Source organism: Myroides sp. DF42-4-2, assembly GCF_030326445.1.
Classification (GTDB): Bacteria; Bacteroidota; Bacteroidia; order Flavobacteriales; family Flavobacteriaceae; genus Flavobacterium.
The window spans coordinates 295,186-525,871 of record NZ_JACAKI010000001.1 but is presented as its reverse complement, the minus strand read 5'-3'; the positions used below and the strand labels follow the sequence as shown (position 1 = coordinate 525,871).

Below are 230,686 nucleotides of genomic sequence, written 5' to 3'. Positions count from 1 at the left end.
AAAATGCAAGTAAGAGAATACTAGATCCACGCCAATACCGTTTTTAAATTTATACGTCAATCCTCCAGTATAGGCACGGGAGTCGTTTCTTGGCGTTTCTGGTGCGAAATACCCTTCTTGTACAGGGCTTTCATCGTAATACCATCCTGCTCTAAGTGTCAGTTGATCGTTTACCGCATATTGTGCTCCTAGGCGATAGGTACTCGAATCTTTATAATTTCTCGAGTTTACCGATGTTCCTAATGGGCTATTAACAAAGTCAATTACTAAAGCGTCGTAAACTTTCCAAAACGTTCTGTTGTAGTCGAAAGCAAGCACCCATTTATCCCAAGAGTAAGAAGCACCAACGGTTAACTCAGCAGGCAATGGCATTTCAGCTTTAATTTTGCCGTCTTTAAACATCGCACTTCCAAAAGCTGGCGCATTGGAAAAACGCGCTTTCCCACTATTTTCTTTCATGATAATTTCAGAGCGGTAGTTCATCCCTAAGCGCAGATGGTCATCGACATTTACGAGATATCCAGCTGTCCATCCCCAAGCGGTAACATTTTTGGCTTCAATTTCTACGCTTGTTCTCTTGCCCTCTTCATTGGTCATACTGCGAGAAACGTTTCGATCAAAGGTAACGCCACCATTGACAAAAATAGGTCCTCCACCAAAACTAAAATGCTTACTTACTTTAACAGCGATAGTCGGCTGAAAATAAAAAGCTTTTAGATCGATATTATTGACCAAATGTGATCCTTGCCAATCGCGATCCCAATCAACTGCACTTCCATAAGGCGTATAAACAGCTAAACCAACCGTTAACCAATCCGTTGCCTTATAGGTCCCGTAGAGGTAAAAGGGCGTCCCTGGGTTACGCGTTTCATTTTCCCAACCATATGTTTCATTTTGAAACTTGGTATCTGCGACCAAATAGTTCATCCCCGCAGAGAAATTGAACTTATCGTCCAGATAAACCGATGCTGCAGGATTAAAAAATAGTGATTCTGCACCACTACTAATAACAGCTACTCCAGCATGTCCCATCGCAAGCTGTCTGTTTCCTTGCATACTAACTCTGTAACCCCCTGCATAGGTAGAGGCGGTAATTAAAGTTAGAAGGGATAATGACAATACCTTTTTTATCATAATTAACTATTATTTTATTTCTTATCTAGTAAATATAAAAATATATAATAATTTGACAAATTTTTAATACACACTTTAACAACAAAAAACATCAATTAGAAACAATTCTACTCTTTTTTTAAAAAAATATACAAAAATCACACAATATTATCACCATATATTTAGTCTCTCTCTTTCTTTTGAGCATACGCCTTTTATTTTTTTAATAACCCTTTACATCTTGTGAAGACAAAATAAAAAAAGCTGCCTTCCCAAGGGAAAGCAGCTCTGTTGAACTATAAACTAAAAATATAAAAAGACGATTCTAATATATCAGGTAAATCCAACCCGTATAGGTATCATTTAAAATGTTTTCCATCACGTAAAAATACGTTCCGGATGGAAGCAACTTGTTTCCTGACTCAGATTGTCCATACCATTCTTTCTGATATTTTCCTGCTTTGTACACTAATTTACCTAAGCGATTGTATATTTTCAAACGCTCAACATTGTAGTTAGTCAAGTCCAAAAAGTCGTTTAACCCATCGCCATTTGGTGAGATTCCCTTCGGTATAAATACTTTTTGGTAGTTGATGTCCATACAAGTATCACAAGCCTCCACAGGATCCTCATTATCAGCAGCCTCTACACTCACTACATTGATAAACGCCTGGGTGTGTTCTAACGGAATAGTCAACGTCACTTCATAGGTTACGGTATCTCCAACATCTAAAAGCGATAGCGTATCGATCAAATCTCCAGCACCTGTAGTTCCAAGAGAGCTAGACCATCGCATTTGTTGTACCCCCACAGGCATATAGTCAACCACTTCTACATTTACAGCTGATCCTGGTCCTTTATTCTCTACTGTGATAGTGTAGGTCGTTTCTTGTCCAGGGATATAGTAAGCAATACCATCATCTTTAGTTGCGTGCAAATCGGCTTGATACAAAATAGTAGCAATAGTAGGATCATTGCGCTCTGGTGTTGTTGGGTCATCCGATACTTGTTCCATTGCACCACTTGAGGTTTGCGCTACGAGTTTCGCTTGATTAATCACGTGTTTAGCTCTAAAATCTTCGACTGTAATGGTGTGATAAGCCACAACGACTTGAGATTCTCCAGGTTTTAATTCAGCAATACGCGAAGGGCTCAAGGAGGCAGCATCCGCATTTTCATCCGTAAGCACGATATTAGTAACGATTGTTTCTCCAATATTCTCCACTAGGATTTCGTATTCAATCTTGTCGCCAATGCGGTTGTATTCGCGATCAACTACTTTTTTAGTAAAGGCCAATTTACCTAAAGCGACGATTGCTTGTGCTTCATTGTTGTCTGGATGAGGGTCTATATTATCTCCTTTTACTGTAGCCTTATTGAGGTACTCGCCTGCTTCTTTGATTTTTACTTTAATTTCGATACGCACTTCCTCTTGAGGAGCAAGTGCGCCAATTGTCCACTCTCCTGTTGCAGCATCGTAGGTTCCTTTATCAGCAGTATAACTTACAAACTCGTATCCAGAAGGCAATAAATCCGTCATCATTACCTGAGGATCTGTAAAAATTTCATCTAAGTTTTTGACCGTAATTACAAAAATTGCAAAACCATCTTCTTGTGATTTCACCGCTTTGGTAATAGATAAGTCAGTACAAGGTTTAACGATTACATCCAAGGGCAAAGAACGATTACTCCAACCACAATCTTTTTTTATTCTCACCGAATACAAACCACTTGTTGCCACATCCAGAAAATTCTCTGTTGTCACTTCTATTAGTTCTCCGTTTAAGAACCACTCATACTCGATAGAATCCTCTGTTGATTCTAATCGCACGGTACAATTTTCATTTTGTTTCACCTCGACAGGTACTTGTGCAGCTTGCCCAAAAGAGGAGAAAAAAGCGGACATGGAAAACCCGTCTCCTTGCTGAACCAAACTAGCGGTTAACGGCAAGTCAGAGCGCAAAATAATATTTTCAGGGTTTCCGATAGACGTGCGATCAAATGTAATCATGTAGAGTCCACTATTTCCGAGAGGAGTACGTGTTCTGTTGGTCAGTGTTTCTATATTTTGTTCATTGAGATAAACAACCTCTGTTTGATGTTCAATAATGGCAAATCCCATATAAGGCAGTCCGCCATTGTTGTAATTGACAAATTTTGTCGTTTGAATATTAATTGATCCCGCACACCCGCCAATTGGCAATACGGTAGAAATATCTGTTTCGCATTCTACAGCTGTTCCAGCGTATACAATGACTTCATTATCCGAAACGATCAAGCTCGAAGAATTGGCATTTATTCCATCTCCGTGATAGAATGAATAGTAATCCCCTGCGTTGGCCAAGACTTGAGTAATAGGAGCTCCTGTTGCTGCACCCTGTGCGTTAAAGCTCGAAATGGTTACAGTAGTATTGTCTTTTGTTGAGACGATTAAGCTTTGTTCAGATCCCAGAAACTGATTGCGTTGTGTTGTATTGGGAATGGTTCCCTCTCCACGTACAACCAAATATCGATTACCTAACATGTGAACTGGTGCAATTTGATCAAAGGTTCCATCTTGACCATTAATTCCCCCTGGACCACATAAGCCCGGTGTATCACCCCAGTTTCCCACATTGACAACTACGGATTTATTGGATTTTAAATAGGCTCCTAATGGCGCTTTAAACAATCGACTTTGTCCAGCTTCTAAGGTAAAGGTAGTCACACCCGTTGCTTGTTCCACTTCAACTTCAGTTTCGTCTTCCGTAGCCAATACGGAATATACTGGTGCATTGGAATAAAGTCCTTGCGTACTCTGTCTGTAGTAGCCCAAGCGAAATTCTACTCCTAATCCTTCTTCCCCAAAACTAACTAGAGAAGCGTTTCCCTTTATGTTCTCAACCCCTAAGGAAGTCCAACCCACGGAAGCATCCGAAGCTATATTTCGAAGGTTTACTAAAACAGGTTCACTCGCCTCGACCAATAATCCCCGGTCATCATACGTTGTATCTAACACATTTCTAGTCAGCGTATTTGCCTCTCCAGCAAAGCGATAAGTAACCGGATTATTAACTGTAACCGTTAAAGTTGTCAAATTCGTCCCATCGCTCTTTTTCAATGTCACATTTACAGGATCTGATGACAGTGTACCAATTACAATTTGATTCGCTGTACTCCAATACTGCCAAGGTGCAGGAGCAATATGATGATTTTTATAGTATTGCGCATAAACGGAAGTACTTAATAGCAAAAAAATACCGAGTAGGAAGACGTAGTTCTGTTTCATAATTGAGTATAATAAGGTTTGTTATTAAAAAAAGGATTCTACCTGAGACCTTCCCTTTGACTTGATAAGAGGCATTCTCAAAGCCGCCTAAATTAAGTTAAAATAAACTAAATAACAAGAGCTCAAAAAAAATAAACAAAATGAAATATCAATTAAAAAGAAAATTTAACAATCAAAATATAATTATTCACATAAAAACAAGCATTTCATTTAAAAATAAAAGTTTTTCATCCTTACTCACCCCCATATTTTGCCATTGATTTAATCAATCTAAATAAAATTGAACAAACCTCAACGACTACACCGATCAAGCAATAGTGAATTATCCTACTTCTGTTGCAGTTGTGTACCATTATTTCAGGATGGGACATGAGAAAGTCCCGTTTTATAACATACAAAAAGAGGCTGTCTTAAAAGCTTAAAAGACAAAATCCCACCTTTTTTAGACGGGGTTTTTTATTGTTTGTCCCGATCGCGCGGACTCCCGATCGGGCAGATTATTGTTTTTCCATGATTTAGACGAAAAAGAAGTGTTTAGTTTCTTGCAGTACATCGGTAACGGGTTGGGTTTTGTTCGAGTCATGTTCGAGTCAGCTTCGGTAAATCGGGGTTAAACCCCCGTAAATACAAAGGTTTACCGAAGAAGACCCGAACAAAAGCAAAACAAAACCAAATAAACAACTGAATAACAACTGTTTGTCTTGTATATAGAAGGAAAAACAAACCCATTTGTGCTTTTTTTTTACAAATAATGGAAAAACACGGAAGGCGGTCATTCAGGTTAATTCCTACTGATATAGTTTTGTAGCGTATTCGTGCAGAACCTGAATAGAACAAAACGATTGTAAAAAAATAGTAATCCGCGCTGTCGGAATAGCTAAAGGCATGGATTGCCAAATCCGCGCGATCGGAGTCTAACATTCGTTTTACTTGCAAGAAGAATTAATCAAAGAAAAAGTTGCGTTATATACCATACAAAGAGGGTGTCCTTTTGGGACACCCTCTTTGTATGGTTGAACTTTTATCGCTATTGCTCCTTGAGCAAGTTAAGAGAGAAAGTCCAAAACTTTCTCGAAAAACAATTTGGGGTTTTCCGCATGCAACCAATGTCCTGCATTGGGGATTGTATCAATAACAGCCTGTGGGAAGTGTAGTGCAATACTCGCTTCGTCTTTTTCTTGAATATACTTTGACGCTCCTCCACGAATAAACAATGTTGGTTTGTCATAGCGTGCATCTTCGGCTATCCCTTCTCCAACGACTTGTTCGTCTTTGTTAAACACCTCCAAATTAAAGCGGAATGCCAATTGATCTGGTTCTTTCCAGTACAAGCTTTTCAACAAAAACTGTTTAGTTCCAACATCGTTAATATAGGTACTAATGCGATCATCGACTTCTTTTCTCGAAGGTTTTTGAGAGAAATCCACAGCATTCAACGCTTCTAGGATATCTTGATGATGAGGTGCATAAGCGCGAGGCGCAATATCTGCCACTATCAACTTTTCTACGCGATTGGGAAATTTTGTGGCCAAATGCATGGCAACTTTCCCTCCCATAGAATGTCCTAAGACAATTGCTTCTGTGATATTGTAATGATCCATATAGCGAATGACATCTTGAACCATTACTTCATAAGACCAAGCGTCGGAGTGAAAACTTCGCCCGTGATTTCTCAAATCCAGCAAATGCATTTCATACCCCTTTTCTACCATTTGCTTACCGAAAGTATTCCAGTTGTCTGACATACCGAAATAACCGTGCAAGACAATCATCGGCTTACCGCCTTCTCCTTCAATTTTTGAATATAAAATCTCCTCCATTAACTCAATTTTTGAATATACATATTAACTACATTTTCCAATCCTAAATACAGCGATTCAGCGATGAGTGCATGTCCAATAGACACTTCTAGTAAATTGGGTATATTCGCCTTGAAAAAAGCGATATTGTCCAAACTCAAATCGTGCCCTGCATTAATTCCCAAATCTAAGGCTACAGCCAATTCAGCTGCGCGAATATAAGGTTCAATGCCCTTTTCATTTCCCAATCCATATTGCGTAGCAAATTCTTCCGTGTACAACTCTATGCGATCTGTACCGACAATTTTTGCTCCTTCGATCATCTCCAGCACGGGATCTACAAAAATAGAGGTGCGAATTCCTTGTATTTTACACTCTTGAATTACTTCAGTCAAGAAATCTTTGTGTTTCACAGTATTCCATCCTGCATTAGAAGTCAACGCATCCACAGCATCAGGCACTAAAGTCACTTGCGTAGGTTTGCATTCAAAAACTAATTTTAAAAAGTTATCCATCGGATTCCCTTCAATATTGTATTCTGTATACACAACCTGCACTAAATCTCTGGCATCTTGATAGCGAATATGTCGTTCATCTGGACGAGGGTGAATCGTTACCCCTGCTGCTCCGAATTTTTGAACATCTTCAGCTACTTTTATTAAATTAGGTACATTACCTCCTCTTGAATTCCTTAAGGTAGCAATTTTATTGATATTTACAGATAGCTTTGTCATAATTAAGATATTAAAAAACAAAAATACAAAGTATAATTAAGGCTTATTGGTTTATTTTTAATTATTTTGCAGTCACAATTCAATTGAAGCGATTTTGACAACGATAGACAGTTTACTACTTCACCTACCTGCCTTCACCCCTTCAACCGAGGTGGCGGAGGTTATTGCCTTTTTGGACGAGCAGGATTATTCTCATCTTCCCATTGTTGATGCAGACCAACGGTGGATGGGCAATCTTGCGTCTGCGTTGCTCTATGACGCTGATGAAGCTCAAACCCTAGCAACGCTACTTTATCAGGCAGAACCCTTCTTTGTCAAGACGACGGATGGTTTAGCTAAAATTGCAGACACTTTTATTCAAAACAAATGTAATCTACTACCTGTTGTAGACGAAGATCAACACCTACTAGGGCAGTTGCCCAAAGCGGCTTTGATGGTTTATTTGCAAGAAAGCACTTTTTTGACGGAAACCGGCACTACAGTAATCATCGAGACGAATACCGTTGCTTGCAGCTTTGCCAACATTACGCAAATCGTCGAAAGCAATAACAATAAACTATTGGGCATCCTTGTTTTGAGTACGCACGAAAACAAAACCCAACTTCTTTTGCGCTTGACACAAAAAAACATAGAGACAATTATTTATGACTTACGACGTTTTGATTTTACGATAATCTCTCAACACGACGAAGATTTGCATCAAAACAAACTCATGGATCACTCTAATTATCTAAACAAATTTTTAAACATATAGCATGAAATTTGCAATTTACGGGCAAACCAATAAAACAATAGTACAACAAATCGTTCATCGTCTTTTAAACGTTTTCGAAGCGTATGCGCCAACTATTATTTTTGAGCGTAATTTTTATGATCTCTTAAACGAAAAAAACATTTTGCCAACGACTTACCAGACGTTCGGCGAGGCGAATGAATTACCGTTAGACGTCAATTTTTTCATCAGTATTGGTGGAGATGGTACTATGTTACGCGCTGCAAATTTCGTCAAAGACAAAAACATTCCCATCGTGGGGATTAATGCGGGTCGTTTGGGGTTCTTGGCTAATGTTCAGGAAGACAACATCGAGGAGCATTTACCTCATTTGTTTACGCACACCTACAAATTATCGCGCAGAGCCTTGCTTAACATTGCTTGTGATCCGGCGTCAAATTCGAATTTCGACATCAATTTTGCGCTGAATGACATTACGGTTTCTAGAAAGAACACGACATCAATGATCACAGTAGAAACGTATTTAGACAACGAATATTTAGCCACCTATTGGGCGGATGGATTGATTATCTCGACCCCTTCGGGTTCTACGGGATATTCTTTGAGCTGTGGTGGTCCGATAATTGAACCAGAGACGGGGTGTTTTGTGCTAACGCCTTTGGCTCCCCACAATCTCAATGTAAGACCATTAGTGATACGCGACAATCTAACAATCAAACTAAAAGTAAACGCTAGAGAAAGTCAGTTTTTATTATCGGTTGACAGCAATACACAAGCGGTGAACAACGAAACAGAAGTAACGATTACCAAAGCGCCATTTACCATTAATTTGGTGGAATTCCCACAACAAAGTTTTATCAAAACGTTGCGAAATAAGCTACTTTGGGGAGAGGATAAACGCAATTAAAAAAACGGGAGGCATTCTTTTTTTTATTACATTTATTTTTTATCACTCATATTTGTTTGAATTTGTTTAGAACAAATTATTATTTTTCAAACAAAGAGAAGGCATTATTATTATATTTGTGAATTATTTTAACAAAATGAAAAAGGCTTTACTTACATTTATCATACTGCTTAGCATGCCTTTAGCACACGCTCAGATTCATGAAGTGGGCTTCGGTTTAGGTGGCACAAACTATGTGGGCGACATTGGTTCCACTCAGTTTATTAACCCAAAGAACCTAGGCTATAACGTTTTTTACAGATGGAATAAAAGCCCGAGGCATTCCTATCGCGTGAGTTTCAGTCAACAAAAGTTGGTTGGCAATGACGCTGATGCTTCAAGTGAAAGCCGAAAAGCAAGGGGGTTACGTTTTGACAACACCATTCAGCAATTGAGCTTGGGGATTGAATTTAATTTTTTTGAGTTCGACTTACACCAAGAGAATTTTGCCATGACCCCTTATTTGTTTGCTGGAATATCAGGTGTTCGCTATACGGATTTATACTATAGAGGATCAAGGCTCTCTAAAGGAGACAAAAAATATACAGGGGCTATCCCCTTTGCAGCAGGAATGAAAATCAGGGTTCATCCTCAAATTAATATTAATGCAGAAGTTACCGCTACGTATAGTTTTACAAATAATCTAGATGGGAGTTACCCTGCTGAATCAAAATTGGAAAACTTTCGATTTGGAAAGAACGGAAATGATTGGTTTTTCTACTCTGGAATTACAATAAGTTATACTTTTGGACATAATCCTTGTTATTGCGCAGATTAAATGAAATTGAAAGAACAAATAAACATGAGCAATCTACCAAAGCATATTGCAATTATAATGGATGGCAATGGTAGATGGGCAAAACAACGTGGATTCCTCAGAACAATCGGGCATGAAAATGGCGTTAAATCCCTGAGAACCACCCTTACAAAATGCAGAGAAATAGGCATTGAATACTTGACACTCTACGCTTTTTCTACTGAAAATTGGAACAGACCTAAATTTGAAGTAGATAAACTGATGGAATTGCTTGTAAAATCACTTGCTAAAGAACTCCCTACCTTTATGGAAAACCAAATTGCCTTAAACGCAATTGGAAATCTTGAGTTACTTCCAGAAAAAGTACGTCAAAATTTGGCAACAACAATTGACAAAACGAAAGAAAACAAAAGGATGACTGTAACTTTAGCACTAAGTTATGGCGCTAGAGCAGAAATAATACACGCAATTAAGGAAATTTCTATTAAAGTTAAAAATAATATAATTTCAGAAGACAATATTGACGAATCAATTATTAATGAGCATCTTTACACGCATAATATGCCTGATGTTGATTTGTTAATTCGCACCAGCGGGGAACAGAGAATTAGCAATTTCTTGCTCTGGCAAATCGCTTATGCTGAATTGTACTTTACGGAGGTATTATGGCCAGACTTCTCTGAAGAAGAACTCTATCGATCGATACTGTCGTATCAACAAAGAGAGAGAAGATATGGAAAAACTAGTGAACAAATTAAATAAAAACGAAAATAATGTTTCAAAAAGGCATCTCACTTTTTGCCCTGTTTATTGCAGGTCTAATTTGTAGTAGTGCTCACGCACAACAAGGGGACTATATTCCTACTTTAGAAACCCCTAAAACATACATTTTAGGAGATATAAAAGTTACCGGTAAAATCAATTACAACCCCCAAACAGTTGTTACTTTTACAGGTTTAAGTAAAGGACAAAAAATTTCTGTTCCTGGAGAAGAGATAAGTGATGCATTGAAAAAACTATGGAAACTTGGTTTTTTTAAAGATATCAACATATACGAAACATCGGTTGTTAATGATACGATTAACTTAGAATTGTCTTTAAACGAATTACCTCGTTTAAGTGCAGCTAAGGTAAAAGGATACAAAAAGGCCAAATCAGAAACAGTAATTAAAGAAGCTAAATTGACAAAGGGAAAAATTGTCAATGAGAACTTGCTTTCTACAACTAAATACTACCTTTTAAACAAGTATAAAAAAGACGGATATTACAACACCAAAGTAACTTTAAATACAGTACCGACTGATTCAACAGGTCGTTACGTGGATTTAATCGTTGGGATTGATCGCGGTAAAAAAGTTCGTATTTCCGACATTGTATTTGAAGGAAATGAACAATTAACCGACAAACAATTGCGCAAAGCATTAAAAGACACGAAAAAACGCAGTCCTTTTAATCCTTTGCGAATCTTCAAACCTTCTAAATTTATCCAAACGAAGTACGAAGAAGATTTGGACCGTTTAGTAGACAAGTACAAAGAAAAAGGATACCGCGATGCACGTGTTATAGCAGATACTACGGCATACGATCCAAAAACGAATCGCATGGCGATTAACATTGATGTAGAAGAAGGAAACAAATACTACATTGGTGACATCCGCTTTATTGGAAATACGGTTTATACCAATAGGGAATTAAGCCAAGTTTTGGGCATTGGAAAAGGCGAAGTGTACAACGGTGTTTTGTTGAACAAACGAATCAACGATCAAACGGATCCAGACGGGTTTAACTTAACCAATCAGTACCAAAACAACGGGTATTTATTCTCTAACATTACCCCTGTAGAGGTAAAAACAGCGAATGATACAATTGATTTTGAAATTCGAATTACTGAAGGACCTATCGCGCGCTTCAACAATATTACCGTACGTGGAAACGAATATACCCATGATCACGTGATTCACCGTACATTGCGTACAAGACCAGGTGAGATTTGGAGTAAAGCCATGGTTATGGAAACAATGCGCCGCCTAGGTCAATTAAATATTTTTGATGCCCAAGCTATTGTACCCGATATCTTAAATCCAGATCCAGCTGCTGGAACGGTTGATGTAGAATGGTCAATCGCTGAGAAGGGATCGAGCCAGGTTGAATTACAAGGAGGATACGGTGGAGGAGGTTTCATCGGAACCTTGGGATTATCATTCAACAACTTCTCTTTGCGCAATATCTTCAACAAAAAAGCATACCACCCATTCCCTATGGGAGATGGTCAATCATTGGCATTGAGATTACAAGGAAGTTCATACTTCCAAACGTATAGTATTAGTTTCTCTGAACCTTGGTTAGGTAAAAAGAAACCGGTAAACTTATTTGGTACGATTGCCTACAGTAAACAGAATTTATACGACTACTACAGCAGAAGAACTGACCGTAGTAGAGGTTTTGATATTACGACGATTAACTTAGGGGTTGCCAAGCAATTAAGCGTTCCAGATGATTTCTTCGTTTTATCGCATACGTTGAGTTTCCAATACTATGATATGAAAAACTACAACACGGGATTGTTTACATTCGGTGATGGTTCTTCGAGAAACTTATCGTACGAAATAGAATTAAAGAGAGATAACCGCGGAATGGATCCTAACTTCCCAACTTTTGGTTCTTACTTTAGTATCAGTGGAAAATTCACTCCTCCATACTCTTTATTCAACAATGTAGATTACAAAAATCTTGCGAATCAGCAAGAATACAAATACAAATCAAGACCTGGACAAGTAGATCCGAATACGGGCTTAGTTATTCCAGAGGGCACTTACTTAAACGCATCCGGACAACCAGTAAACAATTGGCAAGATGCAACTGCTGACGCTAGTAAAGTGGATCAAAAACGATTCAACTGGTTAGAATTTTACAAATTAAAATTCAAAGGGGATTGGTATACGACAATTTACGATAAATTAGTATTCAGAACAGTTGGGGAATTTGGTTATATGGGTGCCTACAACAACAACCGCGGGGTTGTGCCGTTTGAGCGTTTCTACGTTGGTGGAGATGGATTGGCAAACTTCTCTTTGGATGGACGTGAAGTAATCCAATTAAGAGGGTATAAAAATCAAGCTTTGACACCAATAAATCAGAACGGTGAACAAATTGGAGGTACGATATACAATAAATTCACCCTAGAATTACGTTATCCTATTACACTAAAACCAAGTGCGTCTGTTTATGTATTGTCATTTGCAGAGGCTGGAGCAGCATTCGATTCATTTAAAGAGTACAATCCGTTTGATTTAAAACGATCAGCAGGATTAGGTGTTCGTGTGATTATGCCGATGTTTGGTCTATTGGGTATTGACTTTGGATATGGATTTGACGCACCTCCAGGATTGCGTGAGAAGAATGGTTGGGAGGTTCACTTTATCCTTGGACAACAGTTTTAGTGATACACTTTGCTAAAATTTAACAACTTATGAGGTATCTTTTTATTTTTTTAATCAGTATTTTTGGTTATTCCTTTTCCTTTGCACAAGGAGGGTCTGCTCGAGTTGCCTATATCGATATGGAACTCATCTTGCGACATGTGCCAGAATACACAGAAGCAAGTGCGCAATTATCCTCACGTGCGGAAGGCTGGAAACAAGAAATTGACAAGAAAAAAGAAGAGATAAAAAACCTCAAAACAGATTTAGCCAATGAGCGCATTCTGCTGACTCGTGATTTAATCAACGAAAAAGAAGAGACTATTGGCGAACTCGAAGACGATCTTTTAAAATACCAACAAAAATATTTTGGCACGGATGGGGAGTATTTTTCGCAAAAAATCAGTTTAGCGAAACCGATTCAGGATCAAGTATTTGCTATGGTACAGGATATTGCTGAAGCGCGAAAGTACGATTATGTATTAGATAAAAATGCAGAAACTACGATGTTGATTGCCGATAAACGATATGATATTAGTAATTTAGTCATTCGTCGTATGACAACAGCGCGCAGAAAGCAAAACATGACTGCAGAACAGGTAGAAGCTGTTGAGAAGGAAGAGAAAGAAGAAGATGCAATTGCCCTGAGACAAAGTCGACGCGAAGAACAACAAAAGCGCAGACAAGAGGCAGAACGCCAAATGCGTCAGGAGCAAAAAGAAGAAAAGCAACAAAAACAGCAAAACACTTCGGATCATGAGCAATTAAGTCGCGAAGAGTCTATAAAACGCCAACAAGAGGAGAAACTCAGAGAGTTGGAGGAAAAAAGAGCAGAGACAGAGCGCATCCGAAAAGAAAAGATTGAAGCTCAAAAACAATTACTCCTGCAAAAACAGGAAGAAATGGAGCGCAAGAAGAAGGAGGAGAAAGAAAACAGAGAGCAGCTTCAATTAGAACGAGAAAAACAGCTCAAGCAGCAACAAGAAGAAACTGAGCGCAAGAAGAAAGAAGAGCAGCAAAAGAGAGAACAACTGCAACTTGAACGAGAGAATCAACTCAAGCAGCAACAAGAGGAAGCGGAACGCGCAAAGCAAGAACGCGAAAGAAAGTTGTTAGAGGAAAAAGAGCGCAAGCGAAAAGAGGTTGAACAGCAACAAAAAAGCGACAAAAACGAAGAGTTAGAGAAGCTTATTGCCGAGCGAAGAGCCTTAGAAGAAAAGCGCCGAGAAGAAACAGAACAAAGAAAAAAAGACGCTTTAGAACAACGTCGTAGACAAATAGAAGAAACCCAACGCAAACAAGAAGAAATTAAAAAACGCGTGCAGGAAGAACAAGAAGAACAACGCAAAAAAAAGCTTCAAGAACAAGAAGAATTAAAACGACAAATTGAAGCCGCAAAAAATAAATAACCACGTAACAAGTAAAATAATATAAAAAACGAATACAATGAAAAAAATGAAATCCTTATTGATTGCAGCAGTAGTGTTTTTAGGCGTTAGCTCAGCAACAGCACAAACGAAAGTTGCACACATCGATGTTCAAGCTTTGATTACAGAAATGCCTGCAATGAAATCAGCAGAGGCTGAATTGAAAGCATTAGGTGAAAAATATCAAAAAGAATACGGAACAATGGTAACTGAGTATCAAACAAAAGCTCAAAAATACCAAACAGAAGCTGCAACAGTTGGAGACAAAGTAAACGAAGAAAGACAAAAAGAAGTAGAAGATCTTTTACAGCGAATCCAACAATTCCAAACTACAGCTGGACAAGAGTTACAAAAGAAAGAAGTTGATTTAACTCAACCTATTTTCGAAAAAGCAAGAACTGCCATTCAAAAAGTAGCACGTGCACAAGGTGTTCAATACGTATTAGACTCTTCAATGGGTTCTGGAGTATTATTAGCTGACGGTACAGACTTAGCTGCTGATGTTAAAAAAGAATTAGGTATAAAATAATTTACTATCATAAACTAAAAAAAGTCCGTTTTTATGACGGACTTTTTTATTTTTGTTCTACTTATGAAAAAAACAAATCCAATAGGACTCTTTGATTCTGGTATAGGTGGAACCACAATATGGCAAGAAATAAACAAATTAATGCCAAGTGAAAACACTGTATTTTTAGCGGATCAAAAAAATGCACCTTATGGTACACAAACCAAAGAAGCGATCATTGCACTTTCGCACAAAAACGTTAAACACCTTGTAGATCAAGGGTGTAAGCTAGTTGTGGTTGCATGTAACACCGCAACGACTAACGCCATTGACGAACTAAGAGCTTCATTTACTATTCCCATTATTGGTATAGAACCGGCGATCAAACCAGCTTCTCTACTGACCAAAACCTCAACCATAGGTGTTTTAGCCACCAAAGGAACCATTACAAGCGATTTATTCACCGCTAAACTAAAACTATACCCCAACGTAAAAATAATTGAGCAAATCGGCTATAATTTAGTCACGCTCATCGAGGCGGGAAAGTTAGAGTCGCAAGAAATTAAAGATCTCTTGCAATTGTATCTTATACCCATGGTTGAACAAGGCATGGACACCTTGGTCTTGGGGTGTACGCATTACCCCTATCTGACTCCTATCATAAAAACCATTATTCCCGAAGATGTTCTCATTATTGATTCGGGAGCAGCCGTTGCTAAACACACGCAAAAAATACTACAGCAACACGATTTGCTAAATGACAGCACCGCTCCAGGTAGTTGTATTTTTTACAGCAATGTGGATACAACTGTTTTAAAAACATTTGTTCCTTCTTCACATCTCGTTCGAGAAATTCAGTTCTAATACTAAAAGCATGGCGATTTCTCCATGCTTTTTTTGAAGGGAGTGATGAGCTCATTGCTTCGTCAACGCCGCCCCCACTCCATCCTATTTATACCAACTCGAATACATGACGTAATTATCGGCGATTCGTTGGATTTCGCCAGCGAAGGCTGAAGCGTCGATATCCTTAACTTTTTTTGCGGGAACTCCGGCATATATACTTCCAGGCTCGACTACCGTATTTTGTGTGACAACCGCTCCAGCAGCGATTATAGTGTTGCTGTGTACAATACAGTTATCCATGACAATAGCCCCCATTCCGATCAATACATTATCGTGGATGACACAACCGTGGACCATGGCTTGATGTCCTATAGAAACGTTATTCCCAATCACAGTGGGGTGTTTTTCGTAGGTACAGTGAATAATAGCGCCGTCTTGGATATTGACCTTATCTCCAATGGTAATTGTGTTTACATCACCGCGAATGACCGCGTTAAACCAAACACTGCATTGCTTACCTATTGTTACATCCCCTACGATAGTAACATTTTCTGCGAGATAACAATCCGCTTCGATTTGAGGATACTTTCCTCTTATTTCTTTTATAATCATAATTCAATACTAAAAAAAAAGTCCCGATAAATATCGGGACTTTTTTTATTAATCGTGTAAGTTTGGACAATTACAATCCAACGAACTGCGTTTTGAAAATATATTTACACCGAGTGTAAACAAGTGGAATCCACTTTTATTAAACGTACGGTCACCTAGTTCATGCGTATAGGTATACGTCAAGCTAAAGTTTTTATAAGAACCTCCAAGAAGGGGGCTTAAACTTTGAAGGGCTTGTTTTTTAGTTGATCCGCCTTTCACGTATTCTGCGTTGTCAAAATCACGGCGGTAAGAAACACCTGCCCATAATTTTGCATCTTCGAATGTCTTATACACTTTCATGTTGATGTCAACGAGTTTCAATTCAGTTTCTTCTACGTATTGAACTAAAACAGAAGGCTCATACATCCATCCACCATTGAATTTTGCATCGCCAAAAGTGTAACCTGCACCTAATAAGTAACGGCGTGAATTATCACTTTCAACATCTGAATAAAGTTCTCTTTTACTAGTAACTGCATTTTTAACAGTAAACATAGAGAAGAAATTTTCTCTGTGATACGCCGCACCAAAATCTACAGTAAAGTAACTGTCTTTCACTTCGAGTCCTCCGCTTAAAATTGGGTCGTAAACAGATCCAAATTTAGTTTCGTCCAGTGTGATACGTGAAAAACCAGCACTCATACCAAAAGATAACATATTCAACTCATAACGCGATTCACTAAAAGTAATGTGATGCGCATAGGTAAGCTTGGCTCCTGTTTCAGCATGATAACCGTTCTTATCTGAGAAGGCGATGATACCAATACCCGATCTTTCACCGATTCGGGTATTAACTGTTAATGTTTGGGTTTGGGGAGCGTCATCTACATCTCCCCATTGTTGTCTTATAGCTCCTCGTACCTGTGTACTATTTTTCAACCCCGCCATTGCTGGATGAAGCAAGTAATAGTTATCAGACAAATAATCCGAATAGATAGGTAATCCACCGTCTTGCGCATTACTCATTTGAGTAACTAATAACGCCACTGCTAAATATCTTTTCTTAAATATCTTCATATCCTAAATTATCGTTTTAGTGAGAAATGTCCTTTAAACTGAACTTTTCGAGGCACTTGATTCGCTTGTCTTGGTTCTTCTAAATATTCAACAGTAAACCAGTAATCTGTTGACGGCATTGATTTTCCATTAAATGTTCCATCCCATCCTTCGTTAGAAGGGCTAAGTTGTTTCAATAGTTTACCAAATCTGTCGTAAATATAGATTACCGCTTCTGGATGTCCTTTTAATGCTGAAATATTCCAGGTATCATTAAATCCATCTCCATTTGGTGTAAAGAACTTCGGATAGCCTAATACGAATATGTCTAAATATTGTGGACAAATCGACTTGTTATCTTTATATCTTACCCAAACTCTATGCGTACCGTTTGCTACATCATAGAACATTCTTGAATCTTGATAAGCTCCTTCATCTAAAGCATACTCAAATAAACTAGACTCTTGTGGTGAAGTGATGGTAACTGTGATCGTCTCCTCTCCGTCTAATTGATTGATCATTCCCGTTGAATCAGCTCCTTGTACTTTGATCGGAATTTCGTCAACAAAAGTCAATACTACTGAACTACTAGGCGTAGAACATTTTTGCCCTTTGTACTTCACAACAACTCTGAACGTATTTCCTAGTGCCGTATCTTCTACAACGTAGTACGATTTAGTAGCTCCAGGAATATCAGTAAATCTACCTGTTTGGCTCGTATGTTGCCATTGGAATTCGTAATCTTCTCCTTTGTATCCCGAGTCAATAGTGTAAGGATCTACTAATTTACCTGTATTGTAGTCAATACAAACAATTGCTCCTTGTAATACTGGTGCTATTGGGCTTTCTTCTACAGTTAATGTAAAAGTTACCTCAGCGGTACAATAGTACTCCGTCACGACTCCATTAGCATCTGTTTGTGGTAAATGTACAACTTTAGCTATGATTTCGTGTGTCCCAATCGGCAATTCAAAATTAGCCAATTGCGCAGCTGGAATATCAGTATTGTTATACGAATAAATAAGAGCCAATTCCCCTAAAGGAATGTTTTGTGCGCCTATAATTTCAGGACCAAAAGCTGTTAAATCAAAACTTGCAACGCCATTCGGTCCTGTAGGTGAAGCACATTTTTGAATGCGAGTTAAATCTGTTAAGTCAATATCGAATGCTTTAACTTGCTCTTCAACAACCAATAGTATTTTACCAACATAAGCACATCCTGAAGTTTTATTCACCACACGAACCCAAATTGTTTGACTATCTTCAGTAGTATTGGTATACGTATAATCTGGTGGAATTGCGTTTCCAATATTATGAGTACGAGCATCAGCCTCTTTTACATAGAAGAAAATATCCATGTTAGCTTCATCATTACCATTTAAAATTTCAGATTTTTTATCTAATAAATTAAAGGTAGAAAAGCCTGTTGCATTTTCTAAACAATGAGCAAATACAATATCATCAAAACGAGGTTGTGGATCAGCAATTAAAATCAGTGGCACAACAACATAACATGGGTTTGCATAACTTCCTAACGTTACTCTAACATATACTGTCGTATTTGGACTAGTAAAGGTTGCTGGGAACAAGATTTCTACATTTGGATCTCCTGCTGCTGCCCCTCCTGGTGTTGTATAATATTTAAAGAAATACCCACTCGATTGCTGTGCAATTTCATATGCTTTACTTGTTAGATCAAATACAGCCGCGTTCGTGGCTAGATCGATCACACATGAATGTAAAGGACTAGGCGTATCGTTTACATCTGGTAGAGGTGATACTTTAACGACTAAAGGAACATAATCACGACAACCATTAAAACTTGTTACAGCTACCCAAATCGTTTGCGGATTCGACGTGTTCGAATAACTAGTAGGTGTAGCAATTGCATTTACATCTTGTTTCGCATCTGCTAAGTTTTCATAATATTTGAATGTAACGCGATCAATATCTCTCCCCAAAATTTCTGTTTCGCGAATGGTAAGGTCAAAAATTGTTCGTCCTGTATTTGGAATCTCCGGCTGACAGATAGAAATCTCTCTAGGAGTTGTTAATGCTAATGGTTTATTTACAATTAAATGGAACTTCCCTACAGCAAAACAACTCGTCCCTTTATGATAAACGCGATACCATATTTCTTGGTTATTAGTTACATTCACATAATGTGTAGGAATATTGATAGCATTTTGGTTTGCTTGTGCATCAACTTCGTTTAAAAAGTAACGCACAACTAAGCTTCCTGTATTGTTGTTCCCATCCACTTGTGCAGAAATAATTGGTATTGTTTGCACAGTCAAATCAAAAACAGCAGTATCGACAAGTACACTCTCTGAACATAAAACTAAATCATCAAGTGCAATTGGCAGTACTGGAGATGCTATGACTTGTAATTGAATTGGCTGAACCGTGAAACATCCACCTGCTAATTCTCCTCTTACATAAATTGTACTTCCTCCTGGCGTAATATTCGTGTATGCATTTGGATTTTGAATAACATGCGTATCATTTAAAGCATTTTGCTCTGTTTCATAAAACTTCAGTGCAATACTAGGATCACCATTTTGCAAATCAGTCACTAAGGCTAATAAGTTAAATGTACCAAACCCATCATTAGAAATTGAACATATCGACACTGGTTCCTCTGGAATATTAAGTACTGGTTCTGCTAAAACTTTTAACACTAATAGTTTTACAGTAGCACATCCAGAATCTGCAACAAATCGTACATAAAGATTTTGTTGATACGGGGTTGTGTTTCTATAGTTACTCGGTAATGGATTACTGTTAGTATTCGCATCATTAGCAGAGCTGTGGAAAGATACTCCATAACCTGTACCTCCACCTAATAACTGCTGTATATAACTATTCAAATTGAAATTAGCAAGACCTTCCCCCCCTGTTTCTTCACATACGGAGTATATAGGTAAATCAGCAACTGTTGGTTGTAAAACAGGTACTAAAATTACATTTGATATTCCATAACATCCCGTTTGATTAGATTCCACTCGTACCCATACACTTCTTGAAACAATACTTGAATAATAGGTAGGGTTGGTAATTCTTCTAACTTTTGCCTCTGCATCTTGGCGACGACTGTAATATGTTATTTCATATTGAGCAGGATCTAATCCATCCAATATAGTTGTTTCGTTTTGAGTTAAATCAACTATCATCTCGCGATTCAAGTTATCAACACAAACTTGCATATCTACCCTTTCGTCAATTTTAACTTTAGGTGCAGCTACTAATTCGACTTCTACAATCTCAAAACAAGTGCTATTTAAGTAACTAACACGAGCATAGATAATTTGATTAAAAGGAACATCGTTTACAAACGTATTAGTTCGTATTGCATTTGTCTCTGCCTCAGCATTTGTAATTGTTTTATAAAACTTAACCTCTACCTGAGGATTTACATTTCCTACAAGTATTTGAGGTATTAAACTACCTAAATCAAAAGAAGCAATTCCGTTATCAGCTGTCGATAAACTACATGAAACAGAAACCACATTATGATCTAAATCAGGTAAGTCAACAACCATCAATTCAATAGATCCATAGTTAAAACATCCCGTAACAAGATCGGTAATACGCACACCTATGCGTCCGCCTAAGGACTCGTATTGTGTAATATTCACAATTAGATCTTGTGGATTACCCGTAATAGCTCCTTGTTCTGTTTTATAATAAGTAACCTCTTTGTTCGTAGCCCCTCCAATTAATAGATTATTATATAAACTTAAATTGAACATTCCTGTTTGTTTATCTCCCATAGGACAAGCATACAATGGATCTAAAGTAGGGACAACAGGTAAATCAAGAGCCTTAATTATGAACGATGTTGTAGCAAACTCACTCACTTCTGCTCTATTGTGAACACGAACATATATTGTTTGGTCTGTTTCTCCTTGAGCAAGTGCATAATTAGCTGGATTTGCAATTGGAGAAGTATTCGCTATTGCATCTTCATTAGATACGAAATATTGTACGATATAATTCGGATTACCGTGATATACGATGTTATTTTGTTGAGTTAAATCGAAGGTAGGAATAGTTCCATCTACGTTCTTACATACAGTTAAATCATCTAAAGTAACTAAGTCAATATCACAGTGTCTTGCAATTAATCTAAACGAATCTACTGTAAAACAATCTGTATTTCTGTGTTTAACTCTTACCCAAATTGTTTTCTCAGTAACTCCATTTGTTGTATCTAACTCATACAAATTTCCTAAAGCATTTTGATTTGCTCTTGCATCAGCTTCTGTATTAAAATAAGTAATATCGTAACTATTTGACGCGTCAATACTACTATTTACATCTGTCAAATCAAAAGTTGCCTTTTTCGTTTGGGTATCAATACAAGCTTGTAAGTTTCTTATTTGTCCTAGAATAGGAGTATCTTTTACTTCAACAGTGATGTCTTCCGTATAAGTACAACCGAAATTATCAACAACTTCATAGGTAAAAGTATAGGTTCCAGGAACATTCGTAGTAACCGTTGCATTTCCATTTCCAGTTTCAACTAAACCATCAGCTGGCAACCAACGTTGACTTACAACTTGAGGTGCAAATGACAAATCAGGTAAGTTAAAACGGTCATTAAACTTAATTGACCAACCAAAGAAAAAGCCTTCATCGACTCCAAGTCTATCTTCAATTCTCACACTCCATTTTCCGTTCAACGGCGCGCCGATTAAATTATTCAACGTGTTTGCAGGTCTTCCGGTTTGTCTTTGTGCAGGTAAATATGTTCCTGGGGATTTAGTATTAGTAAATCGAGTGGTAGACCCCGTGGTTGGTTGTTCAGGAGCCCCTCTTAACGTCTTCAATGCAGTTTGACTAAAACAGTAAGTAAGTGGACTACCAAAAGGTTCTTGGGCAGAACGATTGCTCGGATCCCCAAGAAGCACATTCGATCTAGCGTCTCCGCCAGTCTCAGGAGAGTCTCGATCCAGTAAATATACTTGTGCACCATTCGGTGCAATTAAAATAATATCTAAATCGCCTAAATAAGTATGTTCAATATCAATACAAATACTCAATATGTCGTCAAGACTTTCAATTTCTGCGCTAGCACAGAATTGATTAAAAAGAATATCACTGTAAAACAATTCACCTGTACCATCTGGTAAGGCAATCGGATTACTTTCAGGTTCTTCTGGTTCATAAATAACTTCTCGAAGGGCAACGCTACCAGTTAATTTGATGGATTCTCCCACACAGTAAGACTGCTTATCAGCCGCTAGTGTAAAATCAGCTTCACTTTCACCAATTTGAATCACAAAACTAACTATTCTAGAACAGTTAAGTGCATCTTTCACTATGAAGCGAACACGGTAAGCTCCTTTCTCGTCATATATGACGGATGTGTTTTTTGTATTAGACGTATGTCCATTATCAAAATCCCATGTGTAAGTCGCACCAACGTCGCTATTAGAGAACTCAGCGTCCCCAAACAGCTGAATTTCTTCTCCTATACAGGCACGAATAACCCCTAAATCTTCTTCACATGCAGGTTCTACTCCCAGATCAAAAGCTGGAATAGTTCTCAACACTCTTGGTGTAATAACTTGACAAGGTTCTGCATTACAAGATACAGTTGCACTAAATCCTGGTGCTGTTGGAGCATCACCTGTTCTCCAAATCAGTGTTATACACCCAGCAAAATTATCTGAGATAAATGTTCTTCCATTTTCAATGGGATTATCTCTTGTGAATGGACCTCCAGGAAAAGGATCAGTTGCTCCTGTATTATTATAGATTTCTAATGAAGCTCCCTCGCCCAATAAGAAACTAGTAAAATTCAGTCGAACAGTTCCATCAGTACCTTCTGGGCATAATGTCATTGTAATCATCTCATCCTTTTGATAATTACCTGCTATACCTCCACTGTCATACAATGTTCCACTACAAGCTTGAAAACGACCGTCAGCTAATATAATAGCATCTCCAGTCGTTTGAGCACTTAATACTCCACTTAATAGAAAAACAATAAATAATAAAAATCGTTTCATAAATGATTTTATTGGTATATAAATATTACTCTTACTCATATGTTTAGACTTTAATTAAGATCAAAGTACATGGTTCTTTGATGATATAAATCAATCATTGTTTCACTATTCAACGTATAACCATCGCTCCGCGCATAGTTACAACAACTACTTTTCTCATAATTAATTACTCTACACATTATTGCAAAATTTAAAAATTGTACTTATTTCTCTTCGTTTGAATTACTTACGTCATCGACTCGCTGTTAATTCATACTTAATTATATGTTAATTATATGTTTAAAAAACCAAATATACAGATTCGTAGAATATAAGTTTGTTAATTTTGAAAAAAAATAAAACAAAATGTCACAGATTAAAATTCAAAATACTCAAAACCCCGCAATTGTAAAGTTTATCCTATCTGATTTTATCACTAAGGGAGACAATTTTGAGTTCAAAAACATTGATGAAACAGCAAAATCTCCTTTAGCCCGAGAACTTTTCTACTTACCTTTTGTAAAAACGGTATTTATTGCAAATAATTTCATTGCCATTGAAAAATTTTCAATTGTTGAGTGGGATGACGTACAAGATACTGTTGCAGATCAAATCCAAACTTTCATCGCTAAAGGTAAGAAAATCTTAATAGAATCTAAAGATGATGCCAAAAAACATCCGATAACGATTTATGCTGAATCTACACCTAATCCTGCGGTGATTAAATTTGTAGCCAACAAGCTATTAACCAAGCAGGGGATTGAGTTTAAAAACATTGATGAAGCCACGTCTTCACCCCTTGCCAAAGAACTTTTCAAATTGCCTTTCGTACGCGAAATCTTTATTGATGAAAACTATGTTTCGATTTCAAAATACGAGGCATTTGATTGGAATGAACACATCCAACCTACACGTTCATTTATCAAAGAATTTTTGGAACAAGGAAATTTAGCCGTTGATGAATCTCTGGTTATCAATACCGAAGAACTAGAAAAACAAGCGGATATTCACTTTGATTCCTTAGACGAGAAATCACAGCGCATTATCAATATTTTAGAAGAAAACGTAAAACCGGCCGTTCAAGCTGATGGAGGTAATATCGCCTTCCAAAACTATGACGGACAAACTAATGTGGTTCAAGTAATCTTACAAGGTGCTTGTAGCGGTTGTCCTTCTTCAACGTTTACGCTGAAAAACGGTATTGAAAGCATGTTGAGACATATGCTGGCAGACGACAAAATTGTAGTAGAAGCCATCAATGGTTAATACCCTATCCTTAAATAATAGATAAGCGTCTTAATAAACCTGCCCCAAAAAGTATCAACTTTTTGGGGCATTTTTTATGCTAAAAAAAACGGCAGTACGAAAGTACTGCCGTCTTTATATGGTTAACAAATCTAACTCATGGGAGTAAATTTCTTTTTTCGTTGATCAATCTCAAACTGTTCGAACAATTCCAACAAGCCAATAGTAGCTTTTACTAAATCGTCCGTTTCAAATAAAATAGAGAAATACAGTTTACTGTTCTTAGGACTCGTTTCTGTTGTGCGAATACGCACAATCTGTTTTTGAATCAACTTATCAATCGTTTGTGTGATCTCTTCTTTCTGAGCTAACACCTCGCCAATGCGATCATAACGCGCTTCCATAAAAATAGCGCCAACCTCATCAAGGAAGATTTGCAACTTATTGTCAATCAACTTTAGATCTCGAACTTGGTTGAACTTCAACTTCTTGTGGTTGTTATCCACGTGGGTATAACTATTTTGTGTGATAAACAAAGCCGATTTAATGATATCCTGTAAAAACCCTAAGGTGAGTACATAGAACTTACTCGCTCCTACAGTCGTTTCATCTAAATTCTTGATAAAGAAATACACATTTCCTCTTAAACTATCAACCTCTTTCTCCAGCTGTCTTAACTTCTTTCTACACGCTTTTAAATCCGCGTGATCCTGAAGTGCTACGCCATCAATTACGCGCGTATACAATTCGTTGGTACGAACGATTACTTTGGCGATTTGTGCAGAGCTTTCTGACGCTACTTCGTGAATGGTAACAATGTCAAACTTATTGAGTTTTTCAGTTTTCAATTTTTTCTCTTGTTCCAAGCGTTGATGCGTTTTATTGCTGCGGTATAATAAGATACCTACTAAGATCAACATCGCTACTAAAGCATAAACCTCTCCTATATATAAGATATAAGCCGTAATAAAAGCGGCGAGAAAGGCAACAATAGCTGTTACAAACCAACCACCGATTACGTTGAATACTCCAGCCACGCGATATACAGCAGAATCTCTATCCCAAGCGCGATCGGCAAATGAGGTACCCATTGCCACCATAAAGGTTACATAGGTAGTAGACAACGGCAATTTCATAGACGTACCAATCGAGATCAAGATACTTGCCACCATTAGGTTAACTGAAGCACGTACCATGTCAAATGCTGGTTCTTCTTGTTTGTTTTTTGTTGTATTTACAGGTTGTTCAAAGCGCTTATCCATTCGAATTTGCCATGATTTAGGCAAAAAGTAATTGACAATACCACCCAAAATAACCATGGCGCGAACAATTACTTTAGACAAGATATTGGGAGAGAACTTCTCATCTGACGAATCAGAACTCTGACGCGCTAAATTCATTTCTGTCTCAATTACATTACGCGCTTTTTTCGATGTCCACAAGGTATAAACCATGATTCCTCCTGCAATTAATAGAAAATAAAACGGAGCAACTACGTTTTCTTCCGCTAATTTACCCATCATATAAACATCAGCTGCTTGACCTGAGCTTTGAAAAAAGCCATACGATTGTACAGCGGCAATTGGAACACCAATAAAATTCACCAAGTCATTACCTGCAAAGGCTAAAGCCAAAGCAAAGGTTCCGATGATAATAATGACGCGCAATATATTTACGCGGAACACCGACATGATTACCTGAGAGAAGATGGTCCAAAAGACAAAACTTCCCGCCAATATTAAAAATTGATTGTGATCGATCCAATCAGATGTTTCACGGGTTATAAAGCTTGATCCTTTGAGTCCTTTAATCAAGATAAAGAACGAAATCGCACTGATTGCAACTCCTCCAAACAAGGCGCCAAAATACTTTAACTTGCGCTCGACTTGAAAGGTAAAGATTAAACGGGAAACGTATTGCACGATTGTCCCTAAGGTGAAGGACAAAATTACAGACAGTAGTATACTGACCACAATTTCGGATGCTTTTTTCGTATTGATATACGAAGATAACGTAGACCAACTATCGTCGCTGGTAATAATTTTCACTACAGCCAAACACACTGCTGCTCCTAGTAATTCAAATACGATAGAAACCGTTGTGGATGTAGGTAGTCCCAAGGTATTAAATACATCTAACAGCAAGACATCGGTGATCATTACTGCTAGGAAAATAATCATTACATCGTTGAAGGTAAACATGCTAGGGACAAAAATCCCACTCCGAGCAATTTCCATCATCCCACCCGAAAAGACGGCTCCGACGATGATTCCCAGTGAAGCCACCAACATAATCCCTTTAAAGGACATTGCTTTCGACCCGATTCCAGAATTTAAAAAGTTTACGGCATCATTACTTACCCCAACAGTCAAATCTATTATCGCTAATATCCCAAGGGCTATCAGCATTACAATAAAAATTTGTTCCATTTATTCTTTTATTTTTTAGCGTACTGCAAAAGTCATTATATTTCCGTAATCCAACGTTAACTTAATGTTATCCTTTCCATATTTCCTAGGTTCTGAGATTTTAAAAGGCTTGGCAAAATCTATCGGTTATGCCCCAAAACCGGCAACAAAGCAAATAATTCCCTAATTTTGTTTTTCAAACGCAACATATGAACGAACTCATTCACAGCTCGAATCCGTATTTAAAGCAGCATGCAACCAATCCTATTCACTGGAAGGCATGGAATACCGCTGTTTTCGAAATGGCAAAAGAACAAAACAAACTCGTTATTGTCAGTATTGGTTATTCAACTTGCCATTGGTGTCATGTCATGGAGGAAGAAAGTTTTACGGCAGTAGCCGTTGCAGAAGTTATGAATCGCCATTTTATTTCAATCAAAGTTGATCGAGAGGAACATCCCGATGTGGACGCTTACTATATGAAGGCAGTACAACTGATGACCAAACAAGGAGGATGGCCGTTAAATGTGGTTTGTTTACCTGATGGTAGACCGATTTGGGGCGGAACGTATTTCCCCAAACAAACATGGCTGGACGCTTTAGAACAACTCGCACAATTGTATCAAAATAAACCAGAGGCCACCCTTGAATTTGCAGAAAAACTACAAGAAGGGATCTACATCATGGGATTAGCGCCAACTGCAAGGGAAGAGCAACGGTTCAATTTAACGATGCTCCTAGATAAATGGAAACAGAGCTTTGATTTAGAGTACGGCGGCTATCAACGTGCACCAAAATTCATGATGCCTACCAATTTACTCTACTTGCAAAAACTAGGTGATCTAAACCGAGATAAAGCCTTACTCAATTATATTGATCTTACACTGACTCGTATGGCTTGGGGTGGGATATTTGATGTTATCGAAGGCGGGTTTTCCCGCTATTCCGTTGATTTTAAGTGGCATATTCCTCATTTTGAAAAAATGCTCTACGACAATGCGCAACTATTGAGCGTGTATAGCGATGCGTATAAACGCACTTCAAACCCACTGTATTTGGAAATCATTGAGAAAACAACTCAGTTTATCCAAACCAATTGGCAATCTCCTTGGGGCGGGGTTTATTCTGCCTTAGATGCAGATAGCTTAGACCCTGCAGGTGTTTCAAAAGAAGGGGCCTATTACGTCTGGACAGAACCGGATTTGCGCCGTATTGTAGGAGAAGATTTTGATTTATTCGCTCAAGTATTCAACATAAATAAGGATGGTTACTGGGAAGAGGGAAATTACGTACTCATACAAAATCAACCGTTAACCACTCTTGCTGCAACCCATGCTATTTCAGAATTTGAGTTACAAAAACGCAAAAAACAGTGGGAATCAAAACTGTTACAAGAGAGAAATCTAAGGGCAAAACCCCTGCTTGACGACAAGATTATTACGAGCTGGAATGCCATGTTAATCACGGGTTTACTCGATGCTTACAGCGCTACGCAAAACACAGCTTATCTGCAACAAGCCGTGCGTATAGACAACTATATTCAAACGTATTTAGTAGAAGAAGAAGGCGGGCTTTTCCATTCATCTCATCACCAAAAGGCACAAACACTTGGCTATCTAGACGATTATGCTTTTTATATTCAAGCGTTAATTCGCTTGTTTGAACACACAGCAAAACAGACCTACTTATGGGAAGCCAAACGAATGATGGATGCTAGTTTAGATCTTTTTTTGGATGACAAGAGCACATTCTTTTACTTCAGTCAAGAGCAACAGGCCGATATGATTTTGAGGAGTATTGAAACGGAAGACAATGTCATTCCATCCGCCAATGCCATTATGGCGTATAATTTACTGTATTTGGGTGTTGCTTTTGAAAACCGATACTACAGCGAACTCGCTCATCAAATGATTGAAATCATGCAATCTCAACTGGATTATCCTTCAGCATATTCCCAGTGGTTATTGGCAATGTTGTACAGCGAATCACCTGCTGAATTAGCAATTGTAGGTGAAAATGCCTTGGAAGACAGCTTGCGCATACAAGCGAATTTGATCAGTAAAACGTTTATTTTTCCAATCAATGAGCCGAGTACAATCCCCTATTTCGAAAAATACACAGCAACTATTGACACACAGTACTACCTCTGTGAAAACAGACATTGTTTAACCCCTACATCAGCGTTAAGTAAATTTATTAAACTGTAGCCTATGGAAAAATTTGATCATTTATTGACCTCTTATATCGAAAACACCATTGCATATATCCCTCAAATTGTAACAGCTTTGTTGATTCTAGCCTTGGGACTATGGGTGATTAAGTTATCGCAAAAAATAGCGAAGCGAATCCTTACTAAGCGCAATATTGACCCAACTTTTAACAGCTTTATCCTTGACGCTTTACTATGGGGATTTCGCATTTTGCTCTTCGTTATCATCGCCTCGAAATTGGGAATCCAGACCAGCTCTTTTGTTGCGATCATCGGAGCAATGAGCTTAGCCATTGGACTATCCTTACAGGGATCTTTGAGTAATTTTGCCGGGGGTGTTTTGATTATTCTCTTTAAACCCTTTCGCATTGGCGACATCATTGAAGCCCAAGGTGAAGCGGGAAAAGTGCTGAGTATTCACATCTTTTCCACCCAAATTGTCAACTATCAAAACAATGTGATTTACATTCCCAACGGGGTGTTGTCCAACAGTAAAATCAAGAATATCTCTCAAAATAACTTGAGGAGATCAGAAGTTTTGGTACAGACTAATCTAGCGAAAAATACCAATGATTTTATAGCTCAATTGTTGGATGCACTCCAAGCGAATGACAAGATTTTGTCTCAACCCAAACCACGGGTTCTCATCAAAGAACTCCTCGATACGAAGATTACTTATGTGGTTCAAGTTTGGGTGGACAATGATAATTTTACGGCTGTAAATTCTTTTATTTTATTGAAAGCAAGAGAAATAAGTGATCAATTATAATCACTTATTTCTGTTTTTTCGCGGGCAAAACAAAATCTTTCAGATAATACGGCTCAAAATAAGCGACATCGACAAAATCTTGGTCGAGGTATTTTTGGTAACTCAAATCGACCATTTCTTTTGCTGAAGGGTAAACAACAGCTTCGCAAAAATGAAAATTCGGTGCTTGTAGTACTTCCGTACATTTCATTGCCCCATCACCGATGAAGTAAACAGGTGTATCACCTTTCAATTCGCCAAAAGAAGACTTATCAACCACTTTTGCTTCAATTGCCTTAACTAGGTTGCCGTCATGGGAGAACGTCGCGCAAAACACCTCCATTCGCCTTGCATCTATCATTGGAATAATCCATCCGCTTGTCACTTGCAATTGCTTGGCTAAAATTTGCAACGTATCTAGGGCAATCATCGGAATAGACAAGCCATAGCACAAACCTTTGACGGATGAAACCCCGATGCGCAATCCCGTATACGATCCAGGTCCTTGACTCACGGCAATCGCCGATAGGTCCTTCATTTGAAACCCGTTTTCTTTCAACAGAGCTTCAATAAATACATGTAATTTTTCGGCATGCGAAAAATGCTCTTCTGCTATTTCTTTAACACCAACTGGCGTACCGTCTACAGACAAAGAGACGGAACAATTTTTCGTTGCTGTCTCTATATTCAATAGTACAATCATTCTTTTGTTTCTTCTTTCTTAATTTTATCGTTGTGCTTCAGCGTTTTACTTACTACAGAATAAGGCCCTGTGATAATGACATCTCCTTTTTTCAACCCTTGCACAATTTCAATATTTTTATCGTCTTGGATTCCGGTTTTCACAAAGCGCAATTTGGCAACACCTGCTGACTCCACAAACACGGCTTCTCTGAGCACCTCAGTTGATTGCACAACGGTGTTGCTTGTTTCGCCTACCAGCGTATCACTTGGCGTTCGCATGACTAATGCACTAATTGGCGCTGCGATTACCTTGTTCTTTTGATTGGTAACAATATCCACTGCTGCTGTCATCCCCGGACGAAATGGCGAATAGTCTTCCATTTTTCCATCGAGTAAATCTTCATATGACTCGCGTAGAATTTTGATTTTGACTTTAAACGTCGTCACTTGATCCGCAGACAAGGTTTGATTAGATGCAGAGTTGGAAATACTAGTCACCACCCCTTTAAATTCTTTCTTCAAAAAAGCATCGACATTGATGTTCGTTTGATCCCCTACTTTGACTTTGACAATGTCGTTTTCGTTGATGTTTACTTCCACCTCCATGCTGTTCAAATTCGCAACGCGCAACAATTCTGTTCCCGCCATCTGCTGTGTTCCTAGTACGCGCTCTCCTAGTTCGACATCCACGCGAGAAATCGTACCTGAACTTGGCGCGTAAATTGTAGTTTTCAACAAATTTACTTTTGCTTCTTCCACAGCTGCTCTTGAACTTTCTACGTTGTAATAAGCCGAATTCTTACTGGCTTTTGCCACTTCATATGACCGAACGACTTGATCCCACTCAGACCCTGAAATAACGCCTTTTTCAAAAAGGGTTTTATTTCGCGCATACAGCGCTTTGGTCTCTTTCAATTGGGCTTCTGCTTGTTCTAGACCAGCCTTACTAGTTGACAACATCGCTACCATACGATCCAAATTAGATTCATATAAATTGGGATTAATCACCACGAGTAAATCGCCTTTGTTGACAACCTGTCCTTCTTTGACTGGCAAATTTATGATTTCTCCAGATACTTCTGGTGTTATTTTAATCTCAATTTCTGGCTGAATTTTTCCCGTACCCGAAACGGTCTCCACCAAGTTAATCTGATCGACCGTTGTCAGTTCAACAACTGTAGCATCATCCTTACCTGTAAAAAACTTCAGCACAATAAAGATCCCAACTACAAGTGCTAAAACGATAAATATGTATTTTTTTTTCATAACTTAATTACTTTTAAACAACGGTACGCCAAAGTAGTATTCTAATATTCTATTTTTAAAAATGTAATCGTACTTTGCTTTGAGCAAATTAGATTGTGCCGTTACATATAAATTTTGATTTTGATTCAGTTCGAAGATATTGATCAAGCCCACAGCATACCGTTCTCTAGCGTACTCCAGTGATTTTTCACGCGATTCCAAGGTTACAACACTTGCTTCATAGGACTGAAAGGAACTTTTGGTATCGGTATAGGCTTTGAAAACCAGTTGTTCCAATTTGAGCTCTTCGGCTTCTTTTTCATACTGCATTTGCTCCAATGCCAATTGATTGAGTTTCACAGTTTTTCTCGCCTTCATCCCATTGAAAATAGGAATACTTAGGCTCAAGCCAAAGGTAGAATTTTTGTTGTGATCCAATTGACTAAAAAACGATTCTGGTCCGCCGTACACTGTCATTTGTCCTTCTCGCATTACACGTTGACCTGATCCTTCTACGAAGCCCACCTGATCCAAGCGACCTGTAGCTACACTGCCCACAATTCGATCTTGGTAGCGAACATTAGACCCAAAGTTGTAAAACCCCGTCAGCTTAGGGTAATAAGCTCCTTTGCTGATTTGAACGTTTTTCTCTGCTAGTGCAACATTGACTTCGGCTGTTTTGATGTTGGTTAAAGATTCAAAGGCACGCAAGGTAATATCTTCTGGCGTATACATCATCAATTCGGATTCGTTGATTGGATAATCCGAATCGATTACATCAAAGTTCGCGTAGTCTCGAATTTGCAACAGTTGGGCTAAATTGAGTTTGGCAATGATCAGCTCATTTTCAGCACTGATTAGCCGTTGGGTAGACGAAGCTACAGTAGCCTTGACATCCAACAAATCCCCGGCTGGTACAACACCTGCAGCCACCAACTCTTGCACGCGGGTCTCTTCGGCTTTATCGTAGTCTAATTGGGCTTGATTGGTGTAAACCAACTCTTTATTGAAAATAATTTGCAAGTAGGAATTAATTACAGATAAGGCGATGTCTTCCTTGACCTTTTGAACACTGTAGATGGAAGCTAGGTGTTCCAATCGCGCTTTTGCTAATTTTTTTTGCTTCTGTAATCCGTCAACAATGTCAATGCCAATATTCAGCCCAACGGTAGTTTCTTGTAGGGTACGTTGACTGATGATTCCCGATTGTACGTCAGCCTGATCGATCAAAGTCCAGGAGTGATTGCTGTTAGCGCTGACAACCGGAAGGAAATCGTATTTCGCTAAATCGAGATTCACACTTTTGTTTTGTTCGTTAATTTCGATTTGCTTTACGCTAATGTTGTGGTCAATGGCATGTTGAATACAAGCATCCAACGTCCATTTTTTATCCTGTGCCTCGACAGACAAGTTCAGCATAAAAAACAAAAGAGAACCGTAAATTTTTATTGACTTCATTGCAAGTTAATTATATAAACCATAAGACGTATAGTTGGCCTTTATGTTACATTAAAGGTAATAAAAAAACCGCCTGTGTAGGCGGTTTGCTATATTGAATCCTATTTAGTTTTCTGTTTTTTATAGATTTTGTAGCTAAAGTACAAAGCAAATCCAACGAGTAAATAGGGAAATATCATCAAGTACACAATACCGTTATTTACGGCTTCTGCTTTTACTCCACCGTCTTCAGTTTCGAGAACTGCTCTACACATGGCACATTGTGCTGTTGCAGTTTGAACGGAAGCGAGCATAAAGAATGCAAGTAATAGTCCAATTTTTTTCATTGTCGTTTAGTTTACGTAGTATGGAGAAATCATCAAATACACAATCACCCCTGTTACAGCGACATACAACCACATGGGGTAGGTAATACGTGCAAGTTTCTTGTGGCGTTGGTAAGAACCCGATATACCACGTACAAACGTAACGAGAACAAAGGGGATAATAATAATCGACAGCAATATATGGCTAATCAAGATAAAGAAGTACGCGTAACGCATCCATCCTTCTCCTCCGTATTTGGTTTCGATAGAGGTCATGTGGTAGGCAACATACATAGCTAAGAAAGCGATAGAACACCCAATACACAATTTAATTAAACGCTCGTGTAGCGTTTTATTTCCTTTTTTGATAGCAGCTACTGCCCAAACCAATAAAACTGCTGTAATGCCGTTAATTGTAGCGTATATAGGGGGTAAAAAACTCAATGGTTGAACATCATAGCCTAACTTTTGCAAATTCACTCCAAACAAAATGGCCACTACGATTGGAATTGCGATAGATAAGATCCAAATCCACTTTGTGTATTTCTGCTCTAATTCTTTGTAATTTTCCATGTCTTATTCTGCTAACAATAATTTAATATCTTCTTTAATCCATTGCACCCCCTCATCTGAAGTTCCGTCATAGTACAAGATTGGGTTGCCATATTGGTCGGCGCGACAGCGAATATTTCCTTCTTTGTCAATTAAAGCAAAGAGTCCTGAATGTTCAAATCCTCCAGGCGCATCAGGATTTACTCCCGTATACAAGTTGAATTTAGCGGCTAAGTCGTAAATGTACTTTGCGTCACCTGTCAACATATTCCAATGCGGAATCTTCACACCCAATTCATCTGCATGAGCTTTTAATGCTTCCACAGTATCATTTTTGGGATCAATCGTAATTGAAGCAATACCGAAGTCCATATGAGGACGGAAAGCATCTTGTAACTTCAACATATTTTGATTCATAATAGGACAAATAGTTGGACAGTTGGCAAAGAAAAACTCAACCACGTAAACCTTTCCTTTATAGCTTGAATTGTCAATTGTTTTATTGTTTTGGTTCACTAGCTCAAAACTAGGGGCTTGTCCAATAACAACTAAGTCGGATTTTTGGAATTTCTGAATGATTTTAGGCACTGCCCAAATACCAAAAACCAGTACTACTAAAGAAATCCATATATATGATTTATCTTTCATTTCTATTCTTCTTGATTAATGCGTTTATATCTTTTTAGTGCTAATCTGTATTCCGCTAAAATTACTTTCATATCATCCATCATATCGTTGTGTAACTCAGCAGCCGAAATAGTAGAATAGCCCTCTTTATATTCGGTTTCACCAGCTTTGTTTTTTCCTTTACGACCGCGAAGGTTTCTATCTTTATCAATGATATATACATTGATACTCGCTAAATCGTCATCTAGCTTACCAACGAGCCCGAGGCTATTGTAGAACGATTGGATTTCTGCGGGTTCTAGGAATAGGTAGTTCCAGTTGGACATATCCGAAATAGGACTCAAATCGTCAACGACTTTTTTAGCTTCGGCTTCTGAGCCTTTTGGCAGTACCATGACTAATTGAAAATCGTCAAAGTCTTTATAGCGGTTGTATATTTTTTGGTTTAGATTAAAGGCATCACCGCGGTCACGGTAAAGATGTCCTCCAGGAAACCCTAGCACAGTAATACGCCCTCCTAAAACGGGTTGCTTTCCAAGTGAAGTTTCACCTATAGGCAATTCATTGACATTTTCGCTGATGATTGGTAATCGTTGAAATTGATTAACGCCGGTAGCGAAAAAAAGGTATGCACAGATCGGCATGACAAAGAGCAAAACGAGTATGATATATTTTTTCACTTTACAATAAATTAAATAGCTAGACAAAAATAAAAAAAGGCGGTTAATAAACCGCCTTTTAAATTATAATAACTTATTAAAATATCCACTTATATTGTGCGTTTTGGAATACTTCATAAACATAATCTCCTTCAATCAAAACCAAAGTAATTAAATAAACACATAAGAAGCTTAAAACTCCTGCTACGGTCCATCTAAATGCTTTTTTCTCTTGTTCCAAGTGCATGAATGCCCACATGATATAATAGGCTTTCCAGATTGTTAAAATAATGAAGATATAATTTAACAAACTCAATCCAAAGATGTGCACGTGATGAATGCTTTCTGGTTTAAAAATCCCGAGAACAACCTCTACGATTGTAATAGCGGATAAGATAAAGAATACTGTCCAGATTCTCTTTGCACCTGAGTGATGTGCTGTTGTTTCTGCTGCCATATCAAATATTATTTTATATCATTAAACTAAATAGAAGAATGTAAATACGAACACCCATACTAAATCTACGAAGTGCCAATATAATCCTCCTTTTTCAACCATTTCGTATGACCCTCTTCGGTCGTAAGTTCCCAACAATACATTAAAGAAAATAATGATATTAATCAAGATACCTGTACAAACGTGGAATCCGTGGAAACCAGTAATAAAGAAGAAGAAATCAGCGAATGTTTTATGTCCGTATTCGTTGCGGATTAAGTTTGCACCTTCAACAACTAAGACTGCATCTTTCAAACGCTCAACAGAAGCTTCTCTAGTAAGAATTTCTTTGTGTTTTGTTTCTGTTGTTTTTTGTGTACGGATTCTAATATTTGGATTTGCGTCAAAACCAGCTTGAACTTCAGCTAACGAATAGGTCGATTGACTAGGTCCGTTTACGAACCATGTTGCTTTTGCTCTTGTTAAGGTAGCTTCACCTCTATTTGGATCTACTATAGCGAAATCAGCTAATGCAATTTGCTTTCCATCTTCTCCAACGAATTGTAAGATTGATCCTCCTCTAGTTTCTACAGCGCCATATGTTCCTGTGATAAAGTTTTTCCACTCCCAAGCTTGTGATCCAACGAACACTAAACCACCTAAGATTGTTAAAAACATATACGTTGCCACCTTTTTTCTCTTCATTTGATGACCAGCATCAACGGCTAACACCATAGTTACCGATGAGAAAATAAGAATAAAGGTCATTAAGGCCACATAGTACATTGGTGCATCTACACCATGTAAGAAAGGAAAGTGATTGAACACCTCGTCTGCAATCGGCCAAGTATCAACAAACTTGTATCTTGTAAAACCGTATCCTACAAGGAATCCACAAAATGTTAATGAATCTGATAATATGAAGTACCACATCATCATTTTACCGTAGCTTACGTTTAGAGGCCCTCTTGCATCGCCTCTTACTTCAGTAGCTTCTGTAGTAACTGTCGCTCCCATAAAAAGTTATTAGTTATAAAGTTCCCAAATTTAATTTAAATTTTCTATTTAAAGAATGTAAAAAACAAAAACAAGTACACCCAAAGCAAATCTAAGAAATGCCAAAACCATGCACATAGCTGTAATCCAACGAATTGCTCAGCATTATACTTTTGTTTAAAATGATTATAAATTACTACTAGTAAAGAAATCATCCCTCCAAACAAGTGTGCAATATGCACAATTACAATGACATATAAAAATGATGTTGTAATAGTACTCTCACTTCCTGTAAAGAAGTAGCCTTCGTTAATTACTTGTCCAAATCCTTTGAATTGCAAAAAAACGAATAAGAGACCTAAAATCAAAGTAGAAATTAAATAAATCGTACTTTTTTTCGTCTCTCCGTCTTTAGTTGCTTTCAAAGCGAGATGCATTGTTAAGCTACTGATAACAATAGCAACGGTACTAATTGTAAAGTCAACGGGCAAAACGAAGTCTGCCAACCAATCAGGTCTAGATTTACTTACTACGTAAGCACTTGTCAATCCAGCAAACACCATGGCAATACTCCCAATGGCGAACAAGAGCATTACTTTTAATGCTTTGCCTTTTTTCTCATACTGTTCTTGCGCTATACTATTTTCCATATTCATTTGTATAAACTATCGTAAAATTTTATCTAACACGTAAATAATCTGAATTAACGAGATGTAGGTCACACTTACTAGCATTAATCTACGAGCGGCTTTATCAGTTCTTTGCTTATAGAGTTTTACAGCTGCTGTAAGCATCCAAATACCAGCGAGCAACACCAAACCAGCTGCGATCGGCGTTAAGTATAGGCGTCCTGTCACGTTAAACACTGGGAAGATGGAAACGATGATCAACCAAATGGTATATAAGATAATTTGCGTAAGTGTTTTATTGTCTTTTTTTCCTGTTGGTAACATCGAGAATCCCCCTCGATTATAGTCATCATACAAGAACCATCCGATTGCCCAGAAATGTGGAAATTGCCAGAAAAATTGGATTAAAAATAAGGTTCCTGCTTCGATACCGAAATTATTTGTTTCCGCTACCCATCCCAACATAAAAGGAATTGCCCCTGGAAAAGCACCGACAAATACCGATAAAGGCGTGATGGTTTTCAGTGGCGTATAAACACTTGTATATAAAAAGATAGAGATTGCGCCAAACATGGCCGTTTTGGGGTTAATAGCATATAAGATTGCAATTCCCAAAAGCGTGAGCACCACTGCTAGAATAAAAGCGGGTGTTGGCTTAACACGACCTGAAGCGATCGGTCTGTTGGCCGTGCGGTTCATTTTTGCATCTAAGTCGCGTTCAATGATTTGATTGTACACGTTTGATGCTCCAACCATACAATATCCCCCTATTGCTAGAGCGAGAATGGTCATATAATTGATGCTTCTAATATCCGGAACTGCTAAAACATAACCTGCCAAAGTGGAAAACACTACGCTCAGGGCAAGTCCCATCTTAGTCATTTCTTTAAATTCCTTAAGGATAGAAACCGATTGTTTATTTTCAGAAGAAATATTCAAAGCTGTTTTCATTTGTTTTTAATGAGTTGCAAATATAATCCAATTTTTAGAACTACACCTATAAACATCTGTTAGAGCTTTGAATATTCACTTATTTTAATCTTTTAGTAATTTTCAGTACTTCCCGTCCCCTCAACAATAACTTTTGCAGCAGAAGTTCCCAATCTTTTAACGCCTAAAGTGATCATTTCAATAGCCGTTTCACGATCTCTAATACCTCCAGCAGCTTTTACAGGTAGTGGGCCTGCGTTTTCGAGCATAAGAACCAAGGTATCCATAGTTGCACCGTTGGGTTTACCGCCCTCTGTTTTGAAAAAACCAGTAGATGATTTAACGAATACTTTGTCGTAATCTGTTTCTTTGCAATTGCTCAACACTACATTTTTGATCAGCGTCGTCAATTTAATGATATCAGTGTGGGACAAGGCGGCGACTTCAATAATCCATTTCACCACTTTTCCAGCTTGTAAACCATACGTTGTACACGCTTTAACCTCTTCCTTCACTTGATCGATTAAACCGTTTTGAAAAGCCTTATAATCCACAACAAAGTCCAATTCATCTGCGCCATCAGCAACCGCTTGTTTTGCCTCAGCTAACTTTGCTTCTAATCCTCCGTCACCTAAAGGAAAGTCGATAACTGTACCTATTAAAACACTGGCGTTGTGCTGATCAACTAATGCTCTACCCTCTTTTACTTCTTCTGGTCGAATCATCGCCAATTTAAAATGCTCGTCGATGGCTTCTTGAATCAGTTGGGTTACTACTCTTTTATTCTCCACTTCAGACAAACCCGCTTGTTCTGCAGTTTTCAAATACGTAGAATCCATAAATTCTCTCAAATCTCTCATAGTTGTAAGTACTTTATATTAATAAAAAAAGCCCCAATACTGGGGCTCTATTTTTTTTTATGCGTTGTTATAAATAAACCAAATATAATTCCTACTGCGCTTCCTAAAGAATTCGCAAAAAAATCTGCCCATTCAGCACTTCTAGAACTGGTGAAATAGTATTGACATAACTCGATACACCCACCGAAGAACGTTGCAATAGTAAAGATAACTATTCCTATTCTTCTTTTTGTCCTTCTATCTGTATTTTTTTTACTGTGAAATAAAAACCAGATCAGTGAAAAAACAAAATAAAAGGCGCAATGCGCAATTTTATCTCTATTTGGAATATTGAAAAAGCTCGTTTTAGGGATAGTGCTTGCTTCTGCTAGACATGCATACACAATGAAACACGTCCACAACAGACCGGCAACAAAGTATACCTTACGCGCCAATTAATTCTTTATATTCAGCGTCTGTCAACAAAGTATCTACTTCGCTTGAATCAGCAATTTTAATTTTAATCATCCATCCAGCTCCATAAGGATCTTGGTTAACTAATTCTGGCTCTGTTTCTAACCCTTCATTGAACTCAATTACTTCTCCTGATAAAGGCAAAAATAAATCAGATACTGTTTTTACAGCCTCAACTGTACCAAACACTTCGTCTTTATCTAACGTTTGATCTAACGTTTCTACTTCAACATATACGATGTCGCCTAACTCTCTTTGAGCGAAATCTGTAATACCTACTGTAGCAATATCACCTTCGATAGCTACCCACTCGTGGTCTTTTGTGTACTTTAAATTAGCTGGTAAATTCATTTTGTAATATTTTTTAGCAAATGTATAATAATCTTATAGATTTCGAAACAAATTCAACTAATTTCCAAAACTATATCGCATAGTCAGTCCCGTGCGAATATTTGTTATAGGGTACATAGTTGAAATAACTGCTTTAGAAAACGAGTGATCGTAGAAGAAAATGGCGGTTAGATTTTTGCTCAGCATATAATCTGCTGTAATCAAAAGCTTCCACATATTTTGTCCTCCACCCACTTGGTTGTTGTTGTAATCTAAATAACGTACGATTGTCTCTCTTTGGCTTAGAGTTAAATCAACTTTAACATTGATATCACTCTCAATACGCCCACCCATTCCATTGTTAGCATACATCGAGTTGAAGCCGACATTTTTAATGCGGTACCCCAATCCGATCACGTAATCGTGTCCTGTAGTCTCCGTTAAGAGGTTGTTGTCGAAACTCAATGCTAAGGTACGGTCTCTTCGGATTTCTGCCAAAATTTTAATTGCCGATTTGGTCTCTAAATCAAAGCGGATTAACGGATTAAATTGCTCAGTTAAAATTGCGTTATTAACGACCGTTTCAGCTGGATAATTTCCGTATTGATTAATCTCATCTGGATTAGCCTGATATTCAAAGTTAGAGGTAAATGATCCCAAAGCATAGGTAGCCGTATAGCCATGGTGTAAGGAGAATCTTCTAAATTTATCTTTAATCCAAGGAATGCGCATTAATCCCGTATAGCGCATATTCCAGTTTGGCAATGGAATATCTCTAAACATACTCGTAGAAACTTTACCAGCGCCTTGACCGGTATAAGCGGCTAAGAAAGAAGGTAACAACACTTCTTGATTTCCTTTGCCATATCCAATTGGGAAACCATCCTTATCTAAGTTGTTTGGATCGTTGATATCTATTCCTCTAGCTGTAGCTAAACGATTTGCGATTATCAAACGGTTTTCTTTCATCTCTTCAAAAGCTGCTGAATACTCAAGGGAATTACTAGAGAATGCACTAGCTAACATAATGGTTGACACACTGAAATTCCCATAATTATATGGCGATTGCGATTGGTATTCACGGTCAACTACCTGGAATTGCTCTGTGTAGTTTTCGGACTTCATTCGCCTTCCTGTCACGTCGATTGTTAAATCTGGAATAGGGCTTACACTTGCAGTAAAATTCAACATTTTATTTGTCACTTGTGTAAACTCTTGGTTGAACTCTGGAAAATCGGTCAAATAACCACTATTTGCTGCACGGTACCTCACGTCTGCTTGATCTCCAAAAACAAATCCCATCGTTGGCTTGGCAGTTCCAAAGAACCCAACACTTGGCATATAACCTGGTAAAACAGTACTGCTATTTTCGGAATAGTTAATCTGAATCGTTTTTACGGAAGTTAACAAACCGATAGCAAAATCTTTCCATGCCGTTCCTGCTCCTTCTTTTTCATCCCCTTTGGTTTGTACCACTTTTTGCCCCGGCACAATCGCTGCTTTTTTCGCAGGTGAACGCTTGGCTTTATTGGTCTTTACTAAACCAACGTAGCGATACAAAGTTTCCATGCTAAAGGTAGTATTCAACTGTTGGTTGCGCGAGTTCTGAATAGTATTTCCTAGCCCGTATTCAATTCCGTCAAATTCAATATGACTAAAAGCATCAGAAGCGCGTTGCCAGTTGTATGTTCCTGTATACGCATAGGTAGAACGAACAAAAGACAAGAATGGAATCTTATTCAATGGCAAATCATAGTTCAACGTCAATTGTTGCGTGAACTGATTCGGTTCTCCTGTATTAAAATAGTCATCCCAAATGGTGCTACTTTCAATAATATTATACTGACTATCGTAGTAATTTCGAACGATATTATTACTTCCTCCTACATAATTTAAACGCAGTGATTTGGTCAAATCGAAATTGAATCCATAGTTGTAATTGAAGTAATAGTTACGTCTATACAAGGGATCTAAACCAATTCCTTCCACGTCAATTAAGCGGAATTGTTGTCTATTGTACTGACGCATAATATTACTGCTAAACATGATGTTAGAAGGCATATAATTGAAATTAAAATCCTTCAATACTTGCCAATATCTTCCCTTCATAAAGTTTACTTTTTTGAAAGGTTCTATTGGTTTTGCTTCAAAACTATAGGCATAATCTACTGATGAACGCGTTTGCTGATCAATCATAGATTCCACTTCAAAATCGTGGTGAACCACTTCATTATAGGAATGTGAGAGGGTGATATTTTCAATATCATAGACTCTCTTTTTACTTTCTGGGTTTTTCTGTTTATTCACCCCAATGAAGTTAATGCTTCTGCGTTTGGTATAATCCGTTGCGCGTTTTTCAATTTCTTCAGCCATAGCGGAAGATGGGGAAACTGACTTCATCGTTTTCAGCTTAACATCTGGATTAGCTGGATCAAACTCAGGCGTAATAAACTCCTCACTAATAGCGTAATTAAACGGCAAATTGATTCTCCAATCTTTCGGGAGTAATTGCCCCAAATTCATATTGGTTACAATACTATAGGATTTAAAATCTTCTTTACTTCTTTGGTTTGGTCCTTGTTCTAATCCACCAAATCCGATGGTTCGCTTTGTTCCTGTTGCCGAAATATTGGCGAAGTCTGCTAAGTTTGCATCCATACTCAAGGTAGCTGCCCATCCGCCTTGATTGTCCATATCGGACATTCTTAACTCATCAAACCAAAACTCACCAGCTAAATCTCCCGTTGCTCCATAGCGATCCAGGTCATTGCGCAAACCGATCATGATTACTCGTACATTTCCGAGATTTGGATTTCCTTTTATTCCGTAGCGCAACTTATTTGGTCGCGAAGCTCCACTCGACAATTCATCTTCTTCTTTAAAGAAAATATCCGTTAAGCGTTCTTGTTTTCCAACTTCATTCATAAAGAGAACTTTCAACTTAGTTAAGAGTTCTAACTGCAGTTCCAATTCATTCGCTTCTGGCCAAATCAAATCGGGATTTGCCTCACCTAGATTGGTTACTTTCAATGGGATTTCCACTTGATAGAAGTTATCCGTAATATCTGTTCCTAAACGAATAAAGGCAACCATTTCATCATCACGTAAACGCACAGCGCTATTTTCAAGTGCTTCTGCGTGAATAAACATGCGCAACTTATTATAGCGACGAAGGTCCAAATTAAAGTTTTTATACACTCCTCTTGAATCACCTGGGGCTAATCCATCTGGAGTTTTTCCTGCTTCTACAGGATATACTTTTAAAGATAGCGATTGCTCATTTTGTGCTACAATGGTATTATTAACATAATACTGTTCGCGTTTTACTCCTGGTGGTACTACGTAAGGAATAGGTTTTCTGTCGTAATTGTCTTGCACCCCAACAGAGGTAACATCAAAACCTGTATTAGCTTGTAAAGGCAAAGGGTTGTTGTCTTTGTCATTTTGTAAGCTTGCATTATATCTTCTCCAATCTGAACGCACTAAATCCAAACTTCCAAAACGCAAGGTAATATCGCTTTCAAATCCCGTTAAATACATACGCATAAAACGCATGGATCGAAAGTCGTCAATCATTCCTATTTTCTTTCCATTTTCGTCAATTGGCACTTTATATTGGACCCAACGAACTGGGGTCACAGATCCGTCAGCTAATTGAGCGGTTGTATTTCTAATATCAGTTACATAATTTTCACCAACTTCTGGATTGGCTTTAATTTTTACGGCGTATTCAAAATAAGCATCAATAGTATTCATGGTGTTGTCACCATCAATATCTTCAGCATCGGGTTGATTATTTCCACCTCTAGTTCCAGAGACAGGTGAGTTTCCTTCTAACCCGTTATAATCTTTATATCGTTCTAAGATTCCTCCTTCTGCATCCAAGTAGTGTACAAAATTGTCTGCAGCGGGATCAGGGAACCCTGCAAAGTCTTTGAATTTAATTTTCTCTTCTTCGTCATTCAATCCGTCCAATCCAACATCTTGAAGGCGTCGACTTTCGGAATTTACGTCAAATGCATAAATTAGCGAAGGAGCTGCAGGCACTTTACCCCAAATTGTTTCAATGGTTGCTACTGTACTTCCTACTCCTGGCAAACCATTTTCATACTGTTTATATCCATCGCGCAAAATATCTTCCGAAATGAATCCGAAGTTCAAGCGCAATTCTCCATCATTTCGATCTGGCATCACGTCATTGGCTCTACCTACATAAGGATCGAGGATCCAAAATTCAACAAATTCAATATTTGCCTGTTCAAAGTTCGTCGTTGCCAATCCGCGCATTACCCCTCCCCAGTTTTTGCGTGGAGTAGTTGATTTACTGCTATTGAGATAGGTTGGATTAAAGTTATATGGACCGCGTTCTGCAGGATAATAAGTCATATCCAAGGTCGTGATCACCCTACTTTCTCCATAGGCAATATCTTTTGTAGCGAATAACTCTTCGCTATAGATTCTTCTAGTTCTGTTAGATGACATATCGCGTTCACCAACTCCGGTAGGTTTTGCTCCCACATAAAAAGTTGGATCAATGGTGTACCACGATAATTTTCCGCGACGGAACCCATCTTCTATAGACTGTGGCAACTGATTTGGATCTTCATAAGTGTCGCTATCTTTTTTAAAGAAGCCCACAGGTGTACTCGATAATTTCCAAGCCAAAGGAGAGCGAATATCGATGCGAGATTGAGCGCCTTCAAAGTCGTCAATATACGCGGTTGCTTCTCCATTCATTTGGTCATTTTTCGACGTTCCTGGTTGTAAATACGCAAATTCTCCTCTCAATGACACTCTCGATTCAACATCAGTATCAATATTGGGTAATTTATTTACTAGTCGAGTCAAGAAGGGAACTTCTGTCGAATATTGTGTGTTGAATCCCCATATCGTATTATTCACAGATTCTTGTCCATACATCGATTTGTGCGTCATTGGCTTTTCAGACAAGCGCAAAAACGTACCGCCAATTTTAAAATCTTTGTTGAATTGGTGATCGACATTCAATCCAAAAAAGCGTTTCGTTTGTTGGCCAAACATGGTGTTATTCTCAACAGAAATATTAATTGGTGTATTAGATGCCAATAGGGCTTCATCTAAAATCATCACGCGACCACCGGTATAGTCAACGGTATAGTCAACGCCTTCTGACAAAATTCGACCACCGGCATTAACCACTACAGATCCCGGGGCAATATTAAATGCTCCAATAGGAATTCCTTGTCCGCTAACGCTTGAGTACTTCCCTTTTAATTGGAACTTGTTTTTGCTACTTTGGTTGCGTATTGCCGATGATTTAGTATTGGCATACAATTCGCGGAATACGTATTTCTTTTGATTGGAGTTATAAGAGGCAGACACTTCATAATCTTCATCTACCTTATTTTTTAATTTATCAAACAAATGCGAACCGAAAGGCTCAACAGTAGTAAAGATAATCCGCCCGTTCACGGCATCAATAGTAATTCCATCAAAGGAGTTGCTGTTGTACTGATTTCGATTGGAGTTATTGCCATAGCCCCCTCCATAAGAGTTATTCCCACCATAGCCACCGCTGTTGTTCGTGCCAAAACTACCTGTTGATGGGTCTAATCCATTAGTTGCACTTCCTTGTGGCAAGTAATCGAAAAATCCATCTCCTCCGTTCTGTGGGTTGTTGGATGAGTCTAAGCGATCGAGGTGAAACACTTTCAATAACGGTGTACGATCGACTCCTTCTGGCAATGGAACATCCCCCGCCTGACTGATGTAGTTCAGCGGACTCGGATCTGTATACAATAAATTAAAGCGAAACTTGTCTTGAGAGATATTCATCGCATTGGGAATTTGGTAAATGTTTTTCATCATCAAATTCCAAACAGGTGCACTCGTTAAAGTCAAGGAGCTCTTCAACATTTTCACGACCAAAGCTTGCGCTAAAGGCACCTGTGCCTCTGGGTCTGTTTGCCCTGGAATACTTGTTTGCTCATTTGAACTACCTCCATCGGTTCCAAATTCACCTACTTGATATACTTTATCTCCAATGGTATATTGGAAGGCAACTGCTAATATTTCATCGTTGGACAACCGTTGTTGAAGGGAGATATAACCCAATTGCGGGTGGAAGGTAAATTCATTAGGACTCAATTTTCTCGCACTTTCCAAACGGGCATAATCCAATCCTTCCTGTACGTTATTGGTAAACCCGCTTCCACCAATCCCCGATGTTCGAATGGAAGGTGTCAGATAGTTACTGCCAATTTTTCCAGGGTCGTATTGGTTATTTTTGTTATCTACGGGAGCATCAATAGTTTTGTTCAACACAAATGCTGCAGGATCCACGCGAGGCGAGAAGATATTTTCCGGTTTAACATTGCGCAAAAAACCTTCCCCTAAATCTTGAATCGCCACGATATTTCTCAAGTTATTGTTAGTTTGATTCACGCGATTGTAGCGATTGGTCACCCAGACTTCAACGCGGGTAATACGCACACGTGAGTTGATATAAGGGTAGTTTTTTAGGGCTTCGTCATACTTACTTCTAAAGTATTGAGAGAGGAAGAAGTGGCGATCTTCATCGTAATCTAAGGCGTACAATTCAAAATCCTCCAACATTCCACCACCTTCTGCATTGACGGACGTAGTTTGAGATTTTTGCTCAGAAAATACCCCAGTAATGGTTGTTTTTCCGAATTTCAATTCTGTTTTCACCCCAAATAAGCTTTGCGCTCCTCGAATAAGAGAACCGCTTATTGGCATACTGACGTTACCTACTTCTACTTTTTGTACAATATCATCTTCATCTGGGCTATATTCTAGCTTCATGATGTTTTGAAAATCGAAACTCGCTTGGGTATCGTAATTGGCATTCACCGCCAATCGCGTACCAACCATCCCTTGTAACCCCATACTAATTCGCTGATCGAAGTCGAAAGTCGTAGACTTTCTATTTCGGCTGGACATTAATGGGTTTTCCTGCTTCGTATGGCGAATTCCCATGTCAAACTCAACCGATCCCGAAGGTCTAACATCGATTTCATTCGATCCAAAAATGCCAGAAAATAGTTTGGAGTTGACGTAGTAACGCGGCAACATATCGCGTTGGGCCTGCGGATCATCTAAAGTTCCATTAACGGCGTTGAATTTAAGGGCAAAATAGCGACGCATTTCGGCGCGCATTAATATCTTTTCGTATTCTGCACGGGTGAGAATAAGAGGTAAACTCAAATTGAAATCACTCACCACTTTCGAATAGTAATATTGATCCGTTAGTGGATCATAGCGATAAGATTCCTTGATAATTTCTGGATCTGGCAGTTCGATATTGCCAAAATCATAAGCGGGTTGAGGCAGAGAATCGTTTGCTTGATCCAATACCACAGGTTGTGCAAGTCCAGGTAAGACTCCACACAAAATAAAAAGTAAACAGAAAGCCAGCTTACGGTGAAAAACTAAGAAACCTCCCAAGACTTACAATTTTTTTAATGCTTGTTTAATAATATCTTCAACAGAGGCATTGGGATCCGATTTTAAAATCGAATCAATCACTTTTTCTGCTGTTTTGCGAACAAAACCAAGCACCTCTAAAGCAGATAACGCTTCATCCGCATTTGTATTGTTAATCGTAGGTAAAACTTCGTCTATATTGTAAAGTTTTATTACCTTTTCCTGTAAGTCTAATATGATTCGTTGGGCAGTTTTTGCACCAATACCTTTGATTCGCTGAATGCCTTTCGCATCAGCATTGGCAATCATTTGCAATAATTCTTTGGGTACAGTAGACGACAAAATATTACGAGCGGTATTCCCTCCTACTCCAGATACGGAGATTAAAAGCTTGAACAGTTCGCGCTCTACTTTGTCTATAAATCCGAATAAAGTATGCGCATCCTCTTTTATTTGAAGAAAAGTATACAGCTTTAGGTTCTCAGAATTACCTATAAGCGAATACGTATAAAGAGATATATTTATTTGATAGCCTACACCGTGGCAATCCACAATTACTTCTGTAGGTGTTTTTTCAATCAATCTTCCTTGGATCTGCGCAATCATAGTCTTTAATTTTCATCAAAAATAGTAAATAATTTTAACTATTTACTAACATAATGACACTCAGATCAAGGAAGATTTTTATTTTATTTTTTATTTTTTCTTGCGGTTCTCTCTTACTTGAGCATCCACTACAGCTACTGCCGTCATATTGACCATTTCATCTACACTTGCTCCAAGTTGGAAGATGTGAACTGCTTTTTCAAGTCCCATAATAATTGGGCCGATTGACGTCGCTTTGTTCAATTCTTTCAACATTTTATATGTAATATTCGCAGAATCTAAATTAGGAAACACAAGCGTATTAACTTTCTTGTTCACCAATTTAGAGAATGGAAATTTAGATTTCAGCATTTCATTATTCAATGCAAAGTCAATTTGAATTTCACCATCTACAACCATATCAGGGTGTTGATCGTGTAAGATTCTCACTGCTTCTTTTACTTTTGTAGGAGAGGCATGTTGTGCAGATCCGAAGTTCGTATAAGACAGCATCGCAATTACGGGGTCTAATCCGAATAATTTCACGGTTTTCTCCACCATAACGGCGATTTTAGCCAACTCTTCTGCTGTAGGGTTTGGATTAATTGCCGTATCAGCTAAGAACATAGGGCCTCTTTTGGTCATCATTAAGTTTGCCGTAGCAATCTTATCTACACCTTGTGCACGAGGAATAAGTTCTAAAATTGGTTTCACTACAGTTGGGTAGCTACGTGAATATCCAGTTAGTAATACATCTGCTTGTCCTGTATTTACAAGCATGGCAGCAAAATAATTGCGCTCGCGCATCAGTTTAGCTGCTTCGTAATGTGTAATACCCTTGCGTTGTCTTGTTTTCCAGTATAAATCTGCAAATGTTGCTCTTCTTTCTTTTTCGCTATCTGCTTTGGGATCAATGATCTCTACGTCAGCGTGAAACTCAATTTCTTTCTTAAGTTCAAGAATTGTTTCTTTATCTCCTAAAAGGATTGGAATAGCAATTCCCTCTTCGTAGGCGATTTGAGCCGCTTTCAACACATCCAAGTGGTCAGCTTCAGCATAGACTACGCGTTTAGCATCAATTTTAGCGCGATTAAACAACATACGCACCAATTTGTTATCAGAACCCATGCGTTCTTCTAACTCTTGCTTATACTTGTCCCAGTCTGTAATTGGCGCTTCAGCTAATCCAGACTCCATAGCTGCTTTAGCTACTGCTGGTGGAACAACGGCAATTAAGCGTGGATCGAATGGTTTAGGGATAATATACTCGCGACCGAAGCTAAGTTTAGTTTCTCCGTAAGCGATATTTACTTGTTCTGGCACCGGTTCTTTTGCTAGTTTAGCAAGTGCAACTACGGCTGCCATCTTCATTTCTTCATTGATTTTTGTTGAACGAACGTCCAATGCCCCTCTAAAGATATAAGGGAATCCCAAAACGTTATTCACTTGGTTCGGATAATCTGATCGACCCGTTGCCATAATTACGTCTTTACGCGTCGCTACCGCCAAGTTGTAATCAATTTCTGGTTTTGGATTAGCCATTGCAAATACAATAGGGTTCTCTGCCATCCCCAATAACATGTCTGGTGTTACAACATCCGCTGTTGAAAGTCCGATGAAGACATCACTTCCCTTCATGGCATCTTTTAAGGAAATATCATAGTCAACCGCAAAAACGCGTTGCATATCCGAAATGCGGTCATCCCCTTTCTTCAATACCCCTTTACTGTTGAACATGAGTATATTTTCTTGTTTCACACCAAAGGCAACGTATAAGTTGGCACATGCAATTGCAGCAGATCCAGCACCAGAAACCACCATTTTCACTTGGTCAATCTTTTTTCCTGCCAGTTCGAGAGCATTCAATAAAGCTGCTGCAGAAATAATTGCTGTTCCGTGTTGATCGTCATGCATCACGGGAATATTCAATTCTTCTTTTAATCGTCTTTCAATTTCAAACGATTCTGGCGCTTTAATATCTTCTAAGTTAATCCCTCCAAAAGTTGGGGCGATATTTTTCACCGTTTCGATGAATTTGTCGATATCCGTGGTATCTACCTCAATGTCAAACACATCTATATCTGCAAAAATCTTAAACAAAAGACCTTTTCCTTCCATAACGGGTTTAGAAGCTTCAGGACCGATATTACCCAATCCTAAAACGGCTGTTCCATTGGAAATAACAGCAACTAAGTTTCCTTTTGCTGTGTATTTATAAACGTTATTTACATCTTTAGCGATTTCTAAACAAGGCTCGGCAACTCCTGGTGAGTAAGCCAAGGCTAAATCTCTTTGAGAAGAGTATTTCTTTGTAGGTAAAACTTGTATTTTTCCAGGCGTTGGTTTCGCGTGATATAACAACGCTTCCCTGCGTAAGCTTTCTTTATTCATAAAAATAATTTTAACCGAATAAACAAAGTTACCTCTTTTTAAAGATAATTTATTGTTAGAATTTTATTCCTTTAAAAATTTAATATTTCGCACTAATCCTGTAAATTTCGTTCTTTTTACTGCGGATTTTTTAAATATATCATTAAAAACCTCATTAGTAAGTTCTTCCCACTCCCGATTGGAAAAGTTCATTAACTCATCCTTAGGAGTAAATCGGGCTTCTTTATGGGGGGTTGCAAAGCGATTCCACGGGCAAACGTCTTGACAGACATCGCAACCGTACATCCAATTGTCAAACATTCCCGAAAATTCTTTTGGAATATCGTCTTTTAGTTCAATAGTAAAATAGGAAATACACTTAGATCCATTGACGACATAAGCACTTTCTATAGCTCCCGTTGGACAGGCGTCGATACAACGGGTGCATTTACCACAGTGATCAGTGGTTGCTCCATCGGGTTCGAGATCTAAGTCGATAATCAATTCGGCAATAAAAAAGAAAGAACCCGCTTGTTTGGCGATGAGATTGCTGTTTTTACCAATCCATCCCAATCCGCTTTTTGCGGCCCAAGCTTTGTCTAGTACTGGGGCAGAATCGACAAAAACACGCCCATCTACGTCACCGATGTGCTCGTGAATAAAATGCAACAATTCTTTTAAGCGATCCTTAACCACAAAGTGATAATCCTCACCATAGGCGTATTTGGAGATCTTAAATGCATCTGCGTTTTGTGTCTGTTCTGGATAGTAGTTAAAAAGCAAAGAAACGACACTTTTTGCTCCTTCTACTAACAAGGTTGGATTTAATCGTTTATCGAAGTGATTCTCCATGTATTGCATACTGCCGTGCATATTAGCATGCAACCATTGTTCCAAACGCGGTGCTTCCTCTTCTAAAAAACCTGCTTTAGAGATACCACAAGACATAAATCCTAAGCGCTTGGCTTCGGCTTTGATGAGGGTAGCATAATGGGCAGCTTTAGCGCTAGTAGAGACGATATCAAGGGCGCGTTTATCCTTCATTGCTTATAAATCAAATAATCCGCCTACAGATTTAGAACGACCGAGGTGTTTAAATGCCAATTCCGTCGCTTCACGACCACGGGGAGTACGAATAATGAATCCCTCTTGAATCAAATAAGGTTCGTAAACTTCTTCCAAGGTTTCAGCATTTTCAGATACAGCAGTAGCTAAGGTCGATAGACCTACAGGCCCACCTTTAAATTTATCAATAATTGTCGAAAGGATTTTATTGTCCATTTCGTCTAAACCACGTGCATCGACATGCAGGGCATTTAAGGCATATTTAGAGATTTCGATATCAATGGTACCATTTCCTTTAATTTGGGCAAAATCGCGCACTCTACGCAGCAATGCATTAGCAATACGCGGTGTTCCGCGACTGCGTCCAGCAATTTCAATTGCAGCTTCGAGATCAATGGGCACTTGGAGAATGGATGCACTGCGTTCGATAATAGTGGCTAATAATTCTTTAGAGTAGTATTGTAAACGGCTTTGAATACCGAAACGCGCACGCATAGGTGCGGTTAGTAAACCTGAACGCGTAGTTGCACCCACTAAGGTAAACGGATTAAGGTGAATTTGAACCGAACGCGCATTGGGTCCTGATTCAATCATAATATCAATCTTGAAATCTTCCATAGCAGAGTATAAGTATTCCTCTACAATGGGACTCAAACGATGTATCTCGTCAATGAAAAGCACATCACGCTCCTCTAAATTTGTCAATAAACCTGCTAAATCTCCTGGCTTATCTAACACTGGTCCAGAAGTAATCTTGATACCTACATTTAATTCATTGGCTAAAATATTAGCTAAAGTAGTTTTTCCGAGTCCCGGAGGTCCGTGAAACAAAGCATGATCAAGTGCTTCTCCCCTTTGATTAGCAGCAGCCACGAAGATTTTTAAATTTTCCAACACACTATCCTGACCCGCAAAATCGTCAAAAGACAGGGGTCTAAGTTTTTTTTCAACGTCAAATTCTTCTTGGTTGAAATGTTTGGTTGTAGGATCTAGATGCTCATTCATAGAAACAAAGATAATTCAAAAAAAGGGATACAAAAAAACGCCATTCAAAAATGAATGGCGTTTTTATATCTAAACTAAATAATTTTAGTGGTGTAATTGCTCCTCACCTTCCATATAAGGCATAGTTTGAGGTGCGTAATCTTCTGGTAAACCAGGTTTGCTGTAGTCATATGGCCATCTGTAAACCACTGGTAATTCACCAGGCCAGTTTCCGTGGATGTGTTCTACTGGTGTAGTCCACTCTAAACTGTTTGATCTCCAAGGGTTTTGAGGTGCTTTCTTACCATAGAAAATACTAACGAAGAAGTTCCATAAGAATACTAATTGGAATGCCGATCCTACTAAAGCAAATACAGTAATTAATACGTTCACATCATAGAATTCATCGAATAATGGGAATGCTGTATTTGAATAGTAACGACGAGGTAAACCTGCTAATCCGATAAAGTGCATTGGGAAGAATACTCCGTACGCACAAACTGCAGTTACCCAGAAGTGAATATAACCTAAGTTTTTATTCATCATTCTTCCGAACATTTTAGGGAACCAGTGGTAGATACCAGCAAACATTCCGTAAAGTGCAGAGATACCCATTACTAAGTGGAAGTGAGCGATAACGAAGTACGTATCGTGCACGTTGATATCTAGTGTTGAGTCTCCTAAGATAATCCCTGTTAAACCTCCTGTGATAAACGTAGATACGAAACCAATACAGAATAACATAGCAGGGTTCATTTGGATATTACCACTCCAAATTGTAGTGATATAGTTGAACGCTTTTACAGCGGAAGGAATAGCGATCAATAATGTTGTGAAGGTAAACACAGATCCTAAGAACGGGTTCATACCCGATACGAACATGTGGTGACCCCAAACGATTGTTGATAAGAACGCAATACCTAAGATTGAAGCAATCATCGCACGGTATCCGAAGATTGGTTTACGTGCAGAAGTTGCGATAATTTCTGATGTAATACCCATTGCAGGTAAGATTACGATATATACCTCAGGGTGACCTAAGAACCAGAATAAGTGTTCAAACAATACTGGTGATCCTCCTTGGTAATGTAAAACTTCTCCAGCTAAATAAATATCTGACAAGAAGAATGAAGTACCAAAACTTCTATCGAAAATCAATAATAATGCAGCAGATAAAAGAACAGGGAAAGATACGATACCGATGATAGCTGTAACGAATAACGCCCAAACTGTCAATGGCATTCTAGTCATTGTCATTCCTTTTGTTCTCAAGTTAACTACTGTTGCTACGTAGTTCAACGATCCCATTGTAGAGGAAACGATGAAGATAGCCATAGAGATTAACCATAATGTCATTCCCATACCTGATCCTGGGATTGCTTGTGGAAGTGCACTTAAAGGAGGATAAATTGTCCATCCTGAAGAAGCAGGTCCACCTTCTGCGAAGATTGAAATAACCATTAATACCGCAGAAACAAAGAAGAACCAGTAAGATAACATGTTCATGAATCCAGAAGCCATATCACGTGCTCCAATTTGCAATGGAATAAGTAAGTTCGAGAACGTACCACTTAAACCAGCAGTTAATACGAAGAATACCATGATTGTTCCGTGCATGGTAACCAAAGCAAGGTAAATATCATTTCGCATAACTCCGTCTGGAGCCATTTTTTCTCCTAATAACCATTTGAATACCTGAAAAGATTCTTCAGGCCACGCGATTTGCATTCTAAATAAAAGGGACATTACAATCCCGATGATTCCCATAATAATACCTGTAATCAAGTATTGTTTTGCAATCATCTTGTGATCTAAACTAAATACGTATTTAGTGAAGAAATTACCTTTATCGTGATGATCGTGATCGTGATCATTAATTATTTCGTGTCCTATTGCTGACATAGTATAAGTTTTAATTAAATACGTGAATTATTTTACTACTTGAGCGATAGCTTCAGTTTCTACTTCTTCTGTTACAACTTCTGTTTCAGCAGGTGCAGTTACTTCTTCTTCTTTAGCCCCATTTTCAGCAGCTACTTGTTCTGCTAAAGTAGGTAACTCTTTTAACCAAGCGTTATATTCTTCTTCTGTAGACACAACAACTTTTAATTGCATGTTATAGTGAGAAGCTCCACAAATTTTGTTACACAATAATAGGTAATCAAATGTATATGGATCTAAAGGTTCATGCCCTTCAGCAATAAGCTCTTGACTTCTATCAGCTCTAATATTGTTAATATTATTCACTTTACTAACAATCGACTCACGTGTTCTCATTTCTTCTGTTGTAACGCTAGGTACAAAAGCAAATTGAGTCACCATTCCAGGTACACAGTTCATTTGCGCTCTAAAGTGAGGCAAATAAGCAGAGTGTAATACATCTTGTGATCTAAATTTCAAAACAACTTTCTTTCCAACTGGTAAGTGAAGTTCTTTTGCCATTTTATCATCTTGCGCATTCGGGTCCGTCATATCAACACCTACCACGTTTACACCTTTGATAAAACGAACGTTAGCTTTTCCTAATGTATTATCAGGACCTGCATAACGAACATCCCAAGCAAATTGTTTTGCGTATACTTCGATGTTGATAACTTCTTCCTCTTCATTAACAAACATGATATCATTCCAAGCGAACAAACCGTAAAGGATTAAACCTGTTAAAGTAATGGTTGGGATGATTGTCCAAGCTGCTTCTAATTTATCATTATCAGAAAAATATCTTGCTTTTCTTCCTTTAACACCACGAGCTTTAAATGCGAAGTAGTGTAATAAGAATTGAGTAACAATTTGAACAAAGAAAATCAACGCCATTGAAATCCACATTAGATTATCAACTGTATTTCCGTGTTCTGATGCTGAATCACTCATTAATGGAAAACTTCCGTATTCTACTAAACAATAGATAGTGAATACATAAATAAAAGCTAAGAATCCGAAAACTACATATCCTTGTATGTTGTTATCTTTTGGATTAGCTAGTTGAGATTCATAGTCATCAGGACCAGACCCTACTTGCGTTAAATCAAATATCTTTGTCAATTGCCAGATTGCAATTCCCAATAATACAACTATCGCTACTATTAATAAACTAGTCATTGGTTTATTTTTAATTATTAATAATGAAAATGTTTACTTTCTTCAATTAGCGGGTTGTTCTTAGCTAATAAAGGAGCTTTAGAAATTGCTGTAAATCCAACATAGATAAACAATCCGATGAAGAACATTAACGCTGCAATTTCAGGAATTCCGATAAACCAAGATCCACCAACTGTACCCGGACTGATCATAATAAAGAAGTCTAAATAGTGACCTACAATAATAGATGTACCAGCCATAACAACAATCCAAGATAGACGTTTGAAATCTGTATTGATCAATAGTAATAAAGGCAACACAAAGTTCAACAATAACATGCCGAAGAACGGTAAGTTATATTCTTGAATTCTGAAGATAAAGTAGGTAACCTCCTCTGGAATGTTAGAGTACCACTGTAACATAAATTGTGAGAACCAAAGATAAGTCCAGAAAATACTTAAACCAAACATAAATTTAGCTAAATCGTGAATATGACTTGTATTCACAAATTCCAGATAACCTTTGCTTTTTAAATACAAGGTAACGAATGCGATTGTTGTAATACCAGTTACGAAGAAACTAGCGAATACATACCATCCGAATAATGTACTATACCAGTGCGTATCGATAGACATAATCCAGTCCCAAGATGCCATTGATTCAGTAACAATAAAGAAAGCTAAGAAACCAGCAGATGCTTTGAACATTTTTTTGTGGAATGTTAAGTCACCTGTCTCGTCTAATTTCAACGATTGCTTTCTCATATACACTCGATATAAGTTCCAACCACCTAAGAAGATGATCGCTCTTATAAAGAAGAAAGGAATATTCAAATATCCAGTTTTTCCAGCGATTAATGCGTCGTTCGCTACAATGGTAGGATCCATCCAAATAAATAGGTGGTTACCTCCTGCAGCACTTGCGATTAAAAGTAGTAAGAAAATGATAGACCCAGGCAATAGATAAGCCGTTAATCCTTCCATAACGCGGAAAAGAACTGGCGACCATCCTGCTGCTGCGGCGTAATTGATTCCGTAAAAAGCTAAAATCCCAAGAGAAACAAGCATTACAAAAATACAAGCCACATATACAGCTGTCCAAGGTTTATTTTGCATCTGCGTCAACACATGCTCTAAATGTTTTTGGTGCGCTTCGTGATCTGCATCCGAAACCTCGCCATGATCGGCATGGTGACCACCTCCGTGGTGCGCTTGCTCATTTAAAATCTGCTCTACATCAGCAGTTGTCTTTGGTGCACTGAAAAACCCATACGCAATCCCTACTAATCCTAGAACCATCAGGACTAACGCAAAGGTTTTCAAATTTTTTGATAATGTGTACATATCTAAACTTTCAACTAAGTTTTACAATTTATTATTCTGATTTCAATTTAAGCACATAATCAGTAACTAACCAACGCTCGTGTTGCGTTAATTGGTTTTTATGCGCTCCCATTGAATTCAAACCATAAGTAATAACGTGGTAAACACCTCCTTCAGTAAGTTCTCTATCGTGATAGTTAGGAACCCCTAAGAATTTTTCTCTTTTTACCAAATTACCTTTTCCATCTCCTTTTGCACCGTGACAAACTGAGCAGTAAATTGCATATAACGCTTTACCTTTCTCTAGATCTTTCTCTTCTGCAGTTAGGGGTGATTTCAAATGTAATCTCGCTTCAGCTAATCCTTCTGGTGTATCTGCATACTCTTCCGGTTGAAATCCACGAGGTACTGATCCTTCTGCAGGAAGTTGTCCTTCTTTACCATTTTTGAAAACTGTAGTAGGAACCTCTGCATATGTTTCATAGGCTACAGATTCGTACATATTAGGCATAAACTGATAGTTAGGACGCTCTTTGTTAAAACAAGACGTAGTCAAAACAGCTACACCCGCTAAAGTTACTATTTTATATATCGATTTCATGCTACTATTACTTTTCAATTACTTTAACTTCAACTGCTCCTGTTCCTTTGAAGAATTCAATTGCAGTATCCTCGTCTCCTTTTAAAGCAACCTCCATTAAGAAATGGTCATCAGTTGTTCTTACATCAGGGTTTTCAGCTGTTTTAAATGGCCATAATTTACTTCTAAAGAAGAATGTTAACACCATTAAGTGAGCAGAAAACAATACAGTCATCTCAAACATAATAGGCACAAAAGCTGGCATATTTTGGATAAAACTAAAACTAGGTTTACCTCCAATATCTTGTGGCCAATCCACAATCATGATAAAATACATCATGCTTGTTCCGAATGCTAAACCTACTAAACCGTACAAGAATGCACAAATAGCTAATCTAGTTGGTTTTAATCCCATCGCCTTGTCTAGTCCGTGAACTGGGAAAGGCGTGTATATCTCTTCAATGTGATGGTGAGCAGATCTTGTTTCTTTAACTGCATCTAACAACACATCATCATCATTGTATATTGCGTGAATAAACTTATTACTCATAACGAATTAGTGATTTAATGATTGATGACCTTCTTTACTATCTCTTTCTTTTTTGTAGTATTCACCTGATGATTTCAAGATAGTTTTCACCTCTGCTTGCGCAATTACAGGGAAACTTCTAGAATACAACAAGAATAGTACGAAGAAGAAACCGATTGTTCCGATATAAATACCAGCATCTACAAATGTTGGTTGGAACATTGTCCAAGATGACGGCAAGTAATCTCTGTGTAACGAGGTAACGATAATTACGAAACGCTCGAACCACATCCCCACGTTTACAACGATTGAAATGATAAACGAAGCCATGATGTTTGTTCTAATTTTTTTCACCCACATCACTTGTGGAGAAATTACGTTACATGTCATCATCAACCAGTATGACCACCAGTATGGACCTGAAGCACGGTTTAAGAAAGCGTATTGTTCATACTCTACTCCTGAATACCAAGCTACCCATAGCTCTGTAATATAGGCTACCCCAACTACAGATCCTGTAATCATAACGATGATGTTCATCAACTCAATGTGTTGAACTGTAATATAGTCTTCTAAGTTAGATACTTTTCTCATGATGATCAACAAGGTATTAACCATAGCGAATCCTGAGAAGATCGCACCTGCAACGAAGTAAGGCGGTAAGATCGTGGTATGCCATCCAGGGATAACTGACGTAGCAAAGTCAAAAGATACAATCGTGTGTACAGAAAGTACAAGTGGCGTAGCTAAACCAGCTAATACTAAGTGAACTTCCTCAAAACGTTGCCAATCTTTTGCTCTTCCAGACCAACCGAAAGATAAAATTGAATATACTCTTTTTGTAAATGGAGTGATAGCTCTATCACGTAACATAGCGAAGTCAGGAAGTAAACCAGTCCACCAGAAAACTAATGATACTGATAAATACGTAGAAATCGCGAATACATCCCATAATAGCGGCGAGTTAAAGTTTACCCATAACGAACCGAATTGGTTTGGAATAGGTAATACCCAGTACGCTAACCAAGGGCGCCCCATATGTATAATCGGGAATAAACCAGCCTGAACTACTGAGAAAATTGTCATAGCCTCAGCAGAACGGTTAATAGCCATTCTCCATTTTTGTCTAAATAATAATAATACGGCAGAAATTAATGTACCAGCGTGACCGATACCAACCCACCAAACGAAATTGGTAATATCCCAAGCCCATCCAATGGTTTTATTTAATCCCCAAGTACCTATACCTGTTCCTACAGTATAAGCCATACAGCCTACTCCCCATAAGAAAGCTAACAAAGCTATAGCGAATACTCTCCACCATAATTTATTTGCTCGTCCTTCAACAGGTCTAGCCACATCCACAGTTATATCGTGGTAAGATTTCTTACCGATAACTAAAGGTTTTCTAATGGGTGCTTCGTAATGTGACGACATAATCCTTTATATGTTTCTTTAATTAATAATTCTTTTTAAACTAGATATTTCTAACCTTAACGTGATAGAAAACATTTGGTTTTGTACCAATGTGCTCTAATAAGTGGTATGATCTATCTGATTCAGCTAATTTAGTAATTTCTGATTCTTTTTCATTAACATCTCCAAATACCATAGCTCCACTAGAACATGCTGCAGAACAAGCAGTTTCGAATTCGTTTGGACGAACCGCTCTACCTTCATTCTTCGCTTGTAAGATTGTTGCTTGTGTCATTTGAATACACAATGAACATTTTTCCATTACCCCTCTTGAACGAACTACTACGTCTGGGTTTAATACCATACGTCCTAAATCGTCATTCATGTGGAAATCGAACTCATCATTTTGAGCATATAAGAACCAGTTGAAACGTCTTACCTTATAAGGACAGTTGTTTGCACAGTATCTTGTTCCAACACAACGGTTATAAGCCATGTGGTTTTGTCCTTGGCGTCCGTGTGATGTAGCCGCTACCGGACATACAGTCTCACAAGGTGCGTGGTTACAATGTTGACACATTACTGGTTGGAATACAACCTGTGGATTATCTGCAGGATGCTCTAATTCCATATAAGCAGAACGAGCTTCTGAGAATCCTTTTGCTGCTACTTTCTTATCTACATCCGCTGAGAATGTATCTTCTGATGAATAGTATCTATCGATACGCAACCAGTGCATATCTCTACTTCTTCTTACTTCTGACTTCCCAACTACTGGTACGTTGTTTTCTGCGTGACATGCAATTACACATGCTCCACATCCTGTACAAGCGTTTAAGTCAATCGATAAGTTGAAGTGGTGACCTACAGAACGATCGAAAGATTCCCAAATATCTACAGAAGAAGCTCTTACTTCTTGGTGATCATAAGAAACCACTGGGAAGATATTCCACTCTTCTACATCTTTTGTATTGAAAATTTCTAACGTTGTATCTTTTACGATATCACCTCTACTCATTAAAGTATTTTGCAACTGAACACAAGCAAACTCGTGGTTTCCTGATGCTTTTTCTACTGTAACTTGTTGAACGTTATCGAAGTTGTGATATAAAGTATAAGCATTCACCCCAACTTGCATGTCTTCTTTTAAGCTAGCTTTTCTTCCGTAACCGAAAGCTAAACCAACTGTTCCAGCTGCTTGTCCAGGTTGAATTAATGCAGGTACATTTTCTAAAGTAACGCCGTTTGCTTGGATCGTAACATAGCTTCCGTCTAAACCACCGTTAGCAACGTGGAAGTTTACGATACCTAAAGCTTCAGCATCAGCGCGAGAGATAGTTAAGTAGTTATCCCATGATACACGCGTGATTGGATCTGGGAACTCTTGCAACCATGGGTTGTTTGCTTGTTGTCCGTCTCCCATTCCTGTTTTCGTATACAATACTAATTCAAGACCTTCTCCTTTTTTAGCTTTGCTCAATGCAGAAACAGCAGAAGAGAAATCAGCAGAAGCTGAGATTTTCGCGTTTTCACCTGTTACAGCAAAACCATCGTGAACCAATTGATTCCAAGTTAATCCAGAAACATAAGATGCACTTGTTGCTTTGATATAGTCATAATACGCTGTATTATTTCCATTCCACAACAATAAAGCTTCTTGAAACTGTCTTGTATCGAATAAAGGTCTGATTGTAGGTTGAGTAATTGAGTAGTGACCTTTTTTGATCATTACGTCACCCCAAGCCTCTAAATAATGAGGTGCAGCAGCAGCGATTGTAGTCTCTAAAGCTGTTTCATCCTCTTTTAATGCGAAGCTCACTGAAGTTTTTACTTTTTTCAATCCTTCAACGAAAGCAGCGCTATTTGCCAAAGTATACACTGGGTTAATACCTGACATAATTAAAGTATGCACTTTACCAGCGTTCATCTCTTTAATTAGCTCAGCTACTTTTGCAGCATTTCCTTGTCTTACATATTTTGTTTGTTCTGGCAAGAAAGCTTCTGATTGTAATGCCTCGTTAATTGCCAATACAACTAATTGTGCGTTTACATCTTCTAAACCTGTAACAACAACTCCTTTTGAACCTGCTGCTTTTACTTGTTTTGCTGCTTTATTAATCGCCTCGTCGTATGCTGTAGTAGCAGAAGAAACAGATCCTCCAACGATTACATTGTACAATTTAACTAAAGCTGCTTTTTGTTCTGCAACAGACAATGGCATACGAACGTCTGCATTAGCTCCAGAAAGACTCATATTAGCTTCAATCTGAATGTGCTTAGACATTACACCATTTTTAGGGATACGTTTTTGAGCGTAAGCAGAGTCGTATCCTCCACCTTGCCAATCTCCTAAGAAATCAGCACCAACAGAAACGATAACGCTTGCTTTTCCAAAATCGTAATCTGCTAATCCGCGTTTTCCGTATGCTTGCTCATAAGCATCTGCTGCTGCAGATGATGAAACAGCGTCATAGATCACGTGTTTAGCGTTTGGATATGTTTCAATAAACTCTCCGATCAATTTATCTGTCGAAGGACTCGCCATTGTATTCGTTAACACAACTACGCTTCCTCCTGTTGATTTAGCATCTTGTAAACTTGCTCTTACTTTAGCATCTACCTCATCCCAAGAAGCATTTTTCCCTTCGATTTTCGGCGCTTTTAGACGCATGCTGTCATACATTGAAAGCACAGAGGCATGTACACGCGCATTCGCACCTGAATAGGCGTTTGCAAGTTTATTATTGTCAATTTTGATTGGACGACCCTCACGAGTCTTAACCAAAACATTCACAAAATCAAAACCATCCGCGATTGTAGTCGCATAGTAATCCGCGATTCCAGGGATAATTTCCTCTGGTTGAACTACGTAAGGAATTGATTTTATAACTGGTCCCTCACAAGCAGCTAAAGTTGCTGCAGCTGTTGAAAAACCAACATATTTCAAAAAGTCTCGACGAGTTGTTGAAGAAGAAGACAATTTGTTTTTGTCTCCAAGAAATTCATCTGTAGGAATTTCCTCAACAAACTCATTGTTTCTTAGCGTCTCAACAATAGAACTATTATCATTCAGCTCCTCAACACTTTTCCAGTATTTTTTGTTTGATGCCATTGTATATAAATATTAGCTTCTTATTCTTAAATAATTCTTAATAGTGACATTTACCACACTCAAGTCCACCCATTTGAGCAACTGTCAATTTCTCAACTCCGTATTTGTTAGCAAGTTCTTCGTGGATTTTAGCGTAGTACGCATTATCCTTCAACTTAACATCCGTTGTTCTGTGACAGTCAATACACCATCCCATTGTCAATGGAGAGTGTTGTCTCATGATTTCCATTTCCTCCACAGGTCCGTGACAAGTTTGACATTCTAAACCAGCAACATTTACGTGTTGTGAGTGGTTATAGTAAACGAAATCAGGTAAATTATGAATACGAACCCATTTAACAGGCTTCTCTTTACCAGTATATTTTTGAGTCGCAGGATCCCATCCTACAGCGTCATATAACTTTTGAATTTCAGCAGTGTAAAATTCTGGCGTGTATTTACCGTAATCTGCACCTTCATCTCCAGTGAATTCACTGATGTTTTTATGACAGTTCATACAAACGTTTAACGAAGGAATTCCAGAAGTTTTACTTGATCTTGCAGAAGAGTGACAGTATTTACAATCAATACCATTGTCTCCCGCGTGAATTTTGTGTGAGAAGTGGATAGGTTGAACTGGTTCATACCCTTTATCTACTCCAATTTGCATCATAAAGCCATAAGCGAAATACGAACCAATTAGAACAAATACAATTGTAGAACAAATCACCAAGAATTGATTTTTCACAAACGCTTTCCACAACGGAACAGTTTGACGAACCTCTTCAGTTAATCCGTTAGCCTCAACAACTTTATTCAGTACTTTCTTAACAAGGAAAAGCATCGTTACCAATAATAACAACACCACTACTAGTGCTCCTAATACAATCATATTAGAAACCGCATCTCCACCACCTTGTCCTTGAGCACCACCTGCAGTTGCAGCAGCAGCCGGAGCCTCAGCTTTTGGTTCAGATACATACGCCAAGATATCATCTACATCTTGGTCAGATAAACCTGGAAAGTCGTTCATCACAACTTTGTTCCACTCATCGAACAGTTTTACCGCACGAGCGTCGCCAGATTTAATCAAAGACGAACTACTTTTGATCCACTTGTGTAGCCATTCTACATCTCCGTCGTGACGTTCAACAACTCCACGAAGTGCAGGTCCAGTAGAAGCCCCGTCTAACTTGTGACATGCCGCACAGTTAGAATTAAACAATTCCTTACCCTTTGCTACATCTTGAGCAAACGAAATTGTAGAAAACGATAGCATTAATGCTAAACAAAAGAATAAAATCTTTGAAAACGAATTATGGTTACCCACTTTTTTCATAGTTATAAATTGATTTTCAACTAAACTTGGTTTTTAATAACAGTGATAATCAACTATTATTCAATACACCTTATTTACAAACTCCGACAAAAATACAATTTATGGATAACTCTTAAAACCTTTAACGACCTTAATCTTTAATTTATACGCGTTCTAAATAAAGCGATCTCACGCAATTTTCAAGAATAATTGTAAATTTGCTTCAAATACATTTCATTATGAGAAATTTAAGAATATTTCCAGTCCTTTTTTGCTTGTTTTTTATGCATACAATAAGTTATGCTCAAGAGAAAAACAGTGCGATTCAAGAGTCTTTAGCCATAAAAAAGCTCGTTGATGCCAAAAGAGCTACAACAAGCTCTACCTTGAATACGGATAAATACAATATTCAGATTTTTTACGGTAAAAACCAGCAAGCAAAAGAAGCCCTAAATCGCTTCAAAAGAATGTATCCAGACATGGAGGCAACTGTCATTTATTCCAATCCCTCATATAAAGTTTTGGCAGGAAATTTCAAAACGCGTTTAGAAGCAGAACGCTACCTCAAATCCATCAAAAAAGATTTTGATAGCGCCTTGCTCTTACGTCCAGGAAAATAAAACTAAAAAATCCCGTTGTATGACTACAACGGGATTTTTTTTATACTCCTTTGTTCCAGGTTGTTTACCCCACGATGTTGATAATTTTTCCTGGCACCACGATTAACTTTTTCGGTTCACGTCCTTGTAATTGCGCTTGGGTTCTTTCGTCTGCTAAAATTAATTTCTCAATTTCTTCAACACTTAAATCCAAAGGCAATTCAATTTTAAAACGCATTTTCCCATTGAATGAAACTGGGTATTCTTTTGCATCTTCTACTAAGTAACTTGCAACAAACTCAGGAAACGGTTGATCAGCAATCGTCCCTTTGTGTCCGAGCATACTCCATAGTTCTTCTGCAATATGTGGCGCATACGGTGCAACCAAAATCGCCAAAGGCTCTAAGATGGCACGGTGGTGACATTTTTGCTGTCCTAACTCATTTACACAAATCATAAATTGAGAAACCGATGTATTAAAAGAAAATCCTTCAATATCCTCTTCTACCTTTTTGATCGTTTTGTGCAAAGACTTGTACATCTCTTTTGTTGGTTCTTCATCCACGACCACCACAGCAGTATCATCCGCATACAATCTCCACAGTTTTTTCAAGAAACCAAATACTCCCGAAATACCTGCAGTATTCCAAGGCTTTGCCTGCTCCAATGGACCTAAGAACATCTCGTATAAACGAAGCGTATCTGCTCCATACTCCTGGCAAATATCATCTGGATTTACTACGTTGAAATATGACTTAGACATTTTCTCTACTTCGTGTCCAACGATGTATTTTCCGTTCGCATTACAAATAAAAGTTGCTTCTGCATAGTCAGGTCTCCACGCCTTGAACCCTTCCATATCCAATTCAGACGAGTTATTTACTAACCCAACATAAGCGTATAATTGCTGTACTTTTTCATCTTTAATCATATCTTTTGAAATGAACGTATTCGTTCCTTCCACGCGATATACAAAAGCTGAAGTACCCAAAATCATCCCTTGATTGATCAGTTTAGCAAAAGGTTCCTCTGTCGGTGCTACGCCAATGTCTTTTAAGAATTTATTCCAAAAGCGGCTATACAATAAATGTCCTGTTGCGTGCTCACTTCCTCCAATATATAAATCGACGTTTTGCCAGTATTCCAAGGCTTGTTTTGAAGCGATAGCCTCTTCATTTGTAGGATCCATATAACGCATCCAATACCAAGAAGAACCAGCCCATCCAGGCATTGTATTTAGCTCTAATCCAAATACAGTAACTTCATCAATTAAATCATTTGAAACCACTTTGTTATTTACTGTGTCCCAAGCCCAAGTATGCGCATTCCCCAAAGGAGGTTGTCCGTCTTCGGTTGGCAAGTACTTTTCAACTTCTGGCAATAGAATGGGCAAATACGCCTTGTCAATCATCTTCGGCAAACCATTGACATAATACACGGGAAATGGTTCCCCCCAATAGCGTTGACGAGAAAACACAGCATCGCGCAAGCGGTAATTTGTTTTCCCTTTTCCTTGCCCTAAAGCTTCGATAGCTTCAATGGCCTTAGCCGTAGCTTCTTTATAAGCTAATCCATTCAAGAAATCTGAATTTTCTAAAACAAATCCCTCTTTTTCTGAAAAAGCCTCTTCGCTAATATCTTGATTAAAAATATTTTTAATTTCAATACCAAAGTGCTTGGCAAACGCATAGTCACGGGTATCACCAGCAGGAACTGCCATCACAGCACCCGTTCCATAACCAGCCAACACATAGTCGCCAATCCAAATTTCAATTGGCTCTTTGGTAAATGGATGTTCAGCATATGCTCCGGTAAATACACCTGAAATCTTTTTCACATCCGCCATACGCTCGCGCTCACTTCGCTTTGAAGTTGCATCGATATACGCTTCTACTGCACCACTTTTTTCTGGCGTTGTAATTTTTCTCACTAAATCGTGCTCCGGTGCCAAAGTCATAAAACTAACACCAAAAATTGTATCAGGGCGCGTGGTAAATACTTCGATCGTTTCTGCTGAATCTTTTACGTTGAACACGACAGCTGCACCTTCCGATTTTCCAATCCAGTTGCGTTGGCTCTCTTTCAAGCTCTCTGTCCAATCAATTGTATTTAGTCCTTCTAGTAAGCGTTCTGCATAAGCTGAGATACGCATACTCCACTGCTTCATTTTCTTGCGCACCACTGGATGACCTCCACGCTCTGACAAACCGTCTTTAATTTCGTCATTCGCCAAAACAGTTCCCAAAGCTGGACACCAGTTTACTTCTGTCTCTGCTAAATACGTCAAACGGTACCCCAATAAGAGGTGCTCTTTTTCTTCTGGAGAAAAAGAAGCCCACTCCTGTGCAGTGAAAGCCACAATCGACTCATCGCACACAGCATTAACCGTCGCATTTCCACTTTGTTCAAATAAAGCAATCAAAGTAGCAATCGACTCCGCTTTATCTGAGTCCTTATTATACCAGGAATTAAACAACTGAATGAAAATCCACTGGGTGTGTTTATAGTAATCTGCATTTGAGGTGCGAATCTCACGAGACCAGTCAAAAGAGAAACCAATCTGATCCAATTGTTCTCTGTAACGCGCAATATTTACTTCTGTTGTAATTGCAGGATGCTGACCCGTTTGAATTGCATATTGCTCTGCAGGTAATCCAAAACTATCGTATCCTTGAGGATGTAATACATTAAATCCTTTGTGTCTTTTATATCGTGCAAAAATATCCGAGGCAATATACCCTAGAGGATGACCTACATGCAGTCCTGCTCCAGAAGGATAAGGAAACATGTCTAGGACATAATACTTAGGTTTATCGGATTGATTTGAGGTTTTAAAAGTTTGATTTTCTTTCCAAAACTTTTGCCATTTTGCTTCGATTTCGCTTGGATTGTATTTCATAGTACAAATATCATTTATTACACCAGTTCTTCTTCGAGGAGCTCGAAAAAAAACGCCATCTTGACGCAAAAATAAACTATATTTATAACAAAGTGAAAACTTTAATTCACTTCCTACCAATAAAACGACTACTCTTTGGGTTTCACACTTTTTCCGATCAGTTCTTTAAGCACATAATCCAAGGCCTCCTCACTGGGAATAGACCTTGTTGGTTGCACGCCGACCTGATCCAATCGCTTTCCATCTGCCGTATAATAATCTGCAGTAGGCAAGACCAATGTGAATCCGTGGGCTAAGGAAAAGCGCTCGCTATTTAGCATGGCTCCAGCAGTTTTTTCACCGACTACTACAGCGCGATCTTCCAGTTGCAAACCGTGAACAATGGGTTCACAAGTACTCGCCGTACGCTGATTAACCAATACATACAATTGTCCGTCATATCGCGCTTTTTTTGCGGGTTGCACAGACAAAGCAACACCAGGATAACGGTGAATATGGCTCAACAAATCCGTTGCATCGCCTTCCGCAAGCGAAATAAAACGAGAGCGTTGCGCTTGAGTGGGAGGATATTGCTGCTGATCGAACCATTTTCTCGTGAGAAAAACTCCACCGTAATAAGGATGTGTCGCAACTTGATTGACGAAAGTCAAACCTGCCTCTATCCCTCCTCCAGAGTTATCGCGTAAATCGACAATCAAGTGCTGAATATCCTGTTGTTCGATTTCAAAGAACACAAGCTGCATTGCTTCCGCTGTACCGCTAAAATCGCGAATAGAAAGCAAACCTATTCCCTCTCCTTGCACCGTAAATTTTACCGATTTCTCCTCAATAGCTAACTCATCCCTTTCTATTTCCGTCTTTTTTTCATTCGACCGCACTAAAGCATAGTGCGAAAAAGGCAATTTCGAGGCGTAATAGTAAAAGGCAAATACCATTTCAAGATCGTCGTTTAGATGGGGGACCACTTGAGTCATTTTCTTTTTAAACCCCAACCACTCCTTGCTTTCCACAAGCGCTTTATTGAAGATATTTTGTTCCGTTTGTACGACAACTTCCTCAAACACTTGGGCGTAGTTTACCAAAGGCAAAGGTTGCTCTAACTTTTTGCCCACTACTGTTCCTTTTACATATTGATTTTTTGTTTTCAACGTTCCTTGTAAAACCCCTGCTTCAATAGTCGCAGCAAAGTAATAATTGCCAATCGGCGAGCGAAAAATACCGCTAAGTTCCTTTTTACCGTCTTTTTTCGTGTGCTTTCCCTCGTCAATAGCAATTAATTTTCCGTCCTTGAATGAGGAAGTAAACGTACGTCCCAAAAAAGAAGTCCATCCGCCAACAATAATTTTATCTGCTCCTTTTCGCGTATAAGCTTCAAAGGTATCTTCTTTGGCATCAAAAGATAAAATAAGATCTACTGCTCCCAGATCTGGATGTGTTAGAGTCATTTTCCAATCCCCGCTAAGTTCGCGATCTTGATCTTCTGCTCTCAGCTGACAACTAAACAAACTAAATAGGCAACTAAACGCCAGTATTACAACTTTTTTCATCGGTGTGTTTTTATATTCATCTCAGCAAAACTGCAGAATAAAACAGCATCAACTAAAAATTTGGGACGAACAACAACGCTTTGGGATAAACGACAAATACAGAGGAGATTTTTTCAAAAAACAAATACAGGATGGCTAAATTCCAAAAAAGAACCTAGGTTAAATTTGCTTTATTTTCTTTTAATTTTTGGATGTACGTTCTCGAAACAGGAAGCGGTTGTTCAATGTAATTCAAGCGAACTTTCCCTCCCTGCGCATTTCCTTTTACTCCTTGAAGGTGTATGGTATTAATCAAATACGAACGGTGACAGTATTGGATAGAAACTAAGGTCAATTGTTCTTTCAATTTTTTCAGGGGCAAGCGCATCAGTTGTTGGTGTAAACGTCCTTCTACCAGATAGCAAACCGTACAGTAATTACCTTCGGATTGCGCATAGATAAAATCACATTTCCTCAAAGTGAACGTTTCTTGTACGACATCGGTTTTGATCGACACAACTTCATCTTTCTTTCCCATCTCCTCCCCTTCCTCTTTGTTTACAAGCCACTCCCCTATATTAGCAGTGAAATGCTCCTGATTTAGCATCGAACGTTCACGATACCACACATAGCAAAGTAAGCTGTGTAGCACACAAATAGGCAGGCCGATCAGTAAAGTATAAACTGCCATTTCCAGCCATCCTATCAATGAAAAGGGATGATGGCTAATAAAAAGCATATTGTACAAGTAGCCTAAAATAGAACAGAAAAACAACAGTATAAGTCCTTTTTTCACCTCTAGTTGCCAACTCCAGTCGGTTGTAGCTTTTCTCATTAGCAAAGCAGTACACAAAAATCCAAAGAAAACAAAAAAACCATAGGGCAACAGCAGTAAATATTTATTGCTATGCCTATAGGTATAGGTGCCAAAAGGTTGAAAAACAGCAATAAAAAAGTAGCACATTCCCCCTAAAAATAAAGAAGAAAATAAGGTATGTAGTATAAACCTGCGTTTTTCCGTTTGTTTCATCCCATTTATTAATTGATTTTCAACATCTAAGGCTCAATTTTTGATACATCTAATACCTGTATGCCCAAAAGATTCGAACAGCTGTACCCCTGTAGCGGTATAAAATAAGAATTGAACGAACAAATGCGTATTCTTTGTCCGATCTCATACAAAATACAAAGAAATAAACTATATTTATATCAATTAGAAAAGTTTAATCGTTATTATCTTTTAAAAACACTTTTGTTTTTTAATTTTACAGCTTTAAAAATTGCACTATGACGTCAACGTATGAAAAATACCAAAAGCGAAAACTAATTTCGTCTTATTTTTCTGTGATACTAAGTATATTCTTGGTTCTCTCCTTATTGGGAGCCTTGAGCTTATTTGTCATTAATTCAGAGAGAATATCGAATAATTTTCGCGAAAATATTCCGATCAATATTTTTTTTAGTGACAATGCCACCCAAAAAGAGTTTGATTTATTTTCAAAAAAACTAGGCGAAGCACCTTATGTAAAGTCTTTCAAATTTGTTTCTAAAGCAGAAGCGGCCGAGACACAAAAAGAAGATTTAGGGGAGGATTTCCTTGAATTCTTAGGATATAACCCTCTTCAAAACTCGTATGACATCTATATTAACGGAGATTATGTTGTAACCGACAGCTTGGCAAAAATTGAAGCTGAACTACTCAAAACACCGAATATAGCTGAAATAACCTACGACAAACAGCTCGTTGAACTTGTTAATGAAAACATCAAGCGAATTACCAACTGGGTACTGCTCATTGCAGGAGTGCTAACCATTATTTCTATGTTGTTAATCAACAGTTCCCTGCGCTTATTAATTTTCTCCAGTCGTTTTACGATCAAGACTATGCAAATGGTAGGTGCGACTAAGACCTTTATTCGTCGTCCATTCATTTGGCACAGCATGCGTTTGGGGCTTATTGGATCCATTTTAGCCGTTATTGCTCTGGTGGCCTTAACGTTTTATCTCGATCAAAAATTCCCAGATTTAGAGCTCTCGCCTACGACAAACTATATGCCTTTGGTCATCGTGGGACTGGGCTTAATTTTAGCGGGAATTATCATCACAACAATTAGTACATTTTTCGCTACACAGCGATTCTTAAACCTTAAATCAGACGAACTTTATTAAATATGAAAAAAGACAACAACCCTTCTGGCTTTTTGTTTTCCAAACAAAACTACACGTTGCTATTGGCGAGCTTCGCCATTATAGCCCTGAGTTTCATCCTTATGGGAGGTGCTTCGAATGATGACCCAACAAAATTCAATGAAGCCATCTACAGCTTCAGAAGGATTCACCTTGCACCGGCTGTGTTTTTTATCGGTATTGGTGTAGCCATCTATTCCATTTTTAAAAAAGATAAAAAGCAATCATAACAAACTAATTTTATGGATTTAATACAAGCCATCCTTCTAGCTATAGTAGAAGGACTTACGGAATATTTACCAGTTTCATCTACAGCCCACATGATTTTCTTGAGCTCGTATTACGGGATTCAGGATGACGATTTCGTCAAACTCTTTCAAACCGCCATTCAATTTGGAGCAATCTTAGCTGTTGTAGTACTTTACTGGCGTAAGTTTTTTGATTTCACTCGTATTTCATTCTATAAAAAATTAGTGCTCGCCGTCCTTCCCGCCTTAGTATTAGGGAAATTATTAGACGAAAAAATAGACGCTGTACTTGGAGAAACCATCTACATTGCTATCATGTTAATTATCGGGGGATTTGTTCTTATTTTCATAGATAAATACTTCAAAAACCCAAAAACAATACGCGAAGAAGACATTACCGTAAAACAAGCGGTAAGCATTGGATTCTGGCAGTGTTTGGCTATGATGCCAGGAACAAGCCGATCTGCAGCATCTATCATTGGAGGGATGCAACAAGGGTTATCTCGTCAGGTAGCGGCAGAATTCTCTTTCTTTTTAGCCGTGCCTACCATGGCAGCTGTAACCGTGTATTCGATCGTATTAAAAAAATACGAATCAGGAAAAATGGGGTACGAACTACTTTTCGAAAACAGCGACAACTTAAAATTATTCCTTTTAGGCAACGTTTTAGCGTTTATTGTCTCTATTGTTGCCATTAAATTTTTTATTGGAATTATCAAAAAATACGGATTTAAACCTTGGGGATATTACCGCATCATTGCAGGGATAATCCTACTAGTTTACTTCGGATACTTAAAAAACTAAACATGCAATTTTCAGCAGAAGCATTTCAAGAAGGTCAAGTCTTACTCATTGACAAACCTTTACATTGGTCTTCGTTTCAAGCCGTTAACAAAATTAAATGGCTATTGAAAAAAGAATACGGGCTAAAAAAAATAAAAGTCGGTCACGCCGGAACTTTAGATCCCTTGGCAACAGGATTATTGTTGATTTGCACGGGAAAAGCCACTAAAACCATTACGGAATTACAAGGACAAGAAAAAGAATATACCGGTACAATTCAGCTGGGTGCCACTACACCATCCTATGATTTGGAAACTGAAATCAATCAAACCTTTCCAATCGCGCATATTACGGAGGAGATGATCGAACAAACCCGCGGGAGTTTTCTGGGTACAACCCTACAACGCCCCCCTATTTTCTCCGCCCTTAAAAAAGATGGCAAGCGATTGTACGAACACGCTCGCAAAGGAGAAGAAGTAGAAATTAGCAGCCGTCCAATTAGTATTTCTGACTTTGAACTGACGCGTGTGGCATTACCTGAGATCGACTTTAGAATCGCATGTTCAAAGGGTACCTATATCCGCTCTATTGCATTTGACTTTGGAGAAAAATTGAACAGTGGAGGGCATCTAACAGCCTTGCGTCGTACTAAAATAGGGGAATATGACGTGAAAAACGCATTGAGTATAGAGGAATTTGAAGACCGTGTAATAGAAAGTGGAGATGGGAAAAGGGAGAAGGAACAACTCCCTCAATAGATGATTATACGACTAAAAAATAATCGACCAAAACTAAAATAACAAGGAGGGTGTCCCAAAAGGACACCCTCTTATGTATTGTATAAAACTCCGATGACGCGCATTTGCACCTACTGCACCTACCTTCCCACGTAGGCCACCTAAAATTCCTCTTTTAATATCTGCCCTAATTTACCTGGTTTACTGGTTACTATTCTTTTACAATCGTTCTTTGCTATTCACAAGCTGCACGAATACACGACAAAGCAACATCAGACGAAATTAACCTGAATATCTTCCGCGTTTTTCCACTATTTGGAAAGCAAAAGCACAAATGGGTTTGTTTTTCCGTCAACAAACAATACAAACAACTGTTATTCAGTCGTTTATTTGGTTTTCTTTTACTCTTGTTCGGGTCTTCTTCGACAAACCTTCGTATTTACGGGGGTTTAACCCCCATTTACCGAAGCTGACTCGAACATGACTCGAACAAGACCCAAACAAAACCCATTCCTGTTCCGTTGTACTGCAAGAAACAAAACTCTTTGTCCGATGCCACTGATTGCAAATCCGCGCGATCAGGAAAAAGGAAAAGGAACAACACAACAGATGATTATACGACTAAAAAGTAATCGACCTAAACTAAAACAACAAGAGGCTACACTTTCGTATAGCCTCCTCACATTCATCGTATTAAAGCAATTATTCATTTAAAATTACCTCCTCAAGTTGATTCAACTCTTCAGGTGTAAACATACGATACTGTATTTGAAATGTTTTTTGTTTGGGAATTTCCAAGGAAAAACCGCCGGTTCCGAAACCATCGGCTACGTCTAATGTAAAATGAGTGTGTTTCCAATACTCAAATAAATCGCGATCTACCCAAAAGTCAAAACCACAAACCGCTCCAATTTTCACATCGCGAAGCCTTAAAGGGAAACCTCCTTTGACAAAACACATGGGTTGTGTGCCTTCACAGCATCCTCCAGATTGATAAAACATCAAATCTCCGTGTTCTGCATGCAGTTCTTCAATCAAAGCCTTGGCTTTTTCCGTAACATCAATGCGGCTAATTTTCGACATCTCTTATAAATTTTAGAAGAATCCCATTTTTTTCTTGTTGTACGAGATCAACATATTTTTAGTTTGACGGTAGTGACCGAGCATCATTTTGTGATTTTCACGTCCAATTCCAGATTGTTTGTAACCTCCAAAAGGAGCACCCGCAGGATAATTGTGGTAATTGTTTACCCAAACGCGTCCGGCTTTAATAGCGCGTGGAATTTGGTACAACTGATGTGCATCACGTGTCCACACACCCGCACCTAATCCGTATAGCGTATCATTAGCTATTTCAATGGCTTCTTTTTCATCTTTAAAGGTTGTAACAGCCAATACAGGTCCGAAAATTTCTTCTTGGAATACGCGCATTTTATTGTGCCCTTTTAGCAAGGTAGGTTGGATATAATATCCTTGCTCTAACTCACCCCCTAGGTGATTGACATCCCCTCCTACTAATACTTCAGCGCCTTCTTCTTTTCCAAGTTTAAGGTAGGAACTAATTTTGTCGTATTGCATTTTTGATGCTTGTGCCCCCATCATAGTGGTAGGATCCAATGGATTTCCGACTTTAATTGATTTTACGCGTTCAATAACACGAGCGATAAACTTGTCGTAAATACTTTCTTGGATCAACAAACGCGAAGGACATGTACACACTTCCCCTTGGTTAAACGCAAATAATACAGCCCCTTCAATTGCTTTATCTAGGTATTCATCATCGTGATCCATGACAGACTCAAAAAATACGTTAGGCGATTTCCCTCCTAATTCTAAAGTTACTGGAATGATATTTTCAGTTGCATACTGCATCACCAAACGACCCGTAGCAGTAGAACCAGTAAAAGCTGCTTTGCTAATTTTTGGATTAGCAACTAATTTTTGTCCTAGTTCAGCACCAGATCCATTGACGATATTCACTACACCAGCAGGCAATAAATCACCAATTAACTCTAGTAAGACCAAAATAGAAATTGGGGTATTTTCTGCAGGCTTAAGCACCACACAGTTTCCAGCTGCCAAAGCAGGAGCTAGTTTCCACACCGCCATTAAAATCGGAAAGTTCCAAGGAATAATTTGAGCGACAACGCCTAGGGGTTCGTGTACAATCATCGAAACCGTGTGCTCATCTAATTCAACTACAGATCCTTCTTCAGCGCGGATCACACCAGCGAAATAACGGAAGTGATCAATCGCCAATGGAATATCGGCATTTAGCGTTTCACGTAAAGCCTTTCCGTTGTCAATGGTTTCCACTTTAGCGATATATTCTAAGTTTTGCTCCATGCGATCGGCAATGCGAAACAAGATATTACTGCGTTCTGTTGCAGAAGTTTTGCTCCACGTTTCAAAAGCCTTATCTGCTGCGTCAATAGCCAAAATCAAATCTTCCTCCGTAGAGTGAGCCGCCTGTGCAAATACCGTTCCGTTGATTGGAGTAATAGAGTCGAGGTATCTCCCCTTAACAGGTGGTACGAATGCACCTCCAATATAGTTTCCATATTTTTCTTTGAATGCTGGAAATGGAAAATGTTGTGACATATAGTATATTTTTATGGTTAATCCACCTAATATACAATTAATTACAGTTCGTCACTAGTTGAGATCGAATCATTTTATAAACTTTAACAATTCAAAAAAAAGGCTTTTTCCTCGACTAAACCTTGGCCTCTTCGATTGTTTATCTAGGGGGATAGTTCTATTTTTGTACAAACGACAAATGAATATGAGAAAAATAATTGCTTTACTTGGGTTGCTTTGCACCATGAGCTACGCCCAACAAACGACGTTTAAAGAAGGAGATTTAATCTTTCAAAACCTAAAATGTGGTCCTCTATGTGATGCGATTAACGAAGTGACCTTTGGACACGAAGGATTAAATTTTAACCACATTGGAATGGTCGTTGAGCACGAAGGATCCCTTCAAGTGATTGAAGCCACTTGGCCAGAAGTTTGCCTCACCCCATTGAATGAATTTTTAGCCAAAACACCAGAAACGATGTATTTGGGAAGGCTATTAGCGCGATATGAGAAGTTAATTCCCCAAGCGAAGGCCTTTGCCTTACAACAGATTGGCACTCCCTATGACGACAATTACCTCTATGCCAACGGCAAATACTATTGTTCAGAATTGCTGTACGACGCCTTTAAATCGGCGAATAAAAACAAAGAGTTCTTTCACCTTTATCCGATGACGTATCGTTCAAAATATACAGGAGAAACTTTCCCCGTTTGGGCGGAGTACTTTGAGAAATTAGGTCAAGTCATCCCTGAAGGTGCATTAGGATGCAATCCTGCAGGGATGTCTTTGTCCAAAAACATCACTATTGTCGGACCTATCGTACAATAGTGATTGTATTATTACTTTATTGATCAATATCGGTCATCAGCGCAGCCACTTCTTGTTGCACTTGTTGACCTTTATTTTTTGTATACCATTTGTTTAACGCAATGATTCCATCTTCGTCAAACTTGCCGTGTTCTGCTTTGTAGTCGTTGACTAACTGTACCGCATCAGCAGGGCGAGGTCCCCAATCACCAAGTACTTCTCTACTTTCTTTATTGACAATTAGCAACTTGGGAATCGCTCTTCCTCCATTGGTGAGGTATTGATCCATCAGATCTAAATTTTGATCGCGAAACACAATGCGCAAATCCACTTTATCGGTAATAGCAGCCATTTTATTCAACATAGGTACCGATTGAGCAGCATCCCCGCACCAACTCTCAGAAATCACTAACCAGATGTACTCCTTGTTAAGATTTTCCATAACTTCTGCCACTTCAGGCTCTACGTTTAGGGTTTTGTCCAAGCGATGCAAGCGCGCTTCATTTAATTCAGCATAAGGCAAATAATCAGCTGTTAGTTGGAGTTTCTCCGGATTATTTTGCAAAGCCTCTGTTACATAGGAACGAAATGCATCATACGTAAAACTATTATTCAATACATTTTGGTCGACTTTGTTCATTTTTGTGTAATTTTATTAGTTTGAATTCAAAGTTAATCTTTTAAACACAAATCTTTCAATACTTTTATTTATGATCACACCTAAAATAGGTTTGGCTTTGTCTGGAGGTGGCTATAAGGGGATTGCACATGCAGGTGTTCTTTCCTTTTTAGTAGAACAAGAAATTCAACCTAAAATCTTGGCAGGAACAAGCGCAGGTTCAATTGTAGCCTGCTTGTATGCAATGGGCTTAACTCCACGTGAAATTTTGGATTTTTTCAAGTCGGTCAATATTTTAAATTGGCATTTTTTCACGTTTAAGAAAGCGGGACTTATTGATTCGAATGCATTTGAAAAGTATTTGTTTTCCGTGTTCGAAAACCGTACCCTCGATGACTTGCCGATCAAAGTATTGGTGAATACCACTGATATTGCCAAAGGGGAAGTCCACGTGTTTAGTCCAACTACCCGAGTAATCGACGCTATACTGGCTTCCAGTGCGTTTCCTGCTATATTTTCTCCTCATACAATTGACGATCAATTGTTCAGTGATGGTGGGATCCTCAATAATTTTGCGACAGATTTAATTCGAAAGGACTGCGACTTTTTAATCGGGAGCAATGTGTGTCCGATCGAACAGCTGGAGAAGAAAAACCTCAATTCACTGCGTTCGGTTGCGATTCGCGCCTATGATTTAATGGCTGCTAATCACAATCGAACCCAATCAGCTTTATGCGATTGGTTAATTGAATCCCATCACATTACACAATATTCAACCTTTGAGCGCAATAAGCAGCGGATGGATGAAATATTTGAGTTGGGATACCAAGCGGCAGCGAGAACCTTTAAAATTCATCAGGATAAATTCGCAAAAGCTATTTTATAGTAGTATATAATCTTTATATTTGCAAAACTTTAAAAATATCATATCCATGAAATATAAAAGAATTCTGCTTAAATTAAGTGGAGAAGCTTTAATGGGAGAGAATCAATATGGCATTGACCCTAAGAGATTAGCTGAGTACGCAGCTGAAGTAAAAAAAGTACATGATTTGGGTGTTGAAATAGCTATTGTTATTGGTGGTGGTAATATTTTTAGAGGAGTAGCTGGTGCAAGTGTGGGTATGGATCGCGTTCAAGGCGATTATATGGGGATGCTTGCTACCATCATCAACGGTATGGCACTTCAAGGCGCATTAGAAGATGCGGGCATGCTTACTCGTTTGCAAACAGCCTTAAAAATCGAAGCAGTAGCTGAGCCTTACATCAAGCGAAGAGCGGTTCGTCACTTAGAAAAAGGACGTATTGTTATTTTTGGTGCAGGAACAGGAAACCCGTACTTCACAACTGATACAGCGGCTGTATTGCGCGGCGTTGAAATCAATGCCGATGTTATTTTAAAAGGAACACGTGTTGACGGCGTGTACAATGCAGATCCAGAAAAAGATCCTACAGCAGTTAAATTTGAAAAAATCACTTTTAGCGACGTACTAACTAAAGGATTGAATGTCATGGACACCACAGCATTTACCTTGAGTAGAGAAAACGAATTACCTATTGTGGTATTCGACATGAATAAAGAAAATAATTTACTAAAAGTTTGCAAAGGAGATGATACAGTAGGAACTACTGTTTCCGTAAACCTTAATTAATAAACGTTATGACAGAAGAAATCGATTTAATTATTGCGAGTGCAAAAGAGGCAATGGACGGTTCTATTGCTCACTTAGAAAAATCGTTATTAAATATTCGTGCTGGAAAAGCATCACCGCAAATGCTTGGTAGTGTTTTTGTGGACTACTACGGTTCTCAAACGCCACTTTCTCAAGTAGCGAGTGTAAACGTTCCCGATGCACGTACGTTAACTGTTACTCCATGGGAGAAAAGCATGTTACAACCAATTGAAAAAGCAATTATGATTGCCAATCTTGGGTTGAATCCAATGAATAATGGAGAAAACATTATCATTAATATTCCTGCGTTAACAGAAGAAAGACGTAAAGAATTAGTAAAACAGGCTAAAGCAGAAACAGAAGATGCCAAAATTGGTATTCGAAATGCGCGTAAAGACGCTAACAACGATATCAAAAAAGAAGAAAAAAATGGTGTTTCTGAAGACGTTTGTAAAGAGGCTGAAGAGCAAGTACAAAAGTTAACAGATGCTTTTGTGAAAAAGATTGATGAAATCTTAGTGAGAAAAGAAGAAGAAATTCTTAAAGTATAAAGAAAGCCCGCTGATGCGGGCTTTTTTAATTTATATACTTTTCTGATATTTTAAGCTACTTCTTCTACTTTTCAAATGAGCGCCAATTCAAAACCATATAAAAAGCTAGTTTTGGTGTGTAATCTTTGATGAATAACCCGTTTATTTACATCAATATCTATTGTTTTTTTAGTACATTTGTTCGTATTTCAATTCAAAGATTTGATCTACTAGGTAATAAAAATATAATCAAAAATGAAACACACCAAAATTATCGATCTGCTTACCGGAAAGGCACTTTTGCATGAAGTAAAAGCGAAAGGCTGGGTAAAAACATTTAGAAACAACCAATTTATTGCTTTAAATGACGGATCGACAATCAATAACATTCAATGTGTTGTTGACTTAGATAAGTTTCCTGCTGAGTTATTAAAAAAGATTCACACAGGAGCAGCTATTTCTGTAAGAGGTACCTTAATTGAAAGTAGAGGAGCTGGGCAAAATGTAGAAATCCAAGTTGAAAACTTAAAAGTTTATGGTGAATCGAATCCAGAGGAATACCCAATTCAGCCGAAAAAACACTCTTTAGAGTTTTTACGTGAAAATGCGCACTTGCGAATTAGAACGAATATTTTTGGTGCGATTATGCGTGTAAGAAGTACGTTATCGTACGCGGTACACAAGTATTTCCAAGACAATGGTTTCTTCTACTTCAATGCGCCGATCATCACGGGTTCGGATGCAGAAGGTGCTGGAGAAATGTTTAAAGTAACAAATTTCAATTTAAATAAGCTGCCAAAAAAAGAGGATGGAAGCGTTGATTTTTCTGAAGACTTCTTTGGAAAGGCGACGAATCTAACGGTTTCAGGACAGCTAGAAGCAGAGACCTATGCCATGGCACTTGGTTCGGTTTATACCTTTGGACCTACTTTCCGCGCAGAAAACTCAAATACTTCGCGTCACTTAGCTGAATTCTGGATGATTGAACCTGAAGTTGCCTTCAACAAATTGGCGGACAACATGGATCTAGCAGAAGATTTCATCAAGTATGTAATCAACTACACCCTAGAAAAATGCCCGGATGATTTAGCCTTCTTACAAACTCGTTTACTAGAGGAAGAAAAGAATAAACCACAAGCAGAACGCAGTGAAATGGCTTTGCTTGAAAAACTTCGCTTTATCACAGAAAACAATTTCAAGCGCGTTAGTTATACAGAAGCTATTGATATTTTAAAAGCGTCTAAACCGAATAAAAACAAGAAGTTCAACTATATCATTGAAGAATGGGGTGCTGATTTACAAAGTGAGCACGAGCGTTATTTAGTTGAAAAACACTTCAAATGTCCGGTAATCTTATTTGATTATCCAGCAGATATCAAAGCCTTCTACATGCGTATGAATGAAGACGGTAAAACGGTTCGCGCTATGGATATCTTATTCCCTGGAATTGGAGAAATTGTAGGTGGTTCAGAACGCGAGGAACGCTATGAGGTTTTATTGGACAAAATTGAGAAAATGGGCATTGATAAAGAGGAACTATGGTGGTACCTAGACACGCGTAAATTCGGTACAGCTCCACACAGTGGATTTGGACTAGGATTCGAGCGTTTAGTGCTATTCGTTACTGGAATGACAAACATCAGAGACGTGATTCCTTTCCCTAGAACGCCCCAAAATGCAGCGTTTTAATTATTCATAAAAAGAAACCCTTTAAATGTTTACTTTTATCGTTTTTTTTCTGTAAATTAGGAAGAACAATGATTAAAAGTAAACATTTTTATTTCGTTAATTTTATTTAGCATGCTAAAACAAAGTTTACAACTTAAACTATCCCAAAAACTATCTCCTCAACAAATCCAGTTGATGAAGCTGATTCAATTACCTACTTTAGCCTTTGAACAACGGTTGAAAGAGGAGTTAATTGAAAATCCCGCTTTAGAAACAGGTAAAGAAGATTCAACTGATGAGTTTGATAGCTTGGACAATGAGTTCGACGATTTTGACAGCGAGCGCATCGACGCAGAAGACATCAATATTGATGACTACTTGAGCGATGATGAAATTCCCGATTATAAATTACAGGCGAACAACTACAGTTCGGATGACGAGGACTATGAAGCCCCAATTATTGCAACAGAATCATTTCACCAAAACCTCATCAATCAATTAAACACCTTTATCCTTTCGGAAGAGGCGCGCATCATTGCGGAATTTTTAGTGGGCAGTGTTGATGAAATGGGCTATCTCCGCAGAGAGGTTCAAGACATCGTTGATGATCTTGCGTTTACTCAAGGTGTTTATACCGATACAGAAACGGTAGAACAGATCCTAGCTCTTGTTCACGAATTAGAACCGATCGGAGTGGGTGCACGTAACCTACAAGAGTGTTTATTGTTGCAACTCAAACACAAAACTCCAACCGATGCCATTACAGTAGCCAAAGATATCATTGAAAATCAATTCGATGCCTTTACCAAAAAACATTACGACAAGTTGTTGTCGCGCTACAATATTACCAAAGATCAATTGCGCAAAGCGATTGACGAAATTGAAAAACTCAACCCCAAACCTGGGGGCGCCTATACTGGCACCAATCGATTTATCGAACAGGTCATTCCCGATTTTACAATCAAAATTGTCGATGGCGAAATTGAATTGACGTTAAACAATCGAAATGCGCCTGAACTTCACATTTCTCGTGATTACCAAGAGATGTTGCAGACCTATAAAGACTCAACACAAGCCAGCGCTTCTCAAAAAGACGCCGTACAATTCATCAAGCAAAAGTTAGATGGGGCTAAGTGGTTTATCGACGCGATCAAACAGCGTCAAGAAACGTTATATGTGACAATGAGCGCCATTGTACACTACCAAGAAGAATATTTTTTAACTGGAGATGAAACTAAACTAAAACCGATGATTCTCAAAGATATCGCCGATTTAGTTGGCCTAGATATTTCTACTATTTCTCGTGTTGCCAACAGCAAATACGTCGAAACTCCCTATGGAACGAAATTGATCAAAAACTTCTTCTCTGAAGCAATGATGAACGACCAAGGAGAAGAAGTATCAACCATTGAAATCAAAAAAATATTGGAAACGATTATCTCAGAAGAGGACAAGAAAAAACCATATCCTGATGATAAATTAGCTGAATTACTCAAAGAAAAAGGCTATCCCATTGCAAGGCGAACGATTGCAAAATACCGCGAACAACTGGATATTCCCGTTGCGCGTATGAGAAAGAGAATTTAGAAAACGGAAAATCAGATTAAAAAAGACTGAAAAACAAACGATACCGCTAAAAATGGTCGGCAATTATGAAAAAATTAGCTCAACTTGTTTCCTATCTTTTTCATCCCATAGTATTGCCTTTACAGACGGTTGGGTTGTATTTTATTATCGAGTACTACTATTTTACTCCGATAGAACTATCCATTATCCTAAGTCAAGTGGCTATCGTTACTTTTTTTATTCCCATCTCTATCTACTATTTGATGCGTTCTTTGCGCGTACTCAAATCCAGTGTAATGGTCAGTGATACCAAAGAGCGCATTTTTCCATTTGCCATCAATATTGCTTTGCTTTACGTCCTTAAAACACTGGTATTATACAACAATAGTGCCTATGAGTTAAAGCTGTATTTTTGGGGGTTAATCGTCACCTATTCCCTTTTGTTACTAGGCGCAATCTTTAGGCAAAAATTCAGCGTACACACGGCTATGCTCACAGGAGGCTTAACGTTCTTCACGCTTTTGCTCATTCACCAAAAAACCCCCGCTTTAATTTTGTTGATTAGTTGTATTCTCATCACGGGATTAACGGCGAGTGCCCGCTTGTATTTGCGTGCGCATACCTCCTATGAGGTGATTGTTGGTGGGTTGATTGGCCTACTGCCACAACTGGCTTGTTGGGTGCTTTTACGGCCATAAAAAAAAGAGCTTGAACAGCTCTTTCCTTATAAAATATAAAAGATAACGCCGACTTTAAACAGGCGCAACTTCTCAGGATCGTTTTTAATTGGAGCGTCTTTGTAGATGGTATTTAACCCGTAATAGGCGTAAAAATTCCAAGTATTAAACCCAGCACCTACATACATACCAAACAGCCATTTGTTGATGTTGTCATCGCCGCGTAAGGTTACCGAGTATTCATCTGTAGATGTTTTCAATCGACTCCCCATAACATAGCTGGCTTTAACTCCTACATAGGCACGCCAAAACTTATGGCTAGCAGGGGTTGAATTTCGCCAACGCAATTCAAGGGGAAAATCTAGCATATGCAGCGACAGACTATTTCGCTTTTGATTGTCTACTACGGTATAGGCTCTGTCTGCTGTTAGACCAAAGTTATTGCGCAAATTCTGATACGAAAATCCAACACCCGGTGCAAGGGCGATCGTTCGGCTTTTATTGAGGGGAAAATCTCTCAAAAAACCAAAATCAACCCCAAGTGAAACAGTACTAGAAGCATAACCTTTGGGTTTTCCCTGCATTAGATTGTGAGAAATTCCAAAGTAAAACTGATCTTCTCTATACTTAAAATCTAGTGCTGCTATGCTATCCTGTTTACGGGTTACTTCATCTACTTCCACTTGTTGTGCAAAAGAAAAAGAACTGATCAAACAGAAAAAACAAAGGAAATAAAGATGCTTCATAGCGCTAATTTATAAAATTAAAACGAATAGACTAAGCCTACTCCTAAGGTTTGTTTAAATTGGATTTTAGGTCCTTCAATCACCTGTACTCCACCGCGTTCCACTTTGTTTTTTACGTTGTCGTCATAGATTAAGTTAATCCCTACATTGGCGCGAACAAAGTTATTGACCTTCATATCCAGTTTCAAATCCCACATGACATCAATATTGCCAAATTGATCGATATAATCACTGTATAACGTCAATTTTGTATCAATAAATATATTGTTAAACACTTCTTTTTTCCATTCTGTACTCACCAATAGACCCACCTCAGCTTTGGAGCGCTTTCCATGCCTTAGTATGTTGCCATCCTCGTCTTTGATTGCGGGATCGACACCAAATGCACCTTGATCTGCCAAGGTTTGATCATTGACGAATGTTGCTTTATACGTCAGTGGTGAAATATAGTATTTAATTCCGGTTTTGGAATCCATATACTCTCCCCCGACCCCGACAAAGAGGTAAGCAGGTGCTAACCAGCGAGAGACCGGATTATCTGTATTGGGATAGTTAAATCCATCAGTAAATTGCGTTCTAAAATTTAGCTTGGACACATAGTACCAATCCGAGGCGGCTGAGGATTTATATCCAAAGGTAGAGTTGAGCTCTAGGACATCATCCGATTTGCGCAACTCCCGATCGGACTGCTTATTTACCCCATAGCGCACGTTTAACGTATTATCCCAGATCATACGTCCTTTGATATACTTTCTGCTAAAATCTCCTTTTAGCAAGCCCGCAATGGAATTATCCCCTCCAGCACTCCAATTGACAAAGGCAATTTGGTTAAAATCCAATCCCACTTTATTTGTCTTCTCCCAATATCCAATGATTTCATTGTTTACCGGAATAGCGGACAGTTCGATTTGCGGATTAAACTTCGTTTTTATAGCACTGTACTTTGGCTTACTGCGTTCAACGAAAACTTCGGGTTTAAAAAAAGCCAAGTCTTCTCTACTGCCAAGATTCATATAACTCAATAACAAATCTTCTTCTGCGTAGTTTTTACGCGGTAAAAAATTCATCAAAGGGTTAAACGGATTTTCTTGTACTTTTATCGTATCCTGAGTGACCAGGGTATCGGATTGTGCCTTTGGCAGTTCAACAGTAGTTGAGCCTACTTGTGCCAAACTAGTCCCGGTGTACAACCCTATAACGATAGAAAAAAAAGCAATCTTTCCTAAATTATTCAAAACTTATCTCTAATTAATTTTACAATTGAATCTACATCTATACCACAAATTTGCTGCTGTTCCAATACGGTACCGTGTTCGATAAACACATCGGGAACACCTAAATTCTCAACTAAGAGCTCAGGGTAATGCTGGGATACAAATTGGGCTATACTACTTCCAAAACCACCTTTAACTGTGCCATCTTCAATGGTCACCACTTGCACATGACTTTTACATATTTCGTGCAATCGCTGCTCATTCAACGGTTTAACAAACAAAAAATGTTCGTGTGTCCAAGCGTTGGTTTCACATTGTTCAAAGGCTTGTATGACATTATTTCCTATTACTCCTGTTGAAATTATGGCAAATTTATCGCCTTTTCTTAAGTTTTTAGTTATTGATACGTTAAGTTTTTCAAAACCCACGCGCCAATCGGATTGCTTTACTCCTTTTCCTCTAGGATAGCGAATGGCCCAAGGCGTATCAATTCCCAATTGTACGGTGTACAACAACTGCCTCAACTCGACCTCGTCCAACGGAGCGGCAATCACCATATTGGGAATGCAATTCAAATAGGCTAGATCAAATACACCTTGATGAGTAGCTCCATCCTCTCCGACTAAACCTGCGCGATCGAGACAAAAGACAACGGGTAGTTTTTGCAAAGCCACATCGTGAATTAACTGATCGTACGCGCGCTGTAAAAAAGTAGAATAAATGGCACAATAGGGAATGAGTCCCTGCGTTGCCATACCTGCCGCTAAGGTAACTGCATGTTGTTCGGCAATTCCCACGTCCAAGGCGCGATCAGGAAAAGCATCCATCATATATTTCATGGAACTTCCCGTTGGCATAGCAGGTGTAATCCCTACAATGAGAGGGTTTTGTTCAGCTAATTCAACCAAGGTATGCCCAAAGACATCTTGGTATTTAGCGGGATATTCCTTTTCTTGTTTGATGATCAATTCCCCTGTTGCACTGTCAAACTTACCTGGTGCGTGGTATTTTACTTGATTCTCCTCCGCTTGTTTTAACCCTTTACCTTTGGTAGTAATTACGTGTAAAAACTTGGGACCTCTGTGCTTTTTTAACTTGGTCAACTCCTTGATTAACAGTTTTAAATCGTGTCCATCTATTGGACCGCGATAATCAAAATGCAAGGATTTGATCATGTTGTTTCGCTTGTGATTTTTGCCTTCTTTTACAGCCGTTAAATAATCTTTTAACGCTCCAACACTGGGGTCAATTCCTATGGCGTTATCATTTAGCACAACCAACATATTAGCATCACTGACTCCTGCGTGATTCAACCCTTCGAAGGCCATACCTGCAGCAATAGAGGCATCTCCAATCACCGCAATATGTTGTTTCTCAGGCTCCCCTTTTAGTTTAGAGGCAATCGCCATTCCCAAAACAGCAGAAATAGACGTAGACGAATGCCCGACGCCAAAAACGTCATATTGACTTTCTTCTCTGTGCGGAAACCCACTAATGCCCCCTTTTTGTCGGTTGGTGTGAAACACGCCCTGACGCCCTGTGAGCAATTTGTGTCCGTAGGCTTGATGTCCAACATCCCAAACCAATAAATCATTCGGGGTATCAAAAACGTAGTGCAAGGCAATTGTCAATTCAACAACGCCCAAACTCGCACCTAAATGTCCTTCTTTGGTGGCTACAACATCAATAATAAATCGTCGAATTTCAACCGCTAAGTCTTCCAACTGAGCGAGACTCAGTTTCCTCAGGTCTGAAGGATCTTTGATTTGTTCTAATAACATAAGCCCTATTACTATTCTTTTGTGAAAAACAAAATTACAACTTTGTTTTTAGTATTAGCTGTTTCCCTTGAATCAAGACCGAATTTTTCTATCAATAGACCTAAGGATGTGATCTAGTAAAAAATACTTCGCTCCTCTTTATCATCCAGCATGCAAAATATTTGTTCCATAAACAACCTGGATGCACTATTAATAAACAAAACCTTGTTGCCAAAAAAACGTCTTTTCTCTTGATGTAAGCTAGTTAATTTTTCATCTATAGAACTCCCTAGATATAGTGTTTTTTTTACGATATAAAATAAGTACAACTGTTTTTCACTTAACTTTGCTTAAATATAAACGTGAGTTATGGATATTTTCACAGATGAATACTTTATGCGAATCGCCCTAAGCGAGGCGCAAATGGCCTTTGAAAAAGGGGAGATTCCTGTTGGCGCTATTGTAGTTTCCAACGATAAAATCATTGCAAAATGTCATAATCTCACGGAACTATTACACGATGTCACCGCTCATGCGGAATTGCAAGCAGTATCTTCCGCAGCAAATTATTTAGACGCTAAATACCTGAAATCATGCACTTTATTCGTAACTTTAGAACCTTGCCAAATGTGTGCAGGGGCCTTGTATTGGAGTCAGATTTCAAGGGTGGTCTGGGGAGCAAGTGACGAAAAAAGAGGTTTTCAGACTATGGGAGGTCAACTCCACCCAAAGACCCTTGTTACCTCAGGTGTTTTAGCAGCGGAATGCGCAGCACTTATGCGTTCGTTTTTTGAAAAGAGAAGATAAATAAAAAAGCTATGAATAAAAAAATTGTACTAACGGCCCTGTGTCTGCTATTAGCCTTCTTACAGGCTTGTAAAAAAGAGGATGCCCAAGACTTTCCGCTTTCAGATCCCAAGGATTTTAGCGAGTATATCACGGCCTTCACAACAGGGATGATTTCATCCAAATCACCGATCGACATTGCCCTAACCAAAAATTGGGGTGAATGGCAAGATCAACAAGAAGTCGATGCTAAATTATTTACCATTTCACCTGCTGTAAAAGGGAAATTGCATTATTTAGCCAATCAAACCTTGCGTTTTGAACCAGCAGAGCGCCTGAAACAAGACCAGAAATACCACATTAACTTCCACTTGGGTAAGCTAACTCCCGTGGAAGATGCCCAACAAACGTTTTCTTTTTTGGTACATACTGTACCTCAGCAATTCACAACTGAGTTTACTGATTTACAATCCGTCGACAAAGACAATTACGTCCTACACGGAGTGATTAAATCCAGCGATTGGGCCAGTACAGAAACGATCAAAAAGATAGCGAAAGCACAACAAGGCAAACAAGGACTCGAACTTTCTTTTCAAACAGCAGATATCCAAGAGACAAAAGAATTTCCCTTCAGTATTCGAGGGATAAAACGCCACAAAGAAGCTTCGGAATTAACATTAACTCTTGATGCTAAGCCCCTGCAATTGGAGCAAAAAACAACGCAAACCTTTGATATCCCAGCCCAAGATGTTTTTGAGGTTCACCAAGTATTAACAACACTTGGAGATAATCACTCGTTTGCAATTAACTTCACGAATCCCGTTAAAAAGAATCAAAGTGTAGAAGGATTAATCCGCTTACAGGGTTATGAAAGCTTAGCCCTGACTTTTTTAATCGAGGGAAATCTAATCAAAGTATACAGTGAAAAGGCGCTGCCAGAGGAAGCCATTCTAATCGTTCAAGAGGGAATTGCAGATAGCTATGGCAACCGATTGAATGCAATTCACACGCAACCCATCAGCTTTGCTGTTCCGAAACCCGAAGTACAATTACTTCAAAACGGAACTATTTTACCCTCTTCGGAAAATTTGAAAATCAACTTTAAAGCCACCTCGCTAAGGGCTGTGGACGTAAAAGTGTATAAAGTATTCCAAAACAATATTTTGCAGTTTTTACAATCCAACAACTTGGATGGTTCCTACTCTCTTTATAGCGTTGCAGCACCCATTGCAAAAACAACGATCGAATTGACCAATCCAGATCCAAAAGCGCTCTTGAGATGGAATGCCTATGCTTTGGATTTATCTACTTTAATTAAACCAGATCCAGGAGCTATTTACCACGTAAAATTCTCTTTCAAAAAAGCCTATGCACTCAACTGTACACAAGAGACAGCGGAAGAAATAGACTTTGAAGTGGAGGAGGATTTAGAATCAGAGGAGGACGAATACGAGTACTACTACCGCTATTACCCATGGGAAGAACGCGAAGATCCATGTTCTGACGCTTACTATTACTATACACAAATGCCAAGCGCTAACGTATTGGCAAGTGATTTAGGTATAATCGTCAAAGGTGGAAACGACAATGTTTACACAGCGATTGTAACGAATATTTTAACTACAGCACCTGTCAATGGAGCAACGGTTGAATTTTATAGCTATCAACAACAATTGTTAGCGACAGCAAAAACTGACGGTGATGGAATTGCCAAAGTAAATCTCGGCAAAGCCAAAGCTTCTTTTGCTCTGGCAAAACAAGACAACAATACCACTTACATCAAAATCGATCAGGCCAATGCGCTTTCAGTAAGTAATTACGATGTGGACGGCACAACCTTACAAAAGGGAATGAACGGTTATGTCTATACAGAACGCGGCGTATGGCGTCCTGGCGACGATATTCACATCGGATTTATCCTCGATGATATTGCCAACCCTTTACCAGATAATCACCCGATTAAATTGACGCTATCTGATCCTTTTGGAAAAGTAACCGAACAAATCGTGCAAAAGAAAAATGTTGCCAACCACTATGCGTTTAAAGTAAAAACAGATACAGAAGCTCCAACAGGAAACTGGGAGGCGATTGTCCAAGTAGGAGGCGCAAAATTTCACAAGCGCATTAAAGTAGAAACAATTAAGCCTAATCGCTTAAAAATAAAAAACAATGCAGAAGGGAAAACTATCGCTTCTGATGACTATAACAAGAAAATCGACTATACAGTAGAATGGCTACAAGGAAGTACGGCTAAAAATTTAAAAGCCGAGGTACAAATAAAATTATTACCTGAACAAACGACCTTTAAAACCTATCCGAATTACCGATTTAACAACAGCTTATCTTCCTATGCAACAGAAGATATCAATGTGTATTCGGGTAGAACAAGTGAAAGCGGAACATTCTCGTTTTCGCTTAACTTAAAGAACACTGTTGAGAATTCCGCTATGTTAAAAGCAATTTTAACGACCAAAGTATATGAAAACGGCGGTGATGTATCGACAGATGTTTCAACTCTTACCTACTCTCCTTATGCGAGTTATGTAGGAATCAAGGCTCCTGAAGCTAATAAATACGGGTATTATGAAACGGATAAACCGTTGGCCTTTTCTATTGTAACTGTAACTAGTGACGGTAAAGCATTAGGGCAAAACGTACGCGTAGATGTATACCGCAAAAAGGGATACTGGTGGTGGAGTTCGAACGAGTATGGCGTATCCAATTACAACGCTTCGGACTATTACAGCCTTTATAGTACAGATCAACTGACGACCTCTTCAACTGGCGCTACTAAATTCGAATTAAAGATCCCTGAACAAGATTGGGGGAACTACGAGGTAGTTATTACCAACCTCAACAGTGGACATATCACATCCCAACAAGTGTATGTCGATTGGCCGTATTGGTCTGCCAAAACCAAACACAGAGAAGGAAAAGAAGCAATTGCCCTGTCAATTGCTACGGATAAAAAAGAATATACTGTTGACGAAAAGATCAAATTGTCTTTCCCTTCAAGTGAAGGAGGAAGAGCCTTGGTTTCTGTAGAAAGTGGCAGCAGTGTATTATCTACGCATTGGGTACAAACCAAACAAGGCGAAACGACATTTGAATTACCTGCAACGGCGGCTATGGCTCCGAATGCCTATATCAACATTACCTTGATTCAGCCACATGCCTATACAATTAACAATTCGCCAATTCGTCTATATGGAATTGCGCCAATCAGCGTATACAACAAGAAGACTAAATTAGAGCCTGAGATAATCATGCCAGAAAAATTGCGTCCAGAAGAGAAATTCACCTTAAAAGTCAAGGAGAAAAATGGAAACAAAATGACGTATACGGTAGCTATTGTCGAGGATGGATTATTGGATCTTACGCGTTTTAAAACCCCGGCTCCATGGCAAAATTTCTATAGTAAGTCCGCACTTGGTGTTCGCACATGGGATGTGTTTGACTACATCATTGGAGCTTATGGTGGAACTATTAATCAAGTATTCAGTATTGGTGGGGATGAAGATTTAGGCGCAGGGCAAGTCAAAAAAGCCAATCGCTTTAAGCCTGTTGTTATCTTTTCTGGTCCGTATACCTTAGAAAAGGGCAAAACAGCTTCACACGAAATCAAATTGCCGAAATACATCGGTTCTGTTCGCACGATGATCGTCGCTTCTAACACGGAACACAGAGCCTATGGTCATGCGGATAAAACCGTTAAAGTAAACAACCCATTAATGATCTTAGGTTCGTTGCCACGACGCGCAGTTCCTGGAGAGAAAATCACCTTACCTGTTACGGTTTTCGCCATGGAAAACCACGTGAAAAACGTCAAAGTTTCCGTTAAAACAGATGATAAATTTAAAATTAGCGGCTCGTCTACACAACAAGTAACCTTTAGTGAACCCGATGATAAAATTGCGTATTTTGAACTAGAAGTAGGCAACAAAACGGGAATTTCAACAATTGATATTGAAGCTACTTCAGGAAAAGAAAAAGCCACGTATAGCATTGAATTGGATGTACTCAATCCAAACCCAGTGACTACGCGTACACAAATAGTAACCGTTGATCCACAAGGTCAAGAAAACTTAGATTGGGTTCCTTTTGGCATTGCAGGAAGTAACAAAGCTACTTTAGAGCTTTCGACCTTCCCGAACATCAATTTGACCACCCGTCTCAATTACTTGATTACCTTCCCTCATGGTTGTACAGAACAAATTACCTCTGGTGTGTTTCCGCAGCTTTACCTCGCTGAGCTAATCACATTGGATGACAGCAAAAAACAAAGCATCCAACGCAATGTAAACGAAGGGATTCAACGCTTGGCACAACGTCAGTTCTCCGACGGAGGATTTGCGTATTGGCCAGGGAACAGCTATGCCGACGATTGGGCAACTTCCTATGTAGGCCACTTCTATCTTGAAGCAGAGAAAAAAGGATATGTACTACCGGTGAATAGCAAAGCAAACTGGATCGCATACCAACAAAAAATGGCCCGTCAATGGAAGTACGACAAACGCTATAGTTCTGATTTTGCTCAGGCATATCGCTTGTATACCTTGGCCCTAGCCGGACAAGCGGACGTTGCTTCCATGAACCGATTAAGAGAGACTCAAGGTATTTCTACAAATGCTAAATTCCGTCTCGCAGCAGCCTATGCGCTTGCAGGACAAAAAGAAGCCGCTCAAAAATTAATTGCCAACCTTTCCTTGGATGAAATTTCAGGATATTCGTACTATGGCTCTTATGAACGCAATTTAGCTATGGTTTTAGAAACGATGATGAACAGCGGAGCGAACAAAGTGAAAACACATGAATATGCCATCGAGCTAGCCAATAAACTAGGTTCATCCCAATGGATGAGTACGCAAACAACAGCCTATGCCTTAAACGCAATAGCTAGCTATGTCAACGTGCATAAACCAAGTGATGGAATCAATACGTTGTACGCATACAACGGACAAGAGGCTAAGGTTAATACAACCAAAGCTATGGTGAGTACAGAACTAAAGAACATCAAGTCGAACAATACTTTGATGGTCCAAAATAAGAGTAAAGCTACCCTTTATGCGCGTTTGACTTCCAGTGGAATTTTACCTGTGGGAGAAGAACAAGCAGATCAAAGCAACTTGACAATCCGAACAAACTATCGCTCAACCAATGGTGTAGCAATAAATCCAAGTAGTTTACAACAAGGAACTGAATTTGTATGTGATATTGTCATCTCAAACACTAGCAACCGAAGTATTGAAAACGTTGCATTAACACATATTGTTCCTTCGGGTTGGGAGATTGTAAACTTGCGCTATACTGATGCAGGGGGCGCGCAAAACCAAGTAGACTATACGGATATTCGCGATGATCGCACCATGTTCTACTTTACGTTAAACGCCAATACAAGCAAAACCCTACGCGTAACCCTAAACGCTTCCTACTTAGGAAACTACTACTTACCAGGGGTACAAGCCAATGCAATGTATGACAATGCTTATCGCTGTCGTACCATCGGCCAATGGGTGGAAGTAATTAAATAACGGAATTCTAAATCAATACAAAATACAGGGATAACCATATCCCTGTATTGCTTTATATGAAAGTCAGACCCAATGTAAAATGGCGGACGTGGAGCACGAAAAAGAAAGTAGGCTCTATTTTGATAGGGATCGCCTTGATTGCCTATTATTTTTGTTTGCCTCAAACCCTATTTGAAAAACCCTATTCAACCGTAATTGAAAGTAAGGATCACCAGTTACTAGCGGCACAAATTGCAAGTGATGGTCAATGGCGATTTCCCGCTATGGAACAAGTACCAGAAAAATTCGAAACGTGCATCATTGCATATGAAGACGAATATTTCCAATACCATTGGGGATTTAATCCCGTTTCCATTGTCAAGGCATTTGCGTCAAATTTATCGGCTAAAAAAGTAAAACGAGGCGGAAGTACCTTAACCCAACAAACCATTCGATTAGCGAGAGATGGAAAAAAACGCACCTATTTTGAAAAAATAATAGAGCTGATTCAAGCAACTCGATTGGAATTTAAGTACAGTAAAAAATCAATTGTAAGTCTCTATGCATCCCATGCTCCTTTTGGGGGTAATGTGGTGGGACTCGATGTTGCAGCATGGCGCTATTTCGGAACTTCGCCAGAGCAACTCTCCTGGGCTGAATGTGCAACTTTAGCAGTATTGCCCAATGCACCTCGTTTAATCTATCCAGGTAAAAACCAAGAACTCTTACTTCAAAAGCGCAATGCTCTACTGAAAAAACTACTAGACAGGGGACGTATTGACCAAAGTACCTATGCGTTGGCCCTTTCAGAACCTTTACCCCAAAAACCACATGAACTGCCACAAATTGCTCCTCACCTGCTGCAGTATATTGCAAAGACAAACAAAGAAGAGCGCTTGACAACCACTGTGGATTATGCTGTACAACAACGTGCCAATGCTATTGTGGAGAACTACTATTTACACTACAAACAAGCCGAGGTTTACAATATAGCCGCGCTAATTGTCGATGTAGAAAATCGCGATGTCATTGCCTATATTGGAAATTCACCTACTACCGTCGCCCATCAAAAGGATGTAGATATTATTCAAGCGTCCCGAAGTACGGGTAGTATTCTAAAGCCATTTTTATATGCGGCAATGCTCGATGATGCATCCCTTTTACCGAATCAATTGGTCGCTGATATTCCCGTTGTAATCTCCGGTTATAAACCTGCGAATTTCTCCAATAGCTATGAAGGAGCCGTGACGGCCAATGAAGCGCTGTCGCGTTCTTTAAACATTCCTTTTGTCTTACTGTTACAACAATATGGTGTGTATCGCTTTTACGACAATTTACAACAACTCAAACTGAGTTCTATCAATAAATACCCCGATCACTATGGTTTATCGCTTATCTTAGGAGGAGCGGAAAGCAGTTTATGGCAATTGACAAGAGCCTATGCAGGCCTGGTGGGCACAGTCCATTACTACAATAAAGAACAGGCGTATCGCACCGAAGAAATGCAAGAGCTCAATTGGAAAGCGGGGATTGCTTCATCCTTTGGAGAAACATCTAAGGAGAAAACGATTTGGGGTGCAGGAGCCATTTACAATACATTTGAAGCCCTAACTAAAGTAAATCGACCCGAAGGTGATGAAGCCTGGCAATATTACGACTCAGCCCTTAAAATCGCGTGGAAAACGGGTACGAGTTTTGGCGGACGCGATGCTTGGGCCATTGGGGTCAACAAAAAATACGTTGTCAGTGTTTGGGTGGGAAATGCCACAGGCGAAGGACGACCTTCCATTAGTGGGGTTCGCATGGCAGGCCCCATTCTATTTGATCTATTCAAGCTATTGCCCAAGCAAAAAGAAATGCCCATTCCTTTGAACGACTTAGAAGAAGTAGCCGTTTGTACATCCTCGGGTTATCTTGCAGGTCCTACTTGTCCTCAAACCAAAATGAACCTTATTCCGTATCGGGCAAAGAAAACCGCACTATGTCCCTATCACAAACTCGTGCACTTGGACGCTTCCTTGCAGTATCAAGTCAACAGTCAGTGTGAAGACATCGAACAAATCCGCCCTACACCATGGTTTATTCTACCGCCAACGATGGCGTATTTCTACAGAAAATCACATAGTGATTACCAAGACTTACCGCCTTTTAGAGGGGATTGTATCACCCAAGATCAGTTAAAAAAGATTGAGTTTATATACCCCAAACACGGGGACCACATTTACCTGACCAAAAACTTCTACTCTGAAGTACAACCCTTTATTGCCAAAGCGAGTGCGAGTAGCGCCAATAAAGCGTTGTTTTGGTATTTAAACGAACAATACATTGGTACAACAAGCCAATTTCACGAAACAGCCATTCACGGTAAATTGGGGGTTAATTACCTGACCATTGCCGATGAGCAAGGCCATACCCAGACAATTGAGTTCTATCTGGAGCAGCAAGACTAACAAAAAACCCAAAACGGATGCCGTTTTGGGTTTTTCGTTATTCTGATATTTCCTTTCCTTTATCATCAAAGAAATGGTATTCTAAATACGTGTAAGCGTCACGCGGTACAATCTTGATCCATTTCTTGAACTCCATCCACCACTTCATGCGCAAGGAGGGTAATCCTTTGGTCAGATAAGCTGCCACAAAAGGGTGTGTATTCAAGATAATTTTGCAAGATGGATCTCTTGCAATAATATTTTCGATGTGGGCTCTAATTTTGTCAATAACTAAAATTGGAGCTTCAATCTCACCATGCTCGTTGGGATCCTCTTCTCGAGTCTCGATCGACACTTCTGGACGAACGCGTTGTCTCGTGATTTGAATCAATCCAAATTTACTAGGTGGTAAAATTTTGTGTTTGGCTTTGTCATCGCTCATTTCCTCTTTCAAGAAATCATAAAGGGTCTTTCTATTTTCTGGGTTGCCCATATCAATAAAATCAACCACAATGATTCCGCCCATATCTCTCAATCTCAACTGACGTGCAATTTCTGCAGCGGCAATTAAGTTAACTTCAAGAGCAGTGTCTTCCTGAGATTGTGCTTTGTTTGAACGATTCCCGCTATTCACGTCAATGACATGCAACGCCTCCGTGTGTTCTATGATTAAATAAGCACCTTTGCTCATAGAAACGGTTTTACCAAAAGAGGTCTTTATTTGGCGTTCAATGCTGTATTTTTCAAAAATTGGAACTTCTCTCGATTGGTAATGTTTTACAATCGACACCTTAGTCGGTGCAATTTCTTGTAGATAGTCCTTGGTTTGGTAATACAGATCCTCATCATCAGTAATAATACCAGTAAAAGTATCATTAAAAACATCTCGAAGAATGGAGGAAGCTTTATTAACTTCTCCCAATACTTTAGAGGGATGATGTGCGGTTGTTAACTTTTTGCACATATTGTTCCACTTGGCCATTAAGTTGCGTAAATCTTTGTCGATTTCACTGACTTTCATGCCCTCGGCAACTGTGCGTACGATTACTCCAAAACCTTTGGGTTTGATGGATTGCACTAATTTTTTTAGTCTATCTTTTTCCTCTTTAGATTCAATTTTTTGCGAAATTGAAATGCGATTGGAAAAAGGTACAAGTACGACGTATCGACCTGCAATGGACAATTCTGAACTAATACGAGGTCCTTTTGTTGAAATAGGTTCTTTTACAATCTGAACTAATAAAGATTGATTGGCACTTAGTACATCAGTAATGGCACCATCCTTATCTATTTCATCTTCAAAAACAAAGTTTTCTAAGGCGTAATCTTTTAATTTACCTCCACTTACAAGTTTAGTGAACTTTAGTAGCGTTTTTAAGTTCGGACCAAGGTCGTGATAGTGCAAGAACGCATCTTTTTCAAAACCTACGTGTACGAACGCAGCATTCAATCCGGGAACGGGTTTTCTAATTTTAGCGATAAAAATATCCCCTACTTGAAAACCATTTCCTTCATCAGCTTCACGCTCTCTATGTAGTTCAATTAGTTTTCCATCTTTTAATAAGGCAAAATCTACTGTATCAGAATTCGACCTAATAATTAGCTCTTTATTCACACTGTACATTTTTATCCATACTCATTCATTACACTGTTTTGTTTTTTTGGAGAATCCTTTCAAAACAAAATGAGTTTGTATAGATGGATTAAACATTATTTTAAAAAACAAGTAGACACTTGTTTATTCCTTCTTCAACTTGATAAGATAGTTATCAATGAACGTATTTTAAACTTTCTTAGAAAAAGAAAAAAGTAGTATTAAACTACTTTTTCTTTTTGTGACGGTTAGCTCTCGCTCTTTTTTTACGCTTATGCGTTGCTACCTTATGTCTTTTTCTTTTTTTACCACTTGGCATAATGTGTGTAATTTAGAGATTAATAAATTATTTTACTTTTACTTCTGTGTTTGATTTTACACCTTCTACAAACACTTTAGCTGGTTTAAATGCAGGAATGTTGTGAGCTGGAATTCTAATCGTTGTGTTTTTTGAAATGTTTCTTCCAGTTTTCTCAGCTCTTGTTTTGATGATAAAACTTCCAAAACCTCTTAAATACACATTTTCACCTGTTTCTAACGACGCTTTTACTTCATCCATAAAAGATTCTACTGTCGCTTGAACGTCACCTTTCTCAAGCCCTAATTTCTCTGAAATTTTAGCTACAATGTCCGCTTTAGTCATTTTAGATATTAATTATATTTGTTGTTGTCCGTTTTTTTTAGAGTGTGCAAATATATTAATTTATAATCCAATAATTCAATCTTAATCGATTAAAATTTAATTATATATCGTTTATTTTTGCGCCAGACACTTTTTAAACATGATTTTCTCTAACAAACTAATAGCTTGGTACTTAGACAACAAACGTTTTTTACCTTGGCGTGAAACAAAAGATCCCTATTCCATTTGGCTATCAGAAATTATTCTCCAACAGACGCGTGTAGCACAGGGATTACCCTATTTTGAGGCATTTAAACGGTCTTATCCTACTGTTTTTGATCTGGCAAATGCACAAGAAGACGATGTTTTACTGCTTTGGCAAGGCTTAGGTTACTATAGCCGCGCGCGAAATTTACATGCAACAGCTAAAAAAGTCGCCTTTGAACTTGATGGTCAATTCCCTACAACTTATAAAGAGCTTCTCACATTAAAAGGCGTTGGCGACTATACTGCTGCCGCAATTGCCTCTATTGCATATGACGAAGTCGTTCCTGTAGTCGATGGGAATGTTTTTCGAGTTCTCGCACGAATTTACGGAATTACATCTGATATATCTACTCAAAGAACAAAAAAAGAATTTCAGCAGCTTGCCGCTAGTTTAATATCCCAAGAACAACCTGCTACATTCAACCAGGCCATCATGGATTTTGGCGCCTTACAATGTACCCCAAAAGGCACGGATTGCTCCCCTTGCCCCTTCATTTCCACCTGCGTTGCCTATCAGACCAATCAAGTGGATAAACTCCCTGTAAAACTCAATAAAACCAAGGTAAAGAACCGATATATGGACTTCCTTGTTTTTATAGACGACGCAGGTAACACCCTACTAGAACAACGCACACAAAAGGATATTTGGCAGAACCTATACCAATTCCCCCTAGTTGATCGCTTCGAAAATACACCTGCTAATATAGAAACACACTTGCAACAACACTATTCCAACTATACCGTAACCCAACTGGAATGCCTCAATTCAGAGGTGATTATTCACCAATTGTCGCATCAAAAATTACACCTTCACTTTTGGTTGGTGAAAACACCAACACTCACTGGGAATACTGTTCGTTGGGGTGAATTAAATAAATTTGGTTTTCCGATTGTAATTCATAACTTTATTCAATCCTTAACCGTATAATTTTTGCACTTATGAATGGCACACTAAACAAAGTTATCCTCATTGGTCACCTAGGCGAAAATGTCAAAATACACTATTTTGAGAATGGAAATTGCATTGGGCGTTTTCCTTTGGCAACCAACGAAGTTTACTTCAATAAAACAACCAATGAACGCATTAACTCTACGGAATGGCACAACATTGTAGTTCGAAATAAACAAGCAGAAGTATGTGAAAAATACCTTACCAAAGGGGATCGCATTTATATAGAAGGAAGAATACGAACTAGACAATGGACATCAGAAGAAGGAATACAAAAGCAAATTGTAGAAATTATCGTAACAGAATTCATGTTTCTTGACACTAAAAAAGACAGCAACAGAACCGTTACACCAGAAGAAATTGAACGCAAAAAGGCAATCGACAACTTCTCCATTCCGGGAGAAAACAACGATGACAATTTGCCTTTTTAATCGGATAAGTAAATAAACCCTATGTTTCACAAAACATCCGCGCGATACAGCGCTGCCTTTTTAGGATTACTACTAGCACTTGGTTCTTGCAAAAAAGAAACCACACCCAAACCCAATGCTTATTTAGCACTGAACTATCCAAAACAAGAATATAAAACCTACGAAAACTCATACCATCATTTCACTTTTGACCTGAATAAAAATGCTACAGCCAAAGAATTGAAATCAACGGCATTTGAAATTCACTATCCCGAAATGAAAGCGACCATCTTTATGAACTATAAAACGGTTGACAACAACCTCGATGTTCTATTGAAAGATGCACAAAAGTTAACTTACGAACACTTCATCAAAGCAGATGAAATTATTGAACAGCCGTTTCTCAATGAAAAAGACCGAGTTTTCGGTATGTTTTATCACGTTGGAGGAAATGCGGCAACAAATGTACAGTTCTACGCTACAGATAGCGTCAAGAACTTCGTAGTCGCTTCCCTATACTTTTATGCCAAGCCCAATTTCGACTCTATTCTTCCTGCTAGTCATTATATCCAACAGGATATGCGACAAATGCTTGAATCGCTAAAATGGGAGAAAGCTGCAAAAGACAACTAATAAAAACCACATAAAAAAAGGCCTTCGACAACCGAAAGCCTTTTTTTATTGCATCCTATTAAAGGTTTTTTACTTCTAAATTCTCTACTTTGTAAATGCCATTTGCAATTTTTTGAACCGTATTGGTAATCGATTCTCCATTTTGTTTGGCATCGTCAAAGATCACTTTAGCTGTTTTGGTGTCAAAGTCAACCACTGCCTCTTTTACACCTGGCAATCCCGCTAGCTTACCCTCAATCATTTTTGCACAGCCTAAAGCACATGTCATTCCTTCAACCTGAAATGTAGCTTGTTCCATCGCACCTGCTACTTCATTCGATTCAGTTGTACTTACTTGCCCCACTGCTTCTACTTGCTCTTTCGCTTGTTCATCAGCTTGCTTTGTTTCTCCTTTACAACCTACTAAAAAGATTCCGCCTACTAAGGCAACTAATCCTAGCTTTACTATTTTCATCTTCTCCTTGTTAACTAATTGATTTATACAATGCTTTTGTCCTACAAAAATACAAAAAAAGTACATGCTCTTCCCTTTATCATTCAGTCTTTTTATTTTGAGAATCAATCACAAGGGTCGACGCAAAAAAAAAGTCGCTATTCATTTAGAATAGCGACTTCATAAAAAGAATTATAATTAATTTTAAAAAAGATTATTTAAAATCTGCATCCGAAACTCCTTCGTTAACTTTGATTTCCTTCACTTTCATTTCAATTTCAATTCCCACATTCATCGACTGAACAAAAGGAAATTTAATTCCATTCACCTCTTTATAGTCTGAATAGTTCACAACTTGTTGCATTTTTTGTCCCATTTGCTCCAATTCTTGAACAGCAGCGACTTTCAATCCTGTAGTTGTATCGTAATACGTTGTGGTATTACCTGCTTTTACTCCGTATGCATCTACTCCATTGATGGATTCAATTCCCGTTAATACTGCCGCTGCATCTACTTTTAATTCAGCAAATGGCGTTGCCTCAGCTTGAGCTTCTTTCAAGTCATCTCCTGTAACATCTGTTTTTTGACCTTGAATGATGGTATATCCCATTTTTGGTGTAATCACCTGCTTAGACATTACCGTACCCATCATTTTTTGTTCTGAAGACAAATATCCGTCTTTCACTTTATTTACCATTTCCAACTTCATACCTTGTACTTCAGCCTCGCTAGTAATTAAAAGTGATTTCACAGCCTTTACTTTATCCGCTCCACCAATAGCCTTAATGTAAGCTGCCAAGACTGTTTCTACGGTTACACCTGCTGCTACTTCTTTTTTGAATACAGGCTTTTCAACTGCATTTGCTTCTTTGTCATAGAAGAACATCGGTTTATTCAATCCTTCTAATCCAGCAACAACATCTGCTCCTTTTCCAACAATTACAATACGCATATTCTCATTTAAGAAGTACTTTTGCGCTGCTTTTTGAATATCTGCTGCTGTTACAGCATTAATGCGTTTGATGTAATTCTCGTAAAAATCAGCAGGCAAATTGTGTAGCTCTTTATTTAAAGCATATCGAGCTACTGTTTCTGGTTTTTGAATTTGCATCACGAAGTTCCCGATGTATTTGGCTTTAGCCATTTTCAATTCCTCATCCTTTACTAAGGTTGTACGCATCAATTCAATTTCCTTGATAAATTCTGTTACAGCACTATCCGTTACGACGTTACGCACTGATGCACTCGCTCTGAATTTACCAGGGTATTTACGCGCAACACTAATAGATGAATACGCACCATATGTCCATCCATGTGCTTCGCGTAGGTTTAAGAACAAGCGTCCTTCACCACCTCCGCCTAAGATTTGATTCGCTAAAATTGCAGCAAAATAATCGTCACTGGTCATTTTTAAATCTACCTCATTGACTAAAGCAATCTCAGACTGTACCGCATTGGGCATGTTGACAAAATCAATTTGCGTTGACGCTACATTTTTGTTGGTAGCTGCTTCTTCAAAAGCGACAGTTGATTTTTTCCAGTTGCTGAATAATGATTTAACTGCCTTTTCTGTTTTTTTGTAATCTACATCACCAACCACTACTAAATAAGCGTTATTTGGTGTGAAATACTTCTCATAATGTGCTTGTACATCTGCTAACGTAACATTCGATACGGTCGCCTCAGTTTCAAATTCTCCTGCCGCAGTGTTCTTTCCATATAACAAAGCATCTTCTACACGACTTGCAACTGCAGAAACGCTCTTCTCACTTGTTTTTAAAGATTCTATTACTTGCGCTTTAGCCTTGTCGAATTCTTCTTGTGTAATTACAGAATTTAAAGCTCCATCGGCTAATAGGCCTAAAATAGTTTCATTGTATTTAGACAATCCACTAGCAAACGCTCCACTAGAGAAAAATCGAATATTTGCTCCTAAGAAATCAATTTCTTCATTGAATTGTTCTTTGGACATTTTTTTTGTTTGATTCCCTAATACTTGAGATAAAATAGAGGATACACCTGCTTTTTCCCCTTCAACAATGGAAGGATTATCTATCGTTAAGGTATAAGATACTTGTGGTAATTTATGATTGGGAACCACTAAAACTTTCAATCCATTTTTTAGGACAAAAGAAGTAGGTTGTCCTACGTGTACCGCTGGTACTGGTCCTGAAACCGGTTGTTTTCTGTCTTGCGCTTGTAGTTGAGCAGCTGCTAAAGCAAAAACTAAACTAGCTGCATATATATATACTTTTTTCATTTTTTCTTTGTCTTGTTTAGCATTAGTTATTCGCTTCCTTCTCTGGAATATAATCTAGAATTAATCGTTGATTTTTATTCAAGTATTTTTTAGCCACCTCACGGATTTCCTCGCGGGTGATGTCTTTGTACAACTCAATATTTGTATTAATTAGATTGGTATCTCCATAAAGCAAGCTATACGTAGCTAAATTATGTGCTAATCCTTCTAAATCAGCATTCTCACTCACGTAGTTATTTTCCAATACGTTTTGTAATTTTTGGAAGTCGCGCTCTGAAATTAATTCTGTTTGTAATTTCTCAATCTCTTTATCAATTTCAGTTACTAAATCAGCGGTTGTAAATCCTTGCATAGGCAAACCAAAGATTAAATAAGCGCCATAATCTTCTTGACTCAAGTTGAATGCCCCAATTTCTAATGCTTTTTTCTGCTCATCAACAATTTTCTTGTACAATCTTGAGCTTTTTCCTCCAGATAAAATAGTAGAAATCATATCTAATACACGTGCATCACGCGTTTTCATTGATGGCGTGCGGTAAGCTTGCACCAACATTGGGATTTGAACGTTTGGATCTTCGTATTCAGCTCTGATTTCATTTGTAATTGGATCTTCCTGAATCGCTACACGTGTAACGGGAGTCCCTTTTTCGATTGTACCAAAGTAATGATCAATCCACGTTTTCGCTTGTTCTTTTTCAAAATCACCTGCCACGACTAACACGGCATTATTCGGAATATAGAATTTTTTATTAAACGCTAAAAACTCCTCTAATGTTGCCGCGTCTAAGTGTTCCATAGAACCAATAGGTGCCCAACGATACGGGTGTTTTTTAAATAAGTTTTCTTTTACTTGAGGTAATAATTGTCCGTAAGGTTGGTTATCCATACGCAAACGCTTTTCTTCTTTTACCACTTCATTTTGGGTATCTACACCAATTTGATTGATAATAGGGTGCATTAAACGCTCTGACTCCATCCACAAAGCTAACTCTAAGTTGTTTGATGGGAACACCTCGTAGTAATACGTTCTGTCATCCGATGTATTGGCATTGTTTTGTCCTCCGTTTGCCGTTACTAGTTTGAACCACTCTCCGCGTTCTATATTTTTTGTTCCTTCAAATAGCAAATGTTCAAAGAAATGTGCAAAGCCCGTGCGCTCAGGATTTTCATCCTTCGCCCCTACGTGATACATGACCGATGTGATAATAACAGGAGCTGATTTATCCTGATGCAAAATAACTTTTAGCCCATTATCTAAAGTGTATTCTTCGAATTCCACTTTTTGAGCTGACGCAGTCATTCCGTAAAATAATGCGCCTAAAATCAAGAGTGATCTTTTCATTTTTTAGTTTTTGAATTTAGTTTATAGCTCTATAAGACGCACGAAGTAGTCTTTTGTTACAGTAGATCTCTTTTTTTTGTGACATTTGTTTTTTTGCGCATAAGCAAACCGCAGAATGAACAAAATCAACTCTTAACCACTAACTATTAACTATTTTTCTTTTAAAAAAGATTTGACCAATTAAAAAAGAATTGTACATTTGCACACTTAAATAAACCTTAATAATTTATTGTTATGTACGCAATCGTAGAGATAGCTGGGCAACAATTCAAAGTTAGCAAAGACCTTAAAGTTTATGTTCACCGTTTGGCAACAGAAGAAGGAGCGACTATCACTTTTGATAAAGTTCTTTTAGTTGATGACAACAATAACATTACTGTAGGCGCCCCAGTTATAGAAGGTGCTTCTGTAGAAGCTAAAGTTTTACAACACCTTAAAGGTGACAAAGTAATCGTTTTCAAAAAGAAAAGAAGAAAAGGTTACAAAAAGAAAAACGGTCACAGACAAGCTTTGACTCAAATCGTAATTGAAGGAATCAACTTCGGTGGAGCAAAGAAAAAAGCGACTAAAAAAGAAACAGCTGAAGCAGCTGAGTAATTAACAATTTAAAATTATAACGTCATGGCTCACAAAAAAGGTGTCGGAAGTTCAAAGAACGGTAGAGAATCAGAATCGAAACGCTTAGGTGTTAAGATTTACGGTGGTCAAGCAGCTATCGCTGGAAACATCCTTGTAAGACAAAGAGGTTCTAAGCATAATCCTGGTGAAAACGTTTATATGGGAAAAGACCATACTTTACATGCTAAAGTTGACGGTGTTGTTAAATTCCAAAAGAAAAAAGACAACAAGTCTTACGTTTCTATCGAACCATTTGAAGCTTAAGAATCTAGGTTATCTGTCTATTCAGATACAATGATTACAAAATAAAAAAAGGTATTGTGAAATTTCACAATACCTTTTTTTTATGGGGTCGAATGTGCTTTGTGCGTTGCTCTTTATCTCACCTAGTTTATAATTGCTTTGGTGTTCGACGAATATTCGCTACGCTACGATTTGTGCGTTGTGCTTTAATTTTTGATGAACCTACCTTTTACAACGATTAATTTTGTTATAAAAAGAAAAAATTAAACAAACCTTGTGAAGGGCTCCGCTCACCAAATCCTCACAAAAAACAAAAAAAACACGCACAATCTCTTATTCGCTATTCTTATTTAGAAAAAATAAAAATAATATTGCACATGTCGTTTTTCTTATTTATTTTTGGTCTAAATTAAATTATAACTAAAAACATAATAATAATCTACTCATGATGAAAGTAACTAAACTCTTATCTGCTTTTGCAATTATGGCGTTATTTGCTGTAGGTACTACTAGCTGTTCTAGTGATGATGACGTAATCAGAAAAGAAGACAACAAAAATGGACAAACTGAAGTTGGTTCAGAATTGCCATTTGAAGGAACTTACGCTTATGCGCATGCTGGAAACCCAATTCCATTTGAGTTTAAAAAGAAATCAATCGCGATGCAAATGTCATTAATGGCAGGAAGCGGTCAAGAAGATGATACCTATAATATCATCAAAATTTACAAAAACAAGGACAACGTATTAAAAGTTGTTTCTAAACATTCAAAAGAGAGTGAGTACAAAGCTTTCTTCTTGCGCAACATCAAAGAGGGAGAGTCATTAGACATTAATATTGATTACTCATTCAAATCTGAAATCGAAGCAATCGAAGCGGTTTTCCCTCCAAGTGGAAACGGAACACCAGACCACGCAAACAACAAATTTAGCTGGTTAAAATTGACTAAATCTGGTGGTGAACAGCCAGTAAAAATCAATTTACCTGTACAAGGAAGATACGTTTTCTCTCAACAAGGACATACCTACTACTACACTTTCGGTAATACAGTAGTGAACTTCAATGATTCTTATGATATGAAAGTGTTACAGCACAACACCAATACCAACAAAATCTTATTAGAAGGTACAGGTGAAAAAGCAGGATCATTCTATGTGGTTCAATTGAAAAATATTACAGAAAACACAGTAGATGTAGCAAGATTAACGTTTGGCGAAGCAGACGCTAAGACAAAAGCTGAAGCTGAATTTGCATTAGCATCAGAATTAACAGGGGCTAGATTTAGTACTTATGAAAAAGTAGGTGCTGATGGTGGTGAAACTACACCAGCATTTGCCGAATTAAACGGTACCTATCTTTCTGCTACAATTGGAAATAACTTAGGATACTATCAGTTCACGGTGGGCGAAAACAACGAAGCATTCTTATTCATGGGAGATTTCACTGGATCAGGTACATTCTCTGAAGGTGGAAAATTAGAATTGAAAAAAGTTTTTGAGGACGAAACGAAAGGACAAATCATTTTCGAAATCACTAACTCTGAAGGATACTACGCAGAAAGAAATGGACAATTCTTAACGTTATATGTTAAAGATTACTCAGATGGGAGAAAAGCAACATTTGCAATTGCAACAAAAGGTGGTGTAACATCTATCTCTACGAGTAAAGGAAACGTTATTGGAATGACATTAGAAGAAGCAAAAGCGCTCGCTGCTCCAGATGCAATGAAAGTATGGGACGGAGGAATGATGGCTTACGCTCACGTTTGGATTCCAACAACTAAAAAAATATAATCGCATTTCCATATTTGTTAAATAATGAAAAAAGGCATTTGAAATTAATTTCAAATGCCTTTTTTTTATTTGGTTACTTTAATGGTGTGATATAATTCTAGTGCTTTACCATCGGTTAACATGGAGACAAAATGACAAATACTCATCAATCGTTCATATAAACTATCACTTTCTACAATATAGCGCTCAGGCAAAAGTTTTAAAATTAATCCATCATAGTGATTGTCTTCCCCATAATAACGGTTATTTGTAGCTGTAATAAAGCGTTCTAAAAGCGTTTCTATCACCTGATACCCTATGATCTCTTTTTCAATTACTTCTTTGCTTTGATAGACGTTATTGATGCTCACCGCTAAGATGTCTTTCATCTGTGCGATATAGGAACATTTTTCAGTTAAAGCAAAAGGGTAATCTCCTGCCAAAATCTTTTCTTCATTTTCGATAAACAAACGCGTCACATCGTCAATTAAACTACCAATGGCCAAAGCCCTTAAATAGCTTACTCGGTCTTCTTTGGAGTTGAGTTGAGAATACTTTTGGGTATTAATGCTATTTTGCACAATCATAATCAAGAATTCTAAGGCGTGTTCTTCGGGAATCCACCCTAGATTAATCCCATCTTCGAAATCAGTAATTGTATAACAAATATCGTCGGCTGCTTCTACCAAATACGCTAGCGGATGGCGATAAAAAGCCGTTTCTACACGATCATCTTTCATGATCATACCCAGTTCAGAGGCTACATCAATAAAGGCTTCTTTGTCTCCCTGGAAAAAACCGTACTTCTTATCTGAGATATCTCGTGTGGGTTTTTTAGGTAAACTCTCTTTTGGATATTTCATAAAAGCACCTAATGTTGCGTAGGAAATACGCAAACCGCCATCAATACCAGGACGAGATTTAGTCAAGATAGAAAAACCATTGGCATTTCCTTCAAAATCAATCAAATCCTGCCATTCTTTTTCGGTCAATTGGTCTTTGAACACCACGCCTTTTCCGCGGCTAAAAAAATCGCCAATCGCCTTTTCTCCTGAATGACCAAATGGAGGATTTCCAATGTCATGTGCTAAGGATGCTGCGGCGACAATCGCACCAAAATCATTTACGGTATAGCCGTATTCTTCTGCTAAAAATGTATATTTCTCTAGTAACTTTGCCCCTACATTGCGTCCAAGTGAACGACCTACTACAGAAACCTCTAAACTATGAGTTAAACGCGTGTGAACAAAATCGGTTTTTGACAAAGGGATCACTTGTGTTTTATCTTGTAAACTGCGAAAAGGCGAGGAGAATATAATACGGTCATAGTCTACTTCAAATCCTATTCGCGTCTGACTTTCATCTAAGCGATTACGTACAAAGGTGTCGCCGTGCTTTTTTAAAGACAGCAACTTTTCCCATTTCATCATAAATTCTATTCTTTTGATTCTTTACTAATTTTCTAATTCTAATTGGCTTGCAATAATATTGTTCTTTACTGTGCGGAAAATATGTGTTTTGGCTTCTGCATAGGAAATATCATACAATCGCTCTACTTGAGCATATTCTTCAGGATAAACAGCTAGCATCTTATCGTAATACTTATCCAAAGCCTCCTTTTCTGGAGCGGTATACTCCAGCTTGACCTCGAATCGACGCACTAATGCCTCATCAATCATTTGGATTTGATTGGTAGCCGCGATTAAAATTGATTTTTGTGGGAGGTTGTCGATTAGCTGTAAAATAGCATTTACCACGCGTTTCATCTCGCTATTATCCTTGTTGTCATAATCGCGAATTTGACCTAAAGAATCAAATTCATCAAAAAACAAAACGGCACTTTCATATTGAATTTCTTTAAATAGACTTTCGATGTTTTTGGCTGTTTCACCAAGTTTAGCGGAAACAATAGTCGCCAAATTCACAACGATCAACTTTTTGTCCAATTGCTTGGCAATTGCTTTTGCTGTCATTGTTTTGCCGCACCCCGTTTTGCCGTATAACAAAATTTTATTACTTACTGGAAGATTGTATTTCGTCAAAATTTCACGAAACTTATACTCCTTTAAGAACGCTTCGATTTCCCTTGCTACTGTTTCGGTAAACATAACGTCTTCCAAACGCGTATCCGTTCTGTCGATATAATACAAAGAACTCATCTCAAAATATGATTTGAACATTATTAACTACAAATATAAGCTAAAAAAAACGTTAGCTTCCCATGAGAAACGCTAAAAAAGCAAGGCAAAATCACCTGCGTTTTTTTCTGATTCCATGCGATTAAAACTTGGGTTTTCGTCCATATTTGTTGGGTAATTCAACTCCTTTCAGCAAAAAAAGCACAAGGAGCACTGGGACATTTAAAAAGGGAATCAGCAGTGTTAGGGCGAATATTCCGTGCCAGCTTACATCGTGTAATCGTCGGGCGGAGCAAATAATCGCAAGGTAAATCAACACCGTCGAGAGAAAAGAGAAAGTATCTTCGAATTCAAAATAAGGTTGCCCTAGATAAACAACTACAAACAGACTACCTAAAAGAGCCATACGCAGGGCGTAATCTTTTCTTGAACTTCGCCCTACTGGTGCTAAAAAACCCCAGCCCCAGGAATAAGGCGCGGTATAATTTGCAAAATCATCGCGATGCTCTTCTGTAAATCTCAGCTGGGTTCCATTGTCTAGTTTAATGACTTTCTTAACTGGTATCGAGCTGTAATTATTGGTGACAGTTAGCTCAAAAAAGAGGTGTTTTGTGCGCATTTCTCTAACGCGATATACAACCTTTCCTTTTAGCTCATCCATATATCCCAAGGGATAGATGCGTATTACATCGGCATTTTTGCATTCCCAAGAAATTTCAAGGATATCTCCTACAAAACAATAGGTTTGATTACAAGAAAACTCGACAATTTCAGGTTGATAAAGATTGGCATAAGAGGTCGTAGATGAGGCATAACCCGTGTTAGTAGCCCTTGACGGTTCTGCTGTAGTGCGAAACAACGTCAAATCATAGGCTTTTCGCGTAACTTCATTACCCAAGGTCTCATATGCCTTAATTACTTCGAAAAGCTTGTGCTGATACGTCGTATTGCCTTGATTCATATCGGGATGATACAACTTAGACAAGCGGCGAAAGGCTTGTTTAATCTCACCCGAAGTAGCCGTGGGTTCAAGCTCTAAAATAGCGTAATAACTAGGCATGCACAATTGTAAATTAAGAAGTGAATTCATAGCCAGATACCGAGGCATTAACAGCATCTAGCAACTGTACAATGTAGAAAAAAAAATTGGCTACCTCACAGGGGATTGCAAAAATATTTTTTTTGCACTAGCCCTGAATAGAGATTTAGTATTAGATATACGATACAGTTGCAATAGGTATACAAAAAAAGACAGAACCTAAATTCTGTCTTTGCATGTTCTATATCGTTCGCTTTTCCTCTACTCTTCGTCAGCCAAGAAAAATTTCATGGATTTCATTGGATAAGCCGTTCTACTCTTTCCACTTGGATTAGCAATAACCGTTTTGATACTAATCATATCCCCCAACTTAAATTGAGCTTCTGTGTATTGATAATCGAGTAAGTATGGTCCACAAAAATAGTTTCCCAATTCGTCCTTTTCAATAATACCTCTAAATATTCCTTTTTTCGTTTCTTTCGACATGGTCTTGTGATTTTAATGGACAAAGATACGTTATTTTGTGTACGGTTTACTATTCATAGTTTGCCTTCTATCTTATACTATCAACCGTAAACTAAAAAGGCAACTCTTTCGAGTTGCCTTTTTGATATTATAGTTCAAAAGCTTTTTTAGGATTGTTATCCAACAATAGTTCTGTTGGGTTTTCTAACGCTTCTTTAACTGCTACTAAGAAACCTACTGACTCACGTCCGTCGATGATACGGTGGTCATATGATAAGGCTACGAACATCATTGGGTGAATTTCAACTTTTCCGTTTACTGCGATTGGGCGCTCAATAATATTGTGCATTCCCAAGATACCAGATTGTGGAGGGTTGATAATAGGCGTTGACAACATTGATCCAAATACACCACCATTTGTGATTGTAAAAGTACCACCTGTCATCTCGTCTACAGTAATTTGTCCATCACGTGCTCTTGTTGCTAAGCGTTTAATTTCAGCTTCAATTCCGCGGAAAGACAATAATTCAGCATTGCGAACAACTGGCACCATTAGACCTTTTGGTCCAGACACTGCGATTGAAATATCACAGAAGTCATATTTAATTTGCTCTTGTCCGTCGATCATTGAATTCACGTCTGGGTATAATTCCAAAGCACGAGTAACAGCTTTTGTAAAGAAAGACATAAAGCCTAATCCAACACCGTGTTTAGCTTTGAAAGCATCTTTGTATTCGCTTCTCAATTTGTTTACGTTCGTCAAGTTAACTTCGTTGAAGGTAGTTAACATAGCTGTTGTGTTTTTAGCTTCTACTAAACGCTCAGCCACTTTACGACGCAACATAGACATTTTTTTACGCTCTTCTCCTCTTGGTCCTCCCGTTGGTGTTCCCATTGAGTGTTTCGCGTTTAAAGCATCTTCTTTTGTGATTCTACCATCTTTTCCTGTTCCAGTAACAGTAGCAGCATCAATGTTTTTTTCATCTAGTATCTTTTTAGCTGCTGGAGAAGCTGTTCCTGTTGCGTAAGTTGCTGCTGCAGGTGCTTGTACAGGCTCTGCTTTTGGCGCTTCTGCTTTTGGTGCTTCAGCTGCAGGCTTAGCCTCAGTAGAAGAACCTCCTGCTGGTTTTGCAGCACTAGTATCGATTAAACAAACTACTTGACCTACAGCCACTGCGTCACCTTCCTCTGCTTTTAAAGTAATGATTCCACTTGCTTCTGCAGGCAATTCTAATGTTGCTTTATCTGAATCAACCTCAGCAATTGCTTGGTCTTTTTCAACATAATCTCCATCTTTTACCAACCAAGTAGCAATTTCAACCTCTGTAATTGATTCACCTGGTGAAGGAACTTTCATTTCTAAGATGCTCATCGTATATTCTTTAATTAAATATTGTTATGTAAAAATACTCTTTTTTTATTATAAGTTCTTATTAAAAACTTTTTCTATTGCATAAGCATAACGCTTTTTAGAGCGCGTTGAACTTCCTGATGCTGGCGCACTGTATGCTTTATTACCTGCATAACGCAATGGTTTTTCATCAAAGTTCATCAACATATAGCCGTAGGCTCCCATGTTTTTTGGTTCTTCTTGTGCCCAAACAAAATCATCTGCATTAGGATACGAAGCGATCACTGCTTTAATTTGCTCTATTGGTAAAGGGAATAATTGTTCGATACGCACAAATGCAATATCATCTCTTCCTAGTTCTTCTCTTTTCGCAACTAGATCGTAGTAGAATTTTCCAGACACAAACACCAACGATTTCACTTTTGCTTTATCTGTAACAGTATCGTCAATCACGTATTGGAATTTACCATCTGCTAATTCACTGATGGTAGACGTTGCCATTGGATGTCTCAATAAACTCTTCGGTGACATCACGATCAACGGTTTTCTAAAGTCTGTTACCATTTGTCTTCTCAACAAGTGGAAGAAGTTTGCTGGTGTTGTACAGTTTGCTACGAACATATTGTGTTCTGCACATAGCTGTAAATAGCGTTCTAAACGAGCGGAAGAGTGTTCTGCCCCTTGGTTTTCATACCCGTGTGGCAACAACATCACTAAACCGTTTTGGCTATTCCATTTATCTTCTGCAGCAGAGATGTATTGGTCTAACATAATCTGAGCTCCGTTTGAGAAATCTCCGAACTGCGCTTCCCAAATAGTTAGGGTATTTGGATTAGTCAAGGCGTATCCATATTCAAATCCAACCACAGCATATTCAGACAATAGGGAATTGTAAATTCTCATTTGTCCTTTTTGGTCTTTCAATTGGTTCAATAAAACGATTAATTCCTCCGTATCTTCTGTTTTAACCACAGCGTGACGGTGAGAGAACGTACCGCGTTCAACGTCTTGTCCAGACATACGCACGTCGTACCCCTCTGAAAGTAGAGACCCATAAGCCAAAAGTTCTCCCATGGCCCAGTCTAACTTATCGTTTTCGAAGAACATGGTTTTGCGATCTCCGATCAGTCTTTTTACTTTACTGATGAATTTTTTATCTTCTGGAAGTGCAGTAATTACCTCAGCGATATCCGTCAACACTTGTTTAGACACTTTTGTATCGTAATCCACAACCATTTCCGTTTCGTCTACCGTTCTGAAATCCTTCCAGTTTTCTTGCATGAACGTTCTGATTTTAACAAATTCATTCTCACGAGAAATTTGTAAATCTTGTTCTAATACATCTTTATATTGTTGTTCTAAATCTTTAACAAAGCTTTCATCCACGATTTTATCTTCTAACAATCGTGCGTTATAGATATTTCTAGCGTTTGGATGCTTAGCAATCAATTTATATAAAAGAGGTTGGGTGAATTTTGGTTCATCTCCCTCGTTGTGTCCATATTTACGGTATCCCACTAAGTCGATAAAAACATCGCGACCAAAAGTCATACGGTATTCTAAAGCGAATAAGAATGCGCGTACCGCAGCTTCAGTATCATCTGCGTTTACGTGTAGCACAGGTGATGCGGTAACTTTCGCAATATCTGTAGAATACGTAGATGAACGACCGTCAGTATAGTTTGTAGTAAATCCAACTTGATTGTTTAGTACAATATGGATAGTTCCTTCTGTTTTATATCCTCTTAACTGAGCCATTTGCACGATTTCATACACAATTCCTTGTCCTGAAATAGCGGCATCACCGTGTAAAGCGATTGGCAATACTTTAGATGGTTGGCTAGCGAATACGGTATCTTGTTTTGCTCTGGCGATTCCTTCAATTACGGCACCAACAGTCTCTAAGTGAGAAGGATTTGGCGCTAGGTTTAGGTGGATATCTTTTCCTGCGCGTGTTTGGCGTGTTGAGCTTAACCCCAAGTGATATTTAACGTCCCCATCGAAGCCTTCTACCGTATCATAATCTTTTCCGTCGAATTCAGAGAATATTTCTTGGGTAGGTTTTTTGAATACGTTTGCTAAAACGTTCAAACGACCACGGTGTGCCATTCCAACAACAATTTCCTCTACGCCTTTTGTAGCAGCTGCTTCGATTAAAAAGTCCATCGCTGGGATTGCAGCTTCTAAACCTTCTAATGAGAAACGCTTTTGACCTACATATTTTGTGTTTAAGAAGTTTTCGAAAGAAACCGCTTCAATTAACTTGTGTAGAATTTCTTTTTTCTCTTCTGCATTAAATTTTGCTTCTGGGATTTCGAAGTGATCTTGGATCCAATTCACTTCTTTTTCGTCTGTAATATATTTAAACTCAATACCTAAAGTAGCGCAGTAAATTTTCTCTAATTGAGCAATAATTTGTGCTAATGTAGCCGTTGGCAATTGTAACACTTTAGCTGCGTCAAACTTTGTATTTAGATCAGCCGCTGATAAACCGAATTTTTCAAGGTTTAAATCAGGATGAACAACTCTTCTCTCTCTAAGCGGGTTGGTCTTGGTCAATAGATGTCCGTAAGTCCTGTACGCGTCAATTAACTTCAGTACAGCTAACTCTTTTGCAATTTGGCTTGTATCAACCGAACTACCTGTATTTGAACTGGTTGTTGGTGATGTTACATACGTTACTTTTTCTACTGTGCCATCATTAAATTCATTTGCAAAATCGAAACCTTGAAAGAAGGCTCTCCAACTTGGTTCTACGCTATCTGGATTTTCTAAATATTGATCATACAAATCTGCAAAAAATGCAGTGTGTGCCGCGTTTAAAAAGGAAAATCTATCCATAATTTTCGTCTAAAGACCTATTGATTAAATATTATATATACAAAAATACAACTCTTTGATTACAAAAGTATAAACTTTTTCTTATTTTTATCTCACAACAATTTCATAAAACAGCTATGAGAAGATTTTATGTCAAAAAAATGGGTATTTTATTCATTTTTTCATTTTTTTTATTGTCCAATTTTTCACTTTTTGCACAACAAAACCGAAATAACTCCGAAAATTACGATTCTGTCAAAAAATGGAGATTTGGCGGCGGGTTCGGATTAGGCTTCGGAAATGGCTATACGGATGTGATGTTAGCCCCAAGTGCACTCTATACCGTCAACCCCTATTTGAGTGTTGGTGTTGGTTTGCAAGGGAGTTATATCAACAGCAAAGACCGCTCTTTTTACTACAGTAGTGTCAAAGAATACCAATCGTGGATTTATGGCGGGAGCTTAATTGCTTTGTCTAACCCGATTCCACAATTACAAATCTCTATTGAACTGGAGCAATTGCGCGTCAACAACACCTATACTTATAAGGAAGACTTACACAAGCTCGATGCCAACTTCTGGAATACTGCCCTATTCTTAGGCGCAGGATACAGCAGTGGCCCCGCAACGGTAGGCATTCGATATAATGTATTGTACCGCGAAAAAGACATGGTGTATGGCAGTGCCTTTATGCCTTTTATCCGCATTTATTTCTAATGTGAATCACTTTGGATAAGATACAAAAAAAGAGCCGATTGTACAAATCGGCTCTTTTTTTTACTTGTATAAGCGTTGTTTCCTTCCTGTTCCTGACAACTTTCAAACGAAAACTAGTCTATATTATTTAACTCCTAGCTTGTGTCTTTGCACCTTGCACCCTTGTCATTTCCTTTGCTAATTTCCTTTGCTATTTTTCTTTGTTGTGATTCATCATCAGAAAAGCCAAACTTCCAAATAGCGGGAAGAACAGCACCATAAAGAAAAACAAAATCTTTTTATTTGTCGGATAAGAGGATTGTCCTACGCGATATAAACTGTAAATCATTAGAAGGATAACTCCAAGGATAAAAACTTGCCAAACAATTATATTCATAGTATCTCTAATTTTGTAACATAAATACAAAAGCAATACCATTTTCCTGGCGAGATGTGATTTATATTAGTCTTCTTTGTTTTGTATAACTTAAAAACTTGCTCTTCTCAAAAGAAAAATAAATAGCGTAATGTTTCAGGTATTAAAGTGAATGTCTAAAGTACACTTTTTGAAACTCGCGTTTCACAATAAGATAGGTCAATTGTTGAAAATAGTTGAAGACATCGCCTTCTTCTATAGCGTGGATGTCTTTTTCTGCTACGTCAATGCGGTAGAGTAGCATGGATAGCTTGGCAGGAGTACGCGAAGCCATACGCTCCAATTCCTCTTGAATTTGATGTACCAATTCAAGAGGAGTTGAAGGTTGGAAGACAATATCCTCATCTACACTCAATCTAAAATCGCGTTGAACTTGTTGGACCAATGGGTCAAATAAGTTTCTTTCTTTTAATTGATCTTCAAGATAAGTTACTGCTACCTCCATAGTATATTACATTTGTCTGTTCATCAATTCTTTGCTAAAAACGCGAAGCAGTTCTTTTTTATCCTCCTCAATGGCTAGGGCGTCAAGAATTTTCAGCGCATCTTCTGTGTATTGTTCGATCAACTGTAAAGAGGCATCTTTCGAACCTGTTTCTATAAATAATTGTTTTACGCGTTCAATTTTATGGTCTTCATTCTCGCATTCCACAGTGGCATAAAAGCGAAGCAATTCCTCTTTTTGTACGGGATTGGCTTTTTCTAAAGCTTTTAAATACAAGAAGGTCTTTTTATTCTCTAGGATATCTCCTCCTATTCGCTTGCCAAAGGTTGCTTCGTCTCCGAATGCATCCAAGTGATCATCTAGCAATTGAAAAGCAATACCCAAATTCAATCCAAAGTTATAGATTTGGTCGCCATTTTCTTCGGATGTTTTGGCAACAATTGCTCCCATCTTTAATGCGGCAGCCACTAAAACAGCTGTTTTGTACTCAATCATTTTGATGTATTGTTCGATTCGCACGTCTCCGCGTTGTTCAAAACAAATATCGTATTGTTGGCCTTCGCATACTTGGATGGCCGTTTTGCTAAACAATTTGGCTAAATCTCTAAACGTGGTTGGTTCATAATGCTCAAAATATTGATAAGCGAGGATTAGCATAGCATCTCCAGAGAGAATCGCCGTATTGACATCCCATTTTTCGTGTACAGTTTGATGTCCTCGGCGCAAAGAAGCATCGTCCATAATATCGTCATGCATCAAGGAAAAGTTGTGAAACAATTCAATGGCGGTAGCCGCATGGATAGCCTTCTTCGGATCTTCATTGAAAACATCAGCTGCCATTAACGTTAAAACAGGTCTAATTTGTTTTCCTCCTAAGGAAAGAATATACGAAATAGGCTCATACAGTTCCTTTGGTTGACCATCTAATTGTATTGAATCAAGATAGGATGCTATCTCTTTTTTATATTTTGCTATTGATTGCATGCTCAAAAAAAATTTTGGTAAAAATACGCGTTTTTTAAAGACTTTTAGTTTATCTGCGCATTTCTACTTTTTGACTGCCGCAAATATCCTAAAAATAGATCAGTAATCCACCAGTTTGCATCCAAAAACAATACCTCAATCACCTCTACCCTCAATTTTTGTTGCAGAACAACTTCTAAATCTCTCAAACTAATGGTAAATCGTCCATTCAATCATCTCCTATATCCTCCCCCTTCTTTTTACATCACTTTTAGATGGAAACTTTCCTTCGAGTTAAAGTTTTCATAAATCAATGGAAACTTTAAAACCAATTCCGTTTCCTATTTATATTTGCCCGACTAAAAAGAGATACATGGAAACTTTAATTTTAGAAAAAGCAACTCAATTGTTTTTGTCTCAAGGATATAAGAGCATCACAATGGATGATATTGCAGCAGAACTGTCGATATCTAAAAAGACAATTTACCAACACTATGCATCAAAACCTGAACTGATAGAAAAGAGTTTGGTCTACATCAACGATAAATTCTTAAAATCACTTGAAGTACTATTTGCACAAAACAAAACGGCTATAGCGGAAATAATCGCGGCCCATAACAATATAAATGAAGTATTTGCGGTTGAAACCTCTGTTTGCTTGTATCAACTGAACAAATACTATCCGAAGATTGCACAGAAGCAAAAGATCATCCACAAGAAAAAATTTGTGGGCATTATTGAGCGCAACTTGGAAAAAGGAATAAAAGAAGGGGTATACCGACCGAATCTAGACGTTGAATTTACGGCACGTTTCCACATTGCTTCTGTAGTTTTAATCGATGATCACGATTATTTTGAACCAGAGGAATATACTCACATGGAATTACACGCCTTGCATCTCGATCATCACATGCGCAGTATCACCACAGAAAAAGGCCTCAAACAATACTTAGAACTCAAACAAAGTATCATCAATGAATAAAACTTTCCTCACCCTATGCAGTCTATTTTTCCTCAGTCAAGGATGGGCACAAACACCTGTATTGACACTAAAAGACGCCTTACACTACGCTTTAGTTCACAAATCGGAAGCTCAACAAGCCTCCTTGGACATTGTCAACAGTGATTACCAAATTCAAGAAGTGAAAGCAAATGCATTGCCACACCTCAATGTGGAGGCGAATATTGCCAACAACGTTAAAATCCAGGAAATGCCTTTAACGCTAGGTGGGCAAACGCAAATGATTCCCTTCAACTTGAAGTGGAACTCCCAAATTACGGCTACTGCTTCTCAAATATTGTTTAATCAGGCAGTTTTCATGGGATTAAAAGCGGCGCGTTCTGCCAAAGAATTCTATGTGATCAACAAGGAGTTGACAGACGAACAAATCATTGAAAAAGTTGCTTCAACGTACTATCAAGTTTTTCAATCTAAAGCGATGCTACAGACTTTAGAGACAACTATTACGAGTACGACACGCATCAAATCGATCATCGAAGATTTGCACAGCAACGGTTTGGCAACACAGATTGATTTGGATCGAACAAAAGTAAGCCTAAGCAATCTAAAAGCAACTAAACAACAGTTAATCAACGCAGTAGAACTACAGCAAAATGCTTTAAAGTTCTTTATGGGAATGGATTTAGACACACCTATTCAGTTGCCTGACAATACCTTTACTATTGATGAAAGCGTAGTATTGGCTGAAAATAAAATTGATCATCGCACGGAAGTATACTTGTTAGAGAAGCAAAAAGAGCTCTTAACCTATAAGCTCAAGTCAATACAGGCAGATTACTATCCTAGCTTATCAGCTTTTGGTACGTTTGGTTATCAAGGTATGGGGGATAAGTTTCCGTGGGGGGCAAAGCCGAATGACGGTGTATTTTGGACGAGTGCATCTGCCGTAGGAATCTCGCTTAAGCTACCTATTTTCAATGGTTTTGAAACAAAATCAAAAGTAAAACAGGCCAAAATAGAGATTGAAAAGCTAGCAATTGAATTGGACGATACCAAACAAGCCTTGCATTTAGACTTTGCAAACGCGCAAAAGTCAATTGAAAATGCACTAATCACGATTAACATTCAGAAAGAAAACGTAGAACTAGCGAAGAGTATTTTGACCAATATGCAGAACAACTATCAACATGGATTGGCTACTTTGACTGATCTACTCAATGCGGAAAATGCTTATACCGAAGCGGAGAATAATTACACAACTTCTCTTCTCGATTTCAAACTAGCTGAAATTCAAATTATTAAATCTCAAGGAGAGCTAAAAACCTTACTAAACTAATTCTTCATCTAATCTCAAACAACCATGAAAAAAATAATAACAGCGTTAGTCCTAGTTGCTTTAATTGGCGGGACCATCTATATACTAGAGCGAAACAAGACTCAGAATGATGCGGAAACAGCTCTTGTTGCCCAGCAGGATGCGACGATAGCTGTACGTGCGGAGCAAGCGAAAGTACAGGTCGTTGACGCTACCTATAAGGCCAATGGAAACTTTGTTCCTTTTCAAGAAGTAACGATTGCAGCGGAAACACCAGGACGCGTAGTACGTCTGTTGGTAGAGGAAGGAGCTAGTGTGCGCAAAGGGCAAACTTTAGCACTTGTCAATAGCGATCAGATCAACGTTCAAATTCGCCATGCAGAAGCGGCTTATGCCACTGCCAAAGCGGATGTTGCCCGTTTTGAAAGTGCCTTTACCACAGGGGGAGTGACCCAACAACAATTGGATCAGGTAAAACTCATGCTCAAAAACGCAGAAGCCAATTTAAAATCAGCACAAATCACCGCTGCTGACGCTAATATTAAAGCACCCATTGACGGTGTTATCAACAAAAAACACGTCGAACAAGGAAGCTTTGTTGCACCAGGCGCCCCTCTTTTCGATCTTGTCAATGTCAATCAGTTAAAACTACGAGTGAACGTAGACGAAAGTCATGTAGCCAATTTAAAGGAAGGAGATCTTATCCCTGTAAAAGCAAGTGTGTTTCCCAATGAAACTTTTGAGGGTAAAGTAACGTTTATCGCACCGAAAGCAGACGCTGCACTAAACTACCCTGTAGATTTATTACTGACCAATGGCAAAGACAAGCAATTGCGTGCGGGAATGTATGGCTCGGCATATTTTGATGCAGATAAAAATCAGGATACACCTCTACTGCTTGTTCCTCGTGATGCCTTTGTAGGTAGTGTAAGTTCCAATTTAATTTATCGCATCATTGATAATAAAGCAGTTGCTACACAAGTGGTATCGGGTAGAAATCTCGGAGATTTTGTTGAAATCCTCGACGGATTAAAAGAAGGAGAGCTTATCATTATCTCCGGACAAATCAACTTAACTGATCAAGCACCTGTATCTATTATTAAATAACATCCTAAAAGAGAGGATTGACATATGAAAATAGCCGAAATATCCATAAAACGTCCGAGTATCATTATTGTACTATTTATTGCATTAATTCTCGGAGGTATTTTTAGTTATAAAAACCTCAGTTACGAGCTTATTCCAAAATTTGAAGTAAACGTAATTACGGTTGCCACCGTATATCCAGGAGCATCTCCTTCGGAAATAGAAAATACGGTCACCAAGAAAATCGAAGATGCAGTTGCTTCCTTGGAAAACGTAAAGAAAGTAGAGGCGTTATCGTTTGAGAGCTTGTCGACGGTCATGATTTACTTGACCTCAGAAGCAAATGTCGACTTATCGCTCAACGATGCTCAGCGCAAGATCAACGCCATTCTCAAAGATTTACCCAAAGACGTTGATCCACCATCTTTACAGAAATACTCACTGAGTGATTTGCCCATCATGACGTTGAGTGTAACGAGTAACCTGACAGAAAAAGAGCTTTACGATTTATTAGACAAGAAAATCCAACCGATTTTTTCACGTGTAGCTGGTGTTGCAAAAGTGGAATTAGTAGGGGGTGAAGAGAGAGAAATTCAAGTTTTACTTGATCCCAAGAAGATTGAAGCATATGGCTTGAGTGTCCCTATGGTACAACAAGCAGTTTTGAGTGCCAACTTAGACTTTCCCACGGGGAGTGTAAAGTCCCAAGACAAGCAAACACTGATTCGCTTAGCAGGGAAGTACAAAGACATTGAAGAAATGCGAAACTTAGTTATCGCTTCTCAGCAAGGTATTGACATTCGCCTACGCGATATTGCTGACGTACAAGATGGCATTAAAGAAGTAGAGAAAATCGCGCGTTTAAATCAGCAGTCGACCATTTTGATGCAGGTGATTAAACAGTCTGACGCCAATGCGGTGACGGTAAGTGAATTGACGCAAAAAGCTATTGCCGAGGTTGAGCAAAACTATGCGGACATTCAACTGAACATTAAAACGGCCAACGATTCTTCCCAATTTACATTAGAGGCAGCGAATGCCGTTATGTTTGACTTGTTCCTCGCGATTGTATTGGTTGCTTTTGTGATGCTATTTTTCTTGCACAGTTTTAGAAATGCCCTAATTGTAATGGTAGCCATACCGCTATCGTTGGTTGCTACCTTTATCGGTATCTACCTCTTGGGCTATTCCCTAAACTTGTTGAGTTTACTCGCTCTATCCTTAGTGGTTGGGATTTTAGTAGATGACGCTATTGTGGTCATTGAAAACATTCACCGTCATATGGAGATGGGGAAAAACAAGATACGCGCCTCCTATGACGGAGCGAAGGAAATTGGTTTTACCGTAACAGCGATTACCTTGGTCATTGTGGTGGTGTTCTTACCCATTGCCATGTCTTCGGGATTGGTACCAAACATTATCAAGCAATTCTGTGTAACAGTAATTATAGCCACCCTATTGTCATTATTGGTATCCTTTACCATTGTTCCGTGGTTATTCTCTAGATATGGAAAGATTGAGGTGATTCATCCTAGCTCTTTCTTTGGAAGAATATTACATGGATTTGAAAGAGGATTAACCTCTTTTACCCATAGTATTTCAGGTCTATTAGTATGGTCGTTAAAGTCGACCAAAAACACTGTTATTGTGTTGATTGTTGTAGCAGTAGCCTTTTTCGGATCGCTCTTACTTCCCGTTTTTGGTTATGTTGGAGGAGAATTCTTCCCCAAAACGGATAAAGGAGAATTTTTAGTTCAGTTAGAACTAGACAAAGATGCATCGGTACAACAGACCAATCGCATGACGCAAAAGGCAGAGGCTTTTTTGCGCACAAAATCAGAAGTAGTTGATATGATTACTACGGTTGGACAATCATCTGAGGGTTATGGCGGAAGCCAAGCGACGAAGTATAAATCGGAGATTCACGTCATCTTAACGGATAAGAAACAGCGCAGTGAGAGTTCTTTCGTCTATGCTGCAAAATTAAAAAATGAGCTTGCACCCTTGATGGTAGGGGTAAAAGTAAAAACGGTTCCTGTAGGGTTAATTGGTGCAGAAGAAGCGCCTTTAGCACTAACAATTACGGGATCTAACTTAGATGATGCCATGGATTTTGCGATTCAAGCCAAAGCGTTATTGGATCAAATTCCGGGTACGATGGAAACCAAATTAACAACAGAAACAGGAAGTCCTGAGATCAATGTACAAGTAGATCGCGATAAAATGGCGGCACTTGGATTGGACATGTATACCGTAGGGATGACGATGCAAACGGCGTTTAATGGTAATACAGATGGGAAGTATAGAGCAGGTGAATACGAATACGACATCAACATACGCTTTCAGGAATACGCTCGTACAACGATTGACGATGTTAAAACGATCAACTTCAAGAACAACCAAGGACAAGATGTGAAATTAGCGCAATTTGCTACGGTAAATTACAGCTCAGGTCCGTCTATCTTGGAACGAAGAGATAAGAGTCCGTCGGTAACGATCAAATCACAAACGATAGGTCGTTCACCAGGTGCGATTGCCGAAGAGTGGTTGCCTCAATTTGATCAGTTGACACCAAAGCCAGGGGTAAAATATCAATGGACAGGGACCATGGAAGATCAAGAGGAAGGTTTTGGTACTTTGGGAGTTGCTTTATTGGCGGCTATTATTTTGGTTTACTTGGTTATGGTTGCGTTATACGACAGTTTTTCCAAGCCGTTCATTGTTATTTTCTCTGTTCCACTTTCCTTTATTGGTGCTTTACTTGCACTTGCGATCGCGAACATCTCCCTGAATATTTTTACTATTCTAGGTATTATCATGTTAATTGGTTTGGTGTGTAAGAATGCTATTTTACTGGTTGACTTTGCCAACCATCGCGTCGAAGCTGGAGACAGTGTACACGATGCACTTATTGCGGCAAATCACGCGCGTTTACGTCCAATTTTAATGACGACAATCGCCATGGTGATCGGAATGGTGCCTATTGCACTTGCCAGTGGTGCTGGTGCTGAAATGAACAATGGATTAGCCGTTGTAATTATTGGGGGACTACTTTCCTCCCTCCTCTTAACCTTGGTTATTGTACCTATTATCTACTCTATTTTTGATAAAATCGGACAGCGATTTGGCAAAAGAGATAACGTAGATTATCAGGCAGAAATGGAAGCAGACTACGAACCGAATCACAATTTCAGTGATCATCACTAGGAGTTCAATCCTAGAACGAACTAAAATAAACGAAAATAGAGTAGCATATTTTTTCTACTCTATTTTTTTTTCTTAATCTAAAACAACTTTTTTGTGGGTTGGACTTCTTATTTTTATCCCTTTAACTATGTTGTCTTATTGTGAAAAATAATTATATACAATCCTACTCTATTGCTGATATCCTAAACCGATATGAGCGTTTTATTGTAGATAAGCGATTGGCTGTTGTAGAGATTGGGCCAAAACACAGTCAGTATTTTGTGATTGGAAAGCCGTATAAATTCGCCTCCTTCGGATTGATTCTCATCACTTCGGGAGAATGTGAGATTACGGTCAATTTAGAACCAACTAAGGTAAAAAAGAACGATATTCTCGTGGTGTTACCACAGCAGTTTTTTGAGATTATTCAATACACGAAAGACTTCAGCGTACAGGCGTTTTTTGCCAGTGGCGAGTTGTTTTTAGATGCTGGATTTCACTTAAAGTCCAACAATCTCATCCAGTTTTTCTCCTCCCAATATCCCAAGATAATGCCGTTAAACAACTACATCATCAAAGAGATAAAGTACCATTTGAAGCGACTGAACAAATTAGTTTTTGCCCAAGACAATATGTTTACGCATCAACTGATTTTACATCATTTCTCTATACTGATGTATGAGCTAGGTCACTTTTACAACAAGCGGGTTTTGGCAAAAACAGAAAAAAAGACATTGCGAAAAGAAGAATTGACCAAGAATTTCCTCTTACTTGTTTCCACGCATTATAAAAAAGAGAGAAGCGTACAATTTTATGCAGATCACATGTTTATCAGCAGAAAGCACCTGACTAAAATTATTGCGGATGTATTTGGCAAAGCCCCTAAAGATATCATTGTAGAAACCATTATATTGGAGGCCAAAATATTGCTAAAAAATCCCAATAATACCATCACACAAGTGGCCAATGAATTAAATTTTCAGGATGTTGCGCTCTTCAGTAAATTTTTCAAAAACAGCACCGGTGTGTCACCTCGCGAATTTAAGTTAACAAATTAACAATTAGTAAAATTAATTGCGCCTTTTTGACAACTTGTTCCGTTTATTTAACCACTGATATTTTCGCAAAAAAAGCGAGATTTGAGTCTTTTATATGGGGACAACCCCTTTACAAAAGAATTATTTATTATTTGCATATAAGACGCAAAACTAACAAAAATGTTGAGAAACAAACAACACTATGCTCAAATAACAGCCATTGGGGGATATCTACCGAAAAACAAACGCACCAATGCTGATTTAGAACGTTTATCAGACACATCTGACGAATGGATCATGAAAAGAACAGGGATCAAAGAGCGACGTATATTAGAAGATGGACTAGCGACATCAGATATGGCTGTTGAGGCGATAAGAGAGCTGTGCGAAACGTATCAAAAAGACTTGAAGACGATTGATGCCTTATTGGTTGCCACCTCGTCTCCGGATATGCCAATGCCATCAACGGCAAATATCATATGTGATAAATTAAATTTAACCAATGTATGGGCTTTTGATATGAATGCGGCTTGTTCTGGTTTTTTATACGCTTTAGATATGGGAGCTGCTTTAGTGGAGACAGGTCGATACAAGAATGTTGTCATCGTTGGAGCAGACAAAATCAGTTCGTACGTCGATAGCAAAGACCGTTCGACCAATATTTTATTTGGCGATGGCGCTGGGGCAGTATGGCTTGAGCCCTCACGAGAAACTGGGGTGCTAGATGCTTTATTGCTCAGTGATGGCAAGGGAATAGAGTATTTGAATATCAAAGGAGGAGGCTCGCGTTATCCTTATGATGGAGAGCATTGGAATGCCGATCACCGCTACTTAAAGCAAGATGGAAAAGTGGTTTTCAAAAATGCAGTAACGGCGATGAGTCAAGCCTGTCAATCACTTTTGGACAAAAACGGCTTAACTGTAGAGGATGTCAATTGGTTGGTTGCTCATCAAGCCAATAAGCGAATTATAGATGCCGTAGGAAAAGAATTGGGAATTGAGGAAACAAAAGCCTTAAACAATATTACCTATTCCGGCAATACGATTGCAGCTACTATTCCGCTTTGTATTTGGGAGTATAAAAATCAAATTAAAAAAGGCGATTTACTCTTACTAACTGCTTTTGGTGCAGGATTCTCCTGGGGAGCAAGTCTTTTACAATGGAATATCTAACCCTTATATCGAAACAAAGAGGTCTTCCGCAGGAAGACCTCTTTGTTTAAACTATATAAAATCAATAGGTTCAGATTATATTGCACGCCACTTATATTAACTCTTCTGGGAAGTTGACATCCTTCTCTTGGAGATATTGAATTAATTTGCCATGCTTCGTTTGCAAATCAGAAGTACAATCACAGGCAATCGGACAAATTTCAAAAGGAGATATTTCCAAAATCACAGCGATCTCATTTAAAACATCATTTTTTAATTTTGTCTTTCCACTCTCAATATCAGAATATGCCTTTTGTGAAATATTAAGCTTCATAGCTACATATTCCTGAGAAAATCCTAATTCTTTTCTTCTTGAACGCATTTTTTCCGATTGAATTTTACATTTTTGTGTTGGTGTTTGCATAATAAACCTTGAGTTTAATAAATTATCTATCACAAAGGTAACACTTTATTATATTTTAGTTCCATTTTATTAAACTTTATCGTACCTTTGGGTAACATAAACAACAAAATCAATGTCAAGCTTAAAATGAATACGCTGAAAACTGAAATTCAAAAATTCATATATGCTTAACGAAAAACTGCTTTCCCCAAAAGCAGTTTTTTTTGTGTTCAATTTTATCCTTTTACTGTTCACTATCGAACACTCCTTAGCTAAATCAAAAAAATAACTGATTCTTTTTCAACACACTACAACACTATTTTTTTCCTGGCACAACTTTAGTCCTTCATCTGGCAAATTAATTAATCGATGAAAACTAAACTAATCACCTTTTTCATTTTACTGCTTTCTTTTTTAAGCCAAGCACAATCAAAGCTATCTGGATCACTTTTGGATTCAACTCATCAACCCCTTGACTTTGCTGAAGTTCTTTTATTGAATGCACAGAATCAACTGATCCAACACACCTATACAGATGCTGAAGGGACTTTCGTTCTTGATGCCATAGCATCGGATACGTATATATTGCGCATTCAAGTACTAGGCATAAAGCAATACGAAACTACACTGTCTATTCAGGCAGATCATCAATTAGAGCCTATTGTCATCCAAAGTGACCAACAATTAGACGAAATTGTTGTGACGACACAAGCCAAATTAGTGGAGCACAAAATTGACCGTACGGTGTTTAATATAGAACAATCGGTACACGCGAACAACAGCAATGCCAAAGAGGTATTGCGACTTACACCTGGGCTAAAAGTAGATAAAGATCAGGTTGCCCAGATTGGAAAAAGCAGTATGCAGGTCATGGTCAACAATAAACTCCTCCCCCTTACGGGAGAAGATCTGATCAATTACTTGAGCACCATACCGTCAGAAACGATAAAAAAAATAGAGGTTATCACAACGCCCCCAGCCAAATACGAAGCAAGTGGCAATAGTGGATTAATCAATATCGTGCTAAAAGAAGGCAAACACAACGCCTGGAACAATCAAATTAGCACTGGATTTGAAACGGCTGACAAGGCAACCTACAAGTTCAGCAATGTATTCAACTACAGCAAGAACAAAGTATCTCTTGCCGCGTCCATTAACGCCAGCACGGGTTACAACCAAGAAATTGGAAAAATGGATTTACACTACCCTACTGAAACATGGAGAACGGTATTTCGCGAAACGAAGAAAAAAGAGGATTTATCGGGTACGTTCCAATTGGATTACCGAGCAACTCCAGCAACGGGATTTGGGGTTCAATACAGGGGCAATACATACAAACAGGACACAGAGGACAAAAATCAAACACATGTGTATAACCTTGTTGATAACTTAGTTAAAAACATAGAAACGAAGGGAAAATCGACGCCAGATTTCAACAATCACGCAGTCAATTTAAATTTTAATCATTCCTTTGATACAGTGGGAACTAAACTCAACTTAGACTTGGATTACTTTAACTATTCAACACAAAAAAATCGAGTTTTCAACACAAAAACAACAGCTGTTGATAACGTTGTTAACAAAGATCAATATTCTCAAACAGATGGCGATCAAACCATCGATAATTACAGCGCTAAACTGGACGTAGAACAGCCGTTATCTTTTGTCAACCTCAGCTATGGAGCCAAAGTGAGTTATGTACAAACAATCAACAACGCCAATTCGTTTAATACCCATGCAGGATCAACCACAAGAGAAATCATCCAAGCCGATCACTTCGTATACAGGGAGAATATTCAAGCAGCCTATATTAGTGCTTCAAAATCATTTGCTGAGCGATGGGAAGCCCAAGTGGGTTTGCGCTTAGAAAGCACACAAACGGTTGGTGAATCTGCTGCCCATCAATCTAAAGAAAAGACCAGCTATACAGAGCTTTTCCCTAGTGTATATATTCAGTACAAAATGCATGCTGACCACACCTTTTCCCTTACCGCTAACCGCCGCATTAATCGTCCTTCCTTTTGGCAATTAAATCCGTTTAGATGGTATGTGAACGAGTACAACTACGTGACAGGAGATCCCTCGTTAAGACCGACCTTCACCAATGCAATAACCATGGGGTATACCCTAAAAAACAAGCTGTTTATCAACGCTTCTTATTCGAAAGTGAAAGATTTAGCGACGCAATTCGCTACCATTGACAAAGTCAACAATATCCAAATTTTACAACAGGCTAATGTCTTTGATGCGGAAAACTACAACCTAAGCCTTTCACATATTCACGACGCCTGGTACTGGTTGAATGCACAAAACACGGTAAGTGTATTTTACAACAGCACTAAATTAATACTGCCTATTGACCTAAAGACAAGCAATGGTATGGGGTATTACTTCAACTCGAACAATACGATCCATCTAAATGCTGACAAAACGCTTCAGGCCCAAGTAGATTATTTTTATCAATCCAAATTAAAAAACGGAAACTGGAAGCTCAAACCGATGCACGGATTAAACCTGGGAATGAAATACGCCATGTTAGACAAAAAATTAAATCTATCTGCCTATATGCACGATATATTTAGAACTTCCAACTTGAGAGCGGCAGCAACGTCGGATGGCGTTAAGCAAGACTATGACATGTACAGCGACAACCGCTATTTTACTTTGGGGTTGAGCTTCAGCTTTGGAAATTCAAAAATAAAGGTAAGCGAACGTCAAGGGAGCAACAAAGAAATTATCAACAGAAAGTAAATAGCATTGTTTATAACTATGTTAACAAGAGTAAATATAGAGTCGTGTAAAAGGCATTTACAGCTTGTGCATACAAAAGTTATTAACAATTATAAAATAGTGGTAACAAAACCATTACTCTTGCTACTAATGAGAATCAACTCAGTTACAAACAGAAATAACCCTACTTGTTAACAACCTTATCAACACTGTTAATAAGTAGGTTTTAACTCAAACCTTATGAAAAAGAAACTTACACTATTTATGATGTTTTTATGTGGTATTGCCGCGCTACAAGCACAAAATAGCTTAAAGGGAAAAGTACTCAACCAAGAAAATCAGCCCATAGACTTTGCGGAAATACACCTGCTCAAAGGGTCGAATAATCAGCTTGCCCAACAAGGATTTACCTCTGAAACTGGAGACTTTCAACTCACGAATCTACCGTCTGCCACGTACAAGCTCAATATTCATTACTTGGGGCAATTGCTTTACACCAAAGACATTATCCTGGAAAACGATCTAGACTTAGGGGAAATCACAACGGAATCGACTACGCAATTAGGGGAGATTGTCCTTCAAGCGGAAAAGAAACTCGTTGAGCGAAAAGCGGACCGTTTGGTTTTCAATACTGCCAATAGCATTGCATCCCAAGGAATGGATGCGATGGAAGCCTTGACTAATACTCCCCTAATTAAAGTTCAAAACGACAAGATTAGCATTGTTGGCAAAAGCAATGTAACCGTGATGATTGACGATAAAATTGTTCATCTTCAAGGGGATGCTTTAACGAATTACTTAAAGACATTGCGTTCAGACGATATTGAAAAAATCGAAGTCATTACCAATCCCCCTGCAAAATATGAGGCGAGTGGGAATAGCGGTTTGATCAACATTGTATTGAAGAAAAACAAATCGCTAGGCCTATATGGTTCAATCGGCAGTTCATATAGTTACAACAACTTCAATTTTGCCTCAACTAATGCTAGCTTAAACTACCAAAACAAAAAATGGAATATGATGTTGAAAGCAAATGGCAACAAAGGGAAATATGGCAATAAAAACACTTATGCTTACCGAGACGAGAACCGTATCTTAGATGCTTATGGTGATCCAACGGGAGATTATACTGCAGGTGGATTAAACCTAACCACGAATTATCAACTGTCAAAAAACGGAGTAATTGGTGTGACCTATGACTTATCGAAGTACAAAACAGAAACAAAAAACAACAATATTTCGAAGTATATTTCTGTTGCCCAACAAACAACAGATTCTATAATTAACTCATTAACAAAAGTAACTTCTGACAATATATATCACACATTCAATACTTTTTACGATCATAACCTAGACACTTTAGGGAGTAAATTGTCTTTGGGGATTAATTATTTTACCACTGTACCGGAGGAGAAAACGACAATGGATGAGCACAACACTCCGAGTAACTACAAGAGATCGACCTATTTCACCAACGATCTAAACTATCAGATTTGGAGTGCTACAGCAGATCTTATGTTTAAATTACCCTGGGCGGATGTTGAGTTTGGGGGGAAATATTCCAACTACGACAACCGTTCCAAAATCTTGTATTACAACGGAGCGGAAGGGCAATTTGTCTATGACACTACACGCAGCAATCGCTTTAATTATCAGGAAGACAATTATGCGGGATATTTGAGTATACACAAAAAAATAAACGATAAATGGAGTGTAAAAGGAGGTTTGAGATTTGAGCAAACCGAAGTTGAAGGTCATTTAGTAGACACAAATGAGAAATTCAAAAAGTCGTACAACAAATGGTTTCCAACGGCTTATATTTCTTATACCCCCAATGAAAATCACGCGTTTAACCTCAGCTATTCCAAACGTATCAACCGCCCATATTCTAGTATTTTGAATCCTTTCCGCTATTATGCGAATAGCTATTCGTACAACGCTGGAAACCCCGATTTAGACCCTTCCTTTACCGATAATTACGAGTTAAGCTATTTATTTCACGGTGCCCTATCGGTGAGTTTAAACTACTACCATAGCACAAATTCATTTGATCAATATTCTACCATGGAAAACGATGTTTTCATCAGTACGTATTACAACATTCTCAACAATGACACCTATGGATTAAATGTGTCTTACAGTGAAAAAATAACGGGATGGTGGCAAACGAGTACAGGATTAGATGCGTATCTATCAGACGCGTACTACCGCAATAAATTAGCGAATCACGTTGCTCAAAAAGGCATTGGATTCAGCTATTATTCACAAAATACTTTTACAGTAAACCAAGCTAAAACCCTGAGTCTATTTTTAAATTGGTATCATCAAGTGCCACATAAAGAAGACAATACGAGTTATGGAAAGTATCAATCCCTATCAACAGGGGTAAAAGCGAATTTACTCAACAAAAAATTAAATCTAAGTTTGACGTTATCGGACGTATTCAACACGGGTAAATCAAGTGGCACCTCTTATTTCACAGACAATATACAAACCTTCAGCAATACGTGGAACAGCAGAAGATTAACCCTTGCAGCAACTTATACTTTTGGAGATAGTTCAAATAAAAAGAACATCAAAGAAGCCAACTTTGAAGAAAAAAGTAGGAGTAGCAAATAGTTGACTAAGGGCAAAACAAATGTGATTAAAATTCGCTTCAACTGTTAAAGAAAAATTTAACAGAAAAAAACAACTTCAATTGTAACAAACCCAACACAGCCCCTACTAATAAGGAATAATGCAAACAATATTGCGCTGTTTTACTTTAATAAAAAGTATATGTTCAGGAAAGTCTGTTTGACTTATACTCTTCTTCACCGAAACTTATAAGTCTAAACACTTTTATATAAAGTGGCGTGATGACCCATTTTAATTGATTAGTTAGTTAACGTCCCTTGTATGTACATACAAGGGACGTTTGTATTAGAGCCACTGGTGTTCTTGTTTCACGTTGGGTTCATGTAGTTGATTGACCAAGGCGAAGGTACGTGCGTGTAGTAATTCTTTTCTTCCTTCAGGTGTTCGGGTATAAACAATTCTATTTTTCCCTACTCGACGTGACCATTGCTGTGCGAAGTGATTAACGCGAGCCCTATTCACTCCGATACACTCAGGCACTGCATGATAATCTGACTCGCTATCTTGAATTGGCAATAGCGTTTTACGTTCTATGACGTAGCGCGGATTTTCAATTGGCGAAAGTATTTCTTTCATGCAAGAGGCAAAGATATGGCTCTCGCGTAGGGTAGCTCCAGCTAAAGAACAAAAAACACCTCCGCCAAATTCCAAGTTACTCACGATCTGTATGGAGGCTCGAGGGGTAGATAACAAGTCAAAATGACATAAGGTGTTGCACAGTGCTTCGCCAATTTGGTGCACGTCTTGACGGATATCCCCAAACTTGCGATACATCTTATAGTACTTCCATCCCTTCCATCCGAAACGCATGCCCAAGCCCAATATAAATGTTTGAAAAAGCCAATAGCCTAAAGACCACAAGCTCAAACCGTGTAATAAGACGCCTTGACCCAAGCCGATGAGCTGATATACAAAAAATAAAATAGCGGAACAAACAAGGCTAAACAATACAGATACCACGGTTTTATTGGTATAAAATTGTTTGGCTTTTTTGAGTTCTCTTCTTTCTTTAGGGGAGGAATACAACACACGTACTCCCTCAGCTAAATGGCTTCCTTTCTCAATCGCGCTTAACCACTTTTCTTTGATTTCACTTCGTTGTTGAGCGAATAGAAGTGTACGTTTATTTTGGGTTTCTACATCAGTTTGATTGAATTTCTGTTTGAAATTTATCTCTTGTAATCGCCCTACTCCATTAGATATATATACCTTTTCTTTATCATGGCTAGCAGAGATTCCGACAAAAGTTTGGAATCTTTTGTGGATGATGTCCCAATCTTTTCCTCCTTTATCGGCATACTCATCAATACAGGCTAAATGCCAGATATTGGCCGTTTTATTGGGGTCTTTTGGATTAATGCGAAAGGCTCGTCCCCGTACTTGGTTAGAAGTAATATACGCTCCGATTGAACTTGCCATGACTAAAGAATTGATCGCTGGCGCATCCCATCCTTCGCCGAGTAATGCTTTAGTGCCAATTAAAACATGAATTCTCCCCTCCTCTACAAGCTGAGTCACCCAATGTATCACCTGTGCTTTTTGCGCCAAGGTAGGATGCAATGCTACATAGCATTCATCATAAGCTAAAGGAGTATAGGCGAATGAACCGCCTTTTTGCTGCAAAGCCTCCAAACAAGCAAGAGGAATCAATATGACAGAGCCCGTTAGAACAGCAAGTGAACAAGTCTTAAGTTTCTTACGTCTCAGGATTTCAAAAATGGATAAGACTCCTAATTTCGTCAAAATTGTAGGTGGTGCTAGTGTGGTGCTGTAGTATTCTTTTTGAATATAATCCGTCAAGATAGCCTTTCGCAAAGATCCGCCAAGCACTCCAAATTCAAAATCGACAATTTGAGCAATGCTCTCGAGCTTACTCAAACTAGAGAGTAGCGCATCATCTCCCTTATGGTCTTCTACTAGTTGTACTTGTCGATAAGCGATTAATCCACTCTTTTTTAACTCCTGGAGCAATTCTGCTCTAAAAGCCTCGTATCCATCAACTTCTACAAAAAAATCAAGCCCAGAAAAACAATAAAAGTGAAGCATTTTTTCAAACCATACCAAATCCAAAGGGGGCAGTTCATCTTGGGTTAATCCCAACACTTTTAAGTGTATTTTATCAAGGGATTGATCCTGCTCTTTGATGAAAACCAAACAAGCTACATAGGTCGTTAAGTTTTCGTAAATCCAATCTAAATATTCAAGGGGACGCTGTAAAAAAGGGAGTTGTTTTAGGGTTTGTACTAAAACTTCATTATTCTTATAGGTCGTATAGCAATTGAATACATTTGCTTTATGGGCAAGTATTTTCTCTCGTTCAGCTTCAAGAGGCAGACTGTAATAGATTAGGTCTTGATGTGGGCATAAGTCGCCGACCTCTAGTAAAGTAGGTATCGCAATTTCCTCATCTACGGGTCCTGCTAACTCCATATAGCGTTGCCATTCGAAATTTGTAGCTCCATAGGGAGGGGTTGCTGTCAGTCCCACAACAGTTGGATTAAGTTTTTTGTCTAACAAATCCAATGCCTTCCACCACTCTTTACGCAAGTGATGCACCTCATCAACGAGCAGAGTTTGAATACCAGCTTTCTGCAATTTGGCAATAACTTCTTCTGCATGTGCATTGGTATACACTGTGTGTTCTTCGAGCATTACTTCTTCATCGCCTTCTTCGTCCTCGCGCAAATAGTTAAAAGCAGCGTGTAATCCCTGATAAGTAGAAACCGTCAAAAACTTTGGTTGATCCAGATGGGTAGAAATCCAATCTGGAACTTCCTCAACTTGTAAGAATAACGTACAAAAACGATCAATCCACTGATTTTTTACCGCCAACGTAGGTGCTAAGACCAAGGTTGGTTTATTCAGGCGAAGAATTACTTCTAACCCCAAAACAGTCTTACCCGATCCTGGTGGTGCAACCAGGTGTAATTTATCGTCATTCAAATGACTGTCTAGCTGATCTAGTACTTTTTGTTGATAGTCGCGCCACGGATATTTGAACGCAATAGCAGTTGGAAAATGTCTCAATATGTTCGTTATTTCTTCCTTAAAATTAAGCAAGGTTTTTTAGGAAACAAAGCCTTTTAAATGTTTTTACGAACACAGTGTAAAGTCATATTTTTTTCATTATTTTGTAGAACTATCAATATTTGATACGACTAAACTGGCTTTCCCATAATTACAATGACGACAAAAATTCAATTCAAATTAAGTAATGATGTCCTTCTTACTGTTATTCAGATGGTTGAAAAAACAGATGACTATATTGTACGTTCAATAAAGGATGCTTTATTGGTTAGTATAAAAGAAGATCTGATTGCAAAACTGGAAGACAAAGCCAAGAATATTCAGAAGCAAGTTTCAATTTTAGATCACAATAAAAAGCATGCGATCGTTTTGAAGTACCATGAAGCCTATACGATGTATAAGCTTTTGGAGCTTGTATACGAAAAAGAGAAATTCGCAGATCATCCGCATATCAAAAAAATCAAACGCCTTTTGGTAGACCTAGAAAATAAAGTAGAGAGTTTTACTACCGAAAACCAAGCGAATGATACGACGGAAATTAATCCACCAGTTTTAGCGGCATTTCCTAGTTTAGGGGTCAATGAAATCATCATTGAAGAAGCTACTATTTTAGAAACGGAGAGCCTAGATCCCCGTCTCGATGATGCATTAGAAGATGAAAATAATCCAACCTTGGATCCTGCATTGGACATCAACGAGATTATGGTGAAGAACTATTCCATTTTTGATATTTTAGAAGAAGCAGATCCGACTCACCTATCGGTGGAAGAGGACCACAGCCTAGCTATTGAAGTAATAGCGGATGAAACCACATTAGATCCATCACCACCTCAACAAGCGATCGTTGCCGAAGAAATACATGATGATATTGCAGAAGATAGAGTGCAGGACACAACAGAAGAAGTGGTACAAGTAAATGCAGCAGAACCTACAGAAGTAGCAGAACCTTTAGAGAAAGAAGTCGAACCTACAACTCCTAAGCAAGAAGAATCCTTACTTCCTTCTTGGGCACAGCAACCTACTACTCCTATTTTCGACGGTATTGTTACAAAAACTTCCATTTGCATTGAACCCGAGGATAGTTCTACTTGTTCGACGATAGAACCTCAAGAGGAGGAAGAAGAAACACTCAATCTTTTTGAGGGTGATCTACCTCCTATTCAACCTCAAGAAGAGAAGGTGGAAAAAGAAGGAAAAAAAGAAAAAAAGAAAGCAATAAAAGACAATACACAGCAAGGACAAATTAGTCTTTTCTAACTAATAATGAAGAGGATCGTCTACTGGACATCCTCTTTTTTTATGCAGAAATGCAAGAGTCAAGCTCCTGTGTTTCCCTGCATATCAAGGCGTTTAGGTTATTTAATGCATCTGCACTTCGTTCGGATTAGTTTTTTCTAACCTACTAATTATCAAAACTTTTTTTCCTTTTGTCTTATTTTTTTATCTTTGCCCTAGTATTAACGAATAAATAATCGAATGGATATATAAATAAGTATTTCGTTTAGTAATACGAGTTGTTTCCAACTTGTAGGAGCAAACATTTTCTAATGGCATCTATCTTCCATAGATCCGCAATACTTATTTATTATGTGATTTCACATCCAATACCGTGAGTAGTGGTATACGGGCCACAATAGTATATTACTCATTCAATTACATTTGATTATTATGTCTATCGTTATAAAAAATCTATCCTACGAGCATTCGGATAAAACACCTTTATTTGACCACGTTGATTTGGTGCTAAACAAAGGGGAGAAAGCCAATTTAATTGGTGCAAACGGAACAGGTAAAAGTACGCTGTTGAAACTGATTGCAACGACACCACTGTCAGCAATTCAGCTTGGAGGTACTGCTTACTATTTACCTCAGATTAACACCAATCAACTTACTGGACAAACCATAGAAGAGGCCTTACAAACAGCTAAAAAACTGCAGGCTTTGCACCGCATTTTACAGGGTTCAGTAGAGGAACAGGATTATGTCGATCTAGATGATGATTGGCAAATCGAGGAGAATATTGCGCAAGCACTTCAATACTGGCAGATAGAAGGAAAGGATTTAACCCTTCCCATGCATCAACTGAGTGGAGGACAACAGATGCGCGTGTATTTTGCGTGCATTCACATTCACCAACCGGATATCCTTTTATTGGATGAGCCAACGAATCACATTGACCAAGCTACGCGTCAGCTTTTATTTGACTTTTTGGATCAATACAAAGGTACTGTACTCCTGGTAAGTCACGATATCGAACTGTTAAATCGACAATCGCTCACCTTTGAAATTACAACCCATGGGATAAAAGTGTACAAAGGCAATTACGACTTTTATAAAATGCAAAAACAAGAGGAATTATCTTCCCTTCAGCATCGAATTGATACGCTTTCTAAGGATATGCGTCAGGTAAAAACGGAACAACAGAAATTGCTTCAAAAGCAACAGAAAGCAGTAGGCCAACATAAAAAAGCAGAACAAAAAGGGGGATTACCTAAAATTGTTGTCAATACGCTCAAAAATGCGGCAGAGAACAGCAGTGCAAAAAGCACGGAAGTACAAGTAGAGAAACAACAAAAATTACAAAGAGAGCTTTGGGAGTTAAAAGACCAATTAGAACAGGTCAAGCCTTTTCATTTGAACTTCAACTCTTCGAACTTACATCCCAATAAAGTGTTGTTTCAGGTAAAAGAAGTCAACTATCAATATGAAGTGGCAGCAGATTTTATCTGGTCTACTCCCTTGAATCTAGAAATACGAAGTGGAGAACGCCTAGTAATTGAAGGGGCAAATGGCTCTGGGAAATCAACATTATTGCACCTATTAGCAGGAAATCTACAACCTACTACAGGCGTGGTTGAACGATTGACCGCCAATTTTGTTTACTTGGATCAATTTTACGCCCTACTCGACCACCAAAAGACCATACTGGAACAAGCCCAAGTTTTTAACCACAACTTACTGGATGAAGCTAGTTTAAAAAACACCTTATTTCAATATGGTTTTCGACCAGAAAGTTGGACCAAACCAATTGTACAACTAAGTGGTGGGGAATGCTTGCGATTAACCGTTTGTTGTTTGAATCTTTCCCTATCTTCTATTGATGTTCTACTGCTAGATGAACCTAGCAATAATCTAGATATTTTTGGGCTAGAAAGTTTGTATCAAGCACTAAAAACATACCAAGGAACGATTGTACTTGTCTCGCATGATATGAATTTAAGTCAAGCCATTCAACCCAATCGCGTCATTGAAATGTAATTTTATTTGAGGGGAAGTAGCACGAAAATGCTAGTACGAACAAATAGAAAAGCAGACTTACCACACCGCATGTCCTGCTGACGTAGGAAGCCTCGCATCCGTTTATCAACGCTTGTCAAAAACAGGGTAAAAGAAACGTTGGATGCGCTCCTTCTTCCGTCAGGGTGACATCGCGTGTGTAAACGTAGTACTAATAGAAAAGGATAAATAAGAAGTTCTCACATTGAAAAAAATTCCTTCAAAAAGATCTTACTATTCTTCTTCATCTATTCTATTACCTTGTTCAAAAGCGTTCTAAGCTCCTGATACAATTCATCGCCCTTTTGCTCAGCAAAACAGCTACTTCTTCAAGCCATTTTACTAGAGTTTTACCCTCTTTTAATGTTCTTACTTTGGCTATATTGAGGCTACTTACAAACTATTTAATATAGGTTCTTTATCTGATAGTCTCCTTCAGATTTTTTTTCAATCTCACTTATTATCATATTAAAATTCTGATAATATAATGGCTCGCCCGTTTCATCAGAAATTACTAAAAATTCTGATGTGTCAAAAATTGATTCTTTAATTATTACAGTCCAAGTATCGATATTTTCCCCACTGATGCTTTTTTCAACATCTTTATTACTAAAGGATATACTCTCTATATCACTTTCTTTGAAAAAATCTGGATTTAATGATTTTAATATTTTTATTGCTTTAACAAGTATCTCTTCATTAGTATATTTCATATCATCTATTTAATTTTAATTGGCTCTAAATCATATTTTTTTACTCTTAATCTGTTTATAGATGTTAATGCATCATTTAATTCTGCTTTAGTCCATTTGCTTCTATTATTCAATATTTGTTTCCATACATACATCTCTTTATCTAAATCTTTTAAATTTATAGGCTACTTCTCCCACTTCTTCAAAATGTTTTACATGCGACATTTCATGAAATGCTATCAGTTCTGTCGAATTCTTTATCAAAAAAAACTGTTTTGTAGGTGCGTGGAAACCACCAACTTTAGGTGGATTAAACGAGTACATATATCTTATAAAATTATCATATATTTTAAAATTATCTATTGGTTTAAATAATTTTGTAATAGATTTTGAATCTCCTTCCACAATTAACTGAATCCCCTTTTTATTTAAAATACCTCTCAATTTCCTAATTTGAGAGGCTTTTAACACATTACCTCCTAAATTTCCTACTCTACGAGTAGCCATCTAGTCTAAGTCAGATTTTGTTAGATTAGGAATCTCTGTTGAGTTTCTTTCAAACCGCTTACTATTGGTCTTCATCCATTCTATTACCTTGTTCAAAAGCGTTCTAAGCTCCTGATTTGGATTTTAGAATTGTTTAATAGATAATGTAAATTTAGCTTTAGAATTAGTTATTTAAGATAAAAGGACTTATCCCTCTTTCGAGAATAAGCCCTCTTCTTTATCTAATGCATTTTTCCTTCACCTTTTTCCAAATTAGATGCGATCCTTCATTTCCTCAAGATAACGAATACACCGCTGATTTATCTCTTCTAAGAAGATTGATAACTTCCTTTTGAACATTATTTTCAACATAAAAGGGCTGTCTCATTCTATTATGAGACAACCCCTTTTTATCTTATTTAATAACTACTTCTTCATTTTTACAACGCAGCAATCTCCGTTGTATAATTAGTATTCTTATTTCTCGCATCAAAACGCGAAGCAAATTCTTGTGCTTGTTGTTTAAAGTAAACGTATAATTCCTCGAGGTTATAGGTACCACTTTCCTTATAATACGGCAATTGTGGAGAGAGTTGCAATTGTCTTGTTCCACCTTGCTTCATAATTGGCAACATATAGCGTGCAAAATTGTAGCGGTGAATGTCTTCTGCTTCGATATCCCAAGCGGAGATACGTTCAAATATGGACCACGTTTCTGGGTGATTGATTGCATTCATATACGACATCAACAAGCCCATGGAATAGCCAACAGAGCTGTCGTATTGGTCATGTGCTTCGTACTCTTCAATTGCTTTATCGAAGTATTTTTCTGCCCCAGCAGTATCCCCTGCTAACCACGAATAATAGGTTAAGCTACAAAACGTCTGGAACGGCATCGAATAACAAGTCAACTTCTTGTGGATTAGATCTTGTGCTTTTACAATAGCCTCGTCCAATTTTCCTTGAAACAACAATAATTCTACTTCTGTATCTAATTCACAAGCGGAACAATTGGTCATATCATCTACCAACTCACTATTAGCTGCATCGATGTATTTTTTTGCCAAATCATAATCGCGCAAATGAAAAGCTAAGCCAGTCATCACGTTGTTATACGCACGATTACTGAACCCATTTTTTTCCAATCGGCGTTTCAGGTCTTCACCGATTTTTTCAATTTCCTCTAACGGAATTAAAGCACTGCGGTATGCTGAGCAAAACATCCATTTGTACTCCCAAAGGAATTCAGATTCGTCGAAATAATCTTCATTGGCATCGCTTGTATGTAAAATCCATGCAAAAGCTGGAAAACTCTCACTACAACGCGAGGTATTGCGCTCTTGGCGAATTAAGTCCAAACGCAGGTCAAACCCCCAATCGATATCATTGTGTTGATCCGCAAGTTGAATCGCTTCTTTTAGTGCGACAATCTTATCTTCTAAACTTTTTAAACCCTCTACTTTTAAAAGGATTTTTTGGATTTCTAAATTGTAATTCATAGCTGTTTTTTTCTTTTATTCTCGTCTTCCATTCGTTTGATTTCGTCTTGAGCAGCGGTATTTCCGTTTCGGATATCGAAGCGTTGAGCCCATTCATACGCGCTTGCTTTATATGCTTTTGACAGCGCTTGTAAATCATACCACCCTTCTTCTTGATAGAAGGATACGGAAGGCGATAGGGTTAATTGTTTTTTCTCTTTTCGGTCTAAGACGAACATCATATGTCGACTCAACATCAGTTTTAAGTCATCTTCGGCGTCAATATCCCAGCCTGCAATAATTTCATAGTAACTCCACAGACTTTCATCTCCTATTAGGTGTAAAGCATAAATTAAACGCGTTAATCCATAGAGGAGGGAACTGTTTACCTCGGACAATTGAGTAAACTCTTCTTTGGCCTTTTCTAAATATAAAGCAGCGCGATCATCGCCATAGCGCACCATAAAATATCCCATGGAAACATAGGTTTCAAAAGGCAAGGAGAAATCGCGTATTTTTTTGTACTCCATTTGTTGCATTAGATCAACCGCTTGATCAAATTGCCCCAAACGAGAAGCGCTTTCAATTTCATTGTCATACACCACGGCTTCCCCGCAAATTTCGTCTAAAGCTTCTTCTCTTGCTTTGACCACATATGCGGCCCCGAGCTCATAATCACCAAGATGTTGAGCAAAACCCGCCATGGTATAATAGTAGCTTCGTTTAGAAAATTTGAAATGTTCTAACTTTTGTTCCAAATCTGCGGCAATGGCATATACTTGTTCCAAAGGGATATTCACATTCCCATAGGCCGAACAGATCATCCATTCGTATTCTTCCAAAAACTCAGATTCTGATAGTTGTTCGGGATGCAAACGCGCTTGTTCCAACAACCAAGCAAAAGCCAATGGGCTTTCAATACAAGCCGAAGAGCAGCGTTCTTCGCGAATCAACATCATGCGTAAGTCAATTCCCCAACTCAAATCTGCGTGTTTATCTGCCAAGTAAATGGCCTGTTTCAATTGAGCAATACAATGTTTGGAATCAGTGTATTCCTCTTGGATTTGCAGCAGTATTTTTTGTATTTCTAAACGGTGGAGCATCTTAAAATTCAGGTAAAAAATTAGTCATCCCCAAGATCACGAATTGATAAAGGGCATGGTTAAAGATATCCATCTCTTGTTTGTTGATCGTATAACCTCCCAACATCAACGCTTGTACGTATAACACGTTAATTAACGCCTCAAAAAGTTCAGGATCTTTAATCATCAACAGTTTAGCTACCAACTCATTTTGTTGATTAAAACACAAGGTAGGCAGCACTTCTTCTTGTTTTTTAAAATGACCTAAAGCCGCTGCAAAAGGGTTTGAACTCTGAGATAAGTTTTGCATGCTCTTGCTGTTCAATGCCTCTTCATTGGCAATATAGATCGCGGTTGTATCTTGGGGTTCAAAGCGCTTGACTTCTGCTTTACAATACTGTTGTTTTAGAATTTTGTTTGCCTTTTCGATAAATACATCTAGGCTGTCATCAGTAATCGATGCAGCTTCAAAGCTATCTAATACGTCATTAGGCTTGATCAACTCAATAGTTAACACAGGGTTGCTGGCTTTTATATTTTGAATTAAATCAGCCTCATAGCTATAAGCCGCGTTAATCACCAGTTTTTGTTGAGATCCAGCAATACGGCGAATTTGTCTAAAATCATCTAAGGATGGCGTATAGAAAATAGTGCCATAATTCGTACGAATATCCCTGAAGAGCAACATTCCTTGATTGGTTTCAAACGGCAAATAGTCTTCAAATAATTTTAAAATTTCGTTATCGGAAGCGGCTAGTGATTTGATAAACAAATGGTGAATGGAAATGAGGTGTTCTAATTTTTCCAGATTCGAAACAGACAAGAGTTTCAGGTAATCTTTGAAACAAGTTGTCAGTTCTTTTTTTGCCTCCGTTAACAAGGCATTATTCATCAGTGATTCGCGCGATGCCGTAGGTTGTAACCCATTTGAATTGATGATACAACGAACAAACGACGTCCACTCAGGCAATAAATTGGTAGCTTGATCGCATAAATACATGCGTTTCAAAAAGATTTTGTGCTCTTTGGATGTCGATGTATTTACTTTATTGGGTATCACAAAGGCTACGCCTTTGATATCACCTGCTTCTGATGAAATAGGGAATACATCTAGGAATTTTGTTTTAAAAACTTCTTTCCCATAGGCCAATAGTTCCTCTTTGGATGCCTTTGGATTTAACCAAATCGGATTTCCATCAGACAGCACATCAACCACCCCATTTTCTACCAATTTGATTTCAATTGGTAGGGCACTACCGTAAAACAGTACATTTTGTTTGACTTCTTCTTTTTTAAACAGGGATCTCCAATTCTTTTTTGCATGTAGGATCACGCGTGTTCCAACCTCAGGAAGCAAGTCGATCATTTCAACGTCATAGGTACCGTCAGCTCTACCGATCCAACGCACCGATTCTTCCTTATACAAGGAGCGAGATTCCACAATAATTTCTTCAGATACCACTAAACACGACAGCAAACCGATACCAAAGCGACCGATTAGATCTTTTTCTGCTAATTCTCCTCGTTTTGAACTCTGTCCAATAACCGACAAGAACTGGTGCATGTCTTCGAGTGTTAATCCAACGCCATTGTCTTGAAAGATCAACTGATCTTCATCAAAAAACAAAGTTATTTTTCCTTGAAACTGTTCATCAATTCCTTTTCTAACTGTAACGGCATCCACGCCGTTTTGCAATAATTCGCGAATGAATACTGTTGGCGAACTATAAATATGTTCGCTCAACAGTTCAATCATTCCCTTCATATTAACTTGGAACTGATAGTTCTTTTTATTGTCCATTATCTTCTTCTTTTTCTTGGGCCACCAACGATTTTCTGTGCATCTTCATTTCCGTTTTCTGCAGCTTGTTGGTACCAATGTAGCGCCAATTCATCATTTTGCTCTACACCTTCTCCTTTTAAATAACAATTACCTAATTCGTATTGTGCCATTTCATATCCGTTATTCGCAGCTTTTTCTAAATAGCTTACCCCTTCTACGGCTTCTTGTGCAACGCCTTCCCCTTTCACTAGCATAACGCCTACATAAGCGGCAGCTTCCATATTTCCACGATCTGCTACTTCTCTCAAATAATACATCGCTTCTACATAGTCTTTTTCCGTTCCGATTGCGTAGTAGTAACACATTCCCATGCGGAAATAAGCTGCATCATAGCCGCGTTCAACGGCCATTTTATAGAAATGGAATGCTTTTTTCTCATCTCGTTCAACGCCAATGGCAAATTGGTAGCAAATGCCCAATCCTTCTGACACATAGCCACGTTGTTCTGCTGCTTCGTAATAAGGGAAAGCTAAGTCATATGGTTGATCTTCTTCATATCCGTATAAATAGTAATCTCCTAGGGTCAGCATAGCTAGTGCAGATCCGTTTTCATTGGCTTTTTCCAACCAGTATTTGGCTAGATCCAAATCTTTTTCTATGCCATAAGCATAGAGGTAATAAGTTCCTAATTTATATTGTGCGTAGCTGAATCCAATTTCAGCACCTGCAGTCATGTATTCTACAGCTTTTTCGGGACTTTCAGCTCTTCCTCCCATTCCTTCTTCATAGGCTAAAGCTAAGTCGACATTCGCGTCTTGATAGCCGTATTCGAGGGCTTTTTCAAAGAGCTCAAACGCTAATTCACGATTTTCAGGACCTCCAATTCCGTAGCGGTTGCAACGAGCAAATTGATAGATACCTTCAGCAAAATCTGCATGGGCAGCCATTTCAAAGTAGGATCTTGCTTTTTCAAGATCCGCTTCGCCCAATAAACCATCTTCATACATATACCCCAAGCGAACTGCCGCATAGGGATAGTTGTTTTCAATTGCCTCTAAATAGTATTGTTCTGCTTTTGCTGGATTTTCTTCGAGTCCAAACCCGCGCTCTAACATCATCGCTAACTCTACCTTACAGTAGTTGGAATTATAAAGCTCAATGCCTTTTTCATAGTAGGCAATAGCTTTGTCCAAATCTGGGTTTTCGTGGTAACGATAGTATCGTCCTGCGTATTCAATTCCCAATCCGCTGTTGCGTTCTGCAGCGATTTCGTAGTATTCAATGCATTTGTTGTACTCTTCTTCTGAACCAAATTCACCAAACTGATAGCCATATCCTAAGCGATAAGGAGCATAGTCATCCCCTAATTCCATCGCTTGACGTAAGAGTGCTTGAGCGCCCTCTACATCGCGTGCTATCTCTTGATGTTCCAATAAAGCCACTGCTTTTTCGTTCATCGCACGTGTCGATTTTGCTTCAATTGCACGGTCTAAATACGCTAATCCTTGTTCGATGTTTTTGTAGTCGTTGTGGTATAAATACAAAATAGCCAGTTCTAACAAAGCTTCATTTGAACCGTATAAAGCCGCTTTTTCCAGCGATTGTATCGCTTTTTCAAACTGAGGTTCACTTTGATCTGCTGGGTATAAATAATAGTATCCTTGGACAAAACCAGCATATGCAATGCCGTGTTCAAATCCAACTTGTAAATAGGGAAATCCTTGTTCAATCTCATATCCTAGCGGAGCAAAACGCGTGTTGCAAATCATTAAGCCCATCATATAGTTACAATATCCGCTGTTGTGCTGAATACCTTCTAAAAAGGTTTCCACTGCTTTTTCATCTTGCCCTTCGCGCAAATAATAATCGGCTAAAACGTAGAGTCCACGTTTTTCCAGGTGAATTAAATCGTGGAATTTATCCAATACGGCTTTTCCTTCTTCAGGTGATTCGCAAGCGCGAAACTCGATATTTAGTGCAAATAAAGGACCGACGCGATTACCCGGTCCATAGGATGAATGAATGAGCTCCAATCCTTTTGCTGCATCTTGTTCAAAACCTAAATTTCCGTAATATACGTTGTACCCCATAAAGGCTTTAGCAGTAAGATCTCCCGTTTCAAATCCTTGTTTCAAATAGGCAGCTGCCTTCTCATCGTCTTTAAACCCGTAACGGGCATTCATGTATAGCTCATGCATAAAGGTGTACGCCTTTGCATATCCTTTATCGATAAACAACTGATTTAACAACACCACATCGTCAAACCAAAGCGCATAATCCTTGTCATTCAGGTAAAAACTACTGCGCTCGCGGTTTGATTCTTCGTTAATTTGCTCGTACAGTTCCTGAAATACTGCGCCTTCTTTTCCTGTTTGCAAGGCTAGCATACACAAAGCATGCGCTTTAAACCAGTCAACTGGATCTGAATAATCATTGGTTGCTAAATACGCTTGTGCAGCTCCACTTAAACTTTCTTGCCCATTAGCAAACTCACTGATATAGCTTAAGTATTTCACATTAAACTCGCCCATAATTTTTTTCTTTTTCAAATAAAACAATTTTTCTTGATTACTGGACCCAATCCAGCCAACAACAAATTTATGAAACGCAGACGACATAATTTGTTAATTCTATAAAAGTGTGCAACGGAAAAGTTAATTTCCCCAATGTTAGGGATACAAAATAAATAAAACACAACCTACTGACTGTAAGAAGCATACATTCGAAAGAAAAAAAAGCAAAAAGGGTATAGAAGGTTAGTGGTGTAAATATTTTTTATTCACACGGGAGGAAGCAATGTAAGAAGCAATAAATCCAAGAATAAAAATAGAGAAAAATACGACGAATACATCGCTAATATTAAACTCAACGGGATAAGCGAATCCCGGGCGGATTAAGATCAATCCAAAATGTTCTTGAATCAACACGCAAATAATGCCGAGTAGAATACCTAATAGACCACCAACAGTACTAATAATAAGGCCTTGCAACAAGAAGATGCGTTTGAGTTGCTTTAGGGAAACGCCTAAATCATTTAAGGTTTTGATGTTTGTTTTCTTTTCTAGGATGATCATGAGTAAGGCCCCAACTAGGTTGAACAAGGCAATGATCACCACCAATAAAAAGATAAAATACACCACTGCATTTTCCGTGTTCAACATGCGATACAAACTATCGTTTAGCTGAATGCGGTTTTTTAACACCACGCTATCTCCCATGACCTCTTGAATAAAGGTAATCGCTTCTTTTTCACTCACCCCTTTATTGAGGGCAAATTCCAAATTGGTGTATTCATTTTCAGAAAGGCTGAGTAAGTGTTGTGCTAATTTAATATCGCAAAATACGTATTTGCTATCCAGTTCTTCATTGCGAAGGGAATAGATTCCAACAGGATGCAAATAGGTGTTTAAAAAGGCATCTTCTGGATTACTGACTACACCAGAACCCGGTTTGATCGATAGCGCTTGTAGGTTATGTTCTACATCGAATAACCCCATGGACAATAAATACGCCATGCCTAAGCCTACAACAACTTCATCCGTGTCTGCTTCAATCCAGTTGCCCAACTCTATTTTTTCAGGAAATTGGCTGACTTTTGGAAAATCAGCATCGACGCCTTTGAGTATAGCAACGGTTTGCTTTTCATCATAGGTAAAAAGCAACCGATCCTCTACTACACGAGCAACCCCCGAAAATAAAGGGGATTGACTCAATTTTTCGTATTGAGCCTGGTCCACAACGAAGTTTTTTCCCTGTTTACTAAACGCTTTTAGCTCCGGATCTAACTCATTGGTGAACGACAAACTAAACGAACGAAGACCACTAAACACAGCTAGCACAATTAACATCGCCATAGCACTCACCACAATACCTACAGAAGCTATTGCAGTAATGACGTTAATTGCTTTGCTCTTGCTTTTGCTAAAAGCGTAGCGTTTGGCTATGTAAAATGATATCTTCAACGTTTTACTTTTTCTTTCTCTTTGCCAATAAATCTGGATTGGCAATTGGGTTTTCGTCTCCTTTTAATGCTTTGTCAATTTGATCGATATACTCTAAGCTATCGTCTACATAAAACAGCAAATCAGGTACTTTTCTCATTTGATTTTTCACTCGTTGTGCAAGGTCGTGTTTGATTAGTGGCGCATTCGATTGAATAGCCTTCAACAACTCTCCACCGCGCTCAGCAGGGAAAATGCTCAAAAACACTTTTGCAATTGATAAATCTGAGGTAATGTGTACTTTAGAAACTGAAATAATCAAATTGCTTATTCCGTTCTTGCGCACTTCTCCTTGTAATATATCTACTAGGTCACCTTGCAGAAGTGCTCCCATCTTCTTTTGTCTATTTGTCTCCATGTTGCAAAAATACAATTTTTTGGATAGGATTTTTTTTATATTTTCACAAGAATGCGCTTCTGTTCTTTCCTAATCTTCAAGATGATACACAAGCTAATCTTAAAAGTGAACTTCTATCTAGTGTAAGGTATCACCGTCGGGACATGGAAACCTACAAATGCTGTGGAACAAATAGCGGCTTTTCAAAAAAGACTGACCAATAAATAAATTGAACAAAGCCCAGTATTTCCCATTAGAAATGTAAAGAGGAAATCACTAATATTTTGTATTTATTTCTTGCAAAAACCAATAATACGCAGTAATATTGCAACCGCTAAACGTCAATTTGACTGGTCCTATAACTCAGCTGGTTAGAGTAGCTGACTCATAATCAGCAAGTCCCTGGTTCGAGCCCAGGTGGGACCACAATCAAAATTTACAGTCAAATCGACCGGTCCTATAACTCAGCTGGTTAGAGTAGCTGACTCATAATCAGCAAGTCCCTGGTTCGAGCCCAGGTGGGACCACAAAAGAACCCCTCATTACCTTGGTAGTGAGGGGTTTATTTTTTTAGGGTTGACAAGAGGAGTAAATAAACAAAATTCTTTAAGACAAGGAGAGATTAGGTTTAAGCATGTAGTTTTTTTGAAATACATTGAGTTATATTACTAGCGATAAAAACTGGGGTATGCGTTTATTCTGATTTCACATAGTAAGCCTATTCTTTTCATCTACTCTTTTTTACCCGAACTGTCCTCTACCTTTTCTTGCGTAACACATGTAGCAAATGCATGAACATGACTAGAACAATCAATCCTCCCATACGCAGTACAGCGAGAACTAGATTAAGAATCATACTAATGCCCAAAACAAGAGTATTAATCCAGGATTTTTTTATCTTTTGCTTCTTCAATTGTTCTAATAAAACACCTGTTTTCAGGTGTGTTTTTTCTATCTCCTCGCTATATTGTGCTGTATTTTTTTCGATGTCGTGCTCAAAGAATATGCCCTCATACCCTCAATTCAATCTCCTGCAGTAAGTTACTCTACTATCCTTTCAATTCCACAGAAAAATATTCCATTAATCTGCTTTGTTGCCATAGACTTACATTATTTTGCATACATATCTGGAGTAACAACGTATTTCGTTACATAAACTCCGTTTTTATCCTTGTAATAGTAATTAAATGTCACCTTGGCATCTCTCATTTCTTTCAGGTCGGGATTCGTTTGAATATTCTCCAAAATACCCGTAAAAAGCGTTGATTCCACGACCTCCATATTGAGTTCTTCTTTTGCATAATTGACAATCGTATAATTGTATTGCAAGGTTTTATTTGGCATCGCCATCGTATTGTCCATTCTCAAATCTTGATCGATATACATCGGACAGTTTTTGTTTATCTCCGAAGCCACTACAGCTAAGGTTTCATCAATATCAAGTGTCGGTCTCAAAAAATATTGGCTTACACCAACAATGAGTAAAACGCCAAAAATAATACCCAGCAATGACGCAAGGGGCATTTTTTTCTTTGGTTTCTCTTTTTCCGTTTGTACAGGTGTTGCTGTTGCTGTTTCGATCTCAATCTTTGGCAGTTGGTATCCACAATTCGAACAATACTTTGATGTATTCACATTTTCTGTATCGCAATTTTGACAAATAATTTTCATCTTTTGTATTTGTTTTAGTTGGTTTTATCGCTGTAAAGTAAAGAAGTATAGGCGCTTCTATCCGTTTTCGTTTTCTACTCTCTTTCTTTGATTGGCAAAGTTAACAAATTCCCAAATCCCATTTTCAAAACCTCCGCTTTTATTCCTCTTTTTGCCTCTACTCCTTCACACCTGAAGTGCACTTCGACCTGTGTCTTCTTTGACTCATACTCCTAGTCCCTACATTAAAATACGGTCTAAAGTGGTATCTAAATAAAACAAAAACAACTGAATAGATTGACTTATAGTTAAATCACGGCCAGTCACGCTGTAAATAAATTGGCAACCAACCTATATAAAAAAAGCCCAACGAATAAAACATCCATTGGGCTTAACATAATATAGTTTGATTGGTTTTTGTGCTATTTTACAAGTTCTCTTTCGCGTAAGAGGGTTTTTTCTTCTTTTTCTACTTTGTATTTTTTTGTCCAAATACAACCATTGTCATATTCATATGCAAATACTTCCTTTTCAATCACAGGACGTCTAGGCGGAGTTCGGTCTTTTTTGCGCTTTCTTTGTTTTGAATAAACAGGCGCTACAATCGTTCTGCTGCTTACCTCAACAACGTTATTACACGAATCATACTTATAGGTAGTCGTGCGAATTTTTTTCTCTCCATCTTCAAAAAAAGTAGTCTTTTCTAGGCGAATAGAACCATTTTCGTTATAGGCTCTTACCGTACTAAATCCGCGTTCATATTCTTCCGAAAACTCGCGAGAAGTAACTAGCATAGGTCTTCCTTTGACAAATTTCGTAAAAGTACGTTCCCCATCATCCACGAGCATCCCTTTGTCATCATAGGTAAAAGTACTTTGATATACCACCTCACGCACTTGGCCGCGGTCGGCATCATACATCAAAACTTCTTGAGATACTTGTCCTTTATCATCGTAGAAAACATCGAATAACTTTCCTAATTCATCTTTATAGTACAAGCGATAGCTCTTAATGCGTCCATCTTTTAATTCGTATTCAATGCGATCATTGGGATACACACTTTCCGGATCTTGTTCAAAAAAATGATCATACTGCTTCCATTGTGGATTTGAATCAATTCGATTGAGTGCCATTTGTGCAAATGCAGCAGTACTCATCGTTAACAATAGTAAGGTAAGAATCGCTGGCTTTTTCATTGATTTTCTAGGGTTTTGTTGTTCATTTTCCTTGAAGGAATACGCAAAGTAGAAAAAAAACTAGCCATTACAAAAAATAAAGCTAACGAATACGAAAAATTAACTTAAAAAGGCGTGTAACAGAACACTCTTATCCACTGAAGGCGTCATTCACAGCAGATCCACATGGAGTATACCCTCCTTTACACCAAGCATAAGTTGGAGTAACAAAGGCCTGCGACGCCCTACATTCAGTTCTAAAGTCTGTTTCTCATTATTCGCATAGCACATACTTGTTTCCATATGAAAGTCGATGATTGCATTAGTAAAGACATAGCGCACGTTTATATCTCCATTTTTTTGTTGACCTAGCCAATAAAACTCGATAATACTCCCTGGTTTTTGGGCGCTATACTCTTCAAAATAACTTTTAACTTCAAGAAACACTTCCCCTTGGCTTGCGTTTGCCATACGAACAGAATCAATAGTTGTACCGGTAGTAAACACTTGTATTTGATCGCCTTGGGTTTGTGCATGAAGTGAAAAAGGCAAGCAACAGAGCAAAAGCAAACCGATAACAAATCGCAATCTATCACAAAAAAAAGCAAAATTTAAACTTCGGCACAGATCTTGCATATAATCACATATGTAATTAATTATCATAAAAAAAACAAAAATACGCAACAAATAAAAAACAAAAAAAGTCGGATACAATAGAAATCGACGAAATATTTATACAAATCAACTAAGCGAACATACCAAAAGAGTATAATTAACGTTTATTTTAAAGGAGATTACTTAGGATTTCAAAGGCAAAAAGCAGGAGAAAACAAAAAAAAGACATAAACGTTAGTATAATTCATATTTTAAAAAAATTTAACTAATTTTAATAAACATATGTTTAATTTTGTGGGCAATACTATTTCCCCCAAAATGAGCACAAAAGACAGGGTAGCATTCCTATCCAAAACTTTTGATAAATCAACTACCGTAGTATAGAAAAGGACAGATTAGAACACCTTGTGCTTTACTTTATTTAACTATACTTCAGGAGGAAAAAGATTATTTTATATTAAATTTGCAATTGAAAGAAATTAAAGAAAAAGATGAAAAAGATTATCTCATTATCCATCCTTTTGTTGACGATGTCTGCGACTTACGCACAGAGAAAACCTGTGATTATGACAGCTAATGACATTGTTGTATACAAAGACTTAGAAACGATTCTGGAACATAAAGCTGAATTGGGTCTAAGTCATAAACAAGAAGCTTCTTTTGTCGTGAAAAACGAATACATCAAAAGAGATCTTCAAGCGTTAAACGACAGAACTGATATGTTGCCCGTTGAGAAAAATGAAACGGCAAAAAAGGTGAAAGAGTCATACGCTTTATTCATTCAACGCACACTGACCAAAGATCAAATGGATCTATGGGCACAGAAAAAAGTAGAATACGACTTAGCCAATAAACAAGACAATGGCTATAAGGCTGATCTAAAAGAGTTAGATGCTGTTTATAAAGCAGAACAAAAAGAGATCTACAGAAAGTACGGCATGGACAGAAAAATATACGCTGCCCAAAAAACGGCGCTTCGCAAAAAATACGATACCGATCGCCTTAACTTAGCGCAGTACTACAATGTAACTAAAGAGGAAAACGACGTAATGTCGCTAGAAGAAATCGCAAACTTGGTGAAAGAATTTGACGATTACTACAATGGAGAAAATGAGACGAATCCTTTAAAATACTTAAATATTAGGGAAGCTTCTTCAAATGAGGTAGAAGTAGAGCAAGAAAACTATTCAGAAGAAAACTATACAGAAGAGAGCGAAACGGAATAAAAAATTACTTTATACTAAACAGCAGTAAACTAACCCTTACTGCTGTTTTTGTGTTTTTAGCCCTCATCTGTTTGGATAGGGATGTCTTTTCCCTTTTGCTTTTAGAAAGACAATCAGCGATATAAATAGAAACCCAACAAAAACAAAAAGTAAAAATACCATTTAAAATGTCCGAATTACACCAAAATACAGCATTTTAAAACCGTTGCAATTCAGTATTTTTACTTTACTTTGCATAAAAATTATCTTATGTCATACATATCAAGAGTTCTCAGTGGAAAATGCCCAAACTGTGGCAAAGAAGATTTATTCTATGATAAGGGAAATCCCATCACCATGCGCATGCCAAAAATGACGAAAGAATGTTCACATTGTCATTATAATTTCCATAGGGAAACTGGTTTTTACTTTGGAGGGATGTATGTAAGCTATGGACTTACTGTTGCCCAGATGTGTGCAGTAATGGTATTGAGATTAATCATCAATGCGTTATTTGACACGCAGATTACTCTGCTTCAAACCTTTATCGCTATTGTAGTTGTAATATTTTTATCATGGACATTTAACTACCGATTATCGCGCATAATTTGGTTAAATATATTTTATAAAAAAGAATAGTTTCTTTCAAAAAGTTAATTATCTTTGCACCACTTGAAACAAAAACGGGTGTAGTTCAAGGGTAGAATAGCGGTCTCCAAAACCGTTGATGGGGGTTCGAATCCCTCCACCCGTGCGAAAAAAAAAGTCCTTACAACTTGTAAGGACTTTTTTTTTTACTTTCAACTGCAAACCAATTATTGATAACGTTTAAAAAATTCTTTTGGCGTTTCGCCTACGCGTTTTTTAAATAACTTAGAGAAATACGAATAATCGTCATAGCCTAACATGGAGGCAATATCGTTGAGCGGATAGTCCGTATAAATCATCATGCGCTTAGCTTCTAGGACAACGCGATCCAAAATGATATCTGTCGTTGTTTGATTGACCATTGTCTTGCAGACGCGATTCAAATGCTTTTGCGTCATATTCATCCAGCCCGCATACACTGCAGCAGATTTTTCTTCTGCAAAGTGTTGTTCAATCAATTCTTCGAACAGCTGCAGATGCGTGGCATATAAATTATTATGGATGGTCTTAAACGTTTCCCCTTGAAGGAGAATGCGATTCGTTTCAATATAGAACAGCAAGGTCAAGCTCACCAATTGCTGGTTGCGTTTCCACTGCTCTTGTTGAACTTCCTCCACCATGCGATGGAGAACAAAAGCCAAAATCTGTGTATCTGCCTCGGTCAAACACACCCGATTGGGATAAAAAGCCGAACGGAAAACAGGATAATCGCGTAGCGATTCCTTCAACATATACAAGTCTAAAAAGTTCTGGGTGTGAAAGAAGATATATCCTTCAATATCGTCTGACAACTCCCAGCTATGTGTTTGCCCTGGCGCCAACATAAAGGCCGTCCCAGGTTTTACCTCATAACGGTTGAAGTCAATCTCGTGAATGCCCTCCCCTTTTGTAAACAGCACACCTACATAGAAGTTGTGCTTATGAGGTCGTTCAATATGACTGTGATTGTCAATCAAATGTTGGGATAGCCGATTGGCATAAAAATCCGTTTGCAGATTATTATGTGTGATATCGTTAATTTGTAAGATTGCTATTTCGTCCATGTTCTTCCCCTTTTCAAACAAAAGTAAAAAGAAATTCTACCAAGCCCAATATAATTAACTATCTTACAATAACTTTCATTTTAGCAAATAAGAATTGCATAAGCAAATTTTATTTTCAAACTTTGTTACTCAATCTAAAAAAGAATTGCTCCAATGAAAAAAGCAATAATAGCAGGGGGCGTAATTGCCTTAATCACGACTGCATGTTCTCAACAACAGCCGTCACAAAACTTAGAATCACTAGATAAAAAATCAGCGAGAGAAGTTACCTTAAAGACGATTCCTGCTGGAGATAGCATTCACCATATCACGGCTCAAACCATTTGGGCAAACGGACAAGTTGTACTTGAGAGCGTCGATACAATAACCACGGCTAAGAACATTAGCGACTGGGGGGCGAGTCAACCGACGAGTCTTGAGAAAATTCCAATTTACGTAACTGTAGAATAAATATGAAAAAAAGTAGTAAAGCCGTTTCCTTAGTTTTAATCACCGCCACCTTAGCATCATGTTCTAAACCTACAGAAACCAAAGAAGAGCAACAACGTGTATTCATGCGAGCGGACAGTAGTGCACCCTATACAGAGGTTACAGATCAATACCAACAACAACGCAATAGTGGCGGAGGAATGGGTATGGGAAATGCGCTCTTGTGGTATATGGCCTTCCGTCCGATGATGGGTGGTGGAATGGGCTATACTAGTCCAGGAATATCCCCTCAATCCAACGTAGGAACTAATGCAACCAAAGCTGATGCGTACAAAAAACAAACCGCACGCGGTGGTTTTGGCAATACGGCAAAAAGCAGTACCGTTTCTTCTTAATTGTAACACATGCAAATAAAATATGTAACCCCACAATCCAACTGGCAAAACCGATTGGAACAGCATGGATTTGGCTATCACACTGACGAGAACAACATCCCCTACTGGATAGAAGAGTACTACTATAGTATTTCCGAAAACTTTGCGGATGAAGTCTATGCTGCTACTGCAGATTTATGGCAAATGTGCCTGGAGGCCGTTGACTATGTTATTACAAATAAATTATACGATCAATTTCAAATTCCGCTGTTTTTTCACGAACATATCGAGCGCTCATGGGAAAATGATGAGCTGAGTATTTACGGGCGTTTTGACTTTGTTTACGACACTGTTCACCAACAGTTAAAGGTATTGGAATTCAACGCTGACACCCCTACCTCACTCTATGAAACAGGCGTGGTACAATGGCAATGGATGAATACCTATTTTGGTTCTTCTAAAGATCAATTCAATTCCGTACACGATCGCCTCATCGAAACGTGGACAGAGGCCAAAGCACATATGAAGGGCAATACGCTCCACTTTTCCTGTATGCGCGAAACACTAGAGGACCTAACTAATATTGAATACCTCCGCGATTGTGCCATTCAAGCGGGAATTCAAACCAAATTGATCTACATTGACGACATTGGCTGGGACGGAGAAACCTTTACTGACCTCGAAGATGAAGTAATCACCGATATTTTTAAACTATACCCGTGGGAGTGGTTAATTTATGAGCGCTTCGCCCTACACATTCCCAATGATATGGCAGAGGCTCAATGGATTGAACCTTCGTGGAAGATGATTTTGTCCAACAAGGCGATTTTACCTATTCTTTGGAAGTTGTACCCCAATCATCCTTTGTTGTTGGAAGCGTATTTTGACGAGGCAAACGGCATGCAAAATTATGTCAAAAAACCGTTGTTATCCCGTGAAGGCGCCAATGTAACCCTCTATATCGACAACCAAATTGTCGAAGCAACAAAAGGTGACTATGGAGATGAAGGCTACATCTGTCAGGCATTAGCCAATATCCCCAATCAAGGTAAAGGCTATTTTATCATAGGCAGCTGGCTCATCGGACAAGAACCTTGTGGTATTACTTTTAGAGAAAGCGATAAACGCATTACCACGGACAAAAGTAGATTTGTACCTCATATTATTGAATAACATACAAGCCTAATGACTATTTATTAGGCTTTTTTTAATCCATTGTATCCTATGACTCCCGATTTTATATACGACCAAGCCTTCGAAAAAATTGTCTTTGAACCTCATTCGATTTCATTTCGAGAATACGAAAACTGTACATTCATCGAATGCGACTTTAGTGCGTGTTCTTTTCTTTCGACTATATTTATCGATTGTGATTTCAAAAATTGCAATTTCAAACAGGCCGCTATTAATTATGTGGGATTGAGAAATTGCCACTTTCAAACCTGTAATTTCACCCATGTTAACTTTACGATGATTGACCAAACCATTTTTGAGTTCTCCTTTACCGATTGTAATTTGGAGTTTACTTTATTCTATGGTCTAAACTTAAAGAAAACCTCTTTCATCAATTGCAGCCTGATCAGTGCTGATTTTATGGAGGCTGATTTAACACAGGCGATGTTCGACAACTGTAATTTGTATCGCGCGAATTTCACCAAAGCCAAAGCAGAGAAGACCGACTTCTATACCAGTTATGATTTTGACATTGATCCCGATTCGACCAAACTCAAAAATGCTATTTTTTCCAGACACAGTTTGGAAGGCTTGTTGAAAAAGCATCAATTGATTTTAAAATAAAAAACAGAGAACCTCGGTTCTCTATTTTTTTTCGTTAAATCCACGCCTTTTGTTTGAAAACAAAAACAGCTAGTGAAAAAATAAAGCAGGACACAATTCAGATCGAACTGTTTGCTATCAATTTATTTTCCGTGGCTATTTTGACCAATTCAATCATATTTTTAGCCTTGAATTTTTGCAATAAGTTTCGACGGTGCGATTCTACAGTAATAACTGAAATAAATAATCGTTCAGCAATCTCCACAGAGGTATTTCCTATGGCGATTAGTGCTAGTACCTGTTGTTCTCGTTTAGTCAGCCTTGGCAATTCTAAATTGTTAGATGGAGCAGCTAACATAATACGTTGTACTTCTTTGCTTAATGCAATTTCTCCATTAATCGCGCTATCAATACACTGAATAATTTCTTCAGCATCTGCATTTTTTAAGATGTAACCGTTTCCTCCATTTTCCAAAAAACGAAATATAATGCTGCGTTCTGCCTGATTGCTTATCCCGATAACAATGGTCTTAGGCGATTTTTGTTTAATCGCTTTACAGAAGTCCAAGCCACTTCCGTCGTTCAAAACAATATCTAGCAATACTATATGCACTGTATTTTCTTGGATGAAACCTAGTGCAGCCAATCCTTTTGTAAAAGAGAATAGTTGAAATTTATTAGCCTGTTCCAATAGCGATTTCAAGCCTTCTAAAATCATAGGATGGTCATCGATTAGTACCAAATTCAAACATGTCTTGTTATACATAGCATTCAACATTTATAGTGGTTCCTTTTCCTTCTTCCGATAAAATTTCTACGGTTCCATTCAGCAAAGCTGTGCGGTTTTTAATACTATTTATTCCTAATCCATAAGCTACCTTAGTTGTATCAAAGCCAATTCCGTCATCTTCAATCGTCAGGCTTATTGTATTTCCATACTGACTAAGTTGAACAATTACACTAGTCGCCTGTGCGTATTTTAGCACGTTACTGATGCCTTCTTGAACAATACGATACAAGGATAACTGTATCTTAAAAGGAATGTTGTCCCCTACATTGAAAGCTTCGAATTGAATGTACAATTGTTTTTGCGACATGGATTCACAAAGTTCTTTCACAGCAATTTCCAATCCAAGATTTTTCAATGTTTCAGGCATTAGATTCCTGGCAATACGACGCATTTCTACAATAGACTTATCTATTTTTTTCAATAACTCATCCGAATTTTCAGCATTTTCTTGAGAGATTGACATGCGAATGTTCGCGAGCATTCCCCCCATACTATCGTGTAAATCTTGCGCTATTCGTTGGCGTTCTTGTTCTTCGCTTTCTAATATTGCATTTTTTACTGCCAATTTTGCTTCAGTGCTTTTCTCTTTAATTTTCTGTTGATGAATAATTTCATTTTGAAGTAATCGACGTTTATTATTTCGGTAAAAATTAAGCGTAATGAGTGTAATTAATAATAAAATAACAACGCCTGCAAGCGATAAAGCCGTAATTAATCTACTGTTTTTTAAGTTAAGCTGTGCTTCTTCTTCGTTACTTTTAGCTAGCAACAATTCTTTTTCTTTACGCGCTACATCGTATTTTAGTTCTAAATCATTAATTTGTCTCTTAAAATCCTGATCGTGTATTTCTATAGTAAGATCGCTGTACTTTTTTAAATACTCATACGCATGTTCTGTTTTTCCTAAACCTTTATAAGCATCTGAAATAAATTTGTAAACTGACGATTTGTTTGCATCAACTTCAGTCGTAAATGGATCTTTTTCTAATAATAAGCCAATTTGTAAAGCTTCGTTAAAGCGTTTCATTTCTAATAATAAGCCCACCTTGTATATATGTATCTCATGAATATGATAGGTTTTATTTGGACCAGCAGTAAACCTTAAGGCTTTGTCGTAGGAAGCTAATGAAGCATGGTGTTGATTATTTTTTTGAAAGTATAAACCTTCTATTAAATAAAAAATACTCTTTTGATCAGAATCAGGATTGTTTTTGAGAATTTCTCTTGCTTTATCAATATAATCTTTTGCGTTATCCGTTTGGTTAATTATAAGATAACATTCGGCTATACGATTGTACATACTGATCAACCTGTGATTTTGATTTTCTTGAGATAGAAGAAGTTTTTCAGCATTTAAAAAGTAAACAATTGCTTTTTCGTATTGCTCCAAATTCATAAAACCTATTCCCAAACTAATGTTAAGGGTAGCTAGTCTACTGTTGTCTTTAGCTTTTTCGGCATATGGAATAGCTTTATTCAGCGTTATTTCTACAAATTTTTCATCTTCATCTTCAATTTGATGAATTACCGCAATATTATTCCAAATATCAGATTGTGTTTTGTAACCTTCTTCGTTTTTCGAAATTTTATTCAAGAAAGAATCAGCTGTTAAATAGTGCTTTTTGCTTTCTTCCAAATTGCCTCTTGAGTAATAATAGTATCCTTTTTTTGCATGATACATCCCTTTTAAAAACAAGTTACTATGAGCCTTTTTATGGCCTTTTTCTAGATATTCAAAAGTTTTTAACGAGTCTTTAGGCGTCCAATACGTAGCTAAATTAAAGTAAATCGTTGCACGTAAACTATCGTTAGATGCTGTCTCTAACGATTTGTATAAATCTTTAGCATATTGTTCCATATCTAGCGGAAGTTGTGCGTGATTTTCTTGGGAAATTAACCCAAATAAAATAAGAAAAAACAAGGAGAATCTGTGCATCTTAATCTAAAGTTAAATACAAATATCCTAATAAAAAGCATTCCTTTTTTGCTCTCGCAAAAAAACCATGGTAAACCATTAGAAATAAAATCAAGGTTTTCAATGATTGTTACAAATTCTCATTTTGTAGATATTTGATTTTTTATAACCAAACTATTTATAATGAAAAAACTAAACACACAAATTGCATTCTTAGGAATATTATCAGTACTAACATTAGGAACAATAGCTACAAGTTGTAGTAAAAGTGATGATAATGCAGGATATGAACAACCAACAAAGGGCACTATCGATGCTGCTGTAGGCACGTATAAAGGAAAATTGAGATCAAGTCACCTCGATCAATACGAATATTTTGATGCTGTAGTTATTGTTACTAAAGTAGATGACCAACATTTGAAAGTTACACCAAAATCAGGTGAAGCTTATTCTAGCGTTACGCCTAAAACTTTTAAAGTGGAGGGTGGTTATAATAACGGAATTCAGTCTGTTTCTGGTATTCTAGAAGGTTATCTTTGGTATACTGCAGATGTAAAAACCCTTGAAATGGCAACAAATCAACAAGCTGAAACAGAAATTAGTTTTTTATTTGATGGTGTAAAACAATAGATTATATGTTTTTTTAATTCGTAAACATTTATCTTTAGCCTATCAAAAAATTATAAACAAATGAAAAAAACAGCCTTTATTCTTGGGTTATCCGCTTTGATTGTATCATGTAATCAATCAACAAAACAACAGCAAAATAATGCCAGCCCCGCAGTAGAAAGTACTGTCGAAACAAACGATGTTAAAACAGATGAAGTTCTTGATCCTTCTACTGCTTTCAATATTGAAGATATTGCGTTTTCTACTGCCGATATAGGTGATTTTCCTTTTATCAATCTTCCCGAAGGATTAGAAGCTCACAAAGGTGCTATAGACCGAAAATTTGATGTTTGTTTCTTTCCAATCAACGGTGTTATGACTCCTTTTGAAGGCAAAATGTTTAAAGCAAATGTTGGCGCAGTTCGTGGGGAAGAATATTCGCAACGCTATTTCGAAAAAAGTATGGAAGAATATTTGCTTTCAGTTGGAGCGGTTAAGGTTTTTGACGGTGAAATCACCCGAGAAGAATACGACCGTTACAATGAACAAGACCCAAATAAAGGGGGGTCTGGAGACATGGGCTATTGGGATCAAAACATCAAGTTTTTTATTATTCGAAGTCAAGAAAAAGGAAATATCTACATCCAATTCACATCTAATAATGCAGGAGGAAAACTAAATATCGTACAGGAAGAAGCTTTTAAACAAACCATTACTAAAGTCACTGCCGAGGAAATTGCGAAAGATTTGAACGAAAAAGGAAAATCAGTTTTATATCTCAACTTTGATGTTGATAAATCTACTATTACTGCCGAAGGACAGCAAGTGGTAACACAAATTGCAGAAGCGCTTCAAAAAGATAAAAATTTAAATATTTCAATCGAAGGACATACAGATAATACAGGCGATGCGTCACACAATAAAAAGCTATCAAACGACCGTGCAACTGCTGTAATGAATAACCTTGTTTCTACTGGTATTGAAAAAGCTCGATTAACTGCGAAAGGTTTCGGGTCGGAAAAACCATTAGTTATGAACGATTCAGATGAAAATAAAGCTAAAAATCGTCGGGTTGAATTAGTAAAAGTTAATCACTAATAAAAACTGTTGCTTGAAAATAAGAGGACAGCTTTTTTTAATACATCAAAAATGAAAAAAAACATCATAAGTAGTTTGTTATCAGCATTTATTTTGTTTAGCTGTAACTCTTCAAACGAAGACAGAGCAACAGATAACAACAGTGAAATTACTAACACTCCTTTTACAGAAGGTTCTATCGAAATGGGAATCTATAGTAATAATATTGATCTTGGAAAACTAGTAGGAAAGATAGACTTCTCTAGAGCTGATATAAAAGAACAATACGAACAATTAACAGCGAATGATCCAGAGGTAAAGCCAATCTTTGACTTGATATCGAATATGGGAAACCAAAATCCGTTAGTCTCCTGGGCAGTCACCTTAAATATCGCAGAATGTACATACAATATTAAAGAGAATGAAGTATTAGGAAAAGTTAGAGGTTTTGGATGGACAATGGATAATTATTACAACAAATCACAGGACCAGGCGAGTATTTACTTAGAAACCTTGACACAGACTGAGATGATTAATGAACAAGACAAAAGAATATATTCTGCTTATAAACCGTCTGAAAACGGAGGTTCTGCTACAATGAATGAGGTCGACTTGAGTCTATTTAATAGAGAAACACAAAATGCCAAACAAACTGTTTCAGGTTATGAATGCGACATAGTCGTTTATACGCCTAAAACTATGGATGAAAACACCCCAATACAACTACAAAAATTAGTTGTTTATACATCGCCTCTAATTAATGATGTGATTAATTTTGCACATCCTTTTTATGTAGAAGAGAAACAGGGAATCTTGCGCATTGACATCTATTATTTGAATACTGAGACTCCAACGTTAGTGATGAAACCAAAACAAATTAAAGAAACAAAACCCACCACCAACGATTTAACCCCGCGTACTACAACGCCTGTCTATACACAAGACGATATAAATTGGGGGTTCAAGGCATTGGGTATTATGATGAGTGGATGGGGAATGTTAGAAAAAAATTAAATGGGTTCATCAACTCCTACTAGCGACAACTAGACTTACTTAACTAGTAAGTGAATAAGCTCGAATGCAATAAACCAATCATTTTATTAAATAAGTTAAACGAAGAAAATAGAGAACCGAGGTTCTCTATTTTTTTTATGTGCGCTAAGTCCACACCTTTTGTTTGCAAAAAAACTAACCGTCTAGTGGTATTATTTTCAACATTGAGGTAAAAGTTTAAAACAAGCAGCAACAAGTCTAAGTGAATAAGCCCCATACGTATGACTATGGTATACTGGGTTAAAGAGCATTCCTACAGCTAGTAGAAACAACCCTAGTGGACCGAAGAAATTCGTGGGCTAAAACAGCAAATGACCACAGCCAAAAAAGGGTATATGCTACTGCTAAAAATGAGACAAAACGATAGATTTTCAATTACTTATCCCGTATAGTGGATGACAAAATTGGACCTACTTTGACCAACTATAGGACGAAAGCCTTATCTTTGAGTAAGCATTTTAGCAAAAAAGTATGCGTTTGAAAAGAAAACATAAGATCATTTTGTTTGTCCTCGCCTTAGGAATCGTACTATACTGTTCGAGTCAATGGATAATAAACTATTTTTTGGATCAATACTTACCTGAAATTATCAAAGAGAAGAATGATTCGCCTTACGATTTGACCTACCAATCGGTACACTATTCTTTAGCAGAACGCAAATTGACAGTAAAGGGAATTGAGATTCAACCAAAAGCCTCTCAAACTGCGGATTCGATTTCCTACATCAAGGGAACACTCAAACAAATCAACATTCAACAAGTAGCCATTTGGAACTTAATTAAACGGCATAACCTAACGGCTCAATCCATTGCTGTTATCCATCCTGACATTGAGGTATTTCAAACCAAAACCGTTGCGGACACTTTAAAAAAAGATCAACCGCAATTTATAAAATCTATTGACATCCAAGAGATAATTGTAAACCAAGCCCATCTTGCTATTCGCGATGTGGAGCAAGACTTGCGCATACAAGAAATTTACAATTTCAATGCCGAGCTCAAAGGCATTCACATGGGAGTAGAAACACAAGACAAACCCATTCCTTTTACGTATAAAGACTATGTGATGTCTTGTGATTCGATGTACAGCTTAATCAATAACAATCACCGGTTAAAAATAGGAAGTATCCAAATTAATCAAGATCAGATCAACACTTCCAATTTATCGCTTCAACCCCTGCTAGAGCTGAAGGAAAAAAGTGAACTACCACCTCGTCTCCTTTCGATCGAAGCACCTGCTTTGGTATTTAAAGGAACAGACTGGGGATACAAAAATCAAACAGCATTTTATCTACACATTGATTCTATAAAAACACCTGCAGTAAGGATCGCTGTGCAGGAAAATACAGCCTCTCTGCAAAAGCCAAAAGAAAAGACTGTCAAATCACCGAAGCTCTTTCCTTTTGACCTTAGCATCGATAAGATTGCTGTGGATGGAATTCACCTAAACTCACTCGAACAATGGATAGTTGAGCAAGGCGGACTCGTGTTACACCGGATCAAAAATCAAGCACAAGATCGACTTCACGTGGGTGGCATTCACATCCATACTCCTAAGATTCGACAGCAACAGCATAATAAACCTCAAACAAAAACGCCAAAACAAGTTATTCACTTTGACGATTTAGTTCAAATTGACACGTTGGCCATTCATCAAGGTAGTTTTACCGCTACAAAGGGAAAGAGCAACGCTCACCTACTCCAAACAAAGGCGATCGATGCCTTGGTCGAAGACATACGCATTGACGCACATACACTAACACAGACCATTCCTTTTGCCTACCGCGACCTATCGTTTTCATCCGAAGAGCTTCAATGGAATACAGGGCGATTCTACGACCTCAAAATTGGAAAAATCCAAGGGAAAAACACCAACTTAACGTGTAGTGATTTTGAACTTATGCCGAAATACGGCCGCAAGAAAATGGTGAGCATGTTCAAATACGCCGATGATATCTTTACCATAAAAACCAAATCTATTGTCTTAGACAACTACAACTGGGGCTTTGACAAGCAAGATGTTTTATTTGTTAAAGCAGATAAAATCCGTTTTGATCAGGTTCAAGCCAATATTTTTCGCGATAAAACGCCTGAATTTAATATGAGTATCAAGCCGTTATTCAGCAAGAAATTACGAGAAATCCCCTTTACACTTGCCGTACAAAAAGTTCAAATAGCCAATTCTACTTTGGAATATGAAGAATACGATCAAAAGGCAGTTGCTCCAGGCAAGTTGACTTTTGGTAGTTTTAATGCTGTCATCCAAAATGTGTACAGTGGATATCAACAGACGAAACTACCTACCACAACAATTGCTGTAGATGCGCGTTTTATGAATGCGGCTCCTCTGCATGTAGATTGGTCCTTCAATATTTTAAATCGAAGCGATGCTTTTCACATTAGCGGAACCATACAAAACTTCCCTGCTGATGCGATGCAACCCTTTCTACAACCTTATGTAAAAGCCTCTACCGAAGGAAAATTAGACCTCGTGAAGTTCAATTTTTCAGGCAATAACAAAGTAGCAACAGGAACATTTGCCATGAATTACCACGATTTAAAAGTTAATTTATATCGCAAAAATGGCGAAAAGAAGAGAAAAATTCTCTCCAAAGTCGGCAATTGGTTTATCCACAAAAATTCCGCAGGAGAACTTAAACAAGTTGAGATAAAAAAGGTAAATCGAATAGAAGAAAAGTCTTTTTTCAATTACCTTTGGCTATGTATTTTACAAGGCCTAAAACAAACCATTTTATAACACACGCACCTATGAAAACAGTATTTATCACAGGAGCTTCTTCAGGAATTGGACAAGCGACAGCCAAAGCATTAGCACCCAATCACCGTTTAATCCTGTGTGGAAGAAGAAAAGAGCGTTTAGAAGCCTTAGCACAAGAGCTTCAACCAATAACAGAAACGCATATTCTTACCTTTGATGTTCGCAATAAAACAGAAGTATTTCAAGCTGTAGACGCTTTACCCGATGCATGGAAAAAAATCGATGTTCTAATTAACAACGCTGGAAATGCTCATGGATTATCTTCCTTTCAAGACGCAGACATAGAAGATTTAGAAGCGATGATCGACATCAACGTAAAAGGGTTAATCTATGTAACTAAAGCCGTTTTACCTTTATTACTCGCACATAAGGAAGGTGGACATATTGTCAATCTTTCTTCAATTGCAGGCAAAGAAACCTATGCCAATGGAGCCGTTTACTGTGCTTCTAAAGCGGCCGTTGAATCTATTTCTGCAGGACTGCGCATAGATCTAAATGCGAAGGGCATCAAAGTAACCAATGTAGCTCCAGGAGCTGTAGAAACTGAATTTTCTATGATCCGCTTTAAAGGAGATCAATCCAAAGCAGAGCAAGTGTACAAGGGATATCAACCGTTACAAGCCACCGATATTGCCCAAGCCATCGCTTACGCAGTGAACCAACCCGAACACGTACAACTCGCTGATATGACCATCTTCCCAAAAGCTCAAGCAAGTGGAACGACATTCAACAGAAAGTGAGACTAGTGTAATTAGCGTTAAATTCTACATTTTATGAAACACTTCCTTGCAATTAGTCTGTGTATCGGACTTCATTGCGCCTCTAGTTTATCTCTTCAAGCCAGTGAAGCTAAATCCGCTTGGAAAGACAATCTAATTCCCTTAATGGAAACCTTGTCTGACACCGTCTTTATCGACCTAAAAAATGACCCAGACTTTAAATTTGCCAATAATTTACGCTGGTTTCAAGATCCTGAACGCTCGCTTTTTGGCATCAAAACCAATACAGGTAAACTGTATATCGAACCTTTATTCCACCAAATCGAATCCTTTGTTGACAATATCTCTATCGTAACATTTGAAGATTTCCAAGGAGCGATTAACAATAAAGGTGAAATTGTCATTCCCTATATATACGAAGAGCTACAAACTAGTAGCGAAGATCGCATTGCCTATTATGAAGGAGGGTTATGGGGGTTCTTCTCTACCACTGGAGATAAAGTAATCCCAGCAACCTATGAATTTGTAGGTAGTTTTTCGGAAGGGTTAGCCCTTGCTTCGAAAGACAATCTTTTTGGTTACATCAATCAACAAGGAAAAGTAATCATCCCTTTTCAATATGAATACGCCAGTAACTTTGAAAATGGTCAAGCACAAGTTGAAGTAAAATTCCGCGCCTTTACCATTAATAAAAAAGGAATGAAAATTAGTGATTAGTGAGTGGTGAATGGTGAATGGTGAGTGGTGAGTGGTGAATGGTGAATGGTGATTAGTGAGTGGTGAGTGGTAAATGGTGAATGGTGAGTGGTGGGTGGTGGAGCTCGCACTTATGGATAAAATAGGAAATGGGAGAAGGGAAATTAGAACAGCCTTTACGTGCTTCGTTCTTCTTTCTCTTCTCCCATTTCCATTAAACAACTAACCAAAACATTCGTCTAGATTATAGTCCATCGAACTTTATTCCTAGTGTAAACCATCTACCGGGCATAGGTACTGCTCCTGCTTCGATATAGGTGGTGTCAAATATATTTTGAGCATCTACATAAAATTTCACCTTTTCCAAGGCGTAATTTAGACGAATATCTGTAATCCAATAACTTTTATAAGTCAATCGTTCATTAAAGCGATTGGCTAGGGTCACACTAAATGCATTATGCGTATAGTTTACCGTTCCTACCACTTGGTGTTTCAAGCTTTCTAAGGAATATTTCGACAGCATCCCCTGGGTTTTATTCTCAATAGTTGGTGACAAATACGTATAAGAAAGTCCTAAGTTCCAACGTGAATTATCGGTACCAAGGTGATAGCGAACCGCTGTATTCAATCCTTTGGTTTTATTTTTTGAAGCGTTATAAGGTTGGTATGGTTGATTGACATCTACGCGAATCCAATCCACGAAATCATCAATATCGCGATAGAACACGAAGGCTTCTGCTTGAAACCTATTTTTTCTATATTTCCCTCCTACCTCAACTTGATAGGCCTTCTCAGGAATTAAATCAGGATTTCCAATATTTCCGGGGCGTTGATCCAAATACAAATCCGTAAAAGACGGAATTCTACTTGCTGTTCCTGCGTTAAATGTCGCTTGCCAATGAGGGTTGAATTGATAACTCGCATCAATACCTGGGAAAACTTCCCATCCATATTGGGTATTATAATTTACATAAGCGCCAAGATTTACATCTAATTTATCAAACCATTCGCGTTGAAAAGCAGCAAAAAAACCATAGTTGCTCTTGCTGTGATCTCCAATATTGGTAGAATTGATTTCTTCATAGCGCATTTCCCCTCCAAAGGTATAATTCCCGTAATCTGCACGATACTCACCATTGACATTTGAAGTGATGGCATGCGTATAGTGTCTACTTCTTGCCACGTCCAGTTTATTGCGGAAATAGCGATAATCGTCAAAATTATAACGGTAGGCAAGACTTGGCATCAAGGTAAAACGATCCGATAAATAATGACGAGAACTCACATTAAACATCGTTGTACTGACAATTTCTTGGGATTCTTTATCTCCAGGTGAGGCGTAAAAACCATTAGCTCCAAACGAGCTATTGGCATGTCCGGCCAAAATCATCAGCGTATTATTCTCATTGGGTACAATATTTCCTTGATAGAAAATTTTGTTGTTGTGATACGCTGTGTTGTAGCGGTAGCCATTTCCAGAGTCATGGCTTCCAAATAACAAGTGGTTGTCTTTGGCGCGAACTAGTGTTCCTCCCAATTGAATCCCGCGGTTGTTATACGTTTCGCCATGGTCGTCCTCTTTGTCTTTTTTAAAACTCGTACCCCCATAAACCGCGGCAAACACTCCATCCTTCTTTGGGTTTTTCGTCACAATATTCACCACACCCGTTAAGCTATTCACACCATACAATCGCGCAGAAGGCCCGCGAACAATCTCGATGCGTTCGACTGCTTCCAACGGAATGGGAATATTCAGTGAATTATGCCCCGTTTGAGGATCCGAAATCTTTTGTCCATTTAACAACAGAACATTTTGTTCGAAACTACCTCCGTCAATACTCAAATCTGCCTGTGTTCCATTTGGTCCACGTTGTCTCAAATCAACCCCTGCTACAAAACTCAACAGCTCATGTACGGAATTTACGGGCAATTGTTGAATTTGTTCTTGTCCCACAATCGCTATATTTCTATTTTTCAAAGTACTTGGAAGCTGTAATCGCTGATTGTATATTACAATTTCATCCATTTCATCTTCAACGGTAGTACTACTTTTTTCTTGTGCATGCCCTGCAACTGACAAAAAGCCACACAACAAAAGGGATACATAATAGTTTCGTTTCATAAAATAATTGAGCTACTAAATTCGTTTTTCATTTGTACGAGGCAAAAGTAGCGGAGCCCCTTTTTCTTTTTCTAGTCCAGTTTAAATATAACAACTCCTCCGGTTTTTTTAATCACAAAATTTCAAATTATTCTTCTCATTTTATGAGTAATACAAAAAAATCAAATACACTATCCCCTTACCATATTAATTATTTTCATTATTTTTGACATATAAAATTGCTATATGATAAAAAAGATGCTACTTCCAGCAGTATTGTTAACCTGCGCGCTCTCCTCTTGCAACGAGAGAAGCAAACAGGCAATGCGAGTCATTTACGGTGAACACCCTGAGGTCGAAGCCCTACTTGAAGTGCCCAATATTCAATTTGATTCCTTGCAAACAAGTGGACTCAAAGAAGAAGTGCAGTTGTTTTACAAGAATAACAACTACCATTTGGGCTGGTTTAACGAGCTAAATAGACAACAGCTCTTGGAAAGTCTCAACGAACTTAAATTGGACGGAATCAAAGTTTCAGCGAAGGAGTTACACAAACTTTCCGATTATGACTCTTCCTATGACACCCTTGAAGAAGAGGAAAAAATTAAAGCTGATTTTCTATTTTCCACAATGTATGTCAATACCTTAGACAACCTTTACAACGGGAGTGTGAGGGCCAAGCGAATCTACGGTGACTGGGAAATCACTCCAAAACCCTTAAACACAAGTGCGACCTTATTATTGGCGTTAGAGCACAAAAACATTACGCTTACCTACGACAGTATTCGCACTAAACAGCCTGTTTACACCAATTTGCGAAACAAGTTATCCTCCTACTATGCCTTGGAAAAAGACAGTTTAAAACCATTTAAACAAGCTAAAATAAACGATACTATTCCCGAATTAGTCGCCCTGAAAAAACACTTGATCTTTTTAAATCAATTGGCGGATAGTATAGAGTCCAACGCCATCTATACTTCAACAACGGCACAGTCGATCAAAGCGTTTCAAAAGAAGAAAAAATTAAACGCAACAGGCTACTCAGATGCTAAAACCATCGCGGCAATCTTACAAGATGAAAATACGCTTAAAGAAAAACTAATTGTCAATTTAGAGCGATGGAGATGGTTTCCACGTGAGTTTTCCAACAATTATATCTTAGTGAATATTCCAGCCTTTAGCTTAGTTTCCGTTTCCAAACAAGATACGATTCAGCAACACAAAGTAGTGGTTGGCACTTCGGCTCGAAAAACGCCAATCTTGAGCTCCACCTTAACCACAGTAGTGCTAAACCCCACTTGGACTGTACCGCCAACCATAAAAAAGAATGATCTTGTACCCAAGGCAACAAACGATCTCTCCTATTTTTCGAGACTTAATTTTACCATTTACGACGGACAAGGAAAAGTGGTAAGTCCAGAAAACTGGGATGCAACGAAGGGAACTTCCTATCGCTATGTACAAAAAGGAGGTCCTGGCAATACACTCGGTCGCGTAAAATTCATGTTCAACAACAACCATGCAGTTTACCTACACGACACACCGAGCCAATGGGGATTTGCGCGCAATAACAGAAACTTGAGTTCAGGTTGTGTTCGCGTTCAGGATCCTTTTGATTTAACTGCTTATATTTTTGCTCAGGCTGAAAAGAACCTCAGCAAAGAAGACATTGATAAAATCATCGCGTCTCACGAAACCAAAAGCATATCCGTTAGCAACAATCCCATTGATGTTCACTTATTGTATTGGACCGTGCAAATTGATTCAAGCGGAGTCATTACGTATTTCAAAGACATCTACAACTACGACGATGAATTGTACAAACGATTGCAATAAAAAGTCAAAACTCAATAAAAAAAAACAGTTGATCAATTCGTTGACTCAACTGTTTTTTTTTATACTATAACACCAACGGCCTATTCCTCAAATTTAAACGTAGCTGCTGTTGCTACAAAATTGCGCTTTCCATTCGCTTGTTGAGGGTCTTCAAAGCTCAAAAAGGCCTCAACCTTTCCGTTGAGAACATCAATAACCTGACTCACTGTAAAACCATCTGATTCAATCCAACTCAGAAAAAATATATGGTCATTGATTCGCTTATAGCTAACTGTTTCCTCCCCTTCAGCAACTTTTCCTTCTTTGGTTACTGTTTTCCAATGCAAGCGGTTTTCAGACTCATAAGTCATATAAGCCGTAAAATCAGGATAGGTTAAAATCCCTTTCTTCCCAATTATCTCGGAAACACTGTCAGTCGGGGCTTTGACTTCTTTTGATACTGCGCCCGTTGTTGAGTCTTGTTTTTGTGAACAAGAGAACATCGCCATGGGTAACATGGCACATAATACACCTATTTTCATCATCTTCATTTTGTATTATACATTTAACTATTTAGACTATTTCCATAAAAGTACGACTTAATCACTTTTTTCCTTTTCCTTTTTTTTGTCGAACACTAAAAAAAAATGCCTGTCAAGGATAAACATTGACAGGCATTTTTTCTCTATTTCTAGGTAAGAGCTAGATTAAAAACTTTGATCGTTTTAAATAATCTTGTTGAGAAGAATAGATGAATAAACACGATTCATCTTTGATCAATTCAATTAATTCTTTATTTACTTCATTGGGAACAGCAGGACAACCATAGCTTCTACCCAATCTACCTTGTTTTAAGGCCAAAGAAGGCGAAGCATAATCTGCACCATGCACAACAATAGCACGCGTTCTTGCATTGTCGTTGATTCCTTTTTCCAATCCATCTAAACGCAGGGAGAATCCATTAATTCCTTGGTAGGTTTCCCCTGTTTTATAAAATCCTAAACTGCTCATATGCGAATTAATGCGATTAGAAAAGGCTGTTGCAAATTCATCTCCTGTACGCTTTCCATGGGCAACTACCGATTCTAAAACAACGGCATTTTCCTCCATATCAATCACCCATAAACGCTTTTGCGTAGAAGAAACACTAAAGTCAACGATGGTAAGTTTATTGTTTTTTAAAATCCCTTCTTCTTCCATTTTGTAATAGCCCTTTAAAGCCATTGTAAATACTTTTTCTGAAGGCGCATTAAACTCATTCAAATCCAACGTCTGGAACAACGCATTTGCCTTCAACGCAAATCGCTCTTCTGCCGTTAGTTCAACTTTTTCTATATGTGCTACTTCTTCTGTTTTATCTGTTTCATCCGGTGTATCAGCGTCTAACTGAAGGGATGGAATCTCAAATTGTATTGAATTTTTTGCAATACCTGCACCAACTAATACCAAAGCTATTGAAGCCACTATCCACTGCTTATAATTCATGATTCAGATTTTTCTAAAGGGATTATTTATAATTTCAAAGTCGTAAAAATAAAAAAATATTTCTACCAAACAAATGATAATCATAGAAGTAAGCAAATAATTGTGTTTTTTTTAATGAGAGCTTTTGATTTGTAAAAGTTTTTTTTCAAAAAAGTGACAATTTGCAAACATCACCGATCATACAGCTGAGTCCCATACTGTTGAGAAAATAAAATGCAGGAATCTACCCTAGAACGATAGGTGTTCAAAATACAATCTGTAAATTTGTCTATTGATTGGAATCAAACTACTAAAAATACAACTATGAATAAAAAAGTAATCTTAATGATACTCGATGGCTGGGGAAAAACACAAGACCCGAAAGTTTCAGCCATTGCACATGCTCATACACCTTTCATTGATCGCTTATACAGCCAATATCCCAATACGTATGTATTGACAGATGGGTTAAATGTAGGCCTTCCCGAAGGACAGATGGGAAATTCGGAAGTAGGCCACATGAACTTAGGTGCTGGTCGTATCGTCTACCAAGATTTAGTAAAAATCAACATGGCAGTTGAAAATAAAACAATTGCACAAGAACCCGAATTACAAGCTGCTTTTGCATATGCCAAAGCCAACAATAAAAAAGTGCACTTCTTAGGTTTGTTATCTGATGGTGGTGTACACTCCCATGAGAAGCATTTATACGGACTAGTTGAAGCTGCAGTAGACTATGGCTTACAAGATTTGTTTGTTCACGCCTTTACGGATGGACGCGATGTAGACCCTAAATCTGGAGTCAAACACCTAGCTAACTTAATGGATCACTTGGCGTATTCACCAGCAAAACTCGCTTCTGTTATCGGTCGTTATTATGCGATGGATCGCGATAAACGATGGGAACGAGTAGCCAAAGCCTACCATCTCTTAGTAGAAGGCAAAGGAATCCACGCTACAGATGCTGTGAAAACTGTAGAAGCAAGTTATGCCAACGGCATTACCGATGAGTTTATCGAACCGATTGTTATGGTGGATCAAGACAGCCACCCCATTGCGACAATCGCCCCAGATGACGTAGTAATTTTCTTCAACTTCCGCACAGACCGCGGTCGTGAGTTAACACAAGTGCTCTCACAAGAAAATTATCCAGAACACCACATGAAAGCCTTGCCGTTGTATTTCGTGACGTTAACCAACTACGACGATACTTATAAAAACGTACATGTAGTATACGATAAAGAGAATTTACACCAAACCCTTGGCGAAATCATCTCCAAAAATGGCAAGAAGCAAATTCGAATTGCGGAAACAGAAAAATACCCACACGTGACATTCTTCTTCTCTGGTGGAAGAGAATTTCCTTTTGAAGGCGAACAACGCATCCTTTGTCCTTCTCCTAAAGTGGCGACCTACGACTTACAACCGGAGATGAGTGCCTTTGATTTAAAAGACGCCTTACTTCCAGAGTTGCAAAAAGGCGAAGTGGACTTCGTATGTCTAAACTTTGCCAATGGCGATATGGTTGGACATACTGGCGTTATGGAAGCAGCAATCAAAGCTTGTGAAGCAGTGGATCAATGTGTCAAAGAAGTCATCGAAGCTGCTTTGGCCAATGATTATACCACCATCGTATTAGCCGATCACGGAAACTGTGAAACCATGCTCAATGAAGATGGAACACCCAATACGGCTCATACCACAAACCCAGTGCCAATCATCTTAGTAGACAAAGATATTAAAACCATCAATCACGGTATTTTAGGTGATATTGCTCCAACTATTCTAAAGTTGATGGGCTTGCCACAACCTGAAGAGATGACCAGACATTCGTTAGTATAAACAACGATTACCGTGCGAAAGTGAGATGAGTTTTCTTTGGAGTGAGTCCATTGTGACTCCATAGTGAGTCCATAGTGACACTATTAAATCAAGCCCTTCCTATAGACACACAATGGACGCAGTATGCTTACATTATACTGACATTAAAACGATAAAATAAAGGTTGTCCGAAAAAGACAGCCTTTATTTTTCTATATTCGTCTACTTACTAACCGTCTAAAAGACAAACCATGGCAAAATCACTCGCGCTTTTATCCTTATTTCTTTTGTGTACCTCTTGTATACAAATTGCTGGACTTACCAGCGACTATAAAAAATTAGATCCAACAGCTCACTCCCATATCAGTCCCTATGAAGTTGGAAAAGATACCCTTCCCAATCATTTTTATACCATCACGGGAGAACAAATTCGCCAACAGTTTGAACAACAAGACAAAGTATTGGTCTATCTATTTGCCAATGGTTGTAGTGGGCCTACCTGTTATCCCTTAGCCACGTTCAAACGATGGGCAGACGAAAATGGATATAAGCTCTATTTTGTCACTACGAGTTATTATAATCTGGGAGCTACCTATATCCAACAGGTGAATACGCCTTTGTATATTGTCAACCACAAAGCCTATAATTCCAACATGTATGGAAAATACAACAAGCGTTTCCGCCTAGATTTACTTCAAAATGAAGCAGATGCACAAGCCCTAGTCAAAGGAGACTATGCGAGTCTATACGCCTTTGAAAAGGGAAAACTCACCCAACACACTAATGACTTATTACTGCTAAAACCTCCATTCGTCCAACAGTAACGATTTAAAGTACTTTTCTGCTCTATTTTAATTGTTTTTCTTTATCTATTTATCAGGTTATACAATGCCATCCCTGAGTATAACAATGATTCTCCACGTATCTTTACTTTAAACAAAAACAAAGAGACTTATGAAAATACTAGACTTACAATTAGAAGCAAATAACGTAGATACAATCCTTGAATTTTACGGTGAAACCCTAGGTTTAGAAATTGTAAAACAAACCACAGAAGAGATTCGTTTTCAAGCGGGTGATACCCAACTGACGTTTAGTGCCAAACCAACAACGAAAGCCCAATATCACTTTGCCTTCAATATTGCGACCAATCACTTAAGCCAAGCCATTGAATGGGCACAAGCAGCGGGTATTCCACTACTTCCTTCGCCTAAAGACGAAACAATTACCTATTTTGATACTTGGAAGGCGCAATCCATCTATTTCTGGGATAAAAATGGAAACTTGTTGGAGTTTATTGCACGAGAAGATACACAAGTCCAAAAATCAGTTCCCTTTTCACCTAAAGAAATGTTGAACATTAGCGAAATTGGATTAATTACGAAAAAGCCAATCGCCACTGGTGAAGCGATTCAACAACAAATAGGGGTGGATTTCTTTTCCAAAGCCACACCCTTAGCTGAATTTTGCGCTTTAGGAGATGACGATGGTTTGTTAATCCTCGTTACCCCAAACAGAACGTGGTACCCTACGGATGTTTTAGCCCAACGAAGCCCCGCTACGATTCAAGTAGAAGTGGAAGGAGAGATTCATAGCATTCAAACCTTAGACTGGGCGTAATCCAAAGATTTTGTTGCTCAAGAAGATAGAAATCGCGTATTTCTACAAAATCCGTTTTGTTTGATTTTTTAGATTCAGTGGAATAGCGTAATTTTGTCTTTCTTAAATAAATAAAGTATGATCATTCCAAAAACTCTAGAACAAATTGAGTTGATGAGACAAAGTGCCCTTTTAGTTTCTAAAACATTAGGGATGCTTGCAACAGAGCTAAAGCCAGGAGTAACGACTTTAGAATTAGATAAAAAAGCAGAAGAATTCATCAGAGATCACGGTGCAGTACCGGGATTTAAAGGACTATACGGATGCCCATCAAGCATCTTAACCAGCGTGAATGAGCAAATTGTTCACGGATTACCTACAGACAAACCTATCGTTGAAGGTGACATCGTTTCAATTGACTGTGGTACCATTATGAATGGCTACTACGGGGATCACGCCTATACTTTTGAAGTAGGAGAAGTGGCACCAGAAACAAAGCGTTTATTGCAAATCACTAAAGAATCGCTATACGTAGGGATTCGCGAATTCAAATTAGGAAATCGCGTAGAAGATGTGGGAAGTGCGATTCAACGTTACTGTGAAAAAGAAGGTTATACGGTTGTTCGCGAATTAGTTGGACACGGATTAGGTACTAAAATGCACGAAGCTCCTGAAATGCCAAACTACGGTAAACCAGGAAGAGGAAAAAAATTCGTTGAAGGTATGGTGGTAGCTATCGAACCTATGATTAATCTGGGAACGAGAAACATCAAACAGCTAAATGATGGATGGACTATCGTTACCCGTGACGGAAAGCCATCGGCTCACTTTGAGCACGATGTAGCCCTTGTAAACGGTAAACCCGAATTACTTTCTACCTTCCAATACATTTACCAAGCCTTGGGTATCCAAAGCAACGAAGAAGATGAGTTTAGAGCTAATCCTTTAGTTTTATAATTCATTTCTGCTAATGAAGAAACTTTTCAAAACAATACTGAACATTATACCTCGACCGATTTTAATTCGGTTGAGTTATGTTGTTCGACCTATTTTTGCTTGGTACCTCAAGGGTGATCGCTATACAGATCCAATTGACGGCAAGAGTTTTAAGAGTTTTCTTCCCTATGGTTATGCGACTCAGCGGAACAATGTATTATCACCTAGCACCTTATCACTAGAACGTCACCGTTTGTTGTGGTTGTATCTACAGCGGGAAACCAATTTTTTCACGGCCCCTCATCAGGTCTTACACTTTGCTCCTGAACAAGCTTTTTACAAGCGCTTCAAAAAACAAGCAAATTTAACCTATACCACAACCGATTTAGAATCGCCTTTGGCAGACGTCAAAGCAGATATCTGTAACCTTCCGTTTGCCGACCATTCCTTTGATATCATTTTGTGCAACCACGTCTTGGAACACATCCCTGATGATACCAAAGCCATGCAAGAGCTTTACCGCATCCTCAAACCAGGAGGAATGGGTATTTTTCAGGTGCCTCAAGACTTAAATCGCACCTTGACTTTCCAAGATGACAGTATTACTGACCCTAAAGAACGCACGCGAATTTTTGGTCAATATGACCATGTGCGCGTATATGGTTTGGACTATTTTGACAAATTGCGCAACATTGGTTTTACTGTAGTCGAAGAAGATTATACCCAAAAACTATCGCCTGAGGAAATAGATCGCTATTGCTTAGCCCCAGGAGAGATTATCCCCATTTGTTTTAAAGCAGACTAAGCCTTCCTTTTTCATTCTATCTGTTTTGCGTATCTTCGTACAGCTATATTATTAGTTTACTTAGATAACGATGATCACGACCGTACTTTTTGACATGGATGGCGTTTTAATTGACTCCGAAAAATTTTGGCAACAAGCAGAAAAAGAAGTTTTTACTGCTGTAGGTTGTCGATGGAGTGAGGAAATTGCCCATCAAACTACAGGACAGACCACCCGAGCAGTCACAGCACTTTGGTACCAATTATTCCCGTGGGAAGGCAAAACACTAGCGGAAGTTGAACAAGCAGTTATTGACCGCGTGGATGAGTTAATTCGCCAAGAAGGAGAAATCAAAGTCGGCGTACGCGATACCTTGCGCTTTTTGAAAGCCGAAGGTATTAAGATCGGCTTAGCAACGAATTCAACACCATCGTTGATTCAGACAGTACTCACGCGATTGGATATCGCCTCTTTTTTTCAAACCACGGTGTCCGCATTGGATGTACCTCAGGGCAAACCTCAACCCGATGTTTACCTAAGAGCCGCTGCAAACCTAAACAGTAAACCCCATCAGTGTTTGGTTGTCGAAGACTCTTTTACAGGAGCAACCGCTGGGAAACGCGCTGAAATGACCGTCTTTGTTGTCCCTGAATCACCGTTTTTCCACGACCCTAAATTTGATTTAGCCGACAGAAAACTTGTTGACTTAAATGAATTTAAAGAAAATTTCTTAGCTTTAAATCACGTAACCCCTTAATCCTGTCATGCTCATGCTAAACAAGAATTGGCTATTCCTTTTATTTTTTTGTACGTCATTGATCTACGCTCAAAAAACACAAGATTTTACAGCTAATTACATTAAGATGACCGCCTTTATCAAAAACGATAGAGCAGAAGTACCTTTCTTTCCTCTAAACGAAAGCTTTTCCATTGAATTTGACGATTTATACGGAGATGAAGGAAACTACTACTATCGCGTACAGGCGTATAATTACGATTGGACTCCGTCACAACTGCGACCGATTGAATATATACAAGGCATGGAAAATCAGCGTATTCAACAGTATGAAAATTCGTTTAATACGCTACAAATGTATAGCCATTACAAATTGACACTGCCGAATTCGGTTTATCGCATTACCAAAAGTGGCAATTACATCTTGGAAATTTACGATGAGGATAACCAAGTCGTAATCCGACGTAAATTTGTCCTCTATGAAAATCAAGTAAGCGTAGCAGCACAAGTGAAACGAATGCGCGACCTTACCTATATCGACACCAAACAAACCTTAGAACTAACGATTAAATTGGGGGAACAACCCTATCAAAATCCAACTTCAACTGTAAAAATAGCCCTATTTCAAAATGGCCGTTGGGATTCCTATATCACCAAAGTTCCTCCACAATACACCATTGGTACAGATTTGATTTACAAATACGACCAAGAAACCAGTTTTTGGGGAGCCAATCAATTTCGTTATTTTGACAATAGCGATTTGAAGCAAACCAATAATATGATTTTTTTTAACGGTAGAGAAAACGACATGTATCGCACGAATCTATATCCAATTACGGGTTGGTTAGACAAAAAATATTCCTATTATCCCGATATTAACGGATCGTTTAAAGTGCGCAACATATACGGTAAAAATGCAAATATCGAAGCCGAATACAGCTGGGTATACTTTGTTTTTCAACCGATTTCTGAAGACAAAGACCTGGCGTATTACATCACGGGAATGTTCAACAATTACGAGTTAACCCCAGAACATTTGTTGGAATACAACGCGGAAACCGATCGTTTTGAAAAGGCGATTCTCATTAAGCAAGGGTTTACCAACTACAATATTACAGCTGTTAAAAATGGCAAAGTCAGCACAGAACACAATCCAGATGGCAATCAGGCCTTAACCACAAATAAATATCAAGTTTTAGTATATTACAGAGGAGGGAATGATTTATATGATCGCGTGATTGGTTTTGCAGAAGCAAATGCTGAACAAATAACGTATTAAAAACAAAAAGCTAGTATTATGGTATCAAAGCAAACCAAAGGAATACAGGTATCTGTAGAAACACTGTATGAAGGTTTTTTTCAGCGAAGCAATAGTATGCAATTTGCTTTTAGTTATGAGATTACCATCGAAAACCAGAGTGATTCGACGATTCAGATTCACTCGCGTCATTGGGAAATATACGATTCCCTTCAAGCCAAAGAAATTGTAGAAGGCTTGGGAGTTGTAGGAGAACAACCCTTTATTTTGCCCAATGAAAAATACACCTATAGCAGTGGTTGTGTATTAACCTCAACTTCAGGAGCTATGCAGGGCTATTACAACGTAATACGCACCGAAGATCAACAGATGATTGCTGTTGAAATCCCCTTTTTTAAGCTCGTTGCTCCTTTTATTTTAAACTAGTGAGTTTAAGTTAAACTAGTGAATGATAACCTGTAATTCGAGTAAAATTAGTTACCTTTGTATTTATATTTTTTAATAAACCCGAAAAAAAGTACATTATGTCAAAAGGATTCTACAAAGTTCCAAGTGCGATTAATGAGCCTGTAAAATCATATGCGCCAGGAACGCAAGAGAGAGAATTGACTTTGAACTCTTTCAAAGAGCAATATAGCCAATTAGTTGATATTCCATTATACATTGGTGGAGAGGAAATCAGAACTGGAAATACAAAAGACTTATTCCCTCCTTTCGATCATAAACATAAATTAGGTGTTTATCACCAAGCGGACAAAGCGCTAGTTGAAAAAGCAATTTCAACTGCCTTAGAAGCAAAAAAGAAATGGGCTGTAATGCCTTGGGAGCACAGAGCTGCTATTTTCTTAAAAGCTGCTGAATTATTAGCTGGTCCTTACCGCGCTAAGATCAACGCCGCTACTATGATCGCTCAAGCAAAAACCCTGCACCAAGCTGAAATTGATTCTGCTTGTGAGTTTATTGATTTCTTGAGATTCAACGTAGAATATATGACGCAAATCTATTCAGAACAGCCTCTATCTGTAGATGGAGTTTGGAATAGACTAGAGCACAGACCTTTAGAAGGATTCGTATATGCTATTACTCCATTTAACTTTACGGCAATTTCTGGAAACTTACCGTCTTCCGTTGCAATGATGGGGAACGTAGTGGTTTGGAAACCTTCTGCTACACAAATTTATTCTGCTAGAGTAATCGTTGAAGTATTCAAATTAGCAGGTTTACCTGACGGTGTAATCAACGTAGTTTACGGAGATTCAGCGATGATTACAGATACGCTATTAGCAAGTCCAGATTTCGCTGGTATCCACTTTACAGGATCTACTGGTGTTTTCAACAGCATGTGGACTAAAATCGGACAAAACATCAACAACTATAAAACCTACCCTAGAATCGTTGGGGAAACAGGTGGAAAAGACTATGTGTTAGCACATCCATCTTCTTGTCCAAAAGAAGTTGCAGTTGCTTTAACAAGAGGAGCTTTCGAATACCAAGGACAAAAATGTTCTGCTGCTTCAAGAGCGTATATCCCTGCTTCTTTATGGTCTCAAGTAAAAGATTATATGGCAGCTGACTTAGCGTCAATCAAAATGGGATCTCCTGAAGATCCGTCTAACTTTGTTTCTTCTGTAATTTCTGAAAGTTCTTTTGACAAATTAGCAAAAGCAATTGAAGCAGCTAAAGCAGCGCCAGATGCAGAAGTAGTATTAGGAGGAAAATACGATAAATCAGTAGGCTACTTTGTAGAGCCAACGGTTATCTTAACTTCTAATCCGAAATACGATACAATGGAAACGGAATTATTCGGTCCTGTATTGACGATTTATGTATATGAAGATGCAAAATGGACAGAAACATTGAAATTAGTAGATGAAACTTCAGCTTATGCCTTAACTGGAGCTATCTTCTCTCAATGTCGTTATGCAATTGCAGAAGCTACAGAAGCACTCGTAAACTCTGCGGGTAACTTCTATATCAACGACAAACCAACAGGGGCTGTTGTAGGTCAACAACCATTTGGTGGAGCAAGAGCTTCTGGTACAAATGACAAAGCAGGTTCTATCTTGAACTTATTGCGTTGGGTATCGCCAAGAACAATTAAAGAAACATTTGTTCCTGCAAAAGACTACAAATATCCTTTCTTAGGATAATTCTTATAAAAGGCGGTTTCAAAAGACCGCCTTTTTCATTCACAATTCAGTGCTTTTTATTGGGATCGAATCAGGTTTATCACATCAATAAACCCTATCACGATTAAGTAAAAAATACTTTTATATTTTGCTTTTATTCTTTTTCAGAAGAAAAAGATCCTTTTTTATTCCTAAAGTACTGGGTTATACTTATGAACAATAAAATATAACTCATGTTTAAAAAATTACTAGAAAAGAAACAACTGGTGATCAATCCACCTGTTTTTACCACCTCCCTATTTTTAATTTTCTTGCTAATTGCGGTCTGTTTACTTTTCCCCAATAAAGTTGGTGATTGGTTCCATATCGGGCAATTGGCCGTTACAGAAAATTTTGGTTGGTTTTTTATTCTTACCGTTAATGTAATTCTCATTTTCGCCTTGTTTTTAGCCTTTGGCAAATACGGCAATATCCGTCTTGGTGGAGATGATGCCGAACCGGAATTCTCTAAACCTTCTTGGTTTGCTATGCTCTTTAGTACGGGTATGGGAATCGGAATCATGTTCTTTAGTATTGGAGAGCCTGTTTCCCATTTTTTCAACCCACCTAGACCAACAGATAGCGATATTGATTCCGCCATCCAAGCAATGGAATTTACCAGCTTACACTGGGGATTACATGCATGGGCCATTTATGCGATCGTCGGATTGGCTTTGGCCTTTTTTAGCTTCAATCGCAAGCTGCCTATGACCTTCCGTTCCCTACTCTATCCTTTCCTAAAAGAAAAAATTCACGGCTGGTGGGGACATACCATTGACATTCTCTCTGCACTAGCTACCGTTTTTGGACTATCTACTTCATTGGGATTGGGAGTAACTCAAATTACAGCTGGATTAGAATACCTCTACGGTTGGGAGATATCTCCCCTCATGCAAGCGGGAATTATCATTGGCGTTATTAGTATTGCAACCATCTCTGTGTTCTCAGGACTTGATAAAGGAGTAAAACTGTTGAGTAATGTCAACATGTACATGGCCTCAGGCTTTATGCTCTTAATCTTCGTTTTGGGTCCAACGCTATTTATCCTAAAAGGCTACGTCCAAAACACAGGATCCTATTTGGCAAATTTCATTGATATCAGTACGTGGAACGATACCTACCAAGGTTCCGGATGGCAAAACATTTGGACGATTTTCTACTGGGCTTGGTGGATCGCATGGTCGCCATTCGTCGGTAGTTTTATTGCCCGTATCTCCAAAGGAAGAACCATAAAGGAGTTTGTCCTAGGGGTGTTAATCGTTCCAGGGCTCATTACCCTGCTTTGGATGAATGTATTCGGAGGCAGTGCACTTCATACCATCTTATCGGGAGATATGACTATGGTACACGCAGTAAAAGAAGATATATCAACCGCCCTATTTGTTTTCTTGGAAAACTTTCCCTTTACTAGCTTTTTGTCTATCGTGGCTATTATCCTTATTTTTTCCTTTTTTATTACTTCCTCAGATTCTGGTTCGTTAGTAATTGATAATATTACTTCAGGAAGTGAAGGAAATACCCCCGTTTGGCAACGCGTATTCTGGTCTTTCTTACAAGGGTTTATCGCCATTGTCCTCCTGTGGGGCGGTGGATTAGACGCCTTGCAAACCGCCGTTATTATTACTGGACTCCCCTTTGCTGTAATCTTACTCCTCATGTGTTACAGCTTGCAAAAAGGATTGCAAGATGAGCTGAATAAAAAGGCAAAACAACTCAAATCTAAAGAGGAAAGAAGTTACAAAGAAATTATTTCGGATCTAATCGAAGAACAGCAAAAATAACAACACATGGAAACTAACAAAGCACTACACATACTCATTGGCTTGGATCTCTCAGAAATGGATCAATACCTCATCCAATACGCCAAAATACTCGATCACATTCTCAACGTAGAAAAAATCACCTTCATTCACAATCTGAAATTAGGCGAACTACCCAAAGAATTAATTCAAAAAGACCAACTTGAACTCATCCAAAAAAGGATAGTGAAAAGAGTGGAAGACCAAATAGCAAGCACGGAAATCACCTATGCGCATGATATTCTAGTAACCGTAGAGAATTATTCAGAAATTGCTTTTACTGCAGTAGCCAAGAAGAGCAACTACGACCTCTTAGTCTTGGGAAATAAACAAAAACTAAACGGTACAGGCGCCTTAGCAAATAAGTTAGTCCGCATCTTACCTGGCGCTACCTTACTCGTTCCCGAGACTTTTCAAGTGCCAATAGAAACGGTCATTGACGCCATTGACTTCTCCCGCTATACGAATTCCATTATGCTTTGGGCAGATCGATTTAAAAACAACTCCAAAGGACAACGCATCAAGCACTCGGCGGTTCATATATCAAAATCGTATTGGAGCTATTTGCCCATGATGACCGAAAAAGAGCTGGACAAAATATCCTTGGAAGACATCAAAGAAAAAGAAGAAAAGTGGAACAAACAATATCCACACTATACCGATATTGAAATTATTCCCGCTAAAAATCAAAATATTTCAGCTGCATTAATCGCTTACGCCAAAAATAAAAAAGCTGATTTAATGATTTTAGGAGTAAAAGGATCTACAGGAATCAAAGATATTATTCTGGGTAGTGTAGCCAATCACTTGCTACACCGACCAACAGATACCTGTTTGTTGTTTGTCAAGCCGATTAAATGAGAAATGCGCGGTGAGATTCGCGCGGTCTGCGCGATGCACGGTTTGTAAGGTGCGCGGTTTGCTCGGTTTGCTCGGTTTGCTCGGTTTGCTCGGTTTGCTCGGTTTGCTCGGTTTGCTCGGTTTGCTCGGTTTGCTCGGTTTGCTCGGTGTGCTCAGTTTGCTCGGTGCGCGGTTTGTGCGGTTTGTACAGTCTCTTCGTTTATAAGATAATTGCGCTTTACAAAGAGGTATTTCTTCAAAAAAACAAAGAGCGAAGTGCAAAGAGCAAAGAGCAAAAAACAAAGAACAAAAAAAAGGTTCGATCTTCATCAAAGACCGAACCTTTTTTTATAGGATAAATCCATCCATCTCCATTTATCCTTTATATTTCAATGGTAAATACACTACCTTCTTCGTCTCAAAGAATTCATCATCAAAAATATGACTCAAGTCAAATTGTACGGCTTTGGGAAAATCTTGTAGTTCTTCCGTTAGGTCACCCCCTTTTAAGTATAAGATTCCATTTTCAAATTCGTGTTTATTTTCCTTTTTCGTTTTGTGTCGAATCCACTTAACAAAATCAGGCATATTAGTAACGGCGCGGCTTACAATAAAATCAAATTTCTCGTCTACTGTTTCGGCTCTTTTTTGTTCAGCTATCACATTTTTAAGTCCCAATGCTTGGACAACTTCATTAACTACGCGAATTTTCTTAGCGATGATGTCAATCAAGTAGAACTTCGTTTCTGGAAACATAATAGCCAATGGAATACCCGGAAAACCACCTCCCGTACCAACGTCCAGCACATGGCTACCTGGAACAAATTCCATCACCTTGGCGATACCTAAAGAATGCAACACATGCTTCACATATAATTCGTGTATATCTTTTCGAGAAATAACGTTAATCTTCGCATTCCATTCGTTATACACCCCTTCCAATTGCTCAAATTGCGAGATCTGTTCTGGAGTTAAATTAGGGAAATATTTTAAAATTTCTTCCATTTCAAAAGTTTTGACAAAAATAGCTTTTTTTCTTGGTAAATACGGCCCCCTTAACGATAATATAGATTTATTATACTTACCTTTGGGTGATACTATTTAAATGTATTTAATACCTATGAAAACTCAAGTTCTATCAGATAGAATCAACAATCTTACAACTTCACAGACTTTAGCGATGGCCGCAAAGGCTCGCGAGCTAAAAGAACAAGGAATAGACATTATCAGCTTGAGTCTTGGTGAACCCGATTTTAATACACCTGACTTTATCAAAGAAGCAGCTATTCAAGCGATCAAAGATAATTATAGTAAATACCCTCCCGTTGAAGGATATTTAGAGCTAAGACAAGCGATCAGCAACAAATTTAAAAGAGATAATAATTTAGCCTATACGCCCAATCAGATTGTCGTATCTACAGGGGCAAAGCAAGCGTTATTCAATGTAGCACAAGCGTTGATCAATCCTGGAGATGAAGTAATCATCCCTGCTCCTTTTTGGGTTAGTTATGCTGAAATTGTAAAAATCGCGGCAGGTGTACCTGTGGAAGTTCCAACGACCATAGACACCGATTTTAAAATTACCCCTCAACAATTACAAGAGGCTATTACACCAAAAACGAAAATGATTTGGTTTAGTTCACCATGTAATCCAAGTGGATCTGTATACAATAAAGCCGAATTAGAAGCTATTGCAGCCGTTCTTGATAAACACCCTTCTATTTACATCCTGTCGGATGAAATTTACGAACACATTAATTTTGGAAGTGCGTATTGCAGTATTGGTTCAATCGGCAATTTAATTGACCGCACCATAACGGTGAACGGTATTTCAAAAGCCTTTGCTATGACGGGTTACCGTATTGGTTATATTGGAGCGCCAGAATTCATTGCCAAAGCATGTGCTAAAATGCAAGGACAAGTGACATCAGGAGCCAATACCATTGCACAACGCGCAACCATCGCTGCTGTAAATGCTGATCCTAGCGTTTTAAAAGACATGGTACAAGCATTTAGAAACCGAAGAGATTTAGTGGTTCAATTGCTAAGAGAAATCCCAGGCGTTAAAGTTAACGTCCCGGATGGAGCCTTCTATCTATTCCCTGATGTATCGTCTTTCTTTGGGAAAACCCTACAAGGTGTAACCATTAACAACGCAGATGATTTATCGATGTATTTACTAGATAAAGCCCATGTTGCAACTGTTACAGGTGATGCATTTGGAAATCCAAACTGTATCCGCCTCTCTTATGCAACAAGCGAAGACCAATTGACAGAAGCCTTAAAGCGAATGAAGCAAGCTTTACAATAAAGCCGAAAAAAATAGAATACAACCAAAGCATCTATACCCTGTATAGGTGCTTTTTTTGTGCAGGTATCAAATAAAAAGTGTATTTTTATCTACTAAACTAATTGTTGTGGATATATTACTAGAAAGCATTGCGAAGCATGTGAACCTAACCGAAATAGAACAAAAAGTGGTGTTGGATTCCTTTGAATCCCATCGATATAGCGCAAAAGAGAAACTCTTGTTAGAAGGAGAAATATGCTATAACTCTACCTTTGTAGTTTCGGGAATATTGCGCAACTACTTTGTTGATGATCAAATTGTTGAACACACCGTTAGCTTTGCTACCAATGGATGGTGGATAGCGGATATGTACAGCTTCCTCTCACAGAAACCAGGCAATTCCTATATTGAAGTCGTGGAAGATGCTATGGTACTCACCTTAACACGAGAACAACAACTCGACCTCTTTGATCAAGTACCCAAAATGGAACGCTACTTTCGCATCTTGATTGAGCGCTCCCTGATCGCCAATCAACAGCGTTTGATGGATAACCTATCTCTAACCGCAGAAGAGCGATACGAACGATTCTGTGAGCGTTTTCCCGAGATCAAACACTGCCTTCCTCAAAAACAAATCGCATCCTATTTGGGAATAACACCCGAATTCTTTAGTAAGCTAAAGAAGCGAATGCTTATGAAGTAGTGTAGCATTTGAAAAGACAAGGTAGTGTAACTCCATTATCTCTTTGTACTTTGCTCTTCGCTCTTCGCTCTTCGCTCTTTGTACTTTGTACTTTGTAAAGTGCAATTATCTTATAAACGAAGAGACTAAACAAACCGCGCACCGAGCAAACCGAGCAAACAGCACAAACCGCACAAACCGCACAAACCGCGCACCGAGCAAACCGCACAAACAGCACAAACCGCACAAACCGCACAAACCGCGCAAACCGCACAGAATTCTATGTTCTTTGTTTCGATCTTCGGTGAATCTTCGCTCTTTGCACTTCGCTCTTTGTACTTTGTAAAGTGCAATTATCTTATAAACGAAGAGACTAAACAAACCGCGCACCGAGCAAACCGAGCAAACCGCACAAACCGAGCACCGCACAAACCGCACAAACCGCACAGATTTCAATGTTCTTTGTTTCGATCTTCGATGAATCTTCACTGGGTTTCGGTTTCCCACCTCCTATTTCTTAACCTACATTAAGCGACTAACCCCTTGATTAGCTGTACATTTGTATAACAAAATTAATTCAGCTATGAACAACTATATTTTATACCCAGCAGATACGAGAGGTCATGCAGACCACGGATGGTTGAAATCACACCATACCTTTAGCTTCGCGAATTACAGAAACAACGACCGTGTACACTTTGGTGTACTGCGTGTATTGAACGATGATTTCGTTGCTCCAGGCATGGGGTTTGGAACGCATCCACACGAGAATATGGAGATTATTTCCATTCCACTCAAAGGAAGCTTAGCCCATAAAGATAGCATGGGACATGGAGAAACCATTCAGGTAAATGAAATCCAAGTTATGAGTGCTGGTACTGGCGTACAACACAGTGAATTTAATCCAAGTGAGACAGAAGCCTCTGAATTCTTACAGATCTGGTTATTCCCCCATACCCTAAACGTTAGCCCGCGATATCAACAACTTCCGTTGGATGTAGCGAATCGCAAAAACAATTGGGATCAGATTTTATCGCCAAATCCCGATGATGCAGGAGCATGGATTCACCAGAATGCTTGGTTTCACCGCGCTGACCTGGACCAAAACAAGGAATTGACATATAACGTAAAAGACAATAGCAACGGCCTTTACCTTTTTGTATTGGAGGGGAGCATTACTGTAAACGAACACAGCCTGAACCGCAGAGATGCCATCGGTATTTGGGATATTGAAAACCTAACCGTACACGCTACAACCGATGCACAACTATTACTCATGGAAGTACCCATGGAATTGCCTAGTTACTTACAATAATTACTAACATAAAACAACAACAAAATGGAAACTAAAAAATGGATAATTGATACGACACACTCCTTAATTGGATTCAAAATCAAACATATGATGTTTACCAATGTAAGAGGTTCATTCCAAGATTATCAAGCCTCATTACAGTTGGCCAATGACAATTTTGAAGAAAGTAGCATTCATTTTGAAGCACAAGCAGCTTCAATTGACACCAACAATACAGATCGCGATAATCACTTGAGAAGCGCGGATTTCTTGGACGTAGAAAAATTCCCTACGCTAACATTTACCTCAACAAAAATTGAGAAAAAAGGAGAAACACACTATAGCGTGGAAGGAACATTAACCATGCATGGGGTAAGCAAGACAATTAAATTAAATGCCGAATACAGTGGTGTTATTATTGACCCTTGGGGAAATGCCAAGGTTGCTTTAGCCCTAACTGGAAAAGTAAACAGAAAAGACTGGAATTTGAACTGGAACACCGCATTGGAAGCTGGTGGACTATTAGTTAGCGAAGAGATTAATTTCGATATCGAAACACAGTTTGTTTTAGCCTAACAGTAAAGCGCTCATTCCAAGGGATGATGAGAAATTAGAGAGGAGAAGTGCCCCCACCCTTTTCACTTAAAAAAAACGCGAAGTCTAAAAAGGCCTCGCGTTTTTTTATATGCTCAGAAAGCATTCTATATTTTGTTTTAATGAAAAAACTCCTATTAAGGGAGGGTCATCATTTGGTTATCCTTGCTGCAAGCTGCGAACTTCTTCATCCGTTAGGAATCTCCATTTCCCTCTTGGTAAGTTCCATTTTGTGATTGATCCGTACATAACGCGATCCACTTTCAATACGTTATAATCCAATGATTCGAATAAAGCGCGAACTAATTTAACGTTAGACGCTTTTAGTTTAATGCCGATTTCTGTTTTCGGTTGATTTTCTACATAAGCAACATCTTCGACAAACACGCGTTTTTCCTCAATATAAATTCCCTTTTGCACACGTTCCAAATCTTCGTATTTCAAATTGCGATCCAAAGAAACTTGGTACATTTTTGATGAACGCTGTTCAGGTGAACTTAATTTTTGAATCAGATTCGTATCATTCGTAAAAATCATTAAGCCTAACGTACTTTTATCCATACGTCCCACGGGCGCTATTGGTGATTTAGAAGCACCTTTAACTAAACTCAAAACATTCTCCTGACTGACAATATCTTCATTAATTGTAGAGAATCCTTTAGGCTTATTCAACACAATATAAACTTTCTTTTCTGGTGTAATCACCATTCCATCAAAGTTTACAACATCAGTTACCTTTACTTTGTATCCTAATTCAGTTACAATTTCTCCGTTTACTTTTACGTTACCCGAAACAATATATAAATCCGCATCTCTTCGAGAGCATACACCAGAATTACTAATATACTTATTTAAGCGCATCTCTCCATTATCTACTTTTGGAGCAGCTGCAACTTTTGGTTTTTTATCGAATGTTCTAGCAGAAGGCTTTGGTTTTTGTGTTCCTTGTCCTTGACTAGCTCGCTTCTGGAAAGGTTTTGCTCCACCAGTTTTTGGTTTACCTCTGCGATTAGATTGGTTTTTTCTAGAACCTGATTTACCGTTATTCATATTAAATATTTTTGCAAAGATAGACAAACTCCGTCTTTTATTTCAATATACAAAAAAATATAGGGTTTAATTATAAAGTCTCTTCTAAAAGATACTTACCACTTGCCAAAACATTTGGCTTGATTAGCACGATAGACAATACCCCTAACAAAAGTAAAAGTTTGAGTAAAAAGTGAAGTCGATGATATTCTTGTGTAGTTTCTGACCTCCAAAGTTTGATCAAAAAGAAGAGCAAGAGAACGATACTGAAATAAAAATAATAAATCATATACCCAACATCATAGCGCACGGTCATTAGGTAAACTGGAATCAGGGCCAAGACAAAAACTCCACTTATAATTTCCTTTGCTACGCGTTCGCCAAAGCGCACGGGAATTGTTTGATAGTTATTGGCAAAATCGCCTCTGATATTCTCTAAATCTTTCATGATTTCGCGAATAAGCATAATCAAATACAAGAAAAAAGCATGAATAAAAATAGAAACATGGAAGGATTGGAAATACATTAAGATGGCAAAAAAAGGCAGTATTGCCAAGAGAGAGGCCAATAAATTTCCAATGATAGGATACTTTTTCAGCTTATGAGAATAGAACCACAACAGAAAAATATATACCGAAAAAAAGATAGCTCCATGTAGAGAAACAGGCAGCACAATACAAACAGACAAGAAATTAAGTAGGAAGTACACCCTTAATTTTGTGGTTTGACTGACTAATCGATCCAGCATAGATTTAGTTGGACGATTAATTAAATCTTTTTCAGCGTCGTAAAAATTGTTGATAATATAACCGGAAGCGATTGCTAAAGCCGATGATAAGATAATAAGGAATAATTGCCAGTCTAAGATAACGTCTAAAGCTCTTTTTTCAGGAGCAAAAATAAAAATTGACGCTAGATACTGGGCTAAAATTATAACAAAAATGTTATAACCTCTCACCACAGAAAACAAACTGAATATTTTAGCTAAGAGGATTTTATTTTTCCTAGATAACATATTATATTTTTCGCGGTTAATAAAAAAGGTTATAACATTCTTTATGTTTTGGGCTTAAAATTGGTAGACTACTTCTAGTTTGTAATCTTTAAGCGTTTCTTTTGCTTTGTCAATATCGGGTGTAAATCCTAAGATGTACCCTCCTCCACCAGAACCACATAGTTTTAAATAGTAGTCATTGGTTTCGATTCCCTTTTGCCACACATTGTGAAATTGCTCTGGAATCATGGGTTTAAAATGGTTAAACACCACAGAGGAAAGTTCTTTTGTATTGTTGAACAAGGCTTTCAAATCTCCTTTCAAGAAATTCTCTACACAAGCATCGGTGTGTTTGATAAACTCTTCTTTCAACACTTTTCTGAACCCTTGCTCTTTTAATTTTTCCATAAAGATAGTCACCATTGGAGCAGTTTCTCCAACAATTCCAGAATCGATTAAAAACACCGCACCTTTTCCGTCTAAACTTTGAGAAGGAATGCCTGTTGGCTCGATATTATCTTTTGAATTAATTAAAATCGGCAGACTTAAATAGCTGTTCAATGGATCAAGTCCTGAACTTGTACCGTGAAAGAAAGCTTCCATTTTACCGAAAATCCCTTTCAGCTTTAGCAATTTATCTTTGCTTAAATTTTCCAGTACCGTAATTTTATCAAATGCATATTGGTCGTAGATTGCAGCAACCAAAGCTCCGCTACTTCCTACACCGTAACCTTGAGGAATACTCGAATCAAAATACAATCCGCTTTCAATTTCTGCTTGTAATCGATCCATATCAAATTGCACCAATTCAGGCTCCGCTTCCTGCATATCGACAAGATAGGCAGCAAAATTTCTCAAATATTCATTTGATTTTTTGGCGAATGCCTCTAGGTTTTCATCCATTTTCAAGGCTCCCTTATAAAAATTATAGGGAATTGATAATCCTTTTGAGTCTTTTATAATTCCGTATTCTCCGAATAAAAGAATTTTAGAATAAAATAAAGGTCCTTTCATAGCTTATAAAAGTAATTTACCCCCCAAAGGTACGTATAATATTCACGCTTAGGTGGTTTTGTTTTATTTTTTTTCTATAAATACCGATTTTTAAAACCATAAACACAATGACGACAACCATTTTGGCAGCATTGTCCTTTGAGGAAATGATAGAGTTCGGTAAAGACAAAATACCCGTTTTCAACATAGTAGTGCTTGCCTTCGACCATTTCATTTCGCTTTCGCGGAAACACTTCCGTTTTTGCTTGAGCAACTAACAGATTCATTTGTTCTAGACAGGCATTGCACAAACACTTGTGAAAAGAGCTACGCAAGAAAACGCGGGTATCGGGATGGAGTTGTACTTGGCTACACTCACAGCGATCAATCTGCTCCGATTGGCAGGTGATTGCTGCTTTGCAGTGGGTGCACTTTTTATTTTTCGTCATGATTTTCTAGCGCATTGTTGCGAAGTTGTAAAACTGTAAGTTTCCTTTGGATTCGATTTCAACCTCTTGTTTTACCGATGGACCGTTGGGCCTTTGTAAGTCAAAAGTCAACTGATTTTTACCTTTAGCTAATGGAATGCGCGCATATTTTATCTCTGCAGGGAGGGTTTGCCAATTTCGGGTATCTGCCTTCTCTGAAAATAAATTATACAATTGCAGCCCCAAACCTACTCCTTCTAGAACCGCGTTATTATCATTGGATCTCGCTACGGATTTCACAGCATATTCTGCTGATTTTTTAACCGCTAAACGCGTTAAAATCTTACCTAATTCTTTTCCTGCTCGTTCTTGTAGGGTTGCTACCGCTACAACATCAATATCTTGTACCTTTTCTAAAACATAAGTCGCTGTACCGTTTACTTGCACTTGTGCTTTGGCAAAGGGAACGGGTGTGCTAATATACTTTGGATAGGCAATATTCACGCTGTGTACATCACTCAAGTCAGTATGTCCTGCAATCCCAAAATCTAAAGGAATCATTACTCCTAAGGCATTGGTAAATACCAAGGCACCACTATCGCCTTTAATCAGAGAGAACATAATATTCTCTTCTTCTTTAATTGGCGCAGTTCCATTTTCCCAAAACACCACTAGCTCACCACCTTCAGCTGTTTTAAACGGCTTAAAAGTAGTACCAAAGTCTTTTTCAAACTTGCGTAAATCATTGGTAAAGCCCAATTTATAAGCCATATTCATGGCGTCATACTTTAAATTTTCTGGGATACTTACCCCATAATACAAGCCACCAACCGCACTTTGATACACCTCCACCGCATTGCGGTAAGCGATAAAAGCATCGTTGTAATTTCCTGTTGATTCGTAAATAAGTCCTTGTAAATTTAATGAAAAAGCATCTTTGGAATAACGCGTAGTTTTGTTGTTATATTTATCTCCTTGTTCGTAGTTTTGAAGAGAAATACGACGTGCTTCTACCAGAGCGTCCTGTGCCTGTCCTTGGAATAAATAGTTTAGCGCTTTGTAATAATGCAGCATAAAAATTTCAAACTCTTCTCCCTTATAACTTTGGGACATCGAATTTAAAAAAAGTCCAACCATAACGTCACCAAATTGGGTAACCTGGTCTTCAATTAAAAGATCTGCTTTATTGAGGTATTGATTACTCAAGGCATAATTGCCTTTTAGGTGTTCTACTCTTCCTTTCTCCATATAGAATAGCAAGAGGTTTCTCGATTTCTGCAACAGTTTATTTTTATCCAATGCGCTTTCTGCTCCAACATAGTCTTCATGGATCATGCGTTGGTAATAATCTGTAATTCGATCGTGATAGGTCGCGCATCCAAACACGAAAAACATTAGTGCCACAGGCACTAATGTTTTTGTTATGGAAGCTATGGTTCGATTGAAAACCATCAATTATAAATTTAGTTTTTTACGTATTTCGCTATCTTTTTGTCTCCGATCCAAACTACTTCATTCGTTTGTAGATTCGTTAATTCTAAATTAACTTGATAGTAAACAACTTTTTTCTTTTTGTGTGAGTCTACAATAGAGTTGATAGAACCTTGCAACATAAAGTCTGCTCCTTGTTCTAGACCGAATTGTTTCATAGAAGAAGCTGATGCATTCGTTTGTTGATCTGCACGCTCACCTCTAAGTTCATCGCGTTTTTTACCTCCTTGCACTAAGCGTACACGTCCAGACTGGATGAATGATTGCTCTACGTCTTTTACGAATGTTTCTGCGTCAATATGCTCATGGCTTTTGTTGTATACCATGCCCACGATAACTACTGGTTTCTTGTTGTTGTTCTCATCTTGAAAGTCTCCAATCCAATTACCATCAAGTACTTGTCTTGTCATTTGCTGAGCCACTTCTCTCGAATCTGAATTATTCCATCTACCACTGAGGTCAATTGTTTCCTCTGTACTTACTCTGGTTACTTGACGACCACAAGACGTGATAAATAAACCTGAAGCCGCTAAAATTGCAGCTAATGCTATCTTTCTAATTTGCATACTTTTTTTTATTATTCATTATTTTTTCCTAACTAAATAGAGAACCACCAGTTCCCAGTTTTAAAGCCTATACGCGGAAACCAATTCCAATTGCTGTAATTTCTATAGTAATTGTTGTATCCGTAATTGTAGTTATATCCGTAATCCGAATAGTACGTACGTCCGTATTTTGCTCGAGCCATGCGTTCTTCATGACGATATTGTCTTCTCAAAGCTTTGCGTTCTTGCTTTGCTTCATACCAATCGTACGCTTTGTACGTATTGTGAACCGTCTCTCCTAAATTAACCAAAAGAGAATCCTTCAGTATCATGTATTTTTCCATACTGACACGATAGTTGGGATTTTGATCTTCGATTGGAGTTTGTGCGCTTGCTTGATATGTAAACAAGCTACACATCACTAGTCCTAGTAATTTTATAATATTTTTCATAGCTTGAAGTTTTTATAGTAAATATTATTTTTCTACTGTAAATTTAGCATTTTTTATTTAATTAATAACGCTCCATTTCCCATTTTATCCTCAATAAAATGTTCATTCTGACAAAATACGCTCAAATCCGCACGAATAAATTCGAGCACTTCTGCTTTTACTGATTCAGGAAAGAGTACGTGTACATTAGCTCCTGCATCTAAAGTAAAGCAAATAGGAATTGCTGTTTTAGCTCTAAATGCCCAGATTTTCTCGATAATCTGTAGGGTATTGGGTTTCATCAAAATGAAATACGGCATAGAGGTCATCATCATAGCGTGTAGCGTTAGTGCTTCGCTTTCAACCAAAGCAATAAAACGCGTAAGATCTCCTGTTTGAAGAATCTGTTTAAGCGCACTTAAATTTTGATGCGCTTGTTTAAAGCGTTCTGCTGCGAAGGGATGATTGTGCATCAAATCGTGTCCTACTGTACTGGAGACTTGTTTTTCACCTTTGTCGACCAACAAAATCACATCTTGGTAATTTTCAAAGTTTTGGTGCACAGCGAAAGGAGCTTCGATTCCATATAAATCTGAACTTCCTTCAACGTCTGCTTGTTCTCCCCAAACAACAATCGAGCCAACAACACTTCTACACGCACTGCCAGAACCTAAACGCGCTAAAAAAGAAGCTTTTTTATGAAAATAGGATGTTTCCATAGCGGGATGTAGTGCTTGCTCCAATGCCATGATATTCATCGCCATAGCAGCCATTCCTGATGCAGAAGAGGCAATACCTGAACTGTGCGGAAATGTATTGGTTGTATCAATCGTAAAATGATAATCTTCAATATACGAACAGTAAGGCAAGATGCGCTCGAAGAATTTTTGTATTTTAGGTTTGAACTCTTCTTTGGGCTTACCCTCAAACAGCAAATCAAATCGGATGCCCTTTTCTTCTTTCTTTGTAAAAGTTAACGTCGTAATGGTCTTGCAGTTACTCAACGTAAAACTCAAGGAGGGATTCGCAGGAATTTGATTCTCCTTTTTACCCCAGTATTTAACAAGAGCAATATTACTAGGTGCACTCCAAGTGAATGTGCCACTTGCTACAGTAGTTGCTGCCTTGTGCTGCACATCAAATATAAAATCAGTTGCGTTTGTCATTCCTTTCTTCTTTTTGACAAAAATACTACCTTTTTATTATAAACCACAGCTCCCTTCTACAACTAATAGCAGAATACAATTCCTCCTCTTCATTCTATCGAATTAATCCCATCATAACTAACTAAATCACAATATTTGTTTCGATTCACCATAAAAAAAAAATAAAAAGTTGTAAAAAAAATAAATATTACCTTGGTTTACAACAGATCTAACAAATAAAATATGAAAAAATTACACCTTACAACGATTGCCGCAAAATCGGAAGGTCAACCTTCTGTTTTTATTTATAAAGATGATACCTTGCTAAAGCAAATCAATACCTCTTTTCCATCTACGATTGAACTAGAGGACCATGCATCAACTTTACTATTTGTATGCGGCAATACACAGCAGACTTTTTCCCTAGATCAGCTAGCTCAATCAGACATACACCAGATTGCGCTTGCCGATCACCTAGTGATTCAACTCCGCCTTTTACCAGAAACACAGCTCTTGGATCACACCAATTTAATTCTTGGCATTTGTTCGGGAGTATTAGCAATTAGTTATTCCTTTTTCACTACGTCAAATTGGAGTGAATTGCTATTTATATTAGGAAGTGCCATCATTGTGCTTGTACTGTTTATGACGCTGTACAAAAATCCGATTCACATCAAACAGTACAATTTACGCATGTTTTCCGCCATCAGTGCTTTACTATTGGTTTTCTTGTTGATTCCTTTTGAAAACTGGACGTTGAAAACACTACTTGGACTTTCTACCATAACGGTGATTACACTATTTATTAAACGCTACCAACGCACGCTTACTTTAGTCTACCAACCAGTAGGAAAACCATAAAAAAAATATGGAAGGCAAGACCTTCCATATTTCTATTAGCACTTACAAAATTACATACATCTTTAAACCAAAGGAAGCCTCTGATTTTTTAGTTGTGTGTTTGCCAAAGGAACACAAAATTCTTGTGGAATCCACCCAAACAAAATAAACTTATCAACAATGTTATCACCAATTGTGCATGAATTAAGAAAAGTTTAAGCTTTATAGTAATATTGGTTTATTTTTTCAATAATTGCTTTCCTGCTTTGTACGCTTATATAGTCCTCATCAATGGGTGCACTAAACATAAACATCGGATTTGCAGGGAATTCACTTGTGGTTCTAAAGAGCAAAAAATAGCTTTTTGAAGTTCGTCCGGACGCAATCCATTCATTTAGTTTATAATAATCAGGGATTGATCTTCGCTCGCGCACCACCAATAAAACATCGCTTATAGCTGTCCACGGCAAGAATTTCTCCCGGAAAAAGCTTTTGTACAAAACGCCATTTTCGTCAATAGTCACTTTTATAAACATAATTTTATACAGAAACACGAAAAACAAAAAGAACAAAATAACGGCTACAAGTTTTACCACTCCCACTCCAACAAGTAAAAAGAAAATACCTGTAGCTAAAAAAGGACCTAAACAAATAAGGAGGAGCAAGAGGCTACTACTTAGATTATAATAGTTAAATTTCATGTATAGTGTATTAAAACTTAGATGCAATGGCTTGAGCTGCTAAAAAACCAGTTGTCCATGCGTTTTGAAAATTAAATCCACCTGTAATGGCGTCTATATCGAGGATTTCCCCTGCGAAATACAAATTATTGTGAGACTTGCTTTCCATGGTTTTGAAATTGACATCGCGTAAATCAATTCCCCCTGCTGTAACGAATTCATCCTTAAATGTACTTTTTCCATTAACCTGATACTGTCCTTCTTGTAGCTCTGAGACAAGAGCCTGCATTTGTTTGTTATTTAAATCCGCCCAAGTTAGTGTTTCATTAATACCTGCAGCAAGAACTAAGCGTTCCCAAAGTCGGGTAGGAAAATCGAATAATCCTCTTTTCACCACAGTTTTTTTAGCGTGTTCGAGTTTAAAGTCTCTCAAGTGTTCCAATAAATCGGCCCCTTCGTATTGAGGTAACCAATTGACCACTAATTGAAACTGATAATTTTTCGTTGCCAACACACGAGCACCCCAAGCGGATAAGCGTAAAATCCCGGGTCCGCTCATTCCCCAATGGGTTATAAGCAAAGGACCGGTTGCTTCTAGCTTGCTTCCTTTAACCTTTGCGGTAGCAGGTGTGGCTACCCCCATTAAATCAGCAATTCGCTTATCTTTTATATTAAAGGTAAACAAAGAAGGAACGGGTTCTACCAAACGATGACCTAGATCTGCCATCATTTGCCATACTTTCGGATTACTTCCCGTTGTAAAGACTAGATGCGAGCAGCTAAGCCCCTCTTTTGAGGTATCCAGTTTCCAACCATTTTCACTTTGATACACCCCTTGAACACTGATTCCTAGCAAAACGTCAACTTTGTATTGGGCGGCGGCTCGGGTAAAACAATCAATAATGGTTTGAGATGAATCGGTAATGGGAAACATACGACCATCCTCTTCAATTTTTAACTCCACGCCGTACTTTGAAAACCACTCAATGGTATCACCACAACAAAATTGATGAAAAGGGCCTAGTAATTCTTTTTGCCCACGTGGATAATAGTGCACTAATTCTTTGGGATCGAAACAAGCATGTGTAACATTACAGCGCCCACCCCCTGATATTCTAACTTTCGCAAGCACTTCTTTTCCGCGCTCTACAATCGCAATTTTTAAATTAGGATGGCGTTCACCCAAATTAATTGCCGTAAAAAAACCAGCGGCTCCCCCACCTACGATGATGACATCATAATGCATAATCCCCATATTTAGCTATTTACTAAAGTTCCTTTTTTTATGTTAGTCGAAACTTTTATCTTTACAGCCACAAAGATACTTACTTACAATCGCATCCATATCATTGTAAAATTAAGATTATGAAAAAATTGCCATTTTTATTCCTGATTGCTTTATTTGCTATGTGTAAATCTGTTCCACACGGAAGCAGTAGCACTAGTAGTAGCACTAGTAGCAACAGTAGCAGTACGGATTCTCCTTCTAAGGACCTAACCATTGAAGAGCGTATTGAAGAGATTAAAGAAGAAAATCGTTTACCCGAAGCCAAAGACGTGATAGACTTACCAGACTATGCTCAGGTAAGAGATGATTTCCGTTCTGTAACAGAAAAAACCAAAGAAGCCTATTTACAAGGAATGCAGGCAACAGGAGAAAAATATAGTGTTGTTATTTTAACTCAAGGATTTAAAGGAGAAAACATCGTAGTAAAAAGCGACAGTAAAACATTCTTCAAAGGAATGACCATGAGCGATTTATCCAATGGAATTGCCAAATCAGTTCGCGTTGAAAACACAGCTGATTTTACCGTTACTGATTCCTACACAAATAGCGAAGTGACCATTGAAAGTGACCACGCCAAGATGTTTAAGTTTATTTACATCATGAAAAACAGCAGTAAAGACAATCCGTTCAAGGTAACTTTTAGTAATACTTTACGACCAGTGCGTTAATGGAAACACGAGATACAATTTTACGACTCATCGAACAAACGGCTCTTATTTTAAGGGCCTTTTTTAATACCTTGCCTTTAGAAGACCAAGGAGAACTAGCACTAGCTGATTTTTCTTCGACCTTGAAAACAAAACTAGGAATAGATTTAGATTTTCTGTTGACTTTGACCTGTCCGGAGGAAATTCAAACCTATTTTGAGTCACACCCTTCTTTCGATGCTACCAATCAAGAATTAGTTGCGGATTTACTTGTCGCTACGACTTCACAACAAAAAGAAACTAATCCACAAATAGCTAAGGCATATCAACGTTTAGCACTGTGCCTCTATCAGGGAATTAATCAAAGAACACAGATTTATAATTGGGAAAGAGAAGCAAAAATAACACGTTTAAAACAATAATCCTTTTTCTTTTCTCCTTGTCATTCCTATGTCGAACCTTAAACTGAAATTCATTTCTACGTTAGACAAGAGGTAACTCTCTTTCCTCTCTCTTTGTAAGTATAGAAAACAACCGATAATTGTTCAAAGAAATAAAAAAAGCTAATCGAACGCAAAAAGGCACCCGATTAAGATGCCTTTTTCTCAATAGCTCCTTCCTATATTGCTCATACCTAAAAAGCTATTATCATACAATTGAACACATTCGGAAACTAAATCAGTTATCAACGAATTAAAACAGTATAAATATACTAAATTCCACTAAAATTACCTTGCACTCTTCATCCAAACCCTTATTTTTCAGGAATAGGCATTGAAAACATCAAAAAACAAGTAATCTATTGAACAAATGAACAATACATACACATATCGTTAGCAAAAGGATAAAAACACTTCCCTCTCCCTACTTTTGAGCCCAAAATTGCATTGTCCAACTGCTATAAAACACAAAAACACCTAGTTGAACTAAGTGTTTTTTTTATATGTTAGCCTTAAAGGGCGATCATCTGATGATAAGGGATTACTGTGGTATAACCTTTGTCCCTGAAATAAGCTGTTGGATTCGTAGCGGAAACGACGAGGATAAAGTCTCCGCCCCAAGCACCTAGGCTTTTAATAGCCCCGTCAAAATCGGCAAATAGTCGCTCATGGATGGGTTGAGTATCTAGAATATTCCCCAAGATTACTTCGTGTTCGCGTACTAAGGTTTTAAATCCTTCAACATCCTCAGCTTGGGTCAGCGCCTGGCTTATTTCAGATATGCGTTGAACCTGGTTGTCGATCAATCCTTTTTTAGCGCGATAAGCCACAATAGCTTCTTTGCTCGACTGTTTTTCATTGAGATAAACAAAGTACAGCTGTTGAGCAAAGGCAGGTTTAAAATCAATCAATTCCACTTTTGGATGATAAGGATCTGTGAGTTGATAAAACAAGGGGCTGCGGTATTGTGCACAGGCAATGTCATAGCCACTGCCACCAAATGATTCTTGTAGCAATTGATAAGGATTAATTTCAAACCACTGGGCTACGTTATTGATCCATGTTGATGACGTTCCCAATCCCCACAACCGCGGAAAAGTTAATTTACTTTCTACTTTAAACCCTTGCTTCGTTTGTAAAATATTTGGATTTTGTCGATGCGCCGCTCTCAATACCTTTACCAGTGTTTGTAGATAGTCGGTTCCCACGACATTCTCATCGGCCAATAGTTGCTCGATAGAGACTTTCTCTTGCATCCAAATCCTTCCATCCACGTCATAACTAGTCCAATACAATACGGGTTCTTCAATCGCTTGAACGTGTAAAGATTGTCCTTGAACGGTAGGCAGTGCGAAAGCCATCGCTCCATCTAGCACTACATATTCTCCTGCAATCAACAGTTTTCCCTGGCTGAAAAAATCCATGCAACTTATTTTCTTAATGTTTCAAGCAATTCAACCACAGCACTGTGTGACACTACATTTTTCTCAAAATGAGCCACTACTTTTGCGCGTTCTTCATCAGTTGCTTTAAATTGATTCAAGATATTCATCAAGTGCATTTTCATATGTCCTTGTTGGATTCCCGTTGTAGTCAGGGATTTAACGGCAGCGAAATTTTGTGCTAACCCAGCTACGGCGATGATTTGCATCAATTGGGTTGCCGAGGGTTTTTGCAACATCTGCAAGGCAATTTTCACCATAGGGTGTAATGAAGTTAATCCACCTACTGTTCCAACAGCCAAAGGTAGATCAATCCAAAATTTAAAAACGCCCTCACTTAAAGAAGCATGTGATAAACTGCGATACTGTCCATCTCTTGATGCATAGGCATGTACACCTGCTTCAATCGCTCTAAAGTCATTACCCGTGGCAAGAACAACTGCATCTACGCCATTCATCACTCCTTTATTATGGGTTACAGCTCTAAAGGGCTCTATTTCTGCAATGCGAACCGCTTGCACAAATTTCGAGGCAAACAATACAGGATCTTGAATCTCGCTAGATTTCAAATCCTCCACAGGACAAGAAACTTCTGCACGAACTACGCAATTAGGTACGTAATTAGACAAAATACTCATCACAACGTCAATTGTTTTTTCTTCTTGCGAAAAAGCGTCATAGGCCAACGCTTGTTGTTTTAAAGTAGTCGCCATTTGCTCCAAACAAGAGTTTATAAAATTCGCCCCCATGCTGTCTTTCGTTTCAAACGTAACGTGCAACTGGTAGTAATCCTCAATCTCTTGTGTTTTGTCGCGCAAATGAATAGCTAAAATTCCACCTCCACGCTTCTGCATATTTTGCGTTATCGAAAGTGTATCTTCGAAGAAAGCGGGTTGAATTTCTTGTATAAACTGTTCGAGCTTTGCTTTATCTCCTTTATAGATAAAGTGAACCTGCCCTATTTTTTCTGTATTTAAAATGGTGGCTTTAAATCCCCCGCGATCTGCCCAAAACTTGGCCGCTTTGGATGCTGCTGCAACAACCGAACTCTCTTCGATAACCATCGGAATGGTGTACCACGTGTCATTAATTAAAAAGTTAGGAGCTACACCAAGCGGTAAATAAAAATTTGTGATTGTATTCTCAATAAATTCATCGTGCAATTTTTGTAATTCTTCATCGGAATTCCAGTACTGCTTGATCAAATCCACGACCGCTTCTTGGTTGTTTAAATATGTTTTTGCTATCCAATTGATTTTCTCTTGCTTGTTTAGTTTAGAAAACCCATTTATACTCCCTATCATGATGTATTACTTTTAACGACAAAGATACATTATTCTACTTAGTCGTTAAACTCCCCCTCGACATCTTCTCAAAAAAACTCATACTACAGAACTATTCATCTACTATATTGCTATACCTTTCCCTTGTATCCTCTTTGAGTCTCCTCCAACAATCCTTCGACAAAAACCCAATTTTACGACTAATAGTCGAAGAAGACTCGAAGAACAGTCGAAGGGGACGCAGAGAAAGAAGCTAGAAAACTAGTACACAAGACCAACACCACAGCAAATACAACCGATAGCGTCTACTAATGCTTCTTTGTGTAAACAAGTCTCCCCTAATGGCATACCTTTAAAAAAGAACTTTTTTTCATCCAAAAACGTTCTTCTTCTTTTTCCACGTCAAACTGTGTTATAATTAAATTATTTATGTTGCAAGAATAATCCAAACAAGAGGAGGTAAAAAAAGTAAAAAACAATCAATCCATACCATTTGTTCAAGGTATTAAGAGTTTAACTACCAAAATCGCGTCAATAATTTTAAGTTTTTATTGTTTAATCTCAATGAAAATTGGCATAAATCAGATTTTTTCAGTAAAATTGGAAGTTTTTTCGACTAATTAGATAATGAAATACATTAAATTCACCTCGCTAATTTGTGTGATTGCCACGCAGATTGGTCTAGCACAAAAGAACATTGAGCTATCGGAAATTTGGAATGCCACCTTTAAAACAGAGGCTATGCAAGCGGTCAACACGCTTAACACCCAAAATCAATACGCGCGTATTGAGCGCATTTCCGAGCAGTATCAAGCCATCAATTTATACAACTTCGAAACGCTAGAAAAAACAAAAACGGTCTTCAGCAATGAACAATTTCCCGCAATAAAATCTATCGACAGCTATGTTTTTGACGCTAAAGAGGAACAAATTCTAATTGGAACGAATACAACACCCATTTTCCGTCGTTCATTTTTAGCGGATTACTACCTATTTAATCCTAAGACCAATAGCACCAGTAAAATTGCGAATCACCCCATAATGGAGCCGCTATTTTCACCAGACGGAACCAAAATAGCCTACGCTTACGCAAACAATTTATTTATTTACGATATTGCCACCAAACAAACTACGCAACTAACCCAAGACGGTCAGAAAAATCACATTATTAATGGTATTTCAGATTGGGTATATGAAGAGGAGTTTAGCGTTGTGCGCATGTTTGACTGGAACAAGGCGAGCAATCAATTGGCTTATGTCAAGTTTGACGAAACAGAGGTTCCCGAATATTCAATGGATGTGTACGGAACGGGATTATATCCAACGCAGGATAAATTCAAATATCCGAAAGCTGGAGAAAAAAACGCAATTGTCTCCTTGTATATTTACGATGTAGCTCAAGCGAAAAACAGCAGCGTAGATCTATCAGAATTCTCGGATTTCTACATTCCGCGAATTAAGTGGACCCAGGATCCAAATCAGCTGAGTGTTCAAGTGATCAACAGACATCAAAATGATTTGAACGTATTTTTTGTCGAGGCAAACACCCAAGCGAAAAAACTAATTTTAAACGAAAAAGACGAGGCCTATGTCGATGTACACACCCTTTCTTTTTTGGATAATAATGACTTTATTTGGATGAGTGAACGCGATGGTTACAACCATTTATATCACTACAACAAAGACGGCAAGCTACTAAACCAGATCACCAAAGGGAATTGGGAAGTTACTGATTACTATGGGATAGATCTGAAAAACAAAAGATTATTCTTCCAATCAGTAGAACGCGGTTCAATCTACCGCGACATCTACTCCATCGACTTAAATGGCAAGAATAAAAAATTACTTTCCCAACAATTAGGAACGAATACAGCTATTTTCAGTCCTAAATTCGATTTATTCATCAACGTTTATTCTTCTACGACAACGGCTCCAATTTACACCTTACAACAAAGTAAAACAGGTAAAGTTGTCAAAGAGATATTGAATAACACTGCATTGACAGACAAGCTAAAGGCATACCAACTCCCGCAAAAGGAATTTACTCAAATTCCAACAGTGGACGGTACGATGCTCAATGCTTGGGTGATGAAGCCAGCGAATTTTGATGCGACTAAGACGTATCCAGTGTTCATGTATCAATACAGCGGACCAGGATCACAACAAGTGGCGGACAAATGGTTTGACTCGAACGATTACTGGCATGCGATGTTGACCCAAAAAGGGTATATCGTAGTGACGGTAGATGGTAGAGGAACAGGATTCCGCGGGGCAGCATTCAAAAAGACAACCCAATACGAATTGGGTAAATACGAGGTTGAAGATCAAATCGAAGCAGCGAAATACTTAGGTAAACAAAGCTATGTAGACGCAGATCGCATTGGTATTTGGGGATGGAGTTACGGTGGATTTATGTCGACGAACTGCTTGTTAAAAGGCAATGATGTGTTCAAAATGGCTATCGCAGTGGCACCAGTAATCAACTGGAGGTTTTACGATTCGATCTATACCGAGCGCTACATGAAAACCCCACAAGAAAACCCTTCGGGCTATGATGACAACTCACCGTATTTCTACGCCAATCAACTCAAAGGACGTTATTTGTTAGTACACGGGAGTGCCGACGACAACGTACACGTTCAGAATGCCATGGCGATGATCGAAACACTTGTCCAACACAACAAGGATTTTGATTGGTTGATCTACCCAGACAAAAATCACGGTATTTACGGCGGAAACACGCGCTTACAACTGTACACCAAGATGACTAACTTCATCTTAAACAACCTATAATACGACTTACGATCGGCTACGAAACCGTAGTTTATACAAATAAAACAAACTATAATAAACATAACTTAAATGGCAGCAGAAACAGCTACTAATTCAGACCTGTTTAAGTCGAATGTCTTAGGACATCCAGCAGGTCTTTTCGTTCTTTTCTTTACGGAAATGTGGGAACGTTTCTCATTCTATGGGATGAGAGTCTTATTGATTCAATTCTTAACCGCTCAAGTGCTTTTTGGCAGTGAGTTTTCTGGTTGGGGTTGGTCAGCAGAACAAGCCGGCGCCTTATACGGTACGTATGCCATGCTTCTTTATCTTACTCCAATTTTAGGAGGAGTAATCGCCGATAAATATATCGGATCTCGCTGGGCAGTAATTGTAGGAGCGATAATCATGACCTTAGGTCACGCTTCCATGGCTGCAGAGGGAATCTCTAAAATATGGTTCTTCGTTGGATTAGCTTGTTTGGTAATCGGAACGGGGTTCTTTAAACCCAATATGCCTTCGATATTAGGAGAAATGTATAAAACACTTCCGGAGAAAAAGGACGGTGCTTATACTATTTTCTATATGGGAGTAAACTCAGGGGCATTCTTCGGGATGATGCTTTGTGGATACTTAGCTGAAACACAAGGATGGCACTATGGATTCGGATTAGCAGGTATTTTCATGCTTTTGGGTACGATTCAGTTCTGGTTAGCTAAGCCTTTACTTGGCAATTTAGGAGAATTGAAAAAAGAAGATACTACTGTAGTAAAAACAGAAGAGCAAATCAAAGAGGAAGAAGAAACAAAGAATCCGTACACCCTTGTAGATTACATCCTAATTGGTTTAGTTTCTGTCATTGGTTTATTGTATGCCTTCAACGATCCCCTATCTAAAAATGGGGTGTTAGATATCTTCGAAAGCATAGATACGCCTTTCTTACGCGGACAAAACATCATGGCAATCTTGGCTTTAGTAGCCTTTTTATACCTTGTGATATCGCGTATTTTACGCTATGGAAAAATTATTAGAGATAGAATGTTCGCCGTGATCTTATTGGCATTTTTCTTGATGTTCTTCTTTATGAGTTTTGAGCAAGGAGCAACTTCATTGGTGCTCGTAGCAAGAGATTATGTAGATCGAACCTTAGAAGGAACAACCCTAACTATTTTCAACATCGTCAATACGTGTTTAACCATTATTCCTTTACTGATTATTTCATGGGTATTGATTTTATTAGCCAAAGCAACATGGAAAAAAATTGCTTTATCTAATGTGATCTTATTCATCTGTTTTGCGGGAATTTGGGCCATGGCGATTTATATGTTAAATGCTGAATTTTCAAGAGAAGTTTCTCAGATTACAGTATCGTGGTTCTCCATCTTAAACTCGTTCTTCATTATTGCTTTGGCGTCATCGGTATCCAAACTATGGGATTCGAAATACAATCCGCCAGCAGCATTCAAGTACGGAATTGGTCTATTGTTAGTTGCCATTGGTTTCTTAATCTTAGGCTTAGGCTCAATGGGCTTAGGAGATGGTGTAAAAATGTCGATGATATTTCTAGTTTTAACATACTTATTCCATACTTTAGGGGAATTATTTATTTCACCTGTTGGATTATCGTATGTATCTAAATTAGTACCAGGAAAGATGCTTGCATTTATGTTCGGTATGTGGTATTTAGCTTTAGCAATTGCACAAAAATTTGCGGCTATTCTAGGAGGTCAAATTGAAAACATTAAAGAAGAATATTCCTTGAGTCACTTCTTCTTCTTATTTACTTTAATCCCTGCTGCAGCTGCCGTATTGGTGATGTTAGTAAACCCATTATTGAAAAAACTAATGCACGGTGTTCGTTAACCCACCGTGCATTGCACAATAAATAAAAACTATATACAATGAGTCAAACACAGACATTAGAAGAGATTCAAAATTTCTCTGGTAAATACCCGAAGCAAATTTGGAGCTTATTCTTCTCAGAGATGTGGGAGCGTTTCAGCTTCTATGGGATGAGAGGAATGTTGGTTTTCTTTATGATTGACCAACTTAAATTTGAAGAAGCACAAGCCAACTTACAATACGGAGCTACACAAGCTTTCGTATACGCCTTTACCTTCTTAGGGGGTATTTTTGCAGATAAAATTTTAGGTTTCCGCAAGTCTCTGTTTTGGGGTGGAGCTATGATGATTTTAGGTAGTTTAATCCTAGCGATTGATCCACATGCCTACTTTTTCATTGGAATTGCCTTTACTGTAATTGGAACAGGATTCTTTAAACCAAACATCTCAACGATGGTTGGTAAATTGTACAAAAAAGGAGATGAGCGTACAGATGCTGGTTTCTCTTTATTCTACGCAGGAATTAACTTAGGAGCTCTTATCGGAGGATACTTGTGTATCGCTATCGGAAAAGGACACTTATTCGAAGATTCTATTGCAGTAGAAAACCGTTGGAGTGTTGCTTTTGGATTAGCTGCTTTTGTGATGTTAGTGAGTTTAGTTAACTTTATCTTTACGAAAAGACATTTAGGCCCAATTGGACTTCAACCGATGCAAACTAATGCAAACGGCGAACAAGTAAGAATGCCACTTTGGAAAGAAGTAGGTACTTATGTTTTGACTTTTGCTATGGTTCCTGTAATCGTATTCATGATTGACAATACGGACTATACTGCTTACTTCATGTACACCGTTGGTCCTTTAGCTTTAGCTTATTTGTTCTATGAAATGACGAAATTGACAAGTGCAGAACGCAAAAAGATTATTGCTGCGTTAGTATTTATCTTCTTCTCGATTCTATTCTTCGGTATTTATGAACAAGCAGGTGGATCACTAAGTATCTTCGCAGCGAAAAACTTAAATTCGGAACTATTGGGTATTCACTTAGATCCAAATGGAGTAAATAACTCGGGAGGAGCTTTCTTTATTATCTTCATTGCACCCTTATTAGGATTGCTTTGGATTTGGATGGCAAAGAAAAAAATTGAACCAAATACTGTAATGAAATTTGGTTTAGGTTTTATCTTGCTAGGAGCGGGTTACTACGCCTTATTTGGAACTAGATTCTTCGCTGATGCAGCAGGTATGACGTCCTTAGACTTCTTTACCTTCGCCTTGTTAATCATTACGCTTGGAGAGCTGTGTTTATCGCCAATTGGATTGTCGATTATGACCAAGTTATCTACGGCGAACCTACAGGGAATGATGATGGGAATGTGGTTCTTGGCTAGTGCATACGGACAATATGTAGCAGGTATTATCGGTGCAGCAATGTCTAAAGGACATACAGAAGCTGTAACAGGAAATCACCCCAACTACGATGCTCTCCTCTCTTATACTGACGGATATAAAGACTTAGGGCTTTATGCAGTTATTGCAGGAGTAATCTTGATTGCCCTTTCACCACTAATGAAAAAATTAATGCAAGAAGTGAAGTAATAATACTAACTTTTATATATCAAACAAGATAAAAGCGACCCCTGGGTCGCTTTTTCGTTTTTACCTATATTTTTTAACATCAAACGCATGGCTATATAAAATATACAGACTAAATTACACTCCTTAATTTTAACAATCTTTTATCTTCATGTCACAAAATAATAAAACCTTTGGACAGACTTTGCGATCGTTCAATAAAAACTTCTGGATTGCCAGCTTCATGGAACTCATGGAACGTTGGGCTTGGTATGGAATCTATACCTTATTAGGTCTTTATCTTGTTGGATCAACCGACACCGGCGGTCTTGGTTTTGACCATGTGCAAAAAGGAAGTATTATGGGGGGTATCGTTGGTATCTTGTACTTCTTACCTCTGTTTTTTGGCGTTATCGCTGACCGTATCGGTTATAAAATTTCATTGATTATATCTTTTGTTATCATGATTGTTGGTTACTACCTTTTAGGGGAAGTAACTGCGTTCTCTAATGTCTATGCTGCCTTTTTATTAGTTGCAGTAGGAGCAGCTTTCTTTAAACCTGTAGCATCAGCCATTATTGCAAGTAACACTGATGAATCTACCGGTACCTTAGGTTTTGGTATCTTTTACATGATGGTAAACATCGGTGGATTTATTGGTCCAGCAATGTCATCAGGATTGCGCACGACCTATGGCTGGAACATCATCTTCATCCAAGCCGCTGTGGTAATAGCCATTAACTTAATTGTCGTTTTGTTTTTCTATAAAGAAGTAAAAGTAGAAAAACCGAAAGACTCTATCGCAAAAGCCATTGAAGACTCTATACGAGGTATCTTTGAAGCTTTAAAAGACGTCCGTTTAGGTATTTTATTGTTGTTAATGATCGGGTTTTGGACCATGTTTAATCAATTGTTCAATACACTACCAAACTTTATTGAGGACTGGGTCAACTCTGCAGTAATCAGTGAATGGATCAATGAAAATCTACCTTTCTTAGGAACTTTATTGACACAAGATGGACAAGTGAAACCCGAATGGTTTACCAATATTGACTCGTTTATGATTATTATCTGTCAGGTAACTATTTCCTATTTTGTAACGAAAATGCGTCATATCAATGCCGTAATCCGCGGAGCCGTTATTGCAAGTATTGGAGTTGGACTAACTTTCTATACAAACAATCCCCTTTTCACTATTTTAGGAACCATGATCTTCTCTATTGGAGAAATGATGTCAAGTCCAACCGTATCTTCGTTTATTTCATTAATCACGCCTAAAGGAAAAGATGGCTTGTACCAAGGGACATACTTCTTACCTGTAGCAGCAAGTTACTTTGTTACGGATTACATCTCAGGAAACTTATACCAATCGTGGTCTGATAAGTTATCCCTATTAAAAACAGAGATGGCAACACGTAACCTTCCAATGCCAGAAGTAGTTAGCCACGAACAATTTATAGAACAAGGAGCGAAAACGCTAAACATGTCGATAAATGCTTTTGAAAAACAGTTTAATCTCAAAGCTGAATCTGTAGATTGGCCGACTGTAATACAATCTTTTAAAGACTTTGCCTTATCTAAGAGTATTGACATTAGCCAAGTACACTTCCCATTCTCTAAAAATGAATATTTTGCCTTAGCAGAGCAAAAACTAGGGATGTCGCATTGGGATATGGTGGATATGCTTTGGAATACGTACAACCCAAACAAAATTTGGTATGTAATCGTTGGAATTGGAATTTTTTCCGTTATCACCTTAATGATCTATGACAAATTGGTGATTAAACCGATCGAAAACAAAAAATAATCAACTGTTTTTAGGTTAAAATTATTGAGAGTAAAAAAAATAGCCTTTTATAATAAATAAAAATGGTTATCTTTCTCAACCAATTTAAAAAACAACAATTTATGCAGACAAGCTCGACTACGCAGCCGAACTTTTTTGACACGAAAGTGCTTGGACATCCGGCTGGTTTATTTGTGTTATTCTTCACAGAAATGTGGGAACGATTCTCATTCTATGGGATGAGAGTGTTATTAATTCAATTCTTAACCATGTCCGTGATTGGAATCAACACAGGTTGGGGTTGGAACGTTGCAGATGCGGGAGCTTTGTTTGCTACATATGCTATGTTACTTTATATTACGCCTATTTTTGGGGGTATTCTAGCGGATAAATACATGGGATATCGCTGGGCAGTTGTGGTCGGTTCATTGATTATGACCTTAGGACACGCTGCGATGGCACTAGAAGGAGAAACTTTTATGTACATAGGTTTGGGATGTTTGGTTATCGGAACTGGTTTTTTCAAACCGAATATGACTTCAATCCTATCGGAAATGTACAAATCCTTCCCTGAGAAAAAAGACGGTGCTTATACCATCTTCTACATGGGAGTGAATGCAGGTGCTTTCTTTGGTATGATGCTTTGTGGGTACTTAGGAGAACGCGTTGGATGGCATTGGGGATTTGGATTAGCCGGAATCTTCATGCTATTGGGCACACTTCAATTCTGGTTAGCTAAGCCTATCTTTGGAAATATTGGTGATATACCTTCAAAAGAAGCGAGAAGCGATAAAGAAGAAGTGGTCGATACGACGAACTTGACTCCAGAGGAAAAAGATTCTTTAAAACGCAACCCTTTTACAACGATTGACTATATCTTAATCGCTATTACAACTGTAATCGGATTAATGTATGCCTTTGACGATGTATTTCGCATTGTGGGTGGTATAAACCTATTCCCAGAAACAATCTTAGGCCAAGATGGAGCTACAGTGGGTATCGCCTTTGGTCTAATTGTATTCTTAATACTCGTTATTTGGCGTATCGCCCGTTACGCTAAAGTGGTGCGCGATCGAATGATTGCCGTAATTATCTTCGCATTCTTTACGATTTTCTTCTGGATGAGTTTCGAACAAGGTGCAACTTCTTTGGTTATTTTTGCCCGTGATAATACACAACGCGTCCTATCAGGAGATACCGCTTTACTGTTTAAGATATTCAATACGCTACTTACCATTATTCCGTTAGCTCTAATCTCATGGGTGCTAATCATCTTAGCTAAGCGTACCTATAAAAAAGCATTGATTTCCAACATTATTCTAGGTCTTACGTTCTTAGGCGTTTGGGGAGCCGTTGTTTGGATGTTAGACCGTGATTGGTCGTCTCACGCCTACCAAGTACACTTCCAAACAGTAGAAACACCTGCTCTAAATGAAGATGGAACAGCAAAATACGACGAAAACAACAACGCGACATTTAAATACCAACCTCTTTCATCAGCTTTCCAAGCCAACGAAGGAGACAAAATCGTTGAACAACACACGATCATTTCCAATCGCGCAGAATATGAAGTTGGTACCTCAGTTAAGATTTATGAAGAATTAGGTACGTATCATATTTTAGATGAAGAAATGGAAGCCAAATTAATTGCAGCCTATGGAACGAAAAATGAAGCAGCTCCAATTGTTCAAGCAGAAGTAAAAGAAATTAAAGACAATCAGGTAGAAATTACTGCCTCTTGGTTTTCGATCCTAAACTCTTTCTTTATTATCGCCTTTGCTTCCTTAGTATCTAAACTATGGGATTCAAAATACAACCCTCCAGCTTCAATTAAATACGGATTAGGGTTAATCATTATGGCTTTAGGGTTTGGCGTACTCGCTTATGGTGCAAACGGAATTACGGAAGGAAACAGAGTTTCGATGATGTGGCTTGTTTTTGCCTATTTATTTCATACCTTAGGGGAGTTATTCTCATCACCTGTGGGACTTTCTTATGTATCTAAGCTTGTTCCTGCGAGAATGATTGCATTTATGTTTGGTATGTGGTATTTAGCCATCGCAATTGGTAATAACTTAGCAGCTAAACTTGGAGGTCAAATTGAAAATATTACGGAAAAATACTCCTTATCTGGGTTCTTCCTCATTTTTACTATAGTTCCAATTGTTGCCGGTATTTTAGTCATTGCATTAAATCCCGTTATGAAACGTCTAATGCACGGTGTTAAATAAAAACAAACTTAAATACTCATGAAAAAAATCGCATTCTTATTTGCCCTATTATTTATAGGCATTAGTGCACAAGCACAAGAAATTAAATGGATGACGCTAAATGATGCATTAGCTGCCCAAAAAAAAGATCCAAAACCTATTTTTATGGATGTTTATACCGATTGGTGTGGTCCATGTAAAATGCTAGATAGCAATACATTCAGTGATGCAAAATTTGCAGACTATATTACAAAGAACTACTATGCTGTAAAATTCAATGCTGAAGGAAATGAAACGGTTACCTATAACGGTAAGAAATACAGCAATCCAAGCTATGATGCGAATCGTAAAGGAAGAAATGCAACGCATGAATTAACGTTATTCTTACGCGTACCTGGTTACCCAACGATGGTTATCTTGGATAAAAAAGGAAACATAGATCAATCGATTGTTGGTTATCATACAGCTACACAGTTGTTGAGCAAAATATAATCTCAAAGGAATTGAGAGGACCAATATCCCTTTTCACTTATATCGTGAAAAGGGATATTTTTTTTGCGGCAACTTGAAATTATGCGTTCCTTAAACCCCATACGCAACCCCTTACCTAAAATGACGTATTGGGGATGGTGCCACTCCAAAACGCGATTGATGTTTACCTGGCAGTGCTCTTGGAAATACACTACCTCAAAACGCTGCGATAGGGCATAATGTGGCATAGAGGAAGATAAGACCAATAGCCGGTGATTGTCGTCGATTTGATACATTAGTTGAGGCGTATTGTACACTACTTCTTTCGCTTGAAAGTACCGCTGATACCCTGCCACAATAGAATGACCAACTACACTATCACTAAAAACAAATAGTCTTTCGTTGGAATAATGCAACACAAGTGCTTCCTTTTTGGTTGTGGACGCAAGAATAAGCTCCGGTATTTTCTTTTCGAATATTGTAGGATACACCCAGGAGAACACAAGCATTACAGAAACTAGCCATGTCGCTCCTATTCCCTTAATACGCGGACGCTTCAACAAAACACCCAAGGCAAAAAGCCCTACAAAGAGCAAGGCAACCTTTTCGGTTGTTAGATATAAGTCAGACAGGGAAACATTTGCTTTCGACAGCAAGTCCAACACCCAAAAAACAAAACGCGTCCAATACTCAATGACTAGACCCATGTTCTCCTCAATCCAGGGCAATATCCAACCCAAACACAAAAATAACAAACCTAAAAGGAGCAACACAGTAAGTAGAGGTACAACCACGAGATTGCTCAACAAGAACGTAAGTGAAAAGGAGTGAAAATAATATAGCTGAAGGGGAAGGACACTACATTGTGCTACAAAAGAGACGTAGATCAAGCCCAAAAAATAATTGATAACTTTGTTTTGCGTATAGCATTTAGTAAACAAAGGCATGAGCCAAACGATTCCCAACACGGCAGTATAACTCAGTTGAAACCCGACATCATATAGCCAATCGGGTTCAAAGAGCAAGCTTAAAAATAAGGTAATTCCCACTATTTCTATAGTCTTTTGTTTGCGTCGCCAAGCCACAGCGACAGACAAAAGTGAAAACATAAAAACAGCGCGAAAAACGGACAGTGCAAAACCCGAGAGAAAGACAAACAGCCAGAGCAAACCAATAATTATGAGGTAACGATAGGTTGGCTTTACAAAAGAGGTTAGTTGGTTGAGGAAAACATAGAGAATACCAATATGCAAGCCTGAAATAGCGAGGACATGCATGACGCCCAAATACTGAAATGAAGAAACAAGAGATCCGGCTAATTGGGTGCGATCACCTAGTATAATAGCTCGAAGAATCGCCTTAGTTTGCGGAGACAACTGAGTCGGAGTCTGGATGCGTTTTAGTAAACTACTCCGTATATGGGGTAGGATAAAATCAAATCTGCTTTGCTCTCTCACCTTATATATCTGACTACAAGACAACTGTTTACCAATTCCCTTTCGCTGCATCACAGCAGCATAGTCCACTTGTCCGCGATTGGCAGGGGAACGAAATGATCGAAAAAAACCAACGGTCGCCCAGGTACTTCCAATTTCAACAGCATCCTCCACTAGTAAAACATGTGCGAATCCGCGTGTACGAATCGAATCTACAGCTTCAACTTCAACGAGAAAACGCGTTTTACCTCCTTGTTGACTCTCTTGTGTTTTTTGCTTTTCCACTATGCGAAACTGGATGACATAGTTTTTTTGGTCCACCACCCTCGTCGCGTAGTTCTTGTATTGGGTGCGCCAATCAGAAAATTGAGTGGCCAAAAAACCAGCGCAAAAACACAAGCTATACAACAGCAAAACTGAAAGATAAAATACACGTGATTGATACATCCAATCGCGCTTACAGTATACACTAAGAACTAGCAGTAGAAACAGCAGACAAAAAACAGGTAGAATCAGCTGTAAACTCAGGTGCGGTTTACACCCAATACCGAGCATAACCGCAGTAGCATAAAACAAAAAAGAGAATTTTAATGGCCTCATAAACTGAGTACATCAAAATTCTCTCCACTATAAGTTAAAAGCTTTGATTTAGATATCTTGATCCATCAAAACTCGGTTTATTTGAACAAATCTTCTTTTGTAGTAATCTTCATTTGTTGAAGAAACGATTACGCCTTTGCTTGTTGAAGAATGTATAAATTTAATCTCGTCATCTATGACTTCAGTGATAATTCCAACATGGCTTATTCTAGGTCCTCGTCCCGTTCTAAAGAAGATCAAATCTCCTTTTTGGGCTTCGTTTTTTGAAACTTTATCCCCTACTTTAGCCATAGCACTAGAGTTTCGTGGCAAGTTCACTGACGTATCGTTAAAAGCATTGACAACAAGTCCAGAACAATCTAGCCCACTTCGGGTTGTTCCTCCAAAGCGATAACGCACCCCTTCAAAGTCAAAAGCTGTGCTCAACACCATATCGGACAAATTTGAATCAACACTTTTTGTTGTACTCATTTCTTCTAAAAGGGATTCTAATTGATTTCGAATCTCTTCATCTTCCTTTTTGCTCTCTTTTAAAACTAGTGTTTCTTTCTTTTTACCGGGGTTTTCTTTATTCGTTGTTGCGGCATGCGTATAACTTGAGCAGACAACGCTCAGACCTAATAAAATTGAGGAAAATACTGTTTTATTTTTCATAGCAAATGGGTTTTTACATAGTAGATTTTCAATTAGAATTTTTAATAATCGCTTCGGCGGCTAAATCACTAGCCCCTCGCCCGCCTAAATTATGAATTAATTTCTCATAATCCAATAAAATTTTATCTCTTTTTTCACTTTTGACAATTTTTTCGAACTCTAATGCGATTCTTTTCGCATTACAGTCGTGTTGAATCAATTCGACTACGACTTCTTCATCCATGATTAAATTAACCAAAGAGATGTATTTTAAGGTAATAATTCGCTTGGCAATTTCGTATGAGATAGTATTTCCTTTATACAGTACTACCTGAGGAACTTTAAACAAAGCCGTTTCCAATGTAGCTGTTCCCGAAGTTACAAGTGCAGCATATGCAACATCTAATAGCGCATAGGTATCATTAGTAATAAAGGAAATATTTTGTCCTTTCAGGAATTGTTCATAAAACTCCGGTTCTTGTCCTGGAGCTCCTGCGATAACAAATTGATATTCGGGGTGATTCTGTACTACCGAAAGCATTTCACCTAACAGGCGTTTAATTTCTTGTTTTCTACTACCTGGTAGTAAGGCAATAATAGGCCGGTCATCCAAGTGATATTTTTGTCGAAAATCTACTTTTTCCCTACTGCGGAATTCCTCAATTTCATCAATTAAGGGATGCCCAACAAAGGTCACGGGATACTTGTGTTTTTTCTCGTAAAAATCTTTTTCAAAAGGCAGAATCACATACATAAAATCCACATCTCGCTTAATGGCTTTGATGCGGTTTTCTTTCCACGCCCAGATTTGAGGAGAGATATAATAATGTGTGGGAATTTGATGTTGTTTGGCCCATTGTGCAATGCGCATATTAAAACCAGGATAATCAATAAAGATCAAAACATCTGGAGCAAAAGCAGTAATATCTTTTTTACACAAGGCAATATTTTTCAATATGGTGCGAAGATTTTGAACCACTTCAACAAACCCCATAAAGGCAAGATCTTTGTAGTGTTTAACCAAGGTTCCTCCTACTTTTTGCATCAAATCACCGCCCCAAAAGCGAACTTCTGCTTGAGGATCTTTGGCAAAAATGGATTTCATTAAATTGGCGCCGTGTAAATCACCTGACGCTTCTCCTGCTATAATATAGTACTTCATCTACAACAACTGGGTAATTAATGTAATAATAATAACGGCGAAAATACAGCCTCTAGCTTTATAATCTTCTCTGCGGTTGATGAAAAAAGTGAATATTCCCAAATTCAATAAACTCCCGATAGCAACAATTCTGCCTAACAGTCCTGCTTTGCGGATTAAATCGAAGTTGACAAATAAATCATAATTGGTAAAAAAACGCAAATAAAGCTCCGCTCCTATAACGGTTAAAATCGAACCGATTAAGAACCCCAGTAACATATCTATAATCCTCTTTCTCATCTATACTAATTCCCAATTGTTAATTCTATTGATAGCATGGTGTGCGGTTAAGTCAAAATGAACCGGGACAATCGAAATAAAACCATTTCTCAACGCCCACTCATCGGTGTCTTCTCCTTTATCTTGATTGACAAATTCTCCTTTCAACCAATAGTATTCCTTTCCATTAGGGCTTGTTCTCTTATCGAAATCCTCGATCCAAACAGCCTTAGCTTGTCTACACACTTTAACGCCTTGTATGTCTTCGCTTGGAAGTTTAGGAAAATTGACATTCAACACCACTTCTTTTGGAATCCCCTTTTCAAGAGCTTGCAAGGTAATTTTTTTTACAAAGGAGCGAATTTGATCAAAGTCTGCATTCCAGCTAAAGTCTTGTAGAGAAAATCCAATGGCCGGAATACCACTCATACCCGCTTCTAAAGCTGCACTCATTGTTCCGGAATAGATCACATTAATAGATGAATTCGATCCGTGATTAATTCCCGATACACAAAGGTCAGGTTTGCGTTCAAGTATTTGACCCAATGCAATTTTTACACAGTCAACCGGTGTACCTGAACAAGCGTATTCGTGTTCTAACTCAGGATCAATATGGACGCGTTCGAGTGTGAGTGTACTGTTAATCGTAACTGCGTGCCCCATTCCAGATTGCGCACTGTCAGGAGCGACCACAACCACATCGCCTATTTCTTTCATTACTTCAATTAAAGCACGGATTCCTGGAGCCGTAATACCATCGTCATTCGTAACAAGTATTAATGGTTTTTGCATCATCTCAAATTTTTAATTACTTTCGTAAAAGTAAGAATTATTATGTAATCCCTTTTGTTATTTCAGACTTTATAAACAGTCAATTACAGCGACTAGCTATCTTATTTTGTGATTTAACAAATAATTATCGACTTACATCTTAATTACTCTACTTTTTTAACTACTTTAGTTCAAAACTATTTAATGAATACTATTGGGGCATTTATGAAAAGAAATTATAAGGTCATTATACTTCTACTTGCAGTTTCTGCAGCTTTATGGAGTTTTAGATCTAAAAAGGAAACGCAGGATCCAGAGAAAGACCAACTCTTGCTAGAATTAGTCACCTATCTAATGGAGCGTACCCATTATGATCCACCCAAGTTAGACGATAAATTTTCTCAGCAGGTATATAGCGAATATATCAAAGCTCTCGATCCGATGAAGCGTTATTTTCTTCAGTCGGACATCGATGAATTTAGCAAATACGAACTTTTAATTGACGATATGATTCAATTAAAAGATCTATCTTTTTTTGATCTAACCTATGAGCGTATCACCCAGCGAATGAATGAAACAAAATCAATTTATAGCGAGGTTTTAGAGGCTCCTTTTGACTATACGCAAATGGAAACTTTTGATGCGGATTACGACAATATGCCCTTTGCTAAAACGCCTGAAGAATTAAAAGATCGCTGGAGAAAGCAAATGAAATTGAATACTTTATCAACGCTTATGGACAATATTAAGATCCAAGAGGGCAAAGATGTGGTAGAAGAAGAGGAAGAAGAAACAGATGAGTATGGAAATACCATTGCAAAAGCAAAGCCAGCTAAAAAAGAGGAGAAACCCAAAGAAATCAAATCGTTCGAGCAATTAGAAAAAGAAGCTCGTGAGACAACGAAAAAATCCTATGACGAATACTATGATGTTGTAACGGACTTAGAGCGCAAAGATTGGTTTACTGTGTACTTAAATTCTATTGTAGAACGCTTTGACCCACACTCTTTTTACTATGCTCCAGAGAACAAAGAGAAATTTGACGCTAGTATGAGTGGAAGCATCGAAGGGATTGGTGCTGTCTTGAGAAAGAAAACGGAAGGAGTTGAAATTGCAGAATTAGTACCAGGTGGACCAGCTTCAAGAGGAAGAGAAATCGAAGTAGGTGATGTGATCTTAAAAGTTGCCCAAAGCAAAGAGGAAGAACCTGTTGATGTCGTGGGTGTACGCCTTGACAATGTAGTTAAACTAATCAAAGGTAAAAAGGGAACAACGGTTTATTTGACCATCAAGAAGATTGAGGGAACTATTAAAACAGTTGCTATCACCCGTGAGGTGATTGAATTTGAAGAAACTTTTGCCAAATCGAGTGTTATTGAAGATGGAGAAAACCGCTTTGGAATTATCCAATTGCCAAAATTCTACATCAACTTTGAAAATAAAGACAACCGCAACGCCTTTACGGATGTTCAAAAGGAAATTATTGAACTCAAGAAACAAAATGTGAGCGGCATTATCATGGACTTGAGAAATAACGGTGGTGGATCCCTTCAAACGGTAGTGGATATGCTAGGGTTATTCTCTAAAGAAGGTCCTGTTGTCCAAGTAAAATCATCGAGAGGAAAGCAACAAGTTTTGGATGACAAAGGAACGCCGATTGTATGGGATGGACCTCTTGTTGTCTTAGTCAACAACTTCTCTGCTTCTGCATCTGAGATTTTCGCTGCGGCAATTCAAGATTACAAGCGCGGATTGATTATAGGTAGTAAACACACTTACGGAAAAGGAACGGTTCAAAACTTAGTTGACCTAAATGAATTGTTGAAAAAACAACCGTATGGCGATTTAGGTGCGTTGAAAATTACCCTACAGAAGTTCTACAGAATCAATGGAGGATCAACGCAGCGCGAAGGAGTATTAAGTGATATCATCTTACCAGATCGCTATTCCTACATTGACATGGGAGAACGCGACATGGACAACGCTATGCCGTGGGATAAGATTGATCGCGCTAATTACACGCCATACAACAATGATTTCACTTCTGTAATCAACAAAAGTAAGTCTAGAATTGCAGCAAATGAGCAATTCAAATTAATTGATGAAAATGCACAGTGGATCAACGAGAGAAAAGATGAAAAATCAATTTCGTTGAACTTAAAACAATACGAAGAAAAACAAAAAGAGGTTGACGCCAAAGTAAAGAAATTTAAAGCCATTTCGAAATACAACAACAAGTTGACCTTTACCTCTTTACCTAGTGAAATTGAGCGCATAAAAACCGATACAATTTTAGAGCAAAAAAGAGACAGATGGCATGAATCTTTAAACAGTGATGTTTATGTTGAGGAAGGAATACGCATTCTAAAAGACATTCAACAGCTAACTAAAGTGCCGACGAATACGAAAAAATTTTCTGATAAAAAACTATAATCAGCTAGTTTAATGGCTAGAAATAAGAATAGCAACACCCATATTGCGCTCCGAAAATTCAAAAAAGATTTTCGGGGCGTTTTGTGTTTTTGGATGATCATCTTCTTTATACTACTCAGTGTATTTGCTTATTTTATCATTCCGGATCAATCGCAACACGCCAATGCGGGTGACTTAGCTATTCGGTCAAAACAACCCGGTTTCAGTACGCCTGTATTAGTTTTTCCAAACACAGCTAAAACGACATTTTCGGAATACTGGTTTGGTCGAAAACAAACCGCTGAACAGATTCCGTTGAGCGCTTATCGATTTACGTCTGACACCTTGTTTTACACTCCGTATACCGAATTAAAAGACGCTGCACAAGAAAAGAAGCTAGCACTCCATGCATTTAGTTCGCAAGAACAAACTCAGTTGATCCAGCAAAAAACGCATTGGCTAGGTACAGACAGCCAGGGAAGAGATTATTTGAGTCGCTTGGTTTTAGGGTCTCGCGTATCAATTTCCATCGGATTTATAGCCGTTTCCATCTCTTTGCTTATTGGGATAAGCTTAGGCGCTATTGCAGGCTATTACGGGGGTAAAATAGACGCTTTTATCTTGTGGGTGATCAACATTTTCTGGTCTATCCCTACGCTGCTCCTGGTGATTGCTATCACCTTGGCTTTAGGAAAAGGATTTTGGCAAGTTTTCCTCGCTGTTGGACTGACGATGTGGGTAGAAGTTGCCCGTGTTGTTCGTGGCCAAGTAATTAGCGTCAAACAGCAACAATACATAACAGCCGCAAGAGCATTGGGGTATTCCGATTACAGAATTGTCACCCATCATATATTACCCAATTGTATGGCTCCTGTCATTGTAATCTCAGCAGCAAATTTTGCATCAGCTATCTTAGTAGAAAGTGGATTGAGCTTTTTGGGAATTGGAACTCAAGTGCCCACACCGAGTTGGGGGGCCATGATCAAAGAAAACTACAACTATATTTTAGTAGGTAAAGCTTACCTAGCCCTGTTACCAGGATTAGCAATGTTCTGTATCGTCATGTGTTTTACACAACTGGGCAATGCCATTCGAGACGCTTTTGACGTGAGAAAATAATCGAGTTATTTGATGAGAATATGACGGATATCCGATTTGGTTCCGTTGTAAATATTTAGGTCTACCTTGCCATCGATCCCCTTTACCACACCTTTTTCTGTGAATTGCCAAAAATGCCATTCCGGTTTAATTTCCTCAACAAAAAAGTTGTAATTCGCAATCCATACAATATGATCGGGAAACCACTTCTTTAAATGCGTTGTATAGTAGTGTTCTCCAGAATATAGAATTGGCCGAACGCCATAGTGTTTCTCGACAATTTCCATCCATCGTTTGAGTCCTAGGATCAAGTTTTCCATGGATTGTTGTTTGGGTAAATCTTCGATATCTAATACAGGAGGAAAATCGCCTTCAGAGAGCTTTACGGTAGCAATAAAATTCTCGGCCTGTTTACTTGAATTTTCATCCGGACGATAATAGTGATAGGCGCCGCGAATAAAGTGATTGGCACGTGCTCCTTTCCAATTTAGTGCAAAGGCTTTATCTTTACCATCATCGCCCATGGTAGCGCGCACAAAAACAAATTCTAGCGGAGCATGTTGCGCAACAGAATCCACCACTTTCCAATCAATTACTCCTTGATAATGGGATACATCAAACCCAATCATACGATCGGAATGACGTTGTAATACCTCTACCGTACGAAAGTCAAAAAAAGATTTTTCATCTGCTTCTTTGCGCTGAGCGCTAAAGAAATACTTGATTCCCTCTTGAAAGGTAATACCAAACCAAACTCCTGCTCCTAGCAGAACGACTACAATACAAATCCACTTCAACCGCGTGAATGTTGTTGATCCTTTTTTCTTTTTTGGACGTCGAGGAGTAGGTTTTCTCTTCGCAGATTGCCTATTATTCACCACTGCAATTGGAGAATTTTTCCCAGTTCCGTATTTCGTAGAAGCCATACTTATAGTAAAAAAGCAAAAATACGCAATTTACATGAACTCCTTCAACTAATTACACTACTGGAGTTTGATCCACTTTTAATACAGGTACAGGCAAGGCAATATTATTCAGCTTAAACTTCTTGTCGATGGCAAAGCGAATATCACTCGATATGCGATCATTATCAAAGGCATTTTCAATAAAGTAGTACAAAATAAAGCGAATAGAAGAATCGCCAAACTGATCGATAAATACAATAGGATGTGGGTGTTTCAATACGTCTGTATTATCTTCTACAGCGGAAAGTAAAACAGCTTTGACCAACTCAACATCGGTACCTATATAAACTCCAACGTCAATTCGCGCACGAATAACAGGATCTTCATGCGTCCAGTTGTACACAATATCATCAATTAATTTGCGGTTGGGAATCACAATATCTTTGAGGTTTCGCGTTTCCACAATCGTACAACGCAAGTGGATGGCCTTTACACGAGCCACTTGTCCATTAATCTCAATTACATCCCCCATATTCAGTGTTTTGTCGAATAAAATATAAATCCCCGCGATGATATCGCGAAAAATATCTTGTAAGGCAAACCCCAACCCCACGAACAAAGCCGCAGATGTAGTCAAAAACATGCTAATGTTTAATCCAACCACGTTCAGTATAAAGAAGAACATGATCACATAGATAAAGTAATTGACAAAATTAAAAACGCTGCGCAAGCGCAACGCAACATCTGGGGGCGAGTTTTTAATAAATGCTTTCCGCAAAAACGTCAATCCATAGCGCGTAATCATCAAGGTAAACACAATAAATAAAATCGTACCTATGGTTATACTCAATGATTTACTGGCGTAAAGCTCATATTCTAAAAACTTGGAAAGGAGTAGTTTTAAATTCAAAATAATCTCTGTTATTAAGTGGGTCTATAGCATTTGGACTCGTTAATGGTGAAAAAGTCACTTTTTACGAACAATTCAATTGATAAATTTAAAGAAATATAACAAATATTAAAAGAGAAATGACAACTAATCACCTATATGTCTTGTCAATTTCACCAATCTTTCTCTACTTAACCAAATTTTAGAAAACCCGTTTTTTCACTCATCGTTTTAACCGTGGATCTAATGCGGAGTACTAAAGCGGTTAACTTCTGTGAATCACGAGGTTAAAGCATGATAATTATCACCCCTTGGACTGAATAAAAGCATTATTTTTCGCCTTTACAACTAAACCAAAACCAAATGAAAGTAACACCTTTGCATTCCTTTCACATTCCTGTGATGGGACTCGCTTATACTATTGACAGTCCTATACGTGTGGCACAATATGGATTAGCTTCCACCTTATCTGTTATGGACGATGAGCTAATTGAACGCATGAATAAATTCTACTGTGAGAAATTCGAATTACCTTACCAAGAGATTACGAAAAAGATTGAAGATTTCAGAGCCAAGCGCATTACCGCCTACCTCAACACCTTGGATACCATTGTAAAAACAAAATTCGAATCCCTAAAACAAGACTTGCTAAAAAGCAAGCAAAGCGTAGAAGACTATATCGAAATGTTGCCTACGGTATCAGATATTCGCAAGCAATTACAGACCTATTTAGACGATAAAATTTCGGTAGAAAACTTCAAGCACATCCTCGATACATACCTAATACCCGGAGATATTGACGTCAACATTATGACTAAAGTAGATCGAGAACAGTTTGACAAAAAAGAACCCTTGCCGGCCATCTTTAATGATGCACATGCTGCCTTACGCGGATTTCACAACAGCACCTTGCAATCATCTGTGGTTTTATCTGCGGGGATGAACCCCAAGCTCTTTAGCTATTTTGAAGAATTTGATGCTTTCTATCCCCAACCCGATCAACCTTTAGCGAAAAAAATCATTTTAAAAGTCAGTGACTATAGATCCGCTTTAATACAAGGGAGTTTTTTAGCTAAAAAAGGGCTTTGGGTTTCGGAATACCGCATTGAATCAGGATTAAACTGTGGTGGACATGCCTTTGCTACGGATGGTTATTTATTGGGGGTAATCTTAGAAGAATTTAAAGACAAACGCGAGGAGCTAATAGCAACGACCCATGAATTAATGGTTAAAGCACTCACACAAAAAGGTAAATACGTTCCAGAACAACCCCTACCACTAAAAGTAACAGCACAAGGCGGTGTAGGAACGGCAGCTGAACATCAATTTTTATTGGATCACTATCAGGTTGATTCTGTGGGATGGGGATCGCCTTTCTTGCTTGTACCTGAGGCAACATCGGTTGATACTGCAACGCGAGAACTCTTAGCTAATGCCAAGGAAGAAGACTTATACTTGAGTCATATTTCCCCTTTGGGCATTCCCTTCAACAACATCAAAGGAAGCACGAATGAGGAGTACAAAGCGGCTCGCATTGCCAAGAACAAAGCTGGTAGTTCATGTCCTCGCAAGTATTTAGCATTAAACAAAATGCACGATAACGAGGGAATATGTACCGCTTCACGCAAGTATCAAACTATTGAAATCGCTGCTTTAGCCCAAAGAAAAAAGGAGATGAGCGCAGAAGAATACCAGCAGCAATTTCACGCCATAACCGAGAAAGCGTGTTTGTGTATTGGTTTGGCTAATGCCTCTTTTATCGAAAACAACCTACAAATAAAAGGAGAAGCCCAAGGCGTTGTAATCTGTCCAGGACCAAACATAGCCTATTTTACCAAAGAAGTTTCACTCAAACAGATGGTACAGCACATTTATGGTCGAGACAATGTGATCGATGCTACGCATCGTCCTCATTTTTTCATCAAGGAACTTCGTATGTATTTGGATCACTTTAAAGAAGAAAAACGTCAAATCAAAGGAGATGCCACGGCAATACAGCTCAAAAAATTAGATAAGACAAAGGCTAATTTGATCACAGGTATCGATTACTACAGCGCTTTATTCGAAAGAGATCAAACGTATTTCACAGCAACTAAAGAAGCTATTCTCAATGAATTAGCTCACATCAAAATAGCATTGTTACATGCATAGCCCCTCTAATTAGTTTTTATGTAGTCAGGTTCTCCAAAAAGAGAACCTGACTTTTTTTAACTGTTTTGTCGAGATAATGCATTAGCTCAAGTGCTTTTTCAGTTTTTACGTATAGAATTAAAACACAAACCTATAATTGCTTATACAAATCAAACACCTCTGATTCTCTCGGAATATTTTTTGGCTATTTTTAAAAGAAAAATGCAGTTAAATCCTACCCTTTTGACCTTTTCTATTTACCTGATATTAATTTTCGGCATCGGGTTTATTGCTTATGTAAAGACAAAAAATTTCTCAGATTACATTTTAGGCGGTAGGCGTTTGGGTGCCGTTGTAACAGCTTTGTCCGCTGGTGCCTCAGATATGTCGGGTTGGTTGTTAATGGGATTGCCGGGCAGTATTTTCGCCTTGGGATTATCCCAGAGTTGGATTGCGATCGGCTTGTTAGTTGGTGCTTACTTGAATTGGAAACTCGTAGCAGATCGATTGCGCACACATACAGAGCTAAGTAACAATGCCTTGACCTTACCTGATTTTTTCCTGCATCGATTTGGAAAAGACGGCAGAGGAGTTAAAACGATTGCTGCGCTTGCCATACTCGTTTTCTTTACTTTGTATTGTGCCTCTGGCATGGTTGCTGGTGCACAACTATTTGCAGTTATTTTTGAGCTCCCGTATAATCAAGCTTTAATACTGAGCGCTTTAGCCACAATTATCTATACGTTTATAGGTGGTTTTTTAGCCATTAGTTGGTGTGATACTTTACAAGCGACGTTGATGTTATTTGCCTTGCTCCTCACGCCCATTATGCTTGTTGTACACTTAGGGTCTTGGGACCTTGCCCTAGTCCAAATCCAAGTTGCGAGTACGCTCAACCACATCTCCTATTCCAACCTCATTCACGATATCAGTTTTGTATCGATTATCAGTGCACTAGCCTGGGGATTGGGCTACTTTGGTCAACCGCATATTTTGGCTCGTTTTATGGCTGCTGAAAGCGTAAAAACCATGAAAAAAGCACGTCGTATTGGTATGACGTGGATGTTTCTTTGTTTAGGAGGTGCCGTTGTTATTGGATATTTAGGCATTGGGTATTTTCAATTGCATCCAGAGCAAGCGGCTAGCGTACAGAAAAACAGCGAGCTCATCTTTATCGCTTTACTACACAATCTATTTAATCCTTGGATTATTGGCCTGTTGCTATCTGCTATATTAGCGGCAGTTATGAGTACGTTGAGCGCCCAACTATTAATGGCTTCTAGCACGCTAACACAAGATTTTTATCACTCTTTTTTTAGACGGGATGCCCGGCAGTCAGAACTCGTTTGGGTTAGTCGCTTAGCTGTATTGCTTATTTCACTAATTGCTATGGGGATTGCCTCAGAAGAAAACAACAGCATACTAGCTTTGGTTGCACATGCATGGGCAGGTTTTGGTGCGGCTTTTGGTCCGCTCATTCTCTTTGCTTTATTTTGGAAGAAAACAACAGGTAAAGGGGCGTTGACGGGCATCCTCATTGGTGGGTTAACCGTTATTTTTTGGCCAATCTTTCAAGAAAAAGTTTTACACGGTGTAATTTTTGGCTACCATGAACCCCTATACGAGATGATTCCTGGGTTTATCTTGAGTGCCTTGAGCATTTATCTCGTTTCTACCTATGGACCACCAGCTTCAAGGGTGGTACAAGTAAAATTTGACACAGCTAATGCGATCTATCGCAATGAAAGATAGTAGTTTCGCCTTTTCTTGTTTACTCTGTAGGTAAACAAGAAAAGACAACTTGACACGCAGGAGAAAGTAGATTAATCCTTGGCAATTGCAATTTTGACCTTTTTATTTTTCAATCTTGTGTCCCTCAGCTTTTGCAACAAAGGCTTAACCTTCGCTGTTTGAACGGCGACAAAAGCCTGGGTATCGCGTACATCAATTAGTCCGATATCCTCCTTCTGAAGACCTCCTGTTTTAATTAAATAACCAACGATATCTACTTTATTGACTTTGTCCTTTTTTCCAGCACTGATATAAATCGTTTTAAAATCTGTAGTATTGTCAATGGTATAAGTTCCTTTGAGTTGTTCGATGGGCATTTCAGGATCAATAAAGCTATACTGTTCCTCATCAGTGACCATGATATAGACTTTTCCTTTCGCCTTCATACGCGCCGTTCGTCCATTGCGGTGAATAAAGGCAGCTTCTTTTTCTGGAATCTGGTAGTGAATCACATGCCCAATTTCAGGGATATCCAATCCTCTAGCGGCTAAATCCGTTGAGATTAGAATATGACAACTTCTATTGCGAAACTTCATCAATGCGCGCTCTCGGTCCTCTTGTAACAATCCTCCGTGAAAAGCGCCATTAGCAACTCCTTTTTTTGTCAATGTTTCACTGATTCGCGCTACTGCATCTCGATGGTTACAGAAAACTAAAATCGTATCCTTGCCAATTTTTCCAATCAATTGAATAACAGCCTCTAATTTCTCCTCCGCAGGACAAACCACTTTGCTAAATGTCAATTGGGGTTGGATGGCTTCCGATTTCAAAAACTTTAAGATAGTGGGATTTTCAATACCGGTAAATTCGGGAATTTTCTTCAATGCCGTAGCAGAAGTCAGCAAGCGAAACTCAAGTCGATCGAAAGATTGGATGATGTAATCCATATCATCTTGAAACCCCATTTCTAATGCTTTGTCGAATTCATCAATCACATAGCTGTGTACATTTGCTGTATCAAAGGAATTCTCTTCAATATGAAAAGCCACACGCCCTGGCGTTCCTACGAGAACAGCTGGTGGAGACGAAAGATTATTTAATTCAGTACGCGTGGAATGTCCACCATAACATGCATTGATTTTAAAAGCAGTCCCCATCTTCTTAAACACCGCTTCAATCTGTAAAGCCAACTCACGTGTAGGTACAAGAATAACGGCTTGTACACCTTTTACTGCAGGATTTAATCGTTGAACGATAGGCAACAGAAAAGCCAATGTTTTACCCGATCCTGTAGGGGATAATAAAACCATACTGTTTTTCGCCTGCGCGGTTTGAAGGGTTTGAAGCTGCATCTCATTGAGTGCTGCAATCTCCAATTTTTTAAGGATATCTGCTTGATTCATGCGAAAAAGGTAGTTTTTTTAGTGATGGGTTATATGTGATGCGTTAGGAATGAAACTTGTACACTATTAACCATAAATTGTAGATCGTTAACTAGTATAAAAAAAGCCTCTTCGTTTGAAGAGGCTTTAGTGCGGGTGATAGGACTCGAACCTACACACCTTGCGGCACCAGATCCTAAGTCTGGCGTGTCTACCAATTTCACCACACCCGCAGGTGGCTTAGAACCGCTGTACACTTGTGTACTGTTGTTCTTTTAAGACGTTGCAAATATACAACCTGTTTTTTAATCTGCAAGAAAAAAATAATTTTTTTTTATTCTTATGTTTGTAAGGAATAATATAACTGTATCTATACATACTATGAAAGATTCAAAACAATTTGTTCAAGAAAACAAGCAACGTCTTATAGATGAGTTAATTGAACTACTTAAAAAGCCTTCTATCAGTGCGGATAGTGCGTACTCACAGGACGTAATTAACACGGCTGAGGCGGTAAAAGAAAATTTAATAAAAGCAGGTTGCGACAATGTAGAATTGTGCGAAACTCCAGGATATCCTATTGTATATGGAGAAAAAATCATCGATCCTGCGCTACCAACGGTATTGGTTTACGGACATTACGATGTACAACCAGCAGATCCAATCGAACTTTGGACTTCTCCCCCGTTTGAACCAGTGATTAAAACTACACCGATTCACCCTGAAGGAGCAATCTTTGCTCGTGGAGCATGTGACGACAAAGGTCAAATGTTCATGCATGTGAAAGCGGTTGAATATATGATTGCAACAAATACCTTACCATGTAACGTGAAATTCATGATTGAAGGAGAGGAAGAAGTTGGATCTGTGAGTTTAGGATGGTTTGTCAAAAGAAACCACGACAAATTGAAAAACGATGTTATTTTAATTTCTGACACGGGCATGATTTCTAATCAACAGCCTTCGATCACGACGGGATTGAGAGGATTGAGCTATGTTGAAGTTGAAGTGACTGGACCAAACAGAGATTTACACTCTGGATTATACGGTGGAGCGGTTGCCAACCCTATCAACGTATTAACGAAGATGATTGCTTCCTTACACGATGAAAACAATCATATCACGGTTCCAGGATTCTACGACAAAGTAGAAGAGCTTTCACGTGAGGAGCGAGATGAAATGGCAAAACGTCCTTTCTCTTTAGACGAGTACAAAAAAGCATTGGATATTGACGAGGTATACGGAGAAGCTGGGTACACAACTAACGAGCGCAACTCAATTCGTCCTACCTTAGACGTCAATGGAATTTGGGGAGGTTATACTGGTGAAGGAGCTAAGACTGTTATCGCTAGTAAAGCATTCGCAAAAATATCTATGCGTTTAGTACCAAACCAAGATTGGGAAGAAATAACGGAACTATTCAAAAAACACTTTGAAAGCATTGCGCCTGCAGGTGTAAAAGTAGAAGTAAAACCTCATCATGGTGGTCAAGGTTATGTAACGCCTATCGATTCAATTGGCTATCAAGCGGCTGCGAAAGCGTATGAAGATACGTTTGGTGTTACACCAATTCCAGTACGCTCAGGAGGAAGTATTCCTATTGTGGCTTTATTTGAGGAGGAATTAGGTTCTAAATCAATTATGATGGGATTCGGATTGGATTCAGATGCGATCCACTCACCAAATGAACACTTTGGTATTTTTAACTACTTAAAGGGAATTGAAACCATTCCATTGTTCTACAAATACTACATGGAATTAAGTAAATAATAGCAACATAAAAAAGCGAGAACCTGAGGTTACTCGCTTTTTTTATGTTTGTTTTTTTCTTCGATCCACAGTGCCATATATTTTGTGCTTTGTGCACTGTGATATTTGAATACTTCATGTAAAAAATGGCTTTTTCTATACGCATCTATTGTGGTATCAATGCCAATCAATTTAGATTTAAACGCCTGAATACAAGCTGTTTTATTATATTTCTTTCGAATTAATTCAATTCCTTTTAGTTGTTTTTCCTGCCAAACTGCTTCTGTTTGATACAGTTCGATTGCTTTTTCAACCAGTTGATCTACCTCTTCAGCAACAAAGCCTGGCCATTCTTCTACTTCTGCCATGGCTTCAATACCCACTGGCGTAGTAACATTGGGTGTTCCCACGCGCATGCCGTCGATAAACTTTCCTTTTATTCCTGCTCCAAAGGCGATAGGTGCTAATAGTACTCTAGCTTGTCCTATGACCGCTAAAGCATCTGCTGCTCTGCCATGTACCCAAAAGTTTTCCGTTGGTTTGTGTAATTGCATCACTTTAGCTGAGGGATACGCCCCGTATATATGCAGTTTTACTTGGGGGAGTTGTTTTCGAATCAGCGGCCAAATCTCGGTTTTTAAACGCAGAACCGTATCCCAATTGGGCTCGTGAATGAAGTTTCCAATAAAGACAAATCCCTCTCTTTGATCAAAAGTCAACCAGTTGTTTTGCTCTTCTTGTGAAATCTCGGGCTCTAAGAATGGAAGGACCCAAAGTACTTCTGCTGGCAAGTGAAAATGCTCTACCAACAAATTGTATTCAACCGGAGAAATCAACAAGGTTAAATCACAGCGCATGATACTGGCTAACTCGCGTTTGGTGCGATCACTATACCAATAGTCCGCTATTGTACCCCCTCCTTTTTTAACTAACTCTTGACGCGCATAACGCAAAAAGTGTAAATCCTCCGTATCGAGAATCGTTCGTGCATCAGGGCATTGGGCAGTGATACGCCAACCAAACTG

185 protein-coding genes and 4 tRNA genes (2 of these 189 running past the window's edge) are annotated in these 230,686 nt (G+C 38.3%); 89 read left to right on the top strand and 100 right to left on the bottom strand.

The annotated features are described in order from the left end of the window. The 4 genes from HX062_RS02280 to HX062_RS02265 all read right to left on the bottom strand — a co-directional run. Nucleotides 1-1,134, bottom strand: the 5' portion of a protein-coding gene (locus HX062_RS02280) for an OmpP1/FadL family transporter (RefSeq protein WP_182625584.1). The gene continues 117 nt to the left of window position 1, outside the view; 1,134 of the gene's 1,251 nt are visible here — the first part of the coding sequence; its start codon is at nt 1,132-1,134; its stop codon lies beyond the left edge, outside the window. A 304-nt stretch (nt 1,135-1,438) separates the two neighbouring features. Further along, entirely contained in the window at nt 1,439-4,381 is a 2,943-nt protein-coding gene (locus HX062_RS02275) for a T9SS type B sorting domain-containing protein (protein WP_286466241.1), read from the bottom strand. 1,046 nt (nt 4,382-5,427) lie between these two features. After that, a complete protein-coding gene (locus HX062_RS02270; protein ID WP_182625582.1) occupies nt 5,428-6,201 on the bottom strand; it encodes an alpha/beta fold hydrolase in 774 nt (257 codons plus the stop codon). Then, nucleotides 6,201-6,914 (bottom strand): pyridoxine 5'-phosphate synthase, encoded by a 714-nt coding sequence (locus HX062_RS02265; protein WP_182625581.1) that lies wholly within the window; start codon nt 6,912-6,914, stop codon nt 6,201-6,203. Before HX062_RS02265 ends, HX062_RS02270 begins: the two co-directional genes overlap by 1 nt. Before the next feature lie 94 nt (nt 6,915-7,008). Between HX062_RS02265 and HX062_RS02260 the strand changes: the two genes are divergently transcribed. The 8 genes from HX062_RS02260 to murI all read left to right on the top strand — a co-directional run bounded on the left by HX062_RS02260 (nt 7,009) and on the right by murI (nt 15,568). Then, a complete protein-coding gene (locus tag HX062_RS02260) occupies nt 7,009-7,668 on the top strand; it encodes a CBS domain-containing protein (protein ID WP_182625580.1) in 660 nt (219 codons plus the stop codon). A 1-nt stretch (nt 7,669) separates the two neighbouring features. Beyond that, nucleotides 7,670-8,554 (top strand): NAD kinase, encoded by an 885-nt coding sequence (locus HX062_RS02255; RefSeq protein WP_182625579.1) that lies wholly within the window; start codon nt 7,670-7,672, stop codon nt 8,552-8,554. 136 nt (nt 8,555-8,690) lie between these two features. Beyond that, complete coding sequence (gene porG / locus HX062_RS02250; RefSeq protein WP_182625578.1) at nt 8,691-9,371, top strand: type IX secretion system protein PorG; 681 nt, start codon at nt 8,691-8,693, stop codon at nt 9,369-9,371. Further along, nucleotides 9,372-10,112 (top strand): undecaprenyl pyrophosphate synthase, encoded by a 741-nt coding sequence (uppS, locus tag HX062_RS02245; RefSeq protein WP_182625577.1) that lies wholly within the window; start codon nt 9,372-9,374, stop codon nt 10,110-10,112. It abuts the gene before it with no gap. Nucleotides 10,113-10,123: 11 nt separating this feature from the next. Then, nucleotides 10,124-12,790, top strand: coding sequence for a BamA/OMP85 family outer membrane protein (locus HX062_RS02240; protein WP_286466238.1), 2,667 nt, complete (start codon nt 10,124-10,126; stop codon nt 12,788-12,790). A gap of 29 nt (nt 12,791-12,819) precedes the next feature. Beyond that, nucleotides 12,820-14,178, top strand: a complete 1,359-nt coding sequence (locus tag HX062_RS02235; protein ID WP_286466236.1) for an OmpH family outer membrane protein — start codon at nt 12,820-12,822, stop codon at nt 14,176-14,178. Between the two features lie 37 nt (nt 14,179-14,215). After that, nucleotides 14,216-14,725: an OmpH/Skp family outer membrane protein gene (locus HX062_RS02230; protein ID WP_182625574.1), complete on the top strand. Its 510-nt coding sequence runs from the start codon at nt 14,216-14,218 to the stop codon at nt 14,723-14,725. A 63-nt stretch (nt 14,726-14,788) separates the two neighbouring features. Continuing rightward, complete coding sequence (gene murI, locus HX062_RS02225) at nt 14,789-15,568, top strand: glutamate racemase (RefSeq protein WP_286466332.1); 780 nt, start codon at nt 14,789-14,791, stop codon at nt 15,566-15,568. A gap of 84 nt (nt 15,569-15,652) precedes the next feature. On the opposite strand, the gene HX062_RS02220 is transcribed toward murI, so the two are convergent. Genes HX062_RS02220 through HX062_RS02210 form a run of 3 tightly spaced genes read right to left on the bottom strand, consistent with a single transcriptional unit; the run spans nt 15,653 to nt 23,217 of the window. Then, on the bottom strand, nt 15,653-16,162 hold the full coding sequence (locus HX062_RS02220; RefSeq protein ID WP_286466234.1) for a gamma carbonic anhydrase family protein: 510 nt from the start codon (nt 16,160-16,162) through the stop codon (nt 15,653-15,655). 48 nt (nt 16,163-16,210) lie between these two features. Beyond that, nucleotides 16,211-17,221 carry a PorP/SprF family type IX secretion system membrane protein gene (locus tag HX062_RS02215; protein WP_182625572.1) on the bottom strand — a complete coding sequence of 337 codons (1,011 nt, stop codon included), beginning with the start codon at nt 17,219-17,221 and terminating at the stop codon, nt 16,211-16,213. Between the two features lie 8 nt (nt 17,222-17,229). Next, nucleotides 17,230-23,217 (bottom strand): FIDD domain-containing protein, encoded by a 5,988-nt coding sequence (locus tag HX062_RS02210; RefSeq protein WP_286466231.1) that lies wholly within the window; start codon nt 23,215-23,217, stop codon nt 17,230-17,232. A gap of 345 nt (nt 23,218-23,562) precedes the next feature. On the opposite strand from HX062_RS02210, the gene HX062_RS02205 reads away from it, so the two are divergent. Continuing rightward, a complete protein-coding gene (locus tag HX062_RS02205; protein WP_286466229.1) occupies nt 23,563-24,462 on the top strand; it encodes a NifU family protein in 900 nt (299 codons plus the stop codon). A 131-nt stretch (nt 24,463-24,593) separates the two neighbouring features. Here the strand turns inward: HX062_RS02205 and HX062_RS02200 are convergent, their stop codons facing one another. Continuing rightward, on the bottom strand, nt 24,594-26,870 hold the full coding sequence (locus HX062_RS02200; protein ID WP_182625569.1) for an inorganic phosphate transporter: 2,277 nt from the start codon (nt 26,868-26,870) through the stop codon (nt 24,594-24,596). A gap of 188 nt (nt 26,871-27,058) precedes the next feature. On the opposite strand from HX062_RS02200, the gene HX062_RS02195 reads away from it, so the two are divergent. Next, nucleotides 27,059-29,056, top strand: coding sequence for a thioredoxin domain-containing protein (locus tag HX062_RS02195; protein WP_286466227.1), 1,998 nt, complete (start codon nt 27,059-27,061; stop codon nt 29,054-29,056). A 3-nt stretch (nt 29,057-29,059) separates the two neighbouring features. After that, a complete protein-coding gene (locus tag HX062_RS02190) occupies nt 29,060-29,827 on the top strand; it encodes a mechanosensitive ion channel family protein (protein ID WP_182625567.1) in 768 nt (255 codons plus the stop codon). Nucleotides 29,828-29,831: 4 nt separating this feature from the next. On the opposite strand, the gene tsaB is transcribed toward HX062_RS02190, so the two are convergent. From tsaB to HX062_RS02055, 27 genes are all read right to left on the bottom strand, one after another. Continuing rightward, on the bottom strand, nt 29,832-30,509 hold the full coding sequence (tsaB, locus tag HX062_RS02185) for a tRNA (adenosine(37)-N6)-threonylcarbamoyltransferase complex dimerization subunit type 1 TsaB (RefSeq protein WP_286466225.1): 678 nt from the start codon (nt 30,507-30,509) through the stop codon (nt 29,832-29,834). Continuing rightward, the gene (locus tag HX062_RS02180) at nt 30,506-31,756 is read right to left on the bottom strand and encodes an efflux RND transporter periplasmic adaptor subunit (protein ID WP_182625565.1); all 1,251 of its coding nucleotides are present in this window, start codon (nt 31,754-31,756) and stop codon (nt 30,506-30,508) included. The genes tsaB and HX062_RS02180 overlap by 4 nt, the downstream gene beginning before the upstream one ends. Before the next feature lie 3 nt (nt 31,757-31,759). Continuing rightward, the gene (locus HX062_RS02175) at nt 31,760-33,193 is read right to left on the bottom strand and encodes a TolC family protein (RefSeq protein WP_182625564.1); all 1,434 of its coding nucleotides are present in this window, start codon (nt 33,191-33,193) and stop codon (nt 31,760-31,762) included. A gap of 101 nt (nt 33,194-33,294) precedes the next feature. After that, complete coding sequence (locus HX062_RS02170; protein WP_286466222.1) at nt 33,295-33,519, bottom strand: CAMCR motif-containing small membrane protein; 225 nt, start codon at nt 33,517-33,519, stop codon at nt 33,295-33,297. Between the two features lie 6 nt (nt 33,520-33,525). Further along, entirely contained in the window at nt 33,526-34,071 is a 546-nt protein-coding gene (locus HX062_RS02165) for a DUF420 domain-containing protein (RefSeq protein ID WP_182625562.1), read from the bottom strand. A 3-nt stretch (nt 34,072-34,074) separates the two neighbouring features. Next, nucleotides 34,075-34,698, bottom strand: coding sequence for an SCO family protein (locus HX062_RS02160; RefSeq protein WP_286466219.1), 624 nt, complete (start codon nt 34,696-34,698; stop codon nt 34,075-34,077). Nucleotides 34,699-34,700: 2 nt separating this feature from the next. Then, nucleotides 34,701-35,321: a hypothetical protein gene (locus tag HX062_RS02155; protein WP_286466331.1), complete on the bottom strand. Its 621-nt coding sequence runs from the start codon at nt 35,319-35,321 to the stop codon at nt 34,701-34,703. A gap of 112 nt (nt 35,322-35,433) precedes the next feature. Beyond that, nucleotides 35,434-35,793 (bottom strand): cytochrome C oxidase subunit IV family protein, encoded by a 360-nt coding sequence (locus HX062_RS02150; RefSeq protein ID WP_182625560.1) that lies wholly within the window; start codon nt 35,791-35,793, stop codon nt 35,434-35,436. A gap of 21 nt (nt 35,794-35,814) precedes the next feature. Next, a complete protein-coding gene (locus HX062_RS02145; protein ID WP_182625559.1) occupies nt 35,815-36,789 on the bottom strand; it encodes a cytochrome c oxidase subunit 3 in 975 nt (324 codons plus the stop codon). A gap of 44 nt (nt 36,790-36,833) precedes the next feature. Beyond that, nucleotides 36,834-37,418 carry a cytochrome c oxidase subunit 3 gene (locus HX062_RS02140; RefSeq protein ID WP_286466217.1) on the bottom strand — a complete coding sequence of 195 codons (585 nt, stop codon included), beginning with the start codon at nt 37,416-37,418 and terminating at the stop codon, nt 36,834-36,836. Nucleotides 37,419-37,433: 15 nt separating this feature from the next. Then, nucleotides 37,434-38,336, bottom strand: a complete 903-nt coding sequence (gene cyoE, locus HX062_RS02135; RefSeq protein ID WP_430530001.1) for a heme o synthase — start codon at nt 38,334-38,336, stop codon at nt 37,434-37,436. A gap of 104 nt (nt 38,337-38,440) precedes the next feature. Further along, nucleotides 38,441-39,187 carry a deoxyribose-phosphate aldolase gene (gene deoC, locus HX062_RS02130; RefSeq protein ID WP_286466214.1) on the bottom strand — a complete coding sequence of 249 codons (747 nt, stop codon included), beginning with the start codon at nt 39,185-39,187 and terminating at the stop codon, nt 38,441-38,443. Nucleotides 39,188-39,234: 47 nt separating this feature from the next. Beyond that, a complete protein-coding gene (locus tag HX062_RS02125) occupies nt 39,235-39,570 on the bottom strand; it encodes a VanZ family protein (RefSeq protein WP_286466330.1) in 336 nt (111 codons plus the stop codon). 40 nt (nt 39,571-39,610) lie between these two features. Beyond that, nucleotides 39,611-39,991, bottom strand: a complete 381-nt coding sequence (gcvH, locus tag HX062_RS02120; protein WP_286466212.1) for a glycine cleavage system protein GcvH — start codon at nt 39,989-39,991, stop codon at nt 39,611-39,613. A gap of 57 nt (nt 39,992-40,048) precedes the next feature. After that, nucleotides 40,049-47,416: a T9SS outer membrane translocon Sov/SprA gene (gene sov, locus HX062_RS02115; RefSeq protein WP_286466211.1), complete on the bottom strand. Its 7,368-nt coding sequence runs from the start codon at nt 47,414-47,416 to the stop codon at nt 40,049-40,051. A gap of 3 nt (nt 47,417-47,419) precedes the next feature. Next, complete coding sequence (gene ruvA, locus HX062_RS02110) at nt 47,420-48,001, bottom strand: Holliday junction branch migration protein RuvA (RefSeq protein WP_182625552.1); 582 nt, start codon at nt 47,999-48,001, stop codon at nt 47,420-47,422. A 90-nt stretch (nt 48,002-48,091) separates the two neighbouring features. After that, a complete protein-coding gene (locus HX062_RS02105) occupies nt 48,092-50,371 on the bottom strand; it encodes an NADP-dependent malic enzyme (RefSeq protein ID WP_286466208.1) in 2,280 nt (759 codons plus the stop codon). A gap of 63 nt (nt 50,372-50,434) precedes the next feature. Further along, nucleotides 50,435-51,394 (bottom strand): tRNA epoxyqueuosine(34) reductase QueG, encoded by a 960-nt coding sequence (gene queG / locus HX062_RS02100; protein ID WP_182625550.1) that lies wholly within the window; start codon nt 51,392-51,394, stop codon nt 50,435-50,437. Between the two features lie 3 nt (nt 51,395-51,397). Then, the gene (gene ruvB / locus HX062_RS02095) at nt 51,398-52,420 is read right to left on the bottom strand and encodes a Holliday junction branch migration DNA helicase RuvB (protein ID WP_182625549.1); all 1,023 of its coding nucleotides are present in this window, start codon (nt 52,418-52,420) and stop codon (nt 51,398-51,400) included. A gap of 84 nt (nt 52,421-52,504) precedes the next feature. Next, nucleotides 52,505-54,301, bottom strand: a complete 1,797-nt coding sequence (locus HX062_RS02090) for a cytochrome c oxidase subunit I (protein WP_182625548.1) — start codon at nt 54,299-54,301, stop codon at nt 52,505-52,507. 27 nt (nt 54,302-54,328) lie between these two features. Beyond that, entirely contained in the window at nt 54,329-55,498 is a 1,170-nt protein-coding gene (locus tag HX062_RS02085; RefSeq protein WP_182625547.1) for a cytochrome c oxidase subunit II, read from the bottom strand. A gap of 17 nt (nt 55,499-55,515) precedes the next feature. After that, nucleotides 55,516-56,820 (bottom strand): quinol:cytochrome C oxidoreductase, encoded by a 1,305-nt coding sequence (locus tag HX062_RS02080; RefSeq protein ID WP_182625546.1) that lies wholly within the window; start codon nt 56,818-56,820, stop codon nt 55,516-55,518. 31 nt (nt 56,821-56,851) lie between these two features. Beyond that, nucleotides 56,852-57,400, bottom strand: a complete 549-nt coding sequence (locus HX062_RS02075) for a c-type cytochrome (RefSeq protein ID WP_182625545.1) — start codon at nt 57,398-57,400, stop codon at nt 56,852-56,854. A gap of 7 nt (nt 57,401-57,407) precedes the next feature. After that, nucleotides 57,408-57,929 carry a DUF3341 domain-containing protein gene (locus tag HX062_RS02070; RefSeq protein WP_158961518.1) on the bottom strand — a complete coding sequence of 174 codons (522 nt, stop codon included), beginning with the start codon at nt 57,927-57,929 and terminating at the stop codon, nt 57,408-57,410. A 6-nt stretch (nt 57,930-57,935) separates the two neighbouring features. Then, nucleotides 57,936-59,345 (bottom strand): NrfD/PsrC family molybdoenzyme membrane anchor subunit, encoded by a 1,410-nt coding sequence (gene nrfD / locus HX062_RS02065; protein WP_182625544.1) that lies wholly within the window; start codon nt 59,343-59,345, stop codon nt 57,936-57,938. Between the two features lie 40 nt (nt 59,346-59,385). Further along, the gene (locus tag HX062_RS02060) at nt 59,386-62,436 is read right to left on the bottom strand and encodes a TAT-variant-translocated molybdopterin oxidoreductase (RefSeq protein ID WP_286466201.1); all 3,051 of its coding nucleotides are present in this window, start codon (nt 62,434-62,436) and stop codon (nt 59,386-59,388) included. Between the two features lie 37 nt (nt 62,437-62,473). Next, nucleotides 62,474-63,754: a c-type cytochrome gene (locus HX062_RS02055; RefSeq protein ID WP_286466200.1), complete on the bottom strand. Its 1,281-nt coding sequence runs from the start codon at nt 63,752-63,754 to the stop codon at nt 62,474-62,476. 263 nt (nt 63,755-64,017) lie between these two features. On the opposite strand from HX062_RS02055, the gene HX062_RS02050 reads away from it, so the two are divergent. Further along, complete coding sequence (locus tag HX062_RS02050; RefSeq protein WP_255492327.1) at nt 64,018-64,353, top strand: SPOR domain-containing protein; 336 nt, start codon at nt 64,018-64,020, stop codon at nt 64,351-64,353. Between the two features lie 64 nt (nt 64,354-64,417). Here HX062_RS02050 and leuS read toward each other — a convergent pair whose 3' ends face one another. The 3 genes from leuS to HX062_RS02035 all read right to left on the bottom strand — a co-directional run bounded on the left by leuS (nt 64,418) and on the right by HX062_RS02035 (nt 69,787). Next, nucleotides 64,418-67,231, bottom strand: coding sequence for a leucine--tRNA ligase (leuS, locus tag HX062_RS02045; protein ID WP_286466198.1), 2,814 nt, complete (start codon nt 67,229-67,231; stop codon nt 64,418-64,420). A gap of 128 nt (nt 67,232-67,359) precedes the next feature. After that, nucleotides 67,360-68,778, bottom strand: a complete 1,419-nt coding sequence (locus tag HX062_RS02040) for a S41 family peptidase (RefSeq protein WP_286466197.1) — start codon at nt 68,776-68,778, stop codon at nt 67,360-67,362. 154 nt (nt 68,779-68,932) lie between these two features. After that, a complete protein-coding gene (locus HX062_RS02035) occupies nt 68,933-69,787 on the bottom strand; it encodes a LytTR family DNA-binding domain-containing protein (protein ID WP_286466195.1) in 855 nt (284 codons plus the stop codon). 257 nt (nt 69,788-70,044) lie between these two features. On the opposite strand from HX062_RS02035, the gene HX062_RS02030 reads away from it, so the two are divergent. From HX062_RS02030 to HX062_RS02010, 5 genes are all read left to right on the top strand, one after another. Beyond that, a complete protein-coding gene (locus tag HX062_RS02030; protein WP_286466193.1) occupies nt 70,045-70,926 on the top strand; it encodes a cell division protein FtsX in 882 nt (293 codons plus the stop codon). A gap of 2 nt (nt 70,927-70,928) precedes the next feature. Further along, nucleotides 70,929-71,174: a DUF3098 domain-containing protein gene (locus tag HX062_RS02025; RefSeq protein ID WP_182625538.1), complete on the top strand. Its 246-nt coding sequence runs from the start codon at nt 70,929-70,931 to the stop codon at nt 71,172-71,174. A gap of 12 nt (nt 71,175-71,186) precedes the next feature. Further along, nucleotides 71,187-71,996, top strand: coding sequence for an undecaprenyl-diphosphate phosphatase (locus HX062_RS02020; protein ID WP_286466191.1), 810 nt, complete (start codon nt 71,187-71,189; stop codon nt 71,994-71,996). A 2-nt stretch (nt 71,997-71,998) separates the two neighbouring features. Continuing rightward, a complete protein-coding gene (gene truB / locus HX062_RS02015) occupies nt 71,999-72,733 on the top strand; it encodes a tRNA pseudouridine(55) synthase TruB (RefSeq protein WP_182625536.1) in 735 nt (244 codons plus the stop codon). A gap of 531 nt (nt 72,734-73,264) precedes the next feature. Next, nucleotides 73,265-73,426 (top strand): hypothetical protein, encoded by a 162-nt coding sequence (locus HX062_RS02010; protein ID WP_286466190.1) that lies wholly within the window; start codon nt 73,265-73,267, stop codon nt 73,424-73,426. Here the strand turns inward: HX062_RS02010 and HX062_RS02005 are convergent. Both HX062_RS02005 and HX062_RS02000 read right to left on the bottom strand, forming a co-directional pair. Continuing rightward, nucleotides 73,415-73,795, bottom strand: a complete 381-nt coding sequence (locus HX062_RS02005; protein WP_182625534.1) for a DUF779 domain-containing protein — start codon at nt 73,793-73,795, stop codon at nt 73,415-73,417. The two genes, HX062_RS02010 and HX062_RS02005, sit on opposite strands and share 12 nt — an antisense overlap. 12 nt (nt 73,796-73,807) lie before the next feature. Beyond that, on the bottom strand, nt 73,808-75,313 hold the full coding sequence (locus HX062_RS02000) for an aldehyde dehydrogenase family protein (RefSeq protein ID WP_286466189.1): 1,506 nt from the start codon (nt 75,311-75,313) through the stop codon (nt 73,808-73,810). A gap of 184 nt (nt 75,314-75,497) precedes the next feature. On the opposite strand from HX062_RS02000, the gene HX062_RS01995 reads away from it, so the two are divergent. Continuing rightward, nucleotides 75,498-76,121 carry a YiiX/YebB-like N1pC/P60 family cysteine hydrolase gene (locus HX062_RS01995; protein ID WP_286466188.1) on the top strand — a complete coding sequence of 208 codons (624 nt, stop codon included), beginning with the start codon at nt 75,498-75,500 and terminating at the stop codon, nt 76,119-76,121. A 16-nt stretch (nt 76,122-76,137) separates the two neighbouring features. On the opposite strand, the gene HX062_RS01990 is transcribed toward HX062_RS01995, so the two are convergent. Next, the gene (locus HX062_RS01990) at nt 76,138-76,740 is read right to left on the bottom strand and encodes a thioredoxin family protein (RefSeq protein ID WP_182625531.1); all 603 of its coding nucleotides are present in this window, start codon (nt 76,738-76,740) and stop codon (nt 76,138-76,140) included. 70 nt (nt 76,741-76,810) lie between these two features. Between HX062_RS01990 and HX062_RS01985 the strand changes: the two genes are divergently transcribed. From HX062_RS01985 to HX062_RS01960, 6 genes are all read left to right on the top strand, one after another. Continuing rightward, nucleotides 76,811-77,605: a patatin-like phospholipase family protein gene (locus HX062_RS01985; protein WP_182625530.1), complete on the top strand. Its 795-nt coding sequence runs from the start codon at nt 76,811-76,813 to the stop codon at nt 77,603-77,605. A gap of 46 nt (nt 77,606-77,651) precedes the next feature. Beyond that, nucleotides 77,652-78,371: a UMP kinase gene (pyrH, locus tag HX062_RS01980; RefSeq protein ID WP_182625529.1), complete on the top strand. Its 720-nt coding sequence runs from the start codon at nt 77,652-77,654 to the stop codon at nt 78,369-78,371. Nucleotides 78,372-78,379: 8 nt separating this feature from the next. Next, the gene (gene frr, locus HX062_RS01975) at nt 78,380-78,943 is read left to right on the top strand and encodes a ribosome recycling factor (protein ID WP_182625528.1); all 564 of its coding nucleotides are present in this window, start codon (nt 78,380-78,382) and stop codon (nt 78,941-78,943) included. Between the two features lie 234 nt (nt 78,944-79,177). After that, on the top strand, nt 79,178-80,611 hold the full coding sequence (gene asnS, locus HX062_RS01970) for an asparagine--tRNA ligase (RefSeq protein ID WP_182625527.1): 1,434 nt from the start codon (nt 79,178-79,180) through the stop codon (nt 80,609-80,611). 111 nt (nt 80,612-80,722) lie between these two features. Next, the gene (gene rpoN / locus HX062_RS01965) at nt 80,723-82,177 is read left to right on the top strand and encodes an RNA polymerase factor sigma-54 (RefSeq protein WP_286466185.1); all 1,455 of its coding nucleotides are present in this window, start codon (nt 80,723-80,725) and stop codon (nt 82,175-82,177) included. Nucleotides 82,178-82,242: 65 nt separating this feature from the next. After that, entirely contained in the window at nt 82,243-82,854 is a 612-nt protein-coding gene (locus HX062_RS01960) for a hypothetical protein (protein ID WP_182625525.1), read from the top strand. A 26-nt stretch (nt 82,855-82,880) separates the two neighbouring features. On the opposite strand, the gene HX062_RS01955 is transcribed toward HX062_RS01960, so the two are convergent. Genes HX062_RS01955 through HX062_RS01945 form a run of 3 tightly spaced genes read right to left on the bottom strand, consistent with a single transcriptional unit; the run spans nt 82,881 to nt 86,574 of the window. Continuing rightward, a complete protein-coding gene (locus HX062_RS01955) occupies nt 82,881-83,579 on the bottom strand; it encodes a porin family protein (protein WP_286466184.1) in 699 nt (232 codons plus the stop codon). A 17-nt stretch (nt 83,580-83,596) separates the two neighbouring features. After that, nucleotides 83,597-84,814: a DUF3078 domain-containing protein gene (locus HX062_RS01950; protein ID WP_286466183.1), complete on the bottom strand. Its 1,218-nt coding sequence runs from the start codon at nt 84,812-84,814 to the stop codon at nt 83,597-83,599. Next, a complete protein-coding gene (locus tag HX062_RS01945; RefSeq protein WP_286466182.1) occupies nt 84,811-86,574 on the bottom strand; it encodes a 1-deoxy-D-xylulose-5-phosphate synthase in 1,764 nt (587 codons plus the stop codon). Before HX062_RS01945 ends, HX062_RS01950 begins: the two co-directional genes overlap by 4 nt. A 348-nt stretch (nt 86,575-86,922) precedes the next feature. Between HX062_RS01945 and HX062_RS01940 the strand changes: the two genes are divergently transcribed. The 3 genes from HX062_RS01940 to pbpC are packed head-to-tail and all read left to right on the top strand — an operon-like array spanning nt 86,923 to nt 95,299. Continuing rightward, nucleotides 86,923-87,360, top strand: a complete 438-nt coding sequence (locus HX062_RS01940) for a nucleoside deaminase (RefSeq protein ID WP_182625521.1) — start codon at nt 86,923-86,925, stop codon at nt 87,358-87,360. 11 nt (nt 87,361-87,371) lie between these two features. Continuing rightward, a complete protein-coding gene (locus tag HX062_RS01935; protein ID WP_286466180.1) occupies nt 87,372-92,870 on the top strand; it encodes an alpha-2-macroglobulin family protein in 5,499 nt (1,832 codons plus the stop codon). A 56-nt stretch (nt 92,871-92,926) separates the two neighbouring features. Then, nucleotides 92,927-95,299: a penicillin-binding protein 1C gene (gene pbpC, locus HX062_RS01930; RefSeq protein ID WP_286466179.1), complete on the top strand. Its 2,373-nt coding sequence runs from the start codon at nt 92,927-92,929 to the stop codon at nt 95,297-95,299. A 37-nt stretch (nt 95,300-95,336) separates the two neighbouring features. On the opposite strand, the gene HX062_RS01925 is transcribed toward pbpC, so the two are convergent. Continuing rightward, nucleotides 95,337-96,893 (bottom strand): Rne/Rng family ribonuclease, encoded by a 1,557-nt coding sequence (locus HX062_RS01925; protein WP_182625518.1) that lies wholly within the window; start codon nt 96,891-96,893, stop codon nt 95,337-95,339. Nucleotides 96,894-97,218: 325 nt separating this feature from the next. After that, complete coding sequence (locus HX062_RS01920; RefSeq protein WP_002989807.1) at nt 97,219-97,515, bottom strand: HU family DNA-binding protein; 297 nt, start codon at nt 97,513-97,515, stop codon at nt 97,219-97,221. 139 nt (nt 97,516-97,654) lie between these two features. Between HX062_RS01920 and mutY the strand changes: the two genes are divergently transcribed. From mutY to gldD, 3 genes are read left to right on the top strand one after another with little or no spacing between them, the layout of a single operon-like run. Beyond that, nucleotides 97,655-98,689 carry an A/G-specific adenine glycosylase gene (mutY, locus tag HX062_RS01915; RefSeq protein WP_286466178.1) on the top strand — a complete coding sequence of 345 codons (1,035 nt, stop codon included), beginning with the start codon at nt 97,655-97,657 and terminating at the stop codon, nt 98,687-98,689. Between the two features lie 11 nt (nt 98,690-98,700). Next, nucleotides 98,701-99,141, top strand: a complete 441-nt coding sequence (locus HX062_RS01910) for a single-stranded DNA-binding protein (RefSeq protein ID WP_182625516.1) — start codon at nt 98,701-98,703, stop codon at nt 99,139-99,141. Between the two features lie 21 nt (nt 99,142-99,162). Next, nucleotides 99,163-99,753 carry a gliding motility lipoprotein GldD gene (gene gldD / locus HX062_RS01905; RefSeq protein ID WP_286466174.1) on the top strand — a complete coding sequence of 197 codons (591 nt, stop codon included), beginning with the start codon at nt 99,163-99,165 and terminating at the stop codon, nt 99,751-99,753. A 58-nt stretch (nt 99,754-99,811) separates the two neighbouring features. Here the strand turns inward: gldD and HX062_RS01900 are convergent, their stop codons facing one another. The 3 genes from HX062_RS01900 to HX062_RS01890 form a co-directional block, all read right to left on the bottom strand. Further along, nucleotides 99,812-100,207 carry a heavy-metal-associated domain-containing protein gene (locus HX062_RS01900; protein ID WP_286466173.1) on the bottom strand — a complete coding sequence of 132 codons (396 nt, stop codon included), beginning with the start codon at nt 100,205-100,207 and terminating at the stop codon, nt 99,812-99,814. 193 nt (nt 100,208-100,400) lie between these two features. Then, on the bottom strand, nt 100,401-102,446 hold the full coding sequence (locus HX062_RS01895; protein WP_286466171.1) for a M16 family metallopeptidase: 2,046 nt from the start codon (nt 102,444-102,446) through the stop codon (nt 100,401-100,403). Nucleotides 102,447-102,468: 22 nt separating this feature from the next. Next, nucleotides 102,469-103,788 (bottom strand): M16 family metallopeptidase, encoded by a 1,320-nt coding sequence (locus HX062_RS01890; RefSeq protein ID WP_286466170.1) that lies wholly within the window; start codon nt 103,786-103,788, stop codon nt 102,469-102,471. Nucleotides 103,789-104,022: 234 nt separating this feature from the next. Between HX062_RS01890 and rplU the strand changes: the two genes are divergently transcribed. The 3 genes from rplU to HX062_RS01875 all read left to right on the top strand — a co-directional run bounded on the left by rplU (nt 104,023) and on the right by HX062_RS01875 (nt 106,441). Beyond that, on the top strand, nt 104,023-104,385 hold the full coding sequence (rplU, locus tag HX062_RS01885) for a 50S ribosomal protein L21 (RefSeq protein WP_002989791.1): 363 nt from the start codon (nt 104,023-104,025) through the stop codon (nt 104,383-104,385). A gap of 24 nt (nt 104,386-104,409) precedes the next feature. Next, the gene (rpmA, locus tag HX062_RS01880) at nt 104,410-104,670 is read left to right on the top strand and encodes a 50S ribosomal protein L27 (RefSeq protein ID WP_286466169.1); all 261 of its coding nucleotides are present in this window, start codon (nt 104,410-104,412) and stop codon (nt 104,668-104,670) included. Nucleotides 104,671-105,094: 424 nt separating this feature from the next. Then, entirely contained in the window at nt 105,095-106,441 is a 1,347-nt protein-coding gene (locus HX062_RS01875; RefSeq protein ID WP_182625510.1) for a hypothetical protein, read from the top strand. Nucleotides 106,442-106,506: 65 nt separating this feature from the next. Here the strand turns inward: HX062_RS01875 and dgt are convergent, their stop codons facing one another. From dgt to HX062_RS01845, 6 genes are all read right to left on the bottom strand, one after another. Next, nucleotides 106,507-107,850: a dGTP triphosphohydrolase gene (gene dgt / locus HX062_RS01870; protein WP_182625509.1), complete on the bottom strand. Its 1,344-nt coding sequence runs from the start codon at nt 107,848-107,850 to the stop codon at nt 106,507-106,509. A 24-nt stretch (nt 107,851-107,874) separates the two neighbouring features. Further along, nucleotides 107,875-108,579: an AAA family ATPase gene (locus tag HX062_RS01865; RefSeq protein ID WP_286466166.1), complete on the bottom strand. Its 705-nt coding sequence runs from the start codon at nt 108,577-108,579 to the stop codon at nt 107,875-107,877. Between the two features lie 121 nt (nt 108,580-108,700). After that, the gene (locus HX062_RS01860; protein WP_286466164.1) at nt 108,701-109,648 is read right to left on the bottom strand and encodes a DnaJ domain-containing protein; all 948 of its coding nucleotides are present in this window, start codon (nt 109,646-109,648) and stop codon (nt 108,701-108,703) included. A 210-nt stretch (nt 109,649-109,858) separates the two neighbouring features. Beyond that, nucleotides 109,859-110,083 carry a hypothetical protein gene (locus tag HX062_RS01855; protein ID WP_060872706.1) on the bottom strand — a complete coding sequence of 75 codons (225 nt, stop codon included), beginning with the start codon at nt 110,081-110,083 and terminating at the stop codon, nt 109,859-109,861. A 127-nt stretch (nt 110,084-110,210) separates the two neighbouring features. Beyond that, a complete protein-coding gene (gene odhB, locus HX062_RS01850; protein WP_182625507.1) occupies nt 110,211-111,434 on the bottom strand; it encodes a 2-oxoglutarate dehydrogenase complex dihydrolipoyllysine-residue succinyltransferase in 1,224 nt (407 codons plus the stop codon). Nucleotides 111,435-111,482: 48 nt separating this feature from the next. Then, a complete protein-coding gene (locus HX062_RS01845; protein WP_286466162.1) occupies nt 111,483-114,254 on the bottom strand; it encodes a 2-oxoglutarate dehydrogenase E1 component in 2,772 nt (923 codons plus the stop codon). Between the two features lie 116 nt (nt 114,255-114,370). On the opposite strand from HX062_RS01845, the gene HX062_RS01840 reads away from it, so the two are divergent. Next, nucleotides 114,371-114,949 (top strand): hypothetical protein, encoded by a 579-nt coding sequence (locus HX062_RS01840; protein WP_286466160.1) that lies wholly within the window; start codon nt 114,371-114,373, stop codon nt 114,947-114,949. Nucleotides 114,950-115,139: 190 nt separating this feature from the next. Here the strand turns inward: HX062_RS01840 and HX062_RS01835 are convergent, their stop codons facing one another. The 3 genes from HX062_RS01835 to HX062_RS01825 form a co-directional block, all read right to left on the bottom strand. After that, nucleotides 115,140-115,325, bottom strand: a complete 186-nt coding sequence (locus HX062_RS01835) for a hypothetical protein (protein ID WP_286466159.1) — start codon at nt 115,323-115,325, stop codon at nt 115,140-115,142. Between the two features lie 142 nt (nt 115,326-115,467). Then, entirely contained in the window at nt 115,468-115,809 is a 342-nt protein-coding gene (locus HX062_RS01830) for a hypothetical protein (protein ID WP_286466158.1), read from the bottom strand. A gap of 6 nt (nt 115,810-115,815) precedes the next feature. Next, complete coding sequence (locus tag HX062_RS01825) at nt 115,816-116,793, bottom strand: polyprenyl synthetase family protein (protein ID WP_286466157.1); 978 nt, start codon at nt 116,791-116,793, stop codon at nt 115,816-115,818. A gap of 352 nt (nt 116,794-117,145) precedes the next feature. Here HX062_RS01825 and HX062_RS01820 point away from each other — a divergent pair, with 352 nt between their 5' ends. The 6 genes from HX062_RS01820 to HX062_RS01795 all read left to right on the top strand — a co-directional run bounded on the left by HX062_RS01820 (nt 117,146) and on the right by HX062_RS01795 (nt 125,530). Next, nucleotides 117,146-117,754 carry a TetR/AcrR family transcriptional regulator gene (locus HX062_RS01820; protein ID WP_182625501.1) on the top strand — a complete coding sequence of 203 codons (609 nt, stop codon included), beginning with the start codon at nt 117,146-117,148 and terminating at the stop codon, nt 117,752-117,754. After that, nucleotides 117,747-119,069 (top strand): TolC family protein, encoded by a 1,323-nt coding sequence (locus tag HX062_RS01815; protein WP_182625500.1) that lies wholly within the window; start codon nt 117,747-117,749, stop codon nt 119,067-119,069. The genes HX062_RS01820 and HX062_RS01815 overlap by 8 nt, the downstream gene beginning before the upstream one ends. Nucleotides 119,070-119,093: 24 nt before the next feature. Next, nucleotides 119,094-120,155, top strand: coding sequence for an efflux RND transporter periplasmic adaptor subunit (locus HX062_RS01810; RefSeq protein ID WP_286466154.1), 1,062 nt, complete (start codon nt 119,094-119,096; stop codon nt 120,153-120,155). 24 nt (nt 120,156-120,179) lie between these two features. Next, nucleotides 120,180-123,341 carry an efflux RND transporter permease subunit gene (locus HX062_RS01805; protein WP_286466152.1) on the top strand — a complete coding sequence of 1,054 codons (3,162 nt, stop codon included), beginning with the start codon at nt 120,180-120,182 and terminating at the stop codon, nt 123,339-123,341. Between the two features lie 140 nt (nt 123,342-123,481). Beyond that, complete coding sequence (locus HX062_RS01800) at nt 123,482-124,378, top strand: helix-turn-helix domain-containing protein (protein ID WP_286466150.1); 897 nt, start codon at nt 123,482-123,484, stop codon at nt 124,376-124,378. Nucleotides 124,379-124,537: 159 nt separating this feature from the next. Next, entirely contained in the window at nt 124,538-125,530 is a 993-nt protein-coding gene (locus tag HX062_RS01795) for a beta-ketoacyl-ACP synthase III (protein ID WP_182625496.1), read from the top strand. A 91-nt stretch (nt 125,531-125,621) separates the two neighbouring features. Here HX062_RS01795 and HX062_RS01790 read toward each other — a convergent pair whose 3' ends face one another. Continuing rightward, nucleotides 125,622-125,966: a helix-turn-helix domain-containing protein gene (locus HX062_RS01790; RefSeq protein ID WP_286466148.1), complete on the bottom strand. Its 345-nt coding sequence runs from the start codon at nt 125,964-125,966 to the stop codon at nt 125,622-125,624. 315 nt (nt 125,967-126,281) lie between these two features. Between HX062_RS01790 and HX062_RS01785 the strand changes: the two genes are divergently transcribed. Both HX062_RS01785 and HX062_RS01780 read left to right on the top strand, forming a co-directional pair. After that, nucleotides 126,282-128,663, top strand: coding sequence for an outer membrane beta-barrel protein (locus tag HX062_RS01785; RefSeq protein ID WP_286466147.1), 2,382 nt, complete (start codon nt 126,282-126,284; stop codon nt 128,661-128,663). A 219-nt stretch (nt 128,664-128,882) separates the two neighbouring features. After that, a complete protein-coding gene (locus HX062_RS01780; protein ID WP_286466146.1) occupies nt 128,883-131,261 on the top strand; it encodes an outer membrane beta-barrel family protein in 2,379 nt (792 codons plus the stop codon). A gap of 303 nt (nt 131,262-131,564) precedes the next feature. Here HX062_RS01780 and HX062_RS01775 read toward each other — a convergent pair whose 3' ends face one another. Beyond that, the gene (locus tag HX062_RS01775; protein WP_286466144.1) at nt 131,565-134,306 is read right to left on the bottom strand and encodes a DEAD/DEAH box helicase family protein; all 2,742 of its coding nucleotides are present in this window, start codon (nt 134,304-134,306) and stop codon (nt 131,565-131,567) included. 156 nt (nt 134,307-134,462) lie between these two features. Between HX062_RS01775 and HX062_RS01770 the strand changes: the two genes are divergently transcribed. Next, nucleotides 134,463-135,563: a hypothetical protein gene (locus tag HX062_RS01770; protein WP_286466142.1), complete on the top strand. Its 1,101-nt coding sequence runs from the start codon at nt 134,463-134,465 to the stop codon at nt 135,561-135,563. Between the two features lie 411 nt (nt 135,564-135,974). Further along, nucleotides 135,975-137,564 carry an ATP-binding cassette domain-containing protein gene (locus HX062_RS01765; protein ID WP_286466140.1) on the top strand — a complete coding sequence of 530 codons (1,590 nt, stop codon included), beginning with the start codon at nt 135,975-135,977 and terminating at the stop codon, nt 137,562-137,564. Between the two features lie 422 nt (nt 137,565-137,986). Here the strand turns inward: HX062_RS01765 and HX062_RS01760 are convergent, their stop codons facing one another. The 8 genes from HX062_RS01760 to rbfA all read right to left on the bottom strand — a co-directional run bounded on the left by HX062_RS01760 (nt 137,987) and on the right by rbfA (nt 147,462). After that, nucleotides 137,987-138,295, bottom strand: a complete 309-nt coding sequence (locus HX062_RS01760; protein WP_182625490.1) for a hypothetical protein — start codon at nt 138,293-138,295, stop codon at nt 137,987-137,989. Between the two features lie 138 nt (nt 138,296-138,433). Continuing rightward, complete coding sequence (locus tag HX062_RS01755; protein ID WP_286466138.1) at nt 138,434-138,781, bottom strand: hypothetical protein; 348 nt, start codon at nt 138,779-138,781, stop codon at nt 138,434-138,436. A 419-nt stretch (nt 138,782-139,200) separates the two neighbouring features. After that, on the bottom strand, nt 139,201-140,259 hold the full coding sequence (locus HX062_RS01750; RefSeq protein WP_286466137.1) for a hypothetical protein: 1,059 nt from the start codon (nt 140,257-140,259) through the stop codon (nt 139,201-139,203). After that, nucleotides 140,256-141,341: a hypothetical protein gene (locus tag HX062_RS01745; protein WP_286466135.1), complete on the bottom strand. Its 1,086-nt coding sequence runs from the start codon at nt 141,339-141,341 to the stop codon at nt 140,256-140,258. The genes HX062_RS01750 and HX062_RS01745 overlap by 4 nt, the downstream gene beginning before the upstream one ends. A 1-nt stretch (nt 141,342) precedes the next feature. Beyond that, nucleotides 141,343-143,121: an HSP90 family protein gene (locus HX062_RS01740; protein WP_286466134.1), complete on the bottom strand. Its 1,779-nt coding sequence runs from the start codon at nt 143,119-143,121 to the stop codon at nt 141,343-141,345. After that, entirely contained in the window at nt 143,121-145,652 is a 2,532-nt protein-coding gene (locus HX062_RS01735; protein WP_286466133.1) for an SEL1-like repeat protein, read from the bottom strand. The genes HX062_RS01740 and HX062_RS01735 overlap by 1 nt, the downstream gene beginning before the upstream one ends. A 207-nt stretch (nt 145,653-145,859) precedes the next feature. After that, the gene (locus HX062_RS01730) at nt 145,860-147,065 is read right to left on the bottom strand and encodes an ABC transporter permease (protein ID WP_286466132.1); all 1,206 of its coding nucleotides are present in this window, start codon (nt 147,063-147,065) and stop codon (nt 145,860-145,862) included. 4 nt (nt 147,066-147,069) lie between these two features. Continuing rightward, nucleotides 147,070-147,462: a 30S ribosome-binding factor RbfA gene (gene rbfA, locus HX062_RS01725; RefSeq protein ID WP_182625483.1), complete on the bottom strand. Its 393-nt coding sequence runs from the start codon at nt 147,460-147,462 to the stop codon at nt 147,070-147,072. Between the two features lie 331 nt (nt 147,463-147,793). Between rbfA and HX062_RS01720 the strand changes: the two genes are divergently transcribed. Beyond that, a tRNA-Ile gene (locus HX062_RS01720) sits at nt 147,794-147,867 on the top strand. A 27-nt stretch (nt 147,868-147,894) separates the two neighbouring features. After that, nucleotides 147,895-147,968, top strand: a tRNA-Ile gene (locus HX062_RS01715). A gap of 583 nt (nt 147,969-148,551) precedes the next feature. Here HX062_RS01715 and HX062_RS01710 read toward each other — a convergent pair. The 3 genes from HX062_RS01710 to HX062_RS01700 all read right to left on the bottom strand — a co-directional run bounded on the left by HX062_RS01710 (nt 148,552) and on the right by HX062_RS01700 (nt 150,737). After that, nucleotides 148,552-149,112 (bottom strand): zinc ribbon domain-containing protein, encoded by a 561-nt coding sequence (locus HX062_RS01710; protein WP_286466131.1) that lies wholly within the window; start codon nt 149,110-149,112, stop codon nt 148,552-148,554. A gap of 401 nt (nt 149,113-149,513) precedes the next feature. Then, nucleotides 149,514-150,287 carry a hypothetical protein gene (locus tag HX062_RS01705; RefSeq protein WP_286466130.1) on the bottom strand — a complete coding sequence of 258 codons (774 nt, stop codon included), beginning with the start codon at nt 150,285-150,287 and terminating at the stop codon, nt 149,514-149,516. Between the two features lie 150 nt (nt 150,288-150,437). Beyond that, nucleotides 150,438-150,737 carry a hypothetical protein gene (locus HX062_RS01700; RefSeq protein WP_286466128.1) on the bottom strand — a complete coding sequence of 100 codons (300 nt, stop codon included), beginning with the start codon at nt 150,735-150,737 and terminating at the stop codon, nt 150,438-150,440. Nucleotides 150,738-151,372: 635 nt separating this feature from the next. Here HX062_RS01700 and HX062_RS01695 point away from each other — a divergent pair. From HX062_RS01695 to HX062_RS01685, 3 genes are all read left to right on the top strand, one after another. After that, entirely contained in the window at nt 151,373-152,107 is a 735-nt protein-coding gene (locus HX062_RS01695; protein ID WP_286466127.1) for a hypothetical protein, read from the top strand. 249 nt (nt 152,108-152,356) lie between these two features. Further along, nucleotides 152,357-152,725, top strand: coding sequence for a DUF983 domain-containing protein (locus HX062_RS01690; RefSeq protein WP_182625478.1), 369 nt, complete (start codon nt 152,357-152,359; stop codon nt 152,723-152,725). 44 nt (nt 152,726-152,769) lie between these two features. Next, nucleotides 152,770-152,840: transfer RNA gene (locus HX062_RS01685), tRNA-Trp, on the top strand. A gap of 61 nt (nt 152,841-152,901) precedes the next feature. Here the strand turns inward: HX062_RS01685 and HX062_RS01680 are convergent. Continuing rightward, on the bottom strand, nt 152,902-153,777 hold the full coding sequence (locus tag HX062_RS01680) for a helix-turn-helix domain-containing protein (protein ID WP_182625477.1): 876 nt from the start codon (nt 153,775-153,777) through the stop codon (nt 152,902-152,904). A gap of 153 nt (nt 153,778-153,930) precedes the next feature. Here HX062_RS01680 and HX062_RS01675 point away from each other — a divergent pair, with 153 nt between their 5' ends. The 4 genes from HX062_RS01675 to HX062_RS01660 are packed head-to-tail and all read left to right on the top strand — an operon-like array spanning nt 153,931 to nt 156,377. Next, complete coding sequence (locus tag HX062_RS01675) at nt 153,931-154,227, top strand: hypothetical protein (protein ID WP_182625476.1); 297 nt, start codon at nt 153,931-153,933, stop codon at nt 154,225-154,227. Between the two features lie 2 nt (nt 154,228-154,229). Next, complete coding sequence (locus HX062_RS01670) at nt 154,230-154,601, top strand: hypothetical protein (protein WP_286466125.1); 372 nt, start codon at nt 154,230-154,232, stop codon at nt 154,599-154,601. A 9-nt stretch (nt 154,602-154,610) separates the two neighbouring features. After that, the gene (locus tag HX062_RS01665) at nt 154,611-155,753 is read left to right on the top strand and encodes a glutathionylspermidine synthase family protein (RefSeq protein WP_182625474.1); all 1,143 of its coding nucleotides are present in this window, start codon (nt 154,611-154,613) and stop codon (nt 155,751-155,753) included. Nucleotides 155,754-155,804: 51 nt separating this feature from the next. Then, the gene (locus HX062_RS01660) at nt 155,805-156,377 is read left to right on the top strand and encodes a pentapeptide repeat-containing protein (protein WP_182625473.1); all 573 of its coding nucleotides are present in this window, start codon (nt 155,805-155,807) and stop codon (nt 156,375-156,377) included. Nucleotides 156,378-156,474: 97 nt separating this feature from the next. Here the strand turns inward: HX062_RS01660 and HX062_RS01655 are convergent, their stop codons facing one another. Together HX062_RS01655 and HX062_RS01650 are read right to left on the bottom strand one after the other, a co-directional pair. Then, nucleotides 156,475-157,104, bottom strand: a complete 630-nt coding sequence (locus HX062_RS01655; protein WP_286466122.1) for a response regulator — start codon at nt 157,102-157,104, stop codon at nt 156,475-156,477. A gap of 10 nt (nt 157,105-157,114) precedes the next feature. Continuing rightward, entirely contained in the window at nt 157,115-159,004 is a 1,890-nt protein-coding gene (locus HX062_RS01650; protein ID WP_286466120.1) for a tetratricopeptide repeat-containing sensor histidine kinase, read from the bottom strand. A gap of 240 nt (nt 159,005-159,244) precedes the next feature. On the opposite strand from HX062_RS01650, the gene HX062_RS01645 reads away from it, so the two are divergent. From HX062_RS01645 to HX062_RS01620, 6 genes are all read left to right on the top strand, one after another. After that, a complete protein-coding gene (locus HX062_RS01645; protein ID WP_286466119.1) occupies nt 159,245-159,691 on the top strand; it encodes a hypothetical protein in 447 nt (148 codons plus the stop codon). A 60-nt stretch (nt 159,692-159,751) separates the two neighbouring features. Next, complete coding sequence (locus HX062_RS01640) at nt 159,752-160,768, top strand: OmpA family protein (RefSeq protein WP_286466118.1); 1,017 nt, start codon at nt 159,752-159,754, stop codon at nt 160,766-160,768. A 51-nt stretch (nt 160,769-160,819) separates the two neighbouring features. After that, entirely contained in the window at nt 160,820-161,761 is a 942-nt protein-coding gene (locus tag HX062_RS01635) for a hypothetical protein (RefSeq protein ID WP_286466116.1), read from the top strand. 510 nt (nt 161,762-162,271) lie between these two features. Next, nucleotides 162,272-164,557, top strand: a complete 2,286-nt coding sequence (locus HX062_RS01630) for a hypothetical protein (protein WP_286466115.1) — start codon at nt 162,272-162,274, stop codon at nt 164,555-164,557. Between the two features lie 11 nt (nt 164,558-164,568). Next, nucleotides 164,569-165,318, top strand: a complete 750-nt coding sequence (locus tag HX062_RS01625; RefSeq protein WP_286466113.1) for an SDR family NAD(P)-dependent oxidoreductase — start codon at nt 164,569-164,571, stop codon at nt 165,316-165,318. Between the two features lie 33 nt (nt 165,319-165,351). Continuing rightward, a complete protein-coding gene (locus tag HX062_RS01620; RefSeq protein WP_182625465.1) occupies nt 165,352-166,014 on the top strand; it encodes a WG repeat-containing protein in 663 nt (220 codons plus the stop codon). Between the two features lie 223 nt (nt 166,015-166,237). Here the strand turns inward: HX062_RS01620 and HX062_RS01615 are convergent, their stop codons facing one another. Continuing rightward, entirely contained in the window at nt 166,238-168,115 is a 1,878-nt protein-coding gene (locus HX062_RS01615) for a TonB-dependent receptor plug domain-containing protein (protein ID WP_182625464.1), read from the bottom strand. Between the two features lie 225 nt (nt 168,116-168,340). Between HX062_RS01615 and HX062_RS01610 the strand changes: the two genes are divergently transcribed. Further along, the gene (locus HX062_RS01610) at nt 168,341-169,930 is read left to right on the top strand and encodes a L,D-transpeptidase family protein (protein WP_286466111.1); all 1,590 of its coding nucleotides are present in this window, start codon (nt 168,341-168,343) and stop codon (nt 169,928-169,930) included. 80 nt (nt 169,931-170,010) lie between these two features. Here the strand turns inward: HX062_RS01610 and HX062_RS01605 are convergent, their stop codons facing one another. Beyond that, nucleotides 170,011-170,454, bottom strand: coding sequence for a MoaF-related domain-containing protein (locus HX062_RS01605; protein WP_182625462.1), 444 nt, complete (start codon nt 170,452-170,454; stop codon nt 170,011-170,013). 157 nt (nt 170,455-170,611) lie between these two features. Continuing rightward, nucleotides 170,612-171,394, bottom strand: coding sequence for a murein L,D-transpeptidase catalytic domain family protein (locus tag HX062_RS01600; protein ID WP_182625461.1), 783 nt, complete (start codon nt 171,392-171,394; stop codon nt 170,612-170,614). Nucleotides 171,395-171,697: 303 nt separating this feature from the next. Here HX062_RS01600 and gpmI point away from each other — a divergent pair, with 303 nt between their 5' ends. The 11 genes from gpmI to HX062_RS01545 all read left to right on the top strand — a co-directional run bounded on the left by gpmI (nt 171,698) and on the right by HX062_RS01545 (nt 183,335). Further along, nucleotides 171,698-173,215, top strand: a complete 1,518-nt coding sequence (gene gpmI, locus HX062_RS01595) for a 2,3-bisphosphoglycerate-independent phosphoglycerate mutase (protein ID WP_182625460.1) — start codon at nt 171,698-171,700, stop codon at nt 173,213-173,215. A 230-nt stretch (nt 173,216-173,445) separates the two neighbouring features. After that, the gene (locus HX062_RS01590; RefSeq protein WP_286466109.1) at nt 173,446-174,018 is read left to right on the top strand and encodes a hypothetical protein; all 573 of its coding nucleotides are present in this window, start codon (nt 173,446-173,448) and stop codon (nt 174,016-174,018) included. A gap of 130 nt (nt 174,019-174,148) precedes the next feature. Beyond that, nucleotides 174,149-174,814: a VOC family protein gene (locus tag HX062_RS01585; RefSeq protein ID WP_286466107.1), complete on the top strand. Its 666-nt coding sequence runs from the start codon at nt 174,149-174,151 to the stop codon at nt 174,812-174,814. A 117-nt stretch (nt 174,815-174,931) separates the two neighbouring features. Continuing rightward, nucleotides 174,932-175,750 (top strand): type I methionyl aminopeptidase, encoded by an 819-nt coding sequence (gene map / locus HX062_RS01580; protein ID WP_182625457.1) that lies wholly within the window; start codon nt 174,932-174,934, stop codon nt 175,748-175,750. A gap of 13 nt (nt 175,751-175,763) precedes the next feature. After that, the gene (locus tag HX062_RS01575) at nt 175,764-176,534 is read left to right on the top strand and encodes a class I SAM-dependent methyltransferase (RefSeq protein WP_182625456.1); all 771 of its coding nucleotides are present in this window, start codon (nt 175,764-175,766) and stop codon (nt 176,532-176,534) included. Nucleotides 176,535-176,604: 70 nt separating this feature from the next. Next, complete coding sequence (gene hxpB / locus HX062_RS01570; protein WP_286466105.1) at nt 176,605-177,270, top strand: hexitol phosphatase HxpB; 666 nt, start codon at nt 176,605-176,607, stop codon at nt 177,268-177,270. 13 nt (nt 177,271-177,283) lie between these two features. Continuing rightward, nucleotides 177,284-178,528, top strand: a complete 1,245-nt coding sequence (locus HX062_RS01565; RefSeq protein ID WP_286466104.1) for a type IX secretion system plug protein — start codon at nt 177,284-177,286, stop codon at nt 178,526-178,528. An 18-nt stretch (nt 178,529-178,546) separates the two neighbouring features. Then, the gene (gene apaG / locus HX062_RS01560; protein ID WP_182625453.1) at nt 178,547-178,933 is read left to right on the top strand and encodes a Co2+/Mg2+ efflux facilitator ApaG/CorD; all 387 of its coding nucleotides are present in this window, start codon (nt 178,547-178,549) and stop codon (nt 178,931-178,933) included. Between the two features lie 98 nt (nt 178,934-179,031). Beyond that, entirely contained in the window at nt 179,032-180,657 is a 1,626-nt protein-coding gene (gene pruA, locus HX062_RS01555) for an L-glutamate gamma-semialdehyde dehydrogenase (RefSeq protein ID WP_182625452.1), read from the top strand. Between the two features lie 212 nt (nt 180,658-180,869). After that, nucleotides 180,870-182,456, top strand: coding sequence for a trimethylamine transporter TmaT (gene tmaT / locus HX062_RS01550; protein ID WP_182625451.1), 1,587 nt, complete (start codon nt 180,870-180,872; stop codon nt 182,454-182,456). 6 nt (nt 182,457-182,462) lie between these two features. Then, entirely contained in the window at nt 182,463-183,335 is an 873-nt protein-coding gene (locus HX062_RS01545) for a universal stress protein (protein ID WP_182625450.1), read from the top strand. Between the two features lie 354 nt (nt 183,336-183,689). On the opposite strand, the gene rsmG is transcribed toward HX062_RS01545, so the two are convergent. Beyond that, nucleotides 183,690-184,319: a 16S rRNA (guanine(527)-N(7))-methyltransferase RsmG gene (gene rsmG, locus HX062_RS01540; protein WP_182625449.1), complete on the bottom strand. Its 630-nt coding sequence runs from the start codon at nt 184,317-184,319 to the stop codon at nt 183,690-183,692. Between the two features lie 115 nt (nt 184,320-184,434). Here rsmG and HX062_RS01535 point away from each other — a divergent pair, with 115 nt between their 5' ends. The 4 genes from HX062_RS01535 (at nt 184,435) to HX062_RS01520 (ending at nt 188,156) form a co-directional block, all read left to right on the top strand. Then, complete coding sequence (locus HX062_RS01535) at nt 184,435-185,625, top strand: pyridoxal phosphate-dependent aminotransferase (RefSeq protein WP_182625448.1); 1,191 nt, start codon at nt 184,435-184,437, stop codon at nt 185,623-185,625. Between the two features lie 106 nt (nt 185,626-185,731). Beyond that, on the top strand, nt 185,732-186,307 hold the full coding sequence (locus HX062_RS01530; RefSeq protein WP_182625447.1) for a Crp/Fnr family transcriptional regulator: 576 nt from the start codon (nt 185,732-185,734) through the stop codon (nt 186,305-186,307). A 562-nt stretch (nt 186,308-186,869) separates the two neighbouring features. Further along, complete coding sequence (locus HX062_RS01525) at nt 186,870-187,601, top strand: pirin family protein (protein WP_182625446.1); 732 nt, start codon at nt 186,870-186,872, stop codon at nt 187,599-187,601. Nucleotides 187,602-187,625: 24 nt separating this feature from the next. Continuing rightward, nucleotides 187,626-188,156 (top strand): YceI family protein, encoded by a 531-nt coding sequence (locus HX062_RS01520; protein ID WP_182625445.1) that lies wholly within the window; start codon nt 187,626-187,628, stop codon nt 188,154-188,156. Nucleotides 188,157-188,333: 177 nt separating this feature from the next. Here HX062_RS01520 and HX062_RS01515 read toward each other — a convergent pair whose 3' ends face one another. The 8 genes from HX062_RS01515 to mvaD form a co-directional block, all read right to left on the bottom strand. Further along, entirely contained in the window at nt 188,334-189,224 is an 891-nt protein-coding gene (locus HX062_RS01515) for a pseudouridine synthase (protein ID WP_286466099.1), read from the bottom strand. A 70-nt stretch (nt 189,225-189,294) separates the two neighbouring features. Continuing rightward, nucleotides 189,295-190,218: a geranylgeranylglycerol-phosphate geranylgeranyltransferase gene (locus tag HX062_RS01510; RefSeq protein ID WP_286466097.1), complete on the bottom strand. Its 924-nt coding sequence runs from the start codon at nt 190,216-190,218 to the stop codon at nt 189,295-189,297. A 54-nt stretch (nt 190,219-190,272) separates the two neighbouring features. Further along, nucleotides 190,273-191,211, bottom strand: a complete 939-nt coding sequence (locus HX062_RS01505) for a mevalonate kinase family protein (protein WP_286466096.1) — start codon at nt 191,209-191,211, stop codon at nt 190,273-190,275. Between the two features lie 74 nt (nt 191,212-191,285). Beyond that, nucleotides 191,286-191,639: a cysteine-rich CWC family protein gene (locus HX062_RS01500; protein ID WP_182625441.1), complete on the bottom strand. Its 354-nt coding sequence runs from the start codon at nt 191,637-191,639 to the stop codon at nt 191,286-191,288. Between the two features lie 6 nt (nt 191,640-191,645). Further along, nucleotides 191,646-193,013, bottom strand: a complete 1,368-nt coding sequence (locus HX062_RS01495; protein ID WP_286466328.1) for a COG3014 family protein — start codon at nt 193,011-193,013, stop codon at nt 191,646-191,648. A gap of 68 nt (nt 193,014-193,081) precedes the next feature. After that, nucleotides 193,082-193,675 carry a penicillin-binding protein activator LpoB gene (locus tag HX062_RS01490; RefSeq protein ID WP_182625439.1) on the bottom strand — a complete coding sequence of 198 codons (594 nt, stop codon included), beginning with the start codon at nt 193,673-193,675 and terminating at the stop codon, nt 193,082-193,084. Between the two features lie 32 nt (nt 193,676-193,707). Continuing rightward, the gene (locus HX062_RS01485; protein WP_182625438.1) at nt 193,708-194,106 is read right to left on the bottom strand and encodes a hypothetical protein; all 399 of its coding nucleotides are present in this window, start codon (nt 194,104-194,106) and stop codon (nt 193,708-193,710) included. A 53-nt stretch (nt 194,107-194,159) separates the two neighbouring features. Beyond that, on the bottom strand, nt 194,160-195,251 hold the full coding sequence (gene mvaD / locus HX062_RS01480) for a diphosphomevalonate decarboxylase (protein ID WP_286466092.1): 1,092 nt from the start codon (nt 195,249-195,251) through the stop codon (nt 194,160-194,162). A gap of 222 nt (nt 195,252-195,473) precedes the next feature. Between mvaD and HX062_RS01475 the strand changes: the two genes are divergently transcribed. Beyond that, nucleotides 195,474-196,091, top strand: a complete 618-nt coding sequence (locus HX062_RS01475; protein WP_182625436.1) for a hypothetical protein — start codon at nt 195,474-195,476, stop codon at nt 196,089-196,091. A 194-nt stretch (nt 196,092-196,285) separates the two neighbouring features. Here HX062_RS01475 and HX062_RS01470 read toward each other — a convergent pair whose 3' ends face one another. Next, entirely contained in the window at nt 196,286-196,771 is a 486-nt protein-coding gene (locus tag HX062_RS01470; protein WP_182625435.1) for a PH domain-containing protein, read from the bottom strand. A 10-nt stretch (nt 196,772-196,781) separates the two neighbouring features. Next, nucleotides 196,782-197,996, bottom strand: a complete 1,215-nt coding sequence (locus tag HX062_RS01465) for a BaiN/RdsA family NAD(P)/FAD-dependent oxidoreductase (protein WP_286466089.1) — start codon at nt 197,994-197,996, stop codon at nt 196,782-196,784. A 119-nt stretch (nt 197,997-198,115) separates the two neighbouring features. Between HX062_RS01465 and HX062_RS01460 the strand changes: the two genes are divergently transcribed. Then, nucleotides 198,116-198,706 (top strand): hypothetical protein, encoded by a 591-nt coding sequence (locus HX062_RS01460; protein ID WP_182625434.1) that lies wholly within the window; start codon nt 198,116-198,118, stop codon nt 198,704-198,706. After that, on the top strand, nt 198,706-199,107 hold the full coding sequence (locus tag HX062_RS01455; RefSeq protein ID WP_286466086.1) for a hypothetical protein: 402 nt from the start codon (nt 198,706-198,708) through the stop codon (nt 199,105-199,107). The genes HX062_RS01460 and HX062_RS01455 overlap by 1 nt, the downstream gene beginning before the upstream one ends. A 530-nt stretch (nt 199,108-199,637) precedes the next feature. Here HX062_RS01455 and HX062_RS01450 read toward each other — a convergent pair. Continuing rightward, on the bottom strand, nt 199,638-200,549 hold the full coding sequence (locus tag HX062_RS01450; protein ID WP_286466084.1) for a GYDIA family GHMP kinase: 912 nt from the start codon (nt 200,547-200,549) through the stop codon (nt 199,638-199,640). 5 nt (nt 200,550-200,554) lie between these two features. Next, nucleotides 200,555-201,871 (bottom strand): hydroxymethylglutaryl-CoA reductase, degradative, encoded by a 1,317-nt coding sequence (locus HX062_RS01445; protein WP_286466081.1) that lies wholly within the window; start codon nt 201,869-201,871, stop codon nt 200,555-200,557. Nucleotides 201,872-202,477: 606 nt separating this feature from the next. Between HX062_RS01445 and HX062_RS01440 the strand changes: the two genes are divergently transcribed. From HX062_RS01440 to HX062_RS01415, 6 genes are all read left to right on the top strand, one after another. Then, entirely contained in the window at nt 202,478-204,643 is a 2,166-nt protein-coding gene (locus HX062_RS01440) for a S9 family peptidase (RefSeq protein ID WP_182625430.1), read from the top strand. Nucleotides 204,644-204,712: 69 nt separating this feature from the next. Then, nucleotides 204,713-206,485, top strand: a complete 1,773-nt coding sequence (locus HX062_RS01435) for a peptide MFS transporter (RefSeq protein WP_182625429.1) — start codon at nt 204,713-204,715, stop codon at nt 206,483-206,485. A gap of 38 nt (nt 206,486-206,523) precedes the next feature. After that, nucleotides 206,524-208,062, top strand: a complete 1,539-nt coding sequence (locus tag HX062_RS01430) for a peptide MFS transporter (protein WP_182625428.1) — start codon at nt 206,524-206,526, stop codon at nt 208,060-208,062. A gap of 148 nt (nt 208,063-208,210) precedes the next feature. Beyond that, nucleotides 208,211-209,845: an MFS transporter gene (locus tag HX062_RS01425; RefSeq protein WP_286466076.1), complete on the top strand. Its 1,635-nt coding sequence runs from the start codon at nt 208,211-208,213 to the stop codon at nt 209,843-209,845. 101 nt (nt 209,846-209,946) lie between these two features. Then, a complete protein-coding gene (locus HX062_RS01420; protein ID WP_182625426.1) occupies nt 209,947-212,055 on the top strand; it encodes a peptide MFS transporter in 2,109 nt (702 codons plus the stop codon). A gap of 18 nt (nt 212,056-212,073) precedes the next feature. Beyond that, nucleotides 212,074-212,526: a thioredoxin family protein gene (locus HX062_RS01415; RefSeq protein WP_286466073.1), complete on the top strand. Its 453-nt coding sequence runs from the start codon at nt 212,074-212,076 to the stop codon at nt 212,524-212,526. 2 nt (nt 212,527-212,528) lie between these two features. Here the strand turns inward: HX062_RS01415 and HX062_RS01410 are convergent, their stop codons facing one another. Genes HX062_RS01410 through surE form a run of 5 tightly spaced genes read right to left on the bottom strand, consistent with a single transcriptional unit; the run spans nt 212,529 to nt 217,386 of the window. Then, nucleotides 212,529-214,541: a ComEC/Rec2 family competence protein gene (locus HX062_RS01410; RefSeq protein ID WP_286466071.1), complete on the bottom strand. Its 2,013-nt coding sequence runs from the start codon at nt 214,539-214,541 to the stop codon at nt 212,529-212,531. A 48-nt stretch (nt 214,542-214,589) separates the two neighbouring features. Continuing rightward, nucleotides 214,590-215,195: a C40 family peptidase gene (locus tag HX062_RS01405; RefSeq protein WP_182625423.1), complete on the bottom strand. Its 606-nt coding sequence runs from the start codon at nt 215,193-215,195 to the stop codon at nt 214,590-214,592. A gap of 28 nt (nt 215,196-215,223) precedes the next feature. Beyond that, nucleotides 215,224-216,336 carry a lipid-A-disaccharide synthase gene (gene lpxB, locus HX062_RS01400; RefSeq protein ID WP_182625422.1) on the bottom strand — a complete coding sequence of 371 codons (1,113 nt, stop codon included), beginning with the start codon at nt 216,334-216,336 and terminating at the stop codon, nt 215,224-215,226. Continuing rightward, nucleotides 216,337-216,615: a hypothetical protein gene (locus HX062_RS01395; protein WP_182625421.1), complete on the bottom strand. Its 279-nt coding sequence runs from the start codon at nt 216,613-216,615 to the stop codon at nt 216,337-216,339. Continuing rightward, nucleotides 216,616-217,386: a 5'/3'-nucleotidase SurE gene (gene surE, locus HX062_RS01390; RefSeq protein WP_182625792.1), complete on the bottom strand. Its 771-nt coding sequence runs from the start codon at nt 217,384-217,386 to the stop codon at nt 216,616-216,618. 183 nt (nt 217,387-217,569) lie between these two features. Between surE and HX062_RS01385 the strand changes: the two genes are divergently transcribed. Together HX062_RS01385 and HX062_RS01380 are read left to right on the top strand one after the other, a co-directional pair. Next, nucleotides 217,570-219,798: a carboxy terminal-processing peptidase gene (locus tag HX062_RS01385; RefSeq protein ID WP_182625420.1), complete on the top strand. Its 2,229-nt coding sequence runs from the start codon at nt 217,570-217,572 to the stop codon at nt 219,796-219,798. Nucleotides 219,799-219,810: 12 nt separating this feature from the next. Continuing rightward, nucleotides 219,811-220,896 (top strand): ABC transporter permease, encoded by a 1,086-nt coding sequence (locus HX062_RS01380; protein WP_182625419.1) that lies wholly within the window; start codon nt 219,811-219,813, stop codon nt 220,894-220,896. A gap of 5 nt (nt 220,897-220,901) precedes the next feature. Here the strand turns inward: HX062_RS01380 and HX062_RS01375 are convergent, their stop codons facing one another. Beyond that, entirely contained in the window at nt 220,902-221,801 is a 900-nt protein-coding gene (locus HX062_RS01375; protein ID WP_286466062.1) for a glycoside hydrolase family 25 protein, read from the bottom strand. Nucleotides 221,802-221,853: 52 nt separating this feature from the next. After that, nucleotides 221,854-222,690 (bottom strand): mechanosensitive ion channel family protein, encoded by an 837-nt coding sequence (locus tag HX062_RS01370; protein ID WP_182625417.1) that lies wholly within the window; start codon nt 222,688-222,690, stop codon nt 221,854-221,856. Between the two features lie 342 nt (nt 222,691-223,032). Here HX062_RS01370 and HX062_RS01365 point away from each other — a divergent pair, with 342 nt between their 5' ends. Further along, complete coding sequence (locus HX062_RS01365) at nt 223,033-224,820, top strand: hypothetical protein (RefSeq protein WP_286466060.1); 1,788 nt, start codon at nt 223,033-223,035, stop codon at nt 224,818-224,820. 201 nt (nt 224,821-225,021) lie between these two features. Next, a complete protein-coding gene (gene putP / locus HX062_RS01360; RefSeq protein ID WP_286466057.1) occupies nt 225,022-226,551 on the top strand; it encodes a sodium/proline symporter PutP in 1,530 nt (509 codons plus the stop codon). A 71-nt stretch (nt 226,552-226,622) separates the two neighbouring features. On the opposite strand, the gene HX062_RS01355 is transcribed toward putP, so the two are convergent. Next, on the bottom strand, nt 226,623-227,933 hold the full coding sequence (locus tag HX062_RS01355; RefSeq protein ID WP_286466056.1) for a DEAD/DEAH box helicase: 1,311 nt from the start codon (nt 227,931-227,933) through the stop codon (nt 226,623-226,625). 130 nt (nt 227,934-228,063) lie between these two features. Next, nucleotides 228,064-228,145 (bottom strand) — tRNA-Leu (locus HX062_RS01350). A 148-nt stretch (nt 228,146-228,293) separates the two neighbouring features. Between HX062_RS01350 and HX062_RS01345 the strand changes: the two genes are divergently transcribed. Then, nucleotides 228,294-229,682, top strand: coding sequence for a dipeptidase (locus tag HX062_RS01345; protein WP_286466054.1), 1,389 nt, complete (start codon nt 228,294-228,296; stop codon nt 229,680-229,682). Between the two features lie 29 nt (nt 229,683-229,711). Here the strand turns inward: HX062_RS01345 and HX062_RS01340 are convergent, their stop codons facing one another. Further along, a protein-coding gene (locus tag HX062_RS01340) for a glycosyltransferase (RefSeq protein WP_286466053.1) crosses the window boundary here: on the bottom strand, nt 229,712-230,686 show its 3' portion. The gene runs 288 nt beyond the window's last position; only the last 975 of its 1,263 coding nucleotides appear in the window; its start codon lies off the right edge, out of view; the stop codon is at nt 229,712-229,714.

Excerpts from the sequence above, each read along its gene's own strand:
- HX062_RS02190 (WP_182625567.1), top strand. The coding sequence starts at position 29,060 with ATGGAAAAATTTGATCATTTATTGACCTCTTATATCGAAAACACCATT.
- putP (WP_286466057.1), top strand. The coding sequence starts at position 225,022 with ATGCAGTTAAATCCTACCCTTTTGACCTTTTCTATTTACCTGATATTA.
- HX062_RS01785 (WP_286466147.1), top strand. The coding sequence starts at position 126,282 with ATGAAAACTAAACTAATCACCTTTTTCATTTTACTGCTTTCTTTTTTA.
- HX062_RS01890 (WP_286466170.1), bottom strand. The coding sequence starts at position 103,788 with ATGAAAAGATCACTCTTGATTTTAGGCGCATTATTTTACGGAATGACT.
- gcvH (WP_286466212.1), bottom strand. The coding sequence starts at position 39,991 with ATGAATTTACCAGCTAATTTAAAGTACACAAAAGACCACGAGTGGGTA.
- HX062_RS01900 (WP_286466173.1), bottom strand. The coding sequence starts at position 100,207 with ATGAAAATAGTAAAGCTAGGATTAGTTGCCTTAGTAGGCGGAATCTTT.
- HX062_RS01990 (WP_182625531.1), bottom strand. The coding sequence starts at position 76,740 with ATGAACAAAGTCGACCAAAATGTATTGAATAATAGTTTTACGTATGAT.
- HX062_RS02075 (WP_182625545.1), bottom strand. The coding sequence starts at position 57,400 with ATGAAATCGATATATAAAATAGTAACTTTAGCGGGTGTAGCTGTTTTG.
- HX062_RS02150 (WP_182625560.1), bottom strand. The coding sequence starts at position 35,793 with ATGGCAGCAGAAACAACAGCACATCACTCAGGTGCAAAGAGAATCTGG.
- HX062_RS01425 (WP_286466076.1), top strand. The coding sequence starts at position 208,211 with ATGTCACAAAATAATAAAACCTTTGGACAGACTTTGCGATCGTTCAAT.
- HX062_RS01700 (WP_286466128.1), bottom strand. The coding sequence starts at position 150,737 with ATGGCAAACGCAAGCCAAGGGGAAGTGTTTCTTGAAGTTAAAAGTTAT.
- rbfA (WP_182625483.1), bottom strand. The coding sequence starts at position 147,462 with ATGGAGACAAATAGACAAAAGAAGATGGGAGCACTTCTGCAAGGTGAC.
- gldD (WP_286466174.1), top strand. The coding sequence starts at position 99,163 with ATGTTTCACAAAACATCCGCGCGATACAGCGCTGCCTTTTTAGGATTA.
- HX062_RS01830 (WP_286466158.1), bottom strand. The coding sequence starts at position 115,809 with ATGGAGGTAGCAGTAACTTATCTTGAAGATCAATTAAAAGAAAGAAAC.
- HX062_RS01665 (WP_182625474.1), top strand. The coding sequence starts at position 154,611 with ATGCAAATAAAATATGTAACCCCACAATCCAACTGGCAAAACCGATTG.
- HX062_RS02000 (WP_286466189.1), bottom strand. The coding sequence starts at position 75,313 with ATGTCACAACATTTTCCATTTCCAGCATTCAAAGAAAAATATGGAAAC.
- map (WP_182625457.1), top strand. The coding sequence starts at position 174,932 with ATGATCATTCCAAAAACTCTAGAACAAATTGAGTTGATGAGACAAAGT.
- HX062_RS01515 (WP_286466099.1), bottom strand. The coding sequence starts at position 189,224 with ATGAATAACGGTAAATCAGGTTCTAGAAAAAACCAATCTAATCGCAGA.
- HX062_RS01860 (WP_286466164.1), bottom strand. The coding sequence starts at position 109,648 with ATGAATTCACTTCTTAATTTACAATTGTGCATGCCTAGTTATTACGCT.
- HX062_RS02020 (WP_286466191.1), top strand. The coding sequence starts at position 71,187 with ATGGATTTAATACAAGCCATCCTTCTAGCTATAGTAGAAGGACTTACG.
- HX062_RS01385 (WP_182625420.1), top strand. The coding sequence starts at position 217,570 with ATGAATACTATTGGGGCATTTATGAAAAGAAATTATAAGGTCATTATA.
- leuS (WP_286466198.1), bottom strand. The coding sequence starts at position 67,231 with ATGAAATACAATCCAAGCGAAATCGAAGCAAAATGGCAAAAGTTTTGG.
- HX062_RS02165 (WP_182625562.1), bottom strand. The coding sequence starts at position 34,071 with ATGGAAAATTACAAAGAATTAGAGCAGAAATACACAAAGTGGATTTGG.
- HX062_RS01565 (WP_286466104.1), top strand. The coding sequence starts at position 177,284 with ATGCTAAACAAGAATTGGCTATTCCTTTTATTTTTTTGTACGTCATTG.
- HX062_RS01575 (WP_182625456.1), top strand. The coding sequence starts at position 175,764 with ATGAAGAAACTTTTCAAAACAATACTGAACATTATACCTCGACCGATT.
- HX062_RS01410 (WP_286466071.1), bottom strand. The coding sequence starts at position 214,541 with ATGAGGCCATTAAAATTCTCTTTTTTGTTTTATGCTACTGCGGTTATG.
- HX062_RS01625 (WP_286466113.1), top strand. The coding sequence starts at position 164,569 with ATGAAAACAGTATTTATCACAGGAGCTTCTTCAGGAATTGGACAAGCG.
- HX062_RS01825 (WP_286466157.1), bottom strand. The coding sequence starts at position 116,793 with ATGCAATCAATAGCAAAATATAAAAAAGAGATAGCATCCTATCTTGAT.
- HX062_RS01435 (WP_182625429.1), top strand. The coding sequence starts at position 204,713 with ATGGCAGCAGAAACAGCTACTAATTCAGACCTGTTTAAGTCGAATGTC.
- HX062_RS01440 (WP_182625430.1), top strand. The coding sequence starts at position 202,478 with ATGAAATACATTAAATTCACCTCGCTAATTTGTGTGATTGCCACGCAG.
- HX062_RS01465 (WP_286466089.1), bottom strand. The coding sequence starts at position 197,996 with ATGCATTATGATGTCATCATCGTAGGTGGGGGAGCCGCTGGTTTTTTT.
- HX062_RS01525 (WP_182625446.1), top strand. The coding sequence starts at position 186,870 with ATGAACAACTATATTTTATACCCAGCAGATACGAGAGGTCATGCAGAC.
- HX062_RS01945 (WP_286466182.1), bottom strand. The coding sequence starts at position 86,574 with ATGTTATTAGAACAAATCAAAGATCCTTCAGACCTGAGGAAACTGAGT.
- HX062_RS01375 (WP_286466062.1), bottom strand. The coding sequence starts at position 221,801 with ATGGCTTCTACGAAATACGGAACTGGGAAAAATTCTCCAATTGCAGTG.
- HX062_RS02160 (WP_286466219.1), bottom strand. The coding sequence starts at position 34,698 with ATGAAAGATAAATCATATATATGGATTTCTTTAGTAGTACTGGTTTTT.
- queG (WP_182625550.1), bottom strand. The coding sequence starts at position 51,394 with ATGAAGGATAAACGCGCCCTTGATATCGTCTCTACTAGCGCTAAAGCT.
- HX062_RS01845 (WP_286466162.1), bottom strand. The coding sequence starts at position 114,254 with ATGGATAGATTTTCCTTTTTAAACGCGGCACACACTGCATTTTTTGCA.
- HX062_RS02035 (WP_286466195.1), bottom strand. The coding sequence starts at position 69,787 with ATGAAACAAACGGAAAAACGCAGGTTTATACTACATACCTTATTTTCT.
- HX062_RS01500 (WP_182625441.1), bottom strand. The coding sequence starts at position 191,639 with ATGACGAAAAATAAAAAGTGCACCCACTGCAAAGCAGCAATCACCTGC.
- tsaB (WP_286466225.1), bottom strand. The coding sequence starts at position 30,509 with ATGATTGTACTATTGAATATAGAGACAGCAACGAAAAATTGTTCCGTC.
- HX062_RS01995 (WP_286466188.1), top strand. The coding sequence starts at position 75,498 with ATGAGAAAAATAATTGCTTTACTTGGGTTGCTTTGCACCATGAGCTAC.
- HX062_RS01600 (WP_182625461.1), bottom strand. The coding sequence starts at position 171,394 with ATGAATTATAAGCAGTGGATAGTGGCTTCAATAGCTTTGGTATTAGTT.
- HX062_RS02180 (WP_182625565.1), bottom strand. The coding sequence starts at position 31,756 with ATGAAAAAAAAATACATATTTATCGTTTTAGCACTTGTAGTTGGGATC.
- HX062_RS01420 (WP_182625426.1), top strand. The coding sequence starts at position 209,947 with ATGCAGACAAGCTCGACTACGCAGCCGAACTTTTTTGACACGAAAGTG.
- HX062_RS02270 (WP_182625582.1), bottom strand. The coding sequence starts at position 6,201 with ATGGAGGAGATTTTATATTCAAAAATTGAAGGAGAAGGCGGTAAGCCG.
- HX062_RS02145 (WP_182625559.1), bottom strand. The coding sequence starts at position 36,789 with ATGGGAGCGACAGTTACTACAGAAGCTACTGAAGTAAGAGGCGATGCA.
- HX062_RS01645 (WP_286466119.1), top strand. The coding sequence starts at position 159,245 with ATGAAAAAACTAAACACACAAATTGCATTCTTAGGAATATTATCAGTA.
- frr (WP_182625528.1), top strand. The coding sequence starts at position 78,380 with ATGACAGAAGAAATCGATTTAATTATTGCGAGTGCAAAAGAGGCAATG.
- HX062_RS01630 (WP_286466115.1), top strand. The coding sequence starts at position 162,272 with ATGCGTTTGAAAAGAAAACATAAGATCATTTTGTTTGTCCTCGCCTTA.
- HX062_RS01855 (WP_060872706.1), bottom strand. The coding sequence starts at position 110,083 with ATGTCGAAAGAAACGAAAAAAGGAATATTTAGAGGTATTATTGAAAAG.
- HX062_RS01985 (WP_182625530.1), top strand. The coding sequence starts at position 76,811 with ATGATCACACCTAAAATAGGTTTGGCTTTGTCTGGAGGTGGCTATAAG.
- lpxB (WP_182625422.1), bottom strand. The coding sequence starts at position 216,336 with ATGAAGTACTATATTATAGCAGGAGAAGCGTCAGGTGATTTACACGGC.
- HX062_RS02155 (WP_286466331.1), bottom strand. The coding sequence starts at position 35,321 with ATGCCGATCTGTGCATACCTTTTTTTCGCTACCGGCGTTAATCAATTT.
- HX062_RS01935 (WP_286466180.1), top strand. The coding sequence starts at position 87,372 with ATGAATAAAAAAATTGTACTAACGGCCCTGTGTCTGCTATTAGCCTTC.
- HX062_RS01605 (WP_182625462.1), bottom strand. The coding sequence starts at position 170,454 with ATGATGAAAATAGGTGTATTATGTGCCATGTTACCCATGGCGATGTTC.
- deoC (WP_286466214.1), bottom strand. The coding sequence starts at position 39,187 with ATGAGAGATTTGAGAGAATTTATGGATTCTACGTATTTGAAAACTGCA.
- pruA (WP_182625452.1), top strand. The coding sequence starts at position 179,032 with ATGTCAAAAGGATTCTACAAAGTTCCAAGTGCGATTAATGAGCCTGTA.
- HX062_RS02170 (WP_286466222.1), bottom strand. The coding sequence starts at position 33,519 with ATGAAAAAAATTGGACTATTACTTGCATTCTTTATGCTCGCTTCCGTT.
- HX062_RS02005 (WP_182625534.1), bottom strand. The coding sequence starts at position 73,795 with ATGTCGAAAATTAGCCGCATTGATGTTACGGAAAAAGCCAAGGCTTTG.
- HX062_RS02010 (WP_286466190.1), top strand. The coding sequence starts at position 73,265 with ATGCCACTGATTGCAAATCCGCGCGATCAGGAAAAAGGAAAAGGAACA.
- HX062_RS01895 (WP_286466171.1), bottom strand. The coding sequence starts at position 102,446 with ATGAAAAAAGTATATATATATGCAGCTAGTTTAGTTTTTGCTTTAGCA.
- surE (WP_182625792.1), bottom strand. The coding sequence starts at position 217,386 with ATGCAAAAACCATTAATACTTGTTACGAATGACGATGGTATTACGGCT.
- HX062_RS02200 (WP_182625569.1), bottom strand. The coding sequence starts at position 26,870 with ATGGAACAAATTTTTATTGTAATGCTGATAGCCCTTGGGATATTAGCG.
- uppS (WP_182625577.1), top strand. The coding sequence starts at position 9,372 with ATGAAATTGAAAGAACAAATAAACATGAGCAATCTACCAAAGCATATT.
- murI (WP_286466332.1), top strand. The coding sequence starts at position 14,789 with ATGAAAAAAACAAATCCAATAGGACTCTTTGATTCTGGTATAGGTGGA.
- apaG (WP_182625453.1), top strand. The coding sequence starts at position 178,547 with ATGGTATCAAAGCAAACCAAAGGAATACAGGTATCTGTAGAAACACTG.
- tmaT (WP_182625451.1), top strand. The coding sequence starts at position 180,870 with ATGTTTAAAAAATTACTAGAAAAGAAACAACTGGTGATCAATCCACCT.
- HX062_RS02085 (WP_182625547.1), bottom strand. The coding sequence starts at position 55,498 with ATGACTAGTTTATTAATAGTAGCGATAGTTGTATTATTGGGAATTGCA.
- HX062_RS01510 (WP_286466097.1), bottom strand. The coding sequence starts at position 190,218 with ATGTTATCTAGGAAAAATAAAATCCTCTTAGCTAAAATATTCAGTTTG.
- HX062_RS01705 (WP_286466130.1), bottom strand. The coding sequence starts at position 150,287 with ATGAAAAAGCCAGCGATTCTTACCTTACTATTGTTAACGATGAGTACT.
- HX062_RS01660 (WP_182625473.1), top strand. The coding sequence starts at position 155,805 with ATGACTCCCGATTTTATATACGACCAAGCCTTCGAAAAAATTGTCTTT.
- HX062_RS01690 (WP_182625478.1), top strand. The coding sequence starts at position 152,357 with ATGTCATACATATCAAGAGTTCTCAGTGGAAAATGCCCAAACTGTGGC.
- dgt (WP_182625509.1), bottom strand. The coding sequence starts at position 107,850 with ATGATGAAATGGGAAAAGTTGCTGTCTTTAAAAAAGCACGGCGACACC.
- HX062_RS02040 (WP_286466197.1), bottom strand. The coding sequence starts at position 68,778 with ATGAAAAAAGTTGTAATACTGGCGTTTAGTTGCCTATTTAGTTTGTTT.
- hxpB (WP_286466105.1), top strand. The coding sequence starts at position 176,605 with ATGATCACGACCGTACTTTTTGACATGGATGGCGTTTTAATTGACTCC.
- HX062_RS01940 (WP_182625521.1), top strand. The coding sequence starts at position 86,923 with ATGGATATTTTCACAGATGAATACTTTATGCGAATCGCCCTAAGCGAG.
- HX062_RS01405 (WP_182625423.1), bottom strand. The coding sequence starts at position 215,195 with ATGAAAAATAAAACAGTATTTTCCTCAATTTTATTAGGTCTGAGCGTT.
- HX062_RS01875 (WP_182625510.1), top strand. The coding sequence starts at position 105,095 with ATGATGAAAGTAACTAAACTCTTATCTGCTTTTGCAATTATGGCGTTA.
- HX062_RS01760 (WP_182625490.1), bottom strand. The coding sequence starts at position 138,295 with ATGAAATATACTAATGAAGAGATACTTGTTAAAGCAATAAAAATATTA.
- HX062_RS01650 (WP_286466120.1), bottom strand. The coding sequence starts at position 159,004 with ATGGAACAATATGCTAAAGATTTATACAAATCGTTAGAGACAGCATCT.
- HX062_RS01590 (WP_286466109.1), top strand. The coding sequence starts at position 173,446 with ATGGCAAAATCACTCGCGCTTTTATCCTTATTTCTTTTGTGTACCTCT.
- HX062_RS01810 (WP_286466154.1), top strand. The coding sequence starts at position 119,094 with ATGAAAAAAATAATAACAGCGTTAGTCCTAGTTGCTTTAATTGGCGGG.
- HX062_RS01620 (WP_182625465.1), top strand. The coding sequence starts at position 165,352 with ATGAAACACTTCCTTGCAATTAGTCTGTGTATCGGACTTCATTGCGCC.
- HX062_RS01635 (WP_286466116.1), top strand. The coding sequence starts at position 160,820 with ATGAAAAAAAACATCATAAGTAGTTTGTTATCAGCATTTATTTTGTTT.
- HX062_RS02235 (WP_286466236.1), top strand. The coding sequence starts at position 12,820 with ATGAGGTATCTTTTTATTTTTTTAATCAGTATTTTTGGTTATTCCTTT.
- HX062_RS01415 (WP_286466073.1), top strand. The coding sequence starts at position 212,074 with ATGAAAAAAATCGCATTCTTATTTGCCCTATTATTTATAGGCATTAGT.
- HX062_RS01355 (WP_286466056.1), bottom strand. The coding sequence starts at position 227,933 with ATGAATCAAGCAGATATCCTTAAAAAATTGGAGATTGCAGCACTCAAT.
- odhB (WP_182625507.1), bottom strand. The coding sequence starts at position 111,434 with ATGAGCATCTTAGAAATGAAAGTTCCTTCACCAGGTGAATCAATTACA.
- HX062_RS01520 (WP_182625445.1), top strand. The coding sequence starts at position 187,626 with ATGGAAACTAAAAAATGGATAATTGATACGACACACTCCTTAATTGGA.
- HX062_RS02210 (WP_286466231.1), bottom strand. The coding sequence starts at position 23,217 with ATGAAACGATTTTTATTATTTATTGTTTTTCTATTAAGTGGAGTATTA.
- porG (WP_182625578.1), top strand. The coding sequence starts at position 8,691 with ATGAAAAAGGCTTTACTTACATTTATCATACTGCTTAGCATGCCTTTA.
- HX062_RS02265 (WP_182625581.1), bottom strand. The coding sequence starts at position 6,914 with ATGACAAAGCTATCTGTAAATATCAATAAAATTGCTACCTTAAGGAAT.
- HX062_RS01955 (WP_286466184.1), bottom strand. The coding sequence starts at position 83,579 with ATGAAGCATCTTTATTTCCTTTGTTTTTTCTGTTTGATCAGTTCTTTT.
- HX062_RS01475 (WP_182625436.1), top strand. The coding sequence starts at position 195,474 with ATGAAAAAATTACACCTTACAACGATTGCCGCAAAATCGGAAGGTCAA.
- HX062_RS02240 (WP_286466238.1), top strand. The coding sequence starts at position 10,124 with ATGTTTCAAAAAGGCATCTCACTTTTTGCCCTGTTTATTGCAGGTCTA.
- gpmI (WP_182625460.1), top strand. The coding sequence starts at position 171,698 with ATGAATAAAAAAGTAATCTTAATGATACTCGATGGCTGGGGAAAAACA.
- HX062_RS01345 (WP_286466054.1), top strand. The coding sequence starts at position 228,294 with ATGAAAGATTCAAAACAATTTGTTCAAGAAAACAAGCAACGTCTTATA.
- HX062_RS02195 (WP_286466227.1), top strand. The coding sequence starts at position 27,059 with ATGAACGAACTCATTCACAGCTCGAATCCGTATTTAAAGCAGCATGCA.
- HX062_RS02080 (WP_182625546.1), bottom strand. The coding sequence starts at position 56,820 with ATGTACACATTATCAAAAAATTTGAAAACCTTTGCGTTAGTCCTGATG.
- HX062_RS01380 (WP_182625419.1), top strand. The coding sequence starts at position 219,811 with ATGGCTAGAAATAAGAATAGCAACACCCATATTGCGCTCCGAAAATTC.
- HX062_RS02220 (WP_286466234.1), bottom strand. The coding sequence starts at position 16,162 with ATGATTATAAAAGAAATAAGAGGAAAGTATCCTCAAATCGAAGCGGAT.
- HX062_RS02055 (WP_286466200.1), bottom strand. The coding sequence starts at position 63,754 with ATGAAAAAAGTGGGTAACCATAATTCGTTTTCAAAGATTTTATTCTTT.
- HX062_RS01450 (WP_286466084.1), bottom strand. The coding sequence starts at position 200,549 with ATGGATTTTTTCAGCCAGGGAAAACTGTTGATTGCAGGAGAATATGTA.
- HX062_RS01865 (WP_286466166.1), bottom strand. The coding sequence starts at position 108,579 with ATGAGTTCTTTGTATTATATCGACAGAACGGATACGCGTTTGGAAGAC.
- HX062_RS01455 (WP_286466086.1), top strand. The coding sequence starts at position 198,706 with ATGGAAACACGAGATACAATTTTACGACTCATCGAACAAACGGCTCTT.
- HX062_RS01835 (WP_286466159.1), bottom strand. The coding sequence starts at position 115,325 with ATGAATATAATTGTTTGGCAAGTTTTTATCCTTGGAGTTATCCTTCTA.
- HX062_RS01710 (WP_286466131.1), bottom strand. The coding sequence starts at position 149,112 with ATGAAAATTATTTGTCAAAATTGCGATACAGAAAATGTGAATACATCA.
- HX062_RS01675 (WP_182625476.1), top strand. The coding sequence starts at position 153,931 with ATGAAAAAAGCAATAATAGCAGGGGGCGTAATTGCCTTAATCACGACT.
- HX062_RS01610 (WP_286466111.1), top strand. The coding sequence starts at position 168,341 with ATGATAAAAAAGATGCTACTTCCAGCAGTATTGTTAACCTGCGCGCTC.
- HX062_RS01920 (WP_002989807.1), bottom strand. The coding sequence starts at position 97,515 with ATGACTAAAGCGGACATTGTAGCTAAAATTTCAGAGAAATTAGGGCTT.
- HX062_RS01960 (WP_182625525.1), top strand. The coding sequence starts at position 82,243 with ATGAAAAAATTAGCTCAACTTGTTTCCTATCTTTTTCATCCCATAGTA.
- mvaD (WP_286466092.1), bottom strand. The coding sequence starts at position 195,251 with ATGACAAACGCAACTGATTTTATATTTGATGTGCAGCACAAGGCAGCA.
- HX062_RS01670 (WP_286466125.1), top strand. The coding sequence starts at position 154,230 with ATGAAAAAAAGTAGTAAAGCCGTTTCCTTAGTTTTAATCACCGCCACC.
- HX062_RS02140 (WP_286466217.1), bottom strand. The coding sequence starts at position 37,418 with ATGGAAAATAGTATAGCGCAAGAACAGTATGAGAAAAAAGGCAAAGCA.
- HX062_RS01535 (WP_182625448.1), top strand. The coding sequence starts at position 184,435 with ATGAAAACTCAAGTTCTATCAGATAGAATCAACAATCTTACAACTTCA.
- HX062_RS01505 (WP_286466096.1), bottom strand. The coding sequence starts at position 191,211 with ATGAAAGGACCTTTATTTTATTCTAAAATTCTTTTATTCGGAGAATAC.
- HX062_RS01680 (WP_182625477.1), bottom strand. The coding sequence starts at position 153,777 with ATGGACGAAATAGCAATCTTACAAATTAACGATATCACACATAATAAT.
- HX062_RS02025 (WP_182625538.1), top strand. The coding sequence starts at position 70,929 with ATGAAAAAAGACAACAACCCTTCTGGCTTTTTGTTTTCCAAACAAAAC.
- HX062_RS02255 (WP_182625579.1), top strand. The coding sequence starts at position 7,670 with ATGAAATTTGCAATTTACGGGCAAACCAATAAAACAATAGTACAACAA.
- HX062_RS01495 (WP_286466328.1), bottom strand. The coding sequence starts at position 193,013 with ATGTTTTTCGTGTTTGGATGCGCGACCTATCACGATCGAATTACAGAT.
- truB (WP_182625536.1), top strand. The coding sequence starts at position 71,999 with ATGCAATTTTCAGCAGAAGCATTTCAAGAAGGTCAAGTCTTACTCATT.
- HX062_RS02105 (WP_286466208.1), bottom strand. The coding sequence starts at position 50,371 with ATGAATAAAGAAAGCTTACGCAGGGAAGCGTTGTTATATCACGCGAAA.
- HX062_RS02175 (WP_182625564.1), bottom strand. The coding sequence starts at position 33,193 with ATGAAGTCAATAAAAATTTACGGTTCTCTTTTGTTTTTTATGCTGAAC.
- HX062_RS01430 (WP_182625428.1), top strand. The coding sequence starts at position 206,524 with ATGAGTCAAACACAGACATTAGAAGAGATTCAAAATTTCTCTGGTAAA.
- rsmG (WP_182625449.1), bottom strand. The coding sequence starts at position 184,319 with ATGGAAGAAATTTTAAAATATTTCCCTAATTTAACTCCAGAACAGATC.
- HX062_RS01740 (WP_286466134.1), bottom strand. The coding sequence starts at position 143,121 with ATGGACAATAAAAAGAACTATCAGTTCCAAGTTAATATGAAGGGAATG.
- HX062_RS01640 (WP_286466118.1), top strand. The coding sequence starts at position 159,752 with ATGAAAAAAACAGCCTTTATTCTTGGGTTATCCGCTTTGATTGTATCA.
- HX062_RS02090 (WP_182625548.1), bottom strand. The coding sequence starts at position 54,301 with ATGTCAGCAATAGGACACGAAATAATTAATGATCACGATCACGATCAT.
- HX062_RS02060 (WP_286466201.1), bottom strand. The coding sequence starts at position 62,436 with ATGGCATCAAACAAAAAATACTGGAAAAGTGTTGAGGAGCTGAATGAT.
- HX062_RS01780 (WP_286466146.1), top strand. The coding sequence starts at position 128,883 with ATGAAAAAGAAACTTACACTATTTATGATGTTTTTATGTGGTATTGCC.
- HX062_RS02275 (WP_286466241.1), bottom strand. The coding sequence starts at position 4,381 with ATGAAACAGAACTACGTCTTCCTACTCGGTATTTTTTTGCTATTAAGT.
- HX062_RS02215 (WP_182625572.1), bottom strand. The coding sequence starts at position 17,221 with ATGAAGATATTTAAGAAAAGATATTTAGCAGTGGCGTTATTAGTTACT.
- ruvB (WP_182625549.1), bottom strand. The coding sequence starts at position 52,420 with ATGAATGAGCATCTAGATCCTACAACCAAACATTTCAACCAAGAAGAA.
- nrfD (WP_182625544.1), bottom strand. The coding sequence starts at position 59,345 with ATGTCGTCACATTACGAAGCACCCATTAGAAAACCTTTAGTTATCGGT.
- pbpC (WP_286466179.1), top strand. The coding sequence starts at position 92,927 with ATGAAAGTCAGACCCAATGTAAAATGGCGGACGTGGAGCACGAAAAAG.
- HX062_RS01745 (WP_286466135.1), bottom strand. The coding sequence starts at position 141,341 with ATGCTCCACCGTTTAGAAATACAAAAAATACTGCTGCAAATCCAAGAG.
- HX062_RS01755 (WP_286466138.1), bottom strand. The coding sequence starts at position 138,781 with ATGGCTACTCGTAGAGTAGGAAATTTAGGAGGTAATGTGTTAAAAGCC.
- ruvA (WP_182625552.1), bottom strand. The coding sequence starts at position 48,001 with ATGATTGCGCAGATCCAAGGAAGATTGATTGAAAAAACACCTACAGAA.
- HX062_RS02050 (WP_255492327.1), top strand. The coding sequence starts at position 64,018 with ATGCATACAATAAGTTATGCTCAAGAGAAAAACAGTGCGATTCAAGAG.
- pyrH (WP_182625529.1), top strand. The coding sequence starts at position 77,652 with ATGAAATATAAAAGAATTCTGCTTAAATTAAGTGGAGAAGCTTTAATG.
- HX062_RS01395 (WP_182625421.1), bottom strand. The coding sequence starts at position 216,615 with ATGAGAAAGAGGATTATAGATATGTTACTGGGGTTCTTAATCGGTTCG.
- HX062_RS01840 (WP_286466160.1), top strand. The coding sequence starts at position 114,371 with ATGAGAAGATTTTATGTCAAAAAAATGGGTATTTTATTCATTTTTTCA.
- rpoN (WP_286466185.1), top strand. The coding sequence starts at position 80,723 with ATGCTAAAACAAAGTTTACAACTTAAACTATCCCAAAAACTATCTCCT.
- HX062_RS01545 (WP_182625450.1), top strand. The coding sequence starts at position 182,463 with ATGGAAACTAACAAAGCACTACACATACTCATTGGCTTGGATCTCTCA.
- HX062_RS01585 (WP_286466107.1), top strand. The coding sequence starts at position 174,149 with ATGAAAATACTAGACTTACAATTAGAAGCAAATAACGTAGATACAATC.
- HX062_RS01910 (WP_182625516.1), top strand. The coding sequence starts at position 98,701 with ATGAATGGCACACTAAACAAAGTTATCCTCATTGGTCACCTAGGCGAA.
- HX062_RS01805 (WP_286466152.1), top strand. The coding sequence starts at position 120,180 with ATGAAAATAGCCGAAATATCCATAAAACGTCCGAGTATCATTATTGTA.
- HX062_RS01615 (WP_182625464.1), bottom strand. The coding sequence starts at position 168,115 with ATGAAACGAAACTATTATGTATCCCTTTTGTTGTGTGGCTTTTTGTCA.
- HX062_RS01470 (WP_182625435.1), bottom strand. The coding sequence starts at position 196,771 with ATGAAATTTAACTATTATAATCTAAGTAGTAGCCTCTTGCTCCTCCTT.
- HX062_RS02030 (WP_286466193.1), top strand. The coding sequence starts at position 70,045 with ATGACGTCAACGTATGAAAAATACCAAAAGCGAAAACTAATTTCGTCT.
- HX062_RS02070 (WP_158961518.1), bottom strand. The coding sequence starts at position 57,929 with ATGAGTAATAAGTTTATTCACGCAATATACAATGATGATGATGTGTTG.
- mutY (WP_286466178.1), top strand. The coding sequence starts at position 97,655 with ATGATTTTCTCTAACAAACTAATAGCTTGGTACTTAGACAACAAACGT.
- rpmA (WP_286466169.1), top strand. The coding sequence starts at position 104,410 with ATGGCTCACAAAAAAGGTGTCGGAAGTTCAAAGAACGGTAGAGAATCA.
- rplU (WP_002989791.1), top strand. The coding sequence starts at position 104,023 with ATGTACGCAATCGTAGAGATAGCTGGGCAACAATTCAAAGTTAGCAAA.
- HX062_RS01820 (WP_182625501.1), top strand. The coding sequence starts at position 117,146 with ATGGAAACTTTAATTTTAGAAAAAGCAACTCAATTGTTTTTGTCTCAA.
- HX062_RS01485 (WP_182625438.1), bottom strand. The coding sequence starts at position 194,106 with ATGAAAAATATTATAAAATTACTAGGACTAGTGATGTGTAGCTTGTTT.
- HX062_RS02205 (WP_286466229.1), top strand. The coding sequence starts at position 23,563 with ATGTCACAGATTAAAATTCAAAATACTCAAAACCCCGCAATTGTAAAG.
- HX062_RS01750 (WP_286466137.1), bottom strand. The coding sequence starts at position 140,259 with ATGAATTACAATTTAGAAATCCAAAAAATCCTTTTAAAAGTAGAGGGT.
- HX062_RS01445 (WP_286466081.1), bottom strand. The coding sequence starts at position 201,871 with ATGATAGGGAGTATAAATGGGTTTTCTAAACTAAACAAGCAAGAGAAA.
- HX062_RS02230 (WP_182625574.1), top strand. The coding sequence starts at position 14,216 with ATGAAAAAAATGAAATCCTTATTGATTGCAGCAGTAGTGTTTTTAGGC.
- HX062_RS01770 (WP_286466142.1), top strand. The coding sequence starts at position 134,463 with ATGACGACAAAAATTCAATTCAAATTAAGTAATGATGTCCTTCTTACT.
- asnS (WP_182625527.1), top strand. The coding sequence starts at position 79,178 with ATGAAACACACCAAAATTATCGATCTGCTTACCGGAAAGGCACTTTTG.
- HX062_RS01490 (WP_182625439.1), bottom strand. The coding sequence starts at position 193,675 with ATGCAAATTAGAAAGATAGCATTAGCTGCAATTTTAGCGGCTTCAGGT.
- HX062_RS01795 (WP_182625496.1), top strand. The coding sequence starts at position 124,538 with ATGTTGAGAAACAAACAACACTATGCTCAAATAACAGCCATTGGGGGA.
- HX062_RS01365 (WP_286466060.1), top strand. The coding sequence starts at position 223,033 with ATGAAAGTAACACCTTTGCATTCCTTTCACATTCCTGTGATGGGACTC.
- HX062_RS01460 (WP_182625434.1), top strand. The coding sequence starts at position 198,116 with ATGAAAAAATTGCCATTTTTATTCCTGATTGCTTTATTTGCTATGTGT.
- HX062_RS01695 (WP_286466127.1), top strand. The coding sequence starts at position 151,373 with ATGAAAAAGATTATCTCATTATCCATCCTTTTGTTGACGATGTCTGCG.
- HX062_RS01815 (WP_182625500.1), top strand. The coding sequence starts at position 117,747 with ATGAATAAAACTTTCCTCACCCTATGCAGTCTATTTTTCCTCAGTCAA.
- HX062_RS01765 (WP_286466140.1), top strand. The coding sequence starts at position 135,975 with ATGTCTATCGTTATAAAAAATCTATCCTACGAGCATTCGGATAAAACA.